General features: G+C 52.2%; 203 protein-coding genes, 6 tRNA genes and 2 pseudogenes (1 of these 211 only partly in view). 123 read left to right on the top strand and 88 right to left on the bottom strand.

Translation table 11 applies throughout. From position 1 onward, the window contains the following. Window positions 1–523: the 3' portion of a tRNA 2-thiocytidine(32) synthetase TtcA gene (ttcA, locus tag K7H08_RS08295; protein WP_231657671.1), read on the top strand. Its footprint begins 443 nt before the window's first position; 523 of the gene's 966 nt are visible here — the last part of the coding sequence; the start codon falls outside the window, past its left edge; its stop codon occupies window positions 521–523. On the opposite strand, the gene fnr is transcribed toward ttcA, so the two are convergent. The 11 genes from fnr to ccoN form a co-directional block, all read right to left on the bottom strand. Then, complete coding sequence (gene fnr, locus K7H08_RS08290) at window positions 510–1,262, bottom strand: fumarate/nitrate reduction transcriptional regulator Fnr (protein WP_038477961.1); 753 nt, start codon at window positions 1,260–1,262, stop codon at window positions 510–512. The two genes, ttcA and fnr, sit on opposite strands and share 14 nt — an antisense overlap. A 58-nt stretch (window positions 1,263–1,320) precedes the next feature. After that, complete coding sequence (gene hemN / locus K7H08_RS08285) at window positions 1,321–2,748, bottom strand: oxygen-independent coproporphyrinogen III oxidase (protein WP_231657670.1); 1,428 nt, start codon at window positions 2,746–2,748, stop codon at window positions 1,321–1,323. 128 nt (window positions 2,749–2,876) lie between these two features. After that, on the bottom strand, window positions 2,877–3,572 hold the full coding sequence (locus tag K7H08_RS08280; RefSeq protein WP_198350217.1) for a sulfite exporter TauE/SafE family protein: 696 nt from the start codon (window positions 3,570–3,572) through the stop codon (window positions 2,877–2,879). Beyond that, a complete protein-coding gene (ccoS, locus tag K7H08_RS08275) occupies window positions 3,569–3,790 on the bottom strand; it encodes a cbb3-type cytochrome oxidase assembly protein CcoS (protein ID WP_095604068.1) in 222 nt (73 codons plus the stop codon). Before ccoS ends, K7H08_RS08280 begins: the two co-directional genes overlap by 4 nt. Next, window positions 3,787–6,264, bottom strand: a complete 2,478-nt coding sequence (locus K7H08_RS08270) for a heavy metal translocating P-type ATPase (RefSeq protein ID WP_231657669.1) — start codon at window positions 6,262–6,264, stop codon at window positions 3,787–3,789. Before K7H08_RS08270 ends, ccoS begins: the two co-directional genes overlap by 4 nt. After that, window positions 6,261–6,785 carry a FixH family protein gene (locus K7H08_RS08265; protein ID WP_038477946.1) on the bottom strand — a complete coding sequence of 175 codons (525 nt, stop codon included), beginning with the start codon at window positions 6,783–6,785 and terminating at the stop codon, window positions 6,261–6,263. Before K7H08_RS08265 ends, K7H08_RS08270 begins: the two co-directional genes overlap by 4 nt. A gap of 7 nt (window positions 6,786–6,792) precedes the next feature. Continuing rightward, a complete protein-coding gene (gene ccoG, locus K7H08_RS08260) occupies window positions 6,793–8,229 on the bottom strand; it encodes a cytochrome c oxidase accessory protein CcoG (RefSeq protein ID WP_038477943.1) in 1,437 nt (478 codons plus the stop codon). A 217-nt stretch (window positions 8,230–8,446) separates the two neighbouring features. Continuing rightward, window positions 8,447–9,376 carry a cytochrome-c oxidase, cbb3-type subunit III gene (gene ccoP / locus K7H08_RS08255; protein ID WP_198350215.1) on the bottom strand — a complete coding sequence of 310 codons (930 nt, stop codon included), beginning with the start codon at window positions 9,374–9,376 and terminating at the stop codon, window positions 8,447–8,449. Next, the gene (locus K7H08_RS08250) at window positions 9,373–9,594 is read right to left on the bottom strand and encodes a CcoQ/FixQ family Cbb3-type cytochrome c oxidase assembly chaperone (protein WP_038477937.1); all 222 of its coding nucleotides are present in this window, start codon (window positions 9,592–9,594) and stop codon (window positions 9,373–9,375) included. The genes ccoP and K7H08_RS08250 overlap by 4 nt, the downstream gene beginning before the upstream one ends. 3 nt (window positions 9,595–9,597) lie before the next feature. Beyond that, window positions 9,598–10,206: a cytochrome-c oxidase, cbb3-type subunit II gene (ccoO, locus tag K7H08_RS08245; protein ID WP_038477934.1), complete on the bottom strand. Its 609-nt coding sequence runs from the start codon at window positions 10,204–10,206 to the stop codon at window positions 9,598–9,600. 19 nt (window positions 10,207–10,225) lie between these two features. Further along, complete coding sequence (ccoN, locus tag K7H08_RS08240; RefSeq protein WP_038477931.1) at window positions 10,226–11,650, bottom strand: cytochrome-c oxidase, cbb3-type subunit I; 1,425 nt, start codon at window positions 11,648–11,650, stop codon at window positions 10,226–10,228. A 177-nt stretch (window positions 11,651–11,827) separates the two neighbouring features. Between ccoN and K7H08_RS08235 the strand changes: the two genes are divergently transcribed. The 6 genes from K7H08_RS08235 to K7H08_RS08210 all read left to right on the top strand — a co-directional run bounded on the left by K7H08_RS08235 (window position 11,828) and on the right by K7H08_RS08210 (window position 13,271). Next, window positions 11,828–12,580, top strand: coding sequence for an alpha/beta fold hydrolase (locus K7H08_RS08235; RefSeq protein WP_231657668.1), 753 nt, complete (start codon window positions 11,828–11,830; stop codon window positions 12,578–12,580). Between the two features lie 93 nt (window positions 12,581–12,673). Next, window positions 12,674–12,749: transfer RNA gene (locus tag K7H08_RS08230), tRNA-Val, on the top strand. Window positions 12,750–12,799: 50 nt separating this feature from the next. Next, window positions 12,800–12,876, top strand: a tRNA-Asp gene (locus K7H08_RS08225). A 36-nt stretch (window positions 12,877–12,912) separates the two neighbouring features. Beyond that, window positions 12,913–12,989, top strand: a tRNA-Asp gene (locus K7H08_RS08220). A 51-nt stretch (window positions 12,990–13,040) separates the two neighbouring features. After that, window positions 13,041–13,116: transfer RNA gene (locus K7H08_RS08215), tRNA-Val, on the top strand. Window positions 13,117–13,194: 78 nt separating this feature from the next. Then, a tRNA-Asp gene (locus K7H08_RS08210) sits at window positions 13,195–13,271 on the top strand. 146 nt (window positions 13,272–13,417) lie between these two features. Here the strand turns inward: K7H08_RS08210 and K7H08_RS08205 are convergent. The 5 genes from K7H08_RS08205 to K7H08_RS08185 all read right to left on the bottom strand — a co-directional run bounded on the left by K7H08_RS08205 (window position 13,418) and on the right by K7H08_RS08185 (window position 19,733). After that, entirely contained in the window at window positions 13,418–13,819 is a 402-nt protein-coding gene (locus tag K7H08_RS08205; protein WP_038477925.1) for a GlcG/HbpS family heme-binding protein, read from the bottom strand. Window positions 13,820–13,906: 87 nt separating this feature from the next. Then, window positions 13,907–15,139: a glycolate oxidase subunit GlcF gene (gene glcF, locus K7H08_RS08200; protein ID WP_231657667.1), complete on the bottom strand. Its 1,233-nt coding sequence runs from the start codon at window positions 15,137–15,139 to the stop codon at window positions 13,907–13,909. Between the two features lie 14 nt (window positions 15,140–15,153). After that, window positions 15,154–16,254, bottom strand: coding sequence for a glycolate oxidase subunit GlcE (gene glcE, locus K7H08_RS08195; protein ID WP_231657666.1), 1,101 nt, complete (start codon window positions 16,252–16,254; stop codon window positions 15,154–15,156). A 51-nt stretch (window positions 16,255–16,305) separates the two neighbouring features. Next, a complete protein-coding gene (gene glcD / locus K7H08_RS08190; RefSeq protein ID WP_198348908.1) occupies window positions 16,306–17,805 on the bottom strand; it encodes a glycolate oxidase subunit GlcD in 1,500 nt (499 codons plus the stop codon). 236 nt (window positions 17,806–18,041) lie between these two features. Beyond that, complete coding sequence (locus K7H08_RS08185; RefSeq protein WP_095604057.1) at window positions 18,042–19,733, bottom strand: L-lactate permease; 1,692 nt, start codon at window positions 19,731–19,733, stop codon at window positions 18,042–18,044. 453 nt (window positions 19,734–20,186) lie between these two features. Here K7H08_RS08185 and K7H08_RS08180 point away from each other — a divergent pair, with 453 nt between their 5' ends. The 3 genes from K7H08_RS08180 to K7H08_RS08170 all read left to right on the top strand — a co-directional run bounded on the left by K7H08_RS08180 (window position 20,187) and on the right by K7H08_RS08170 (window position 22,199). After that, entirely contained in the window at window positions 20,187–20,879 is a 693-nt protein-coding gene (locus tag K7H08_RS08180; RefSeq protein ID WP_120386398.1) for a glutathione S-transferase family protein, read from the top strand. A 93-nt stretch (window positions 20,880–20,972) separates the two neighbouring features. Further along, window positions 20,973–21,662: a glutathione binding-like protein gene (locus K7H08_RS08175; protein WP_231657665.1), complete on the top strand. Its 690-nt coding sequence runs from the start codon at window positions 20,973–20,975 to the stop codon at window positions 21,660–21,662. A gap of 180 nt (window positions 21,663–21,842) precedes the next feature. Beyond that, entirely contained in the window at window positions 21,843–22,199 is a 357-nt protein-coding gene (locus K7H08_RS08170; protein ID WP_038477905.1) for a phasin family protein, read from the top strand. A gap of 185 nt (window positions 22,200–22,384) precedes the next feature. Here the strand turns inward: K7H08_RS08170 and uraD are convergent, their stop codons facing one another. Further along, window positions 22,385–22,927, bottom strand: a complete 543-nt coding sequence (uraD, locus tag K7H08_RS08165) for a 2-oxo-4-hydroxy-4-carboxy-5-ureidoimidazoline decarboxylase (RefSeq protein WP_038477902.1) — start codon at window positions 22,925–22,927, stop codon at window positions 22,385–22,387. 138 nt (window positions 22,928–23,065) lie between these two features. On the opposite strand from uraD, the gene uraH reads away from it, so the two are divergent. The 3 genes from uraH (at window position 23,066) to K7H08_RS08150 (ending at window position 25,432) form a co-directional block, all read left to right on the top strand. Then, a complete protein-coding gene (gene uraH, locus K7H08_RS08160) occupies window positions 23,066–23,419 on the top strand; it encodes a hydroxyisourate hydrolase (protein WP_120386401.1) in 354 nt (117 codons plus the stop codon). Window positions 23,420–23,501: 82 nt separating this feature from the next. Further along, window positions 23,502–24,701: a urate hydroxylase PuuD gene (locus K7H08_RS08155; RefSeq protein ID WP_231657664.1), complete on the top strand. Its 1,200-nt coding sequence runs from the start codon at window positions 23,502–23,504 to the stop codon at window positions 24,699–24,701. Between the two features lie 14 nt (window positions 24,702–24,715). Then, entirely contained in the window at window positions 24,716–25,432 is a 717-nt protein-coding gene (locus K7H08_RS08150; protein ID WP_231657663.1) for a GntR family transcriptional regulator, read from the top strand. A gap of 124 nt (window positions 25,433–25,556) precedes the next feature. On the opposite strand, the gene K7H08_RS08145 is transcribed toward K7H08_RS08150, so the two are convergent. The 3 genes from K7H08_RS08145 to K7H08_RS08135 form a co-directional block, all read right to left on the bottom strand. Then, complete coding sequence (locus K7H08_RS08145; protein ID WP_231657662.1) at window positions 25,557–26,993, bottom strand: NCS1 family nucleobase:cation symporter-1; 1,437 nt, start codon at window positions 26,991–26,993, stop codon at window positions 25,557–25,559. A gap of 67 nt (window positions 26,994–27,060) precedes the next feature. After that, window positions 27,061–28,431 (bottom strand): NCS1 family transporter, encoded by a 1,371-nt coding sequence (locus K7H08_RS08140; RefSeq protein WP_095604050.1) that lies wholly within the window; start codon window positions 28,429–28,431, stop codon window positions 27,061–27,063. Between the two features lie 218 nt (window positions 28,432–28,649). Next, a complete protein-coding gene (locus K7H08_RS08135; RefSeq protein ID WP_038477886.1) occupies window positions 28,650–29,405 on the bottom strand; it encodes an aspartate/glutamate racemase family protein in 756 nt (251 codons plus the stop codon). A 309-nt stretch (window positions 29,406–29,714) separates the two neighbouring features. On the opposite strand from K7H08_RS08135, the gene puuE reads away from it, so the two are divergent. The 9 genes from puuE (at window position 29,715) to K7H08_RS08090 (ending at window position 37,784) form a co-directional block, all read left to right on the top strand. Next, window positions 29,715–30,662: an allantoinase PuuE gene (puuE, locus tag K7H08_RS08130; protein ID WP_038477885.1), complete on the top strand. Its 948-nt coding sequence runs from the start codon at window positions 29,715–29,717 to the stop codon at window positions 30,660–30,662. An 11-nt stretch (window positions 30,663–30,673) separates the two neighbouring features. Next, on the top strand, window positions 30,674–31,498 hold the full coding sequence (locus K7H08_RS08125) for a bifunctional allantoicase/(S)-ureidoglycine aminohydrolase (protein ID WP_038477883.1): 825 nt from the start codon (window positions 30,674–30,676) through the stop codon (window positions 31,496–31,498). A gap of 112 nt (window positions 31,499–31,610) precedes the next feature. Further along, the gene (locus K7H08_RS08120; RefSeq protein WP_231657661.1) at window positions 31,611–32,102 is read left to right on the top strand and encodes an ureidoglycolate lyase; all 492 of its coding nucleotides are present in this window, start codon (window positions 31,611–31,613) and stop codon (window positions 32,100–32,102) included. Between the two features lie 92 nt (window positions 32,103–32,194). Continuing rightward, a complete protein-coding gene (locus K7H08_RS08115; protein WP_231657660.1) occupies window positions 32,195–33,043 on the top strand; it encodes a glutathione S-transferase N-terminal domain-containing protein in 849 nt (282 codons plus the stop codon). A gap of 98 nt (window positions 33,044–33,141) precedes the next feature. After that, complete coding sequence (gene pyk / locus K7H08_RS08110) at window positions 33,142–34,626, top strand: pyruvate kinase (protein ID WP_038477876.1); 1,485 nt, start codon at window positions 33,142–33,144, stop codon at window positions 34,624–34,626. A 3-nt stretch (window positions 34,627–34,629) separates the two neighbouring features. Next, complete coding sequence (gene modA / locus K7H08_RS08105; protein WP_198348915.1) at window positions 34,630–35,397, top strand: molybdate ABC transporter substrate-binding protein; 768 nt, start codon at window positions 34,630–34,632, stop codon at window positions 35,395–35,397. Then, entirely contained in the window at window positions 35,397–36,065 is a 669-nt protein-coding gene (gene modB, locus K7H08_RS08100; RefSeq protein ID WP_038477870.1) for a molybdate ABC transporter permease subunit, read from the top strand. The genes modA and modB overlap by 1 nt, the downstream gene beginning before the upstream one ends. Next, window positions 36,058–37,263 carry an ABC transporter ATP-binding protein gene (locus tag K7H08_RS08095; protein WP_198348916.1) on the top strand — a complete coding sequence of 402 codons (1,206 nt, stop codon included), beginning with the start codon at window positions 36,058–36,060 and terminating at the stop codon, window positions 37,261–37,263. The genes modB and K7H08_RS08095 overlap by 8 nt, the downstream gene beginning before the upstream one ends. After that, on the top strand, window positions 37,260–37,784 hold the full coding sequence (locus K7H08_RS08090) for a DUF192 domain-containing protein (RefSeq protein ID WP_038477864.1): 525 nt from the start codon (window positions 37,260–37,262) through the stop codon (window positions 37,782–37,784). The genes K7H08_RS08095 and K7H08_RS08090 overlap by 4 nt, the downstream gene beginning before the upstream one ends. Before the next feature lie 18 nt (window positions 37,785–37,802). On the opposite strand, the gene K7H08_RS08085 is transcribed toward K7H08_RS08090, so the two are convergent. Next, window positions 37,803–38,669, bottom strand: coding sequence for a DMT family transporter (locus tag K7H08_RS08085; protein WP_038477861.1), 867 nt, complete (start codon window positions 38,667–38,669; stop codon window positions 37,803–37,805). A gap of 249 nt (window positions 38,670–38,918) precedes the next feature. Here K7H08_RS08085 and K7H08_RS08080 point away from each other — a divergent pair, with 249 nt between their 5' ends. The 11 genes from K7H08_RS08080 (at window position 38,919) to K7H08_RS08030 (ending at window position 52,961) form a co-directional block, all read left to right on the top strand. Next, window positions 38,919–39,929: a DctP family TRAP transporter solute-binding subunit gene (locus K7H08_RS08080; RefSeq protein ID WP_231657659.1), complete on the top strand. Its 1,011-nt coding sequence runs from the start codon at window positions 38,919–38,921 to the stop codon at window positions 39,927–39,929. A 64-nt stretch (window positions 39,930–39,993) separates the two neighbouring features. Further along, entirely contained in the window at window positions 39,994–40,473 is a 480-nt protein-coding gene (locus K7H08_RS08075; protein ID WP_038477856.1) for a TRAP transporter small permease, read from the top strand. Further along, window positions 40,463–41,764: a TRAP transporter large permease gene (locus K7H08_RS08070; protein ID WP_198348917.1), complete on the top strand. Its 1,302-nt coding sequence runs from the start codon at window positions 40,463–40,465 to the stop codon at window positions 41,762–41,764. Before K7H08_RS08075 ends, K7H08_RS08070 begins: the two co-directional genes overlap by 11 nt. Window positions 41,765–42,189: 425 nt before the next feature. Further along, window positions 42,190–43,164, top strand: coding sequence for a TAXI family TRAP transporter solute-binding subunit (locus K7H08_RS08065; protein ID WP_231657658.1), 975 nt, complete (start codon window positions 42,190–42,192; stop codon window positions 43,162–43,164). Between the two features lie 138 nt (window positions 43,165–43,302). Then, window positions 43,303–45,897 (top strand): TRAP transporter permease, encoded by a 2,595-nt coding sequence (locus K7H08_RS08060; protein ID WP_231657657.1) that lies wholly within the window; start codon window positions 43,303–43,305, stop codon window positions 45,895–45,897. An 11-nt stretch (window positions 45,898–45,908) separates the two neighbouring features. Beyond that, window positions 45,909–46,337: a universal stress protein gene (locus K7H08_RS08055; protein WP_193068692.1), complete on the top strand. Its 429-nt coding sequence runs from the start codon at window positions 45,909–45,911 to the stop codon at window positions 46,335–46,337. Window positions 46,338–46,660: 323 nt separating this feature from the next. Beyond that, window positions 46,661–47,479, top strand: coding sequence for a DUF2189 domain-containing protein (locus K7H08_RS08050; RefSeq protein ID WP_231657656.1), 819 nt, complete (start codon window positions 46,661–46,663; stop codon window positions 47,477–47,479). A gap of 211 nt (window positions 47,480–47,690) precedes the next feature. Continuing rightward, the gene (locus K7H08_RS08045; RefSeq protein WP_269438841.1) at window positions 47,691–48,194 is read left to right on the top strand and encodes a molybdopterin-dependent oxidoreductase; all 504 of its coding nucleotides are present in this window, start codon (window positions 47,691–47,693) and stop codon (window positions 48,192–48,194) included. Next, on the top strand, window positions 48,184–50,436 hold the full coding sequence (locus tag K7H08_RS08040; protein ID WP_231657654.1) for an ATP-binding protein: 2,253 nt from the start codon (window positions 48,184–48,186) through the stop codon (window positions 50,434–50,436). Before K7H08_RS08045 ends, K7H08_RS08040 begins: the two co-directional genes overlap by 11 nt. Beyond that, a complete protein-coding gene (gene nosP, locus K7H08_RS08035; RefSeq protein ID WP_415965114.1) occupies window positions 50,390–51,577 on the top strand; it encodes a nitric oxide-sensing protein NosP in 1,188 nt (395 codons plus the stop codon). The genes K7H08_RS08040 and nosP overlap by 47 nt, the downstream gene beginning before the upstream one ends. Further along, window positions 51,549–52,961, top strand: a complete 1,413-nt coding sequence (locus K7H08_RS08030) for a hybrid sensor histidine kinase/response regulator (RefSeq protein ID WP_231657652.1) — start codon at window positions 51,549–51,551, stop codon at window positions 52,959–52,961. Before nosP ends, K7H08_RS08030 begins: the two co-directional genes overlap by 29 nt. 14 nt (window positions 52,962–52,975) lie before the next feature. On the opposite strand, the gene K7H08_RS08025 is transcribed toward K7H08_RS08030, so the two are convergent. Next, entirely contained in the window at window positions 52,976–53,659 is a 684-nt protein-coding gene (locus K7H08_RS08025) for a LuxR C-terminal-related transcriptional regulator (RefSeq protein WP_231657651.1), read from the bottom strand. A gap of 119 nt (window positions 53,660–53,778) precedes the next feature. Between K7H08_RS08025 and exaC the strand changes: the two genes are divergently transcribed. Together exaC and adhP are read left to right on the top strand one after the other, a co-directional pair. Continuing rightward, a complete protein-coding gene (gene exaC, locus K7H08_RS08020; RefSeq protein ID WP_009721344.1) occupies window positions 53,779–55,299 on the top strand; it encodes an acetaldehyde dehydrogenase ExaC in 1,521 nt (506 codons plus the stop codon). A 121-nt stretch (window positions 55,300–55,420) separates the two neighbouring features. Continuing rightward, entirely contained in the window at window positions 55,421–56,449 is a 1,029-nt protein-coding gene (adhP, locus tag K7H08_RS08015; RefSeq protein WP_231657650.1) for an alcohol dehydrogenase AdhP, read from the top strand. Between the two features lie 47 nt (window positions 56,450–56,496). Here the strand turns inward: adhP and dauA are convergent, their stop codons facing one another. The 3 genes from dauA to K7H08_RS08000 form a co-directional block, all read right to left on the bottom strand. Further along, window positions 56,497–58,248, bottom strand: a complete 1,752-nt coding sequence (dauA, locus tag K7H08_RS08010; RefSeq protein WP_231657649.1) for a C4-dicarboxylic acid transporter DauA — start codon at window positions 58,246–58,248, stop codon at window positions 56,497–56,499. A gap of 184 nt (window positions 58,249–58,432) precedes the next feature. Further along, on the bottom strand, window positions 58,433–60,481 hold the full coding sequence (betT, locus tag K7H08_RS08005) for a choline BCCT transporter BetT (RefSeq protein WP_231657648.1): 2,049 nt from the start codon (window positions 60,479–60,481) through the stop codon (window positions 58,433–58,435). Window positions 60,482–60,685: 204 nt separating this feature from the next. Continuing rightward, the gene (locus tag K7H08_RS08000) at window positions 60,686–61,114 is read right to left on the bottom strand and encodes a hypothetical protein (RefSeq protein ID WP_319618655.1); all 429 of its coding nucleotides are present in this window, start codon (window positions 61,112–61,114) and stop codon (window positions 60,686–60,688) included. 204 nt (window positions 61,115–61,318) lie between these two features. Here K7H08_RS08000 and K7H08_RS07995 point away from each other — a divergent pair, with 204 nt between their 5' ends. Further along, a complete protein-coding gene (locus tag K7H08_RS07995) occupies window positions 61,319–62,251 on the top strand; it encodes an alpha/beta hydrolase fold domain-containing protein (RefSeq protein ID WP_231657647.1) in 933 nt (310 codons plus the stop codon). Between the two features lie 6 nt (window positions 62,252–62,257). Here the strand turns inward: K7H08_RS07995 and K7H08_RS07990 are convergent, their stop codons facing one another. Genes K7H08_RS07990 through K7H08_RS07975 form a run of 4 tightly spaced genes read right to left on the bottom strand, consistent with a single transcriptional unit; the run spans window position 62,258 to window position 68,715 of the window. Beyond that, the gene (locus K7H08_RS07990; RefSeq protein WP_038477812.1) at window positions 62,258–62,977 is read right to left on the bottom strand and encodes a response regulator; all 720 of its coding nucleotides are present in this window, start codon (window positions 62,975–62,977) and stop codon (window positions 62,258–62,260) included. A 16-nt stretch (window positions 62,978–62,993) separates the two neighbouring features. Beyond that, a complete protein-coding gene (locus K7H08_RS07985) occupies window positions 62,994–64,418 on the bottom strand; it encodes an ATP-binding protein (RefSeq protein ID WP_038477808.1) in 1,425 nt (474 codons plus the stop codon). Beyond that, window positions 64,418–67,516 (bottom strand): efflux RND transporter permease subunit, encoded by a 3,099-nt coding sequence (locus tag K7H08_RS07980; RefSeq protein ID WP_231657646.1) that lies wholly within the window; start codon window positions 67,514–67,516, stop codon window positions 64,418–64,420. The genes K7H08_RS07985 and K7H08_RS07980 overlap by 1 nt, the downstream gene beginning before the upstream one ends. Beyond that, the gene (locus tag K7H08_RS07975) at window positions 67,513–68,715 is read right to left on the bottom strand and encodes an efflux RND transporter periplasmic adaptor subunit (RefSeq protein WP_231657645.1); all 1,203 of its coding nucleotides are present in this window, start codon (window positions 68,713–68,715) and stop codon (window positions 67,513–67,515) included. Before K7H08_RS07975 ends, K7H08_RS07980 begins: the two co-directional genes overlap by 4 nt. A 218-nt stretch (window positions 68,716–68,933) precedes the next feature. On the opposite strand from K7H08_RS07975, the gene K7H08_RS07970 reads away from it, so the two are divergent. After that, a complete protein-coding gene (locus tag K7H08_RS07970; RefSeq protein WP_038477800.1) occupies window positions 68,934–69,542 on the top strand; it encodes a TetR/AcrR family transcriptional regulator in 609 nt (202 codons plus the stop codon). Here the strand turns inward: K7H08_RS07970 and K7H08_RS07965 are convergent. Then, the gene (locus K7H08_RS07965) at window positions 69,539–70,342 is read right to left on the bottom strand and encodes a helix-turn-helix domain-containing protein (RefSeq protein ID WP_193061795.1); all 804 of its coding nucleotides are present in this window, start codon (window positions 70,340–70,342) and stop codon (window positions 69,539–69,541) included. The two genes, K7H08_RS07970 and K7H08_RS07965, sit on opposite strands and share 4 nt — an antisense overlap. A 167-nt stretch (window positions 70,343–70,509) precedes the next feature. Between K7H08_RS07965 and K7H08_RS07960 the strand changes: the two genes are divergently transcribed. After that, on the top strand, window positions 70,510–72,693 hold the full coding sequence (locus K7H08_RS07960; RefSeq protein ID WP_231657644.1) for an OsmC domain/YcaO domain-containing protein: 2,184 nt from the start codon (window positions 70,510–70,512) through the stop codon (window positions 72,691–72,693). Window positions 72,694–72,780: 87 nt separating this feature from the next. Here the strand turns inward: K7H08_RS07960 and K7H08_RS07955 are convergent, their stop codons facing one another. Continuing rightward, a complete protein-coding gene (locus tag K7H08_RS07955) occupies window positions 72,781–73,683 on the bottom strand; it encodes a LysR family transcriptional regulator (protein WP_231657643.1) in 903 nt (300 codons plus the stop codon). 100 nt (window positions 73,684–73,783) lie between these two features. Here K7H08_RS07955 and K7H08_RS07950 point away from each other — a divergent pair, with 100 nt between their 5' ends. The 3 genes from K7H08_RS07950 (at window position 73,784) to K7H08_RS07940 (ending at window position 76,695) form a co-directional block, all read left to right on the top strand. Beyond that, entirely contained in the window at window positions 73,784–73,999 is a 216-nt protein-coding gene (locus K7H08_RS07950; protein WP_198348928.1) for a DUF2798 domain-containing protein, read from the top strand. A 185-nt stretch (window positions 74,000–74,184) separates the two neighbouring features. Then, a complete protein-coding gene (locus K7H08_RS07945; RefSeq protein WP_231657642.1) occupies window positions 74,185–75,648 on the top strand; it encodes an alanine/glycine:cation symporter family protein in 1,464 nt (487 codons plus the stop codon). A gap of 39 nt (window positions 75,649–75,687) precedes the next feature. Next, window positions 75,688–76,695: a type I asparaginase gene (locus tag K7H08_RS07940; protein WP_231657641.1), complete on the top strand. Its 1,008-nt coding sequence runs from the start codon at window positions 75,688–75,690 to the stop codon at window positions 76,693–76,695. A gap of 11 nt (window positions 76,696–76,706) precedes the next feature. Here the strand turns inward: K7H08_RS07940 and K7H08_RS07935 are convergent, their stop codons facing one another. From K7H08_RS07935 to K7H08_RS07915, 5 genes are all read right to left on the bottom strand, one after another. Next, window positions 76,707–77,939, bottom strand: coding sequence for a DUF3422 domain-containing protein (locus K7H08_RS07935; protein ID WP_231657640.1), 1,233 nt, complete (start codon window positions 77,937–77,939; stop codon window positions 76,707–76,709). A 130-nt stretch (window positions 77,940–78,069) separates the two neighbouring features. Further along, entirely contained in the window at window positions 78,070–79,299 is a 1,230-nt protein-coding gene (locus tag K7H08_RS07930) for a nucleoside recognition domain-containing protein (protein ID WP_231657639.1), read from the bottom strand. Between the two features lie 130 nt (window positions 79,300–79,429). After that, window positions 79,430–80,362, bottom strand: coding sequence for a lysine exporter LysO family protein (locus tag K7H08_RS07925; RefSeq protein ID WP_231657638.1), 933 nt, complete (start codon window positions 80,360–80,362; stop codon window positions 79,430–79,432). Continuing rightward, entirely contained in the window at window positions 80,363–81,097 is a 735-nt protein-coding gene (locus tag K7H08_RS07920; protein WP_095604022.1) for a hypothetical protein, read from the bottom strand. It lies immediately after the preceding gene. An 88-nt stretch (window positions 81,098–81,185) separates the two neighbouring features. Continuing rightward, window positions 81,186–82,121: a 2-hydroxyacid dehydrogenase gene (locus K7H08_RS07915; RefSeq protein WP_095604021.1), complete on the bottom strand. Its 936-nt coding sequence runs from the start codon at window positions 82,119–82,121 to the stop codon at window positions 81,186–81,188. A 222-nt stretch (window positions 82,122–82,343) separates the two neighbouring features. On the opposite strand from K7H08_RS07915, the gene doeA reads away from it, so the two are divergent. From doeA to K7H08_RS07855, 12 genes are all read left to right on the top strand, one after another. Next, window positions 82,344–83,543: an ectoine hydrolase DoeA gene (gene doeA / locus K7H08_RS07910; RefSeq protein WP_038477771.1), complete on the top strand. Its 1,200-nt coding sequence runs from the start codon at window positions 82,344–82,346 to the stop codon at window positions 83,541–83,543. Between the two features lie 27 nt (window positions 83,544–83,570). Continuing rightward, the gene (doeB, locus tag K7H08_RS07905; RefSeq protein ID WP_038477767.1) at window positions 83,571–84,602 is read left to right on the top strand and encodes a N(2)-acetyl-L-2,4-diaminobutanoate deacetylase DoeB; all 1,032 of its coding nucleotides are present in this window, start codon (window positions 83,571–83,573) and stop codon (window positions 84,600–84,602) included. Window positions 84,603–84,610: 8 nt separating this feature from the next. Next, window positions 84,611–85,087 (top strand): Lrp/AsnC family transcriptional regulator, encoded by a 477-nt coding sequence (locus tag K7H08_RS07900; RefSeq protein ID WP_038477764.1) that lies wholly within the window; start codon window positions 84,611–84,613, stop codon window positions 85,085–85,087. 179 nt (window positions 85,088–85,266) lie between these two features. Next, window positions 85,267–86,136: a carbon-nitrogen hydrolase family protein gene (locus tag K7H08_RS07895; RefSeq protein WP_231657637.1), complete on the top strand. Its 870-nt coding sequence runs from the start codon at window positions 85,267–85,269 to the stop codon at window positions 86,134–86,136. 154 nt (window positions 86,137–86,290) lie between these two features. Further along, on the top strand, window positions 86,291–87,763 hold the full coding sequence (locus K7H08_RS07890) for a biotin carboxylase (RefSeq protein ID WP_231657636.1): 1,473 nt from the start codon (window positions 86,291–86,293) through the stop codon (window positions 87,761–87,763). Between the two features lie 56 nt (window positions 87,764–87,819). After that, window positions 87,820–88,803, top strand: a complete 984-nt coding sequence (locus K7H08_RS07885; RefSeq protein WP_038486210.1) for a C45 family autoproteolytic acyltransferase/hydolase — start codon at window positions 87,820–87,822, stop codon at window positions 88,801–88,803. Window positions 88,804–88,866: 63 nt separating this feature from the next. Then, the gene (locus K7H08_RS07880) at window positions 88,867–91,644 is read left to right on the top strand and encodes an aminotransferase class I/II-fold pyridoxal phosphate-dependent enzyme (RefSeq protein WP_095604020.1); all 2,778 of its coding nucleotides are present in this window, start codon (window positions 88,867–88,869) and stop codon (window positions 91,642–91,644) included. A gap of 248 nt (window positions 91,645–91,892) precedes the next feature. Continuing rightward, window positions 91,893–93,389, top strand: a complete 1,497-nt coding sequence (locus K7H08_RS07875) for an NAD-dependent succinate-semialdehyde dehydrogenase (protein WP_038477754.1) — start codon at window positions 91,893–91,895, stop codon at window positions 93,387–93,389. A 70-nt stretch (window positions 93,390–93,459) separates the two neighbouring features. Next, complete coding sequence (locus K7H08_RS07870; protein WP_089039660.1) at window positions 93,460–94,893, top strand: aspartate aminotransferase family protein; 1,434 nt, start codon at window positions 93,460–93,462, stop codon at window positions 94,891–94,893. A 131-nt stretch (window positions 94,894–95,024) separates the two neighbouring features. Next, window positions 95,025–95,702 (top strand): haloacid dehalogenase type II, encoded by a 678-nt coding sequence (locus tag K7H08_RS07865; RefSeq protein ID WP_038477749.1) that lies wholly within the window; start codon window positions 95,025–95,027, stop codon window positions 95,700–95,702. A 61-nt stretch (window positions 95,703–95,763) separates the two neighbouring features. Beyond that, window positions 95,764–96,111 (top strand): putative quinol monooxygenase, encoded by a 348-nt coding sequence (locus K7H08_RS07860; protein WP_009721375.1) that lies wholly within the window; start codon window positions 95,764–95,766, stop codon window positions 96,109–96,111. A gap of 54 nt (window positions 96,112–96,165) precedes the next feature. Then, window positions 96,166–96,633, top strand: a complete 468-nt coding sequence (locus K7H08_RS07855; RefSeq protein WP_120386426.1) for an S-ribosylhomocysteine lyase — start codon at window positions 96,166–96,168, stop codon at window positions 96,631–96,633. Between the two features lie 185 nt (window positions 96,634–96,818). Here K7H08_RS07855 and K7H08_RS07850 read toward each other — a convergent pair whose 3' ends face one another. Together K7H08_RS07850 and K7H08_RS07845 are read right to left on the bottom strand one after the other, a co-directional pair. Next, window positions 96,819–97,526, bottom strand: a complete 708-nt coding sequence (locus tag K7H08_RS07850; protein ID WP_120386427.1) for an inorganic diphosphatase — start codon at window positions 97,524–97,526, stop codon at window positions 96,819–96,821. Window positions 97,527–97,602: 76 nt separating this feature from the next. Continuing rightward, window positions 97,603–98,262 (bottom strand): DUF1826 domain-containing protein, encoded by a 660-nt coding sequence (locus K7H08_RS07845; RefSeq protein WP_038477739.1) that lies wholly within the window; start codon window positions 98,260–98,262, stop codon window positions 97,603–97,605. Between the two features lie 104 nt (window positions 98,263–98,366). Between K7H08_RS07845 and dksA the strand changes: the two genes are divergently transcribed. The 5 genes from dksA (at window position 98,367) to K7H08_RS07820 (ending at window position 102,790) form a co-directional block, all read left to right on the top strand. After that, the gene (dksA, locus tag K7H08_RS07840) at window positions 98,367–98,855 is read left to right on the top strand and encodes an RNA polymerase-binding protein DksA (protein ID WP_231657635.1); all 489 of its coding nucleotides are present in this window, start codon (window positions 98,367–98,369) and stop codon (window positions 98,853–98,855) included. After that, on the top strand, window positions 98,855–99,985 hold the full coding sequence (locus tag K7H08_RS07835) for a CobW family GTP-binding protein (protein ID WP_095604017.1): 1,131 nt from the start codon (window positions 98,855–98,857) through the stop codon (window positions 99,983–99,985). The genes dksA and K7H08_RS07835 overlap by 1 nt, the downstream gene beginning before the upstream one ends. Then, a complete protein-coding gene (gene folE2 / locus K7H08_RS07830) occupies window positions 99,985–100,869 on the top strand; it encodes a GTP cyclohydrolase FolE2 (protein ID WP_231657634.1) in 885 nt (294 codons plus the stop codon). The genes K7H08_RS07835 and folE2 overlap by 1 nt, the downstream gene beginning before the upstream one ends. Before the next feature lie 130 nt (window positions 100,870–100,999). Then, on the top strand, window positions 101,000–102,037 hold the full coding sequence (locus K7H08_RS07825) for a CNNM domain-containing protein (RefSeq protein WP_231657633.1): 1,038 nt from the start codon (window positions 101,000–101,002) through the stop codon (window positions 102,035–102,037). Between the two features lie 102 nt (window positions 102,038–102,139). Next, window positions 102,140–102,790, top strand: coding sequence for a peroxiredoxin (locus tag K7H08_RS07820; RefSeq protein ID WP_038477728.1), 651 nt, complete (start codon window positions 102,140–102,142; stop codon window positions 102,788–102,790). 63 nt (window positions 102,791–102,853) lie between these two features. On the opposite strand, the gene K7H08_RS07815 is transcribed toward K7H08_RS07820, so the two are convergent. The 5 genes from K7H08_RS07815 to K7H08_RS07795 form a co-directional block, all read right to left on the bottom strand. Further along, complete coding sequence (locus tag K7H08_RS07815; protein WP_231657632.1) at window positions 102,854–104,122, bottom strand: methyl-accepting chemotaxis protein; 1,269 nt, start codon at window positions 104,120–104,122, stop codon at window positions 102,854–102,856. A 123-nt stretch (window positions 104,123–104,245) separates the two neighbouring features. Further along, window positions 104,246–104,929 (bottom strand): DUF3047 domain-containing protein, encoded by a 684-nt coding sequence (locus K7H08_RS07810; protein WP_231657631.1) that lies wholly within the window; start codon window positions 104,927–104,929, stop codon window positions 104,246–104,248. Beyond that, window positions 104,916–105,125 carry a zf-HC2 domain-containing protein gene (locus tag K7H08_RS07805; RefSeq protein WP_269438840.1) on the bottom strand — a complete coding sequence of 70 codons (210 nt, stop codon included), beginning with the start codon at window positions 105,123–105,125 and terminating at the stop codon, window positions 104,916–104,918. The genes K7H08_RS07810 and K7H08_RS07805 overlap by 14 nt, the downstream gene beginning before the upstream one ends. A gap of 18 nt (window positions 105,126–105,143) precedes the next feature. After that, on the bottom strand, window positions 105,144–105,713 hold the full coding sequence (locus K7H08_RS07800) for a sigma-70 family RNA polymerase sigma factor (protein ID WP_231657630.1): 570 nt from the start codon (window positions 105,711–105,713) through the stop codon (window positions 105,144–105,146). A gap of 97 nt (window positions 105,714–105,810) precedes the next feature. Continuing rightward, entirely contained in the window at window positions 105,811–106,824 is a 1,014-nt protein-coding gene (locus K7H08_RS07795) for an isocitrate dehydrogenase (protein ID WP_125750946.1), read from the bottom strand. A gap of 529 nt (window positions 106,825–107,353) precedes the next feature. Here K7H08_RS07795 and K7H08_RS07790 point away from each other — a divergent pair. Together K7H08_RS07790 and K7H08_RS07785 are read left to right on the top strand one after the other, a co-directional pair. Next, complete coding sequence (locus K7H08_RS07790; RefSeq protein ID WP_231657629.1) at window positions 107,354–108,844, top strand: SulP family inorganic anion transporter; 1,491 nt, start codon at window positions 107,354–107,356, stop codon at window positions 108,842–108,844. A 19-nt stretch (window positions 108,845–108,863) separates the two neighbouring features. Further along, window positions 108,864–109,721 (top strand): universal stress protein, encoded by an 858-nt coding sequence (locus tag K7H08_RS07785; protein ID WP_231657628.1) that lies wholly within the window; start codon window positions 108,864–108,866, stop codon window positions 109,719–109,721. A gap of 50 nt (window positions 109,722–109,771) precedes the next feature. Here the strand turns inward: K7H08_RS07785 and K7H08_RS07780 are convergent, their stop codons facing one another. From K7H08_RS07780 to crcB (K7H08_RS07770), 3 genes are read right to left on the bottom strand one after another with little or no spacing between them, the layout of a single operon-like run. After that, window positions 109,772–110,746: an arsenic resistance protein gene (locus tag K7H08_RS07780; RefSeq protein WP_231657627.1), complete on the bottom strand. Its 975-nt coding sequence runs from the start codon at window positions 110,744–110,746 to the stop codon at window positions 109,772–109,774. Window positions 110,747–110,759: 13 nt separating this feature from the next. Further along, window positions 110,760–111,146, bottom strand: coding sequence for a fluoride efflux transporter CrcB (gene crcB, locus K7H08_RS07775; RefSeq protein WP_120386432.1), 387 nt, complete (start codon window positions 111,144–111,146; stop codon window positions 110,760–110,762). Next, a complete protein-coding gene (crcB, locus tag K7H08_RS07770) occupies window positions 111,143–111,529 on the bottom strand; it encodes a fluoride efflux transporter CrcB (RefSeq protein ID WP_231657626.1) in 387 nt (128 codons plus the stop codon). The genes crcB (K7H08_RS07775) and crcB (K7H08_RS07770) overlap by 4 nt, the downstream gene beginning before the upstream one ends. A gap of 169 nt (window positions 111,530–111,698) precedes the next feature. On the opposite strand from crcB (K7H08_RS07770), the gene K7H08_RS07765 reads away from it, so the two are divergent. Next, window positions 111,699–112,553: a universal stress protein gene (locus K7H08_RS07765; RefSeq protein WP_038477699.1), complete on the top strand. Its 855-nt coding sequence runs from the start codon at window positions 111,699–111,701 to the stop codon at window positions 112,551–112,553. An 11-nt stretch (window positions 112,554–112,564) separates the two neighbouring features. Here the strand turns inward: K7H08_RS07765 and K7H08_RS07760 are convergent, their stop codons facing one another. After that, window positions 112,565–114,256, bottom strand: coding sequence for a 2-isopropylmalate synthase (locus tag K7H08_RS07760; RefSeq protein WP_231657625.1), 1,692 nt, complete (start codon window positions 114,254–114,256; stop codon window positions 112,565–112,567). A 218-nt stretch (window positions 114,257–114,474) separates the two neighbouring features. Between K7H08_RS07760 and K7H08_RS07755 the strand changes: the two genes are divergently transcribed. Then, a complete protein-coding gene (locus K7H08_RS07755) occupies window positions 114,475–114,960 on the top strand; it encodes an Lrp/AsnC family transcriptional regulator (protein ID WP_038477693.1) in 486 nt (161 codons plus the stop codon). 71 nt (window positions 114,961–115,031) lie between these two features. Continuing rightward, the gene (locus tag K7H08_RS07750) at window positions 115,032–115,391 is read left to right on the top strand and encodes a RidA family protein (RefSeq protein ID WP_038477690.1); all 360 of its coding nucleotides are present in this window, start codon (window positions 115,032–115,034) and stop codon (window positions 115,389–115,391) included. Window positions 115,392–115,423: 32 nt separating this feature from the next. On the opposite strand, the gene K7H08_RS07745 is transcribed toward K7H08_RS07750, so the two are convergent. From K7H08_RS07745 to K7H08_RS07730, 4 genes are all read right to left on the bottom strand, one after another. Next, a complete protein-coding gene (locus tag K7H08_RS07745; RefSeq protein WP_038477687.1) occupies window positions 115,424–116,287 on the bottom strand; it encodes a MurR/RpiR family transcriptional regulator in 864 nt (287 codons plus the stop codon). Further along, window positions 116,277–118,046, bottom strand: a complete 1,770-nt coding sequence (locus K7H08_RS07740; protein ID WP_038477684.1) for an EAL domain-containing response regulator — start codon at window positions 118,044–118,046, stop codon at window positions 116,277–116,279. Before K7H08_RS07740 ends, K7H08_RS07745 begins: the two co-directional genes overlap by 11 nt. Further along, entirely contained in the window at window positions 118,043–120,655 is a 2,613-nt protein-coding gene (locus tag K7H08_RS07735; protein WP_038477681.1) for an ATP-binding protein, read from the bottom strand. Before K7H08_RS07735 ends, K7H08_RS07740 begins: the two co-directional genes overlap by 4 nt. A 98-nt stretch (window positions 120,656–120,753) precedes the next feature. Next, window positions 120,754–122,109 carry an aldehyde dehydrogenase family protein gene (locus K7H08_RS07730; protein WP_038477678.1) on the bottom strand — a complete coding sequence of 452 codons (1,356 nt, stop codon included), beginning with the start codon at window positions 122,107–122,109 and terminating at the stop codon, window positions 120,754–120,756. Between the two features lie 160 nt (window positions 122,110–122,269). On the opposite strand from K7H08_RS07730, the gene K7H08_RS07725 reads away from it, so the two are divergent. The 12 genes from K7H08_RS07725 to lpxL all read left to right on the top strand — a co-directional run bounded on the left by K7H08_RS07725 (window position 122,270) and on the right by lpxL (window position 132,914). Further along, window positions 122,270–123,418, top strand: a complete 1,149-nt coding sequence (locus K7H08_RS07725; RefSeq protein WP_038477675.1) for a GNAT family N-acetyltransferase — start codon at window positions 122,270–122,272, stop codon at window positions 123,416–123,418. A 100-nt stretch (window positions 123,419–123,518) separates the two neighbouring features. Then, window positions 123,519–123,872 carry a cell division protein FtsB gene (gene ftsB / locus K7H08_RS07720; protein ID WP_038477672.1) on the top strand — a complete coding sequence of 118 codons (354 nt, stop codon included), beginning with the start codon at window positions 123,519–123,521 and terminating at the stop codon, window positions 123,870–123,872. Beyond that, window positions 123,869–124,585: a 2-C-methyl-D-erythritol 4-phosphate cytidylyltransferase gene (gene ispD, locus K7H08_RS07715; RefSeq protein ID WP_231657624.1), complete on the top strand. Its 717-nt coding sequence runs from the start codon at window positions 123,869–123,871 to the stop codon at window positions 124,583–124,585. The genes ftsB and ispD overlap by 4 nt, the downstream gene beginning before the upstream one ends. Continuing rightward, window positions 124,585–125,073 carry a 2-C-methyl-D-erythritol 2,4-cyclodiphosphate synthase gene (gene ispF, locus K7H08_RS07710; protein WP_038477666.1) on the top strand — a complete coding sequence of 163 codons (489 nt, stop codon included), beginning with the start codon at window positions 124,585–124,587 and terminating at the stop codon, window positions 125,071–125,073. The genes ispD and ispF overlap by 1 nt, the downstream gene beginning before the upstream one ends. Next, a complete protein-coding gene (gene truD, locus K7H08_RS07705; RefSeq protein WP_231657623.1) occupies window positions 125,066–126,106 on the top strand; it encodes a tRNA pseudouridine(13) synthase TruD in 1,041 nt (346 codons plus the stop codon). The genes ispF and truD overlap by 8 nt, the downstream gene beginning before the upstream one ends. Window positions 126,107–126,156: 50 nt before the next feature. After that, complete coding sequence (gene surE, locus K7H08_RS07700; RefSeq protein ID WP_038477660.1) at window positions 126,157–126,903, top strand: 5'/3'-nucleotidase SurE; 747 nt, start codon at window positions 126,157–126,159, stop codon at window positions 126,901–126,903. Next, window positions 126,890–127,567, top strand: a complete 678-nt coding sequence (locus tag K7H08_RS07695; RefSeq protein ID WP_038477657.1) for a protein-L-isoaspartate(D-aspartate) O-methyltransferase — start codon at window positions 126,890–126,892, stop codon at window positions 127,565–127,567. The genes surE and K7H08_RS07695 overlap by 14 nt, the downstream gene beginning before the upstream one ends. Then, entirely contained in the window at window positions 127,564–128,535 is a 972-nt protein-coding gene (locus K7H08_RS07690) for a DUF368 domain-containing protein (protein ID WP_038477654.1), read from the top strand. Before K7H08_RS07695 ends, K7H08_RS07690 begins: the two co-directional genes overlap by 4 nt. 7 nt (window positions 128,536–128,542) lie before the next feature. Next, the gene (locus K7H08_RS07685) at window positions 128,543–129,640 is read left to right on the top strand and encodes a peptidoglycan DD-metalloendopeptidase family protein (RefSeq protein WP_231657622.1); all 1,098 of its coding nucleotides are present in this window, start codon (window positions 128,543–128,545) and stop codon (window positions 129,638–129,640) included. Window positions 129,641–129,794: 154 nt separating this feature from the next. Next, a complete protein-coding gene (gene rpoS, locus K7H08_RS07680) occupies window positions 129,795–130,766 on the top strand; it encodes an RNA polymerase sigma factor RpoS (protein ID WP_038477648.1) in 972 nt (323 codons plus the stop codon). A 120-nt stretch (window positions 130,767–130,886) separates the two neighbouring features. After that, on the top strand, window positions 130,887–131,987 hold the full coding sequence (alr, locus tag K7H08_RS07675; protein WP_038477645.1) for an alanine racemase: 1,101 nt from the start codon (window positions 130,887–130,889) through the stop codon (window positions 131,985–131,987). 12 nt (window positions 131,988–131,999) lie between these two features. Next, the gene (gene lpxL / locus K7H08_RS07670) at window positions 132,000–132,914 is read left to right on the top strand and encodes an LpxL/LpxP family Kdo(2)-lipid IV(A) lauroyl/palmitoleoyl acyltransferase (RefSeq protein WP_231657621.1); all 915 of its coding nucleotides are present in this window, start codon (window positions 132,000–132,002) and stop codon (window positions 132,912–132,914) included. Between the two features lie 73 nt (window positions 132,915–132,987). Here lpxL and speD read toward each other — a convergent pair whose 3' ends face one another. The 4 genes from speD to K7H08_RS07650 all read right to left on the bottom strand — a co-directional run bounded on the left by speD (window position 132,988) and on the right by K7H08_RS07650 (window position 136,191). After that, window positions 132,988–133,782, bottom strand: a complete 795-nt coding sequence (gene speD / locus K7H08_RS07665) for an adenosylmethionine decarboxylase (RefSeq protein WP_030073826.1) — start codon at window positions 133,780–133,782, stop codon at window positions 132,988–132,990. 234 nt (window positions 133,783–134,016) lie between these two features. Next, entirely contained in the window at window positions 134,017–134,436 is a 420-nt protein-coding gene (locus K7H08_RS07660) for an OsmC family protein (protein ID WP_038477634.1), read from the bottom strand. Window positions 134,437–134,506: 70 nt separating this feature from the next. Continuing rightward, window positions 134,507–135,184, bottom strand: a complete 678-nt coding sequence (gene murU / locus K7H08_RS07655) for an N-acetylmuramate alpha-1-phosphate uridylyltransferase MurU (RefSeq protein ID WP_231657620.1) — start codon at window positions 135,182–135,184, stop codon at window positions 134,507–134,509. Further along, window positions 135,181–136,191, bottom strand: a complete 1,011-nt coding sequence (locus tag K7H08_RS07650; protein ID WP_231657619.1) for an aminoglycoside phosphotransferase family protein — start codon at window positions 136,189–136,191, stop codon at window positions 135,181–135,183. The genes murU and K7H08_RS07650 overlap by 4 nt, the downstream gene beginning before the upstream one ends. 70 nt (window positions 136,192–136,261) lie before the next feature. On the opposite strand from K7H08_RS07650, the gene K7H08_RS07645 reads away from it, so the two are divergent. The 7 genes from K7H08_RS07645 to K7H08_RS07615 are packed head-to-tail and all read left to right on the top strand — an operon-like array spanning window position 136,262 to window position 144,109. Continuing rightward, window positions 136,262–138,709, top strand: a complete 2,448-nt coding sequence (locus K7H08_RS07645) for an LPS-assembly protein LptD (RefSeq protein WP_231657618.1) — start codon at window positions 136,262–136,264, stop codon at window positions 138,707–138,709. A 39-nt stretch (window positions 138,710–138,748) separates the two neighbouring features. Then, entirely contained in the window at window positions 138,749–139,786 is a 1,038-nt protein-coding gene (locus K7H08_RS07640) for a peptidylprolyl isomerase (RefSeq protein ID WP_231657617.1), read from the top strand. A 12-nt stretch (window positions 139,787–139,798) separates the two neighbouring features. Then, window positions 139,799–140,848: a 4-hydroxythreonine-4-phosphate dehydrogenase PdxA gene (gene pdxA / locus K7H08_RS07635; protein WP_231657616.1), complete on the top strand. Its 1,050-nt coding sequence runs from the start codon at window positions 139,799–139,801 to the stop codon at window positions 140,846–140,848. A gap of 26 nt (window positions 140,849–140,874) precedes the next feature. Then, on the top strand, window positions 140,875–141,705 hold the full coding sequence (gene rsmA, locus K7H08_RS07630) for a 16S rRNA (adenine(1518)-N(6)/adenine(1519)-N(6))-dimethyltransferase RsmA (RefSeq protein WP_231657615.1): 831 nt from the start codon (window positions 140,875–140,877) through the stop codon (window positions 141,703–141,705). Continuing rightward, window positions 141,702–142,079 (top strand): Co2+/Mg2+ efflux protein ApaG, encoded by a 378-nt coding sequence (apaG, locus tag K7H08_RS07625; RefSeq protein ID WP_089039622.1) that lies wholly within the window; start codon window positions 141,702–141,704, stop codon window positions 142,077–142,079. The genes rsmA and apaG overlap by 4 nt, the downstream gene beginning before the upstream one ends. A gap of 22 nt (window positions 142,080–142,101) precedes the next feature. Then, window positions 142,102–142,917, top strand: a complete 816-nt coding sequence (locus tag K7H08_RS07620; protein ID WP_231657614.1) for a symmetrical bis(5'-nucleosyl)-tetraphosphatase — start codon at window positions 142,102–142,104, stop codon at window positions 142,915–142,917. 46 nt (window positions 142,918–142,963) lie between these two features. Continuing rightward, entirely contained in the window at window positions 142,964–144,109 is a 1,146-nt protein-coding gene (locus K7H08_RS07615) for a polynucleotide adenylyltransferase (RefSeq protein ID WP_120386449.1), read from the top strand. A 20-nt stretch (window positions 144,110–144,129) separates the two neighbouring features. On the opposite strand, the gene folK is transcribed toward K7H08_RS07615, so the two are convergent. Together folK and folB are read right to left on the bottom strand one after the other, a co-directional pair. Continuing rightward, entirely contained in the window at window positions 144,130–144,675 is a 546-nt protein-coding gene (folK, locus tag K7H08_RS07610) for a 2-amino-4-hydroxy-6-hydroxymethyldihydropteridine diphosphokinase (protein WP_120386450.1), read from the bottom strand. Continuing rightward, entirely contained in the window at window positions 144,672–145,028 is a 357-nt protein-coding gene (gene folB, locus K7H08_RS07605; protein WP_095603986.1) for a dihydroneopterin aldolase, read from the bottom strand. Before folB ends, folK begins: the two co-directional genes overlap by 4 nt. Window positions 145,029–145,133: 105 nt before the next feature. Between folB and plsY the strand changes: the two genes are divergently transcribed. Next, the gene (gene plsY, locus K7H08_RS07600; RefSeq protein ID WP_231657687.1) at window positions 145,134–145,703 is read left to right on the top strand and encodes a glycerol-3-phosphate 1-O-acyltransferase PlsY; all 570 of its coding nucleotides are present in this window, start codon (window positions 145,134–145,136) and stop codon (window positions 145,701–145,703) included. A 22-nt stretch (window positions 145,704–145,725) separates the two neighbouring features. Here plsY and tsaD read toward each other — a convergent pair whose 3' ends face one another. After that, entirely contained in the window at window positions 145,726–146,775 is a 1,050-nt protein-coding gene (gene tsaD, locus K7H08_RS07595; protein WP_120386451.1) for a tRNA (adenosine(37)-N6)-threonylcarbamoyltransferase complex transferase subunit TsaD, read from the bottom strand. A gap of 220 nt (window positions 146,776–146,995) precedes the next feature. Here tsaD and rpsU point away from each other — a divergent pair, with 220 nt between their 5' ends. From rpsU to rpoD, 3 genes are all read left to right on the top strand, one after another. Further along, window positions 146,996–147,211 (top strand): 30S ribosomal protein S21, encoded by a 216-nt coding sequence (gene rpsU, locus K7H08_RS07590; protein WP_007113641.1) that lies wholly within the window; start codon window positions 146,996–146,998, stop codon window positions 147,209–147,211. A 178-nt stretch (window positions 147,212–147,389) separates the two neighbouring features. Beyond that, entirely contained in the window at window positions 147,390–149,294 is a 1,905-nt protein-coding gene (dnaG, locus tag K7H08_RS07585; protein WP_038477593.1) for a DNA primase, read from the top strand. 254 nt (window positions 149,295–149,548) lie between these two features. Next, the gene (rpoD, locus tag K7H08_RS07580; RefSeq protein WP_231657613.1) at window positions 149,549–151,405 is read left to right on the top strand and encodes an RNA polymerase sigma factor RpoD; all 1,857 of its coding nucleotides are present in this window, start codon (window positions 149,549–149,551) and stop codon (window positions 151,403–151,405) included. A 154-nt stretch (window positions 151,406–151,559) separates the two neighbouring features. On the opposite strand, the gene K7H08_RS07575 is transcribed toward rpoD, so the two are convergent. Next, window positions 151,560–152,210 carry a hypothetical protein gene (locus tag K7H08_RS07575; RefSeq protein ID WP_231657612.1) on the bottom strand — a complete coding sequence of 217 codons (651 nt, stop codon included), beginning with the start codon at window positions 152,208–152,210 and terminating at the stop codon, window positions 151,560–151,562. A gap of 197 nt (window positions 152,211–152,407) precedes the next feature. Here K7H08_RS07575 and K7H08_RS07570 point away from each other — a divergent pair, with 197 nt between their 5' ends. Next, window positions 152,408–153,775, top strand: a complete 1,368-nt coding sequence (locus K7H08_RS07570; protein ID WP_095603982.1) for an L-serine ammonia-lyase — start codon at window positions 152,408–152,410, stop codon at window positions 153,773–153,775. Here K7H08_RS07570 and K7H08_RS07565 read toward each other — a convergent pair. Then, a complete protein-coding gene (locus K7H08_RS07565) occupies window positions 153,772–154,668 on the bottom strand; it encodes a LysR family transcriptional regulator (protein WP_231657611.1) in 897 nt (298 codons plus the stop codon). The two genes, K7H08_RS07570 and K7H08_RS07565, sit on opposite strands and share 4 nt — an antisense overlap. 174 nt (window positions 154,669–154,842) lie before the next feature. Between K7H08_RS07565 and K7H08_RS07560 the strand changes: the two genes are divergently transcribed. From K7H08_RS07560 to mtgA, 3 genes are all read left to right on the top strand, one after another. Beyond that, window positions 154,843–155,952 carry an S-(hydroxymethyl)glutathione dehydrogenase/class III alcohol dehydrogenase gene (locus tag K7H08_RS07560; RefSeq protein WP_038477575.1) on the top strand — a complete coding sequence of 370 codons (1,110 nt, stop codon included), beginning with the start codon at window positions 154,843–154,845 and terminating at the stop codon, window positions 155,950–155,952. Window positions 155,953–156,027: 75 nt separating this feature from the next. Further along, a complete protein-coding gene (fghA, locus tag K7H08_RS07555; RefSeq protein ID WP_120386455.1) occupies window positions 156,028–156,882 on the top strand; it encodes an S-formylglutathione hydrolase in 855 nt (284 codons plus the stop codon). Between the two features lie 10 nt (window positions 156,883–156,892). Next, window positions 156,893–157,609, top strand: a complete 717-nt coding sequence (gene mtgA / locus K7H08_RS07550; protein ID WP_095603978.1) for a monofunctional biosynthetic peptidoglycan transglycosylase — start codon at window positions 156,893–156,895, stop codon at window positions 157,607–157,609. A gap of 4 nt (window positions 157,610–157,613) precedes the next feature. Here mtgA and K7H08_RS07545 read toward each other — a convergent pair whose 3' ends face one another. Beyond that, window positions 157,614–158,549, bottom strand: coding sequence for a DMT family transporter (locus tag K7H08_RS07545; protein ID WP_231657610.1), 936 nt, complete (start codon window positions 158,547–158,549; stop codon window positions 157,614–157,616). A gap of 146 nt (window positions 158,550–158,695) precedes the next feature. On the opposite strand from K7H08_RS07545, the gene K7H08_RS07540 reads away from it, so the two are divergent. From K7H08_RS07540 to K7H08_RS07530, 3 genes are all read left to right on the top strand, one after another. Beyond that, window positions 158,696–159,085, top strand: a complete 390-nt coding sequence (locus K7H08_RS07540) for a DUF4168 domain-containing protein (RefSeq protein WP_120386457.1) — start codon at window positions 158,696–158,698, stop codon at window positions 159,083–159,085. A 224-nt stretch (window positions 159,086–159,309) separates the two neighbouring features. Then, window positions 159,310–161,220 carry a DUF294 nucleotidyltransferase-like domain-containing protein gene (locus K7H08_RS07535; protein WP_038477561.1) on the top strand — a complete coding sequence of 637 codons (1,911 nt, stop codon included), beginning with the start codon at window positions 159,310–159,312 and terminating at the stop codon, window positions 161,218–161,220. A 1-nt stretch (window position 161,221) separates the two neighbouring features. Then, the gene (locus K7H08_RS07530; RefSeq protein ID WP_231657609.1) at window positions 161,222–161,947 is read left to right on the top strand and encodes a 3'-5' exonuclease; all 726 of its coding nucleotides are present in this window, start codon (window positions 161,222–161,224) and stop codon (window positions 161,945–161,947) included. 95 nt (window positions 161,948–162,042) lie between these two features. Here the strand turns inward: K7H08_RS07530 and K7H08_RS07525 are convergent, their stop codons facing one another. The 5 genes from K7H08_RS07525 to K7H08_RS07505 all read right to left on the bottom strand — a co-directional run bounded on the left by K7H08_RS07525 (window position 162,043) and on the right by K7H08_RS07505 (window position 167,465). Further along, window positions 162,043–163,683: a BCCT family transporter gene (locus tag K7H08_RS07525; protein ID WP_038477555.1), complete on the bottom strand. Its 1,641-nt coding sequence runs from the start codon at window positions 163,681–163,683 to the stop codon at window positions 162,043–162,045. A gap of 82 nt (window positions 163,684–163,765) precedes the next feature. Next, a complete protein-coding gene (locus K7H08_RS07520; RefSeq protein WP_038477552.1) occupies window positions 163,766–164,188 on the bottom strand; it encodes a universal stress protein in 423 nt (140 codons plus the stop codon). Between the two features lie 172 nt (window positions 164,189–164,360). Further along, complete coding sequence (locus tag K7H08_RS07515) at window positions 164,361–165,233, bottom strand: glycine betaine ABC transporter substrate-binding protein (RefSeq protein WP_038477549.1); 873 nt, start codon at window positions 165,231–165,233, stop codon at window positions 164,361–164,363. A gap of 193 nt (window positions 165,234–165,426) precedes the next feature. Continuing rightward, complete coding sequence (locus K7H08_RS07510) at window positions 165,427–166,263, bottom strand: ABC transporter permease (RefSeq protein ID WP_038477546.1); 837 nt, start codon at window positions 166,261–166,263, stop codon at window positions 165,427–165,429. Continuing rightward, the gene (locus tag K7H08_RS07505; protein ID WP_231657608.1) at window positions 166,263–167,465 is read right to left on the bottom strand and encodes a quaternary amine ABC transporter ATP-binding protein; all 1,203 of its coding nucleotides are present in this window, start codon (window positions 167,463–167,465) and stop codon (window positions 166,263–166,265) included. Before K7H08_RS07505 ends, K7H08_RS07510 begins: the two co-directional genes overlap by 1 nt. Before the next feature lie 376 nt (window positions 167,466–167,841). Here K7H08_RS07505 and K7H08_RS07500 point away from each other — a divergent pair, with 376 nt between their 5' ends. After that, window positions 167,842–168,306 carry a hypothetical protein gene (locus K7H08_RS07500; RefSeq protein WP_231657607.1) on the top strand — a complete coding sequence of 155 codons (465 nt, stop codon included), beginning with the start codon at window positions 167,842–167,844 and terminating at the stop codon, window positions 168,304–168,306. Window positions 168,307–168,542: 236 nt separating this feature from the next. On the opposite strand, the gene K7H08_RS07495 is transcribed toward K7H08_RS07500, so the two are convergent. The 5 genes from K7H08_RS07495 to K7H08_RS07475 all read right to left on the bottom strand — a co-directional run bounded on the left by K7H08_RS07495 (window position 168,543) and on the right by K7H08_RS07475 (window position 174,714). Further along, window positions 168,543–169,943 carry a sigma-54-dependent transcriptional regulator gene (locus K7H08_RS07495; RefSeq protein ID WP_231657606.1) on the bottom strand — a complete coding sequence of 467 codons (1,401 nt, stop codon included), beginning with the start codon at window positions 169,941–169,943 and terminating at the stop codon, window positions 168,543–168,545. 11 nt (window positions 169,944–169,954) lie between these two features. Continuing rightward, window positions 169,955–171,400: a sensor histidine kinase gene (locus K7H08_RS07490; RefSeq protein WP_231657605.1), complete on the bottom strand. Its 1,446-nt coding sequence runs from the start codon at window positions 171,398–171,400 to the stop codon at window positions 169,955–169,957. A gap of 129 nt (window positions 171,401–171,529) precedes the next feature. Further along, window positions 171,530–172,717: a PQQ-dependent sugar dehydrogenase gene (locus K7H08_RS07485; RefSeq protein ID WP_415965164.1), complete on the bottom strand. Its 1,188-nt coding sequence runs from the start codon at window positions 172,715–172,717 to the stop codon at window positions 171,530–171,532. Window positions 172,718–172,845: 128 nt separating this feature from the next. Further along, a complete protein-coding gene (locus tag K7H08_RS07480; protein ID WP_038477532.1) occupies window positions 172,846–173,721 on the bottom strand; it encodes an AEC family transporter in 876 nt (291 codons plus the stop codon). A gap of 69 nt (window positions 173,722–173,790) precedes the next feature. Then, the gene (locus tag K7H08_RS07475; RefSeq protein ID WP_231657604.1) at window positions 173,791–174,714 is read right to left on the bottom strand and encodes a LysR family transcriptional regulator; all 924 of its coding nucleotides are present in this window, start codon (window positions 174,712–174,714) and stop codon (window positions 173,791–173,793) included. Between the two features lie 190 nt (window positions 174,715–174,904). Between K7H08_RS07475 and K7H08_RS07470 the strand changes: the two genes are divergently transcribed. After that, window positions 174,905–176,863 carry a ligand-gated channel protein gene (locus K7H08_RS07470; protein WP_231657603.1) on the top strand — a complete coding sequence of 653 codons (1,959 nt, stop codon included), beginning with the start codon at window positions 174,905–174,907 and terminating at the stop codon, window positions 176,861–176,863. A gap of 95 nt (window positions 176,864–176,958) precedes the next feature. On the opposite strand, the gene K7H08_RS07465 is transcribed toward K7H08_RS07470, so the two are convergent. The 3 genes from K7H08_RS07465 to K7H08_RS07455 all read right to left on the bottom strand — a co-directional run bounded on the left by K7H08_RS07465 (window position 176,959) and on the right by K7H08_RS07455 (window position 183,454). Continuing rightward, entirely contained in the window at window positions 176,959–180,114 is a 3,156-nt protein-coding gene (locus tag K7H08_RS07465; RefSeq protein ID WP_231657602.1) for an efflux RND transporter permease subunit, read from the bottom strand. Beyond that, window positions 180,114–181,199: an efflux RND transporter periplasmic adaptor subunit gene (locus K7H08_RS07460; RefSeq protein ID WP_231657601.1), complete on the bottom strand. Its 1,086-nt coding sequence runs from the start codon at window positions 181,197–181,199 to the stop codon at window positions 180,114–180,116. Before K7H08_RS07460 ends, K7H08_RS07465 begins: the two co-directional genes overlap by 1 nt. Before the next feature lie 122 nt (window positions 181,200–181,321). Next, on the bottom strand, window positions 181,322–183,454 hold the full coding sequence (locus K7H08_RS07455; protein WP_231657600.1) for a TonB-dependent receptor domain-containing protein: 2,133 nt from the start codon (window positions 183,452–183,454) through the stop codon (window positions 181,322–181,324). Between the two features lie 279 nt (window positions 183,455–183,733). On the opposite strand from K7H08_RS07455, the gene K7H08_RS07450 reads away from it, so the two are divergent. The 6 genes from K7H08_RS07450 to K7H08_RS07430 all read left to right on the top strand — a co-directional run bounded on the left by K7H08_RS07450 (window position 183,734) and on the right by K7H08_RS07430 (window position 189,693). Beyond that, complete coding sequence (locus K7H08_RS07450; protein ID WP_231657599.1) at window positions 183,734–184,675, top strand: ABC transporter substrate-binding protein; 942 nt, start codon at window positions 183,734–183,736, stop codon at window positions 184,673–184,675. A 71-nt stretch (window positions 184,676–184,746) separates the two neighbouring features. After that, complete coding sequence (locus K7H08_RS07445) at window positions 184,747–185,715, top strand: FecCD family ABC transporter permease (RefSeq protein ID WP_231657685.1); 969 nt, start codon at window positions 184,747–184,749, stop codon at window positions 185,713–185,715. A 59-nt stretch (window positions 185,716–185,774) separates the two neighbouring features. Next, window positions 185,775–186,917: a FecCD family ABC transporter permease gene (locus tag K7H08_RS07440; protein ID WP_231657598.1), complete on the top strand. Its 1,143-nt coding sequence runs from the start codon at window positions 185,775–185,777 to the stop codon at window positions 186,915–186,917. A 7-nt stretch (window positions 186,918–186,924) separates the two neighbouring features. Beyond that, on the top strand, window positions 186,925–187,050 hold the full coding sequence (locus K7H08_RS18500; RefSeq protein WP_442908339.1) for a pentapeptide repeat-containing protein: 126 nt from the start codon (window positions 186,925–186,927) through the stop codon (window positions 187,048–187,050). Continuing rightward, a complete protein-coding gene (locus K7H08_RS07435; RefSeq protein WP_231657684.1) occupies window positions 187,022–187,783 on the top strand; it encodes an ABC transporter ATP-binding protein in 762 nt (253 codons plus the stop codon). Before K7H08_RS18500 ends, K7H08_RS07435 begins: the two co-directional genes overlap by 29 nt. A gap of 74 nt (window positions 187,784–187,857) precedes the next feature. Next, window positions 187,858–189,693 (top strand): ABC transporter ATP-binding protein, encoded by a 1,836-nt coding sequence (locus tag K7H08_RS07430; protein ID WP_231657597.1) that lies wholly within the window; start codon window positions 187,858–187,860, stop codon window positions 189,691–189,693. 17 nt (window positions 189,694–189,710) lie between these two features. Here the strand turns inward: K7H08_RS07430 and K7H08_RS07425 are convergent, their stop codons facing one another. Next, window positions 189,711–190,301: a hypothetical protein gene (locus K7H08_RS07425; protein ID WP_038477500.1), complete on the bottom strand. Its 591-nt coding sequence runs from the start codon at window positions 190,299–190,301 to the stop codon at window positions 189,711–189,713. 127 nt (window positions 190,302–190,428) lie between these two features. Between K7H08_RS07425 and K7H08_RS07420 the strand changes: the two genes are divergently transcribed. Both K7H08_RS07420 and K7H08_RS07415 read left to right on the top strand, forming a co-directional pair. Next, window positions 190,429–190,505, top strand: a tRNA-Ile gene (locus K7H08_RS07420). Between the two features lie 95 nt (window positions 190,506–190,600). Then, window positions 190,601–190,900: an adenylate cyclase gene (locus tag K7H08_RS07415; protein WP_231657689.1), complete on the top strand. Its 300-nt coding sequence runs from the start codon at window positions 190,601–190,603 to the stop codon at window positions 190,898–190,900. Here the strand turns inward: K7H08_RS07415 and K7H08_RS07410 are convergent. After that, window positions 190,862–190,987, bottom strand: a pseudogene (locus K7H08_RS07410) (IS481 family transposase); the annotation flags it as partial. The gene K7H08_RS07415 and the pseudogene K7H08_RS07410 overlap by 39 nt on opposite strands. Window positions 190,988–191,113: 126 nt before the next feature. Then, entirely contained in the window at window positions 191,114–191,974 is an 861-nt protein-coding gene (locus tag K7H08_RS07405) for a MurR/RpiR family transcriptional regulator (protein WP_051626352.1), read from the bottom strand. A 234-nt stretch (window positions 191,975–192,208) separates the two neighbouring features. Between K7H08_RS07405 and K7H08_RS07400 the strand changes: the two genes are divergently transcribed. The 7 genes from K7H08_RS07400 to K7H08_RS18495 all read left to right on the top strand — a co-directional run bounded on the left by K7H08_RS07400 (window position 192,209) and on the right by K7H08_RS18495 (window position 198,457). Next, on the top strand, window positions 192,209–193,276 hold the full coding sequence (locus K7H08_RS07400) for a DmpA family aminopeptidase (protein ID WP_231657595.1): 1,068 nt from the start codon (window positions 192,209–192,211) through the stop codon (window positions 193,274–193,276). Between the two features lie 51 nt (window positions 193,277–193,327). Continuing rightward, window positions 193,328–194,809 (top strand): APC family permease, encoded by a 1,482-nt coding sequence (locus K7H08_RS07395; RefSeq protein ID WP_231657594.1) that lies wholly within the window; start codon window positions 193,328–193,330, stop codon window positions 194,807–194,809. 942 nt (window positions 194,810–195,751) lie between these two features. Next, the gene (locus tag K7H08_RS07390; RefSeq protein ID WP_231657593.1) at window positions 195,752–195,925 is read left to right on the top strand and encodes a hypothetical protein; all 174 of its coding nucleotides are present in this window, start codon (window positions 195,752–195,754) and stop codon (window positions 195,923–195,925) included. A gap of 414 nt (window positions 195,926–196,339) precedes the next feature. Next, a complete protein-coding gene (locus K7H08_RS07385) occupies window positions 196,340–196,795 on the top strand; it encodes a hypothetical protein (protein WP_231657592.1) in 456 nt (151 codons plus the stop codon). Window positions 196,796–196,934: 139 nt separating this feature from the next. Continuing rightward, complete coding sequence (locus K7H08_RS07380) at window positions 196,935–197,810, top strand: RipA family octameric membrane protein (protein WP_231657591.1); 876 nt, start codon at window positions 196,935–196,937, stop codon at window positions 197,808–197,810. Window position 197,811: 1 nt separating this feature from the next. After that, the gene (locus tag K7H08_RS07375) at window positions 197,812–198,189 is read left to right on the top strand and encodes a TIR domain-containing protein (protein ID WP_231657590.1); all 378 of its coding nucleotides are present in this window, start codon (window positions 197,812–197,814) and stop codon (window positions 198,187–198,189) included. Between the two features lie 148 nt (window positions 198,190–198,337). Further along, complete coding sequence (locus K7H08_RS18495; RefSeq protein WP_442908338.1) at window positions 198,338–198,457, top strand: hypothetical protein; 120 nt, start codon at window positions 198,338–198,340, stop codon at window positions 198,455–198,457. Here the strand turns inward: K7H08_RS18495 and K7H08_RS07370 are convergent. Then, window positions 198,410–198,724 (bottom strand): annotated as a pseudogene (locus tag K7H08_RS07370) (tyrosine-type recombinase/integrase); the annotation flags it as partial. The gene K7H08_RS18495 and the pseudogene K7H08_RS07370 sit on opposite strands and share 48 nt — an antisense overlap. A 407-nt stretch (window positions 198,725–199,131) precedes the next feature. On the opposite strand from K7H08_RS07370, the gene K7H08_RS07365 reads away from it, so the two are divergent. After that, a complete protein-coding gene (locus K7H08_RS07365; RefSeq protein WP_231657588.1) occupies window positions 199,132–201,525 on the top strand; it encodes an AAA family ATPase in 2,394 nt (797 codons plus the stop codon). 548 nt (window positions 201,526–202,073) lie between these two features. Here the strand turns inward: K7H08_RS07365 and nadS are convergent. After that, window positions 202,074–202,358, bottom strand: coding sequence for a NadS family protein (nadS, locus tag K7H08_RS07360; RefSeq protein ID WP_038477473.1), 285 nt, complete (start codon window positions 202,356–202,358; stop codon window positions 202,074–202,076). Beyond that, a complete protein-coding gene (locus K7H08_RS18465; protein WP_231657587.1) occupies window positions 202,355–202,693 on the bottom strand; it encodes a type II toxin-antitoxin system RelE/ParE family toxin in 339 nt (112 codons plus the stop codon). The genes nadS and K7H08_RS18465 overlap by 4 nt, the downstream gene beginning before the upstream one ends. 331 nt (window positions 202,694–203,024) lie before the next feature. On the opposite strand from K7H08_RS18465, the gene K7H08_RS07350 reads away from it, so the two are divergent. Further along, window positions 203,025–205,025 carry a TonB-dependent siderophore receptor gene (locus tag K7H08_RS07350; RefSeq protein ID WP_231657683.1) on the top strand — a complete coding sequence of 667 codons (2,001 nt, stop codon included), beginning with the start codon at window positions 203,025–203,027 and terminating at the stop codon, window positions 205,023–205,025. A gap of 25 nt (window positions 205,026–205,050) precedes the next feature. Here K7H08_RS07350 and K7H08_RS07345 read toward each other — a convergent pair whose 3' ends face one another. Together K7H08_RS07345 and K7H08_RS07340 are read right to left on the bottom strand one after the other, a co-directional pair. Then, a complete protein-coding gene (locus tag K7H08_RS07345) occupies window positions 205,051–205,767 on the bottom strand; it encodes a Crp/Fnr family transcriptional regulator (RefSeq protein WP_231657586.1) in 717 nt (238 codons plus the stop codon). Between the two features lie 198 nt (window positions 205,768–205,965). Then, a complete protein-coding gene (locus K7H08_RS07340; protein ID WP_231657585.1) occupies window positions 205,966–206,685 on the bottom strand; it encodes a Crp/Fnr family transcriptional regulator in 720 nt (239 codons plus the stop codon). A gap of 346 nt (window positions 206,686–207,031) precedes the next feature. Here K7H08_RS07340 and K7H08_RS07335 point away from each other — a divergent pair, with 346 nt between their 5' ends. Further along, window positions 207,032–208,084 (top strand): diguanylate cyclase domain-containing protein, encoded by a 1,053-nt coding sequence (locus K7H08_RS07335; protein ID WP_231657584.1) that lies wholly within the window; start codon window positions 207,032–207,034, stop codon window positions 208,082–208,084. 88 nt (window positions 208,085–208,172) lie between these two features. Next, the gene (locus tag K7H08_RS07330; protein WP_231657583.1) at window positions 208,173–209,528 is read left to right on the top strand and encodes a serine hydrolase domain-containing protein; all 1,356 of its coding nucleotides are present in this window, start codon (window positions 208,173–208,175) and stop codon (window positions 209,526–209,528) included. Here K7H08_RS07330 and K7H08_RS07325 read toward each other — a convergent pair. Next, the gene (locus K7H08_RS07325) at window positions 209,512–210,300 is read right to left on the bottom strand and encodes a sucrase ferredoxin (protein WP_231657582.1); all 789 of its coding nucleotides are present in this window, start codon (window positions 210,298–210,300) and stop codon (window positions 209,512–209,514) included. The genes K7H08_RS07330 and K7H08_RS07325 overlap by 17 nt on opposite strands. 319 nt (window positions 210,301–210,619) lie before the next feature. On the opposite strand from K7H08_RS07325, the gene K7H08_RS07320 reads away from it, so the two are divergent. From K7H08_RS07320 to K7H08_RS07285, 8 genes are all read left to right on the top strand, one after another. Further along, window positions 210,620–211,087: an Lrp/AsnC family transcriptional regulator gene (locus tag K7H08_RS07320; protein WP_198348988.1), complete on the top strand. Its 468-nt coding sequence runs from the start codon at window positions 210,620–210,622 to the stop codon at window positions 211,085–211,087. Then, complete coding sequence (locus K7H08_RS07315) at window positions 211,017–212,741, top strand: aminotransferase class V-fold PLP-dependent enzyme (protein WP_231657581.1); 1,725 nt, start codon at window positions 211,017–211,019, stop codon at window positions 212,739–212,741. Before K7H08_RS07320 ends, K7H08_RS07315 begins: the two co-directional genes overlap by 71 nt. Further along, window positions 212,738–214,192: an NAD(P)-binding domain-containing protein gene (locus K7H08_RS07310; RefSeq protein WP_231657580.1), complete on the top strand. Its 1,455-nt coding sequence runs from the start codon at window positions 212,738–212,740 to the stop codon at window positions 214,190–214,192. Before K7H08_RS07315 ends, K7H08_RS07310 begins: the two co-directional genes overlap by 4 nt. Window positions 214,193–214,240: 48 nt before the next feature. Beyond that, window positions 214,241–214,735, top strand: coding sequence for a CMD domain-containing protein (locus tag K7H08_RS07305; RefSeq protein WP_120386496.1), 495 nt, complete (start codon window positions 214,241–214,243; stop codon window positions 214,733–214,735). Further along, window positions 214,732–215,310, top strand: a complete 579-nt coding sequence (locus K7H08_RS07300) for a peroxidase-related enzyme (RefSeq protein ID WP_038477449.1) — start codon at window positions 214,732–214,734, stop codon at window positions 215,308–215,310. The genes K7H08_RS07305 and K7H08_RS07300 overlap by 4 nt, the downstream gene beginning before the upstream one ends. 122 nt (window positions 215,311–215,432) lie before the next feature. Beyond that, window positions 215,433–216,419, top strand: a complete 987-nt coding sequence (locus K7H08_RS07295) for a TRAP transporter substrate-binding protein (RefSeq protein ID WP_051626349.1) — start codon at window positions 215,433–215,435, stop codon at window positions 216,417–216,419. Between the two features lie 76 nt (window positions 216,420–216,495). Further along, window positions 216,496–217,002 (top strand): TRAP transporter small permease, encoded by a 507-nt coding sequence (locus K7H08_RS07290; protein ID WP_038477446.1) that lies wholly within the window; start codon window positions 216,496–216,498, stop codon window positions 217,000–217,002. Continuing rightward, complete coding sequence (locus tag K7H08_RS07285) at window positions 216,999–218,288, top strand: TRAP transporter large permease (RefSeq protein WP_146941951.1); 1,290 nt, start codon at window positions 216,999–217,001, stop codon at window positions 218,286–218,288. Before K7H08_RS07290 ends, K7H08_RS07285 begins: the two co-directional genes overlap by 4 nt. A gap of 15 nt (window positions 218,289–218,303) precedes the next feature. Here the strand turns inward: K7H08_RS07285 and K7H08_RS07280 are convergent, their stop codons facing one another. From K7H08_RS07280 to sstT, 4 genes are all read right to left on the bottom strand, one after another. Further along, the gene (locus K7H08_RS07280) at window positions 218,304–218,639 is read right to left on the bottom strand and encodes an AzlD domain-containing protein (protein ID WP_038477440.1); all 336 of its coding nucleotides are present in this window, start codon (window positions 218,637–218,639) and stop codon (window positions 218,304–218,306) included. After that, window positions 218,632–219,357, bottom strand: coding sequence for an AzlC family ABC transporter permease (locus K7H08_RS07275; protein WP_038477437.1), 726 nt, complete (start codon window positions 219,355–219,357; stop codon window positions 218,632–218,634). The genes K7H08_RS07280 and K7H08_RS07275 overlap by 8 nt, the downstream gene beginning before the upstream one ends. Then, a complete protein-coding gene (locus K7H08_RS07270; RefSeq protein ID WP_231657579.1) occupies window positions 219,354–219,884 on the bottom strand; it encodes a helix-turn-helix domain-containing protein in 531 nt (176 codons plus the stop codon). The genes K7H08_RS07275 and K7H08_RS07270 overlap by 4 nt, the downstream gene beginning before the upstream one ends. Window positions 219,885–219,953: 69 nt before the next feature. Then, window positions 219,954–221,189, bottom strand: a complete 1,236-nt coding sequence (gene sstT / locus K7H08_RS07265; protein ID WP_231657578.1) for a serine/threonine transporter SstT — start codon at window positions 221,187–221,189, stop codon at window positions 219,954–219,956. A gap of 244 nt (window positions 221,190–221,433) precedes the next feature. On the opposite strand from sstT, the gene K7H08_RS07260 reads away from it, so the two are divergent. After that, the gene (locus K7H08_RS07260) at window positions 221,434–221,763 is read left to right on the top strand and encodes a hypothetical protein (RefSeq protein ID WP_095603943.1); all 330 of its coding nucleotides are present in this window, start codon (window positions 221,434–221,436) and stop codon (window positions 221,761–221,763) included. A gap of 120 nt (window positions 221,764–221,883) precedes the next feature. Here the strand turns inward: K7H08_RS07260 and K7H08_RS07255 are convergent, their stop codons facing one another. Then, entirely contained in the window at window positions 221,884–230,667 is an 8,784-nt protein-coding gene (locus K7H08_RS07255) for a GH36-type glycosyl hydrolase domain-containing protein (RefSeq protein WP_231657577.1), read from the bottom strand. Window positions 230,668–230,686 lie beyond the last annotated feature (19 nt).

Here is a 230,686-nt window from a genome sequence, read left to right as displayed (position 1 = left end):
GGTGAAAGAGAAAACCCCAGAAGGAAAAACGACCTGCGCGCTCTGCTCACGACTAAGACGTGGCTCGCTCTATGGGTTTGCCGAGGAAATTGGGGCAACGAAAATTGCCCTAGGGCATCATCGTGAAGATATTTTAGAAACGTTATTTCTTAACATGTTCTTTGGTGGCACTTTGAAAGCAATGCCTCCCAAACTTTTATCTGACGATGGCAAGAATATTGTCATTCGCCCCCTTGCCTACTGCAAAGAGGCTGATATTGGAGAGTTTTCTCGACTAATGGAATTCCCTATTATTCCCTGCAACTTATGTGGCTCTCAGCCCAATCTCCAGCGTCAAGTTGTCAAAGATATGTTGGCTGAGTGGGATAAAAAACACCCAGGACGTCTAGAAAGCATGTTTAAAGCGGTGACCAATGTAGCGCCTTCCCAGCTAGCAGACCGCCGTTTATTTGACTTTGCTGGCCTTGAAGCCAAACAAGCGGCGTTGATGGAAGGGCGTATTCAGGCGCTTAGCGTGGACTAGCCGACTGTTCTTCCTCTTCAGCTAGCGTGATGAGGCGCCGCATATCTAAAATATTAACCTCGCGACCGGAAACAGCCACCACCTCTTGCTGTTGAAAGCGGCTAAGAATACGGCTGACCGTTTCTACCGCCAAGCCTAAGTAATTGCCGATGTCGGCGCGGGACATGGAGAGTCTGAAGCTATAAGGCGAGTATCCACGTCGACGAAAACGGTCTGAAAGGGTGACTAAAAAGCTGGCTAGTCGCTGATCGGCCGTTTTGCGCGATAGCAAGCGCATCATACGCCGGTCATCTCGCAATTCTTTGCTCATGCTCCGATAAAGCTGGCCACGTAGTTCGGGCAGTTCTTCGGAAAGCAGGTCCAAACGGTCAAATGGGATTTCACACACCGTAGTGGTTTCCAGTGCAATGACGCTACCGGGGTAGTGCTCTTCGTCAATTCCGTCCAATCCCACTAGTTCGCTGGGAAGGTAGAAATTTGTCAACTGATCATTGCCGTTCCCTTCGCTGGTCACCTGTTTCAGGCTGCCTGAGCGGACGGCATACACACTAGTGAAGTGATCACCCTGACGAAATAGGGGCTCGCCTTTTTTGAGTGGTGCGCGGCGGCGAATGATGGCATCAAACTGGCTCATGTCCTCAAGCTCTAAGGCAAGCGGTAGACACAGCGAGCTTAGGCTACAGGTCTGGCAGCGCGCCTCTTGCAGCAGTGAGCGTCGTTGGCTGGCGGGGTGTGGCATATCATTCTCCCTTTCTCGTTAGCCATCATAGGCCCAGAGGCAAGACGTCTCAAGAAGCTTATACAATCTTAGAGTAGCGCTGAGTAGGCTGATCAGCTAGGCGAGCATCAAAGGCCATCGCCAAATGGCGAATCAGTAGCCGTCCAGTGGGGGTGGCGCTAATAACTTGCTGATGGCGAGTGATTAAGCCGTCTTGCTCAGCTGTCTTCAATTGCTCAATTGCGGTGGAGAAATAGTCATTAGCATCGATGTGCCAACGCTTTCCAACTGCCGCTAGATCAATGTGCATGTCGCACATTAGCCGTTCAATCACGTCTCTTCGTATTAGGTCGTCCTTATTTAACCTTAATCCTTTGACGGTTGCCAGCTTACCTTGATCTAAGGCTGCTTCATATTGGTCAAGCTGAGTCGGGTTTTGTGCGTAAACGTCGTCAACCCGTGATATAGCGGATACGCCTAAGCCAACTAAATCGCACTGTGCATGGCTAGAGTAGCCCTGGAAATTGCGTTGTAAGGTGCCGTTGCGCTGTGCAATCGCTAGGCTATCGTCAGGTCGTGCAAAGTGATCCATGCCAATATGCACATAGCCTGCGTTAGTCAGCATTTCTATGGTGGTATGCAAAATAGCCAGCTTTTCATCAGCGCTGGGGAGGTCCGTTTCGTTAATGCGTCGTTGTGGCGCAAAGCGGGTGGGCATGTGCGCATAATTAAATACGGACAGCCGTGCAGGGTTGAGTTCGATGACTTGACTTAGCGTCTCAGCAAAGCTTTTTTCGGTTTGAAATGGCAGCCCATAAATTAAATCAAGATTGAGTGAGCGAAAACCAAGACGGTGTGCTTCTTCCATCAACGTTTCGGTGAGTACCCGGGGTTGTACTCGGTTGATGGCTTTTTGTACCTGCGGATTTAAATCCTGCACGCCAAGGCTTAGTCGATTAAAGCCGAGAGACTGTAGATGGCGCAACGTAAATACATCTGCTTCACGAGGATCTATTTCAATAGCGTAATCGCGATCGGCTGAGCTAGATAAACCAAAACGGGCATCTAGGCGGTCAATTAGGTCCCCCATCTGTGCCAAGGTTAGAAATGTGGGCGTACCACCACCCCAGTGTAACTGTTGCACCGGGCGTGAAATGTCTAAATGGCGGGCAGTGAGCACCATTTCTCGATCTAGCCGAGAAAGGTAAGGTTCTGCAAGGGCGGTATTCTTCGTTGCGATTTTATTGCAAGCGCAGTAGAAGCAAATTCTTCGACAAAAGGGTACATGTACATACAGTGATAGCGGGCGGTGGCTCTCGTTACTGCGCGCTAGCGCCTGAGTAAAGTCATCGGCACTAAACTGCTCATGAAACGCTAGAGCTGTCGGGTAGGACGTGTAACGTGGGCCACTTTTGTCATAGCGACGCAGCAGCGTTTCATTCCAGGCATTAGCCCCAGACACATCAGTGTTGGTAGGTGAGAAGGCAGCAGTGGCATGAACGGGCATGGCGAGCGCTCCGAAGTGAGAAGTAAACAAAAGGAGTGACTGAGCGCCGTCGCTCAGTGTTCTCTCGGCATGCTACGTCGGTGTCACTTGGAATGCGTTGAGCTATATCAAACTATAGGAGGGTCTGACTAATGCGCTGTTAGAGGAATAAGCGTCCATAGCTGCCAAAGGGCGAAACTTATAATCGACAGTGCGGCGACGCTGCGAGTGGCAGGGTGGCGAATTAAATGGCTTAACTGCTGTGCTGCAAGTCCTGTTGCCAGCAGAGCAGGGAGTGTACCCAGGCCAAAAGCCCCCATTAGAAGCGCGCCATCGAGTGGGTCTGCAATCGCTAAGCTCCAGGCTAGCATGGAGTAAACCAGCCCACAGGGTAGCCAGCCCCACAGTGTCCCTAGGGCGAAGGCTTGAGGAAGTCGCACGACAGGCATCAGGCGTCTTCCCACTGGCTCAATATATCGCCAAAGGTGCCTTCCCACCGCTTCTACTTTCAGCAGTCCTTTCCACCAGTTGGCGATATAGAGCGCCATTAAGATGAGCATCAATGCGGCGAAAGCCTGCAATGCAACACGTGCAGACGGAGAAAGTGAGATAAGTGTGCCAAGTGCAGCAACAATGGCACCCGCCACCATATAGCTGAGAATGCGTCCGGCGTTATAGCTAATCAGCAGCCCACCCATGCGGGCAGGGTGTCGCATGCTAGGCGGTACGGCAAAGGTCAGCGCGCTCATAATGCCGCCACACATGCCGATACAGTGGGCGCCGCCCATTAAGCCAAATACAAACGCGGCTAGCAGGGGCGGTAAATCAAGTCCCGTCGGATTCATGCGGGCGGCTCTTGGTTATCTTGAGAAGAAGAGCCGCTTTTTTTACGTGCGGCACGCTGCTCGGGAGTCAGGTCATTCTCATCATCGTCGAATAGAATGCGGTGGGCTGGGCCTTCCAAATCGTCAAACTGGTCGTGTTTCACGGCCCAGAAAAACGCCCACACCGCGAGGCCCAGAAGAGTGAGTGAAAGGGGTATCAGTAAGTATAAAATCGTCATGCCGTCACCGGTGTTGATAGGGCAATCTGAGGGGCGGGCGGCGTACGCCAGCGAGTGAGACGCAGCGCGTTACCTACCACAATCAGGGAACTTAGCGACATGCCAATCGCAGCGAGCCAGGGGGGGATTAACCCCATTGCTGCTAAAGGCAGTGCCGAAAAGTTGTAGCAAACCGACCACATCATATTTTGGCGCATAATTCGGCGTGTGGCGCAGGAAATATCAATCGCCTCAAAAATACGCATTAGGCGTGGACTGAGCAATATCGCGTCGGCGCGGGTACGGGCGAGGTCTGTGGCGCCATTCATAGCAATGGCAACGTCAGCGCCAGCTAATACCGGCACATCATTGATACCGTCACCGATCATCACGACACGCTCACCGCTGGCTTGTAACTCACGTAGTCGTGCCAGCTTGCCCTCAGGCGATTTGCCAGCGTGCCACGTGGTAATATTGAGCTGTTCTGCCAAGCTCTCTACCGCTTCTTGCGTGTCACCAGAAAGTAGTTCTACTTCCAATCCGCGGGCTTGAAGTGCGGCAACGGTTTGAGCCGCATCTTCACGAATGCCATCGTGTAGCTTGAACCAGGCACGTGGTGCGCTGTTTTCACTGAGTAAAAGCCACTGGCCGGTGCCTGGTGGAGGCAGCGCGGTTGTCGTCGCAAAATCAGGTTTGCCTAATCGCCATGTTGCGCCGTTTAAAGTGCCTTCTAGCCCGCTTCCAGTCACACTTTTGATGTTGCGTGCCTGCAGAGTGGCATCTCTAAATGGGCGAAAAGCTCTGGCAATGGGGTGTTCAGAGTGTGCCTCTAGCGCCGCCGCGATGGCTTGGGCATGCTCTTCACTGAGCGTCGTATCGCTGTGGGCGAGATGCTGTTGGTCAATAGGATGCGTTTGGGTCAGCTGCATTTCGCCGCGGGTCAGCGTACCGGTCTTATCAAAGATCACGCGGGTGACGTTGGAGAGTGATTCGATCGCGTCAGCACGTGTAATTAGTACGCCTCGCTGGCGCAATTGGCCATGCCCTGCTGTCAGCGCAGTGGGGGTGGCCAGCGCCAGTGCACAAGGGCAAGTGACTACTAATACCGAGAGTAGTACCCATAGCACGCGAGATGGATCAATAAACCACCATGCTACGGTGACACACGCGGTAACGATCAGCAGTCGTAATACAAACAGGTGCGCCATACGCGCCGCCATCTGGGCAAGTCGTGGGCGACTTGCAAAGGCGCGATCGGTTAAATCGACAATACCGGCCACTCTGGCGCTATTGCCAGCATGGGTTACCTTTATGGTGAGCGGGTTTTCCATGTTTTGGCTGCCACCCACCACGCTTTCGCCTACCCGTCGAGTCACTGGCAAATACTCACCGGTCAGCATCGACTCATCAAGGCTGGATTCGCCGTCTTCGATAATGCCGTCAGCGGGAACGCCATGACCGGGCTTGATGAGCACGCGGTCGCCTTCTTTAAGTTCACTGGCAGGCAGAATGCGTTCACTGCCATCAGCTTCAAGGCGAATAGCGGACACCGGCAAAACGCCGCTCAGCGCATTGCCACTGTGGCCGCTGCGCCGCCTGGCCCTACCTTCTACATAGCGGCCAAATAGCAAGAAGAAGGTAAACATGGCGACCGAGTCGAAATAAACATCGCCAACGTTAAACAGCACTGCATAACTGCTCGCCAAATAGGCGCCGCCAATGGCTAGCGAGACCGGCACATCCATGCCAAGAACGCCGGTTTTCAGATCACGCAATGCGTTACGGAAAAAAGGCTGCGCTGAGAAAAATACCACGGGCGTGGCTAGGGCAAACGATAGCCAGTGAAACAGAGCGTAAAAGTCTTCGCTAAGCTCACCTGGCCCCGATACATAAATGGGAATGGAGAACATCATGACCTGCATCATCCCGACAGCCGCGACAATCAGGCGGCGCACATTCATGCGTTCTTCATGTTGTAAGCGCGTTTGGGCTTGATCAGGTTCATAGGGCTGCGCATCGTAGCCAATGGCCGCTAGTTCAGCGAACAGCTGTGAGAGGTTGATGACGGCGGGGTCCCAGCTCACACGTAGGCGATGATGGGTAAGGTTGACCGCGCTAGAAGTAACGCCATCAAGTGCATTCAAACGGTGTTCAATGAGCCAGGCGCAGGCTGCACAGGTGATGCCGTCTATTGCTAGTGTGGCTCGTACTTGTCCTTCGTCACCCTCTGGGTGAACAAACTGCGCTTGCAGCCCTGGGTCATCAAATACCGACCAGGTTTCTGCTTTGGCAGCTTGGCGCTCGTCAGGGCGCTCTGGCATTTCTGTGCGATAGCGATAATAGCTCTCCAACCCGCCATCAACGATGGCGTGGGCGACGGCCTCGCAACCTGGGCAGCATAGTGGTTTGGATGTGTCGTCAATGTTAATTCGCCACGGTGCCCCTTCGGGCACCGGGTTGCCGCAGTGGTAGCAGCTAAGGGCGGTCGTGGTCATTCGTTCTCCGAGCGCCCGCCAGGTAGTAGTGCAATCGTGTTTTCGTCAGGAAAGCGTGCTTCTCCGATAAGGCGCCATTCTGATTCATCGCCTTGCTCTGGCTGTAGCTGTAGATACCAGCGATAGCGCAGATTGTCAGGTCCTTGAGTGATGTAGCGGCCTTCGCGCACATGCTCTAGTACAAACGACTGGTCACGATCGTCTTCGGTGGGAAAGATAAGATCTAGATAGAGCTTATCTGGGCGAGCATCACCCGCAAGATCAACAACAATATCGCTGGTAAGCGGATCAATGCGTAACTCGGCACTTAAATTTAAAGCGCGCGCTTGCTCTTGCTTGGCGAATACCATGTTAATTGCTTTGCCGTGCTCGTAGTAATCTTCTTGTACCACCATACCGTCGTAGCTTTTGATCGACATAACCGCAAAGGTCGTGCTGACAATAATGGAGGAGAACAGCAAGCCTAACAAAAACCATGGCCAGAACTGTTTGTACCAAGGTGTAATCGTAGGGTCTGACATAACGCATTTATCTCCTGGCGTTACCTAAGAAGCGGGCTTCACGCTCCTGACGGATTTGCTCATCTTGTTGTGCTTGTAGCACAAAAGTAATGGGGTGGCTGGGCTGGCTTAGATCTTGAGGGTTTGCAAGTACGGTGACTACCTGAATGCGAGACTCGCCGGCTGGCACGCTAATCGACGCGCTATCTAGCGTTAAACTGGGTAGGCCTAACACACTGATTTGGTAAGTGTGTGGCTGGTTATCAAGGTTACGCACTGTAAGGCTGTAAACATTGCTGATTTGCCCTTCTCGGGTCATTTGATACAGCTGTGTGCGCTCACGCTCGGCGTCGAAACTAAGTGGTATGCGGTCGTTAACCGCCCAGGCAAACGCAACGACCATAATAATCAGCGCGGCAAAGTAGCCCAGCAGTCGAGGCCGTAAGATGTGGCTTTTCTTGCCTTCTAGCGCATTTTCCGTTGTGTAGCGAATAAGCCCTTTGGGGTAGCCCATTTTGTCCATGACGCTGTCACAGGCATCAATGCAGGCTGCACAGGTAATGCACTCGTACTGGAGCCCATCACGAATATCAATACCTGTTGGGCAAACCTGAACGCATAGCTCGCAGTCTATACAGTCGCCAAAGCCGGCTTCTCTCGCCTGAGTATGGCTAAGCGACTTCTTCCGCCGACCTCTTGGCTCGCCGCGTGCTTCGTCGTACGACACGATCAGCGTGTCGCGATCAAACATGACTGATTGGAAGCGCGCGTAGGGGCACATGTAAATACACACCTGCTCACGCAGCCAGCCTGCATTTAAATAGGTAAATACTAAAAAGAAGCCAACCCAAAAATAGGACCAGCCATGGGCTTCTAGCGTAGGCAGTTCCGTTACTAGCGTGCGGATGGGGGTGAAGTAACCCACAAAAGTAATGCCAGTAGCCAAAGAAATCAGTAACCAAGCGGAATGTTTAGCTCCTTTCCGCCACGCTTTGTCAGCATTCATTGGCTGCTTGTCGAGCTTAATACGGTGGTTTCTAGATCCCTCTATGCGGTGCTCAAGCCAAATAAATAAGAATGTCCAGACGCTTTGTGGGCAGGTATAGCCACACCAAACGCGTCCAGCAAAAACAGTAATAAAAAATAGTCCAAAGGCACAGATAATAAGCAGCCACGAAAGTAATACGAACTCTTGGGGATAAAATGTGGCAGCAAAAATATGAAACTCTCGGCCTGGAAGGTCAAACCAGATGGCAGGGCGGTCGCCCCAGTTCAGCCATGGAAGCAGAAAAAAGCCCAGCATAAGCGCCCAGTTGGCGCTGCGCCTTACTTTCTGGAAGAGCCCTTTAATTTCGCGCACATAAATATGTCGGCGCTTAGCATACATGCTCTGAGTTGTACTTTCCCCAGGGGTATGGTGCCCAACGGGCGGCGGCGTAATATCTTGGCTAGGTATTTTTTCCATGGCGATGATCGCAGCTCACTAAGGCGGGAATGGGCGGCAGCATGGATATCGTGGCGTTAAACCTGCGACGCTAGATAACACAACTGTATGCCGTGTCGCTAAATAATAGTGTAACGGATAGAAAGGGTATCTGGACGGACGGTGGATGAAGAAAGGGTGCGGTATGAAACCGCACCCTCGTGATACTACCTACAAGCGGTTGCTACTAACTAAGCGATTAGTCGTTGAAGCGTAGGCTGTAGACATAAGCGGCTACTAGATGAACACGCTCTTCACCGATATAAGCCGCTTGTGCTGGCATGTGGCCGTTACGACCATTGCGCAGTGTTTGGCGGACAGAATCAGCAACGCTTTGTCCCGGTGCCAAATAGAGCCATACATCATCAGTAAGGTTAGGTGCGCCAAGCGCGGTATTTCCCGTTCCACTGGGTGTATGACATGCCGCGCACGCTGCTAGGAAAGTGCTTTCGCCACTGGCTGCGCGGTCTGCATCATGCTCTTCGCCAGACATTGAGAGAACGTACTGAGTGAGGTTCTCAATGTTGTTCTCGCCAAGCTGCTGCCAGGCAGGCATTAATCCATTACGGCCATTATTCAACGTCGTCATGATGTTTTCCGGCTCACCGCCATACAGCCAGTCGTCATCGGTGAGGTTCGGGAAGCCGTAACCACCTTGGGCGTTAGAACCGTGACATACCGCACAGTTGTTCAGGAAAACACGCTCTGCTACCCGCATTGCTTCAGCGTCTTTTGCCAATTCAGGAATAGGTATTTCCTGATACTGAGCAAAAATCGGTGTGAAGCGCTCTTCGGCATTAGCAACCTCTTCTTCCCACTGGCCTTCTTGGGACCAGCCCAAAATGCCCGCATAGTTACCTAGGCCTGGGTAAAGTACTAAGTAGCCCAAGGCAAAAATAACGGTGAGGATAAACAGCTTGAACCACCACTGGGGTAGTGCGTTGTCGTACTCTTCGATCCCATCAGCCGCGTGGCCAGTGGTTTCGATATTGCCATCAGCATCGGGTGTTTTATCGGTACGACGGTTGGATAATAAGATCCAAACGCTCAGAGCGATAGTGCCCAGTGTGACGACAATGATCCAGGCGCTCCAGAAGCTGGATAGGGAGTCACCCCATAAATTATTCATGTATTTTTATCTCCCCTGTCGTGGCGGGAATCCACTTCGTGCTCAGACGAAGCATGCTTGTCACGGGTCGGTTGCTTATCATCGTCATCGGCGAAAGGCAGGTTAGCTGCTTCGTCGAAGTCTGGTTTGCGTCGCTTGGAATAAGCCCATAAACAGATGCCAATAAAAGCGACAATCAATATCAGCGTGATAAGGCCGCGGAAAGTTCCCGTATCCATAACTTAACGAGTGCCCTCAAGCACGGTGCCTAATTGCTGCAAGTAGGCCACCAGTGCAGTAATTTCCTGGGTGCCGCGAACGTCTTCTGTCGCAGTGGCGATATCTTCATCGGTATATGGCACGCCTAGCTGACGCAGCGTGCGCATTTTTGCCGGTGTCGATTCGCCATCCAAGGTGTTTTCAAACAGCCAAGGATATTCAGGCATGACTGACTCGGGTACCACATCTCGTGGGTTATAGAGGTGGGCGCGGTGCCAATCATCACTATAACGTCCACCTACGCGAGCAAGATCCGGCCCAGTGCGCTTAGAACCCCAAAGGAAGTTGTGTTCGTAAACCTGTTCGCCTGCCACGTTATAGTGGCCATAGCGTTCGGTTTCTGCCCTGAAGGGGCGAACCATCTGGGAGTGGCAGCCTACGCAGCCCTCGCGGCGGTATATGTCGCGCCCTTCCAGTTCCAGTGCGGTGAGAGGCTTGAGGCCCTCAACTGGCTCAGTTGTTTGCTTTTGAAAGAACAGCGGTACGACTTCGGCCAGGCCGCCAAAGCTGATCGCAACCAGGATCAACACGGCGAGCAGGCCAACGTTCTTTTCAACAATCTCGTGTTTCATTGGTCTCAACTTCCCCGTTTTAAGCGGCTTGTGGCGCTGAATGGCTAATCGTTTCGCGACGTTTTACGGTCATGTAAACGTTGAATGCCATAATTAGCATGCCTGTTACCCAGAAGAGGCCGCCAATCATACGCACAAAGTAGCCGGGGCCACTGGCTTCGACAGACTCTACAAAGGTGTACATCAGCGTGCCGTCAGCATTAATCGCGCGCCACATTAGGCCTTGCATGATGCCGTTGACCCACATGGCGGCGATATACAACACAGTACCAATGGTGGCTAACCAGAAATGCACCGCAATTAGATTGACGGAGTACATCTCGGTACGCCCAAAGACCCGCGGAATCAGGTGGTACATAGAGCCAATGGTAATCATCGCTACCCAACCTAGCGCACCAGCATGCACGTGACCAATGGTCCAATCGGTGTAATGCGACAGCGCGTTGACGGTCTTGATGGCCATCATTGGCCCTTCAAACGTCGACATGCCGTAGAACGACAGCGCTACCACCAGGAAGCGAAGTGTTGGATCGGTGCGCAGTTTATGCCAAGCGCCAGACAGGGTCATCATGCCGTTAATCATACCGCCCCAGGAAGGCGCAAGCAGGATGATAGACATAATCATACCCAGCGACTGTGCCCAGTTAGGCAGCGCTGTGTAGTGAAGGTGGTGGGGGCCTGCCCACATATAAATCATAATCAACGCCCAGAAATGGACGATGGAGAGGCGGTAGGAATAGACCGGGCGTTCGGCCTGTTTTGGCACGAAGTAGTACATCATGCCCAGGAAGCCTGCCGTCAGGAAGAAGCCGACCGCATTGTGGCCATACCACCACTGCACCATCGCATCTACCGCACCCGCATAAATCGAGGTGGAGTACATGGGGGTGACCGGAATGGCCGCATTATTAACGATGTGCAGCACCGCGACGGTCAAAATAAACGCTGCAAAGAACCAGTTCGCCACGTAAATATGGGAAGTGGTGCGCTTTTTAATCGTCATTAAGAAAACGATAGCGTAGCTAATCCAAACGACCGCAATCAAAATATTGATAGGCCATTCAAGCTCTGCATACTCTTTTGTAGTGGTATAGCCTAGCGGCAATGACACGACAGCCGAGAGAATAACCGCTTGCCATCCCCAGAAGGTGAACGCTGCGAGCTTGTCAGAGAACAGGCGAGTCTGACAGGTACGCTGTACGACATAGTAAGACGTCGCAAATAGCGCTGAGCCACCGAAGGCGAAGATAACAGCGTTAGTGTGTAACGGACGTAAGCGCCCGAAGCTTGTCCAAGGTAAGCCGAGGTTCAGTTGCGGCCAAACTAGCTGGGAGGCAAGGATAACGCCAAGCGTCATACCTACAATGCCCCACACAACGGTCATGATCGCGAACTGCCGAACTACCTTGTAGTTGTAGGTCGGGTGTTCCAGTGCTGTGCTCATTTCATGTTCCCATCGAACGCGGTTAGGGGGTAACCCGTAGCATTTTGCATTAGCATTTTGCCCGGGTGCGGCCACCCGCTTGATGATGCAGGTCAAGATCCGATAGAGATTCTATCGCAGCCGCGCCCTAAGCTGAACACGCCAATAGAAGTAACACTGAATTATTAGGAGTTAATCGTGTCTTATTACGCGGGTTTTGGTTTCGTCGATATACACCCAGCAGCTTTAAACGACGCGTTAGCTAATCCCAGCGTACAGCGGTTTATAGTGACTGGGCACGGCCCGCTTTCAGTTTTGGGGTCGCCTAAGGTAGGCCGAATACTACTTGCTCATGGCGCAGGGGCGGGTCATTGCTCTGTGTTTATGCGGCAATTTGCCGCGACGTTAGCAGCGCAAGGCATGCAGGTATTGGCAATTGATTTTCCCTACATGCAGCAGATTAACGAGCAGGGTAAACGCCGTCCGCCACCCCCTATCAAGCAAACGGTGGCTAATTTTGCCTCATGGTACTCGCTACTGACGTCTTTAAGCGATCAGCCCTTGTGGGTGGGCGGTAAGTCGATGGGTGGGCGTGTTGCCACTTTATTTGCCAGTGAAATGCTTGCCAATAATGAAGTGCATGGTCCTGGCGTTATTGTCGCGGGCTATCCTTTCCATCCACCTAAAAAACTAGACAAAACCCGTTTGGAACATTTTCCCGCTATTCGTTGCCCCGTGCAGATTCTTCAGGGGGAGCGAGATCCCTTTGGCAATGTAGATGAGGTTTCAGGCTATAACCTTCCTAATAATATTAACGTTGCTTGGCTTGCTGATGGCGATCATGATTTTAAACCTAGACGTGTTTCTGGATTAAATCAGCAAGTTTTGATTGACGAAGCGGCCATACTTGCGGCATCCTTCGTCCGCGCTCACCAAGCAAGGTACGTGTGACGAGTGGCAATACGCTGGTTTGAATCGAAAATTTGAACGCGCCGTGTTGACATATCACCAAGTTCCTGTAGAATGCAGCGCCACGTGACCAGCGGGTGGTTAGCTCAGTTGGGAGAGCACCAGCCTTACAAGCTGGGGGTCACTGGTTCGAACCCAGTACCACCCACCATTTATTTGGTCGGTTGGAAACGTGAAGCAGTAGCAATTGATGCATTAAGTGGACCGGTAGTTCAGTTGGTTAGAATGCCGGCCTGTCACGCCGGAGGTCGCGAGTTCGAGTCTCGTCCGGTCCGCCATCATCAATTATTACCGTATAAAAGTTATCGCTATTCGGACCGGTAGTTCAGTTGGTTAGAATGCCGGCCTGTCACGCCGGAGGTCGCGAGTTCGAGTCTCGTCCGGTCCGCCACGATAACTTATCAAGTTGCACCATTTGAAGCATTATTGCTTTAAATGCCCTGGGTGGTTAGCTCAGTTGGGAGAGCACCAGCCTTACAAGCTGGGGGTCACTGGTTCGAACCCAGTACCACCCACCATTTAGCTGAATGTTTTTAAGCGCCTCTGAACCGCTTTTAAATAGCTAGTTTCATGGTTAGAAATAAGTGACTTAAAGTGGACCGGTAGTTCAGTCGGTTAGAATGCCGGCCTGTCACGCCGGAGGTCGCGAGTTCGAGTCTCGTCCGGTCCGCCATTTAAGCACTCATCGACTAAACGTTTTAGTCGAACGAATTCCAAAAAGCCCAGATCATTGATCTGGGCTTTTTATTGCGTGTCATTTAGTACCTTGAGTCCATTCTCTAGCGCCATAACGTGCAGCCATGCAGCTGCACGGTAATATCAGGCGATAGCGCTTACCCCGGCTTTGGCGATCTGTACGTCCTGGTCAGGCTTCACGCCTGAGATGCCGACAGCACCCACGACGTTGCCATCGACGATGATAGGAACGCCGCCTGACAGCAAACCTTGCAGTGGCGCAGAGACAAATGCCGTGCGCCCACCGTTAATCATTTCTTCAAATACTTGGGTCTCTTTACGGCCTAGTGCTGCACTGCGCGCTTTATGTGTTGCTACATCGGCACTGAAGGGTGCAGCACCGTCTAAGCGGCGCAGAGCGAGTAGATGCCCGCCATCATCCGTTATGGCAATGGTGACCGGCCAGCCGTTGTTATCGGCTTCTTTTTGAGCAGCATCTAGTACCTGAATGACATCGGCTTGGCCGAGAACAGCTTTGCTTTGCATCAAACTTTCCTTTTGATCAAGGGGAGTAAAGTGCCGCGCTATTGTTTGCTTGTAAAAGCTTGTTAGCGCGGCAAAGTGAATTAGTGTTTATACCAGGGCAGCATCCACCACTTCCACCCAGTGCCGTACCGGGGTGCGATTGGCACTAGCAAGATGGGTTTGGCAGCCAATATTGGCAGTGATGATAACCTCTGGGTTGCTAGCTTCCAGCGCATTGAGCTTGTTATCGCGCAGCTGTGTGGCAAGCGCTGGCTGGGTAACCGAGTAGGTGCCAGCTGAGCCACAGCATAGATGCGCATCTTGTACCGGCGTTAGCGAAAACCCCAGCTTGCTGAGCACGCCTTCAACCGCACCATTGAGCTTCTGGGCGTGCTGCAGTGTGCAAGGGCAGTGAAACGCGAGACGTTGGTGCTCTTTCAGCTTGAGCTTCTCTACTGGCTCATCGCGCAGTATTTCGACAATATCTTTCGCCAGTGCGCTGACTTTTTGCGCTTTCTGGGCATAGGCTGGGTCGTCTTTGAGCATGTCGCCATACTCTTTGACAAAAGCGCCGCAGCCGCTGGCCGTTTGAACAATGGCCTCAGCCCCTTGTTCGATCTGTGGCCACCAAGCATCGATATTGGCACGCATGCGAGTGCGACCATCGTCCTGGGCATTCAGGTGGAAATCAATGGCTCCACAGCAGCCTGCTTCGCTGATGGGCGTCACGCTAATCCCAAGACGGTCTAGCAGTCGAGCGGTCGCTGCATTGGTGTTTGGCGATAGGCCTGGTTGAACGCACCCTTCTAATATTAGCACCTTGCGAGAATGGCGTTGGCTATCCGGACGTTGGCCTGCGTCGACTGGCGTCGGTGGCATCTTACTGCGTAGCTTGCCAGGCACCAGGGGTTTGAAGGTTTGCCCTAAGGACAGAAGTGCTTTGAAGCGCTTAGGGTCTACCAGCATCTTACGCAGCGCATAGCGTTGGGCGCGTTCGGCCATGGGGCGAGGAACCCGGCGGTCAATTTCTGCACGACCGATATCCAAAAGTTTGTGATATTCCACGCCTGAAGGGCAGGTGGTTTCACAATTGCGACAGGTCAAACAGCGGTCTAGATGCAGGCGTGTCTCTTCGGTGACCTGATCATTATCATCGCGGCTTTCCAGCAGCTCTTTCATTAAATAGATGCGCCCGCGTGGTCCGTCCCGCTCGTCGCCTAGCAGTTGATAGGTGGGACAGGTAGCATTACAAAAGCCGCAGTGTACGCAGGTGCGCAGAATGCGCTCGGCCTCCTGAATATGCGGTTTTTGGCGATCAGCATCGGTAAAGTGCGTCTGCATGTCTACTCTCCTGATTAAAACGCCGCATAAAGACGGCCTGAGTTGAAAATGCCATAGGCATCCAACTCGGCCTTCAGGTTGCGATGATACTTTTCGACCACGGGGTTGAGCGGGGTGAACGGTGACTCTGCTCCGCCTTGGGCATAGGGGGTAAAGCAAGTGGCATGACCACCTGCCTGCTGGCAAACCGTGCGCAACGTATCAGCCGCCGCGCTGGTTTTTATCCACCGCTGGCTGCCACCCCAGTCATAGAAGATATCGCTTTGGGGGATATCCAAGGCTAGCGGCGGCGTATTGGGGGGTAATGATAAGCGCCACAGTGCTTGCCCTTCATTCAGACTGAAAAAAGGATGCTGATGGTCGCGCAGTTGCTGCCAGAAATCGCTGGAAAGTGATTCGCCGCCCAAGCGTTCCTTGGTCGCATTAACGGAACTTACACCGCCTTCTAAGCGAATAAATAGCTCGCCTGCGTGCCATCCGGCTGCGGTAATGGGCAGCGGCTGTCGTCCTAGTTCGGCGAGCTTACCCAAGGCATCTTCAAGGCTCATGCTCAGGCGTAGGCTGTGAGTGGCAGTAGGAATAGGCAGAACTTTAAACGAGATATCAGCTAGCACGCCTAGCGTCCCTTGAGCACCTGCCATTAAGCGTGAGAGGTCGTATCCGGCGACGTTTTTCATGACTTCACCGCCAAAACGCAACAACTTTCCTTCTTGGGTGATCACGCGTGTGCCCAAGACAAAATCCCTCGCTGCGCCAGCCCATGGGCGGCGTGGACCGGACATGCCGGTGGCAACGGCACCGCCAATGGTGCTGGCATCGCTGAACGCGGGTGGTTCAAAGGCCAGCATTTGATTTTCTTCGGCTAGAGCTGCGTTGAGTGCGCTTAACCGCGTACCGGCACGAACAGTAATCACAAGCTCTACCGGGTCATAGGAGACAATGCCGCTATGGGGCGACATATTTAAGGCGTTGCCTTCTACCGGTCGGCCGTAAAAAGCGCGGGTATCGCCACCTACTATGCGCAGTGGCGTGCGGTTGGCATAGGCGCTGCGCACCTGTTCGCACAGGTCGTCAGCGATATCTTGATCGGCAGCATGTATCGCTAGTTCAGTCATGGTGATTCCTAATCATTATGCTTCCTAGTGGTTAGTCGACTAGGAGTCGCATCAGAAGCGTGGTAGTTCCGGATGCGGTAGTTCGTTGTTGTGCACATGCATCGCGCCAAACTCAGCACAGCGCGCCAGGGTAGGAATATTTTTCCCTGGGTTGAGTAAGCGCTGTGGGTCAAAAGCGGCTTTCAAGGCATGGAATACCGTTAGTTCATCGGGTTGAAACTGACTGCACATCTGATTGATTTTTTCGCGGCCGACACCGTGTTCGCCAGTGATAGAGCCGCCCGCCGCGACGCATAGCTCCAGAATTTTTCCGCCGACGTCCTCTGCAAGAGCCAGCTCTCCCTCTTTATTGGCATCAAATAGAATCAGCGGGTGCATATTGCCGTCACCGGCATGGAAGACGTTGGCAATCGCCAAGCCACTCTCTTCCGACAGGGCGGCAATACCTTTGAGGACGCGAGGGAGTTCGCGGCGAGGGATGGTGCCATCCATACAGTAGTAGTCAGGCGACATGCGCCCCACCGCGGGGAAGGCATTTTTTCGCCCTGCCCAGAATTTGGCCCGCTCAGCCTCATCGCGAGCCTGTTGAATGTCGGTCGCCCCCGCTTTTTCTAAGACTCGGCGAACGGTTTGGCAATCGTCGTCCACATCGGCTTCAACGCCATCTAGCTCACACAGAAGAATGGCTTCTGCTTCAACGGGGTAACCTGCCTTGATGAAATCTTCAGCAGCCTTGATTGCCAGCTTATCCATCATTTCTAACCCGCCAGGAATGATCCCAGCGGCAATAATATCGCCAACAGCACGGCCCGCTTTCTCTACGTCGTCAAAGCTGGCCATGAGTACCTTGGCGGTTTCAGGTTTGGGCAGCAGCTTTACGGTGATTTCAGTGACCACACCCAACATGCCTTCAGAGCCATTCATCAGCGCGAGGAGGTCAAAGCCAGGTGCATCCAGGGCTTCGGATCCCAGCGTCATACGCTCGCCTTCAATCGTCATGACATCAACACGCATCACGTTATGAACGGTGAGACCATACTTGAGGCAGTGCACGCCACCCGCATTTTCCGCCACGTTGCCACCAATCGAGCAAGCAATCTGTGACGATGGGTCGGGTGCATAATAAAGCCCGTAAGGGGCAGCAGCTTCAGAAATAGCTAAGTTGCGCACGCCTGGCTGTACACGTGCAATGCGAGCATCTGGGTCAACATTAATAATCGTGTTGAAGCGCGACATCACTAGCAGGACGCCTCGTTCAAGCGGTAAAGCACCGCCTGAAAGCCCCGTGCCTGCACCACGAGTAACGACCGGAACACCCAGGGCATGGCAGCGTTTTAGAAGGCCTTCTACCTGTTCCAGAGTCTCGGGTAATGCAACCAGCATCGGCATGATGCGATAAGCGGCAAGGCCGTCGCACTCAAAGGGATGTAAGTCCTCTTCACGGTGCAGCAGCGTCAAAGACGGCACTGCGTTTTGCAGATCATCTAAAACATCTGCTTTATCGCGGTGAATGAATTCGCCGTCGAGGCGTTCATCGAAAAGAATGTTCATGTTAGCTCCTGTGGGTGAGGAGAGCAGAAAATTATCTAATCACTTTATGGAAAATCTTTCCATAAATAACTAATTCGGTGCTGGAAAACTTTTGCATACAGTGAAAATTCTAATAACGTGTTAATGATTTACTGTTTCTGCTGAGGTTGCCAGGTAGTGGTCCCTCGTGAAGAGGCTGCTGGGTTGCCCTTAGGCTACCCAGCAGGAATGACTCACTCTTGATTAACGTTTTCCCGTCACATCAGTGGATCGGTAATGCCAATCACATAGAAAGCAATAAGCGCAATGATCCCAGTAAAGATCAGATAGTAGATCGTGGGAATAATTGTTTTACGAATCGTTGTACCTTCGCGACCCAGTAGGCCAACCGTCGCTGATGCGGCGACAACATTGTGAATCGCAATCATGTTACCCGCTGCGGCACCAACGGCTTGCAGCGCGACCATCATCGCCGTAGACAACCCAAGTGTTTCGGCAACGCTAAACTGGAATTCCGCTAGCATCAGATTAGAAACGGTATTGGAACCGGCAATAAAGGCACCCATAGCCCCAACCGCAGGTGCAAAGAAGGGATAAATGCCCCCCACGCTGTTAGCTACCGCCTGGGCCATCATGACGGGCATTGACACAAGGTCAGCACCATTCACGCCAGAGTTAATCAGGATGCGTACCATGGGAACGGTGAAGATCAAGACAAAGCCAGCACCGAAGATGGTTTTAGTGGATTCAGACACGGCAGCGCTAATTTTCTGCGGGTTCATGCGGTGCAAGAAGTAGGTGACGATGACCACCGCGATAATAATGCCGCCTGGCAAATACAGCGGCTGTACACCGCCGCTGACACCGGCTTCGCCTAGAATGTTGTTCCAGCTCAGGTTAACGGAGGTCAAGGCAGCTTTCAGCGGTTCAACGGTGCGTGAAGCAACCAAGAATACCGCGAGTAGGACGTAAGGAATCCAGCCCTTGAAGGTCGACATTGGCGCTTTACCAACAACGTCATCCAATTTGATCTGCAGGTTGCCGATCCATTCATCTGGCCAAGACGTTGATTCAGGAAAGTCCCATGTGTCTTTCGGTAGCAAGAAGCCTTTGCGAGCAGCGGGTACTACAATCGCTAAGCCCACCATAGCACCAATCATTGATGGGAATTCTGGGCCTAAGAAAACGCCGACCAGCATGTAAGGTACGACGAACGAAATACCAGTAAAGATTGCAAAGGGTGCAATGGATAGGCCTTCTTTCCAGGAGCGATTCGCACCGAAGAAGCGCACCATGATCAATACCAAAATCAGAGGCATCAATATGCCTACGATGCCGTGCGTGATGGCCACAGAGCTAGTAATTTGCTGGAAAAAAACGTCCCATGTAGAGCCGCTAGCTTCCAACTGGGCTGTGATGCCAGCGCGATCAAGCCCGCTACCGACACCCACTACAACTGGGGTGCCAACGGCGCCAAAAGAGACCGGAGTGGACTGAATCATCATGCCGACAACAACGGCTGCCAGTGCAGGGAAGCCAAGCGCTACCATGAGCGGTGCAGCGACTGCTGCGGGCGTACCAAAGCCAGAAGCCCCTTCAATGAAGCAGCCGAATAACCAAGCAACAATTAGCGCCTGAACGCGACGGTCAGGGCTAATGCCTGAAAAACCGTTACGAATCGCAGTGATGCCGCCAGAATGCTTAAGCGTATTTAGCAGCAAGATGGCGCCAAAAATTATCCATAAAAGGCCTGCTGTTTGAATCAGCCCTTGAATGGTAGACGCGGCAACGCGGCTAAACGACATATCCCAAGCGGTCAGACCAATGACGGCTGCGGTCAGGAAAACAATCGGCATCGCTATTTTTGCGGGTATTTTAAAACCAATGAGCAAAATACCGGCAAGCAGCAGCGGCAGAAATGCCAGAAGTGCAAGTGTAGTTTCATTCATTTTAGGAATGGCCCCTTGTTATTGATTTGGTGTGCTCGGCAGATGCCAGCGGTCGTGGCAATGCTGGTTGGATCAGTGCGAAAGATACGGTTAGGTAGAAAAAATGGCTATATTGGATAATTGGTCTTACCAATTAAGGGCGATTGTATGTATAGGCTTTGAACCACTCTTTTAAATTTAACGAATTGTTTTTATTTGCTTTTCAATTTCCACAATGCAGTAGGGCTACCTGCAACCCATTAGACTAATAGACAGTACAGTTTCCATCTAAGAGGGCAGTACAGGGCAAGTGAATGGAGAAAAAGTCGCTTGCTTACTTAGCTGATATGAAGACCTTTGGGGTAGGTTCAGAACAAGTAAAACCCGTTACTTGCGTCCTTGGTGGCTTGAGCCCATTGTTGTCAGCGTGTGTTTGGTTTTAACCACGTTTCTAATTACAAGGAGGCCGTCACAGTGGCAATAACTCTTTATGACTTATGCGGGCGCGATGAGCGCTTACGCTTTTCTCCCTATTGCTGGCGCGTTCGTATGGCACTGGCACACAAAGGGTTGGAATATACGACTGTTCCTTGGCGTTTTCTTGATAAAGAGGCACTTGCCTTTGCCGACTACGACAAAGTGCCGGTGTTAACCGATGGTGACACGGTTGTCACTGATAGCTTCGAAATCATGCGCTACTTAGATAAGGCCTATCCTGCCAATCCAGTATTGGGAGAAGGAGTGAGCTATCAGCGAGTCCACTTTTTTAAGCTCTATATTGAGCGTAGCGTGACTCCGGCACTTTTTCGAACGGTCGCGCTGGATTTATTAGCGGCCATACATCCTGACGACCGTGCCTATTTCAGAGAGACCCGCGAAGCCCGTTTTGGTATGCGTTTAGAGGACGTCAATAATCCAGAGCAGGGGCGAGCACAGCTGAAAAAAATGTTGGCTCCTGTGCGTGATCAGCTTCGCAGTAGCCCATTTTTAGATGGCGAAGCACCCAGTGGAGCAGATTACCTCCTATTTGGCAGCATGATGTGGGCATATACAGTGTCACTTGAGCCATTAGTTGACGCTAATGATCCGGTTGATGAGTGGTTTAAGCGTATGCTGGAGGTGCACGAAGCGGTCGCGGGTAAGGCCATTACTATTCGTGATCTATAATGTGTCAGGCGGCAATAATGCCGCCTGTATCCATCGTATGTACGAGGAAAGCCACACAAACGGCTTATGTCGTATGTGTGAGAGGAGATGGCAATGATTGATCTGTATTACTGGACAACTTCCAATGGCCACAAAATCTCCATCATGCTTGAAGAAGCAAAACTTCTTTACCGAGTAAAACCTATCAACATAGGGCTTGGCGAGCAGTTTGACCCTGAATTCTTAACCATTGCGCCGAATAATCGTATTCCCGCTATTGTTGACCATGCACCTCAAGACGGTGGTCAGCCCCTGGCACTGTTTGAGTCAGGGGCTATTTTGGAATACCTAGCTGATAAGTGCGGACAATTTCTGCCCGCTGAAGGGCGAGAGCGTTATGTTGTGCTGCAATGGCTTCATTGGCAAGTGGGCGGGTTGGGGCCGATGGCGGGTCAAAACCACCATTTTTGCCACTATGCACCGCAGAAAATCGAATATGCTATCGGGCGTTACGTTCGCGAGACGTATCGCTTGTACAGCGTGCTAGATCAACGACTATCTCAGCAGCATTATGTGGGTGGTGATCGTTACTCCATTGCTGATATGGCGATTTATCCATGGATTGTGCCATGGGAAAAGCAGTGCCAAACGTTAGAGGAGTTTCCTGACCTAGAGCGTTGGTTTGATGAAGTAGCACAGCGCCCAGCTGTTCGAAAAGCTTATTCTTTGATCGAAGACGTCAATCCACAGGCGGGGGGAGAAATAGATGAGCAGGCACGTAAATACTTGTTTGGCAATCGCTAAGTTGTCACTGATTGGTTGATGAGGTTGCCGCCTTCAGTCGCTAGCAGCAATGTTATTAAAAAATAATGTTGCGCTGCACAAAAGGCACTGCTAGCTTTGTTGTTAGTAAAGGCAACCGCCTGATCATCGACCGCTTATCGATGCGTGTCGAATCGCTAGCTCACTTAAGGAGATTATGTGATGAACAAGGCCGCAGAGAAATCCACCCAGCAGTTTGAGTCTGTCTTTGTATCGCCAATGCGTTCTTATACCCTGGCAGCGCTTGATTATTATCAGCAAGTCGTCAGCGCGCAAATGGATGCAGCACGTGCATACTCTGATATGACGGTTGCTCAGGCACGCACATGGTTAGACGTTAAAGATGCCGACAGCTTTAAAAAAGCTATGGAAAGTCAGCAAAAAACAGCTTCTGACCTAATGGAGCGTATGAAAGGAGACTCTGAAAAAGTCACCTCGATTAGCCAAAACTTTATGCAAGAGAGTCAGAAAATGGCGGAAGAGACCACTAAGAAAGCAGTGGAAACCGCTAAGCAGTAATCTATTTTGCATTAGATAAGTGACTGATAATGAAAGATCAGACGCTATTAATCGATAGATCAAATGCCGCACCGTCAGGTGCGGCATTTTTTTGTCTATATGCATTTTAACGCGTTGTAAGATGTTATTTCTGCAAGCAAAAAAGAGTGGCTGCATGCGGTGGGCTTTGCGTGGTGATATGCCCGTTACAACGGCTGTTCAGCCCGTACGTTCAGCCTGAAGCGGGCGATACGAATGATCTCCTTAATTGCTGTTTCACGCTCTTCAGCTAAACCATTGTGTAAGCGTGCTTCAAACGCCGCCAAAATGGCGTGGCGATCAAGCCCCTTCACCGCAATGACGAAGGGGAAGCCAAATTTTTCTTTGTAAGCAGCGTTAAGTTGTTCGAAGCGGGCAAACTCTTCAGGCGTACATTGATCTAGCCCAGCGCCTGCTTGCTCGCGTGTAGAGTCTTGGGTCAGCTCACCCGACATCGCCGCTTTGCCTGCTAAGTCAGGGTGGGCCTGAATAACAGCGATTTGCTGTTCAGGTGTTGCCCGCTGCAGCATAAGTCCCATCAGGTCAGCTAGCGCGTCAGGTGCGTCATGCGCATTGCTTAACCCTTCCTTCCAGGCCGCTTCCGCCACCCAGGGAGAGTGCTCATATACATCGCCGTAATGTTGGGTAAAGCTTTCTAAGCTGCATGTACTAGGAGCGGGCGAAAGGGTCAGTGATGTTGAGGTAGCCACTAAATTTCTCCAGTATGTTTAATAATGGGAATACTGTATACAATAAATGGTATCAACGGTACTCTTTGACCGATAGGTTAAGTCGGTCAGCTGTTATCAACAACAGTAAACAACAACTGTGATTATTAAGGAGTTGCTATGGGACGGTTAACGACTCACGTACTCGATACCGCTAAAGGACAGCCCGGCCAGGGGATTACCATTGACGTGTTCCGCCTAGCAGGCACCACGCGCGAACACTTGTGCAGTGTGATTACCAACAGCGACGGTCGTTGTGATGCGCCTATCTTAGAGGGTGATGCCCTCACGGTAGGCGAGTACGAGCTGGTTTTCTACGCGGGTGACTACTTGCGCGCCCAAGGCATCGCCTCTCAAGAGCCGCGCTTTTTGGACGTGATTCCTTTACGTTTTGGCGTTGCAGATGCCAGCCAGCACTACCATGTGCCGTTACTGCTATCCCCTTATAGTTACTCTACCTATCGCGGTAGCTAGAGCTTGGCTATTTTTTTGCCGCTTTTTGCCTAGCCTGACATTCGCTCGCTGAGTTACCAGGTAAACCTGCTAGGACTTGTTTATGCAAGCATATATTATTGATTTTGCTAACTTATTGTTACGCTGGTTGCACGTTATAGCAGCCATAGCCTGGATCGGTGAGTCGATCTATTTTGTCATGTTGGATAATGGCTTAAGAACGCCGAAAGCAGCCGAAGATCGTGAAAAAGGCGTTTTTGGAGAGATGTGGGCCGTGCATGGCGGTGGTTTCTACCATAATCAAAAGTATGCTACTGCGCCTGCCAAGCTGCCGAATGACCTTCATTGGTCGTTCTGGAAAGCCTATACGACATGGCTATCGGGTTTTGCCTTGTTCGTTATTCTCTATATGGCAAACCCGGGCTTCTATCTAGTTAACCCCAACAGCAACTGGGCGTGGGCGGCGAGTATGACAGGCTGGCAGGCCAATCTACTGGCGCTGGCCTTCTTGCTCGGCGGTTGGGTGGCTTATAACGAACTCTGTAAACGCATAAGCCCTAACATGGACCGCGACGGTCTTCTCAGCGTTGCCGTTGCGGTGATGATGATAGTGGTCGCCTATTTAAGCACCCAGATGTTCACAGGGCGTGCCGCCTTCCTATTAACCGGGGCTGTGATGGCCACCGCCATGTCAGCTAACGTGTTCTTTTGGATTATTCCCGGCCAGCGCCGCATGGTGAAAGCCATGAAGGCAGGCGAAGCGCCTAATCCATTGGATGGTAAACGGGGCAAGCAGCGTTCGGTACATAACACCTACTTTACGTTGCCGGTAGTACTGTTGATGGTGAGTAACCACTACTCTTTCATCTACTCCCATGAGCTTTCCTGGGTGGTCATGGTACTGTTTATTTTTGCCGGTGCCCTTATCAGGCAATTCTTTGTATTAATGCACGCAGGAAAAACGCAGCCAGCCTATCCTGCGGTTGGGATAGGGCTTATTCTATTAGCGTTTTGGGTAGCCGCACCGAGCCCAGGTGCTGGTAATGTGAGCGCGTCTGGTGCGCCCAGCCAAGCCCAAATTTCAGGGTTAATTGATCAGCATTGTAGTCAATGCCATGCTCGCAACCCTGAGCATGCCGGTTTTTCAGCGCCGCCTGCAGGCTACGCGTTTGATACTTGGGATGAAATCCTGGGACATCAAGCGCAAATTAAGCAAGTTGTCGCGAGTCGATATATGCCACTTGGCAACATCACCAACATGAGTGATGAAGAGCGCGATATTATTGCCGCGTGGGAGGAGTGATTAAAGGAGATCCTATGAGTGATGCGCAGGCGGCGTTAAAGCAAAGACCCGCAGAAAAAGAAGGCGAGGAGCGTCACGAGTCAATCTATCGCGCGGTTAGCGATGCCATTGTAGAGCAGCGGCTAAAACCGGGGGCTCGGCTGCGCGAAGACGCCTTGTCAGACGTCTTTGGTATCAGCCGTACCGGTATTCGTAAAATCTTGCAGCGCTTAGCATTAGAACAGTTGGTAACGCTCACACCACGTCGGGGAGCCAGCGTAACACGGCCTACCGCCGAAGAGGCCAAGGATGTGTTCGACGCACGCCAGATGATTGAGTGTGGGCTGATGCCTGATGTGGCAAGGCGGGTTGGAGAGAAAGAAGCCGCTGAACTACGGGAAATGGCTCGTCAGGAGCGTCAAGCGCTGCGCAATGGCCAACAGAGCATCGCTATCCGCCTGTCTGCTGACTTTCACGTGCGCCTTGCCCAGCTTTCGGGTAACGCAACGCTTGCTGAGTTTGTTGAGCGTCTGTGCTCACGCTCGTCGTTGATTCTGGCGGTTTACGGTCATCGTGGCCACTTAGGCTGCGAATCCCACGATCACGATGATTTGATCGGCTATCTGGAAGCAGGCAATGGCGAGCGTGCGAAAGCGTTTATGAGCCGCCATCTCAAAGCGATTGAAGCCTCACTTTCGATGGTTGAAGAAGAAGAGAATGTGCCAGACCTGCAGCAGATTTTTGGTGGTTAAGCAGGTTAAGTAGTGAAATATAAGCAGTGAAAAGCCCAGGCCTTTAGGCCTGGGCTTTTTTGTGGAGGTAGGAAGTTTAATGCTGTGTGAGTGCTTACACCGCAGGTGCTGGGACGGCCTTAAACTAGCGCATTAAACCATAATAGAACAGCCCACCTAACCCTGCGCCAATCAGCCAACCAAAGCCGCCAAGGCTTTCGAACGCAGGCACGATGACCGTAGAGAGCGAGAATAACGCTGCACCGCCGAAAGCAATCAAGGCGCGGCTATTCCAGCCATTAACGTAGTAGTAGGCGCTGCTGGGCGCTGAGGAGAATAGCTCTTGCATATTGAGGTGTTGGCGTTTGATCAGGTAGTAATCCACCACAATGATGCCGTAAAACGGCGCTACTATGGCACCTAAGGCGTTAACGAAGCCGGGTACGCCAATTTGGCTGATCACTGAAATCCATAGCGCACCGACAAAGAAAGCAATCACTGCGGTAATCAAGCCACCCATCTTAAAACTGATTTTGCTGGGAAACAGGTTGGCCAAGTCGTAAGCCGGTGGAATAAAGTTAGCGACCAAGTTGATGCCTACGGTGGCCGCGAAGAAGGTGAGGGCAGCCACAATGGTCAATGGTAGTGAATCAACACGCTCAACAATGTCGGCGGGATTGGTCAGCGCATCCCCAAACAGTACCAATGTGCCAGCCGTAATGATTAGCGCAATAAACGAGAAAAAGGCGACGTTTAGTGGCAAGCCCAGCAAGTTGCCAAGTTTCATTTGGCGCTCGGTTTTGACAAAGCGAGTGAAATCGCCAAAGTTAATCACTACCGCTGCAAAGTAGGCCACCATGGTGCCAACAATTGCTAGAAACGCCCCAAGACTACTGCCACTTTGCTCACCGCTACCGCTAAAAATAGTGCTCACTGCGGGTAGCAGTTCACTTCCGGCCTGGAACCATACAATGATCATCAGTACGACCATCACCACATAAACCAGCGGCCCAGCCCAGTTTAGAAAGTGTTTGATGCGCTCAATGCCCTGCCAGAAAATGGCGATTTGAAATAACCAAACAATCACGAAAGACAACCAAGCGACCCCAGAAAGGCCCAGGAAAGTGCTGCCATTGCCAGCCCCAAACAGGGCTGTGATGAGCAGCGCCACAGCCGTTGAGGCAAAGTAAGTCTGTACGCCGTACCAAAAAATACCAACGATTGCGCGTAGCAACGCTGGCAGGTTAGCCCCCCGTACTCCCATGCTGGCGCGAACCATAACAGGAAAAGGGATGCCGTATTTGACGCTTGGTTTGCCGGTTAGGTTGACCAGGAACATGACAATGACACCGGCAAGAATGATGGCTGCCATCACTGCCCAACCATTCAGGCCGTAGGACAGAAACAGCGATGCCGCTAAGGTGTAGCCAAACAGGCTTTGAATATCATTCGACCACACGTTGAAGATTTCAAACGCGCCCCAGTTACGGTCTTGGGGCTTTAAGGGCGCAAGGTCTTCATTGTAAAGAGTGGGATCAATTTGCTTTATATCGAGATCACTATTGGACGGCTGCTTATTCATGGTTAACGCTCTCTTGTCGGAAACGTTTGCCTGCCACGCACAGCTAGCAGGCAGACACGCATCATGGTTACTGGGTAAAACGTTGGCAGGCAGGCCAATGCTTCATCAGTAGGTAATAGGTCAACCCGGCAGGAATAAGGCTGGCGTACCATGAGATCGAAGAGAATGTCAGCGCGGCCACAATGCCGACTACCGTGGCAATTAAGGCGGCTTTGTTGACGCCTTGATAGGGGCCAGAAGGGTCGTATAGTTTACTAATGTCCAGTGTGCGACGGCGGATGATGTAGTAATCGACGACTAGAATGGCAAAGATAGGCCCAAGAAACGCAGAGTACGTTTGTACGAATAGCTGCAGACCAGCAGCCGACTCAGGCTGAACAAGTTTCCATGGGAAAGTGGCAAATGCCAGTAGGCCTACAATAACGGTGGCGACCGGAAACTTAAGTTTGAATACGTCCATTAATACGTAGGTGGGGGGCACCACATTATTCAGTACATTCGTGGTTACCTGTGCAAAGGCGATGAATAGCAGTGTGGTCATTAGCAGGGGCGTGTTGTCTACAGCGTTAGCAAATACCTGAATGGGGTCTGCTGTGCCTGTCGCCTCTGACACCATGTAGCCAATCAAGCCCATAAACAGCGTACAGGGCAGAATAGACATGGCATAGATCGTTGTTAATAAGCTTTGGCGGGTGCCTTTCTTGTGCTCTCGTGAATAGTCGCTAACATTCAGCATCATGGTGCTATAAATGCCCAGAAACAGCATGGTAGCGCTCCAGAACGGCAAGCCCCAAGAGCCTTCCATGGTCAAAATGCTGGCCGACAGCTCATCGCCGTAGCGTTGCACCGTGGCGTAGAACATATACATCAGCGAAAGCAAAATAAAGACGCTGCCTATATTCTCAAGCCATTTAATCCCCTGAAAGCCCAGTACTGACAAACCAATCTGCAAAAATTGGAAGGTAATAAAGTAGAAAATCAGATTATCGAAACCGAACAATGTGGCAGACACCATATTGAGCGCGCCTGCGCCTATCCAGCTTTGAAAGCCGTACCACACCACCGCTGGCACAGCCCTTACCAAGCCAGGAATGCGGGTGCCGGTAAAGCCAAAGGCGCTACGCGCCTGCACCATAAAGGGAATGCCATATTTGTAGCCAGCTGCGCCATTAACTGCCAGCGCAATACCGATTACAAAGCAGCCAATCGCTATAGCGAGTGTTGCCTGTAGTAGGTTTAAGGTGCCCACCACGCTTGAACCCATGGCAAAGGTACCAATTGAGACGCATCCACCAAACCAGGCTAAAAAGTAGGACGTTCGCCCCATGATTCGCGTGCTTTGCGGTGCTAGGCTTTCTGCGCCGATGGCTTTGTCAGCTATTGCGGTGTTCGCAACGGGAGGTTCTTCTGACGTAAGAGCAGGGTTGGAGTTGCTCATGTTTCCGTCCTCGCAAGATTGTCGGTGTTATTGGCAGCTTGAGCGCATTACGCGCCCAAGCGATGCTTGCGGCATGGCGTGCTAACGGGAGTACAGTTATTTTTGAAGTTATTGTTTTTAAGATCTGTTTTTAAGATCTGTTTTTAGGATCTGTTTTTAGGATCTGCTTTTAAGGTCATTCTTTTAAGTCATGGCTACTACGTGTTTTTTAGTGATATTTACCTGGGTAAGGGGAGGTGAAGGTCGGAGAGTGCAGAGAACTTGCCGGTAAATGCTTTCGGGCGCGGGTAGTCCAGGTCGCCATGTTTGCTGGTGTGGAGACCTAGGCTAACCAACGATTCTGCAAGCTTTAATGCGGCACTAACGCCCTCTATCACCGGTAAGCCAACCTCGCGGGTGATCTCTTCCGTTAAATTGGCCATTCCGCCACACCCTAAAACGATGGCACCAATGCCGTCTTCATCGCGGGCGCGGCAGCACTCTTCGACAATGCGGGTAAAGGCGGCATCAGGGTGATGTTCAAGATCGAGAACCGGAATTTCTGCAGCGCGTATGCGGCGACAGTGGTGGCGGAACCCATACTGCTCAAGTAAGTGTTCTGCAATAATACCAGTGCGTCCTAACGTCGTTACAATCGAGAAGCGGGTGCTGACCAGCGTGGCTAAATGAAAGGCAGCTTCCGCAATGCCGATGACTGGCGCGCGGGTTAACTCTCGGGCTGCGAGTAAACCAGGATCGCCAAAGCAGGCCACCACGTAAGCATCGATGCCGCCTTCACGCTCTCCTTTAAGAACTTCTTCGGCAACGCCTACCGCGCTAATGGCCTCGTCAAAATGACTCTCGATGGACACCGGTCCCGCATCAGGCTGGGTGGCGGTAACCGTTGTTGATGCCGCTGCCTGCCGCTGGGCGGCTTGATGAATGGCAGCCGTCATTGAGGCTGTTGTGTTTGGATTGATAATGCGTATATGCATGTTGAATCGCTCGCTGGTAGACAAAATTGAGCATCTTGTATACGAAAATAGGGCGGTTTTGCGTGGATCGCAAGCCTTTTTATGCGGTTTAAGTACCAGCATTGCTTGACCAAATGTTCAGTTTTCAACAGGTTAGCGACTTGCCTACTATAAAATGCTAACCATCTCAGCTAATTAAGCGGTTATTGGATTGCGGTTGTTCTATAAAGTCGCTATTTTGTATACAATTATTTTCTGTATTGTAGATCTTTAATTTCAATAAAATGCTCTGCAACCCGCTATCTACAATCGTATAAAAGGAGCCGTTGAATGCCTCATTCATCTAATCGACCATCGAATGCTTACTCTCGCGATCTGGTGGGATATGGTCGTACCCCCCCTCATGCTAATTGGCCAGGCAAGGCGAAAATTGCTGTTCAGTTTGTGCTTAATTATGAAGAGGGCGGGGAGAATTGCGTCCTTCACGGCGACTCAGGCTCCGAACAGTTCCTGTCGGAAATCATCGGTGCACCGGCTTATCCGGATCGCCACTTGAGCATGGAGTCTATCTACGAGTACGGCTCCCGCGCCGGGGTGTGGCGCATTCTGCGTGAATTTGAAAAGCGTGATTTGCCTCTCACGGTGTTTGGCGTTGCCATGGCGCTGGAGCGTAACCCTGATGTCGCCCAGGCATTTCAAGAGTTAGGTCACGAGATTGCCTGTCACGGCTACCGCTGGATTCACTATCAGGAAGTGCCCGAGCACGTTGAGCGAGAGCACATGCAGAAAGCCATGGAGATTTTCCAGCGTCTTTACGGTGAGAAGCCACAAGGCTGGTACACCGGGCGCGATAGCCCCAACACCCGGCGCTTAGTGCTAGACGAAGGCGGTTTCCTTTACGATAGCGACTATTACGGTGACGATCTGCCATTCTGGACCTCTGTGACCGATAGTCAGGGTAGTGAGCATAATCACCTTGTTGTGCCCTATACCTTAGATACTAATGATATGCGCTTTGCTGCCCCGCAAGGCTTTAATACCGCGGATCACTTCTTTACCTATCTGCGTGACGCCTTTGATGTGCTTTACGCGGAGGGCGATGATTCGCCAAAAATGCTCTCTATTGGTATGCACTGCAGGCTATTAGGGCGTCCTGGACGCTTCCGCGCGCTGCAGCGTTTTTTAGACCATATCGAGGCCCATGATCGCGTATGGGTAGCACGCCGTGTGGATATTGCTCGTCACTGGGCAGAACATCATCCCGCTCCAACCCGCTAAAAGGCAAAATAATGAATAAGTCTCCTTACTACGCCCCTACGGGGGGGCATCCGCCACAAACACAGCTAACCGCTGACCGTGCCGTGTTCACAGAAGCGTATGCGTTGATTCCCAAAGGCGTGATGCGCGATATCGTCACCAGCAACTTGCCTTTCTGGGAAGGCACTCGGTTATGGGTGCTGGCGCGTCCGCTTTCGGGCTTTGCTGAAACGTTCTCTCAATACATTATGGAAGTACAGCCTGAGGGCGGCAGTGAAAAGCCGGAGCTAGACCCCCAGGCCGAAGGCGTACTGTTCATTGTGGAAGGTGAGTTAACGCTTACTCTGGCGGGTGAGCGCCACACGATGCGCCCCGGTGGCTATGCGTTTCTTCCCCCAGGTAGCCACTGGCAAGTGCGCAATGAGTCATCTGCTCCCGTACGTTTTCACTGGGTGCGTAAAGCGTATCAGTTTGTGGAGGGGCTAGACGTACCGAAGGCTTTTGTCACCAATGAGCAAGACATTGCTCCCCTCGAAATGCCGGGAACCGAAGGTCGCTGGGCAACCACGCGCTTTGTTGATCCTGCTGATGTGCGCCATGACATGCACGTCAATATCGTGACTTTTCAGCCAGGTGGCGTGATTCCTTTTGATGAAACTCACGTGATGGAGCATGGGCTTTATGTGTTGGAAGGGAAGGCGGTGTATCACCTTAACCAGCAGTGGGTTGAGGTAGAGGCTGGCGACTTTATGTGGCTTCGTGCATTCTGCCCTCAAGCGTGTTACGCCGGCGGCCCAGGGCCATTCCGCTACTTACTGTACAAAGATGTCAACCGCCACGCCGCACTCAAGCTCTAGCATTGAGCTCAGGCGGTTAAGTTCTGGTATATAAGTTCTGGTATATAAGTTCCGGCGTTGGCTGCTTCGCTGTGTTGTTATCCGGAGAAGCAGCCTATTTTAGGATTTTATAATGATTAAATTGATAGCCGAACCGCTAACAGCTGAGGCGTTTGCGCCTTTCGGCGATGTGATAGATGCCCGTACGTCGGCGTCGTTTCCCATTAATGCTGGTCGTACCCAGCGCCATCATGATCTGGCGGGCGTTGAGACATTAGGCGACAACGCCCATGCGCTGATTAATATTTTTGTCAGCCAGCCGATTACGTTACCGTTGGAATTAACCTTTTTAGAGCGCCACCCTCAGGGTAGCCAAGCCTTTATGCCGCTGCATCAAGAGCGCTTTATTGTGGTGGTAGCCCCCCCTGGTGACACCATTAACGCTGCAGATGTACGCGCGTTCGTTACTGATGGCCGTCAGGGCGTCAATTATCGGGCAGGCACTTGGCATGCTATTCAGTCGGTGCTTGAGCGTGAGGGCGAGTTTTTAGTGGTAGATAGGGGAGGTGACGGCAATAACTGCGATGAGTATTCGCTTGATATTACCGTTACTCTAGGCGAATAACTTGCGCTAACAGCATACGGTTGTCATCTTGCTCAGGTTAGCTTTTGACTGAACGAGAAAAATAGAGCGCACATTGCGCGTAGGAGACCAGCATGTCACAAGCCCACCGTTTGCCAAAACTACTCAAAATGCTGCGTCACTACGACGATCCAGTCAGCGGTGCGGATCTGGCTGAAGCGCTAGGTATACCGCTGAGTGTTCTCTACAAAGATATTGCTGTGCTTAGAGCCGTTGGGGTCGAGATTGTTAGTGAACCAGGCCAAGGCTATGTGCTCCCACCTAGCGCTCAATTACCTCCCCCAACGCTCAGTGAACCAGCCGCTGAACGGTCTGATGAACTGGTTTTCTATACGCATCCCCTTTCGCGGGGAGGCATTGTGCACTGGATGCTTGAAGAGCTTGGTGTGCCTTATCGCTTAGTGGTCCTGGAGTACGGGTCCACAATGCATTCGCCAGACTATTTAGCCATCAATCCGATGGGCAAGGTACCAGCTATTCGCCACGGTGAGCGAGTGGTCACAGAGGCTGCCGCTATCTGTGCTTATCTTGCCGATGCCTTCCCCGAGGCGGGTTTGGCACCGCCGCTTTCAGCAAGAGGTGACTATTATCGCTGGCTATTCTTCGCTGCTGGGCCGCTAGAAGCTGCTGCCTCGCTTAATAGCTTGGGCTTCCAACCTAATGCAGAGCAGCGGATGCGGCTAGGTTCTGGCGACTTTGCGACGGTGATTGACGTTCTGGCTGCGGCCGTTAATGGACGCCGCTACATCGCTGGTGATGCTTTTAGCGCCGCCGATGTTTATGTCGGTTCCCACATTGGATGGGGAATGCAGTTTGGAACCCTGCCACGCCGTCCTGAATTCGAACATTACTGGGCGGGGCTGCAAAACCGTCCTGCACGGCAGCATTGCGAGATGTTCATCCAGCAGGCGTTGGCACAGTAGTTGCCCTGTAAATGGTGACGCGCCAGAGGTAGTCGTCCCCACGCTGATGAACGCTTATATAAGTTTTTATTTTCATTCTATTAATAATTAGGAAAATTATGAACGCACTGCACTTCTCTTCGATCCGTCGTACTAAAATTGTCGCCACCCTGGGCCCCGCCAGCGACCGGGAAGGTGTCTTAGAAGCCATGTTAGCGGCGGGTGTTGATGTGGTGCGTTTAAATTTCTCTCATGGCACCGCGGATGATCATCGTCGACGCTTAATGCGCGTGCGCGAAATTGCTGCTCAGCTGGGCCGAAGTGTCGCGGCGCTGGGTGACCTTCAAGGCCCTAAAATTCGCATCGCGCGCTTCAAAGAGGGCGCTGTGGTTCTTCAAGAGGGCCAGCCGTTTATTCTCGATATGGCGCTTGATGGTGATGCGGGCGATGTGCACCAGGTGGGCTGCGACTACAAAACCTTGGCGCAAGATGTGACGGCCGGTGACCGCCTACTGCTAGATGATGGTCGTGTGGTACTGGATGTCACACGAGTAGATGGCCAACAGGTACACACCGACGTGGTGGTGGGCGGTAAGCTCTCCAACCACAAGGGTATTAACAAGCAGGGCGGTGGTCTTTCTGCTCCCGCGTTGACCGAGAAAGATAAAGTTGACCTAAAAACCGCTGTTGAAATTGGTGTCGACTACCTTGCTATCTCATTCCCCCGGCATGCGGAAGATATGTTAGAGGCGCGCCGTCTACTCGGTGAAGCAGGTAAAGATATTGGCTTAGTTGCCAAGGTAGAGCGTGCTGAAGCCGTAGCGGATGAGGCAACCCTTGACGGCATTATTGAAGCATCAGAAGCGGTCATGGTGGCGCGTGGCGATTTAGGGGTTGAGATTGGCGATGCCAAGTTGGTCGGCGTGCAGAAGCGCATGATCAAGCGCGCGCGTTCGCTTAACCGCGCTGTGATTACTGCCACGCAAATGATGGAAAGCATGATTTCTGCGCCGCTGCCTACCCGCGCAGAGGTATTCGACGTTGCCAACGCAGTACTGGATGGCAGTGATGCGGTAATGCTTTCCGCCGAAACGGCTGCAGGTGATTACCCACTGGAAACCGTTGAGGCTATGGCACGAGTATGCTTAGGCGCCGAACGTGAGAAAACTGCCCAAGAGTCAGGACACCGTATTCATGAAGGCTTCTCACGGCCAGACGAAACCATTGCACTTTCGGCAATGTATGCTGCCAATCATATGAAAGGCGTTACTGCGATTGCCTGTATGACCTCCTCGGGTTATACGCCGCTAATTGCCTCGCGTATTCGTTCAGGCTTGCCTATTGTAGGACTTGCCCATACCCCCATTGCTCAACGCCGTATGGCGCTTTATCGTGGTGTGGTATCACTGCCGTTTGATACCTCAGCTATGAGTGCCACAGAGTTGAATGACGAAGCACTGACGCTGCTGGTCAAACAGGGTGTTGTTAAGCTTGGCGATCATGTGATACTGACTCGAGGTGATCATATGAATGCTCATGGCGGCACCAACACCATGAAGATCATGGCAATTACCGAGCAGCATATTGAGCAAGCGCAGCGCTGATTGATGCGAATCCTGCTATTAACGTGTTTACTGTTTGTTACTGCGCCTGTGTTTGCAGGCGCACCTATCATTGCGGCTGCTTCTAATCTGCAGTTTGCGTTGGAAGAGGCTGCGCAACGCTTTACTCAGCAAACGGGTCATGCTCTGCGCCTCAATTTTGGTTCCTCCGGAAATTTTCGCCGCCAAATTGCTCAAGGAGCCCCCTTTGAGTTGTTTCTCTCGGCGAACGAAGCCTTTGTACAAGCGCTTTATCAAGAAGGCCACGTCGATAACGAGGGCGTTATTTATGCCCGTGGTCGGCTGGCGTGGGCGCAGCCTAAAGGAAAGTACCCACCCCCCGATGCACACACGCCGCTTGCTGGTGTTCATGAGGCGATTGCCGCACTTGAGGAGGGGCAGCGTCAGCGTATCGCGATTGCCAGCCCAGAACATGCGCCTTACGGAGTTGCTGCCCAAGAGGTATTGCAAAAGGCTGGGTTGTGGGAAACTACCGAGCCATTGCGTATTCAAGGTGAAAATGTGTCGCAAACGCTGCAGTTTGCCCTGTCGGATGATGCCCGTGGTGGGTTAGTGGCGAACTCTTTGGTGCTGGCTTCAACACTCAGCGAGCGAAGTGAGTTTGTCTTGATTCCCGAAGCGTGGCACACGCCGTTGCGTCAACGTATGGTACTTACACCTCAGGCAGGAGAGGTGGCACAGGCTTTCTATGCATGGCTTCAGCAAGCAGACGCGCAGGCTATTTTGCAACAGTACGGTTTTAATACAGATTGATGGACTGGACGGCGCTCTCGGTATCGCTGCGCTTAGCAGGCTTGACCTGCCTCTTTTTGCTGCCCGTTGGGGTGTGGTTAGGCCGTGCATTGGCTACCGCACATTTTCGCGGCAAAGGGCTGTGCGAAGCGCTAGTGGCGTTGCCGTTAGTGTTGCCACCCACCGTGCTCGGCTTTTATTTGCTACAGCAATTTGGCCGCGACGCACCCTTGGGCAGCGTTTGGGCCTCGTTCACAGGGGGCGGGCTCAACTTCACTTTTAGCGGTATCTTGCTAGCCTCATTAATCGCTAATTTACCTTTTGCAATTCAGCCTATTCAGCGGGCGTTTGAGAATGTGCCCACTAATCTGCGTGAAGCGGCTTGGTGCAGCGGGCTGAGCCCTTGGCAGACCTTTTTGCGCATTGAACTACCGCTGGTATGGCCAGGCATTCTTTCCGCTATCGCATTAACATTTGCCCATACATTGGGAGAGTTTGGGGTGATTTTAATGGTCGGTGGTGCGATTGATGGGGAAACCCGCACGTTAGCGATTGCTATTTATGATCGGGTACAGGCGTTTGATGAGCAGGGGGCCGCACGTATGTCAGCGCTGCTGCTATTGGTGTCGTTAACAACCCTAGGTCTGGTCTACGGGCTTGCAGGCAGGCGCAGGTGGGTTCGTGGCTAAAGTGATCACTGGTAGCGGACTGGAGGTAATGGCCAAGCAGCGTAGTCCGATACCACTGGACGCGGCATTTAGCTGCCCAGCGGGCGAGCTTCTAGCGCTGGTGGGCCCGTCCGGTAGTGGCAAAACCACGTTACTGCGTACTATCGCTGGCCTATATCAACCAGAGCAGGGCCATGTGGCATGTTTGGGCAGCACTTGGTTAGCAACTGAACGGCGCTACTCGCTTACCCCCCAGCAGCGAAAAATCGGCATAGTGTTTCAAGATTATGCACTGTTTCCCCATCTTACTGCACTAGCGAATGTCCAGCTTGCCCTGGGACATCTTCCCCACTCTGAACGTACGCTCCGTGCGAAGCAGTGGCTTGCCAATGTGCGTTTGGAGGGGCTGGAAAAGCGCTTTCCCAGCGAACTTTCTGGCGGCCAGCGCCAACGCGTGGCGCTGGCACGCGCCTTAGCGCGTGAGCCGCAGGTATTATTGCTAGATGAACCCTTCTCAGCTGTTGATCAGGTGACCCGGCGCCGGTTGCAGCGAGAACTGGCGCTGTTGCGTCAGCAAATATCGATTCCCATTATCTTGGTTACCCACGATTTAGAAGAAGCCACTGCACTAGCAGATCAAATCTGCGTGCTGCATAACGGCGTAAGTCTTCAGCAGGGGAGCCCCGAAGCACTATTTCGGCGGCCTGCCTCGCCGCTGGTGGCAAGGCTTTTAGATCGCCACAATATTTTCGAGGGTGAAGTGACCAGTGTTAATGGCCAGAAACGGCTGCAGTGGGGGGATCGCTACTTAGAGGTTGCCGTAGGCCTTTCTGATCTGCCGCAGGGTGAGAGAGTAACCTGGTACTTACCGCCTTCCGATATTGTGCTGCATCGCCGTGATCGACCTTCACAGGGTGAGCGCGAAAACCCTGTGGCCGCTACTGTGCATGAAATGGTCGTTCTTGGCGGTATCACCTCAATCTCGCTGCGTGTTTTGCATGGCGATATGCTACGTTTCGATATTGCCACCCATGCCGCTAGGCGCAACCAGCTAGCACTGGGAGAGCAGGTATATGTGTCACTGCTTGCTGCAGGCATTCATATTATGTCAGGAAAACATGTTGCTATGTCGTCACGCCATATGTCCTCAAATAACCTGTCTTCAAATAGCCAGTCTTCTACTAATATGCCCTCTCATCATAAAAGGAACTTGTCATGACTGTTACTCGCCGTCAGCTACTGAAGACGTCTTTGGGAGTTTCACTAGCGGCGAGCTTACCGTTGCCGCTGTTGAGCGCCTGGGCTGATGAATCTCGCCAAGCCTCGACATTGCCGCTGGCGATTCACAGCCAGGAAGGCCCGCATCGATTAGACGTTGAAGTGGCCGAGACCGCCGCTCAGCGACAGCGCGGCTTAATGGAGCGCGAGCACCTGCCTGAAGCGCGTGGCATGCTATTTCGGTTTGAGAGCGAACAGCCCGCTGGCAACGCCTTTTGGATGTACCGCACGTTAATCCCGTTGGATATTGCTTTTATTAACGGAGAAGGGCGCATTGTGGCGATCAACACCATGCAACCCTGTGCGTCTGATACCCCCCGTGAGTGCCCCGCTTACCCAGCCGGTGCGTCTTACCATGCCGCGCTGGAGGTTAACGCAGGCTACTTCGCTGAGCGCGGTATCCAGGTGGGCGACTGCGTATCAGTCCCTGCTTTGGCAGGGTTTTGCCGCCCTGATGCATAGTGTGCCGATACCGGCGTACTACAGTGGCTTTGCTGGGCGACGCTTACCAACGTTGAGTACGATCAGGGCAATACCGGCTACCACAAGCCCCCCGCCTACCAGCTTATGAATACCTAGGCTGTCGCCCATCAACAGCGCGCCCAAGCCAACAGCAAGTACTGGCACCAGCAAGGTCATTGGCACCACGCGATTCACAGGATGGCGGCGTAGTAAGGCATACCAAATGCCGTAAGCAACAATTGATGACATTACCGCGGTGTAAGTCATCGCTCCCCACCCGCGCCAACTCGCTTGCTGAATGGCCTGCCACTGGCCAGTTTCAAATAGCCAAGACCCTAACGCGACCTGAGGAATCGCAAACAGCGCTACCCAACCCGCCAGTGCTAAGGGAGCGATAGGCGGACCGCGCTTAATCAACAGTTGGGAAACTGCCCAGCCAAAGGCGCTTAACAAAAGAATAGTCAGCGGCAGTGGTGAGGGCAGCGTTGGCCCTCCAGCGAGCACAATAACGCCAGCGAAAGAGAACAGCAGCCCCGCGATGCGTTTTGCCCCCAGTTTTTCTTTAAGAAACACCACCGCCAGTAGCGTGGCAAAAGGCGTGCCCATCTGCACCAGCAGTGCGCCAGTGCCTGCTTCTGCTTGGCCTAAGCCGATAAACAGCAGCGCAAAATGTAGGCTGCCAAATGTGAAGGAGAGTAAGAGCAAAAAAGGCAACTGAGCTCGAGCGACAGGGTAGAAAGGCACTAATAGCGCAGCGACCAGCACAAAGCGCAGGGTCGTCATTAGTAGTGGCGGTAGCTCCGCCACGCCCACCTTTATAACAATGATATTCAGCGCCCAAATGGCGATGACGAATAGGCCTAACAACAGGTCGCGTAGTGGCACGTTGATATCCGTTGGTAACGATTTAACAGTGGCTTTAGCATATCAGTAAGCGCTACTGCAGCGTAATGGCACGGTGTTCATCCACCTGCAGTTAACGGCGAAATGCTAACGACCGGCTTCCTTTAAACTCATGAGTGCCTACAATAGAGCGTTGCCTGCTTTAGCGCTTATTTTGTAGCAAACAGCAGCACACTGTGGGTAGATAATAGATATCACTGGACACCAACTGATAAAAAAGGATCGACAATAATGACGCTGACACGCTCTATGGCTCGTTTAACGGTAGGTTTAGCTGGTGCGGCCTTGCTCTCGGCTTCTTTCTCTGCACAAGCACGTGAACTCTCTGTATCCACTGTTTTATCTGATGCTTTCCCATGGGGGCAGGCGGCGGAAAAGTGGGCGGAGTTGGTGGAAGAGCGCAGTGGTGGAGAACTAACGCTGCGGGTTTACCCGAACTCTCAGTTGGTTTCCGGTGACCAAACTCGTGAGTTTTCGGCCATGCGTTCGGGGCTAATCGATGCTGCGGTAGGCTCGACGATTAACTGGTCGCCTCAGGTTCCTGAACTGAATTTATTCTCTTTACCTTTCTTTATTCCCGATGAAGCTGCTGTGGATGCGGTTACTGGCGGAGAAGCGGGTGAGTTGGTCTTTGAAGCGATTGAGTCTCGCGGTGTTATGCCGCTGGCCTGGGGCGAAAATGGCTTCCGCCAAGTGTCAAACTCCCGTGGGCCGATTAGTCAGCCAGAGGATTTGGATGGTCTGAAAATCCGCGTGGTTGGCTCACCGCTGTTCCAGGATACCTTCTCTGCCCTTAACGCAGATCCGACGCAAATGAGTTGGACAGATGCTCAGCCAGCGTTAACCACTGGCGCGGTTGACGGGCAGGAGAATCCGCTTTCAGTATTTGATGTCGCGCGTATTGATCAGGTGGGCCAGGAGCACTTAACGCTCTGGAACTACATGAATGACCCGCTGATTTTTGCGGTTAACCAGCAGGTATGGCAGTCGCTTGATGAAGAACAGCAAGTGCTGTTGCGTGAAACTGCCATTGAAGCGGGGGAGTGGGAAATTGCCATGACGCGTGAGGAAGAAAGCGAGCGCCTGGCGGCTATTCAAGAGCGCGGTGTCACAGTAACCGAGCTTTCCGATGAGCAGTATCAGGCGTTTGTCGATGCCACGCAGTCCGTTTACGAAAAATGGGCGCCGCGCATTGGGGAAGACGTGGTTAACGCAGCTCGGTCGGCTATCGACGCACGTTAATAACTCCTTAGTGTTTTAACTGCCGGCCTACAGGGCCGGTAGTTTTTTCTATTGTGAGGCTGCCATGAAAGGCTTTCCCGATGCACGCCCTGAACGTTGGCTGGGCGCGCTGTCACTTATTATTATTTCGTTGATTAGTTTGGGAAATGTGGTCACACGTTACCTGACTGGCGGCTCATTCTCGTTTACCGAAGAATTTTCCGTATTTTTGCTGGTGGTGCTTACCTTCGCAGGGGCATCGGTGGCGCTTAGGCGAAACCGTCATATTCGTATTGGTTTTTTGGAGCGGGCGCTACCTGGGCGCTGGCGCAGCGCACTTATTCTATTTCAAGCGCTATGTGGGGTAACCGTTCTGGGCTTGATCACTTGGTATGGTGGAAAGCTAGCCTGGCAAGAGTACCAATGGGAGTCGCTATCGCCGGGGTTAGGGTTGCCTCAGTGGTGGTACTTAGTATGGCTTCCGATATTATCCTTTGCCATGGTATGGCGTCTCGTTCAGCAAACCCGAGATCGACTAAACGGAGGGCTGGATAATGACGCCTGATATTTGGATGATTCTTGCCTTTGCCGGATTTTTGATATCGGGTGTGCCCGTGGCATTTTCGCTCGCGTTAGCTGGCTCGGTAGGTATTGTGGCTGGGCTTTCGCCAGATATGTTGGCGACGCTAGGCACCAATACCTATAACAGCATTGCCAAGTACCCTTTAATCGCGATACCGCTATTCATACTGACAGGACTGATTTTTGAGCGCTCTGGTGTGGCGTTACGCTTGGTACGCTTTGCTCAGGCACTTATTGGGCCTCGTCATGGCGGTCTGGCGCTGGTCGCGGTGCTGGTGTGCATGATTATGGGGGGCATGAGTGGGTCAGGCCCGGCGGATGCGGCGGCAGTGGCTATGGTAATGCTGCCAAGCATGACAAAAGCGGGCTATCCAAAGCCATTTTCCGCAACCCTTATTGCCGCATCGGCATCCACCGCTATTCTAATCCCGCCTTCCGTGGCGCTAATTCTTTACTCGATTGTGGTGCCCGGTGTCGATCTGCGCGCGTTATTTGCCGCAGGACTTTTTCCAGGCATTTTGGCAGGGCTAGCGCTGCTGGTGCCTGCGATGATCGTTGCTAAGCGTTACGGCTGGGAAGGAACACCGGTAGCAGGTGCTGAAACCTTGACCGTGCGTACGACGTTTAGGCAAGCGTTGCCCGCTTTGTTTGCTCCAGTGCTTATTTTAGGGGGGCTGCGCTCAGGCTTATTTACTCCAACAGAAGCCGCCGTTGTAGCGGTTGCCTATGGCACCATCGTGGGGTTGTTTTTGACGAAAGAACTTTCGTTACGTGACCTATGGGAATTGTTAGGAGAGGCCGCGATTATTTCTGGAGTGGTGATGTTGATTATCGCTCTAGCGGGAATTTTTGCTTGGGCTGGTACAATGCTGGGGACTTTTCGTCATTTGGCAGAGTGGATTATTGGCTTAACGGACAACGGTGTTTTGCTGTTGGTGCTGGTCATGCTAGCAGTATTAGTCGCTGGCATGCTGCTTGACGCTATTTCTATCTATCTCATCATGATGCCAGTGCTGATACCCGTCATGCAGCACTTTGAATGGAACCCGGTTTGGTTCGGCATTCTGCTAGCTATGAACATTGCAATTGGTCAATTTACCCCGCCGGTTGCGGTGAATTTAATGGTAACCACAGAGGTTGCCAAAATCCGTTTGGAAGAGACTTTAGGGTGGGCATTGCTATTTGTTGTGGCGATGGGATGTGCGCTTGCTCTTGTGGCCATTTTTCCAAGTATTGCGCTGTGGTTGCCATCTGTACTTGGTTATAACGTCTAACACACCTATGCCTGACGTCATTCGTCATAAGATGTTCAATCCGATATACGCTATGCGAATACGGCATGGCTATTAACGGTAACTAAACGTAATTCATCGGTAATCTAAGTATGTTGTCTGAGCTGCTTGTGGTAGGCAATGCCATCTACCGTGTGCATTGCCTCTAAGCATTAAGTTTATCTGTTGAACAATAGGACTTAATTGCAAGCACTAGGATGTGTATGGGCGTTATATCGGTAATGACTTGCCGTGTATTTCGCCAAGTATGTTTTTTTTCGCTAAAGTAGTAAGTGTCGGCTGTATTAGTCGGCGTTGATAACAGATTGTCTTGAAAACGTTTTGGCAGAAAAACACCTGAGGGAACCGTTCAGCAGGTGGAGTTAAAGCGAATAACGCTCACAACATCAAGATAAAGAGGTGTGTCCATGAAACGCCATGTATTTTCCACTGCCGCCTTCTCCGGCGCGCTGATTGCGGCCGCTACGTTTGCATCTCCTGCGGTTGCACAGGAACGCTTCATCACTATCGGTACCGGTGGCCAAACAGGTGTGTACTACGTAGTCGGTCAGTCGATCTGTCGATTGGTGAACCGTCTGGAAGACGCAGATATCAAATGTAATGCACCTTCCACTGGTGGCTCCGTGGCCAACATCAACGGTATCAAGTCCGGCGAATTGGACATGGGTGTCGCTCAGTCGGATGTTCAGTATCAAGCTTACAATGGTACTGGGAATTTTGAAGGAGAACCTTACGAAGAGCTGCGAGCGGTGTTCCGTGTTCACGGTGAACCCTTAACTCTGCTTGCGCGTGCTGACTCAGGAATCGAGACACTCGACGATCTGGAAGGTAAGCGCGTCAATATTGGTAATCCAGGTTCAGGCCAGCGTAACACCATGGAAGTGGTGATGGACGCGAAAGGTTGGACTGAAGATACCTTCTCCTTAGCATCTCAGCTTGATGCCGCAGAGCAAGCTGCAGCTCTTGCTGATAATAACGTTGATGCCATGGTTTATGTGGTGGGCCACCCCAATGGTTCCATCCAAGAAGCTACTACCACCGTTGATGCTCGTCTGATTTCACTTAATGACGAAGACATTCAGGGCATCGTTGATGAATACCCCTACTATTCAACATCGGTAATTCCGGGTGGTCTGTATCGTGGTAATGACGAAGATGTCGAAACTTTCGGCGTGGCGGCTACCTTTGTAACCACTGCTGAAGCTGACGAAGACGTTATCTACCAGACCGTCAAGGCAGTTTTCGATAACTTTGATCGCTTCAAACGCCTGCATCCGGCCTTCGAGAACCTTGATCCGGAAGATATGGTGACTCAGGGGCTTTCTGCACCCCTGCATGATGGGGCTGCGCGTTACTACCGTGAACAAGGCTGGATCGAGTAACCGTATAGCTTGACGTACTGTTACCTTGGTAAGAAATGCGCGGTTACCCCAGGGTGCCGCGCATTTTAGTTTAGAATGTTTTATAGGGCATTTCGATATGGCAATTATGCGTCAATCGTCTCGGAGAAGGGCAGGCATATGACTGAAGATAAGAATAGACCTTCGGGAGCCGGAGTAGACTTGGAGGATATGGTAGCCTCCAGTGACACGGGAGCCCGTAAACCGTCCGGCATGCCCGGTAAGCTCTTGGTAAGCATTGCAGCGGCATGGTCTCTTTTTCAATTGTGGATCGCTTCTCCAGTGCCCTTCATTTTGGGGTTTGGCGTTTTTAATGCCACAGAGGCCCGCTCTATCCACTTAGCCTTTGCGCTGTTTCTTGCGTATATGGCCTATCCGGCACTCAAGCGTTCACCTCGTGACCGTATTCCGATCCAGGATTGGATACTTGCAGCAACAGCAGCCTTTTGTGGCGCTTATATGTTCATGTTTTATGAGCAGCTATCCCAGCGCCCCGGCGCACCAATAATGCAGGACGTTATTATTGGTATCGCAGGGATACTGCTACTGCTAGAAGCGACTCGTCGTGCGCTTGGCCCGCCGTTGATGATCGTGGCGTCAGTTTTCCTTATGTATAGCTTGGCTGGCCCTTGGATGCCGGGCATTCTTTCACATGGTGGTGTTAGTCTATTTGGCTTGATTAATCACCAGTGGTTGACGACCCAGGGGGTCTTCGGTATCGCTCTAGGGGTCTCAACTAGCTTTGTGTTCCTATTTGTGTTGTTCGGTGCTTTGCTAGATAAGGCTGGTGCTGGCAACTACTTTATTAAAGTTGCATTTTCGCTGCTTGGTCACTATCGCGGTGGTCCAGCGAAAGCTGCTGTAGTCGCCTCTGCAATGACCGGTTTGATTTCCGGTTCTTCGATTGCCAATGTTGTGACCACCGGTACTTTTACGGTGCCAATGATGAAGCGGGTAGGGTTTTCTTCCGAAAAGGCGGGTGCAGTCGAAGTGGCGTCATCGGTCAACGGGCAGATTATGCCTCCGGTGATGGGGGCTGCCGCCTTCCTGATGGTCGAGTATGTAGGTATTTCTTATGTCGAAGTAATTAAGCATGCCTTCTTGCCTGCGCTGATTTCGTATATCGCGCTGGTCTATATCGTTCACCTGGAAGCCCTAAAAGCCAATATGCAAGGGCTTCAAAGCAGCAATCCGCCTAAGCCGCTGGTCAATAAAGTGGTCGGTTTTCTCGGTGGTCTGCTACTGATGATGATCACCGCTCTGGGGGTCTATTATGGCCTCGGTTGGCTCAAACCGGTACTGGGCGACGCTACTCCATGGGTGGTGGCCGTTGGGCTGACAGTGATTTATATCGCACTACTCAAACTGGCGGCAGGTTACCCCGAACTTGAGCTCGATGATCCTAACCAGCCAATCTATTCACTGCCGCAGACGAAGCCTACAGTGCTGGTTGGCTTGCAGTACATTCTACCTGTCATTGTGTTGGTCTGGTGTCTGATGGTCGAGCGCTTGTCGCCAGGACTGTCGGCTTTTTGGGCCACTGTTTTCATGATCTTCATCATTCTTACTCAACGCCCCATCACGTCGATCTTTAGGGGACGCGGCGATATGGCTGCGGATTTGCGTGAAGGCGCTATGGATCTGTGGAGCGGCTTAGTCACCGGCGCTCGCAACATGATTGGTATCGGCATCGCCACTGCCACCGCTGGCATCATTGTCGGTGCTGTATCGCAGACTGGGGTGGGCCTGGTACTGGCCGAGGTAGTGGAAACGCTTGCCATGGGTAACTTGATGCTGATTTTACTGCTTACTGCAGTGCTCAGTTTGATTCTTGGCATGGGGTTGCCTACGACGGCTAACTACATTGTAGTATCTGCGCTACTGGCGCCAGTTATCGTCAGCTTAGGTGCTGAAAATGGCCTGCTAGTGCCATTGATTGCGGTACACCTGTTTGTGTTTTATTTCGGTATCATGGCTGATGTTACGCCGCCGGTGGGGCTGGCGTCCTTTGCGGCGGCGGCAGTATCGGGTGGCGATCCCATTCGGACAGGTTTCCAGGCTTTCTATTACAGCCTTCGTACCGCGGCGCTACCGTTCTTGTTCATCTTTAATACCGACCTGCTGTTAATCGATGTGACCTTCCTTCAGGGAATTTTGATCTTTGTCGTCTCGACTATCGCTATGTTGATCTTCGCCGCAGCGACCCAGGGTTTTATGATTACACGTAACCGCTGGTATGAGTCTATTGTGCTGCTGCTGATCGCGTTCACGCTGTTCCGCCCCGGTTTCTGGATGGATATGATCCATGATCCCTATGAGTCGATACCGCCCGATCAATTCGTTGAAGCGCTGGGCAGTGTCGACGAAGACTCTACCCTGCGCTTGCAGATTGCGGGTCTTGATGACTACGGTGATCCCATGACGACCTACATGACACTTCCGGTGCCAGAGGGTGAAACGGGACAAGAGCGGCTCGACAACCTGGGCATGGAGCTTTTTATTGAGGATGGCAAGGCGACCGTTGATATGGTGGCTTATGGCAGCCAAGCTGCAGACCTCGGTTTCGACTTCGATCAAGAAATCATCGAGGTACTGGCTCCTGTTGACCGTTGGACTAAAGAGCTGATGTGGATTCCTGCATTCCTGGTCTTTGGGCTGATTGTATTGATGCAGCGTCGGCGTCGTAATAACACGTCAGCTACCGCTGCCGCATGAAGGAGAATGCCATGTACAGCAAGATCATGTTGCCGGTGGACCTGAATGAGGAAGCTTCTTGGTCAAAGGCTCTGCCTACAGCCCTGACGTTATGTCGCACTTTTGGTGCTTCGCTACATGTAGTTACGGTACTGCCGGATTACCGTATGCCGATGGTGGGTTCCTATTTTCCCAAGGACTTCGCTAAAAAGGCGCATGCAGCGATAACCGATGCACTTCATGACTTCATTAAGGAGAAAGTGCCTGAGGACATTCAGGTACAAAGTGTCACTGTGGATGGTTCCCCGTGGGAGGGGATTATCAAGGCTGGTAAGAAACTGGATGTGGACCTGATCGTTATGGCATCACATAACAAGCGTAAGTTTGTAGATTATGTCTTGGGGCCTAACGCTGAACATGTGGTTCATCACTCCAAGGTATCGGTAATGATCGTGCGCTGACGTTTCAATACCGAGTTGTTTGTTAAGCGAACTCCAGGCCATTTGGCCTGGAGTTTTTGTTTGTGAGGTTATATTAACGCTGGCTAACGCATCGAATAAATTGGCGTTAATAGCATGAAAGCAGGATTTTTTGTACGCGATGTCGCCAGACAGCCCCACCTTGTCATTGCTCAGCTACATTAAAGATACGTTAAGCCATTAACCCATGGTTAACGAACTCATGCATGTGGCAACTTTTTCAGGGTATTGGGCAAGTTCGATCTCAATCTGAATGGGGGTTTAAAAGCCACCACTGCATTGGGGTAAATCTAAGGAGTCATGCTATGAATGCAGCTACAACAAAAACGCACGGCCGAGCAGATATGCCTAATGTGAAAATCACTATTAATAAGGTGGGAATGGATCGGCCGCGTGCATGGCTTGCCGCGGGGTTTGAGGACTTTCGTCGCGCAACTGCTATCAGTTTAACCTACGGTATGTTTTGGGTGGGATTAAGCATAGCCATTACGGCGGGGGCAATAACACTCGGCTATTGGTACTGGTTATTACCTATGATCGCTGGGTTTATGTTTGTTGGGCCACTGGTGGCGGTAGGCTCCTATGGCATTAGTCTTGCTCTTGAGCGGGGAAGGGTTCCTAACCTTGGCGATGCCTTCGGCAGTTGGCGTCCGCACGCAGGCCAGTTGGCGATGATGGGCGTGATGATGATGATTTTCTTCCTCGCCTGGATTCGCCTTGCAACGCTGCTGTTCGCGTTGTTCTTTGGCTTTGAAGTACCTAGTCCAGCAACCCTTTACACATCACTCCTTACCACGCCTGAAGGCTTAGGCATGATTGCAGTAGGTTCAGTAGCGGGCGGTATTCTCGCTTTCGGTGCGTTTGCGATTAGCTCAGTGGCTATCCCAACGCTAATGGATCAGGATCTTACCTTTATGGAGGGTATCGAAGCTAGCGTGCGCTGTGTTGCCAAAAACTTCCGTCCTATGCTGTTGTGGGCGGCTATTTTGACAGGCTGCGTTTTGATTGGTGTGCTTACGTTTTACATTGGCTTGGCACTCATTTTGCCAGTTTTAGGCCACGCAACATGGCATGCTTATGAAGACTTGGTGCGCTTTGAGCCAATCGAAAAGCTTGAGACCTAGCGGCTAGAAAGTCTTGAAACGTTGAACCTCAAACGCGTTGTTGAGTGAGAACATACTTAACCTGACTATGTAAAAGAGATAGCGTAACCTTTGCGCTATCTCTTTTTTATCCAGAGTCCTGCCTGTCTTGATAGTTGACAGAAGCGGTTCTATTTTCAAGACATTGTGTCGTGAGGTAAGCGTTGTGAAAGTGTTTTTACTGGGGTGGATTATGCTGGCGCTCAGTGTTCCCGTGACGGGCCATGCGCGGACAGATGCCTCCCTTGATATGCCCGAAGGGCCTGTTATTCTCACAATCAGCGGTGACATAACACATTTCAACACAACCCAGGGCGCACGCTTTGACCGTGATATGTTACAAGCTTTGCCACAGCACTCCTTTGAAACGGGCACGCCGTGGACTGAGGGCAGTAGTACTTATAGCGGACCGCTGATGCGCACATTATTAGAGCATGTCGGGTTGCCTGGTTCTGAAAATAGCTCTGGAAATAGCGTTTATGTCTCTGCATTAAACGGGTTCGAAGCAGAAATTCCGATCAGTGACTTTTATGAGTACGATGTGATCCTAGCATTAGAGCGGAACGGGCAAAGCATTCCTATCCGTGAGTACGGCCCTTTGTGGGTGCTTTATCCTTTCAGCCAAGATGAGGCTCTGTTGAGTGAAAAAATGCGTTTTAGAGCTGTTTGGCAAGTTATGCAGATAAATGTCCGTTAGTCGGTCTATTTCTCGGGCTCCCCGCCTACTGCGTTATCCGCGTCGCTTTAAAGTGGTTGCTATGATTACCGTCCTGCTGTTCGCGGCAGCTCTGGTAGTGGCAGCCTTAGCGGCTTGGCGTCAGGATAATTTGACACAAAGTTTGAGAGAAGATACGGCTTGGGTAGTTTATAAGCTTGATCGCGATGCGATTCAGCTATTCAACCACTTACTTGCGGCCACCCGTGGCCCGATTTCACCTTCCGATCAGGACGATCTGAACCTGCACTTCGAACTGCTCTATAGTCGAATGACGCTGTTGCAAGAGGGCGAAGTGAGCCTGCTGTTAGACAATATTAGTATGGCAAAAGCGTTATTAGTTCAAATTCAGCAGCAGCTAGATACGCTAGATCCCATGTTTGAACCTCATGCATCTTTACCTCAGCTGCCGATCGCTGAGCTAGAGGAAGAGCTGTTGGTACTAACTCGACTGACAGAGCGATTTGTTATCGCTATTAATGGTTATCTAGCGAAGTCTGCTACTGAAGAGCGCGTGCTATTAAATATTTTATATAAGCTCTTAATGTCGCTATTGGTGGGAATGAGTTTCGCTGTATTGCTGGTAATTGTGTTTCTCGTGCGTGAAATGCGAGAAAGCGCCTCCGCTCGTCGTGAGCAAGAGCAACTTAGCCATCAACTAGAAATCACTGCCACGCAGGCACAGGCGGCGAATCACGCTAAATCTGACTTTTTAGCGATGGTTAGCCATGAAATTCGCACGCCGCTCAACGGCGTTATTGGTATGAGTGAGTTGCTGCGTGAACCATCTAGCCTTGCGCAAGTAGAAGACTATGCTCGTACGATTCATGACAGCGCTAATCAGTTGCTAGCGATGATCAATGAAATTCTTGATTTTTCAAAGATTGAAGCGGGGCACCTAACGCTTGAAACTTCGCCCACCGCCCTTAAACCATTAGTCGACAGCGTTATATCGCTTTTTGAGCCTCGCGCTAAGGAAAAAGGCCTGCAGTTAGCGTTAGATGTTGATCCTTTAGTACCGGCATGGGTAATGATCGATGCCAGCCGATTGCGCCAGATTTTGCTTAACCTCATCACAAACGCTATTAAATTTACTGACCATGGTAGAGTCAATATACGTATTTATTCCACGGTAAAGAGCCTGTTATTTGAAGTTTGTGATACCGGTTGTGGCTTAAATGAGGAGCAACAGTCGTCACTGTTTGAGCCATTTCAACAAGCGGATGAGTCAGTTGCTCGTCGGTTTGGCGGTACTGGGTTAGGTTTGGCGATTTGTAAACGCTTAAGCGAAGCCATGCAAGGACGATTAGGGGTTCGTAGCACTCCTGGGCAGGGCAGCACATTTTGGTGCGAATTGCCCCTGGTAGAAGCCAGCCCCGTCACCGCTCCATTGCCGCCTGAACCAACGCAGGATTTTACAGGCACCTCCCTACTACTTGTGGAAGACAATGCCGTCAATCGTAAAGTTGCCACTGGGCTGCTGTCGCGCCTTGGATGTGATGTCGTCTGTGCTGAAAATGGCCAAGATGCACTAGACATGGTGCAGGCTCAGCAGGTGCACCTTATCTTTATGGATATCCAGCTACCGGATATTGACGGCATCACCGTGACCAAAAGGCTTCGATCTCAAGGCGGTTGGCTGGCTAACGTGCCGATTGTGGCCATGACGGCTGGCGGCGTGGAAGATGTTCGCCAACGCTGCCTAGCAGCGGGAATGAATGATTACATTACCAAACCGCTATCCTTACTTTCCCTTAGCCATGTGCTGTCACTGCAGCTGTTTACGGCTTCGCGCCCAGATGCGTTGTCGGTGTTGCCTTTAGATCAGGAGCAGCAAGAGTTACAGCCACTACTTAACCGTGCAACACTAGAGTCCCTGGTTATGTCACTGGGAGCTGAAAGTGTCGATCAGCTCATCATGCTTTATTACCAGCAAGTGAGTGATTACTCTGCGCAGTTGGCTGCTTACCTAAGGAACGCGGCATTGCTGACAACGGAGCAGGCCAAGCAAGTGGCGCGCTTAGCACATCAGCTGCGCGGCGAATCGCTCGGTGTTGGGGCTGAGCGTTTGGCCGCTGAGGCTAAACGGCTCGAAATAACCGCCAGTAACAGTGCGTCTTCACCGCAAGACTTTACTGAAACCATGAACCTGTTGAGGCAAACCGCTTCGCGAACTCATGCAGCGTTGGAGAAATGGCGCCGTGACGATAGCACCGAAGAATAGCGGTATTCAGATCGCTGCAAGCAACCAGCTAAATCCCTTCCAAGCCGCCGATGAACTAGCTCAGCAGCTGGGTCATGAGCACTTAGGGTTTGTGCTGTTTTTTTGCAGTGCAGAGTATCCGTTAGAGGAACTAGCAGCTGCCCTTGGCGGTGCGTTTGATAAGGTGCCGATGAGTGGTTGCACGACGGCGGGCGAGATTACACCGCAAGGCTATGACCGAGGCTCTGTGGTTGCGATAGGTTTTGATAGTCGCGTGTTTGCAATTGAAACCGCACTGGTAGACGACCTTGAACACTTTGACCTTAGCCGCGCACAACCGCTTGTCGATACCTTGCTGGAGCGTTGTCGACAGCAGGCAGTTGCACCCGTGAACGAGCATAGCTTTGCCCTCACGTTACTAGATGGTTTGTCCAGCCGTGAAGAACAGGTATTAGCAACCTTAGATGCGGCTCTTGGCCGTATTCCCAGCTTTGGCGGCTCGGCCGGTGATGATAATCACCTTACCCATACCCATGTTTATGCGAATGGGCATTTTCATACCCGCGCCGCCGTGGTGGTAATGCTTAACACGCGGCTTCCGTTTGAGGTGTTTTCTACCCATCATCTTGAACCGCTTGCCCATAAGTTAGTGGTAACAGAGGCTGACCGGGAGCAGCGCCGAGTGCTAGAGCTCAACGGGTTACCTGCTGCTGACGTGTATGCAGCGTTAGTCGGCTGTTCTGTTGATGCGCTATCGCCATCCATTTTTGCCCAGCACCCGCTGGCAGTTTATATCGGCGGTCAACACTATATTCGTTCAATACAACGCGTGAATGAGGATGCTAGCCTAACGTTTTACTGTGCGGTAGAAACGGGCATTGTGCTCACCGCGATGCGGCCTGCGCCGTTACTCTTAGATCTAGAGGTGATGCTACAGCGCGTGCAACAACGCCTGGGGGCAACACCTTCGATTATAGGCTGTGATTGTTTCTTAAGGCGTATGGCGCTTGAGTCTTTGCAGCAGTTGGATCAAGCGTCAGCGCTGCTTCGTCAGGCACGAGTGGTGGGGTTTAATACCTACGGCGAACATCATCATGGCATGCACGTAAACCAAACCTTTACGGGGGTGGCTTTTGGCGCTCTTCCAACTAGCGGCGGATAGCAATACTGCGGCGGATAATGCCACGCTGCGCGAGGAAAATCGCCGTTTGCGTAAGGTTTGCCAGGCGCTAATGGAGCGTGTGGAGTCCGGAGCAAGCCCCAACAGCGCTCCTTATGCAGCGTTTGAGCGCTCGGTGCTGCTGGCAGAGCAAGTACGCGAACGCACCGACGCACTTCATCGCACATTAGATGAACTTAGCCAAGTAAATGCGCGGCTGTTGGCGGCGAATGCCGAAGCAGAGGCGGCCAATCTTTCCAAAACGAAATTTTTAGCGGCGGTCAGTCATGACCTGCTTCAGCCGTTAAACGCCGCACGGTTATTCGCCAGTGCCTTAGAAACGCATGCGCTCCCTGAGGCCTCCCAAGCTTTAGTAGGCCACATAGGGCGTTCGTTAAAAGATGTCGAAGGGCTTTTAGGTACATTGGTGGATATTTCCCGCCTGGATGCCGGCGTGCTTCATGCGGATAAAGCACCGTTTGCGGTAAGTACGCTGTTAGATGCCTTGGCCGAAGAGTATCGGCAAGTGGCCGCCGTACGTGGGCTGACGCTTCACTATGTGCCGTCGAGTGTGGTGGTCGAATCTGATCTAGCGCTGCTGGCGCGTGTCGTGCGCAACTTCCTAAGCAATGCCGTGCGCTACACTGAACATGGCCACTTACTGCTTGGCTGTCGACGACGCGCCAACGGTCTTGAAATTATGGTGGGCGATACTGGGCCGGGTATACCAGAGCCACAGCGTAAGGCGATTTTTCTAGAATTTCGCCGCGCCAACCAGTCCCAAAGTGGCCACAGCCGAGGGCTTGGATTGGGACTGGCAATCGTAGATCGTATCAGCACTATGTTAGAGCACCCTGTGTCGCTTACTTCACAGCTTGGGCGTGGCTCGCTTTTTTCTGTGCTGGTCCCTTTCTCTGTGCCAGTACCTAATGCAGCCACAAGCGCGGGTGCATCGCCCGTTGCGTGTGCGCCAAAAGCGTTGCCTGGATCTGATCGTTGGCAGCACGATCCGCTACAAGGCTGTGTCATTTGGGTGATTGATGATGATCCCGCAATTATAGAAGGAATGCAGGCGTTGCTGGGCAGTTGGGGGTGTCGGGTGAGGGCAGCCGCAACGGTGAGTGCGCTGGAAGCAGCGAGTGACGGTGAGCGCCCGGCTGTGCTGTTGGTGGATTATCACCTGGGGGATCACCGCGAAAATGGGATCGATCTGGCGGCAAGATTGCGTCGACGCTACCCAGGGTTGGCCACCGTAGTCATCACTGCCAACCATGAGGCAGCCTTGAAGCGGGCCACCCGGGAAGCAGGTATGCACTGTTTGTTAAAGCCGCTTAAGCCTCTTCGTTTAAAGATGCTACTGGGAACGCTCTTAGAGAATTCGACTTAACGGGAAGTCGGCAGTTAGGTGGAAGAGGTTCGTTTGGCAAGATAAGCGCCTAGCTCCTCTTCACCTGCGATGACGATGGCATGCACTCTACTTGTTGCACCTAGCTTGCGTAAAATAGCCGAGACATGCGTTTTAACGGTAGTTTCAGCGATGAACAGTTCTCGTGCGATCTGTTTGTTGGACATCCCCTGAGCCATGCAACCCAATACATCTAACTGCTTGTCGGTTAAGCGTATTAGCCGTTCGCGGGACACCTCCGACGAAGGCGTCAACGCTGATGAGTCCATACGTGGGGGCGGCTGGCGCATAATATCTGCAGGCAGATAAAGTTGCCCCTGAAGAATTTGGTTGAGTGCTGCTAACAGCTGCTCTCGGGGAGTTGATTTCGGAATATAGCCCACGGCACCTTGGGTAATGGCATCTAACACCAACTGGCGCTCCTGATGTGCCGAGACAATGGCGACGGGGAGCCATGGGAATCTTTCTCGAAGTATTGTCAGACCCTCTAGTCCATCGGCATCGGGCAGGCTTAAATCGAGCAACAGCAGATCAAGCTCATCGTGGGTGCCTATCGTGTGAATAGCCGCCGCCAAACTGTCCGACTCCAGCAGTTGAGTATCTGTTAAACCAGCGCTAATCACCGCGTGTAGTGCTTCGCGAAACAGCGGATGGTCATCTGCCACTAGCAACGAGTACATGGCGTCTCCTACCAAGGGATGAGGGTGCGTCCTGCCATCGGGCTATATCGTAAATGGCGTGTGTGGCTAACACTGGGTAGGCACCTTATTTAATAATCATAATACTCAGGAGCTTTACCATGATCTACGCCAACCCGGGTGATGCTGGTTCCGTTGTGTCCTTTGAAAAACGCTTTGGCAACTATATCGGCGGTGAGTTTGTTCCCCCGGTCAACGGCCAGTACTTTGATAATATCAGTCCTGTTAACGGCCAAGTATTCTGCGAAATTCCCCGCTCTAGCGCTGAAGACATTGAGAAAGCGCTGGATGCAGCTCACAAAGCAGCGCCTGCCTGGGGTAAAACCTCCGTTCAAGAGCGCAGTAACATCCTACTTAAGATTGCCGACCGCCTCGAGCAAAACCTTGAGATGCTGGCTGTCGCAGAAACGTGGGATAACGGAAAAGCGGTTCGTGAAACCCTGAATGCGGATATTCCGCTGGCTGTTGACCACTTCCGTTACTTTGCTGGCTGCTTGCGTTCACAAGAAGGTACGGCTGCGGATATCGATGCTAACACTGTTGCCTACCACTTCCATGAGCCGCTGGGCGTTGTTGGTCAAATTATTCCCTGGAACTTCCCGATTCTAATGGCTGCTTGGAAACTTGGCCCTGCCCTTGCCGCGGGTAACTGCGTCATACTGAAGCCAGCTGAGCAAACTCCTGCCTCGATATTGAAAGTTATGGAGGTTATTGGCGACCTGCTGCCTCCCGGCGTGCTAAACGTCGTTAATGGATTTGGCGCAGAAGCAGGCCAAGCACTCGCCACCAGCAAGCGTATTGCCAAAATTGCCTTTACCGGTTCGACGCCGGTTGGCTCGCATATTCTTAAATGTGCCGCAGAAAATATTATCCCCTCGACAGTGGAGCTGGGTGGTAAATCGCCCAATATCTATTTCGCTGACATCATGAACGCCGAGCCGACGTTTATTGATAAAGCCGTCGAAGGCTTAGTGCTGGCCTTCTTCAACCAAGGCGAAGTATGTACCTGCCCTTCTCGTGCGTTGATTCAAGAGAGCATGTACGACGAGTTTATGGCCAAGGTGGTTGAGCGGACTAAAACAATCAAGCGTGGTAACCCGCTGGATACCGACGTGCAAGTAGGTGCTCAGGCGTCACAAGAGCAGTTCGATAAAATCATGTCATACATGGATATCGCGCGTGACGAAGGCGCTGAGTTCCTTGCTGGCGGTGATAAAGAGAGCCTGGATGACAGCATCAATGGCGGCTACTACATCCAGCCGACACTGCTCAAAGGCAACAACAAGATGCGCGTCTTCCAGGAAGAGATTTTTGGTCCTGTGGTTGCTGTTACCACCTTCAAAGATGAAGAAGAAGCGCTCGCCATTGCCAACGATACCGAGTTCGGCCTGGGTGCCGGCGTATGGAGCCGTGACATCAACGTCGCCTTCCGTATGGGGCGTGGCATTCAAGCAGGTCGCGTATGGACCAACTGCTATCACCAGTACCCTGCCCATGCTGCGTTCGGCGGTTATAAGAAATCAGGCGTAGGTCGCGAAACCCATAAAGTGGCGCTTGAGCACTATCAGCAAACTAAGAACCTGCTAGTGAGTTACGATATTAACCCGCTAGGTTTCTTCTAATACACTATTCTGCAGTGATATCGCCCGGCCATTGCCGGGCGTTTTGCTACTCCTCTGACGCTTACTGTAACGATAAGAGCAACCACAAGTTGCCACATCGACAACCATCAGGAGTTGCATCATGGATAACACAATGCGGGCGGCAGTCGTACGTGAGTTCGGCCAGCCACTAGCGATAGAAGAAGTAGACGTGCCTCGTCCCAAGCGGGGAGAGGTGCTGATGAAGGTGTCGGCCTCTGGCGTTTGCCACACCGATTTACATGCAGCACACGGCGATTGGCCGGTAAAACCCTCGCCACCGTTTATTCCAGGGCACGAAGGCGTTGGGCATATCGTGGCGGTGGGTGACGGCGTTACCCATGTCAAAGAGGGCGATCGTATCGGCGTGCCCTGGCTGTACTCAGCCTGTGGTTACTGTGAACACTGTTTAGGCGGCTGGGAAACCCTGTGTGAATCCCAGCAAAATACCGGTTATTCGGTCAACGGCGGGTTTGCCGACTATACCTTGGCGGATGCAGGCTATGTAGGGCGTCTGCCGGACGCCGTTGATTTCATCGAAATAGCTCCGGTTCTGTGTGCAGGAGTAACGGTTTATAAAGGCTTGAAAATGACCGATACCCGCCCTGGGCAGTGGGTGGTTATTTCAGGCGTTGGCGGCCTGGGGCATATGGCGGTGCAGTACGCGAAAGCGATGGGGCTGAACGTCGCGGCTGTTGATATTGACGACGGTAAATTAGCCCTAGCCGAACGGTTAGGTGCCACGGTGACGGTTAACGCGATGAAAACCGACCCTGCGGCGTATCTGAAGAAAACCATTGGCGGTGCCCATGGGGCACTGGTCACAGCGGTATCGCCGAAGGCGTTTGATCAAGCGCAAAACATGCTGCGCCGTGGTGGCACTCTGGTGCTCAATGGCTTGCCTCCGGGTGACTTCCCACTGCCGATCTTCAGCACGGTGCTTAACGGTATTACCATTCGTGGCTCTATCGTGGGGACGCGCAGTGATCTTCAAGAAGCGCTGGATTTCGCCGCTGAAGGCAAAGTCAAAGCGACCGTGGCGACCGACACGCTAGACAATATCAACGATGTCTTCCAACGTATGATCGACGGCAAGATAGAAGGCCGTATTGTGCTGGATATGGCGAGCTGAGCGAGCAAGTGGGGGAGAAAATAGCTCCCCCTTTTATTCCCTGCCGTCTATTCAATATCTACTGAATCTTTCTTTTCCAACCAGCGTTGTGCCATACGCTCGGCATGGGCAAGATTGCTCACGACCGCTAATTTGCCCACTTCACGCTTAATGCCCGCGCGTTTAATTTTGAGTGCCAGGCGCGGCTGCAGCCCAACAAACATAACTCCTACGCCTTGTTCGCTCAGCTCACGGCGCAACGTATCTAACGCCACCATGGCCGTGGTATCCAGACTGGGAACTTCACGCATATCCAGAACTATAATTCGCACGCTGTGATCAATCACTCTTAGCGTGGCAATCGCCTTTTCAGCGGCACCGAAAAATAGTGGACCGTGAATTTTGTAAAGGGCGACTTCCGGTGGGAAGTGCGCGTCTTTATCGGGTGTGTCTAAGCGTTGAGTGTGGGTCAACTGGGCCATGCGGCGAATAAACAACGCGGCGGCCAAGCCAATACCGACAGCCACCGCAATCACCATGTCAAAAAGTACCGTTAGCCCAAAGCAGATCACCAGCACCCACACATCGCTAGCGGGGGCACTTTTCAGTGTATGCACAAAGTGTCGTGCTTCGCTCATATTCCAGGCGATGATAAATAGTAGCGCAGCCAGGGCCGCCATAGGCACATGTCCCAGAACGCCTGCCAGCGCGACTACCGCGAGTAGCACCACCAGCGAATGAACTACTGCGGCGATAGGTGAGAAGGCGCCGCTTTTGATGTTGGTCGCCGTGCGGGCAAGCGCTGCTGTGGCAGTAATGCCGCCAAAGAAGGGCACGATTAAGTTGCCCAGCCCCTGACCAATCAGTTCAGCATTAGGATCATGTCGAGTGCGGGTTAGGCCATCTGCCACGACGGCGCAGAGCAGTGATTCAATTGCCGCCAGTAACGCGATGGCTAGCGCTGGGCCAAGCAGCGCTTGAATTAGCGCGAAGTTAATCTCAAGCGGTGCGCCGTCAGCGCCAGGAAAGTGCCAGGGTGCAGCAACGCTAGGTGCAAAGGGGGGAATGCCGCTACCGCTTTCACCTTGGAACTCCCAGCTAAACCGTGAGGCGATCGTGTCGACTTCAACGCCACTCATTACTAGTAGTGCGGCAGCTAGGGTACCTACCGCCAAGCCAACTAGTGGCGCAGGTATCGGAGTATTCAATCTGGGCCAGATTAACAGCGTTGCCAAGGTAACAACTCCCACGCTGATTTCTGCGGGGGAAAGGCTGGGTAGCGCTTGGCCAATCAGCACTAGGTTATGCAGGGTACTATCGCCTAGCTCTACTCCGGCCAAGCCAAGAAAGTCAGGTAGTTGTAGGAGCGCAATGACTACCCCGATGCCCGCCGTAAAGCCGAGGATAACCGGGTAGGGCACGTACTGAATCAGACTGCCTAACCGAGAAAGCCCCAGTGCGACCAAAATGGCGCCTGCCATCAGTGTGGCAATCAGCAGTCCGCCCAGGCCATGGTTGGCGACAATAGGAAATAGAATTACCACAAAAGCGGCGGTGGGGCCGGAAATGTTAAAACGCGAGCCACCCGTCAAAGCGATCACTGCGCCCGCGACAATCGCAGTATAAAGCCCGTGTTGGGGCGGCACGCCAGTGGCAATCGCCAACGCCATAGAAAGTGGGACGGCTACCACACCAATCGTTAGCCCCGCCATGACATCACGTTTCAATTTGGCAAGCGTGTATCCTTCGCGCCAAGCGCTAAGTAGTGCACTGCCCGGCACTGGAAAGGCGTATCCCGAAGGTCGGTGAGCGCGGGCCATCAGGCAAGTCTCCTAATAAAGTTGAAAAACAAGCAAGTGGGAAAACAAAGTTTTACGTTACGCCTGCCCAGTGATTCTCACAATATGGCGTTAGTTGTGAGGGGCATCATCAGGGCGTTTTTCGGGCATAAAAAATCCCAGCACGTAGGCTGGGATTTCTCTTTTCACTTAAAGACTTACGCCATTACATCTGGGAATCTTCGGGCGGTTCGCCGATGGTGCCGGGCATTGCTTGCACATGGCCCATCTGTTGACCTGCCAGAGTAAGGAAGTGTAGATGGCGTTCGTACTCTGCCACGAGATCACCAATCACTTGACCACGGGTATAGCCGTTCAAGTCTTTATCTTGACCGCCTTCAGCTAAGTACACGTCCAAGCGGACATAGAAGTCATCATCCGCAGGTATAAAGCTGGGTGTACGCATACGGTGCGGACATACTTGATAGACAAAGCTAGTGGCATCGCCCAGGTCAACCTGCAGCGTCAGATTGGGAAGCGACTCGCCATCAAGATGCTCTTCGGTAACGTTGGCGGTTTGGCCACGGCTTTCAAGTTCTTGGGCAAATTGCGTCATCGCTGGGCGAATAGAGTGTTGAATGGTTGCTGCGGCACCCGCACGGTTAGAGGTATCCAGCGCACGATCCAAACGCTCGCGCCAGTCACCGCCGGGTGCGCCACCGGCAATCATGCGACGTGCGTCGGCTTTGCTGCCTTCCAGTTTCAGGGCTTTATACATTCCCACCATGACTGCGAAAATCACCAATGAGAAAGGCAGGGCGGTAATCACCACGGCACTTTGCAGAGCGTTTAAGCCGCCAGCCATTAACAGGGCGATGGTGATCAAGCCAATCACTGCCGACCAGAAAATACGCAGACGGATCGGCGCATCATGGTTAACGTCACTCAAAATAGAAGTGAAGTTGGCCAGTACCAGCGCACCGGAGTCCGCAGAGGTAATAAAGAACACAATGCCTAGCACTGTTACTATGGCTGCAGTAAGACCTGCGTAAGGATAGTACTCAAGCAGTGTATAAAGCGTGGTTTGCGGAGTGTTGAGTGCCTGCTCACCCAGCTCGACCACACCGTGGTTGGCCACCAGCTCAATGCCGCTGTTACCGAACACCGACATCCAGACCATCATAAAGGCCAGCGGAATAAACAACGCTCCAGCAACAAATTCGCGGATAGTACGGCCACGTGAAATACGTGCCAAGAAAAGGCCGACAAACGGTGTCCAGGCAATCCACCAGCCCCAGAAGAAGATCGTCCACCACATTTTCCACTCTTGGGCGCCTTCATCGGCAAACGCGTAGGTGTCAAAGCTGGCACCCACAAACCCAGAAAGGTAGTCACCGGCGTTATTGACCACTTTATCTAGTAGGACCAGGGTATCGCCTGAAAAGAGTACAAATAGCATCAGGGCTAGCGCGAGTAGCATGTTGAACTCAGAAAGACGGCGAATGCCTTTCTCGACGCCAGTCACCACAGAAATGGTTGCCAACACCACGACCAGGACGATCAAAATCACTTGCACGGTGAGGGTTTCAGGCACGCCGAACATATAGGTAAGGCCGTAATTGAGCTGCATCACCCCAATACCCAGGCTAGTGGCGATACCGAATACAGTGGAGACAACAGCGGTAATGTCTACGGCGTTACCGATTGGCCCGTGGATACGCTTGCCTAAAATTGGATAGAGAGCGCTACGGATCGCCAGTGGCAAGCGATGGCGGTAACTAAAGTAGGCCAGCGCCATACCCATCAACACGTACAGCCCCCAGCCGGAAAGCCCCCAGTGCAGATAGGTTTGAACGACGGCCTGACGCATGGCCTCTTGGCTTTCAGGCGCTAGATCAGGTGGTGCCAGATAGTGGGCGACCGGTTCAGCAACGCTGAAAAACAGCAAGTCAATACCGATACCTGCAGCAAACAGCATGGCTGACCACGATAGCAACGAAAACTCAGGCCGAGAGTGATCTGGGCCAAGGCGAATGCTGCCAAAGCGCGACATGCCAATAATCACCACAAATACCAGATAAGCCACAATCGCCAGCATGTAGTACCAGCCGAATGTTTTACTTACCCAGGCAAGCCCAGCATCGAAGAAAGCACCGGCCTGTTCGGTAAACAGCATGGTAAGAATCAAGAAAAGGAGAATTCCCGCCACACTCCCGTGGAAAACCACGGGATTGAGGCGGTCGCGTGAGGGGAGGTTGGGGTTGTCTTTCGCCATGGAGGCGGACTCCTGTTGTTAAGACAAGAATTAAAAACAGCGTTATTTTTGAATGAACGTTCAAATAAAATACGCGGTTTATGTGCTCACTTCAAGTCGACGGGAAGCTTTCAGACCCGCGGATAAAGCGCTTTTCAGGAGTATAGAAACAAAAATGCCCGGCTAGGCCGGGCGTTAGAGCAGGGTTTGACGTTTAATAAACGCTTACTCTGCCGCACTTTCCTCTGCAGGTTCGCTGTGGTGTCCACGACGCTCATGATCGCGCTTGCCATGAGCTCCTTCACCCTGGCGACGCTCGCCATGTCTCTCAGCATGCATCTCGCGCATGGCATCGCGCAGAGTTTGTTGCTCTTCTTCGGTTAGGATCTCGGCCACCTGTGCTTGGTGCTCTTCGCGCAGCGACAGCATGGCATCACGGTGTTCAGCGTGTGCTTCGTTTAAGGCAGTTTGCTGCTCTTCGCTTAAACCGGCGCGTTGATAAGCTTCTTGGCGGTACTCTTCCATGCGTTCCTGCATTGCTTCGCGGTCAATACCTGCACTGTTGTGGTGACCGGCATTGGCACTGACGGCTAAAGGCATAAGTGCAACGGCAAGTAGTGCAGGAGCAAATAATTGACGTAATGTCATGTTCATAATAGACCTCGAAACGTTTTAAAAAGTGGCAGTTTATCGATGTCAGTATCTAGGAGCTTGGTGTAAAACGTTTGCACAAAGTGTGCAACAACCGTGACCTTATTTTAGCTTACACGGTCACAATCACTTGGGTGGGGGCTCACTGGATTTAAGAAGACCTGTGATTAAAAACTGTATTGAGGGGGGAGTATTGAGGAATTTTACATGCTGGATTTACGTATTATGCGTCGATACCTGGGCATAAGCGCGCTGACTCTCTTGATGAGTGGCTGCGGTGCAACGCATCAAGCCAGCCAGGGCCTACCTGCCATTGAGCAGGGGATGCTGAACACTCCGCAGACTTTTACTCGACTACCTTCCCAACGTTATACACCTGATGATTGGGCACAAACATTGAGCGCCCAGGTGCTATTGCCGAATGCATCAGACGCGGAGCGTCGACCAGCTGCACTCATTGTGCATGGCGGTGGCTGGCGCAACCGTGGACCTGACGACATGGAGGCGATTGCTGAGCAGTTAGCAGAGCAGGGATATGTGACAGTGAATATTGAGCACCGCTTTGCTCCCGAGTACCGATTCCCTGAACAGCTACATGATTTGCAACAGGCGATGAGCTGGATTCACAGTAACGCTGAGCGTTGGCAAGTGGATACTGACCGCATCGTGGGCGTTGGCTTTTCTTCTGGCGCACATTTGATAAGCCTGCTTGCCTTGGCTGGCGATGAAGGCCCGCTTGGCTACCCCTATGGTGGCGAGCACACAAAGCTAGCAGCGGTGTTGGTCGGCGGTCTACCCAGTGATCTGCTGAAGTTTGATGACGGCCGCTTGGTGGTCGACTTTATTGGCGGCACCCGCGCCGAAAAACCAGAGGCCTATGTGCTGGCTTCACCTGCGCGGCAAATCACCCCTCAGGCACCACCGTTTTTTCTGTTTCATGGCAGTTGGGATCAGCTAGTGCCCGTTGATCACGCTACTGACTTCTATCAAGCACTCCAGGCTCAGGGCACTGAAAGCGAGCTTTACTTACAGCGTGGCTACGGTCATTTTGCCAGCTTTCTGCTGCGTGGTAGCGCCATTGACGCGGGAATCGCCTTTTTAAATCGCCAAGTTCAGCCACCAATTGTAGAGAGCAAATAGACGGGGTTATCCCTCAGGCTGATATTTATATCCAACCCCGTAAACGGAGCGAATAATCTCTAGCTCGGGGAGTGCTTCATGGATTTTTTTGCGTAGCTTCTTAATGTGGCTGTCCACGGTACGCTCCGAGACAATGCGATTATCCCTGTACATGTGATCCATTAGCTGCTCGCGACTGAAGATACGTCCCGGGGACTGCATCATGACGCGCAATAGTTGGAACTCTACGGCAGTGAGGCCAAGGTCGTGCCCATTGGCAAGCGCCTGCCAGCCCTCTTCATCGAGTGTCACTGGTGCTTGTGGGGTGGTGTCGGAGGCGTCATCGACTTGCGCCGCGGCTTGGCTGCGGCGTAATACGGCTTTTACGCGGGCAACCACTTCGCGGGGGCTAAAGGGTTTGCAAACATAGTCGTCTGCACCTAGCTCCAAGCCCAGTAAACGATCAACTTCCTCGACTTTCGCGGTCACCATAATAATGGGTAAGTTAGGCCAGTGTTGACGGATTTCTCGACACAGCGCTAGTCCATCTTTACCAGGAAGCATGACATCTAGCAGTACTAATGCAGGAACGTGCTGGGTTAGCCAGGGCATAACGTCGTTGCCGTTGGCAATTATTGTCGGAGCAAAATTATTGTTTTCCAGGTAGTCCGCCATTAAGCGGGCAATTTTAGGCTCGTCTTCAACAATGAGCAGTGAGGCGTCTTGGGATGAATTATTCTCAGACATAGTCAGCTCGCTTAGATTAAGAGGCAATAAATAGCGGAAAGCGCAGCGTCCATTTCAGGCCGCCTAGCTCAGAAACGCCAGGTGAGAGTGTTCCGCCATGGGCATTGACTAACGCGCTAGCAATAGAGAGCCCCAGCCCGCTGCCGCCACTTGCGCGGTTACGTGAGCCTTCCACGCGGTATAGGCGTTCAGTTAAGCGTGAAAGCTCGTTTTCAGGCACGCCTGGGGAACTGTCTTCCCAAGTAATCACAGCATGGTTAGTCTCGCAGGTTAATGAAACCCGTAGCTCTCCTGGTGGTTGTGTATAGGCGCAGCTGTTATCCAGCAGGTTATTCCAGAGCTGGCGTAGGCGTTGGGCATCCCCTTGTATCATGATGCCGGGGGTAAGCTGGCTTGACAGTGTCAGGCCGCTCTCTTCTAGCCAGCGGTCGGCATCGGATAAACGGCCTTTCAAGCTTTCGCTAAGGTTCATTGGCGCTAGCTGAATATCTAATGCGCCTGCATCACTTTGCGAAAGCAGCCTCAAGTCAGTGACTAACCGTTCCAGTTGAGACACTTCTTGAGCCAGTGAGCTAAGATTTTCCTGGTTTAGCGGACGAATCCCATCCTGCATCGCTTCGATTTCACCACGCAGGACTGCCAACGGGGTACGTAGTTCGTGCGCTGTGTCTGATACCCATCGTGCTCTGGCGTCACGGCTAGCTTCTAAGGTGGCCGCCAATACGTTGAAATCGCGTGCCAAACTGGAAAGTTCATCTCGGCCGCGTTCTGGTAACCGAGTGTGATAATCACCTTCGGTTAAGCGCAATGTTGCGCCCGCCAATGCTCGGGTGCGTCGGCCTAGCCACCAGGAAAGCCCTCCTGCCAGTAACAGCGATGCTAACCCAAGAGAAACAACAATAAGCACCAAATTGCGCTGCTGGCGCTCTAGGAAGCGACTTTCCATGCGCTCCATCATATCTTGCGGAGGACGAAACCCCAGTTCTCCAATCGCTTCATTGTTGCCGCTTGAGGTCACGTCGCTATACAGGGTGAGCCACCGCCAACCGTTTGAGCCGCGTGCGCTCTCAACAGGCGGGACGACGAAGCGGCCATCGCTATTGCGTAAAGCGAAGTCCTGAGCTTCGCCGAGAGGAGAAGGGCGATCACGGTGTGCCTGGCCAAGCTCAAAGCGCACAATATAGGGCCAGCGCTCTGGCGATTGCTCCAACCACTCCCAACTGCCTTGGGTTTCCCAGCGAGTAATTAGCCCATCCGCCAGCAGCGTAGCGCGTCGCTCTTGGGCTTGATTGAGATATTCTAAAAAGCCGCGATCGATGCTGTAAGTTACTGCTAAAAAAACGCTCGCTGCAATGGCTACGTTGACGCTTAAAATCGCCACAAAAAGCTTTAGACCCAGCCGAGAAGGGCGCCACTGGCGCAGCGAAGCGAACAGTTTCATTAGCTGGCTCCCTCATGGCTTGGTTGGGGTGGTTTGTTGAGTCGTTCGCGCAGGTTTTCTAAACCCAAATAGAGGCAGGGCACTACCAGCAACAAAATAACCGTGGCGAATAGCATGCCAAACCCTAGTGAAATAGCCATGGGTATCATAAAGCGCGCTTGGCGAGAGGTTTCTAGAATCATTGGTGCCAAGCCTAAAAACGTGGTGAGTGTGGTCATCATAATCGGCCGCAGGCGGCGGGTCGCCGCGGCGACAATCGCTTCGCGGGCATCCATGCCCTCGCGACGCTTACGGTTAGCATAATCAATCAGAACCAGGGCATCGTTAATTACCACGCCCGAAAGTGCCAGCATACCAAGTAGGCTGATAATCGATAGTCCGAACCCCATTAGCATATGGCCTGCAACGGCCCCGACAATACCAAACGGAATAGCGGCCAGTACCAGCAGTGGCTGAAAGTAACTCCGGAAAGGAATGGCCAATAATGCATATAGCGCGGCCAGCATTAGCCACATGGCGTTGCGAAGTGTGGCTAAATTGTCAGCGGTATCTTGCTGCCGACCGCCCATGCTCACTTCAAGCCCTGCCCAGGTATTGCTAAGCGTGGGGAAAACATCCTCTTGTAGCGTGGCGAGCACCTGGTTAATTGCTTGGTCGCCTTCCGAGTCTGCGGTCACTGTAATGATTCGCCGGCCATCGATACGTTGAAGACTGCTAGAAGCTTGGCTTAATGTAATATCTGCAACGCGTGACAGCGGAACGCTTAGGCCGTCGGGGGTCCGGATCGGCAGCCGATAAAGCTCATTGAGGCTATCGCGATCTTGTTCTGGCAGGCGTACCTCAACGCTGACTTCTCGACGGCCAATAAACTGCTCTATGGCAGTAGCACCCTGTAGCGGGCCGCGTAGCGCCTGGGCTAGGTCGCTGCCTGTTAGCCCTAACGCGCGCCCTTCAGCAGATAGGCGCATTTCAAGCTGCGGTTTGCCGTCTCCCAGTCCGCTGTCGATATCGGTTAACCCATATTCAGCCAGTTGTTCAGCCAACTGCGCAGCGGCCGCTTCTAACACTTGGGTGTTTGGGTGGGATAAACGCAGGCTCAGCGCTGCACCACTACCGGGGCCGCCGAAGTCTGACTCAAAGCGCACTGATTGCGCGCCGACTAAGTCGCCTGTTAAGTCGCGCCACTCCTGGGCAATTCGAGATGGAGGCCAGGCATCTAAACTTTCTCTGGCGATATCCAGGCGCACTTGCAGGTTCTCACCATCCAGGCTGCTGCGGGTACTGCTAAAGCTGAGGGTTGCCTCGCGTTCGCTAAGTTGCTCGGCGGCATTGAGTAATTGTTGGCTTAGTCCGCGGCTAACGCTAATGTTGCTGCCAATCGGCAGGGTAACGCTGGCTTGAACTTGGTCTGATTCCACTCTGGGCATAAGTGAAAAGCCAAGCCTACCGCTCATTGCCCAGGCAAGCGTGACACATAGCAAGGCGACGCCTAGGGATACGGTCAGCAGGCGTTGAGTAAGCGCGCGCTGTAAAAACGGTTCAAACTGCTGGTAAGTAAAGTGATGCAAGCCCTTTTGCATACGTAGACGAATAGCTTCTATAGGGCGCTGCCATACGGGGGTTTTGCGGGGTTTGCTGGCGTGGGCGAGGTGGGCGGGTAGTATAAACAGAGCTTCCACCAGAGAAATAATAAAGACCGTGGTAACGACCACTGGCACGGTAGCAAAAATAAGCCCTAAAAAGCCGGGTAAAAACAGTAGTGGCAGGAACGCAACAATATTAGACAGAATCGCAAAGGTAAGCGGTGTGGCGATTTCTTGAGCACCTTTCACCGCGGCATCGCGCAGTGAGTAGCCCTGTTCCCGGTAGCTGTAAATATTCTCACCGACCAGAATGGCATCGTCCACGACGATGCCAAGGGCAATAATAAAGGCGAACATCGACATCATATTGAGTGAGACGCCAACCCATGGCAGAAACAGCATTGCACCCAAAAATGCCGTCGGGATGCCTAGCGTTACCCAGAAGGCCAATCGTGCCTCAAGAAACAGTGCCATCAGAATTAGCACCAGTGCCAAGCCCATCCAGGCGTTTTTTAGCAGCAGGTTTAGGCGGTCTTCATAGATTTTTGAGCTGTCTCTGGAAACATCCAGGCGTACCCCAGTGGGCAGGTTAGCGCGCAGTCGCTCCAGCTCTCCATAGACGGCTTGGGAAATACTGGTCGGCGTTTGATCACCAATTTGATAGATATCTACCGATAAGCCCTGCTCGCCGTTGTAGAACTCCTCGCGATCGGTTTCAGCAAACCCTTCGCTTACGCGAGCAATATCGCCCAGTACAACGGGGGAACCTTGGGCAGTGGTGAGAATAGGGAGCGCGGCAAACTCGTCCGCACTGTTGCGGCGTCCCTGATAGCGAATCAACCACTCACCTTCGGCGGTAGTGAGCTGGCCACTGGCGAGATCGAGCGCTTCTTCGGCAATTCGGCTGGCAAGTTGTTGATGGTCTAACCCAAAGCGCTCAATGGCTTCTTCATCCAAAAGCACCTGGATTTCACGTTCCCGGTTGCCGGAGAGCTCTGCACGGGAGATACCGCTAGTAGCCTGTAATTCTGCGCGCACATCCTCAGCGGCGTCATGCAGTGCGGCTAAGCCCACGGAGCCATACACCTGCAAGCTCACCACGCTGCGAGAGCGGCCAGCCAGGGTAAAGCGCGGTGGATCCGCTGCGTTAGGCAAGGTGGTGATGGCATTCACGGCTTGCTGGATATCCTGATAGGCCCGCATCACATCAACACCGTCGATCAGCGTGGCGCTGACTACGCCGCTACCTTCGCCAGCGCTGGCGGTTAATTCATCGATGCCTTCCACATCGGCAATGGCAGCTTCAACTGGTAGCAGCAAACTTTGCTCAACATCTTCCGGCGTGGCACCAGGATAGCTGATGCTAACTTGGATGATTTCCGTTTCAAATTCCGGGAAAACCTCTTTCTTGATGGCCAAGGATGCCATTAAACCGCCGACGATAAACAGCACCATCATCAGGTTAGGGGCAACGCCATGGTCGACCATCCAGGCGAGTGGGCCACGGCGAATCATGGGCTTTCCTCATCACTGGCTGGCGTGTCGCCTCGCTGACGAATGCGGACTTGCTGGCCTTCACGAGGTTGAGCCAAGCCAGCAATAACCACCCGCTGTCCGGGGACTAAACCGCTGCGTACCAGCGCCGTTTCCTGCCCGCGGTAGGCCAGGGTGACATGGGTACTGCGTAGGCGATCTTCATCATCTACCCACCATACCTGCTCGCCGGGACGCAATGCGGCAGAAGGCAAGGCGATAAGCGGCTCCTGGGTTGTGCTATGAAAGGCAACCCGCAGCACATCGCCAAGGCGCAGTGCGGGACCATCTTGCTCTAGCGACAGCGGGTCATTCACGGCGATCAAAAGCTGCGCCTGTAAGCCGTTCTCTTCCAGATTTGGCAGAATAGAAATTAAGTTACCTTCTCTGCTTGTTCCTTCCGGCCAGCCTTGGCTGGTAAGCGTGACGCGGCTGCCCGGCGTTAGCCAACCCAAAATATCCCCCGGTAACGAAGCGCGAACCCAAAACTGCTCGACACCAACCAAACTGAGTACTTCAGTACCCTGGCTTAACAGGGTTCCTGCGCCAACCAGGCGGTCTTGTACCATCGCTCGCCAAGGGGCAGCTAACGTGGCACGCTCAAGATTAAGCGCTGCTTGGTCTCGCACCACGCGTGCTTGTGTTAGTTGAGCTTGAGCTTGGCGTAGCTGTGGTTCACGTAGCACCAGTGCACGGCGCTCAGCACTGAGTTGGCGGCCAAAAGATTCATACTCACTTCGGGCGCGCTGTTGCTCCGCTTGTTCTAGTGCTAACTGCGCCTGAGCATTGGCTAATTGTGCTTCAGCATCTTCGAGAATCAGACGTAAATCGGCCTGATCGATATAAGCAACCGGCGCTCCTTGTTCGACGACCTGACCTGGTAGAACGCCTTCGCCAAAGCGCTCTAGCTGACCAGCCACTCGACTGGCTAACATAGTGGATTTCTCAGCTTCTACACGACCAAAACCGTTAAGCATGGGCGCTTGCAGGCGCTCTTCAGCCGTCATGATACCCACTAAGGGTGGCGCGGCGGGCGGTGGCGGGCGGCGTTCAACGCGAGGCGGCTGGCTGATAATCCACCAAGCCAAGGTTAAGCCGCCAACGAAAACCAGTAGTGCTGCCAAGGCTCCGAAACCGATACGGCCTTGTTGAGAAGGTGCGTGAAAGTGAGAGGAGGTCATTACCGCGCGGCATCCGTTGGCTGAGGGCGAAAATTCCAGAGAAAATGGCGTATCATGCTAGCATCACCGATACGCAAGCAATGATTAGGTAAAAAATGTGCAAATAGCGTGCAACCCGTTAAGCATCGCTGCAGCGTGCGGTTTAACCGCTGACGGGCATCACAATACCTGTCATTATTATTTTGCAAAGCACTAAATTCACTGGTTAATGTGACGTCATGAAAAACACCGCCACTCGCGATAAGTTAATTGAAACCGGTGCCGAGCTGATTGCCCAGCAGGGCTACAATGCGACGGGTATTAATGCCGTCTTAAAAACCTGTGGTGTGCCTAAAGGATCGTTTTACCACTACTTTTCCAGCAAAGAAGATTTTGGACTGGCGGTGATCGAGCGCTTTGCCAGTCAGTATGATGAACGCTTGGCAACACTGTTTGAAGACGCTTCGTTGCCGCCGTTAGAGCGCATACGGCGTTACTTCGCCACAGGGCGTGAGCATATGTTGGACTGCGACCACACCACTGGCTGCTTGATTGGTAACCTGGGTCAGGAGCTTTCGGGGCAGAGTGACACCTTCCGTGATGCACTTAACTTGGTGTTCCAGCGCTGGGAGAAGCGTTTAGCCGTCTGCCTGAAAGAAGCGCAAAATCAGAATGATATCGATAAGGCAATTGTTCCAGAAGCCCTGGCTAGTTTTATATTGTCGGGCTGGGAAGGCGCTATATTGCGCGCTAAAACGCTTAAGTCAGTCGCTCCTATGGAGCACTTTGAGTCGATTTTATTTGCCCATGTGCTGGCGCCATCAGTGTCCTGCGAAGCAAGCCGCTAGTGACGTGCGCGAAAATGGTGCTCTCCGCTTGCCACATCATTGCACACGGCTGCCAGCAGCGACTCATCGAGTGACGGGTCGTCCAGTGACAGCAGGCCGCACTGAGCCAACGCAGACCGTAAACTTATCTGTTCATCTAAGCGCTGGTAGACCACTCTCACACAACAGGGCATACGCTCACTGTTATCAGCCACCCCCATTTTCAATCCGGTTAAGCGTGTGACTTGGCTTTGGTAGCTGGGAAACAGAATAGTTTGGGTGATTTCATGGCCATTGAGGGTCTCGTGGTCAACCAAAAATAGTCGGTCTGCAAGTTTAACGGCAGTTCCTACGTACCGGTTATGACAGGGCCGCTTTCCTAGAGCGACTTGCATACGCTCGGTGCGCTGGTACACCACACCTCCTTCTCTGGCTTCTAGGCACACCAACGTGCGCATCAAATGCCCAGGGCGCGACATTGAGTGGTAAAGCTCGAAGTAGCGACCTAGATAACGCTCCATACCTTCGCTACCCCGCTGAATCAACGCATTAGGCCAGGGTAGTGTGTTCGGTGAGCTATCTGCGTTGAGCTGGCCGGTTTGCACCAGCGCACGGAAGTCGTGGTGAGGCAGCGCAATATCTTCTGGCGTTACCCCAAAAAAGTGGCAAATACGCTGCAGCGCGGCGTGGCTTGGGTAATAGCGACCGCTGAGGTAGCGGTTGAATTGAGCACGGTTAATGGATAAGCGGCGGCAAACGTCCGCAATAGACGGATAGTAGCTGCATAGCAGGCGTAAGTTGGCCACAAAATCATCATGCATGGGGGCGGTTTCAGCGTTCTCAGTAAGCGTCGGTGCGGCTAATGTGACGCTTCGAGCCTGTCAGTGCAATGCTTCCCAAGACGAAGCGGGTAAAAAACTGGATAATGGCCGCTATCAGCCTATGGCCCCAAGACCTTCAGCACATTTATCTATCCGGATGCCCGCTCATGGAAATCAAAGTTAACTATCTCGACAACCTCCGCTTAGAGGCCAAGTTCGACGATTTTACGGTTATCTCCGACCAGCCGATTCGCTACAAGGGCGATGGCTCGGCACCTGGGCCGTTTGACTACTTCCTGGCGTCGTCTGCCATGTGTGCGGCCTACTTTGTAAAGGTTTACTGCAACGCCCGCGATATTCCTACCGAAAATATTCGCCTGTCACAGAACAACATTGTCGATCCGGAAGACCGCTATAAGCAGATCTTCAAAATCCAGGTCGAGTTGCCGGAAGATATTTCTGAAAAAGATCGCCAGGGCATTCTGCGCTCCATCGATCGCTGCACGGTTAAGAAGGTGGTTCAAACCGGCCCTGATTTCCAGATCGAGACGGTAGAAAACATCGACGAGGACGCCCAGGCACTGCTGATGGGAGCGCCGGAGGGCAGTGCTACTTATATTCCAGGCAAAGACCTGCCATTAGAACAAACCATCGCCAATATGAGCGCGATGCTGGCTGACCTGGGCATGAAGATCGAGATCGCCTCCTGGCGCAATATCGTGCCCCACGTCTGGTCACTGCATATTCGCGATGCGGCTTCACCGATGTGTTTCACCAATGGCAAAGGGGCTACCAAAGAGAGCGCCCTGTGTTCGGCGCTGGGCGAATTTATTGAGCGCTTAAGCTGTAACTTCTTCTATAACGATCAGTACTTTGGTGAAGAGATTGCCAACAGCGATTTTGTTCACTACCCCAATGAAAAGTGGTTCAAGCCGGGGCCTAATGATGAACTTCCCGCAGAAATTCTCGACGACCATTGTCGCGATATTTATAACCCTGAAGGCGAGCTGTGTGGCTCGCATCTGATCGATACCAACTCGGGGCGTGAAGACCGCGGCATTGTCTCACTGCCCTTTGTGCGCCAGTCCGACGGCGAAACGGTCTACTTCCCCTCCAATCTGATCGAAAACCTGTTCCTCAGTAACGGTATGAGCGCGGGCAATACCCTGGTAGAAGCCCAGGTGCAGTGCCTGTCGGAAATTTTCGAGCGGGCGGTGAAGCGCGAAATCCTCGAACAGGAGTTAGCTCTGCCGGATGTACCGCAGGACGTGCTAGCCAAGTATCCAAGTATCGTAGAAGGCATTAACGCCCTGGAAGCCCAAGGGTTCCCGGTGTTGGTCAAAGATGCCTCTATGGGCGGGCAGTTCCCGGTGATGTGCGTCACCTTAATGAACCCGCGTACCGGCGGCGTATTTGCTTCATTTGGCGCGCACCCGAGCTTTGAAGTGGCGCTGGAGCGCAGCCTAACTGAGCTTCTGCAGGGGCGCAGTTTCGAAGGATTAAACGATCTGCCACTGCCGACGTTTAACTCGCAAACCGTTTCTGAACCCAACAATTTTGTTGAGCACTTTATCGACTCGGTGGGCGTCGTTTCCTGGCGCTTCTTTAGTGCCAAGCCCGATTTTGAATTCAGTGAATGGGATTTCTCTGGCAGCAATGAGGAAGAGGCCGAGACGCTGTTTGGCATTTTTGAGGAGCTGGGCGCTGAAGTGTACATGGCGGTCCACGAAGACCTGGGCGCACCAGTCTGTCGCATTCTGGTACCGGGTTACTCAGAGGTGTACCCCATTGAAGATTTAATCTGGGATAACACCAATAAAGCGTTGGACTACCGGGAAGATATTCTCAATTTACACCGCTTGGATGACGACCAGCTCACCGACCTAGTCGAGCGGCTGGAAGAGAGCCAGATGGATGACCACGCCGATATCATCACGCTGATCGGTATCGAGTTTGATGAGAACACTGTGTGGGGGCAGCTAACGATTCTAGAGCTCAAGCTGCTGGTTTACCTCGCGCTGCAACGCCATGAAGAGGCGCTGGACTGCGTGCAGATGTTCCTGCAGTACAACGACAACACCGTCGAGCGCGGCCTGTTCTACCAGGCGGTAAACGCGGTGCTGGAAATTGTGTTGGATGATGAACTGGAGCTTGAAAATTATCTGCATAACTTCCAGCGCATGTTCGGCGAAGCGACCATGGCGGCTGTCGTAGGGTCGGTAAGTGGCGAAGTACGCTTCCACGGCCTAACGCCGACTAACATGCAGTTAGAAGGTCTGGAGCGCCACCAGCGCTTGATCGAAAGCTATAAGAAGCTCCATGCGGCGCGAGCGGCGAAAGCGGGCATTTAAGCATCCTCCAAACGCGCTGCTAGTTAACTGTTTTGCTGGTGTTACGGCGCCAGCAGAGCAGGTCACCATTTTGCCCGAACAGACGGTCTAATCAGCAGAGTGGAACCAAGATTGGCGGCTGAGGAATTCGATTAATTCGTGGCGAAACAGCTTGGCCCTTGCTGAAAGGCTACGCCGATAGGGCCACACCAAGAAGATCTCTCGGTGGCGTCCCTGCCACTCAGGGAGCACTTGTATTAACTCTCCCGCTTGTAAGCTGTTCGCCACCATACTGGCGGGCATCAACGAGACGCCTGCTCCCGACGTTGTGAGGTTCAGCACAATATTCATATCGTTACTGATATGGAAATGGCTCTTGTGACAAGCGTGTTGATTACCGTCTTGATGGAACAGCAGCCAATCGCTAAACATTTTTGCTGCCACGCTGGGGCATGCTTGTAGCTCTTCTATCGTGCTGGGAATAGGGTGTTTCATCGTCGGTGATGCCACCAAAATCGGCTCTATATAGCCCAGGTGTTTTTGGATCAGCGTCGAGTCTTTTTGTGGCCCCGAGCGAAGCGCAATATCCGCTTGGTGATCGCGAATATCGGCCACGTTGTTATCTAGCTCGATAGTTAATGCGATCTCAGGATAACGATGAATAAAGTGGCGCCAAAATGCATCCAGTGGTCCGCTGCCCAAATTGACGGGCGCCATAATCTTCAATGGTCCGCTTAGGCTATGCAGTGTTTGATCCAGGTCTGAAATACGCTGATCCAGTGCGAGTACTAACTCCTCACACTCGCGGAAGTAGGACTCACCCTGAGGCGTCAACGTTAACCCCTTGGTTGAGCGATGGAGCAACTCTACGCCTAGTGTGGCTTCCAGTGCGCTTATGCGCCGCGACACGGTGGCAATGGTCATCTTCAGCGTTGCCGCCGTAGCCGTGAGGCTGCGTTGGTTGGCGGCCACGATAAAGATGTTTAGGTCATCAAGAGAGGGTTTTCGCATTTTGCAATTCTGTAAAATTGATTCTCATATATTGGCATATATTACCGTTATAGGTGTTTGTTAATCTGTCCGCACTCAAACATCACTCTCAGGTACTGCCATGAAACACAGAATTATCTTCGCTATTCTCATGTCGTTTACGCTATCGCTGATTATGTCTGCCTGGGTGACGTACGTGAATATCGGAACTCATGCTGATTTTGTTGGCATCTGGATGCACGCTTGGCTGCTTGCTTGGCCAGCTGCTGGGATCATTGCGTTTATCTGCGGCCCCTTTATTCATAAATTAGCCCACCGCATTGCCGAGAAAGTCTGACGGCTTGCCTGATGCACTCTGGTGCACCCGCTGATGCAGTCAGTGCACACAACTGCATCGCTGCGCCAAATTTAATTCTTCCCCATGCTTGGTAAAACGTTCTCCGCGGCGCGGTTTTAAGAAGCGCGAAATAAAACGACGCGAATTCCAACATAACGCTAATACAAGAACGCGGAGAAAATCACATGCTTGATATGCTCAATGAGCTCCTCTGGGGAAAGGTACTGCTAGTGCTGCTAGTAGGCGTTGGCATCGGTTTTACCGTTGCTTCCCGCTTTGTGCAGTTTCGTTATTTCGGCCAAATGTTTCGTATTTTGGGGTCGGGTCAAGCCTTTAAGCGTAATAAACATGGTCACTTAAGTTCGTTTCAGGCACTTGTCCTGTCAGTGGCAGGGCGCGTGGGTGGCGGTAATATTGCCGGCGTAGCGGTCGCGATTACGCTAGGTGGCCCAGGGGCTATTTTCTGGATGTGGCTGGTGGGGCTGATGGGGATGGCGACTAGCTTTTTAGAATGTACCCTCGCGCAGACCTACAAAGAAGCGGAAGGCGACGGCACTTATCGCGGTGGCCCGGCGTACTACATTGTTAAAGGGTTAGGTAAACAGTGGCGTTGGCTGGCAGCGTTTTACTCGGTGCTATTGCTGTTAACCTTTGGTTTTGCCTTTACCGCACTGCAATCTTATGCGGTAGCGACCTCGTTTGGCGACGCCTTCGGTGTGCCGGTGCTTTACAGTGGCATTGCCCTGGCCATGCTGGTAGGGCTGATTATTTTTGGTGGCATCAAACGTATTGCGCGCATCTCAGAGTTTCTGGTGCCTTTTATGGCGGTCAGCTATATCGCCATTGCGCTGCTGGTCATCGCCATGAACATTGGTGAAATTCCCGGCGTTATCACGCTAATCGTAAAAAGTGCTTTCGGCCTTGAACCGCTGATTGGTGGCGGTATTGGTGCGGCCATTATGATGGGTTTGAAGCGTGGTCTGTTTTCTAACGAAGCGGGTCTGGGCAGTGCGCCTAATGTGGCGGCGGTTGCTTACGTACCGCACCCGGCCAACCAAGGCATTGTGCAGGCGTTTTCGGTGTTTATCGATACCGTGATTATCTGCTCGGCCACGGCGTTTTTGATTCTGCTCAGCGGTGTGTACGACCCGGCCGCAGGTGCTGGCGTTGAAGGTATCGCCCTCACCCAAGCGGCGCTTGCCGACCATGTAGGCGAATGGGGTCGCACCTTTGTTAGCCTCGCGCTGCTGTTGTTTGCGTTCAGTACTATTTTGTACAACTACTACCTAGGCGAGAACAGCCTCAACTTCTTTAGCCGCGATAACCAGAATCTGTTTAACGCTTTCCGGGTCGCCATTGTGTTGCTGGTGTGCTGGGGCGCGACCACAGATCTTGGCACTGTGTTCGGATTTGCCGATGTCACCATGGGCCTTCTGGCGGTGGTTAACCTCGTGGCACTGATTCTGTTGTTCAAGTGCGGCCTTCGCATCCTTAACGATTACGATAGCCAGCGTCGCCAGGGCATCAAGCAGCCAATTTTCGATGCCAATCAACACCCAGATCTTGAGCTAGATCCGAAAGCCTGGGAGCTAGAGCCTGAAGAGGCCGAAGCGTTAAAGCAGCGTCTAGAAAGCGCGCCTGCTAAGTAAGCCCCCGTATGCACTAACGCTATTAGATAAGGAGAGACTATGCCCCGCGTACTCATGCTCTACACCGGCGGTACCATTGGTATGCAGCCATCGCCACACGGGTATGTGCCTTGCGCGGGGCTGGCCGATCGTTTAGCCGCACACTTGGCGCTGGCCGCCGACAGGTTGCCGTCGTTTGATGTGCTAGAAATGCAGCCGCTGATTGATAGCGCTGAGCTAATGCCCGACGCCTGGAACCGTTTAGTGGCACAGTTAGAAAGCCACTGGCAAGCATACGATGGGTTTGTGGTGCTACACGGTACCGACACCATGGCGTATAGCGCCGCTGCGTTGTCGTTTATGCTCGGCGCGCTCAACAAGCCGGTGATCTTCACCGGCGCTCAAATTCCTTTGGGGGAGCCCCGTAGCGATGCACTGAATAATCTCGTCAGTGCACTGCAACTGGTGGCTCACTCCGCGACACCTTGTGAAGTGAGTCTGGTCTTTCACGATCGACTTCTGCGCGGTAATCGCGCGCGTAAGGTACGCACTCAGGGCTTAGATGCCTTTGACTCTCCCAATTTCCCTTGGCTTGCCGAGCTTGGCATTGCCATATCTTACCCGCAGCCCTCTGCGTTGCTGAGTGGACGGCCTGACTTTGCCCCCATTGAGGTAGATGATGAGGCGGTCGCGATATTGCCACTCTATCCTGGTATGTCGCTGCGTCGCGCTAAGGCGCTGCTGGCCGATGAACGCTTAAAAGGCTTGATTCTGCATAGCTACGGCGTCGGTAACCCGCCTAGTTTTGAAGGCGAGCTGTTAACGGCGTTAACGGCTGCAAATGAACGAGGGGTCGCACTGCTTAACGTGACTCAGTGCGCCCAAGGGGAAGTCGTACAGGGTGCCTACGCCACCGGCGCGGCGCTGAACCAAGCCGGTGTGATTGCGGGAGGCGACATCACGTTAGAAGCCGCCGTTGCAAAGCTTACGGTGCTGCTAGGTCGTGGGATGAGCGGCCCTGCACTGCGCAGGGCACTTAGCGGCTCACTACGAGGCGAGTGTAGCTAACATCTTACCCTCTAGTGCTTTTTAACCTTCCAAATTCGCCACGTTAAGATGGCTATAATAAGCGCACTCAGTGGCGCTATGACAGAGGCGGCAAGGTTGGGTTCGATATCGACACCTAGCGCTCTTAAGCTTTCCAGCCCCAGTTTCATTAAGCTGAAAATGTAGTAGCTGATGACGATGATCGAGAGACCTTCAACGGCCTTTTGGATTTTTAGCTGGCTGCTCGCGCGGGCATCTAAGCTCTGCAAAATTTTGTAGTTTTGCCTCTCGATTTCGACCTGGGTGCGGGTACGCAACAAGTCGTTTAAGCGTGTGGCGCTGGTGGCCAGCGTCTCAACGCGACGGTTCATGGCATCGCAGTAGCGCACGGCAGGCTCAAAACGCCGCAAAATAAACATGCCCAGCCGAGGATAATTACCGATACGCTCCTCGCGCAGCTCATTGATGCGTGCCAACACGATGTTGGCATAGGCATCGGTCGCGCTAAAACGTTGGCGTGTTTGTACGCCGCAGCGTTCGAGTTTTGCCGAGAGCAGTGTTAAGGCGTTGAGCAACGGTTCGGCAGGCGAGGTGTGCTGTTCGGCGTGTTGATGAGAGAGCGCAGACAGCTCCGTTTCATAGTGTTGTAGCTCACGGCTGAGTGCTTTGGCTTCCGGTAGTGCCAGCATCGCCATTATGCGGTAAGTCTCAATATCAAATAAGCGTCTTGCCATCCTGCCCAATCGATAGCTATCCAGATTATCGTTAACCATTAGCAATCGGTTTCTTTGCTGATCATCCAGGTTGAAGTCGCTCCAAACCGTGGCATCTCCGCCGCCTACCTTTGAGCCCGCTGGCTGATCTAATCCATAGGCCTCCACGCTACCTGCCCATCGATTAGCCGTTTCCACGCGCAATACGCTGGCACTGATTATTTTATCGGCAACATCCGCGAGTAAACGGGCTAAAAACGTAGGTGGTGTTGGCCATATGCGAGGGTTGCTGTTGTTGTCGTGCTTAATGGTCAGCGTAAAAAACTCGGTGTGCCGCTCCCACTTTACTAAGCAACCCTGGCAACTGACTATTTGCTGAACCTGATCGGGCGTGACAGCGACCTCTGTCAGCTCTGCTAGGCGATTAAGCAACCTAGTAACGTCATCGCCTTCAAGCGTAAAAGCGTAGTGATGAAGACAAGCAGGCCCCTCAAAATAGATGGGAGGCCGCGCGTGAAGCTCGTTATGTAATGCCGTGTGTTGAGCATGCATGAAACAAATTACCTGATCTATTGTTGTTACAAGTGTTGTAAAGAGTGTCGTTAAGAGTGTCGTTAAGAGCGTTGTGACGAATGTTGTTATGAATAACCAGTTTGTTGGCTAACCTAGTTGCCAAGCGGCGTTAGCCAAAGAACCAATAGCAGACAGTGATGGCAGTAATAATGCCCGCAGCGTCAGCGATGAGCGCGCAGCCCAGGCCATGGCGAATACGGGTAACGCCGACCGCGCCAAAATAGACCGCTAGCACGTAGAAGGTCGTCTCGGTGCTGCCTTGCAGGGTGGCGGCCAGCAGGCCAGGAAAGCTATCGACGCCAAAGTTGTTCATTGTCTCAATCATCATGGCTCGCGAGCCGCTACCAGAAAGCGGTTTTACAAAGGCGGTAGGCAGCGCATCTACAAAGCGAGTGTCCCAGCCAATCCCTTCCACTAACCAGCGAATGCCACTGAGCCCTGCGTCCAGAACGCCGCTGGCACGCAGTACGCCAACCGCCACCAGCATGGCAATAAGATACGGCAGCAGGGTGACGGTAAAACTGACACCTTCTTTTGCCCCTTCAATAAAGGCGTCATACACCCTGACACCACGCAGTGCGCCAACCACTAAAAACATCATGACAATAGTGAATAACGTTAGGTTACCCACCAGTGTTGAAGCAGCCGCCAATGCTTGGGCCGACATGCCCGCCAGCGTGGTAATTAATAACCCCAAAGCAAGCGCTGCAGCGACCAAATAAGCCAGCACCACGGGTTGCCAGAGCTTTAAGCGCTGTACGAGTGCAACCGCGAGTAGCCCTGCCAGGCTAGAGGCGCTGGTAGCCAGCAGAATCGGCAGAAAGACCAGGGTGGGCTCTGCCGCGCCTTGCTGAGCACGATAAATGAAGATCGTGACAGGTAGCAGCGTCAGTGATGATGTGTTGAGCACTAAAAACAGAATTTGTGCGTTGCTGGCGGTATCGCGGCTCGGGTTGAGACTTTGCAGCGATTGCATGGCTTTAATGCCAATCGGTGTGGCAGCGTTATCTAAGCCTAAGATGTTAGCCGCAAAGTTCATGCTAATTAGCCCCATGGCAGGGTGATTACGGGGCACTTCTGGCATTAGGCGGGAAAACAGTGGGTCAAGCACGCGGCCTAGTAAGCGAATCATGCCTGCCTTTTCGGCAATCGAAAGAAAGCCCAACCAAAGCGTCATTGTGCCTAGCAGCACTAAAATAATATCCACGCTGACGCTTGCCATATCGAACAGCGATTGCACTAAGCGAGCAAAAACCTCGCTATCACCACCGACTAACCACTGCCATAAAGACGCTGCAAACGCAGCAATGAAAAAGCTTAACCAAATTCCGTTTAGCATGGTGGGCAGTCATCCTGGGCAGTGAAGCAGTTGTGTTTTAACTGCGCGTACACTCCTAACTAAGCGTGCGCAAAAGGGTGCGTAGTTACAAATAACGCTGCTTATCCTACCCAATGATTGCCTGCAATCGCTAACCCGACAGCGAAAGAAAAAACAGAATCAGTGGTGGAGAGAGTAGTGACAGGATAAATCCGCTGACCACTGCAATAGGGACACAGGCCACACCGCCGTGCTGCTGGATTACCGGCAGGGTGAAGTCCATGGAGGTAGCGCCACCATAACCAATGGCTAGCGCGGTGTGGCGGTGGATAACGAGCGGAATCAGAATAAATGCCAGCAGTTCGCGCGTTAGGTCGTTGAAAAACGCCACGCCACCCATTAACGGACCAAGTTGGTCGCCAATCAAAATAGCCGAAAGCGAATACCAGCCAAAGCCAGATGCCATGGCTAAGCCTTCATTCCAACTAAGTGAGAGAAGCGGGGCGGCTAACAAACCAGCCAACAGTGAGCTCAGCGCAAGGGTGACCGCGATGGCAAGCCCTAGGCGATTGAGCAAAATTTGTTTAAGTGGCATGCCAGAATTGCGTAGCTGGCAGCCAATTAGCATCAATAGTGCGTATAGCACCCATTCCGCCAGCCAGTCGGCGGTGGTAAACAGCACTTCCCCAATAAGCGGGCCGAGCAGTAGCCCAACCGCTACACCACCTGCCACCACGCCTACCAACATTAGCGAGCCCTGCATGGCGGCGAGTTTGCTGGTAGGGGCATTTTCCACCACCGGTGAACCACCGGCCTTCAAAGCCACTCGACGTGATAGCCACCATAGGGCGCCTAAGTTGAGCACCGTGGTAATGCTAAACAGCAGTAGCGCGTTACCGCCTAATCTTGAAAGTTGGCTGCCCAGGTTTTCAAGACCCGCAAGGCTGACCCCCATAAATAATAGAATCAAATAAACCGAGCCATTAACGGCTCGATTGATGAGATTCAGTAAGCGGGTAGAACGAACGCGCACTAAGTAGCCTAACAAGAGAGGCAATAAGACAATCAGTAATCCAGAAAGCATTTAAGGTGCGTTACCCCCAGCGGGGTTGAATTGAGTCATGGTGAGATACGTCTGACGACGCCCCTCTTTTCGATATTCTGCCGAGAGGATCAGTCCTGGCCAATCTGGGTGAAAATTAATGTGTAGATATCGGTCGGGCTTTTCTTTATCAATCAGCGTGACGCGCGTGGCTTCGAACTCACCGGCGGGAATGGTAATGGTGTTGGGCTCGTTGATATTCTGTTGATCGACATAGTACTGAAAGTGTTCGTCGCGTCCGCGGTGATCAACAAACTCGATATCACAGGGGGTGCTTACCATGCAGTCTTCATGACCCGCTCGTCGGGAAAGGTCAAATAGAGCGGCCTGGCGATCAAGCGAGCTAATATCACTTTCGTTGAGTTGGTAACTGTCGCCTATACCCAGTAGTGAATAACTGCTGTTATAGAGCAAAGAGCGAGTCGAGGTATCGTCTATCGAAAAGCGACTACGCTCCTCACCTCGGGCAATCGCGACTGCAAAATTCATATCACTTAACCAGTGAAGCCCTTCATTACTGAGCGTATGGGTAATAGTTGCGCCGGGCCAGCCGCGTATTTCTAAACGATATTGAGCCTGGAAGGGGTGTGGGGCCTGCAGAGTTTGCTCATCTTGTGGAGTATCTGCTGTTGCTAAGCCGCACAGGGAAAACAGGCAAGCGCCCAATATTGCGCTCGCAGACTTAGGGTGTCTGATGCCTCTTGTAACATAACGCAAAGGCCCTTCCTCCTTCTCGAGTGTTTTCCTAAGAGCCTTTAGCTAGCGCTTGGTTCCCCGTGCAGTATAGCGTGCGTATGGCTAAGCGTCAGTAGCCTGCTTCTGGGCTAATCGTTGCTAACGATTCACCCGCTTCAAATGCCTCAATATACGCAATGACTTGATCAATGGCGTCATTAAGTGGTGTAGGCGCTGCCATGTGAGGCGTTACTAACACGCTTGGGTGCTGCCAAAGGGGGTGGTTGGTTGGAAGAGGCTCTTCACAGAAAACGTCTAGCAGGGCACCACGCAGATGTCCTGGCTTATTCGTTTCACCGAGCGCATCTAGCAACGCCTGTTCATCGATTAGGCTGCCGCGACCGGGGTTAATAACACTGGCACCTTCGGGTAATTTCGCTAGCCGTTCGGCGTTAAGAATGCCTTCAGTGGCGGCGGTGTCTGGCAAAATAGTGACTAAGCTCTGCACTTGGCCAAGCAGTTCATCAAGCCCTTTATCGCCATGCAGGCAGCGTACGCCGCTAATTTCTTTAGGTGAGCGGCTCCAGCCAAGTACGGGGAATCCTGCTTGCGACAAGTGAGTGGCTACATAACTGCCGATTGCGCCAAGGCCTAATACGCCAACTGGCCACTGTGTTTTTTCAGGCACGGCTTGGGGTTTCCAAGTAGCGCTCTGCTGTTGAGTGGCGTAGCGATCCATGCTGCGGTAGAAGTGCAGTACGCCATATAGCACGTAATCTGCCATGAGTTCGCCCATGCCAGCATCACGTAATTTCACGATAGGAACATCGCTTGGAAGGCCGGGTGTTTTCAGTAAGTAATCAACACCCGCACCCAGATTAATAATGCCTTTGAGCTGGCTTTGCTCCTGCAGTAAATGCTCTGGGGCTTTCCAAACGGCAAGGTAGTCGGCGTTTTTTCGTTCATCTTCAGGTGCGTCACTTGTCAATACAGTGGCCTGGGGTAACGCTTTTTCAAGTGCGGCTTGCCATTGGGCTGAATCATCAATATGGATGACTACTTTCATTTTTCCTCCTGACTACATGTTAACTATGGTTACGCTATCACGGCTTGCCACAATTTTTGTCATAAAGGCTTTGACCGGCAACCAAGGGTCGGTGCTAGTATCGCCCTAAGACGACATTGGCAGGCCTACTGCGGGGGTGGCCAGGTCGATCCTGTGGCCCAGCGTACCTAACTTACAATAGATGGCGCTGGTTCTTAGTGATCTTTGATGGCGAGTTGCCCGATGACTGAGGTTTCCCTGCCTTTCACGCGTGAAGAGTATGCTAATCGCTTGTGGAAGGTGCGTGCAGAAATGGCTGGCCGTGGCATTGACGTGCTGATTGTCAGTGACCCCTCCAACATGGCGTGGTTGACCGGCTACGACGGTTGGTCATTTTATGTTCATCAATGTGTATTGGTGGGCCTTGAAGGCGAACCTGTATGGTTTGGCCGCCGTATGGATGCCAACGGCGCGCTGCGCACCTGCTGGATAGACCCCGATAATATTACCTACTATCCGGATTACTATGTTCAAAATCCGGATATGCATCCAATGGAGTATCTTGCCCAATCGATCATGCCCGACCGCGGTTGGCATACCGGTGTGGTGGGTATGGAGATGGATAACTACTACTTCTCTGCTAAAGCCTATCAAAGCCTTTTACGTGAGCTTCCCCATGCGCGTTTCATGGATGCCAACGCACTCGTGAATTGGTGCCGGGCGATTAAGTCGCCGCAAGAAATAGCTTATATGCGTGTGGCAGCAAAAATTGTTGAAGGTATGCACACGCGTATTTTGGAAGTTATTGAACCCGGGCTGCCAAAAAGTAAGCTGGTGTCGGAAATTTACCGCGTCGGCATCGAGGGATTTGTCGACGAGAATGGCAAGGTGTTTGGCGGCGATTATCCTGCCATTGTACCGATGTTGCCAACCGGTAAAGACGCTGCTGCGCCGCACCTTACCTGGGACGACACGCCATTTCGCAAAGGCGAAGGCACGTTCTTCGAAATTGCTGGTGTATTCAAGCGCTACCACGCGCCGATGTCGCGCACCGTATTTTTAGGTACGCCGCCAACAGACTTTATTCGTGCTGAATCTGCCTTGTTGGAAGGCATTGAGAGTGGGTTGGCCGTGGCTAAGCCGGGCAATCGTACGGCGGATATTGCCATGGCACTGGGTGCGGCGATGGATAAGTACGGTTTTGACCGTGGTGGCGCACGCTGTGGTTACCCGATTGGTATCTCGTACCCGCCGGATTGGGGCGAGCGCACGATGAGCTTACGCCCCTCAGACGAAACTATTCTTCAGCCCGGAATGACATTTCACTTCATGCCTGGCCTCTGGGTAGAAGACTGGGGGCTGGAAATTACCGAAAGCATTCTGATTACTGAAAATGGCTGTGAAACCCTGGCCAATTTTCCGCGCCAGCTGTTTGTTAAGTAGCTGTCTATACAATACAAGGGACATACAATGACGCTTCAACCGAACCAACTGCGGCCTAGCCCTATTTCCGCCACCGTTGATTTCGACGCCGATGGCGTACAGCACGGTTTTTTAAAACTGCCGATTTCCACCGATGAGTCTGCCTGGGGCGCGGTGATGATACCTATTACCGTGGTTAAAAATGGCGAAGGCCCCACAGCGTTATTAACGGGCGGGAATCATGGCGATGAATACGAAGGCATAACGTCGTTGTTGAAGCTTTCTTCCACGTTGAAAGCGGAAGAGGTGAGTGGGCGAGTAATTATCGTACCGTGTATGAACACGCCAGCAGTCATGGCCGGGAAACGCACGTCGCCGATGGATAAAGGCAACTTGAATCGTAGTTTTCCAGGGGACCCAAACGGCACCGTAACGTCGCAAATCGCTGATTATTTTACCCGTGTATTGGTTCCTATTAGCGATGTAGTACTCGATTTGCACTCTGGTGGCCGCACGCTGGATATTTTGCCGTTCGGCGCTTCTCACGTTTTAGACGATAAGTCTCAACAGCAGGCTGCGTTGGAAGGCGCTAAAGCGTTCGGCGCTCCCTACGCGATGGTGATGTTTGAGCTAGATGCAGAAAAGCTGTTCGATACTGCCTGTGAGCGCCAAGGTAAAGTATTTGTGGCCACTGAACTTGGCGGCGGCGGTACGTCCACGCCGCAAAGCATTGCTATTGCTGAGCGCGGTGTGCGCAATTTTTTGATCCATTACGGTTTGGTGCAAGGCAAAGTGGAAATGCCTGAGGGCGGGCAAATGTACCTCGATATGCCAGATGCCAGCTGCTACGTGCAAAGCCAGCACTCTGGGGTGTTAGAGCTGTTGGTGGCGTTGGGTGATAGCGTGAAAAAAGGCCAAACCATTGCTTATGTTTATGATATGACCCGCAGCGGTACCGCTCCTGTGGCTTACAAAGCGGAACGTGATGGCATCTTAATGGCTCGCCGTGCGCCATCGTTAATCAATATGGGGGACACCCTGGCGGTGATTGCCGATGTTGTTGAACGCCTGGAGGCGTGACAACCAGCATGATGAAATTGGACCGTTATGATTTAAAAATTCTCGATATTCTCTCTCGGGATGGACGAATCACTAAGTCGAAGCTGGCGGAAGCCATCAACCTCTCGGTGAGTCCCTGCTGGGAGCGAGTTAAACGCCTGGAAAAGGCGGGCGTTATCGAAGGATATACCGCGCGCATTAATGCTGATGTATTAGTGCCGCGCAACTCCGTATGGGTGCAGATCGAGCTTAAACAGCACAATGCTGAAAGCTTTACCCGCTTTGAAGCATTAGTCATGCAAACGCCCGATGTCACAGAGTGTGTGGCGGTAGGCGGTGGCGTGGACTATCTAGTGAAGTTTGAGGTGTTTTCCATCGACAGTTATCAACGTTTGATCGATAGTTGGTTGGTCTCGGACGTGGGAATAGAGCGTTACTTCACCTATATCGTGACCAAGTCCGTCAAACGGACTGAGCCAGGTATTGGATCGAACGACTTTTTGTAATGTCGGTCTGTGCAAATTGGATTTAATAAATTCCCTTTGTATTTGATCAACGATATTTCAGCGTTTCATTGGCTTAACATGAAAGTTAATGCCACTCACCACTAGCTTAGTGAAAGACATCCATAGAAGTTAATTTGCTAAGCGGAAACAGTCAGACCGCCTGACGCAGAGAGAAGCTAATGTCATATTTCACCATTGCCGGTGTTCAAATGCATGCCCTGCACCATGGCGACAATACCGAGGCTATGCGCCATCGGATCGATGCGCTAATGAATCGTTTTCCTCAGGTTCAAATGGTGCTGTTCAGCGAATTAATGCCGATGGGAGCTTCACCGCTCCACGCTCAAACGTTGCCCAGCGATACCGAAGCATTTTTTTGCCAACTGGCTGCGCAACATCGCATCTGGTTAATTCCGGGCTCAATGTTCGAGCAAGTAGGCGAGCATACCTACAATACCTTGGTAGTGATTAACCCACTGGGCCAAGTTGTAACGCGTTATCGCAAGATGTTCCCGTTCCGGCCTTACGAAGCCGGCGTCGAGGGCGGCAGTGAATTTGTGGTCTTCGATGTGCCAACGATAGGCCGCTTTGGCGTTTCTATCTGTTATGACATGTGGTTTCCCGAAACGACTCGTACTCTGGCTTCAATGGGGGCCGAAGTCATTCTCCACCCCACTATGACGGATACCATTGACCGAGATATTGAGCTGTCAATTGCCCGCACCAATGCGGCGATCAACCAGTGTTACTTCTTCGATATCAATGGCGCTGGCGCGTTGGGGAACGGCCGCTCTATCGTCGTTGGTCCCTCTGGCGATGTAATCCATCAAGCGGGTATTGGTGAAGAAGTCATACCCATCGAAATTGACCTCAACCGCGTCCGCCGCGAGCGCGAAACAGGGTTACGCGGTTTGGGCCAGCCACTGAAAAGTTTCCGTGATCGTGAAGTCGATTTTTCGCTATACCGTAGCGAAAACGGATCTTCTCCTTTCCTTGACACCTTAGGACCACTTGCTAAACCGGTACGTATCGACCAAGACATTTTTTAGGAGCCTATTTGGCTTGACCCATCATCACGAGAAGAACGGATTTCGCGCCAAGCTGGATGATCAATTTAGGCGAATATCGCGATATTTAGCGAAACTCCTAGGCAGCACTAGTTCAACACGGCCTTCAGTACGTGTCATACAAGGAGCGAAAACAATGAATAAAATAACGTCCATTGCAGATGTTCGTAGATATTTTTTAAACAATAAAGAGCCGGTTTACTTTATTTCTGCGACGAACTTCAATCTTCTGGGTATCGGTGATTGGGTAGGGAGCTTCCGTCATATTAACTATATTGACTGCTTTGAAGGCAAGCAGCGTAATGTCTTCGTGCCTAAACAAAAGTTTCCCCGCGACTTCGAGAGCATTGAAGACATTAATAACTATCTGCTTGAGCACAAAGAAGTCATTGATTTCATTCAATCACGAGCCAATGGCGAAAGCGCAGGGGTGGCATCGTTTTTAATGTTTGATGAGCACACCGAAGAAATTTGTGAGCAGTTGGGCCTGCGGGTTGCCTTCCCTCCCGCCGAACTGCGCAAGCGGATGGATAATAAAATTGAGACGGTGCGTATTGGCAATAAAGCGGGTGTGCCCAGCGTGCCCAACGTGTTGGCCAGGGTAGGCAGTTATCAGGAGCTTCTAGAGGTCAGCGAGTCGCTCGGTAACGATTTAGTGGTACAGACCGCGTTTGGCGATTCTGGCCATACCACCTTCTTTATTGCCAGTGAAGAAGACTATTATAAGCATGCTGAAGAGATCGAAGCCGAACCCGAGGTCAAGATCATGAAGCGCATCAACTGTCGCGGCTCGGCGATAGAAGCTTGTGCCACGCGTTGCGGTACGGTCGTAGGCCCGCTGATGACAGAGCTTGTAGGCTTCAAATCCTTGACTCCTTATAAGGGCGGTTGGTGTGGCAACGAAATGTTTGCCGGCGCCTTTAGTCAGGAAGTGCGTGATTTAGCGCGCGAGTACACCTTTAAGTTTGGTGAGGCACTACGCGAAGAGGGCTATCGAGGATATTTTGAACTCGATTTCCTGATTGATATGGATACCCATGAAGTGTATCTGGGTGAACTTAACCCCCGTGTGACCGGAGCAAGCTCTCTGACGAATGTGGCGGCTTTTGCTCATTCTGATATTCCACTGTTCCTGTTTCACCTGCTTGAATTTTCGGATGTCGATTTTGACCTGGACATCAATGATATCAACGAGCGTTGGGCGCATCCTGAAAGTGTCGACAGCTGGAGCCAGCTGGTTATCAAGCATACCGATGAAAGCGTTGACCTGTTAACGCAGGCGCCTACTACCGGCGTATGGCGCATGAATGCTCAGGGCGAAATTGCTTATGATCATTATAGCTATCACCCCCACGCGGCAGAGAACGAGCATGAAGCCTTTTTTCTGCGCATTAGTGGCGCAGGAGACTTCCGGTATGAGGGGGCCGACCTGGGTATTTTGATCACCCGGGGGCGGTTAATGGATGATGACTTCCAGCTGAATGAGCGTGCCAAGGCTTGGATAGACGGCATTCGTGGTCAGTACACCGGACAGGCGTTGCAAGATCCAGTGGTGGAGGAAGTTGCCGTCAGCCATGCTATCGGCGGTGGCAACTTCAAAATTCTTTAATCATGGACAGCAACTTTGCTGCAGGCCGAGCACCTGGTGTGGAGCTGGACAAAGCCTTGACGTTTCGCACCGTGCATGAAGAGGTGGCGGGGCCAAAATGGCAGTCGTTGTTCCATTACCACTGGCCTGCCTATGAACCCTGGTATCTGGCCGAAGGCGAGCGTGAGCGTCCCTCTTATCTTGAGTGTCATAACGCCTTACGCAAGCACATGCCCGAATTGCTGGCTACTTACCGTACGTTGTGCGAAGTAGCCGGTGGAGGAGATCTTTCGTCACGGCTACTGAGTTTGTATCGTCCGCCGCCGTATATTACCGGCTGCTCACAGGCGGTACTAGCAAGGCCGACATCAACTGTGCTGGCACGCAACTATGATTACCCGCCGGAGCTATGCGAGGGCTCCATTCTTTACACCCGCTGGAATCAGCGCCGTGTTATCGCCATGTCTGATTGCCTGTGGGGCGTGCTAGACGGGATGAACGATTCAGGGCTTGCTGTTTCTCTGGCCTTTGGTGGGCGCAAGGTGGTGGGGGATGGCTTCGGTGCTCCGATTATTCTTCGCTACATTCTCGAATTCTGCGATACCGTGCCCGAAGCTGCTGCGGTACTTGCGAGAGTGCCTACCCATATGGCCTACAACATTACCGTGGCAGATGCTTCGGGACGTTATGTCACGGCGATGATTGCACCAGATCGCCGCGCCAGCATTCGGCGGGTGGCGGTGGCTACTAATCATCAAAAGAAAATCGAATGGTATGCCCATGCGCTGGCTTCTGAAACCCTGATTCGCGAGCGCCAGCTCTCGATTCTGGTGGACGATGACGCCACCACTGAAGAGCGACTAATTTCGGCTTTTTCCGCTCCTCCTTTGTTTCGCCATGACTATCGGCGTGGCCTGGGCACAGTCTATACCGCGGTATATCGCACCAAGGAAAGGCTTACCCAGTTCCGTTGGCCCGGCAGAGTATTAGACTTGAACTTCGACGAGTTTCCAGAGGAGCAGATTACCGTGCGTTATGGCTCCCGCGGACTGTATGGCTGATTAGCACTATTGCTGAGGCAAGTGTCTTTTCCAGATAAATACCTAAAAAGGATGGGTGTCGTCATGCAAGAGAACAATTCAACCGAAACTTCCTACACCGCCCTGGGTTTTTATCACAAAATTTCCCAACTTCGTGCTGATACCTGGAATGAGCTTAAACGTGATTTGGGTATTTTGACGCGCCTTAAAGAAGAGGATCGCGCCAAAAACTTGATTAAAGCTATCGACATCAAGTTGACACGCTTAGAGATTATTGAGGACTACCACGCATTTCCATCCAAAGAGGATTTTCGCCACCTTTGGACGCTATTTAATCGCGGTGAATATGCGCTGTTGGATAAAGTCGTTAAGCGTTTGGTAAGGGCGTTGATCAGTGAGTCCTATCGTCGACGGCATGTAGATCTTTCTGAGACGGATGCGGGTGCTGAAGACATGGAAGCACTGGACGCCCTTAATCAACTTCGCCGCGGGCACCCGGCTTCCAATAGTTCGGCGCAACCTTACTTTGAACTGCTGATCGTAGATAATCTTTCTAACCAGGAAGAAGATGTGGTGCGTGAAGCATTTCATAACATGCGCCGACCTGAAGATCGCTTTGTTTACGATGTTGTAACGGTAAAAAGCTTTGAAGATGCGTTGATTGCCATATTGGTGAATCCTAATATACAAGCATGTCTGATTCGCTACGAGTTTCCGTATAAGTCCAAATATAACCTCAGTGCTTTGCGTAATTATCTGGAAGGTCTCTCTGAAAATGAGCTGGAGCACCATAGCGAAGCTGATCGCAGTATCCTGCTGAGTTCGATGATTCATGAGTTGCGCCCAGAAATTGATCAATTTCTGGTGACGAGCGGTGATGTTGAAGCCACGGCAAGCCGAGATATTAAGCACTTCAACCGTATCTTCTACCGCGAAACGGATTACATCGAGCAGCATCATACGATTCTACGCGCCATTGATAATCGCTATCGCACACCATTTTTTGATGCTCTGCGTGAATACAGTAGAAAGCCCACAGGGGTATTTCATGCCATGCCCATTTCCAGGGGCAAGTCGGTGACTCGGTCCCACTGGGCAGGGCACATGATCGACTTCTACGGCATTAATATTTTTCTGGCAGAAACATCAGCAACATCCGGGGGACTAGACTCTCTGTTGCAACCGTTTGGGCCAATCAAAAAGGCACAAGAGTATGCTGCCCGCGCCTTTGGAGCTCGTCGTAGCTTCTTTGTGACTAATGGTACGTCCACTGCCAATAAGATTGTGGTGCAGGCGCTAATTAAGCCGCGAGACATCGTGTTGATCGATCGTGACTGTCACAAGTCGCATCATTACGGCATGGTTTTAGCCGGTGCACATGTCAGTTATTTAGACTCCTATCCGCTTGATGATTATTCCATGTACGGTGCGGTGCCGCTGCATGAAATCAAGAAAACGCTGCTGTCCTACAAGCGTTCCGGACAATTGCACAAAGTTAAGATGTTGTTGCTGACCAACTGCACCTTCGATGGCATCGTCTATAACGTGCGCCGAGTGATGGAAGAGTGTTTGGCGATTAAACCAGATCTGGTTTTTCTTTGGGATGAAGCATGGTTTGCTTTCGCTGGTTTTAATCCGACGTATCGGCCACGTACGGCTATGAATGCTGCACGTACGTTGCGGGATCGTTACCGAAGCGAGAGTTATCGGGAAGAGTATGCGGCTTGGAAAGCCGAGTTCGATAAGCTTGACCCAGAAGATGACGCTACATGGCTTGACCAGCGACTGATGCCCGACCCAGATGAAGTACGTATTCGCACCTATGCTACTCACTCAACCCACAAAACGCTGACTTCATTACGCCAAGGCTCAATGATTCACGTGTGGGATCAAGATTTTCGTCAGAAAGTGGAGGCTTCTTTCCATGAAGCCTACATGACTCACACTTCTACTTCGCCCAACTATCAGATTGTGGCATCGCTGGACGTGGGAAGAATGCAGGCGGAAATGGAAGGTTTCGAACTGGTACATGCCCAGGTAGAGACGGCGCTTTCGCTCCGCGAACAGCTCTACACCCACCCATTACTGCAGAAATATTTCCGCGTATTGAAGAATAGCGACATGGTGCCTGAAGCCTACCGCGAGTCGGGTGTAGAGTCCTATTACGACCCGGTGACGGGTTGGAATAAGATGGAGGAAGCCTGGGCGCGAGACGAGTTTGTTGTTGACCCTTCCCGTGTCACGATTGCCATCGGCAATACTGGGGTTGATGGCGATACATTCAAAAATGAATACCTGATGAATAAGTACGGTATTCAAATTAACAAAACTTCCCGCAACACCGTACTGTTTATGACCAATATCGGCACGACACGGGGCTCTATTGCCTACCTGCTGGATGTGCTGATCAAGTTGGCGAAAGAGTTCGAATATCGCTTGGAAGACAGTAGTCGTCCTGAGCGCAAAATCATCGAAAATCAGGTGCATTCGCTGAATCATGATTTGCCGCCACTACCTGACTTCAGTCGTTTCCACGATGCCTTCCGGCCGAATCCCGATACGCCCCAGGGCGATATTCGTTGCGCTTACTTTCTAAGTTACGACGAAGAGAATACTGAGTACTTACGCTTCGATAATGGCAAGTTGCAGGCGCAGATGCGTGCCGGTCGCGATGTTGTATCGGCAAGTTTTGTCATCCCTTATCCGCCAGGATTTCCGGTATTAGTACCAGGGCAGGTTATCAGCGAAGAAATTTTAGCGTTTCTTCAGGCGCTGGATGTTACTGAGATCCATGGCTATCGGCCGGAGTTAGGGCTAGTGGTGTTTACCGAGGAAGCCTTGATTAACCCCGCAGCAGGTTAAATGCAGCAGATTAAATAGAGGCGCTGCCAAAAAAAAGCACTGTAAAGGTAGCTTTCACAAAAAAAGCGCCGGAATTATCCGGCGCTTTCAAAAACACTTCGTGCGGTATCTCCCTTACGCTAGACACACTGAAACAGCCCATCGAGATGTTGGGCTGTATAGCGATTTTTTAGCAACATTTTTCTGTGCAACGGTTTGTCGCCAGCGATTGGCTTCACCGTAACTGGCTGCAACCTGGGGAGGTGCCCATGACCACACTATCGACCACGCTCACTAAGCGCTTGGAAGATCCGCGTCTGTTCCGGCAGTACGCCTACGTAGACGGTAAATGGACCCACGGTGACGGCGGCCGCGAAGAAGCGGTGTATGACCCGGCGACCAATGAAGCCATTGGCCACATTCCCTTGCTGGAAGCGGAACAAATTACCGCTGCCGTGGATGCTGCTGAAACTGCCTTTGTACAGTGGCGTGCCCTACGCGCTGACGAGCGCTGCGAGCGCTTGCTGGCTTGGTACGATTTGATTCAAGCCAATCGTGAAGACCTAGCCACCATCATGACGTTGGAGCAGGGCAAGCCGCTGCCGGATGCCCGTGGCGAAGTAGAGTACGGTGCCAGTTTCGTACGTTGGTTCGCTGAAGAGGGTAAACGCACCTACGGTGAAACCATTCCAAGCCATATTCCTAATGCATCACTGGGCACCATTAAAGAGCCGGTAGGCATTGCGGCGATGATTACGCCGTGGAACTTCCCGCTGGCAATGATTACCCGCAAGGCCGCAGCGGCGTTGGCCGCTGGATGTCCGGTGATCATCAAGCCTGCCAATGAAACGCCGTTCTCTGCGCTGGCGCTGGCGGAGCTTGCCGAGCGAGCAGGGATTCCGGAAGGTATTTTTAACGTCGTGCTGGGTGATCCTGCAGAAGTCTCTAAAATTTTGTGCAGCGAGCCGCGTATCCGAGCGCTCTCTTTCACTGGCTCCACCCGTGTTGGCCGCTTGTTGATTGAACAGAGCGCAAATACGGTCAAACGGCTATCGCTGGAATTAGGTGGCAATGCGCCGTTTATCGTTGGTCCGGATATGGATCCCAAAGAGGCAGCCTATGCTGCAGTCTCGGCCAAGTTTCAAACGGCTGGGCAAGATTGCCTAGCCGCTAACCGCATTTTGGTTCACGAATCTATCCATGATGAGTTCGTTGAGCAATTTACCGAGCGTATGGCGGCACTTACCGTGGGTAACGGATTGCACGGTGAAGTTGACCTTGGCCCGCTGATTCATCGCCAGGCAGTCGAAAAAGCAGCATCGATTGTTGATGATGCGATTTCCAAAGGTGCCACTATGATTGCTGGTGACCAGAGCCAAGCACCGGGCGATAACTTCTTTATGCCAGTGCTGTTGACCAATGTAACACCGCAAATGAAAGTCTGGCGTGAAGAGAACTTTGCCCCGGTGGCCGGTATTACCGCTTATAGTACTGATGACGAAGTTATTGAAATGGCCAATGACACCGAATACGGCTTAGCGGCCTATATCTACACCCATGATATTCGCCGTATCTGGAAGCTAATGCGGGCGTTGGAGTACGGCATGGTTAGCGTCAACTCCGTGAAAATGACAGGCCCACCGGTACCTTTTGGTGGCGTGAAACAGTCCGGCCTTGGTCGTGAAGGCGGCGCTACCGGTATCGATGAGTATTTAGAAACGAAGTACTACTGCCTTGGGGCATTAGGTTCAGTATCGGGAAGTTGATATTTAATCGGTTTTATTAATTTAAGCATCCTCCCCACACGGTGGGGAGGGACTGTATAGAGAGAACGTTATGAGCTTGCATCAGGATCTGATCGAACGCGACCGTAAAGTCACTTTTCACGCCTCTACGCACCTGCGCGACTTCGCCCACGGCGATTTGCCAGGTCGTGTTATCACTGGCGGTAAAGGTATTAATATCGTAGATAAAGATGGCCGTGAGTTTATCGACGGCTTTGCGGGCCTTTACTGCGTCAATATCGGCTATGGGCGCACTGAAGTTGCTGAAGCGATCTATAAGCAAGCGCTAGAGCTTTCTTATTACCACACCTATGTAGGCCACTCGAACGAGCCGCAGATTGAGCTTTCTGAGCGTATTCTGAAAATCGCTGGCATGAACATGTCCAAGGTGTATTACGGCATGTCAGGCTCTGATGCGAATGAAACACAGCTCAAAATAGTACGTTACTACAACAACGTGCTGGGGCGTCCGCAGAAGAAAAAAGTGATCTCGCGTATGCGTGGTTACCACGGTTCCGGCATCGCCTCTGGTTCGCTAACCGGTCTTAAAGCGTTCCACGACCATTTTGACCTGCCAATTGACACCATTCGCCACACTGAAGCGCCGCACTACTATCTGCGCGCGGCAGAACAGCACGGTATGACAGAACTCGAGTTTTCTGCCTACTGTGCCGAGAAATTAGAGGCAATGATTCTGGAAGAAGGCCCCGACACCGTCGCAGCATTTATCGGTGAGCCGGTGCTGGGTACCGGTGGTATCGTACCGCCGCCAGAAGGCTATTGGGATGCGATTCAAGCAGTGCTGAACAAGTATGACGTGCTATTGATAGCCGACGAGGTCGTGTGTGGCTTTGGCCGTACCGGTTCGGACTTCGGTAGCCACCACTACAACATGAAGCCTGATTTGGTCACCATTGCTAAGGGGCTAACCAGCGCGTACCAGCCGCTTTCTGGCGTGATTGTTGGCGACAAAGTATGGAAAGTGCTTGAGCAGGGTACTGGTGAGTTTGGTCCCATCGGCCATGGCTGGACCTATTCAGGTCACGCACTAGGCTGTGCCGCTGGCCTTGCCAATTTGGATATTATCGAACGCGAAAACCTAGTGGGTAACTCTGCTGAAACTGGCGGCTACTTCCAGCAGCAGCTCAAGGCTACCTTTGAAGGTCACCCGTTGCTTGGCGACGTGCGCGGTGTTGGCCTAATGGCCGCTCTAGAGTTCTCGCCAGACGCCAAACAGCGCTTGCATTTCGACCCGGCGTTGAAAGTTGGCCCGCGTGTTGCTGCAGCGGCAATGGAAGAAAACCTGATCGCCCGTGCGATGCCACAAGGTGATATTCTGGGCTTTGCACCGCCACTGACTATTAACCGTGATGAAGTTGACGAAATGATTGGTCGCGCCAAACGCGCCATTGATCGCGTGACTGATGAACTGGTGCGTTCCGGTGATCTTAAAACCGGTGAGCAAGAAGCCGCCTTTACGATTTAATAGCGCTTAACGCTCCCCAAACGCCGCTGCCTATCGCAGCGGCGTTTTTGTTTTTGAAGAGGGCAGCTATGCTAAATGCATGAGATCATCTATCTCCCACCATTATCCGATCCATCAAGCTAGGAGTTATCATGCAACCGGTACTTGCTTTTGATGTATACGGCACGCTCATTGATACCCAAGGGGTAACGGTTGAGCTGGAGCGCCGCCTAAGTGACGCAGCCAAAGCTGGGGATTTTGCTAAGCGCTGGCGGGAAAAACAGCTGGAATACAGCTTTCGCCATGGTTTGATGGGGGCTTATGTGCCGTTTTCGGAGTGCATCCGGGAGGCATTAGTGTTCACTGATCGTGCGATGCAAACCGGTCTTTCTGATAACGATCATGACCACTTAATGGCGGTTTATGCGGAGTTACCTGCATTCCCAGATGTGGTGCCTGCCCTAGACCAACTACGTGATGCTGGAATTCGTTGCGTGGCGTTTTCTAACGGCACTCAAGAAGCTGTAATTAAGCTACTGGCCCGCGCAGGCGTGGAAAACCACATGGATGCGGTGGTAAGTGTTGATGACGTTAAGCGCTTCAAGCCTGATCCTGCAGTATACGCCTACTTACGCGAACGTTTAGAAGCACGCCCAGAACATACTTGGCTGATTTCCAGCAATCCTTTTGATGTGATTGGAGCAACGCATGCAGGTTTACATAGCGCCTGGGTGCGCCGCCACCCTGATGCGCCGTTCGACCCTTGGGGTGGAGAGCCGGATATGACAGTGCCAGATTTGGAAATGCTGGCCGAACGAATGAGCCGTTAGGTTGTTAACCCACACCGACAAGCCGCATAATGGTGCCAACTTAACCGCTTAGGATATGACCATGTCGGAAAAAATTTATTGTATCGCCAGCTTTAAGCCCAAAGCTGGAAAAGAAGAAGCGGTATTTAAAGCGCTGCAATCATTAGAACCAAACACCCATCGCGAAGATGCTTGTATTCACTACACTGTGACTCGGCAAATCGACAATCCTTTTGCCCAGGGCACCAGCTACCCGATCGTGTTTCATGAAATTTGGGCCAGCCGAGAAGAGTTTGAAGCCCACTGTCAGCGCAAAGAGATACAAGATTTTTTCGCTAAGCACGTCGAGTCACCCGACGGCGATATTGAAGATGCCAACGTGTGTGTTTATACCGACGAGCCGTGGAATTTCGACGCTCCCAAGGTGTGAAAAGCGGTAACGGTGTAGAATAAGTAAGCGTTGTACCTAGATGACGGAGCCAACATGACTGAAAAGAAAATGAACGTCGAAAGCTTTAACTTGGACCATACCAAGGTAAAAGCACCTTACGTGCGTTTGGCCGATATTAAAGAAGGCCAAAATGGCGACCGTATCCACAAATATGATTTGCGTATTTGCCAGCCCAACAAAGAGCACATGGAGATGCCCGCGCTGCACTCCCTGGAGCACTTGATGGCTGAAATGTCGCGTAATCACACCGATAAAGTGGTTGATATTAGTCCGATGGGTTGCCAAACCGGTTTTTACATCGCGATGATTAACCACGACGATTATGACGGCGTGCTAAGCATTATCGAGCAAACGCTCAACGATGTGCTGACTGCCACGGAAGTACCTGCCTGTAATGAGATGCAGTGCGGCTGGGCCGCTAGCCACAGCCTGGAAGGTGCCCAAAAGCTAGCCAAAGGCTTGCTGGCTAAGCGCAGTGAGTGGACCGACGTATTTGCTTAAACAGTAAATGTAAGCACGTAATATCAGCAATACGCCTCCTTTCTGGGGGCGTTTTAGTGTTAGGCCATTAACCATTGGAAAACGCCCAATAACGTTAAGCATGGGGAAGGTATGAACATCACTGCTCTATCAATCGAGCAGTGATGTTTAAGCGATTTAAAATACGACGGTTTGATTTAATCAGATTATTGCGTGGCTGAAAAATTCTCAGCAGCTGCTTCTAGTACGGCTAATGCAGACTCGGCGTCTTCAAACCCTAGACCTTCCATGCCACCATCAGGGCCTTTGTAATTTGCAAACCAGATATCAACAATCTGGCTAACACCAGGGAACTCACTATCAAGTTGCTGCATGCTTTCAATATGAGAAAATGGTGAATCTTGGGTAAGCACCGCCACCAGTTTGTCGTCTTGCTCACCGTCGTCTAACATTTTTAAAACGCCAATAACACGTACATCAACGACTTCACCGCGCGGTAATGCTTGGCCTAATACGATGACATCTAGTGGGTCACCGTCACCGCCTAGTTCTTTGGGCAGGGCGGTACCCGGTATGGCGCCATAATTGCCGGGATAACCCAGGTAATTTACAACGCGCGGCTCGCCATCTTTATACTCCCAATAAACCGCGTTCGGGTCTTCTTTGCTAACTTCCCATTTGGCAGATGTGCCAGTTGGTATTTCGATAATGGCGTTGGCATAACCATTGCTATTAATGGCATCCATCGCCATTAAATCGACATCACCGACAATGGTGAAATCATCTTTTAGGGTCATGTCTGAGGTATAGGGCGTTGTTTCAGAAAAGGCTAGATTGCCTAATGACTCCGCATGCGCCGTAGAGGTTAACATCGAGATGCTTATCACACCTGCAAGCAGTAGTTTGTTATGCATGACCATTCCTGTAAGCGATTTAATTCGGTAAACCCTATCAGGTGGGAGTGACGAATTAGTGACAGGGGTAAGTCGGTCAAGCGGGGTCTATCGTTAGCAATAGCCGCTTTTGACCTGCCTCCAAAGAGGGGCTGCGGTGCACTAAGCCATGCTCTTCACAGCCCACCCAACCGCTGCCTTTTAGCAACGCGATGTCACCAGCCAGCAAACGCTGAATGGCAGTTGGGTCGTTGATAATCTCGGGGCGATCAGGCGTTGGCGCACCTAGCCCTGCGCGGTTAATCGCATTTTCAGGCAACCACTCGCTGCCTGGGCCGACATAGGTGGTCACTAAACGTACCGGCAAGTTGTCGCAGTGAAAACGTGGGCACATCGCCGCTGTTAATAAGCGTAGACGAATGCCAACAGTGTCGGTATCAAACAGGAATGCGATGGCTTCAGCAATGGTTGCGATATCGTCAACCAACGCATCTCCTGCTGAGGGCTCTGGGAGCTTTCGACGCAAGTCATTTTTAAAGTCATCTGTAGGACTGCCAAGCCATGCATACTGCCAGTCTCGCGATGTTTGGCTCTGTGCGTTTGCGCTAAGCGCCACATCGGCGGGCAGAGCGCGTTGCAGAATAGCGATGTTAATCTGCTCTTCAAATATACGCGGAAGCACGCTGATGTCGGTATCCAGTGCGGCGTGTTGTGGTAGCGGCCAGGATGCTGCTTGATGAGAGTGTGGGGTGGGCATGTAGGTCTCCTGTTACGTTTAGCAGTGCACTAGCATTGAGAAAGGTTAGGTCGCAGAGCTTTATTTGTTATGTTATAACGTTTTTATCAATAGGAGGCTATACATTGCAACCCGATATCACTCAGTCAGTAACTGCCAGAGCAGACAGTGGCGCTGAATTCCTAGATGCAAAAAAAGCTGAGGAGGCTTTGCTGTTGGCCTCATCAGCAGACGAGTACATGATGAATGCCGTACAGCTTGCGTTTTTCCGTCAGCGGCTTTTGAACGAACGTGCGGAGCTTGAGGCGCATTTAAACGAGGTGAAAACGGCTATCGCCTCCCATGAGAGAGATAGCGACGAGGCTGATCAGGCCTCGTTTGAGGAGGAGCTGCGGTTGTCACTTCGCCAAGCAGATCGTGAAAGTCGGTTGATCACTAATATTGATGCAGCATTACAGCGTATCGAAAATGGTGAGTACGGCTTCTGTGAAGAAACTGGTGAGCCCATTGGTCTCCCACGGCTACTTTTTCGTCCCACGGCAAAGCTTTGCATTGAGGCAAAGGAGCGCCAGGAGCGTAAAGAGCACCATTTCCGCAAGGCACGGGGGGAGTGATGCAGTTCTCCACGCTGACACCGGTTAACGTACTGACCGGTTTTTTAGGGAGCGGTAAGACAACGTTACTCAATCGTTGGGTACGCCAAGCGTCAATGCAAAACACGCTGATCGTAATTAATGAGTTTGGTGATATTGGGCTAGATCATCAGTTGATTACCCAGAGTGATGAGCAAGCGGTGGTGGAGATGAGCAGCGGCTGTTTGTGCTGCACATTGAGGGGGGACTTAAGTCGTACGCTAAAGCAGGCTATTGATTCGCTGTTGGCAGAGGGAAAACCAGCACCTTCCCGTGTTGTGATTGAAACCACAGGACTGGCCGATCCCGCCCCTATTTTACAGCTGTTAATGACCGATCATTGGCTTGCCCACCGTTTCCAGTTGGATAGCGTGGTGTGCTGTGTTGATGCCGCGAACGGTGAGGCAACGTTGCAGGCGCATCGTGAGTCACAGCGCCAGATAGCGATAGCAGACCGGTTACTCATCACCAAAACTGACCTGGTCGACGAAGTCCGCCTAACACCACTGGCTAACCAACTGGCGTCCATCAATCCGGCAGCAGAGCAGTGGCAGGTAGTGAACGGTAACCTTTCGCCTGAGTTGTTGGTAGGTGCAGGGCTTTTTCGTCAGGATTCTCAACGATACCAGGTAGAGCAATGGCTGAAGTCAGCACGTTACAGCGTTATCCACGCTGAAGATGTTAAGCACGAGGGGGAGCAGCAGGGCGACAGTAACGCTGCTTTTGTGCAGCCCACTAGCCAGCCAACGTTGACTCGTCATGGGGAGAATATCAATGCGTTTTGTTTTTGCGTTGAGGGATTAATTACTCCAGAGGCTTTGGAAAACTGGCTGGATCTATTGATGTCGTTGATGGGCGAGAAAATGCTACGCATTAAAGCGATTGTGCACCTTACCGATCGCGATGAACCGCTCGCACTGCACGGCGTCCAGCACATTTTCCACCCGCCGACGCCTCTGCCGATGCAGTGTGTTAATGACCGCATTTCTCGGTTTGTCTTCATTACTCAAAATGTCGCGCCTGCCACTGTGGCGCAGCTTTATCGTTATTTCACACCCTTTAACTCATCAGCTGACTCATCAGCTAACTCATCAACGAACGAGGCAATTTAATGACGGCTTTTACTTTACCCGATATTGCCCAACAACCTGCCCGTTTACCGGGCACGCTTTCCTGGGTTGGGATGGAAGGCATTGCGTTGCCGGTACAGCTGGCGGGGTACCAAGTGAATGCCAATGTGTCAGCTGGTGTTAGCCTTGAGGAGGCCGGTGCTCGTGGTATCCACATGTCACGGCTGTATACCGCATTGGATGCATTAGAGCACCAGCCGCTAACGCTCACATTAATTCATCGTGTTCTTGCGGCTTTTTTAGAGAGTCACCAAGCATTATCAGAAAATGCTTACCTAACGTTCAGTGGGGAGGTATTACTTAAACGTGACGCGCTGATCAGCCCTTTGTCAGGTTGGAAAGGCTATCCGTTTACACTGCACAGCCAGCTCACACCGTCAGGTTTTAAGGTAGAGCTAGACGTATCCGTTGGTTACTCCTCAACTTGCCCTTGCTCAGCGGCATTAGCAAGACAGCTAATCCAGCAAGCGTTTGTGGAAGATTTTGAAGAGATCCCCTTAACCAAGCAGGCTGTACTTGCGTGGCTAGGCAGCGAGGAAGGGGTACTCGCCACTCCACATAGTCAGCGCAGTGTTGCCCACTGTTCCATACGGCTGGCAGGAAACGATGTTATTCCGCTTGCCGACCTTATTGAGCGTATTGAGAACGCCCTGGGGACAGCGTTACAGACAGCTGTTAAACGTATTGATGAGCAGGCATTTGCGCTCGCCAATGGTCAGAATCTGATGTTCTGCGAAGATGCAGCCAAACGTCTAGATCGAGCGCTTAGAAGGATGGCTGATATTTCAGGCTTCCAGCTAAGGGTAGTTCACGCAGAAAGTTTACATGCCCACGATGCAGTGGCGAGAAGTGAATGGCAGTGGTGAGAAATGTTCATGAGAAATGTTCATGAGAAATGATGTTAGCTGGCTGTAAGAAAATAAAGATGTGTTTACGCATTGACACCAAGCAGTCGTGACCTTATATACGATGCATCATCCATCACTATGAGCTCCCATGTTCCTTCTTATCACGATTGCTACCCTTTCAATCGCGTTCTCTTTTCTGTGCTCTATCCTTGAAGCAGCGTTGCTGTCTATTACGCCAAGCTATATCGCCAAGCAAAAAGAAGATAATCCCAAGCTTCATGCGGCGCTGACGAAGCTAAAAACCAATATTGATCGGCCGTTGGCCGCGATCTTAACGCTTAACACCATTGCGCATACTGTCGGTGCAACGGCAGTGGGGGCGCAGGCCGCGGTCGTGTTTGGCGAAGCCTCTATTGCCATTGTGTCGGCCGTCATGACCATGCTGATTTTAATTCTTTCTGAAATCATTCCCAAAACGATTGGTGCTACCTATTGGCGAGGTCTATCACCGGTGTTGCCACGGTTACTGAACCCAATGATCATTGGGTTGCTGCCGTTTATCTGGATGTCCGAACAGATTACGCGCCGTTTAGGGAAGTCAGAGCATGATGTTGACCTGCGCGATGAAATTAAAGTGTTGGCGCGGGTAGGTTTAGAAGAGAAAGTGTTGGATGCGGATGAGTCACGCACCATTATTAACATGTTGAATTTGCATGAAATTGCGGTTAATAAAGCGATGACGCCCCGTACTGTCTGTGAAACGGTATTGCCTAACATGACGGTTAAGGAGTTTGACGAGCAGTATGGCAAAATGCCATTCACCCGTTTTCCTGTGATGGATAACGGTGAGCAGGCATTTGGTTATGTGCACAAGGCCGATATGTATCACGCCGATGATGCCAAAACTATGCGCGAGCTGATGCATCCGATTGGCAGTGTCGACGTATCGAACAATGTCGAGCAGGTGTTTACATCAATGTTAAAGGATCATCTGCACATGCGGGTGGTTTATGATGAACACGGCACCTTTGTGGGCCTTATCACCCTAGAAGACATCATTGAGACGATATTAGGTCAAGATATTGTCGATGAAACCGACAGTGTGGCGAACTTGCGCCACTATGCAAAACAGCGCTGGGTAAAGCGCATCAAGCGGGAAGAGAAAGACACCACGTCGCTGGATTGAGCATAGCAAATGTTTCACTGCTATAGCGCTAAACGTTCTATAGTGAAGGTGTTGAAAGTCATATAAGGTATTAAGGTCACTTGACCCTAATGAGGAGGAACGATGTCATTACGTATCAATGCGGTAGTGCCTGATTTCGAAGCAGAAACTAGCCAAGGCCCGATTCATTTTCACGACTGGATCGGCGATAGCTGGGCGATCCTCTTTTCTCATCCTAAAGATTTCACCCCGGTCTGCACCACAGAATTCGGCGCAGTGGCAACGCTGAGCCCCGAATGGGAAAAGCGCGGCACCAAAGTCATTGGCGTCTCTGTGGATGGCGTTGAAGACCACAAACGCTGGGCAAGCGATATCGAGAAAGTTTGCGGCAATACGGTTGGCTTCCCCATTATTGCCGATGAAGGCCTAAAGGTTTCCAAGCTGTTCGATATGCTGCCAGAAGATGCTTATCTGCCAGATGGCCGCACCCCTGCCGATAGCGCAACGGTACGCTCGGTGTTCATTATCGGGCCGGATAAGCAGTTGAAACTATCGATGACCTACCCGATGACGGTAGGCCGTAATTTCGCAGAAATTCTGCGTGCGCTGGATGCACTGCAAGCTACGGCAAAACATGGTGTTGCAACGCCTGCTGACTGGACAGTTGGTCAGGACGTTATTATTCCGCCGAGCGTTTCTGATGAAGATGCCAAGCAGAAGTTCGGTGAATTTGACGCTGTTCTGCCGTACCTGCGTAAAACGAAATTGCGCTAATAAGTTAACGCTACCTTGTTTTGAGACTAAAAAAACTCGCCATGAACATGGCGAGTTTTCTTCTTAAGAAGGTGCTAAAGAGAGTCGTTCGATAGAGTGAGAAACATTCTGCGCGCCTTGCAAAATTTCGCTCACAATTGACTCTATTTCTTTAACACTCGTTTGACTGCTTTCACCTTGCTTGACCACTTGCTGCATTGCCTGAGTGGTGCGGGCGACAAGTGCATTATTTTCTTTTAGAACTCGAGTGATTTCGCTCACCGCTTCACTTGATCCTTTGGCTAATTGGCGTACTTCATTTGCTACTACAGCAAATCCACGGCCCTGTTCACCTGCTCTTGCGGCTTCCACCGCGGCATTTAATGAAAGCAAGTTTGTTTGGCTGGCAATTTGCGCGATTGATGCAGTAATTTTGTTAATCTGTTCCGCTTGTTGGTTTAGTGCAGTGATTAGTTGCTGTGCTTCGTTGAGCGTATGGGCGGCATGTTGTGAGTCGGAAAGCACCGTTTGCAAGTGGGTTAACCCATTTTGAGCAATTCGCTCGGTCTGGCTAGACGATGCTTGAGCGCTGCTTACTGTGGCTTTAGCCGCTTCAGTTGCCAGCATTGCTTGAGTGATATCGGTAGCAAACTTAACGACCTTTACCACCTTACCCTCGTCATCAAAAATAGGGTTATAAGTAGCTTCCAGCCAAACGGCGCCTCCTTTGGCATTTCGGCGTAAGAACTTACCCTGCTTATATTCCCCTTGACTTAAGCGTTGCCAGAAATCTGAGTGTTCTCGGTAAAAATCATTATCGCAGAACAGTCGATGATGTTCGCCACGAAGTTTGTGCAGAGGATACCCCATTACTTGTTCAAAATTAGTATTGGCATCCAGAATAAAGCCGTCAGTTGTGAATTCAATGACTGCCATTGAGCTATTTAGGGCTTGAAGAATGAAACGTTCGCTAGCGGCGTTTTGGTGCTCTTTGGTCACGTCAGTGGCTACTTTTAAAATCTGTACAACGTTGCCACGACGGTTCTTGATCGGTAAATAGGTAGCCTCAAGCCATACCTCTTCGCCAAGTGCATTCATGCGCCGAAAACGCCCCTGCTGGCTTACACCTGCTGCAAGTGATTTCCAAAAATCGTCATATTGACGGTTAGACGTTTCTTCAGGAAAACAAAAAATACGGTGATGCTGCCCCTTAATGTCAGCTAATAAGTACCCCATAGAGGCTAAAAATGGCTCACTAGCCTCTTGGATAATGCCTTCCGATGAAAAATAGATACACGCAGTATGTTGGGTTAGGGCGCTACGTAAGGCGTCAGAAGCGAAATATGCGAGCATTGGTAGTCCCTTAAATCTAGTCTGTTGTCACCGAGAATAGGGTGATAGTAGATCAGATCTTAATAAAAGGCACTCTGTTTGTAATGGTTTTGTATAAATAAATAGTATGCTAGCCTTGTTTGACTATTGGGGACATGTAGGTGGAGTACTAAGGCTAGAAAAGCCTAGTTGGGTAAACCACGCAGTGGCGTTGCCGCCTGTATTATCACCATCACTCATTAAGGCGATACCGTTGACTTGGCTAGGAGCGCTGCCAAAAAGAGCTTGGTAGTCAGCACGGACATCGCGTACTTCTGCCACCCACTCCCCAACCGCGCTATTGCCACTTTGCAGCGCCATCAGTTGTGCTCGGTCAGTAAAGGCATTTGGCCACGACGCACCCTGAGGTTGGGTAGAGGACCAGACATAGTTAACCGATTCGACCTGCCAGGGAAGAATCCCCGTCTTACGCGCCACATAAACCCGTGCTGGATAGTCATCGCCCGCTTTCGTTGTTTCATCAACGCCCGGATAGATTGAGTCTACTTGCCAGCACCAGTGAAGGTAGGGCGTTGCATTTAAATCAATATCGCGTTCCAGGTAGCGTGCAGAGGCCTGGCCCTGAGCATTGGCTTCAAGCACTCGTTGACCTGATTTCTCAACAATGGAATAGCGTGTTTCGCCTTCGAAGCTACGGGTAGGCCAGGTCATGATTTGATTGGGGGTAAAACGTATCTCTTGCCCGCTAGCGGTTGTGAGCAATAACGGGCTAAAAAACAGGCTCGCTAGTACTGTTGCTTTGATGGGGAAAGTGCTAGCGAGGCTCATAATGACCACCGCTGTCTGTTGAGCTTTTGGGGGCAGCAGGGTGGTGCTCACCAATTTTGTGAAGCAGGTCAAATTGTCGGCTACAGGCGCGGCAGGCGCTGCACATAGAGAGATGTATGCGTAGTGCAGTACGTTCGCGAAAAGTGAGTGCTCTATCTTGCTTAAGTGACATCAAACGTGTTGCTTCACGGCACATTAGCATCTTTATTGGCTCCTACTGAGTCCAGCCGTTATCCAAGCACGCTCTTAACCTTAACCGTGCTCGGTGTAAGATAACCCAGCAGTTAGTTTCTGTTATGTCGAGTTCCTTACAAATATCCTGTGTCGATAATCCCATCAGCTCTCGTAAGGTAAATACGCGCGCGATACTGTCGGGTAGCGCTATTAAACAGGCATCGAACACTTGCCAGAAGCGCTGGTTCTCTAAAATATGCTCAGGTTCTCCCCAGTCGTGCGGGCGGGCGCTGGGCTGCCAATGCCCATTTGATTTGAATAGCCGGTCTAACGTGTCCTCGTCGATTGAGTCATTTAGCGGCTGCCAGCGCCCCTGTTTTTTCTGCTGGCGCAGATGGTCAAGTATCTTAAATTTCAAGATGCCAAATACCCAGGTTTCAAATTCTGAGCGCCCTTCAAATGAACTGGTTTTTTCAAACGCGGTGAGCAACGTTTCCTGAACGGCATCTTCAGCGGTAGCATTCTCCCTAAGCTGCAAGCGTGCAAATGCAAGCAGGCGAGGGCGGATATGACTGAAGTGTTCGGCAGCTTGCTGTGAGGAGATAGGCAATGTGAGCTTCCCTAAGCTAAGAAATGTCAGGCTTAAAGCTCAAGGATCCCATCACCGCGTAAGATGCGGTGCGGTGACGGGAGAAGCACCTAAACAGTTAAGCGGTTAAGTGCTCTACGAGCGCTTGGGCAAATGTATCGGTTGTGCCGGTGCCGCCCATGTCGGGTGTCACCATATCGCGGCGTGTCTCCAACACCGCGCGAATTCCGTGACGAATCGCGTCGCCTTTTTCGTTCATGCCTAAGTGATCAAGCATTTGGGCGGCTGCTAACAGCAGGGCGCAAGGGTTGGCGATTTTTTGTCCGGCAATATCCGGTGCAGAACCGTGAACCGCTTCAAAAATAGCAGCCTTTTCACCGATGTTAGCACCGGGTGCCAAGCCTAACCCGCCAACTAGTCCAGCACATAGGTCAGAAAGAATATCGCCAAACAGGTTGGTGGTGACAACGACATCGAACTGGTGCGGATTCATCACTAGCTGCATGCAGGCGTTATCTACAATCATTTCCTGGAATTCGATCTCGGGATACTCTTTGGCGACTTCCCGAGCGACATCCAAAAACAGGCCAGAGCTGGTTTTAATGATGTTAGCTTTATGTACAGCGGTGACTTTCTTACGGCCGTTATTTTTGGCTAGCTCAAACGCATAGCGCACAATGCGTTCGGAACCCTGGCGGGTTACCTTGATGACTGAGATGCCGGTATTGCCATCGTCAATCATCTCTTGGCCATCAGAGAGGTAGGCACCTTCGGTGTTTTCCCGCACGGTAATCATATCGATATCGTTGTAACGCGAACGCGTACCTGGGAAGCTAATCGCCGGGCGTACGTTGGCGTATAAGTCAAAATGACGACGCAGCTGCACGTTGATGGAGGAGAAACCTTTGCCAATAGGGGTGGTCAGCGGGCCTTTCAGGGCAATACCGTACTTCTCGATGGCATCAAGCGATTCTTGAGGAATCAGCGTGCCGTGTTTTTCAAGCGCCGCCAGGCCAGCATCGATAAACTCATAATTCAGACCGCACTCCAGCGCATCAAGCACGCGCAGGGTGGCATCCATAATTTCTGGGCCGATACCGTCGCCTTTAATCACCGCAATTGACTGACTCATCATCTACTTCTCCTCTTTGGCGGGCATATTCGGCACGTGGCTATGTGTGCCGCTTCAACATAAAACGTTGGCAATTGTCATCGTTTCTGGTGGCGCAATGGTACGCCACAATCAGTCGCGAGGTCACCCTGCCTAAGTAGAGGTGGGGGCGTGTCAGCGCGTATCACGGTGTGGGCTACCAGAGTGGCGTGAGATGCAATGCGACTGTGATGCTGTTAGAATGCTGCGCTTTGTCGCACCTTGCTTATTGCAACCGTACAGAATATTACTTATGACTGCATTTACTCACATCTTTTCTGGGCTGATGACTCCGCCCTAAGTAATTCCCTCCTTTATATAAGCGCCATGACGCCTATCGCGTTTTGTCGGCGCTTGTGCATCCTATGGCCGTTCATTGGCTATTGATGCTGCCCCGTATCTTCGTGATGCAGCACTGTTTTGACAACCTATTCGCTTAATTGCGCGTTCTCGCTTCACCTCGGTGTGGCGGTAGTGCGTAGTGTTTCACCTTCAACTATGGACTCCCTGAATGGCACTTTTCAGTAAGCAAGAGTGGTTCTCTAACGTCAAAGGCGACACGCTCTCAGGCATCGTTGTTGCCCTAGCGCTAATTCCTGAAGCGATTGCATTTTCGATTATTGCGGGCGTTGACCCCAAAGTGGGCCTATACGCCTCATTTTGTATCGCAGTAGTGATCGCCTTTACCGGTGGTCGCCCAGGTATGATTTCAGCAGCTACCGGTGCGATGGCGCTACTGATGGTTACTTTAGTTCGTGAACATGGCCTGGAGTACTTACTGGCGGCCACGCTATTGACTGGGGTATTACAGATTATCGCAGGCTACTTAAAACTTGCAGAGCTGATGCGTTTTGTATCCCGTTCGGTGGTCACCGGGTTCGTGAATGCCCTAGCGATATTAATCTTCATGGCGCAACTGCCCGAGTTAACTAATGTGACGTGGCATGTTTATGCCATGACGCTAGCAGGCTTAGGCATTATCTATCTCTTCCCGTACTTGCCGGCGATTGGAAAGTCGGTTCCTTCTCCTCTGGTATGCATCGTGGTGCTTACCGGGGTGTATATGGTAAGCGGCATGGATATACGCACGGTAGGTGATATGGGCGAACTGCCCGATACACTGCCAATGTTCTTATGGCCTAGCGTGCCACTTAATTTAGAAACGCTAATGATCATCTTTCCCTACGCCATCATGCTGGCGGTGGTGGGCCTTCTTGAATCTATGATGACAGCCACTATTGTTGATGACTTAACGGATACACCCAGCGATAAAAACCGTGAGTGTAAAGGTCAGGGTATCGCTAATATCGGATCGGGTTTACTGGGCGGTATGGCAGGCTGTGCAATGATTGGTCAGTCAGTCATCAACATAAAATCCGGTGGCCGGACTCGGCTCTCAACGCTTATCGCTGGTGTTGTTCTGTTGTTGATGGTGGTCTTCCTCGCGGATTGGGTCTCGCAGATTCCTATGGCAGCGCTGGTAGCGGTGATGATTATGGTATCGATTGGCACCTTTAGCTGGGAGTCGATTCGCGACCTTAAAAAACATCCGGTGAGTACCAATATCGTTATGCTAGCCACAGTGGCGGTGACTGTGGGGACGCACAATTTAGCGATTGGTGTCTTTGTAGGTGTACTGCTGGCGGCGATGTTCTTTGCTAATAAAGTCGGCAACATCATGTATATCGGCTCGAAAGAAGTAGAGCCCGGTAAAGAGCGTGAATACCAAGTGGTTGGCCAAGTGTTCTTTGCCTCTTCTGAGCGTTTTATTGCGGCCTTCGATTTTAAAGAGAGCATCGATAAGGTCACTATCAACCTTTCCCGCGCCCACTTCTGGGATATTACCGCCGTTCAAGCTCTGGACCGCGTGGTGATTAAGTTCCGTCGTGAAGGTACTGAGGTGGAGCTGGTTGGCTTGAGCGAAGCCAGTGCAACTGTCGTCGACCGCTACGCGGTACACAACGACCCTGAAGCGGTTGAAAAGCTAATGGGCGGCCACTAACCACCGCAAGGAGAGCGATATGACTGAACACGTACTCGCCGCGATTGACGGCTCCCAGTATGCAGAAAGCGTCTGTGACTACGCCGCTTGGGCAAGCTTGGCATTAAATGCGCCGCTTAGCTTTGTGCATGTGGTGGATAATCATTCTGACGTGCCAGCAGAGCAAAATTTGTCGGGTAACCTAAGATTTGGTGCCCGCGAGCGCTTGATGAAAGAGCTTTCTGAGCTTGATGAACAGCGCGCTAAGGTAAACCGTGAACAAGGCAAGCTTATGCTGGAAGCTGCCAAGGCACGAGCAGTAGAAGATGGGGTCGTTGATCCCATTATTCGCCAGCTTAACGGCACGCTGGTCGAAACCTTGGTAGAGCTAGAGAAAGACATACGTTTGTTGGTGGTAGGCAAGCGTGGTGAAACCGCTCACCACGCCAGCGGCCACTTAGGTTCAAACCTTGAGCGTGTGGTGCGTGAAATGCATCGCCCAATGCTCATGGTGCCCAAAGCCTTTAAGCAGCCTGAAAGGGTGCTGATTGCGTTTGACGGTAGCAAAACTGCCCGTAAAGGGGTGGAGATGCTGGCGCGTTCTCCGTTATTTACCGGTACCGAATGCCATGTGCTGATTGTGGGTGCTGAAACCGCTGAGCATCGCAGCGAGCTTGATTGGGCGTTGACTACGCTACGCGATGCTGGCCACCAAGCCGAAGGCGCCATCCGTTCCGGTGAGGTAGACGACACCTTGCAAGCGTACGAGAAGGAGCATGCGATCGACCTTCTAGTGATGGGCGCTTATGGCCACTCGCGTATTCGCCACTTGCTGGTCGGCAGTACCACCACGGCGATGTTACGCGGTAGCCGAATTCCGGTACTAATATTGCGTTAATCAATACGTACGCTTTAACGCCGGTCACCACGCTAAGGGGCCGGCGTTTTTTATAGCTGGCTCGGAATTAGCTTGCCGGGCACCCAGCGTATCAACGCTATCATGCCAAATAACTCCACTAGCGATTGAAAAACAATAACAACTACCGCGGCTTGCCAGCCATTGGGCAGGGTAAGCGCAATGGGCAACATGACAAACGAATTGCGCGTGCCAAAACTAAAGGCAAGTGTTCGGGCGCTGGCAGGCGGTAGTTTGAATAGACTGCCTAACGTTTTACCCAACAACCCAGCGATGACTAAAAAGCCGATAAAGATAAATACAACCTGCCACAGAACATAGCTAAGCCCTAGCACGCTATTTACTTGCGACGCGGCAATGATGAACACCGCCAGTGCTAGCAGCGGCACTGGTAAATAAATGAGGCAGCCCACAGAGCGTTTGATAGCTGAAGATCGCTTGGCGGCAAGTTCTGTCAGCCATGCCAAACTCAAGGGCAGCAGGATCAGTCCAGCAAATGCGCTGAGAAGGTCTGCAGAAAAGGTTAACTGAAACCACTCGTCGCCTAAAAATAGCCACAGATAAACGGGCAATGCGACCATTTGGATGAGCAGCAGCAGTGGCGTTGCCGCAACCGCGCGGGCGGCATCGCCTTTGCCTAAGTGCGTGAAGGTAATAAACCAGTCTGTGCAGGGCATCAGTAGCACTAGCAAAACACCCGCCATTACCGGTGGGGGAAGTGGTAGCCCCACTACTAAAAGACCTAGCACCAACACCCCGAGTAGCGCAGGAATGATAATGAAGTTGCCAATCAGCAGCGCTGCCATAAAGCGTTTATCGGTAACGCTTTGCTTGATATGTAATAGCGGTATTTGAGTAAAAGTGGCGTAGAGCAGTATGCCGAGGAGCGGCCATAGCAGCTGTTCAAGTGATGACGCTAGTAAGGGAGCTATCAGACCCAACGTAAGCCCTAAGCAGATAAATCCCAGGTAAAGCCAAGACTGTTGTCGCTCTAACTGCTCGCGCATGAAATACCTACGGTTATAGACGAGAAAGCGCTATGCGTTCTCCTAGCCAGGCCGCCAGTAACCAAAGCGGTAGGCTGATAAGTACATAAAGCAGCGCTAGCCCAGAAAGCCCCTGTTGAATAAGGTGCAATGTTTCCAGGCTAAAGAGTGAAAACGTGGTAAAGCCGCCGCAAAAACCGGCCACTAACAGCGGCTGCCAGTGCGCAAGCTTGCCGTTAGGAAAACGTGAGGCGGTAGCGGCAATCCAACCGATGATTCCAGAACCCAGCACGTTAACCAGCAGCGTGCCCCAGGGGAAATAGCCACCAAGTGCTGCCAAAGACATGAGAGATACCCCGTAGCGAAGTGCACTGCCAAGCCCGCTACCAATCCCGACGGCTAGGTAAGCTCGCCAGTTCATAGCAACAACCCCTTAGCTAACAGCCAACCGAGCATGGCCATCACCATGCCGAGCACTAGGGTAGCGGCAATATTTAAGGCGGCACGCAGCGCTTGGCCGCTTTGCCACAGCTCAATAGTTTGTAAGCTAAATGAAGAAACGGTGGTGTAGCCACCTAGCAAGCCTGCAACAGTAAATAGCCACAGCGGCTGTGCGCTTGGCACGCCGTAGTAACCAAGAAGCCCGCCCGCTATAAACGCACCGCTGGCATTCACCAGTAAGGTACCCCAGGGGAAGGTTTTGCCCAGCAGGTGGGCCATAAGGTTAGAAACGGCATAGCGACCCATGCCGCCCAATGCGCCGCCAAGTGCTACCAGTAGCATGCTCACGATACCATGCCCCATCGTAACTCCTTTAACTGGCCGCGTTGATAGGCTGCTAAGTGTACCACCTACCCCATAACGATAGGGATGAACACAAAGAACGCGTTAAGGTGTCGCTGGTCAATAAGTTCGTGTAAAAAAGAATGAGAATAATAAAAATCTTAACGCACCCGCTCAAGGAGTCGCTTTTATGTCTGATCGCGTGTTCGCCGCTATTGATGGATCTCAGTATTCAGAAAGTATCTGTGATTATGCTGTCTGGGCCGCCAAGGCACTTGGTGCGCCATTAAGCTTTATTCATACCCTCGATAACCACGCCCAGGTGGCAGAACCTGATCTAACCGGTAATTTAGGTTTAGGGACCCGAGAGCATCTGCTTGAAAAGCTTTCTGATATTGAAGAACAGCGCGCGAAAGTTGCCCGTGAGCAGGGGCGCTATATGCTCGATGCGGCAAAAGCTCGCGCAATCGAAGCTGGTATTACTGATCCACTCTGCCTTCAGCGTAACGGAACGTTGGTAGAGACCTTGGTTGAGAACGAAAAGGAGATGCGCTTACTGGTACTAGGCAAGCGTGGCGAAACTGCGCATCAAGCCAGTGGCCATCTCGGCTCTAACCTTGAACGCGTTGTGCGTGAGATGCATCGCCCACTATTGATGGTGCCTAAGCAGTTTACGCAGCCGAAAAACGTGATGATGGCGTTTGATGGCAGCAAAACGGCTCGCAAAGGCATTGAGATGCTGGCCAAAAGCCCGCTCTTTGAAGGTGCTGCCTGCCATGCTGTGATCGTGGGCGCTGAGACGGCAGAAAATCGATCACAGCTTGAGTGGGCAATTGATGTTCTTGAGTCTGCTGGCCACCACGCTGAAGGCGCAATTCGCGCTGGCGAAGTGGAAGAAACCTTGCGCGCTTATAAGCAGAAGCACGGTATTGACCTGTTGGTCATGGGTGCCTATGGGCATTCGCGTATTCGTCACTTGCTGATTGGCAGCACGACGACCGCCATGCTACGCAATGCCCATTTGCCGGTGCTGATTCTGCGCTGACTTGTGAAAGATTATGCTTCTACTTCGACATCCGCACCTTCCTGCTGATGCTGCTTGGTGGCCTGCGCCATATTAATGCCTGACAGCAGCGCCTTCAGCGATGCGCTAACGGTGTCACTATCTTCGGCCACAGCGCAAAGTCGTTGTCCATCAATATTCAGCTGCACAAAGGCAATCGCATTGGCTTCGCTGTCGCCACCCAAGGAGTGCTCACTGTAGTCAATAATGGCTACATTGCTGCCTGAATGCTTCTTCCAGGCATCAGTGAAGGATGACATGGCGCCATTGCCGGTACCTGACAAGCGCAGTGTTTCAGAGCCTTGCCAAAGGGTTATTTCTATTCCCTCGTGCTGGCCTTTTGATAGCCGGTAATCGGCCAATGCCAGTGGCGCATCCTGAGTGAAATTATCAAACATCACTTGGCGAATGATTTCACTAGAAAGCTCGCCGTTGCGGCGCTCGCTCTCTTGTTGCACGTAAGGGGCAAGGGCCAGCATCATCCAACGCGGTAAATTAATGCCGTAGTCTCGCTCCAACAAAAAGGCCATGCCGCCTTTCCCAGACTGGCTATTCACCCGGATAACGGCTTGGTAGTCGCGGCCAATATCATGCGGGTCAATGGGTAGGTAAGCCACTTGCCACGGCTCGTCGGGCTTTTGATGCTTGAGGGATTTACGAATAGCATCCTGGTGGCTGCCAGAAAACGCGGTATACACCATCTCGCCAACCCAGGGATGGCGCGGATGCATAGTAATACCAGTACACTCATGCACCACCTGAACGATCTCGTCCGGGTTAGAAAGATCCAGCTGCGGGTCGATGCCTTGGCTGTACAGGTTCATCGCCAAGGTGACAATATCCATATTGCCGGTGCGCTCGCCGTTACCCAGTAACGTGCCTTCGACGCGGTCAGCTCCCGCCAACAGTGCTAATTCTGCTGAGGCGACTGCGCCGCCGCGGTCGTTGTGGGTATGTACCGAAATAATCACGCTGTCGCGACGGCTAATGTGCTGGCAAAAGTATTCAATCTGGTCAGCATGATGATGTGGCCCCGCAACTTCTACCGTGGTGGGCAAGTTGAGGATGCATTTGTTGTCAGGCGTTGGCTGCCAGACATCCATCACGGCTTCGCAGATGGCCAGTGAAAAATCGATTTCAGTGCTAGAGAAGCTTTCCGGCGAATATTGGAAACGCCAGTCAGCATCTGGGTGTTGGGCAGCATAGGTCTTCACCCAGGTAGCGCCTTGCACGGCAATATCGGTAATGCCAGCTCGATCCATCTCAAACACCCGCTCGCGCTGGATGGTCGAAGTAGAGTTATACAGGTGAATAATGGCGCGCTTGACGCCCGCTAGCGATGCAAAGGTTTTCTCGATTAAGTGTTCACGGCACTGCACGAGTACCGCAATAGTGACATCGTCTGGAATTTGGTCTTCTTCAATTAGCCAGCGGACAAAGTCGTAGTCTGGTTGGCTAGCCGAGGGAAAGCCCACCATCACTTCTTTAATACCCACTTTAATAATCTGCTGCCAAAAGCGCTGCTTTTGCTCAACCGTCATCGGCTCTAATAGCGCCTGATTGCCATCGCGTAGGTCTTCACTTAGCCAAATGGGCGCTTGAGTTAGGTCGCGGTCAGGCCATTGGCGGTTGAAGGCGGGAACATGCGGAGCAGGGCGGTATTTGCGATGATCAAAAGCAGACATGGTGAGTTTCCTGAAGGCAGTGAGTTAGTTGGGCGGCCGCTTGTGGCGTAAGCCGCGTTAACAGGTGTCTGGGTAAGGCACCGTGTAGGGGCTGCTTGTGACAGTCAATACAGTTTACTTGAAGTAAGGCGAAAGGTTATTGCGAAAATGTGGTTTTATCGCCAATAATTGGCAATAAATGTCGTATTTTTATTTTTTATTGGTAGGAGCTGCTTGTTATGCCTGTCGTGCCGCTTGAACTTGATCGTTTTGATCGCCACATTCTGAATGTGTTACAGCAGGAAGGGCGGATTAGTAACCAGGAGTTAGCCGAGCGCATCGGGCTTTCCCCTTCACCTTGCTTGCGCCGGGTGCGTGCGCTAGAGGAGCACGGCTTAATTACCCAATATCGGGCCGATGTTGATGCGCGGCAGCTAGGCTATCAACTGATGGTGTTGCTGCACATTTCAATGGATCAACATACTCCCGAACGGTTTGATAACTTCGAACGTCATATTCGTAAAATCCCCAACGTGATTGAGTGTTTGATTATCACCGGCCAAGCGGCAGATTTTCAGCTCAAGATTCTAGTGCGGGATATGGACGACTATCAGCACCTTTTACTGCACGTGATCAACCGTATTGAAGGCGTCACCGGAGCCCACACCAGCTTTGTTTTGCGACGAGTCTTTGAGCATCGCCCCGTGCCTACGGAGCGCGTTTGATTAAGAAGGCATAGGCAACGAAGCGGTGGCGGTTTACACTGCTTTTTTTGTCTTACCTAGGAGATTGAACCATGACAATTCAGCGCCATGATACAAAAGCCCGTATGAGCCGTGCCGTTATTCATCAAGGTGTGGCCTATTTGTGTGGCCAGGTAAGCGGTCCTGAAGCGCGCCACGAAGGAATTAAGGAGCAAACCGAGAGTATGCTGGCACGGGTTGATGCCTTGCTAAAAGAAATTGGCTCCAGCCGCGAGCAGCTACTGAGTGCGACAATCTACCTTAAAGACGGCAATGATTTTGCTGCAATGAACGAGGTGTGGGATGCCTGGGTACCCGAAGGCTATGCACCGGCACGCACCTGTGTATGCGCGCCGTTGCCTGCGGATGAGTTAAAAGTAGAAATTACCGTTACCACTGCCGTCAGCAGTTAAGGTATCCGTATCAGCGATAGCTGTCTTACTGATTACTTACCTGCCTTTTCCACAGGAAAGCGGGTATCGCGCAGGCTATCTTTGATTTTCTTCAGGTGCGGTAGGAAATCTTCGCCGCGCCTGAGTGTAACCCCAGTGGCTAAGGCATCAATCAGCGTTAGTTGAATCATCCGCGAGGTCATGGGCATATAGTGGTCGGTGTCCTCGGGGGTGGCGACTTCGAGAGTCGAGGTACATTCCAAAGAAAGCGGGGAGTTAGGGGCGGTGATCCCCAGCACCACGGCGCCTGCTTCGCGAGCAACGCGTGCAATATCGACCAGTTCTCTGGTGCGGCCTGTGTACGAGATAATCACCACTACGTCACCGGTATGACAAGCGGCAGCCACCATGCGCTGCATCAGCACATCTACATAGGCCATGACGGGCAAGTTAAAGCGAAAGAATTTGTGCTGGGCATCCTGAGCGACGGCACCTGAGGCACCTAAGCCAAAGAAATGGATCTGTTTTGCTTGAGTAAGATAATCAACCATGCGCTCAACGGCGGCCATATCGACCTCACGCTGGGCTTCGTCCAGGGCGGCAATCGTCGCGCCAAAAATCTTATGGGTATACTGCGTTGCCGTATCGCCGGGCTCGACAGCTCGCGTCACATAGGGCGTTCCGCCTGCGAGGCTCTGCGCAAGTTTGATTTTAAAATCGGGGTAGCCTTTGGCGCCGAAGTTGCGGCAGAACCGGTTGACCGTAGGCTCGCTGACGCTGGCCGCTTGGGCAAGGCTTGCAATGCTCAAGCTGGTGGCTACTGCTGGGTCCTCCAGGATGACATTGGCAACTTTGCGTTCTGAGCGGTTTAATTCTTCTAAGCGTTCGCGTAAGCGGTCAAGCAGGTCATGCGCCATCAACAGCCTCCATGGCAATATTTTTTTGGGCGTTGGGTGCCCATTCGAGGCACCACGTAAAAAATGCGTCGGCGGTTAGCGGACGCGCATAGTAATACCCTTGCGCCGCTTCACAGCCAATAGAACGTAAGTAGTCCGCCTGGGCAGATGTTTCAATACCTTCTGCCACTACGTCGCACCCAACGGCATGGGCAAGCTGAGTAATGGTAAGGGCTAAATGACGGTCTACTGCGTCGTGCTCTAAATCCATGACGAAGGCACGATCTATTTTCAGGGTAGAGAAGGGCAGTGTTTTAACATAGGCGAGAGAAGAGTGACCAGTGCCAAAATCGTCGATCGCAACGGCAATATTCATCTCAGCAAGCTGAGCCAACTGCGTGCGTGCGTTGTGCATATCGCTTAATAAGCCTGACTCAGTAACTTCCAGTGCAAAAAAACGTTCAGGGATCTCTTGCTCAGCCAGCTTGGAAAGCAATGCCTGAGCAAAGTCTTTGCGCGCCAACTGGCGGGCTGCAACGTTCACCGCAATATGGAAGTCATCATCCAGCAGGCCTTTTATTCGCCATTCGACGATATGCTGCATTGCTTTCTCAAGCACCCACTCACCAATAGAGAGGATATCACCACTTGCTTCCGCAAGGGGAATAAAGTCCCCTGGGGAAATATGGCCTAGCTCGGGGTGGTGCCAGCGTAGGAGAGCTTCAGCTCCGATAACACGCTGTGTTGCCAGAGAAACTTTTGGTTGAAATGCCAGGGACATCTCGCCCCGTTCGGTCGCACCACGAATAGCTTGCTGAAGATTCAGGCGCTGGCGTTGTTGCGCTTCCAGCGTTTCGTTATAGCATTGAACGCGCAGCGTACCGTTCTGCGGCAACGCTAAGGCGGCCATATGCACAAGGCGTTCAATATCGAAATGGGCATCCGCCCAGCTAATGCCAATGCGCGCATTTAGAGGCAGTAGTAGGTCGCCCAGCGCTTGGTCTTGATCGAAGCAGCTCAATAGCTGCGCCGCGGAGTGGCGTAACGCCTCGAGTTCGGCGCGAGCAGTAATCACCAGTATCTCACTGCCTCCCCACAAACCTATTTGGCATTGCTGACTGAGTTTAGCCGAAAGTTGACGGCTGATATGAACCATCAATTTATCAGCGACGCCATAGCCATGTAGCTTAATAACGTCGTCTAGGTGGTCCAGCGCAATGAAGAGAAGCCCTGTTCCCGTGCCTCGCATTGCTGCTTCACGAAGCATTTGAGTCAGTGCGCGGCGATTAGCTAGTTGGGTGATTGGGTCGGTACGAGACTGGCGATCTAGCTCTTTTGTACGCTTTGCCACCATGCGTTCAAGTATGTCTGCCTGTTGATTGCGGATTTGATAACGGTGCTCAACGCTTAATGTATTGCGGATGCGCTGTAGCACCTCATCATGTTTGAACGGTTTCGTGACGAAGTCGCGCACACCCATGCTCAGTGAGCGATGACGAGTTTCATCATCAATCTGTGCGGTGAGTATAATAATTGGGGGGATATGGTGACCAAACTCTGCTTGCAATTGATTGATAACCGCGTACCCATCCAAGTAAGGCATGCGAATATCAAGCAGGATCAGGTCTGGCAACGTTTGCTGACAGTGCGCCAGCACTTTGCGTGGATCGCTTATACCATGCGTGTTTTCAAAGCCATGGTCGTCAAGCAGGTCCAATAGCAGCTCCACGTTAATACTGTTGTCGTCCACCACGAGGAGGTGTTTATGGAGCAGACTCATAGCGCCGTCCTTGGTGCGATGGTAATAAATCGATTTAGCGATACGGTCAATTTGTCAATATCAATAGGCTTGGTAAGGTAGTCCGCAAACCCAGCCGCCAGTCCATAATGTAAGTCTCGCTCCATCGCATTGGCAGATAACGCTATGACATCGATCTGCTTTAGCATGGGGTCGTTTTGCATAATGTCGAGCGCTTGAAAACCACTCATTCCGGGTAGATGGATATCCATTAGGACGAGATCAGGTGGCGAATGACGCATTATCTCCAAGCTGAGTTCAGCGCTTGCCACGACACGTAATTGTATTGATGGGAAGTCGTCAATAATATCTTCCATAAGCCGCTGATTAGCAGGATTATCTTCTACATAAAGCAGGTTGAATGCGCGGGGAGAACCGCTTGAGGTGCCCACGACGCTACTATGAGGCGGTGCTTCATGTTCGGCCGGGTGTTCGGTAATGGGCAGCGTAAACCAGAAGGTGGAGCCTTTGCTTGGTTGGCTATCAACACCGAGACGCCCTTTCATCCGCTCTACCAATTCACGCGTAATGGCTAACCCAATGCCTGTCCCTTCAATCGGTCCGTGCTCTGCATCCAGGCGGTTAAACGGTTCAAAAAGCTCGTGCTGGCGCTCTGGCGCAATACCATGCCCAGAGTCGATAACGCTCACTTTTAGTTCGCTCCCAATCGGCTCAATATTTACATGGATGGTGCCGTTTTCTCTATTGTATTTAATCGCGTTGGAAAGCAAATTAAGCAGTACTTGCTTAACCCGCGTGTAATCCGCCATGACCATGCAGGGTAGCGCTAATGAATCACGCGTTAGCGTAATATTGGCTGCTCCGATGTTGGCTTCCAGCGTTGTGCAGGCATCATCCAATACGTTTTCGATTAGCATAGGCTCTAATGAAAGCGTCATGTGTCCTGCTTCGATCCTCGCTAAATCAAGTACTTCATTAATCAGGCTTAACAGGTGTTGACCGCTCTTCTCGATTTGCCCTACTTGGCGTTGCTGCTTCTCACTCAGTGGATCACGACGGCCTTTTGCTAACAGTTGGGCAAAGCCGATAATCGCATTAAGAGGGGTGCGCAATTCATGGCTCATTGAAGAGAGAAACTCACTTTTTGCCTTGTTAGCTTGCTCTGCCTGATCACGAGCGGTTGCTAAATCGCAGGTAACTTGCTCGCGCTCGGCCATTTGGCGATAGAGGTTAATGAGTAGCGCGCAGGTATCAGTAAAAGGTTGAAGCCAGTCTAAAAGAGTCTGGTTTAATGGCTGTTTACTATTTGCGATGGCAAACATGCCAATAAGGCTATCGCCGCTGAAAATCGGCACGCCTAAGTAGTTGTCTAAGCGAGGGTGACCTGGTGGGAAGCCGCCGCGCTTGGTATGGCGATAAACGTCGTTAGTCATGATGACATCGCCATGGGCAAAGACACGCCCTAAGAGTGAGTTAGGGTTGGTTAGCGTCATATCTCCGCTGCGTAGACGCTCCATCAGAAGTCTGGATTCATCGCTCCAGGAGAGGTCAGTGATAGCATGTATCTTGAGAGCATTGGTGGTATCGGTAGGCAGCACTTCCCCAATCAAGGCGTAGTCGCTATCAGTGAGTTCTCGCAGCGCTTCCATTAAAAACGTCCACAACTGTTCAACCGACATTAGTGCCTGATAGTCCGTAATGCCTTGATGAAGCACTTTAAGCAGGCTTTGCTCTTTATGAATTTGCTGTGTGGCGTTATAAACATCAGTTAAGTTGGTCAGAATACCCAGAAACTCAGCAACATCTCCCTGCTCATTATGGATGGCGTTGACGGCAAGATGGACGGGTATCAAGTGGCCGTCTTTATGGAGTGCTTCTACTTCTCGGCCTCGGCCAATCACCTTGGGTTCGCTGCCCGCCAAAAAGTTGGCAAGAAAGCTGTCGTGATGAGCGTTGATCGATGCAGGTGTAAACATCGACACATTGTTACCGACTACTTCGTGTTGCTGATAGCCCAGCATCGTTAGTGCAAAAGGATTAATACTTAACACGCTACCAGAGCGGTCAATGCGCACGATGCCGGTGGCACTTTCGTTAAACAGCGCCTCGTAGCGGCGCGTCGTTTGAGCCAGGGCTCTACGTATTTGATGCTGGCGAAGCAGCTCTTCCACTTGCCCAGCTAAGCTTTTTAAAATGCCTCGGTCTCGCTGACTAAACGAGCGCGGCTGACGATCAATTAAACATAGCGTACCTACGGGCAGGTCATCGGCCAGTTGTAATGGCTGTCCGGCATAAAAGCGAATGTGCGGGGGGCCGGTGACGAGGGGATTGTCCGCAAAGCGCAGATCATCGAGTGCATTTTCGACGACCAGCATGTCATTAAGCCCCACCGCGTGGGCACAAAACGATAGGTCTCGGCAGGTTTCGCTGGTAGTCAATCCTTGGTGAGACTTAAACCACTGTCGTTCTGCATCGACGAGGGAAACTAGCGCAATAGGTAAGTCAAAGAGGCCGCAAGCAAGCTGAGTGATTCGGTCAAACGCTTCGTCAGCGGGTGTGTCAAGCACCTGGAGAGCGTGCAATGCCGCCAAGCGCTGGTATTCATTCTCAGGAAAATCTGCGGCTTGCATTGTGCGTCCCAAAAAATAGTTCATTCAAAAAGTGCGCTCAACTAAGTCGTTAACTAATCGGCGAATAGTAATAATTATCGGGTATTAATGGCGAAGCTTTAGCCAATCCTGAGTAATTTTAATAGCCAGCGTTTATAAGGCGGCCTTATCAGTGCGCTAGAGGCCCGTTTTGATTGATAAAAAACACCTCGTAAATGGCTGAATCGTTCAAAACCATGGCGACCGTGATAAGCCCCCATACCGCTTTCACCAACGCCACCAAAGGGCAGCGAGGGAACGGCGTGATGAAGCAGCGTTTCGTTAAATACCAGCGCACCAGAGCGAGTGGTGTGACGCAAGGTTGTTTGCAGCAACTTATTGTCGGTGAAGGCATAAAGTGCCAGTGGGTGAGGCCGGGTATTCACAAAGGTAATCGCGTCGTCGATGTTTTTAACGCTGATAAGCGGTAGTGCACGGCCAAAAATTTCCTCTTGCATCAGCTCAAGATTTTGAGTTGGATCAATAACGAGCGCTGGTGCGTGTTGCCCGATATCGATGATGCGGCAGCCGTGATCTCTCGCTTGTGCTATCAGCCGTTCACTGCGTTTCTGATGATGGGGGCTGACAAAGCCTGTGGCCTCTTTATCGCTGGGGCGCTGCTGTTCGATAGCTCGACTTAGTGCCTGAATAAGTGCTTCCAGGTGGCGGCTTTCTACAAGCACATAATCCGGCGCAATGCAGGTCTGGCCGGCATTCATTCCCTTGCCAAATATAATTGAGGCGGCCGCACGATCCAGATCAGCGTCACTCGCCACGATAGCGGGTGATTTACCACCTAGTTCAAGCGTCACCGGGGTTAACTGCTCGGCAGCGGCAAGTGCAACTTGGCGGCCCACCGCCGTCGAGCCGGTGAAAACCAGATGATCAAAAGGTAGTGCGCTAAATGCTTTTGCTATCTCTGGGCCGCCTTCAACAACGCATACTTCTTCATCGGTAAAGTACTGCGGTACTAGCTTAGCCAGCAGGGCGCTGGTATTGGGGGCGTGCTCGCTGGGCTTGATCATGACGCTATTACCCGCTGCGACAGCATCAATAGCGGGCATCAGTGCTAAGCTCCATGGGTAGTTCCAGGGCGACATAATACCCACCACGCCAAGTGGCTGAGGAGCGATGCGGGCGCGGGCGGGCCATAAGCGCCATGGCATGTTGGCAGCGTATGGGCGCATCCAATGCCATAGGTTTCGCCGTGTATGACGAATGGCATGCAGCACCGCGTTAATCTCCGCTAAGCGTATCTCTGTCTCACTACGCTTGCCGAAGTCAGTTTGAATGGCCTGGATAATCTCCCGCTGGTGATGCTTAGTCATTCGTGCAAGGCGAGCTAAGCGCTCTCGTCGCAATCTTAATGAGGGGAAGGGCGCTTGGCCAAACGCATGAAGCTGAGTGTGCAACAGGCGCATTAAATCGCGTTTCATGGCAGCTCCTTGGGTTAATTCTTAATAACAATAGTCGTTTGTCCTGCTACTTGAATACCTCACTCCAAATAGAAATGACAGCATCAACAAAAGTACTGATAGCCTAGTTGGTGGTAAGGTCACACTTTCACCATTTAAACGATATGCCTCGGGAGGCATCATGCTTTCGCGCTCACTGTCATGCATTATGCTACCTGCTATCGACGCAGTGGATGCCGCCCAATGGGACGCACTGGTGAGTAGCGACCAGCCTTTCCTACGACACGCGTTTTTGCATGCATTAGAAAGCAGCGGCTCTGTCTGCGAGGCGACCGGCTGGGAGCCTTGCCATCTGTGCGTATGGCAAGATAGCCGCTTAGTGGGCGCGTTGCCCATGTATCGCAAACACCACTCTTACGGTGAGTATGTGTTTGATTGGGGATGGGCCGATGCACTGGAGCGAGCAGGTGGCCATTATTACCCCAAGGCATTAAGTGCCATTCCTTTTACCCCGGTGCCTGGTACGCGTACTTTAATTGCCGATGATGCCAACGCGGAGGATGTTCGCGGGTTATTAGCAGCGACGTGGCAAACCCATTGTGAAGAACAAGCGTTATCGAGTTGGCACCTCCTGTTTGCACAAGATGACGAAGTGGATGCCTGGCAGCGCCAGTTTCCAGCGTTAATTGCGCGAGAAGGCGTTCAGTTCCAGTGGCGAGATCGCACCTTTGGTGATTTTGAAGGCTTCCTGGCGAGCCTTACGTCGAAGCGTCGCAAAATGATTAAACGTGAGCGTCGCTTGGTCGCCGAGCAAGGCTTTACGCTACGGCGTTTAGAGGGCGAGGCGATTACTCAAGAAGCGATGGCACACTTCTTTCGCTGCTACACGATCACATACCACGAGCGGGGACGGCCTCCCTACTTAAATGACGTTTTTTTCGAGCGATTACGTCATGCGATGCCTGAGGCGCTTGTATTGGTTCAGGCGCTGCTGGATGGCCAGCCTGTTGCAGCGGCTCTCTATTTTCGTGGCAATAGCACTTTATACGGCCGCTATTGGGGAAGTGAGGTGGTTGCCGACTGTCTTCATTTCGAAGCCTGCTACTACCAAGGCATTGAATTTTGTCTGGAAAAGGGGCTCTCTTTGTTCGACCCCGGTACTCAAGGAGAGCACAAACTGGTGCGTGGTTTTGCGCCCCAGCGGGTACGTTCGCTGCACTATCTTGTACACCCAGGCCTAGCGGCTGGAGTCGCCCAATTTTGCCAAGAAGAGGGGGCCCATATCAGCGCCTATCGAGAGGCAGCGGCCGACGCATTACCGTTCAAATGAAAATCGCTTTATAAAGCCAGCTATATAAAGCGTGACTCGCTGGAAATAGCCCATGATGGCATAATGCGCCTCGTTCAGGCCTAAACAAAGGGATGCGGTGATGCATAAATGGCTAACGGTTGCGCTGCTTGCTGTATTGGGGCTTCTCCAATACCAACTTTGGCTAGGTAATGGTGGCTGGGAGGATTTGCAACTGGTAGAGGAGCGCGTTGCCGTTCAAGAGGCTGCCAATGTGCCGATGAGAGAGCGCAATGCTCGGTTAGCGGCTGAAGTTACCGACCTAAAAACCGGCCTGGATGCGATTGAAGAGCGTGCTCGTAGCGACATGGGCATGGTGCGTAGCGATGAGCAGTTTTTTTGGGTGCCGGGTGTTGCCATTGAAGCAGAGCTAGTGGGCATCAATGCGGGGCTAGTGACTCAGCCAAACTTGCCTAGCGAGGACACAAACGAATGAGTCATTCGTTGTGGCTAATCGTGCCCGCCGCTGGGCAAGGTAAGCGAATGGGCGCTGATAAGCCTAAGCAGTACCTGCCACTGGGCGAAAAGCCCATTCTTGCCCATACACTTAGTCGACTATACCGAGCCTTCCCCACTGCGCATCTTGTGCTGTGCCTGGATAGTGATGATCATTGGTTCAAGCCTGAATGGGTGCCATTTCCCCAGTGGCAACGGGTGGCGGGTGGCGCGGAGCGAATGGATAGTGTTTTAAATGCGCTGCACGCTATAAAAGCGCAAGAAAACGATATGGTGATGGTGCATGACGTCGCGCGCCCCTGCATTACATCATCTGATTTGCTGGCGCTTTATGACGCTGCTCAGCAGCACTCAAGTGGCGCACTCTTGGCGATGCCTGTTGCTGACACCATGAAACGGGCCAATGCCGAACAATTAAGCGCCGTGACAGAGCCTCGGGATCGGCTGTGGCACGCGTTAACACCTCAAGCTTTTCGTTATGCGCTTTTGCGGCGCGCCCTTGAATATGCTGTCGCTAATCACTGTGTGGTCACGGATGAAGCCTCGGCTGTTGAAGCGCTTGGTCAGGCACCCAGGCTGATTAGTGGGCGTCGTGATAATCTCAAGATCACCCATCCTGATGACCTTGCCCTTGCTGCCGCTATCATGGCGTCGCAAGTAGCCCAATCCTCTGAATCTGAAAGGAGTTGTTAATGCGAATTGGCCACGGATTTGACGTGCACCGATTTGGCGTTGGCGACCATTTGATGATTGGTGGCGTTAAGCTGCCTTTCGAACATGGTTTTGTTGCCCACTCGGATGGCGATGTGTTGCTGCATGCTATCAGTGACGCACTGCTAGGTGCCTGTGCGCTCGGTGATATCGGGCGGCATTTCCCCGACACCGACCCAGCATGGGCTGGCGCAGATAGTCGCCATTTATTGCGCCACGTGGTTCAACTGGTTCACGCAGAGGGCTTCTGTGTGGTTAACCTGGATGCTACGTTAATGGCGCAGGCGCCTAAAATGGCGCCGCATATTGATACGATGCGCGCTGTCATCGCTGAAGATTTAGGTATTAGCCTTGGGCAGGTCAATGTTAAAGCCACGACGACTGAACGGCTTGGGTTTACCGGGCGAGGCGAGGGTATCGCCGCTGAGGCAGTGGTGTTGATTGAACACCAAGAGGCGTTAAATGCTTAACTTACCCGCTTGGCAGCGCTGCTTAGATGCCGAGTTCGGTGCCCCTAGTCCAGGTTGCTATCGCGTTCAGCCAGAAGATTTTGTCGTCGACGAGCAGCTGGACTTTACGCCTGAAAATCATGGTGAGCACCTGTGGTTACGTCTTGAAAAGCGCCATCAAACCACGTTAGATGTGGTAAAAAGCGTCAGCCGCCTTTGTGGTGTCACACTTCGAGATGTGGGCTACTCCGGGATGAAGGATCGTGTCGCAGTGACGCGGCAGTGGTTAAGCGTGCATTTGCCCGGACGCGAGGCGCCAAGTGATTTGAGCGAATCATTAGCGGCAGTGGGTATTACGGTGTTGGCCCAGGCAAGGCATCCCCGAAAACTCAAACGCGGTGTCCATCGCACGAACCACTTTACCTTGCGGCTTAGTGGTGAAGCGCTTCAACATCCGAATTTTTTTGACCGCTGGGAGGCGCTTTGTCGCCACGGTGTGCCTAACTATTTTGGACCCCAGCGTTTTGGTCCTGAAGGGCGGAATTTACAGCGTGCAGAAGCTCTTCTAGCTAAAGGTTGGCGCAAGCGAGATGATCGCCAGGGAATGATGCTTTCCACTGCGCGTAGCTTCTTGTTTAACGAGTTGCTGAGCGAGCGTTTGACGGATGGAACGTGGTGCCAGCCGCTAGCGGGCGATATGCTCATGCTGGATGGCACACACAGTGTGTTTACCGTTGATGCCGTTGACGACGACTTGATCGGTCGTGCCGCTGCGCTTGATATTCATCCAACCGGTGCCCTGTGGGGCGTCGGGGAACTCGCCGAATATCAAGTAGCAGACTACGAAAAACGGCTGTTAGCGTGCCATCCAATGCTGTGCGAGGGATTGGTGAAAAGCGCTGTGAAACGCTCCCATCGGGCGCTGCGAGCAAGGTTAATTTCGCCTAGTATCGAGATATTACCGAATGCCGTGGTACTCTCATTTGCCTTACCACGGGGAAGTTTTGCCACGGCGGTGGTGAGTGAGTTAATTGCTCATCCGGATTTTGCTTAATGCGCTCAACGTGCGCTTATCTTTGCTAGGCATCCATAAAGGAGACGTTAATGCGGCGACTGCTGCTTTCCAATGACGATGGTGTCCATGCACCGGGCTTGCGGGCACTTCATGATGCGCTAGTCGCCCATGCGAATTTACGTGTGGTTGCTCCCGATCGAGACCGCAGCGGCGCCAGTAACTCGCTGACGCTTTCTCGTCCGCTCTCTTTAACCGCGTTAGATAATGGCTTTTATAGCGTAGACGGTACGCCTGCCGACTGTGTTTATCTGGGCGTGAACGGTGTCTGGGATGAGCGTCCTGACTTGGTGATTTCGGGGATTAATCACGGCAGCAATCTTGGCGATGACGTACTCTATTCAGGCACTGTGGCGGCTGCCATGGAAGGGCGCAATTTGGGTATGACTGCTATTGCCATGTCGCTGTGTGGTGAGCGCTATTTTTCGACGGCAGCGAAAGTGGCGGCCAGCTTAATCGGTGCTGCCGATCAGCTATCACTGCCACCTCGCACACTCTTGAATGTCAACGTGCCAGATGTTCCGTGGGAAGAAATTAAAGGCGTCAGAGTGACCCGCTTAGGCTATCGCGGACCAGCAGAGAAACCTGTTCCCGTAAAAGATCCGCGTGGTCGTACGCGCTTCTGGATAGCACCGGTTGCGGCTAACGCTGATGATGGTGAAGATACCGACTTCTCCGCTATCGAAGCAGGTTATGTATCAATTACGCCACTACAAACTGACTTAACGCGCCATCCCGCGCGCAGCGACGTGCAGGACTGGCTGGATGCTTTTGCCTGAGCTTTCGCCCAACGAACTGCGCGGACGAGGCATGACCTCTCAGCGGACTCGAGATCGCATGGTAGAGCGGCTTGAGCAGCAGGGTATTCAAGACGCGCGGGTGCTCGATATTATGGCAGTTGAGCCAAGGCACTTGTTCGTTGATGAAGCGCTGGCGCATCGTGCCTATGAAGACACTGCGCTGCCTATCGGTTTTGGTCAGACATTATCGCAACCATTGACGGTTGCGCGCATGACCGAGCTGGTGCTACGGGCTAATCCAAAGCGCGTGCTTGAAGTGGGGACCGGTTCGGGTTATCAAACGCTGATACTGTCTCGGCTGGTGCCAATGCTTTACTCGGTCGAACGTATTTATGCATTACATCAACGCGCTGCAGAGCGGCTTTGGCGGCTTGATGCCCCAGCAACGCTGGCAGTGGCTGATGGTGGTGAGGGGTGGCAAGAAGCTGCGCCTTTTGATGTGATTTTGTTAACCGCTTGTGCTCAAACGCTGCCAGAAGCTCTATTGGAGCAGCTTAGCCATGATGGTGTACTCATTGCTCCATTGGAAGAGCCTGACGGTAGCCAATGGCTCACCCAAATAAAGCGCATTGGTAGTGCCTTTGAAAAGCGTCGGCTCGAACCCGTGCGCTTTGTACCTCTATTGCAAGGAGTGGTGGATTGAAGCGTCGATTTGTAGAGCTGTTTTTAAAAGGCGCAGGGATGGGGGCAGCTGATGCGGTGCCCGGTGTTTCAGGTGGAACGATCGCATTTATTACCGGTATTTATGAGGAACTCATTAATACCATCAAACAGTTTGGCCCCGGCGCCTTCATCGCTTGGCGTCGTGGTGGTTGGCTAGCGCTGGCTCAGCATTTGAATTTGGCCTTTCTAGTGCCGCTGCTACTTGGCGTTGCGGTTAGCCTTTTCAGTGTGGCTCATATAGCGCTGTGGCTAATCGAAGCGCAGCCGCTGCTGATTGAGGGATTTTTCTTCGGCTTGGTGGCCGCGTCGGGGTTTGTTGTCGCCAAGGCGGGAAGAGGCTGGAAATTTTGGTATTTATTGCCGATGGTCGGCGGGCTGCTGTTGGCTAAGTCGCTGCCAGGTATGATGCCGCTGGTGTTACTTATTGGTAATGAAGCTTTGGTAGTCATGGTAGCTGGCTGTATTGCTATTAGCGCCATGCTGTTGCCAGGAGTGTCTGGTAGCTTCTTGCTGCTTACGATGGGGCTTTATGGCACCATTTTAGGGGCTATTCGAAGCTTTGATATCGGTATTATCATACTCTTTGGCATGGGGTGCGTTGTTGGTTTGGCGTTATTCTCGCGACTACTGTCGTGGCTTCTACGTCGCCATCATGATTCTACGCTACAGCTTTTGCTCGGGTTTATTGTTGGCTCGTTACCCGTGTTATGGCCGTGGAAAGAGCTGGTACGTTATCAGCTTGGCCCTGATGGACAAATGATCCCGTTGGCTCATCGTTATTTGTTGCCTAGTGACTATGCGGTATTGTCTGGTGCATCTGCACAAACGGTAGGCGTTGTGGCACTAATGGTGGTTGGCGCACTATTGGTGGTGTTATTAAACCGTCGCGCAGTGCACTATGCCGGACATAGATCAATAGGAAACGCGCGCGACGTTGAAAAGGAGTAGGGTTTCCATGCGTAAGGTTTTCATCATGTCAGTATTGGCGTTAGCGGTCAGCGGCTGCGCCAATCAGCAGCAAAACACCCCACAAGTGCGTGATTTAAGTGAAGCGCGCCGCGCGGTAGCAGACTCACCTCAATATACTGTTAAAACAGGCGATACCCTTTATGGCATCGCATGGCAGCATAATCTTGATTATCGTCAGTTGGCGCAAATCAACAATATTGATGCTCCTTATCAAATTTACCCAGGCCAAACCATTGCGCTGCGTGAAGGCGCGGCGGCATCAGGTAACCCGTCAGCAGGCTCCTCTGCCCCAGAGCGCCCTGCGTCGGGCGCTGTTGCAACAGGACTGAACCCTCAAGCGACTTCCGTGGCAAGTAACGATCAGCAGCTAGATTGGTTGCTGCCCGATGAGAGTGCGATTGAGCGTAACCAGCGTTTAACGGCTGAGCGGGCGGAACGTGCTGAGCAAGCTGCTGAGCAAGCGTCGGTGGCCGCCGCTCAGCAAGTGGCTGATAGCGCAAGTGCCGTTAACACCGAGGCGACGTCTACTGTTGAGGCGTCTCAGTCAGAGCCTACGAGTGAGCCGGAACCAACGCCTGAGCCTAAGCCAGCGCCCAAACCTGAACCAACCCCAGAACCTGAGCCAGCAGTGACCACTCCGCCTGCTGAGGCTGAGCAGCCGAGCCAAACCGCTCGCGTTGACCGCTCCTCACGCACGTTTACACCTGTTGATAATGTTAACTGGCAATGGCCAACATCAGGCCAGGTAACTGGAGAGTTTGGCCAGGGTGGCTCTATCACCGCTGGGATTGATATCGACGGTCAAAAGGGGCAACCTGTCAAGGCAGCAGGCCCTGGTATCGTTGTCTATGCGGGTAGCGGCGTACGTGGTTACGGTAACTTAATACTACTCAAACACAACGATCAGTATCTGAGTGCTTATGCGCATAACGATAGCTTAAGCGTTAAAGAAAATGATGTCGTTGAAGCAGGAGAAGTGATTGCCACGATGGGGGATAGCGATGCAGACAGTGTCAAACTGCACTTTGAAGTACGCCGTGATGGGCAGCCTCAAAATCCCTTGGACTATCTGCCGTCCCGTTAATCATTGCCAAGCGAACCTTTCAGTTGGTGTGATTGGGGTACCCGAATAGCTAGAGTTAGGGCGTCATATAACAAAAATGGTGTAAGTGCACAGGGAGTGCGGCCACCTTTACTTTTCTAAATGGCGGTTAGGCGAAATAACGGGGGATACTACCATGAGTATGCTGGAGAAGGATCTACAGGAGGTTGACCTGGACGCTGTTGAAGAGGCGCTGGATAGTGTCGATGATGTCTCCGCGGAGGAAGACGCCTTTGAAAAAGCGTTGAGCCGTGATGAGCGTCAATCGACTCAAAGCTTGGACGCGACACAAATCTATCTCAATGAAATTGGTTTTTCGCCGTTATTAACGCCGGAAGAAGAAGTCTACTATGGCCGTTTAGCGCGTAAAGGTGACCCGCTTGGACGGTCAAGGATGATCGAGTCTAACCTTCGCCTGGTCGTTAAAATTGCCAGGCGTTATCTTAATCGGGGGCTTACACTGCTTGATTTGATTGAGGAGGGTAACCTTGGGCTAATCCGAGCGGTGGAAAAGTTTGACCCTGAGCGAGGGTTCCGCTTTTCTACCTATGCCACGTGGTGGATTCGACAAACCATTGAGCGTGCGCTAATGAATCAAACGCGCACCATTCGTTTGCCGATCCATGTGGTTAAAGAGCTAAATATTTACCTGCGTGCAGCGCGTGAACTGACCCAAAAGCTTGATCATGAAGCAACAGCAGAAGAGATTGCCGATCATCTCGATAAACCAGTAGAAACGGTTAAGAAGATGCTTGGGCTTAATGAGCGCGTCTCCTCGGTAGATTACCCAATGGGTGGCGAAAGCGATAAGCCGTTAATCGACACGTTAACCGACGACGATGTGCTAGGGCCGGAGGCATGCTTAGTGGATGGCGATGTGCGTGAGCACGTAGACCACTGGTTGGATGAGCTAAGTGATAAGCAACGAGAGGTGGTTGTACGCCGCTTTGGTTTGCGAGGCCATGAGTCCGCTACATTGGAAGAAGTTGGTGCAGAAATTGGCTTAACTCGCGAACGTGTTAGGCAAATTCAAGTAGAAGCACTAAAGAAACTGCGCCGCTCATTGGAAAAACAGGGCCTTTCCCTTAACGCTATTTTCGAGAGCTAATCGCGGTAAGCTGTTGTGTCATACCGACCATAACGCACCGAGTTCATTGCTCGGTGCGTTGTTTTTGACGCCCATTGGTTGATCAACCGTTAACTATTGACTGTGTAAGTGAGAAACGTGATGCGCCCCTTGGTGGCCCATATTGATTTAGACGCCTTGCGTCATAACTATCAACTAGCGTGCCGCTGCGCGCCCCAAAGTCGCTCGGTAGCCGTTATTAAAGCGGATGCTTATGGTCACGGTGCGCTTGAGTGCGCGCGTGCTCTAGAAGCTGATGTGCCCGCATTTGCTGTCGCTTGCATAGAAGAAGCGATTAGCCTGCGTGAAGGGGGAATTAAAAAACCTATTGTATTGCTGGAAGGTATTTTTACCGCTGACGAGCTGGCGCTCGTTGATCAGCACAATTTTTGGATCAGCGTTCACAGTGAGTGGCAGGTAGCGGCCTTATTGGCTTTTTCACCCCGTCAACCTATTCCGGTATGGATGAAAGTGGATTCCGGTATGCATCGTTTAGGCTTTTCTCTAGACGAGGCACCTGATGTTTGGCAGCGGTTAGCTAGCGCACCACAGGTGACAGCGCTGCATTTGATGAGCCACTTTGCGACAGCAGATGCACGTGAGGGCAGCTACTTTAATCAGCAAATGGCCGCTTTAACGACATTGGCAGAAGCGCTTGATGCGCCCCTATGCTTAGCAAACTCCCCGGCAACACTGGCATGGCCAATCGCCCATGGCGACTGGAATCGCCCTGGTGTCATGCTGTATGGCAGTGACCCGCTGGAAGACGCCAATGAGATCACCCGGCAACTGCGCCCGGTGATGAGCTTACGTTCCGAAATTATTGCCCTTCGTGAACTAGAGGAAGGCGAGCCTGTTGGCTACGGTGGCCGTTGGCGCGCATCTCGGCGTTCTAAAATTGCCGTCGTTGCGGCAGGTTATGGTGATGGTTATGATCGCCACGCCATAGACGGCACCCCGGTGTTAGTGAATGGCCAGCGCTGTGCGATTGCCGGCAAGGTCTCAATGGACATGCTAACCGTAGATGTCACCGACGTGTCGGGGGCTGCTATCGGTAGTGAGGTGGTGCTGTGGGGAGCCGCTAGCAACGGTGCCGTGTTGTCCATTGATGAGGTAGCACGCTATTGCGATACCATCAGCTATACCCTGTTAACGGGAGTGCTGCCAAGAGCGCCGCGCCGCTACCATGGGGCCTTCGCTTAAACGGTTATCAGTATGTCTAAAAGTACGTATCCGCGCTCTTTCGCGCATCCCCGTTATTGGTCAACGTGGCTGGCTATTGGAGCAATGTATGTCGTTGCTTGGTTGCCCTGGCGGCTTAAGCTGTGGGTTGGGAAAATAATTGGCCTGTTGGCGTGGCGCTTTGCGAAACGTCGTCGTCATATCACTGCGACCAATATTGCACTCTGTTTCCCTGAAAAAAGTGTCGATGAGCAGCGCCGCTTGGTAAAAGAGGTTTTTATTGCGAACGGTATTGGCTTAGTGGAAACAGCCACTGGTTGGTGTCGTGACGCAGAAGGGTTACGGCACCGGGTGGCCTATCATGGCCAAGAGCATCTCGCACGGGCTAAAGCGCAAGGCAAGGGCGTACTGGTGGTGGGAATTCACTTCTCCACACTGGATTTAGGGGGGGCGCTGCATTCGCTATTTTTCCCTGCTGATGTAGTTTATCGCCCGCACAACAACCCGCTTTTTGAGCGTTTCATGACCCGTGCCCGCTCACGTATTTTTGGCCAAGCGATTGATCGGCATGACTTGCGTGGTGTTGTGCGCAGGATTAAAGCAGGTCACATAGTGTGGTATTCACCGGATCAGGATTTTGGTCGCGATGTTAGCGTGTTTGCGCCACTGTTCGGCCAGCAAGCCGCTACGATTAGGCTGACCGCAAAAATCGCCCGAATGACGGGCGCGCCGGTGGTGCCATTGATGTTCCACCGCAATCCTGACAACCAGACATATACCATTACCTGCCTGCCCGCGCTTGATAACTTCCCAAGCGGTGATGAAATGGCCGACGCTACTCGGGTAAATGAATTTATCGAACAAGCTATTCGTAAGTATCCTGAGCAGTACTTATGGCTTCATAGGCGCTTTAAAACGCGTCCGGAAGGTGGGCCAAGCGTTTACTAGCGACATCCGTTAACAAAAAAAAGCCGTTCTGCTTAGTAGCAAAACGGCTTTTCGTTAACGTTGAAAGCAGGCGTTAGTCCAGGTTTCGAGAGTAGAAAATCTCTAGCATTTCTTTGCGCAGACGGCTTTCAATGTCCCGTGCTTCTTCGAATGTAATGTCGCGGCGCGATGTGCCGAACAGATAGTTATCAAGTTCGAAGTCTTTCAGCAGCATTTTGGTGTGGAACATGTTCTCTTGATAAACATTCACATCGATCATCTGATAGGCGTGCTTGGTATCTTCTGCCAAGTAGTCCTGGATCGAGGTAATGTCGTGATCAATAAACAGCTTTTTACCATCGACATCGCGGGTAAAGCCACGAACCCGATAATCCATGGTGACAATGTCAGAGTCGAAACTGTGAATTAGGTAGTTCAGTGCTTTCAATGGACTGATGTGTCCACAAGTAGACACATCAATATCCAATCGAAAGGTGCTAATACCGTTGTCAGGATGCGACTCAGGATAGCTGTGCACTGTCACGTGGCTTTTATCAAGATGTGCCACGACTGTTTCAGGTAGCGGCCCAGGGCCTGGTTCAGTTTGCTCTGGGTTTGCTTCATCCAGCTCGTGTTCAGCAATCAGGATCGTAACGCTGGCCCCATGGGGCTCATAGTCTTGACGAGCAATATTGAGCACATGAGCGCCGATAATATTGGTGACGTCTTTTAGAATCTGCGTCAAACGTTCGGCGTTGTAAAGCTCATCGATATAATCAATGTAAGCCGCACGCTGCTCTTCGGTCTTGGCGTAACAGATGTCGTAAATGTTAAAGCTCAACGAGCTAGTCAGGTTATTAAACCCGTGGAGTCGGAGATTATCTGACACGTCCGAACCTCCCTATGGCAGATGAAGACACCCCGACGAGCCAGCGCCGGAACCGATAGTAACTTGTCACCGTGATGCTGTAGTCGCTTTCTGCAAAGCGGCTGTTTGCTACGCAGTAGGGGTAAAAACAAGCGAGCGTATTATGCCCGCCAAGCGCATGGTATGCATCCAGCCGCGCTATTTTTTTTAATACATATGTCGTTGATACATGAGAAAGATGGCGCTCCGAGTAGTTCAAGCGTCGACAATCTCAAAAGAGTGGGTAATCTCAACGCCGCCTTGTGTCAGCATAATAGATGCGCTGCAGTACTTCTCTGCGGAGAGCTCAACCGCACGCTGTACTTGCTTTTCTTTTAAGTTTCGGCCAGTCACAACAAAGTGTACGTGGATTTTGGTAAACACGGAGGGCACTTCATCAGCGCGCTCTGCGTCAAGCTCCGCGATACAGTCGGTGACATCAGCGCGGGCTTTATCAAGAATATTCAAGATGTCAAAGGCGGTGCAGCTGCCCATACCCATCAGCAGCATTTCCATTGGGCGGGGGCCGGTGTTGCGGCCGCCATGATCAGGAGGGCCGTCGATAACGACGCTGTGCCCACTACCGGACTCTGCTACAAATTGGCGACCATCTGTCCATTTTACCCGTGCTTTCACGTCGCTCTCCTCATCTAGGCACCTATAGGTAGTTGCGAAGCATAACATTTCTAGCGATAGACGCACTTTTTCATCGCTTGCTGATCTGTTGCGCCAAAAGGTGATGTTCAAGAACCTCAAGGCGCTCTGGAGTTCCTACATCTACCCAGTGGCCTGAAAAGTGTTCACCACTGACCCGCTTGTCTGCCATTGCCTGCTTAAGCAGCGGTGCCAGGGCAAATGCCCCAGGCGCCTGATCGGCAAGAAGATCCGGGTGCAGCAGGCTAATGCCTGCAAAGGTAAGACGCTGAGGGCCTTCCATTCCAACGCGCCCGTTGATAAGGGAAAAATCACCTGTAGGGTGGTGGGAAGGGTTATCTACTAGCACAAGATGGGCGATGTCACTTCCCTGTAGCAGTGATTCTGAGGGAATGTAATCGCACCAGACATCCCCATTGACCAGCAGAAACGGGGCATCACCAAGCAGGGGGAGTGCCTTTTGAATGCCTCCGCCGGTTTCTAAAGGTGTCTCTTCATGGCTCCAAAGAATCCGTAACTGGTAGTCGTTTCCATCACCTAGTGCTGCCATGATCTGCTCTGCGCGATAGCTCACGTTGATGACCACCTCATCAATGCCTGCACGCTTGAGCCGTTCGAGATGGTGCACAATAAGTGGCTTATCGCCTACTGGTAACAGTGGTTTTGGGCAGTGGTCGGTAAGTGGCCGCATCCGTTTGCCAAGTCCCGCGGCTAAAATCATCGCTTTCATAATGTGCTTTCTGCTAAACGTAGGGCAATGGCGGGGCGCAGTGTGCCACTTACCCATTCAGCAAACTCGCTGTGCTGGGGCAGCGCGGTTAGGCTATCTTCTAAATGCGCTAAAAAATGCGGCAGGCGTGATAAATAGCCTTGTTTGGCATCGCGAAGCGTTAAGCGGCAAAAAATTCCCAGCACTTTTAGCGAGCGTTGAGCGGCCATGGCTTGGCATTGGATAAGAAATTCATCATTGCTGACATGGCTAGGGAGACGCCCATCTTGACGCGCTTGTCGATAGAACGAGTCGACAAACTGCATAAACTGCGCCTGAGAAAAGCGGCAGTAGCGACCGCGCAGTAAGGAAATAACGTCGTAACTGATTGGCCCTGCCACTGCGTCTTGAAAGTCAATCATGTAAAGCTGCTGGTTGTGCACCATGATATTCATCGCATCGTAATCACGATGTACGCTGACGACGGGTTGATTGAGGGCTTGCTCAACGAGGTGGCCACGCAGCGCATCCCAACTGGCTGGCGTTGATAACGACAGCCAATTGTTTAAACACCACTCAGGAAAAAGGTCGAGTTCTCGGTTCAGCAGCGTCGAATCATAAGGCGGCAGCGCGGCAGGGTTGGCGTGGTTTTGTAACTTGGCCAGTAACGACAGTGCATCCAAATGACTCTGTTGAATGCGCGCTTCATCAGTGAATAGCGCTTGTAAAGGGGTATCCCCAAGGTCATCAAGCAGCAAAAAACCCGCGTCGAGATCGGCGGCGTAAATATGCGGAACGGGCAGTTTTGCCGCGTACCAGCGCTTTCCGATAGCGACGAACGGCGTTGAGTCTTCCTGGGTAGGGGGGGCATCCATTACTATGCGAGTGCTGCCACAGGGCAGTGTCAGCCGGAAATATCGCCGGAAACTTGCGTCACCGCCCGCTGGGGAAAGGCGGATAGCGGCGCTGTTTAGGCCATTTTGTTCAGCCGCCCACTGGGTGAGGGCGTCAATCCTAGAAGAGGACATGCAAGCTCCTTGCTGGTCGGGCATCATGCGGGCTGTATAATACCGATTCTGGATGCCAAGGATAACGAACATGGGCAAGCGAATCTCGCGTACCGTACCGGTTGCGCACACGCTGTTGGGCAGTTTGCTCGCTGGCGCCTCATTTTCAGCGGTGGCACAAGGCCAGGCGCTGCCTGCCGAGGCGCTTGACTGGCAGGCCTGGAGCCAAGATGAAGCACCGCATCAGCTGTGCCGAGGGCGATATGTGATGCCTGACTACCGCTTGCCAGCGGTGGATAACCCCGAAACGTTGTCGGTGGAGACTCAGGAAGTCGATTACGCCGCAGATGGGGAAGCGTTGTTGCGCGGTGATGTTGTACTGCGTCGTGGAAACACAGAGCTACAGGCGGCGCAGATGTATTTACCCGCCGACCGCCAACGCGTAGATGCAGAAGGCAATCTCGCCATACGAGATGGTCAGGCGCTGGTGCGCGGCGAGCAAGCCACGTTAATGCTGAACGATGACCGAGCCTCGTTACGTAACAGCCATTATGTGCTCTACGAACAACATTTACGCGGTCAGGCCAGTCAATTAGAGCAAACCGGTGAAGAGCAATATCGTCTACGCAATGCTTCATTTACGACGTGTGATCCAGGTGCCAATAGCTGGCAACTCGTTAGTAGCGATATAAAGCTGAATCAAGCAAAAGGGTTTGGTACCGCACGGCACGCACGTTTAGAAGTAAAAGACGTGCCGATTTTTTACTGGCCTTGGCTACGTTTCCCCATTGATGACCGCCGTCATACAGGATTGCTGTCACCTTCTATTAGCTTTTCCAATGAGGGATTTGACTATGCGCAGCCCTTTTACTGGAACATAGCGCCAAATCAAGATGCCACCATTACACCGCGCTGGATGTCTGACCGTGGGCTGCTGCTCAATGGTGAGTATCGCTATCTGCTTGAAGAGAGTAGAGGGACGGTAGAAGGCGGATATATCAATAGTGATGACGGCAGTGAAAATGGTGATAACCGCTTTGAAGGTAATGATCGCTGGTATATTGATGCACAGCATGCAGGAACGCTGACGCCACGCAGTGATTACCAATTGCGCTATGGTGCCGCCAGTGATGGTCGCTATTTCGATGATTTTGGTGGTGAGTTTGGCAATAGTGAACGCGTTAGTATGGAGCGGCTGGCTCAGTTAGATTACCGCGGTGAGCGTTGGCAGTTAGATGCCCGTGCCCAGGGTTTTCAGCGGTTGGAAGACCCGCTGAGTGATTCCGATAAGCCATTTTATCGCCTACCAAGTTTGACAGCGAACTCTGACTGGCAGTTAGGCGGCGGTCTCTATACGCAATGGCGCTCTAACGCGACCTATTTCTGGCGTGATGTAGACGAGCGACAGGTGCCTGAGCGCGAAGCTGCCATCGGCACGCGCCTGCATCTCACGCCGGCTATCGGTTGGCGTTTTGAGCAACCTTGGGGCTATATCGAGCCGCGTACCGAATTATGGCATACCGCTTATGAGTTGGATTATGGCGATCGCGTCACTGATCGTGGCACGTCTCCCAGCCGTAGTGCGGCGGTCACATCAATAGATAGTGGCCTGGTGTTTGAGCGTGAATTAGAGCTGCGCGGACGAGACTATCGCCAAACCCTTGAGCCACGTTTGAACTACGCATACGTCCCACGTACTAACCAAACACAGCTGCCTGATTTTGACAGCCGCGAGCGAGCGTTCTCGTGGGATCAGCTATGGTCTCCTTATCGTTTCTCAGGCGCAGATCGTTTAGGTGATCTCAATCGCGTGTCGCTTGGCGTACAATCTCGCTTTATTGAAGACGCCTCTGGGCAGGATCGGTTAACGCTTGGCGTTGGACAAAGTGTTTATTTATCCGAGCGTCGCATCGATAGTGAAGGCGATCCAGACACATTGCCTGCTCGTCCAGAGGATGATCCAAGTGTGAATCCGCTTAGCCGCTATCAAGCCACTCGCGACCGCTCTCCGTTGGTGACGCGGCTTGATTGGCAGATAAATGATCGGTGGAGTGCGGGTTATGAATGGTTATACGACGACCAGCGTGAACAGACCGAACGCTCTAGCGTTGATGCGCGTTATCGCCATCCCGCTGGCCACGTAGTGAACCTTGGTTACCGTTGGGAGATCGAAGGTTTCGATCCAGGCGTCGTACCCGGCGATGACGGCTTTAGAGATTACAGCCGAGAAGAGTGGGATCTGTCACTTGCTTGGAAAGCCAGCCCGAGGATTGATTTGATTGGTCGCTATCTGCACGATCAAACCAATGACCGCGCGCTTGAACGGTTGGCAGGTGTTCAATGGAACGACTGCTGCTACGGCTTACAGCTAGTATGGCGTGAGTGGGTAGACGATAACGACACCGCCCGCGTGGGTGATGACTTTAATGATCGCGGGCTATTTTTACGCTTTGTATTCCGTGGTCTTGGTGGCGTTGGTCAAGAGGCTGACGGCTACTTTGAACAGGCCATTCCTGGCTACCGCCCAACGCCGCTGTAACGATTTTGTTAAATGGCGACTGACTGAAAGAGATTCTTTATGACTACCAGAATGACCCTGCTGACCGATGGCTTGAAAAATCGGGCAAAACTGCTTTCTGCGGGCGGCATGATGGCGCTCTGTCTTGGAACGAGTGCTGCGCTTGTGCCGCTATCGGTTCACGCACAAAATTTCGAATCAACCCAGCGGCAAATGTTGGATAGTGTTGTGGCTGTCGTTAATGACGGCGTCATCATGCGCAGTGAGCTTGATGACCGCATTGCCCAGGTAGAGCAGCAGGCGCAAACCCAGGACGGTAACTTACCGCCTCGTAGCCAACTGGCTCAGCAGGTACTAGAGCGCATGGTGATGGATGAAATCCAACTGCAAATGGCTCGCCAAGCCAATCTTAGCGTGGACGACACGGAGCTAAATCGCCAGTTGCGCTCCATTGCTGAGTCTAACGGCATGACGCTAGAACAGTTTGCCGATGCCGTAGAGGCGGATGGCATGACCCTGGGTGGCGTACGTGAAGAAATACGCCGCGAAATGCTGATGCGCCAAGTACAGCAGCGCCAAATTAGTCAACGCGTCACTGTGACTGATCGTGACGTTGAACGCTTCTTGAGCCAGCAGCCATCTCAGCAGGGTCAGGCGTTCATTGAAGAAGTACGTGCCCGCCACGTGTTGGTAGAGTTAACGCCAACGCGCAATGAAGATCAGGCTCGTGCCCGCGCTGAGCAGGCTCGCCAGCGTTTACAGCAGGGGGCAGACTTTGCGTCCGTCGCTCGTGAGTTTAGCGACGACCGTGGCAGTGCCATGAATGGCGGCGAGCTTGGTTGGGTGCGTCCAGGACAAACGGTGCCAGCCTTCGAAGAGGCGATGGGGTCGTTGAGTACTAACCAGCTATCTGAGCCAGTGCGCTCCCAGTTTGGCTACCACGTCATTGAAGTGCTAGAGCGTCGCCGTCAGGATGTGACGGATGAAAGTCGCCGTGAGCAGGTTCGTCAGGCCATTTTCCAGCGTCGTGCTAACGAAGAGCTACAGACGTGGCAGCGTGAAATGCGTGAACAGGCTTTTGTCGATATTCGCCTTTAATGAGCCAATCTAATGAGCAATAGTGCGCCACTGCTGATAACTACCGGAGAGCCAGCGGGCATCGGGCCAGAAATCACGCTGATGCTGGCCGCCAATGGCCAATTGAATAATACGGTGGCTATTGGCGATACGCAGTTGCTAAAACAGCGTGCATCGCTGCTGGGGCTTCATCTTGATGTGATAGAAGCAGCCCCTGGGAGCGGGGCTACTTCCTCGCCAGGGCATTTGGTTGTGTGGCCCGCGGCACTTCGCGAACCAGCGCTCCCAGGCGTGCTCAATCCTGCTAATGCAGGCTATGTGCTAGAGACGTTGCAAATCGCTGTAGACGCCTGTCAGCAGGGGCATGCAGCGGCCATGGTCACTGCACCGCTTCATAAAGGGGTGATTATCGAAGGCGGCTTTCCTGGCTTCACTGGCCACACCGAATGGCTGCGCGATGCCTGTGGGGTTGATGAGGTCGTGATGTTGTTGGCTACCGACCAGGCGCTGCATGCCCAGTCGAGCCGTTGGCAGGGTAACAGTGACCTACGCGTCGCACTTGTTACCACACACCTACCGCTGCGTGACGTGGCGGATGCGGTTACCTACGACAAAATTACCCGTATTAGCCGTTTGCTTGCGACTGATCTGAAAAACCAGTTTGGGATTGCCGCTCCGCGCATTGCGGTGTGTGGGTTAAACCCTCATGCCGGAGAAGATGGCCATTTAGGGCGCGAAGAACTCGATGTTATTATCCCCGCGCTGAAAGCGCTGCGCGCTGAAGGCCTTGATGTTCAAGGCCCGCTGCCAGCGGATACGCTTTTCACCCCGCGCCATTTAGCGGGCGTTGATGCGGTGCTGGCGATGTATCATGACCAGGGGCTGGCAGTGTTAAAATACGCAGGCTTTGGTCAGGCGGCGAATATTACACTTGGCTTGCCGCTGGTGCGTACTTCGGTAGACCACGGTACCGCGCTCAGTTTAGCCGGTCGCGGCACTGCCGACCCCAATAGCTTAGGCGTTGCCCTAGCGCTAGCAAAGCGACTTTCCGCGCAGCGCGCCAATGGCTTAAATGCTTTATGAATCAACCCTCCAAGGAACACTGTTAGATGTCTCAAGTGCCTCAGCAGCACCGCGCTCGTAAACGCTTTGGTCAAAACTTTCTGCGTGACCTCGGCATCATTTCGCGTATTGTCCGTGCCATTGGGCCTCGCGAAAGCGACCGACTCGTCGAAATTGGCCCTGGGCAAGGCGCGCTCACTGCTCCGTTGCTAGAGGCGGCAGGAAAGCTTGAAGTCATTGAATTAGACCGTGACCTGATTCCGGGCTTAAGGGTGCAGTTTTTTAACTACCCTGACTTTGTTATACATGAGGGTGACGCACTAAAATTTGACTTCGCCGCGCTAAAAGGGGATGGCCCTGCGCTGCGAGTCGTCGGTAACCTGCCTTACAACATCTCGACGCCGTTGATAGTGCACCTGTTAACCATGGGCAATGCGATTGCCGATATGCACTTTATGCTGCAAAAAGAAGTCGTTGAGCGTTTGGCCGCTGAGCCAGGTAGCACCGATTGGGGGCGCCTGTCGGTGATGGCGCAATATTACTGCAACGTGGATCAGCTGTTTGTCGTACCGCCGGAAGCCTTTGTTCCCAGGCCGAAAGTTGACTCCGCCATTGTTAGGCTAACGCCTCACGAAAGCTTGCCCCAAACAGCAGATGACCCAGCGCTGCTGTTTGAATTGGTCAAGCTGGCGTTCGGTCAGCGACGCAAAACACTGCGCAATAACCTGAAAGGCAGGGTAAGCGCAGAAACATTAGAAGCACTAGGCATTGACCCTGCACGGCGCCCTCAAACCTTGACGGTTGCAGAGTACGTCACTATCGCCAACCAAGTGGCTACTGACGAAGCGCTTGGTGGTAATGGGAGTTCTGACGCGTGAGTGCCCTAGCCATTGAGGTTAGCGTCGCGCCTGAGTACCGTGCAGCCGAGTCAGATGACCGTGAGTCGCGCTTCGTGTTTAGTTACACCGTGACGGTACATAACCAAAGCCCTCATAGCGTGCAGCTTATGGCGCGCTACTGGAAAATTACCCAAGGTAACGGTGATAGCCAAGAGGTGCGTGGCAAAGGGGTGGTGGGCCAGCAGCCGTTAATTGGCCCGGGGCAGCGTTTTCGCTACACCAGTCGAGCCATTCTGCAGACGCCGGTAGGCGTTATGGAAGGCGCTTACACGCTGCTTAACACCTACACCCAGCGAGCTTTTGAAGTGCCCATTGCGCCTTTCAGGCTAGCGGTGCCGCGTCAGCTTCACTGACCATTCTCTAAAAGGGGGAGCGATGAGCACCTATGCCATTGGTGATCTGCACGGCTGTCATGCCGAGTTTGTCAGTTTGCTAGAAAAGCTAAGCTTCAATGCAGCAAACGATACACTCTGGCTGGTTGGTGATTTGGTCAATCGTGGCCCTGGCTCGCTGGCTTGCTTGCAGGAAGTGCAGGCGTTAGGCAGCGCCGCTCGATGCGTGCTGGGTAATCACGATTTTCATTTGTTGGTGGTGGCTCGTGGCGGCGGCAAGCTGAAAAAAAACGACACTCTAAGCGATATTCTTGCAGCACCACAGCGCGAACAGGTGCTGGATTGGCTGCAAAGCCAGCCATTGGCAGTTTATGAAAACAATACGCTGATGACCCATGCCGGTGTGTTACCAACGTGGTGCGCCGAGCAAGCGGTATCGTTTAGCCAAGAAGTGCAGACGGCCTTGCTTAGTGAGCGTTCGGGTGATTTTTTAACGCAGCTATTTGGTAATCAACCTGACCAGTTCCATGAGGATCTAGAAGGGATTGATCGTTTGCGCTGTCTCGTCAATATATTTACCCGCATGCGCTTTATCGACGCTAACGGTCGGCTAGACTTTGCTGCTAAAGAAGGCTTGGAAAGTGCGCCTGACGGGTTCGCCCCTTGGTTTCAATACCCAAGAGCAGATGCGCTTCAACTGTTATTCGGGCACTGGGCGGCATTAGAGGGCCAAACCCCGAACGCCAAGATAAAGGTTGAAGCGCTGGATACTGGTTGCGTGTGGGGTGGGTCGTTAACCGCTCTCAATATGGAATCGGGTGAGCGCATCAGCGTACCTAGCCGTCAGCCTAGACATTAAAATACGATACATTAAAACACGAGACATTGAAAAAAGGGCGGTAGCCGTGTTTCAGGTGGATGCGAAAACCAAAGGACTCGATGTTTATCGTGTTGGCGGGGCAGTGCGCGATACGTTGTTAGGCTGGCCGGTAGTGGATAATGATTGGGTCGTCGTCGGTGCCACGCCAGAAGTCATGCAACAGCGGGGCTTTAAACCAGTGGGGCGCGATTTTCCAGTATTCCTGCATCCTGATACCGCCGAAGAGTATGCGCTAGCGCGCACTGAGAGAAAGTCTGGCCACGGTTATGGCGGCTTTGAAGTACACGCAAGTCCTGATGTGACCTTAGAAGAAGACCTTTCAAGACGTGATTTAACCATCAATGCGATTGCGCAGCGCTTTGATGGTGCGTTGACCGATCCCTTTAACGGACAGCGAGATATTGAGCAGCGGCTATTACGCCATGTGTCCCCGGCATTTAGTGAAGATCCCTTACGGGTGCTTCGCACTGCACGCTTTCTTGCCCGTTATGCGCACTTAGGGTTTGCCATTGCGCCTGAAACCCTCGAACTAATGCGAGATGTAAGCCGCAGTGGTGAGCTTAGCCACCTTGCTGCGGAGCGAGTGTGGGTCGAAACCGAAAAAGCGTTGGGTGAACCAAATCCTGACCGTTACTTCACCGCCTTAAAAGATTGCGAGGCGCTGGCTGCTTGGTGGCCTGAGCTAACCGATGACGTTGTGCTGGCAAGCGCACTTAAGGTGATGGCGCTTGAGACGGTTGCACAGGTGGCTATCGACAGCTCACTTCCTCTGGCTCACTGGCGCTACGCGTTGTTGGTGTCGGTATTGAATGATGCTCAGCGTGATGTGCTGGCAATTAGATTGCGATTGCCTAATGCGGTGACGCAGCTGGCGCGCCATGTGGCGTTGAGTAGGGATATATTGGCCGAGCCATTAAGTGACGAACGCGTTCTGCACTGGCTGGAGCGTTTGGACGGTTGGCGTAAGCCCGCGCAGGTTAATGCACAGTTACAACTCATTAAGCGTTTAGCAGAGAATACGCTCGAACCGCTGAATCGGGCGTGGCAGGCTGCACAAAGCGTTGACCCTCAAGTGCTATTGCAAGCGGGTTATCGTGGTGCAGCTTTAGGTAAGGCGCTACGTGAGCACCGCCAACAGGCAGTAGCAAGTGCGCTGATGGATACGCACTAAGGGCTGGTTATAGGCTTTGTTCAGCGAGCGGACACCGCCTTTGGCACAGAGTCTGCCTGGGAAATCCAGCGCCCACGCCAATGAAAGTTGATGGCCCATAAGCGTTGACTACCCAATTCAAAGCGCTGCCATAGCGCAGCGTAAGACAAGCCATAGATAGGGTGATACTGATCGGGTAGCAGTTCGGCCAGCGGCTGTAGAACGAAGGCATTGTGCGTGATTTCCCCTCGGGGCAGGGCAACACCGTCAACAGTGCCGCAAATACCGCCCACTGTGAGCAGGTCAATATCCAGTGCTCGAGGACTACACTTAAGCATATCGGGAGTGCGGCCATGGGCAATTTCGAGTTGCTTAGACCACGCCTGCAGCTCACCCACCGACCAATCGCTATCAAAGGCAACCACAAGGTTGTAAAAGTTGCGATTATCGCTAAACCCTACCGGCTCGCTTTCAAATATGCGCGATATTTGAAGGAGGCCAAACGTGTCTTCAAGCGCATCTAGGCACAGGCGGATATGAGTGTCCGGATCGATATTGCTGCCTAAACTGAGAGTAACCAAGCTCATGGAAGCGTGCCGCGGGTGATTTCAAGACCGACGCTAGCGGCTTGTGGAACGGCACCCGGTTTGCGTACGGTAAGGCGCAGCCAGATAATGGAAAACTCCTGCTGTAAGCACTCAGCTAGGCGCTCGGCAAATGTCTCGACGAGAGCAAATTGGTGCTCGTCGGCAAAGCGCTGAATTCGCTGGCAAATGGCTGCATAATCAAGCGTTAGGCTCAAATCATCTGCAGCGGCGGCGGGACGAATATCCGTTGCGAGCGATAAGTCCAAGCTCAAAGACTGAACAATAGTGCGCTCCCAGTCGTACACACCGATGACGGTATCTACTGCCAGCGCTTCGATCAAAATGCGATCCACAGCTATTCCTCTAGCGTCAACAAGCGAGGGATTGTACTTGAGGATAGCGCGAAACGACAGCTAGGTACGATCTAACGCTGGGAAGGAGCCAAGATGGTGGGCGGAGTGATATGGATGGTGGTGGGCTACTTAAGCGGAAGCTGGTTGGCGGCGCTTAGCGTATGCCGGCTAGCAGGTGTTCCTGATCCGCGATATTGCGGTTCGTGTAACCCTGGGTTTTCGAATGTGCTACGCCTTTACGGGCCGCGCTTAGCCGTCGCCACGCTTTTACTAGATGCATTAAAAGGGGCACCTGCAGTGCTGGCAGCCAAATTGTTAGGGCTGCCTGTTTGGTTGCAAGGGGCGGTTGGATTTGCTGTTCTGCTAGGTCACAGCTATCCACTATGGCATAGGTTTCGCGGTGGTAAATCGGTTGCCAGTGCGTTTGGCGTGCTGTTGATATTGGTACCCAGCGTGGCACTGCTTAGTGCGGTGTGCTGGATGCTGCTGGCTTGGCGGCTACGCATGGCAGCGGCAGCGTCGCTTGTTAGTGCATTCGTCGCACCGCTGGCTTGTGCGTGGCTAGCACCTGACTATGTTGTGGTCGTGAGTGGGTTCAGCCTACTGGTGCTTGCTCGCCATGGGTTAAATATTCGCCGCCTGCGCCGCGGAGAAGAGCCTCATCTACGCGGCTAGGCAGGGGCTAGAGGTGTAGGAGCTATAGGTGTTTAGTAGGCGTTAGCGTGTCCAGCGGCCAGCGCGGTGTAGCCTTCATAATGCCGTTGTCATCATGCTCACCCGCCGCCAGTCGTTGGGCGCCCACATAAGCGATCATCGCGCCATTGTCGGTGCAGAAGCGCCCGCGAGGGTAATAAGATCGCGCGTTGCGTTTCTCTGTTTCAACCGCGAGGCGTTCGCGCAGGCGTTGATTAGCGCTAACGCCTCCTGCCACCACTAAGCGCTTCAATCCGGTTTGATCCAGTGCGCGGCGACATTTGATAACCAGGGTGTCCACTACGGCTTCTTCAAATGCCCTCGCCACATCAGCCTTGGCCTGGGTGTCTAGCTCGCCAGCAGCTTCTAATTGGCGAATAGCGGTCAGCGTGTGGGTTTTCAAGCCGGAGAAACTGAAGTCTAGGCCAGGGCGGTCGGTCATTGGCCGTGGAAAGCGGAAGCGTTTTGGATTGCCCTGTTCAGCAAGCTTAGCAACGTGAGGGCCACCGGGGTAGGGGAGCCCGAGCATTTTGGCCGCTTTGTCGAAGGCCTCACCCGCTGCATCATCAACGGATTCCCCGAGTAACTGGTAGTGTCCTAGGGCCTGTACTTCGACAAGTTGAGTGTGTCCGCCAGAGACCAATAAGGCGACGAAAGGGAAGTCAGGGGCATCATCTTCCAGCATAGGGGCTAGCAGATGGCCTTCCATGTGGTGTACGCCCAGTACGGGGATGTTCAACGCACGTGCCATACCATGCGCTGTGCTGGCGCCCACCATGAGTGCGCCGACTAACCCCGGGCCAGCAGTGTAGGCAATGCCGTCTAGGTCGCTACGCGTCAGCTTGGCGTCGTGCAATACTTGTTCGATCAGTGGCAATAGTTTGCGCGTATGGTCGCGAGAAGCGAGTTCAGGCACCACGCCGCCATACTCGGCATGCATGGCAATTTGACTATACAGCGCGTCAGCGAGCAGGCCGCGGCCTCCAGTGTGCGAAGTATCATAAATCGCGACGCCCGTTTCATCGCAAGACGTTTCAATGCCTAGTACGCGCATGGCTGAAGAACTCGTTGTAAGTTAAAAAGTTGCAGGTTAGAAACCAGTGCTGCTAATCAGTCGCCTAGTTTAGCATTCTCATGCTTAAGGCGCGTAAGCATTTGCAAAGATCGCCAACCACGACTAGACTACTGTGCGCTGTAAAACTGGGTCGTACACTGTATTCTAAAAGTGTACGTACTATCCGAACTCAAGACTCCTTAAGGTAGGTGAGTGCTTAATGCCTTCTGTAAAAGTACGTGATAACGAGCCGTTTGACGTCGCCCTGCGTCGCTTCAAGCGTTCTTGCGAAAAAGCCGGTGTTCTTTCTGAAGTACGCCGCCGCGAGCACTATGAGAAGCCGACTGCTGAGCGTAAACGCAAAGCGGCAGCTGCCGTAAAACGCCACGCCAAGAAAATTCAGCGTGAGCAAAAGCGTTTCGAACGGCTCTATTGATCCGTACCCGAGGGGGCCGGAGCAGTTAGCTGGCCATCTCAAGAGGGATGTCAAGCGGCCGCCACTAGGTGGCCGTTTGTTTTTTGTTTTGTTTCATTGCTGTTTATGGTGATCTGGCAATTTGCTTGATGACTTTAGGCAAGCGAACTAGCGCTTTGCGCGAGGATGCCCGCAGTTCATGGCAGGCCAAATTCCACAACGTTTTATCGATGACCTGTTAGGCCGCGTTGATGTGGTTGAGGTGGTTGGTGAGCGTGTGCAGCTTAAAAAGGCCGGGCGTAACTATTCTGGGCTATGTCCTTTCCATCAAGAGAAAACCCCATCGTTTACGGTCAGCGCTGATAAACAGTTTTATCACTGCTTTGGGTGTGGTGCCCACGGTAATGCGCTACGCTTTCTAATGGAATACGACAAACTACCCTTTCCTGATGCGGTTGAGCAGTTGGCTAGTCGTTTAGGGTTGGATGTTCCTCGTGAGGGTGCCGATGATCCGCGCGCCCAGCAACGCGAAAAAAAGCGCAAAGAGGGCGTTAATCTTCTTGAACTTGCTGCCAGTTTTTATCGAGAACGGCTAAAAATGCAGGAAGGGCAGGGAGCACAGCGTTATCTGCAAGGGCGCGGATTATCGCCAGATGTTGTCAGTACTTATGGTATTGGCTATGCGCCTGGTGGGTGGGAAGCCCTGAAGCAGCACTTGAGTGCGCGAGGTATTGGTGAGCCTGTACAAGTAGAGTATGGCTTGCTAATTCACCGTGAAGACACGGGGCGGACGTATGACCGCTTTCGTGATCGAGTGATGTTTCCCATTCGGGATTTAAGGGGGCGTACCATCGCGTTTGGCGGTCGGGTAATGGGTGATGAACAGCCTAAATATCTGAATTCGCCCGAAACGCCTGTCTTTCACAAAGGACGTGAGCTGTACGGCTTGTATGAGGCTCGCCAAGCGTCAAGCAAGCTTGAGCAGCTCGTCATCGTTGAAGGTTACATGGATGTCGTGGCGCTGGCGCAGTACGGTATCAACAACGCTGTCGCAACCTTAGGGACGGCTACAACAGAAGACCATCTAAGCCGACTATTTCGTTTAGTTAGCCGTGTGGTTTTTTGCTTTGACGGTGACCGTGCAGGACGTCAAGCGGCCAGCCGTGCGTTGGAAACCGCCTTGCCGCAGATGATTGACGGTCGTGAAGCGCGCTTCCTGTTTCTGCCGGAAGGTGACGACCCGGATACGCTAGTACGCCGTGAAGGTAGCGACGCATTTCAAGATCGCGTTACCTGTGCGATGCCGCTATCTGAGTTTCTTTTTGAGCAGGCAGCGCAGGGGCGAGACTTGAATACCGTGGAAGGGCGAGAGCGGTTTGCAAGTCAGGTGCTTGAGGCATTGAACAAAGTGCCTGAAGGCATGCTCAAATCGTTACTGTTGGAGGCGTTAGCTAAGCGCAGTGGGTTGGCACAATCGCAACTGAAAACGCTGCTTGATAAACGCGCGGCCGCCAGTGCGCAAAAAGAGGCACAGAAAGCGCCTTCGCAGGAAGCCGTGCACTGGGAGCCGCTTGAGTCGCCCGACATGATACCGTTTGAGCATCATGAGGAGCAGCTGGTCGGCGCAAAGCCTGCTGGTAAAAAGGCACAAAAGGGGCGCGCTCAGTCGCCTCGCCCGCAAGTGCTCTCAACCGTTGCTCGTATTGTGCAGCTACTGTTGCATGAGCCTGGTTTAGTGACGTCGCTGCCGGATTCCCTGGATTGGTTGCCGGAGAGTGAAGAAGCACCGTTATGCCGTGATTTGATTGAGTTACTACGTGCCGGGCGTTATCGCAGCCCGCAAGTGGTGTTGGCGCACTTTCAGGGGAGCCATGAAGGCCAGGTCTTGGCTGAGTTGGCGTCACGGGAGTTGCTGATTCCCAAGGGAACCCGGGAGACTGAGCTGACAGGGTTGGTTGAACATCTAATAGAGGTTCAGCGCAAGCGATCGCCTCAGGAAGAGTACCAGGCGTTGCTGGATTTAGAGCGTTCTGGGCAAAAGCTAGATAAAGCGCAGCGGCAGCGTTTGGCAAGCTTAATGATGGAGCTTGTCCAACGACATTAAGTCGGCTTTGCGGCGTTTGTCTTTGAATGAGTAGAGTTTGAGGCGCTAGGGTTGAATTTCCCTAACGTTGGCACCAAATAAAGGGTCAGTCGCCAGGCGCTGGCCTAACCGAACAACCTAACACACCTGAATGACCGCGCAAATACGTTTCGCTGGAAAAATTCCTGCTATTTACGCTATACTGTTCGGCTTGTTGAGTTTAATCGATTCAGCGCCCCAGGTGTTTCATTCTTCTTCGTCGAGATAGGGTTTCTATGGCTGGAAATGCGCAGCAGCAGTCACGTCTGAAGGAGTTGATCGCGCGCGGCAAGGAACAGGGCTACCTGACCTATGCCGAGGTCAACGACCATCTACCCGAGGATATCGCCGACCCGGATCAAGTGGAAGACATCATTGGCATGATTAACGACATGGGTATCAGTGTCGTTGAAGAAGCGCCAGATGAAGACACTTTGATGATGTCGGATCACTCCACGGACGAGTCCGCTGCGGAAGAGGCCGTCGCGGCACTCGCCGCCGTGGAAAGCGACGTCGGTCGCACTACCGACCCTGTGCGCATGTACATGCGCGAAATGGGTACGGTTGAACTTCTAACCCGCGAAGGTGAGATCGAAATCGCCAAGCGGATAGAAGAGGGCACGCGGGAAGTGATGTCAGCGCTGGCGTATTTGCCTGGCGCTGTTGCTTCTATCCTGGATGCCTACGATGCCACGCAGGATGAAGAAGCGCCTGGTCGCTTGTCTGATCTGTTCTCTGGCTTTATCGACCCCGACGAGGGGATTCCAGGCGTTGCAGAAGCCGAAGTGCCCGAGCCTGAGCCGGAAGCCGAGTTGAGCGATGATGATGATCTCGACAACGACGGTGACGACGAAGATGACGACAGCACGGCCAGCGAAGGTGGGCCTGATCCGGAAGAAGCGAAAGCTCGTTTCGAACAAATCCGTGAGCAGAATGCCGCTGTTGAAGCTGCGTTGGCGAAATATGGTCGTGGTAGCGCGGAGCTTAAAAGTGAGCAGTCGCGTTTAGCCGAGCTGTTTTCGCCTATTAAGCTGGTGCCGAAGCATTTTGAGCGTCTGGTCGGCCAAGTACGTATTAGTGTTGAGCAGGTGCGTGCCCAAGAAAAAGCGGTTATGCAGCTGTGCGTGAAGAAAGCTAAAGTACCGCGCAAAACCTTCATTAAGTCGTTCCCTGGATACGAGTCTAATCCAAAATGGTTAGACACCTTCCAGGAGGCGCAGCCCAAGTATGCTGACCGTCTTGAGCCACTGCGCGCCGATATTGCTCGTTCGCAGCGCAAAATTGCCTTTGAGGAAGACATGGTGCAGCTCACCGTGGCCGACCTCAAAGAAGTTAACCGCAAGCTCTCTATCGGCGAGGCGAAAGCACGTCGTGCTAAGAAAGAGATGGTTGAGGCTAACCTGCGTTTGGTAATTTCGATTGCGAAGAAATACACCAACCGTGGCCTGCAGTTCCTGGATCTAATTCAAGAAGGCAACATTGGTCTGATGAAAGCGGTTGATAAATTTGAATATCGCCGCGGTTACAAGTTCTCGACCTATGCCACATGGTGGATTCGTCAGGCGATTACGCGCTCTATCGCTGACCAGGCACGCACCATCCGTATTCCGGTGCACATGATTGAGACGATCAATAAGCTCAATCGTGTTTCTCGTCAGATGCTGCAGGAAATGGGCCGCGAGCCAACGCCGGAAGAACTGGGCGAACGTCTGGAAATGCCGGAAGACAAAGTACGCAAGGTGCTAAAAATTGCCAAAGAGCCGATCTCTATGGAGACGCCGATTGGTGATGACGACGATTCGCACTTAGGTGACTTTATCGAAGACGGCACTATGTTGTTGCCGATTGATATGGCCACCGGCGAAGGCTTGATCGAAGCAACGCGTAACGTCCTTGGCGGCTTAACTGCTCGTGAAGCGAAAGTGCTGCGCATGCGTTTCGGTATCGATATGAATACCGACCACACGCTTGAAGAAGTGGGTAAGCAGTTTGACGTTACTCGCGAGCGAATTCGTCAGATCGAAGCTAAGGCGCTGCGCAAGCTACGCCATCCGAGTCGCTCTGAGCCGCTGCGCTCATTCCTCGACGAGTGATCAGTTAGCTCTAGTACTTGGTAAGTAGTGGCTAGTAAGTAGTAAATAGAAAGTGGTGATTTGGTAGTCTTCACCATAACTAAAAAGCCCGCCGTTCTATGAACGGCGGGCTTTTTGATTTTGTGCGTTACGCACCACTCTTTAGGCCAAAGGCTTACTGGGAGGCGATACGCGCTTTGTAAATACGCCGAGCAATCAGCAGAAGCTCAATCATGGCAAATAGAATCAGGCTGTAGCCTAAAAGCTCGATGGCTTCCTCAGCGACATCTTTAAATTCGCGAATATAGTTATCCTGCATGACGGCTCGCCAGAAGTCTTGGCGACCATAAAGGCGGGAGAAAATATAGGTAACGAGCACACCGCCAGTGAAAAGTCCAAACGCGAACGTATTGCTATAATGTGAAAATTCTTCAATAAATCGACGACGCTGGACGACTACCCAGGCAAGGCTAGGGATGACAATTAACGATACCAGCACTTTCCAAGAGTTGTCTGCGACGTAGTAATCTAAAAAGTAATCCTGTTCGCGTACCAGCGACGCAGCCACAAACGCCAGCAATAGAAGCGTAACAGTAGGCCATACCTTGAGTACTTGGCGCACGTAGATGAGTAAGCCACAACAGCTAGCCAGTACTAGGGTTTGAGTGAACTCTGTAAAGCCTAATTCGGTATAGCGCACATCGGGTAGGTAGAGAGCTTCAAAATATCCGCCTTGGGCGATACCAGCGACAAAAAACATATAAAGTGTTGCGCGCAGAAGCGTATATCCAAAACTGAGTGGCCACTGCGGTGGGGAAGATGGCATACCAACATCCTTATCAGAGAGATGACGTTGTAAGAGAGGGGCTTAAAAACATGCATAGAAGAATGTTCATTATATCGACACACTTCTATGCTCGCACGTCGAACTTAATGTGAGCTGCTCGACTAATGGTGGATTAAGGCTGCAAAGTAACTAGTTATTAGGTAATCAACAATTACCGCTGAAGGGCAGACAACACAATGGCAATAAGCGTTTTTGATCTCTTTAGAATTGGGATTGGCCCATCAAGTTCTCATACGGTTGGGCCGATGCGTGCGGCGCGCGATTTTAGTCAAGCGGTTATCTCACCCTCGCTGACGCGCATTGTGGCTAGGCTCCACGGTTCGTTAGCTTCTACTGGCATCGGGCATGGTACTGATAGTGCGGTCATCATGGGCTTGATGGGCGAAACGCCAGAGTCAATCGATCCTGACACCATTACTGAGCGGCTACATGCGCTGGATGAAGGCGCTTTAATAACGCTGCCCAATGGGCAAGCGCTATCGTTTGATCGCAGTCAGGATATTGAATGGGACGACCATTGTCTGCCATTTCACCCCAACGCTATGGTGTTGACGGCTTATCAGTACGATACGGTTATTGCGACAAATACTTACTATTCCCTTGGTGGTGGCTTTTATGTCGATCAAGCCTGCGCCGATCAGGGTGGGTTAGACGAAGACAAAACCGCGCTACCTTACCCATTTGAAACGGCTAATGAGTTGTTAGCGCTTTGCCAAACAAATGGTTTGCGTATCAGTGAGCTCATGTTTGAAAACGAAAAAGCATGGCGCAGTGAAGAGGTGATTCGCACAGAGCTGCTGACGATTTGGCAAGCCATGCGCACCAGCATTGAAAATGGCTTAAAAGCGACGGGACACTTACCCGGTGGATTAAATGTTCGGCGACGCGCCCATGGCTTGCACCAACAGCTGCTTTCACCACCGCAGAATCAACGCTTAATTGTATCGAGCTTTACTGTGATGGATTGGGTCAATTTGTTTGCACTGGCAGTGAATGAAGAGAACGCCGCCGGTAAACGGATGGTCACTGCACCGACGAACGGTGCTGCCGGTATTGTGCCTGCTGTGCTGGCGTACTATTTGAAATTTGAGCCAGATGCCTGTGACGACGACATAGTGGCCTTTTTGTTGGCAGCGGGCGCGATGGGCATATTATGTAAAAAGAACGCGTCTATTTCCGGAGCGGAAGTTGGCTGCCAGGGGGAGGTCGGCTCTGCTTGTGCGATGGCTGCAGCGGGGCTTGCAGAAGTGCTGGGCGGCTCGCCAAAACAGGTAGAGAACGCTGCTGAGATTGGTCTAGAGCATAATCTTGGCCTTACTTGCGACCCTGTGGCGGGGTTGGTTCAAGTGCCGTGTATTGAGCGAAACGCCATTGCCTCGGTGAAGGCGATCAATGCTGCGCGTATGGCGATGCATGGTGATGGTGATCATTTTGTATCGTTGGATAAAGTGATTCGCACCATGCGTGACACTGGCCGAGATATGCAAGATAAATACAAAGAGACGTCAAAAGGCGGTTTGGCTGTTAACGCCATCGAGTGTTAGTGAGTAGGGCGGGGTGGCAGCGTTGCATCAATATTGGCCACCAAGTAATCGACGAGCTGACGGATTTTAGGTGATAGATGGCGGTGACGAGGATATACCGCCCATACCGCTGTATCGTTGTGTTGGAAAGGTTCCAGAACGGATACCAGTTCGCCACTGGCAAGATAGGGGGCTACGTAGTAATCCGGTAGTTGAGCAAGCCCTAGCCCTTTAAGCGCGGCGTCAAGCAGCGCGGGGCCGGAGTTTCCGCTCCAGCAGCCCTCCACTTTAACTTCGCGGCGCTGACCGTTGACTTCAAACAACCAGTTAGGACGTGAACCCATCAGACAACGGTGTTGGCTAAGCTCCGACAGCGTATGTGGCCTGGGAGCTTGACGGAAGTAAGACCGGGAGCCCACGACATACTCCTGCCGCTCGCATAGCCGCCGAGCAATCAAGCTAGAGTCTTTGAGTACCCCCATACGAATGGCAATATCGTAGCCCTCTTCAATAATTTCTACGGGGCGGTTGGTGAAGTGCATATGCACTTCAAGCTGCGGATGCAGGCACTGAAAGTCATTCACCAGTGGCGCGATGTAGCGCTCGCCGAATGTTGTCGCTGAGGTCAGTTTCAGCAGCCCACGTGGATTTGCCTGCAGCTCGCTGATCGCTTGCTCTGCATCGCGCAGGCCATCAAAAAGATGGCGGCAGTGCTCAACGTAGATTGCCCCAGCATCGGTTAAACGAATTTGCCGTGTTGTGCGGTACAAAAGCTGAACACCCAACTGATTTTCCAGCTGGCTCACTAAGCGGCTAATATGCGATGTCGATACCTTTAAATGGCGTGCGGCCGCTGAGAATGTTCCCAGTCTTACCACCTCGACGAATGCCTCAATACGGTCCCAGCGTTGCACGAACTATCCTTAATTAATTTTTGATTGTTGCTCAGTGGCAATAATCTTGTGAGTGTATCCCGCTTTATCCCACTCGCCTAGCTGGCCTACACTGCAGTCATTAAATCTGATTCGATTAAAACGAGTCCGATAAAACAGTCTTCAGTCTTATGTGACCGTTAAGGAGATGCATAGATGAAATCACGTGCCGCCGTAGCACTCGAAGCGGGTAAGCCGCTTGAATTAGTTGAGATCGATGTGGAAGGTCCAAAAGAGGGCGAGGTGCTGGTGAAGATGGCAGCGACTAGCGTATGCCATACCGATGCTTATACCCTTTCTGGCGCTGACCCTGAAGGTAACTTCCCAGCGGTATTGGGCCACGAAGGTGCTGGTGTGGTGCAAGAAGTTGGCGAGGGTGTGACCAGCGTTAAGCCGGGTGACCATGTTATTCCGCTGTACACCGCCGAGTGCGGCAAATGTAAATTCTGCCTATCTGGTAAAACCAACCTGTGTGGCAGCGTGCGCGCTACTCAAGGTAAAGGTGTGATGCCTGATGGCACCTCGCGTTTTTCGCTAGATGGCAAAATGCTGCATCACTACATGGGCACTTCGACTTTCAGCGAGTACACCGTGCTGCCGGAGGTATCGCTTGCGGTGGTCTCCAAAGAAGCGCCGATGGATAAAATCTGCCTATTGGGCTGCGGCGTTACTACCGGTATCGGTGCGGTACTGAATACGGCAAAAGTAGAGCCAGGCTCCACCATCGCCGTTTTTGGTTTGGGCGCGATTGGTTTGGCGGTCATCCAAGGGGCGGTAATGGCAAAAGCCTCGAAGATTATTGCTATCGATGTGAACCCCGATAAATTTGCATTGGCCAAGCAGTTTGGCGCGACTGATTTCGTTAATCCGAAAGACTACAGCGACCCGATTCAGCAGGTAATCGTCGATATGACCGACGGTGGTGTTGATTACTCCTTTGAGTGTATCGGCAATGTTAACGTGATGCGTTCGGCCCTTGAGTGCTGCCATAAAGGCTGGGGGGAGTCGATTGTCATCGGTGTCGCGGGTGCGGGCGAAGAGATCTCCACGCGTCCTTTCCAACTGGTCACCGGGCGGGTTTGGAAAGGCTCTGCGTTTGGTGGTGTTAAAGGACGCAGTGAGTTACCGGGTTACGTCGAGCGCTATATGAATGGTGAGCTGAATATCGACGACTTTATTACCCACGACATGCCGTTTGAGCAAATTAATGAAGCCTTCGAATTGCTCCATGCAGGTAAGAGCATTCGTACCGTGCTGCATTACTGAGTATCATTGGTAATAGGGTAAATGAGCGCGGTAGGGGAAACCCTCCGCGTTTTCATCTTTTTAAGGAGCCAGCCCATGAGCATGAGTGAAACTTTAGAACTAGTGTCTGCCAATCGCAGTTTTGGTGGCTGGCACAAGCGCTACCGCCACTACTCCCGGGCGCTGGATTGCGACATGGTGTTCGCGGTTTACCTGCCTCCTCAAGCAGAGAGCGAGCGCGTGCCGCTGCTTTGGTGGTTGTCAGGTCTAACCTGCAACGATGAAAACTTTATGCAGAAAGCGGGCGCGCACCGTATTGCTGCTGAGCTAGGGGTGGCGATTGTTTGCCCCGATACTAGCCCACGCGGGACTGAGCTGCCCGGTGAGCATGAAAGTTACGATCTAGGATCGGGTGCGGGTTTTTATGTGAACGCCACTCAAGCCCCCTGGAAATCGAATTACCGCATGTATGATTACGTGATTGAAGAGCTGCCTTCGGTAGTGCGTCAGCACTTCCCTGTAAACGGGCGTGAGTCGATTAGTGGTCACTCCATGGGCGGTCACGGCGCGTTAATTCTGGCGTTGCGTCACCCAGGCCGGTTCCGTTCGGTTTCCGCTTTTGCACCTATTGTTAACCCAATGAACTGTCCTTGGGGGCAAAACGCGTTTACCAGCTATTTGGGCGACGACCAGTCGCGTTGGCGCCAGTACGATGCCTGCGAGCTGGTCGCTAATGGTGCCTCTCGTCAACGACTGTTCATTGACCAGGGTGAAGCTGATCAGTTTCTGGAAGAGCAATTAATGCCCGAGCGTTTAGAGGCCGTGTGTGAAGCGCATGATCATCCGCTAACACTGCGCCGCCAGCCAGGTTACGATCATAGCTACTTCTTTATCGCCTCGTTCATTGAGGAGCATTTGCGCTATCATGCAGAACACCTCATGAAGCGCTAAGGATATCGAAATGCTTAATCGCGCGTTGCGCCGTTTTCTTGGTTTGATATGGCGTCTTATTTGGCGCGGCGCGCTGGCTTTTATTGTTCTCTCAATTGCGCTGGTTTTACTATTCCGATTTGTCCCGCCTCCTGGCTCAATGGTCATGGTAGAGCGCAAAATACAAAGCTGGATAAACAGCGAACCTATCGATATACAACGCCAATGGAGAAGCTGGGACAATCTATCCAGCAATGCCAAGTTGGCGGTGATCGCTGCTGAAGACCAGCGCTTTCCTCAGCATCGTGGTTTTGATTTAGTTGAGTTGAAGCGTGCCCTGAAAGCCAGTCTCGATGGCGAACGATTGCGGGGTGCCAGCACGCTCAGTCAGCAAACAGCCAAGAATGTTTTTTTATGGAGCGGCCGTAGCTGGGCTCGTAAGGGGCTAGAAGTATGGTTTACGTTGCTGATCGAAATGCTGTGGAGCAAGCAACGCATACTGGAAGTGTATTTAAACGTCGCTGAGTGGGATACGGGAGTATTTGGGCTAGAAGCGGCGGCGGGGCACTATTTTGGCGCTTCTGGCAGTGCATTGACCGAACGGCAAGCAAGCCTGCTAGCGGCTATTCTTCCCAGTCCGCGTACCCGCAGCGCGTCACGGCCAGATGCTCAGGTAGAGCGCCGCAGTCAGTGGATTCTTCAGCAAATGCGTAATCTAGGCGGTGTCCGTTACTTGGAGCGCTTGTAGCGCTTTAAGCTTCTCCTTTGTTGCTAGGTTTACGTACCACCATGACCACCCCAGCAATGGCAATGACCATACCAGCCAGTCCGAGCAGGGGCAGGCGTTCGTCGAAAAGCCACCATGCTTGTAGCGCAGTGACCGGAGGTACTAGATAAAACAGACTGGCAACGCGGGAGGCTTCCCCTTTTTTAATCAACGCCATTAATAGCAAGATGGCGGCGATAGACAGAATAAGTACTAGCCAACCAAGAGTGAGCACAAACGTTAAGCTCCATTCGACCTGGCGGGTTTCAAACAGCAGTGCTCCCGTGCCCAATAGCATGCCAGCCGCTATGTATTGAATTACCGCCCCGGAAAGCAGTGGCATGCTGGTGCAGTAGCGTTTCTGATAAAGCGTCCCCAATGAAATTCCCACTAAGGCAGCCATTACGCTAACTAAGGCACCAAGGCCAAATCCAGCAAAAAGTGAGGTGCCGAACTCTAGCTTGCTGCCCAACACCAGACAGATGCCCACAAGGCCGAGCAGTAGCCCCAGCCACTGGCGGGTGGTTAAGCGTTCACCCAGCAGCGGGCCCGCACAGGCTGCTGTTAATAGTGGTTGAAGGCCAACCAATAGCGCTGCCAGCCCGGCAGGCATGCCCAGGTAGATACCGTAAAAAACCCCACCTAAATAAGTGCCGTGTACCAAAAGCCCTGAAACGCCTATATGCAGCCAGAGTACTGGCGAAGAAGGCCAGGCAATGCGCATTAACCACGTCAGTGGAATAAGCAGCATCAGGGTGAGCACGAAACGAATAAACAAAAACGTGAAAGGTTCTGCGTAGGGCAGGCCAAATTTTGCGCCAATGAACCCCGTGCTCCAGAGCAAAACAAATAATCCAGGCATGGCGGCAAGGCCTAAAGAAGCCATATTTACATTTTTTAAACTATTGATAGTGTTGGACATAGTTCCTCGGTGCGGGCCCTTTTTGCTTAGTTTTTCGTTGCTTAAGTTTTCATTCTGTTACTAACTTTTACATAAAAAGTTGAACCTGTTCCTGAACAGCGCGTCACACGCTGCACATTCATAACGCGTCAATGAGGTTTCTTACTATGCAACGTATGACTGCTCTGTTCTCTGCTGCTCTTCTCGCTACTGGTCTTCTGGCTGGCACCGCTCATGCACAGCAATCCGAAGAATCCGCTCAGGATACGATGGCTACCCAGCAAGCGCCCACTCAGGATTTCTCTGATGAGCAGCTACAGCAGTTCGCCGATGCTTCTCAAGAAATCGCCGTGATCTCTCAAGAGTACACACAGCGTCTGCAGGAAGCAGAAGATGAAAACACCCAACAGGAAGTTCGCGCTGAAGCCAACGACCGCATGATCGAAGTCGTTGAAGATAGCGGTCTAGATGTTGATACCTTTAACGCCATTGGTCAGTCAATCCAGCAAGACCCTGAAATGATGCAGCGTGTTCAGGAAATGGCTAACCAGTCATAATTAGTTCCAGTCAGCTAGTGTTGTGGATAGTGACAGATTTTCCTTAACCTGCGAAGTATTCTGTCCTCCTACTGCCAGTCTGTTAGTGCACAAAACCCAGCGCTTTTCGCTGGGTTTTTTTGCTTTTGTTCACTCTCATTTGTGACTGAAGGGTTTACGGTACACGCTATCCAAGACAAACTTCATCTATTGATGATGCTGCCGCGCCAAGTGCAGGAGATCGCATGGATGTTGAACTGTTAGAAATACGTCAGCATATGGGGCAGTTTCCCCCGTTTGATGGCTTATCGGATGTATTGCTAGACGCCATTGCCGAGCAGGTTCAAGTACGCTACTACAAAACTGGGAGCGATATATTAAAGTTTGACGATATACTCACGGAATTGTGCTATATCCGTAGCGGAGCCGTTGAGGTATATCGTCGTCAAGGTGAGCTTTATAACCGCTTGGGCGAAGGGGATATCTTTGGGCATTTTAGCCTGCTGAGAAACCATAAAGTTCGGTTACCCGCTAAAGCGATAGAAGATACGCTAATCTACTTTATACCCAACGTCGTCTTTCAGCGACTTTGTGAAGAAGACGATGATTTTGCTGACTTTGTTGAGCTCGAACGCCCTCGTTTAGAAACTGCAGCAGAGCAGCAGAAGAAATCTAACGATATGATGGTTACGCGGATACGCAAATTGGTAACGCGTTATCCCGTCATGGTTGAGTCCACGACTACCGTCCAGCAAGCCGCTAAGCAAGTGAACGATGCTCAAGCGTCGGCGGTGCTGGTAATTAATGAAGGCAGTGATAATCCGCGTTACAGCTTTCAGGACAGCGAAGGCAAAACGTGGCAAATGTGCGGTATTCTGACGGATAGTGACTTCCGTACCCGCATTGTAGCTGAAGGGCTGTCAGCGCAAACGGCCATTGGCGAGGTTGTTTCCGAACGGTTAATTACCATTCAGTCGGATGCGTCGGTTTACGAAGCCATGCTGACGATGCTGCGTAACAATGTTCACCACTTACCGGTGCTTTACCGACAGCGTCCGGTTGGGGTTGTTCACCTCTCCGATATTATTCGTTACGAGACGCAAAGTGGGCTGTACCTAGTAAGCAATATTTTCAACCAGTCCAGCGCCCAAGGGTTAGCAAAACTTGCTCCAGATGTGCGCGCTGCTTTTGTAAGAATGGTGCAAGAAGGTGCTAATTCGCAGATGGTGGGGAGTGCCCTGTCGACCATTGGGCGTAGTTTTACGCGGCGACTGCTAGAGCTTGCCGAAGAAGCGCTAGGGCCACCGCCGGTGCCTTACTGTTTTATGGTTAACGGCTCCATGGCGAGGAATGAGCAAAGTATCGTCACCGATCAGGATAATGCACTGATCTTGTCAGACGACTTTAACCCCGACGAACACGACGACTACTTTCACGCGTTAGCTGCCTTTGTCAGCGATGGCTTAGACGCCTGCGGTTATACCTACTGTAAAGGCGATGTGATGGCGACTAACCGCCAGTGGCGTCAGCCGTTGCATGTTTGGAAGCGTTATTTCCAAGACTGGATGGCGAACCCAACCCCTGAACGACTACTCCATAGTTCGATTTTCTTCGATTTAGACAGCATTTACGGCGAAGACCATTTTGTTGAAGCGCTTCAGGATTTGATTGCCCAAACGGCGCCCCAGTCGCCACTGTTTTTGGCGGCCATGGCCCGTAATGCGCTGAATCGAACACCGCCGCTTGGGTTCTTCCGTACGTTTGTGATGGAAAAGGATGGCAAACATAACAACTCAATCAACCTAAAACGGCGTGGTACCGCCCCGATGGTTGACCTTATTCGGGTACATGCGTTGGCCTGTGGGTCTAAAGCGCAAAACTCGTTCCAGCGCTTAAATGATATAAGCAATACCCAACTGCTGGCGACGGGTGTAAGCGATAAGCTCAGTTACGCATTTGAGTTTTTATGTATGTCGCGGATTCGCCATCAAGTGATAGATCTGCAGGAAGACCGTTTCCCCGATAATAATATCGAACCGGAGAATGTTGAGGATAGCGAGCGCCACACGCTTAAAGATGCTTTCCAAGTACTCAACAACGCGCAAAAATTCTTGAAGTTCCGCTATCCCGTTCCCGCTCAGCGGCAGGGGCGATAAGATGCATGGAATCCGGCCCCGCCAAAAAGTAGTTCAAGCTAACTGGATAGGCTATATGGCTGAGCGAGCCGAAAAGGCTCATGATAGTGCGCTTAGACAATTCTTTGCAACGCCGCTACCCAGCCCGGATACACCTATCGCGCAAGTGCCGATGGTAGCGTTAGATATGGAAACAACGGGATTGGACGAGCGGCGTCACGCGATTGTCAGCATTGGGGTAGTGCCTTTCACACTGGATCGCATTCCGCTTGCTCAGCGTCGCTACTGGGTAGTGAAACCCTCGCGACCCTTAGATGAGGCGTCCATTGCTTACCATCACATCACGCATTCTGAAATCGCTACTGCGCCTGACTTTGATGCCGTGTTGGATGAGCTACTAGCGGTGCTGGCAGGGCGGCTTGTGGTGGTGCATTTTCGCAACATCGAACGCCCGTTTCTTGATGCTGCCGTAAAAGCACGACGGGGAGAAGGGGTGATGTTCCCGATAATCGATACGATGTCGCTTGAAGCGCGCATGCATCGACAAACGTTATGGGCACGGTTTCGCCGTTGGTTAGGGCGTCCGCCTGTTTCGATTCGTTTAAATGCCAGTCGTGAACGCTATGGCCTGCCTGTCTATCAAGGGCATCACGCGCTGGTTGATGCACTGGCGACAGCAGAACTGTTACAAGCGCAGATCAGTCATCACTACACGCCTGAGACGCGGTTGAAAGATATTTGGGTTTGAGCAGCGCAACGTTACTTAACGCAAACGGGCAGCCAAATGGCTGCCCGTTTGTGGTTTAGTGCAAGTGCATTTAGTTTAATGGTTAGTGATTCACATCATACCGCTTTGGGTTCGCTCATCAGACCTTTGATAATGGCATAACATGCCACTAGCAAGATGATGGTGAACGGGAAACCGGTAGAAACCGCCATAGTTTGCAGTGCGGTCAGACCACCGCCAAGCAGCAACGCAATTGCGATAGCCCCTTCGATAATCGCCCAGAACACGCGCTGAGGCTTCGGCGCATCCACCTTGCCGCCTGCAGTAATGGAGTCGATAACCAGTGAGCCTGAGTCAGAAGAGGTCACAAAGAAAATAATGACCAGTAGAATCGCAATAAACGAGGTGATTTGTGACAGCGGTAGCTGTTCAAGCATGATAAACAGCTGTAAATCCACGCCTGCGTCGCGCACAGCTTCAATGCCTTGGTTAACGTACTGATCAATGGCGGTGCCGCCAAAGGTAGTCATCCAGAGTACCGATACAATAGAAGGTACCAACAATACTGAAATTAGAAATTCGCGAACAGTGCGGCCACGTGAAACCCGTGCGATAAACATACCAACGTACGGAGACCAGGAGATCCACCAAGCCCAGTAGAAGGCAGTCCAGCCTTGGCTAAAGTTCGCGTCTTCACGGCCAAACGGATTCGACAGTGCTGGCAGATGAACAACATAATTAAGAAGGTTTTCAAAGAAACCTGTCGCGATAAGCAGTGTTGGGCCAACGGCAATAACGAAGAAAAGCAGCAAAGCCGCCATGGCGATGTTGATTTTTGAAAGCAACTGAACGCCTTTATCGACACCGGCCAGAATTGAACCAATGGCGATAATAGTGATGCCTATGATGAGTAGAATCATCGTGATATCGCTTTCTGGCGCGCCAAACAAGTAGCTTAGCCCTGCGGCTGCTTGGGTTGCACCTAAGCCCAGCGAAGTTGCCAAACCAAAAAGAGTGGCAAATACGGCCAAAATGTCGATTAGATGCCCTGGCCAGCCCCAGACGCGCTCACCCAGTATGGGGTAGAACACCGAGCGCATAGACAGTGGTAGCCCTTTGTTAAACGAAAACAAGGCAAGTGACAGCGCTACTACTGCGTAAATCGCCCAGGGATGTAGGCCCCAGTGAAAGATAGTGGCTGCCATACCCAGCGCCGCTGCGCCAGCAGCATCACCCTCAGCGCCTGCTAATGGTGCCCAGCTTCCACCATCAAAGGATGTACCAAAGTGGGTCAGCGGCTCGTTAACACCAAAGAACATCAAGCCAATGCCCATGCCTGCGGCAAATAGCATTGAAAACCAACCCACATAGGTAAAGTCGGGCTTTGCATCAGCGCCGCCAATGCGGATTTTACCTAGTGGGGAGATAATTAACCCAAGACACAGAATAACGAAAATATTGGCGGCAAATATAAAGAACCACGCCAAATTACCGGTCAAGAAACTAAAAATAGCGTCATAAACCGGTGCAATAGTGTCTTGTAGGGCGAGTGTTAAAACGACAAACAGTAGAACCACAATCGACGAAATGGTGAAAACCTTACCGTGTAGGTCGAGGTTAACGCCCATGGTGCTGGTGGTTATATTGTCTTGACCAATAACGTAATCGGTATCGATCAGGTTTGCCGGCCCCTCCGGGGCAGGAATGCCTTCCGAGACAGGCTCTTCAGGTGGTCGATTTTGCGGCTTTTTATCCACAAATTTGCTCCCATCATTATTAAAAGTGCGTGCTGTTAAGCGCGAGTTGTCAACGGATTGCTTCTACAACGCAAGAGCGCGTTTATTGGGCCACTCGAATCAGGAAAACGGAGACGTCTGTGTGGGTGGCTACTTTGCTGCCATGGGACGGCATAATAATGTCCAGGTGGCGGGGTAAATGTGTTGCCATTACCACCAAATCAGCTCCCGTTTCCTCCACTGCATCGACAAGCTGCTTATCCACATTAGCAACGGGATCCGTCGAGCTGTAAACCCTAATACTTACCGGTTGACCGTGCACTTTATGCCGCTCGTGGGCAAAAGCTTCAAGTTTTTGCTCGTACTCTTGGGGTGTGCGGGCAACGCTTGTAGGTGTATTAGCGGTAACGCCAACGTAGATGATATGAGCATCATATCGCTTAGCAAGGTCTGCCACTACGCTTAAGGCAGGCTCCAGTAGCTCTAGATGAGCAAGATCGACTGGCACCATAATGTTCTTAAACACAGTACGCTCCTCATATAGCTCCATTTAGCATGGGTTTACCGTACTAATTAAAGCTATATCGTTTTTTGAAAACAGTGGGTTGCGACAAATGAGCTGAAGCGAAGTGCGGCTTCAGCTCATTAATCATTCTACTAATAAACTGTATTTAGCCAAGACAACATTAGTTACTTAATTAGTTGCTTAGCCACTGTTCGACGACATCTTGATTATCTTCAACCCATTGCTTGGCATTTTCGTAGGGGTCGCTGCCATCTTCCTGATTCATCAGCATGACCTCACCCATCTGCTCGGGCGTCCACTCAAAAGAGTCAAGGATGGCGTAAGCTTCCGGCAAGTCATCTTTTAGACCTTGGCGTACCACGGTGTGAATCTGCTCAGCACCGCCATAAACATTTTCCGGATCTTCAAGGTATTTCAGATCGAAGCGGGCAAACATCCAGTGTGGCGTCCAGCCAGTGACCACGACATCCTCTTCATTGTTAATCGCGCTTGAAAGCGCTGCGGTCATGGTGGCACCGCTACCGCTACGCAGGCGCAGCCCGAGGTCATAGGTATCCACGACCTCTTCAGTAAGAGCCATCAGGCCCGCACCGGGGTCAATACCGATGATCTCGCCGTTAAAGCTGTCGGCGTTGTCGTTTAGGTCGGCAATAGAATCAACATCTGTGTAAGCCGGTACTACCAATCCCAGCTTGGTGCCATCCAAGTTCATGCCGAGATCTTCAATATTGTCACCTACACGCTCCATGTAGTCTGCGTGAGTCGTGGGTAGCCAAGCGGCGACGATGGCATCGGCGTCGCCAGTGGAAAGCGCCTGGAACATAGCGGCGGCAGAAAGCGACGTTAGTTCAACATCGAAACCCGCTTGCTCTAATACAGCAGCGACGACGTTGGTAGATGCTACTTCAGACGACCACTCAACATAGGCAAGGTTGATAGTGCCCTGATCTTGGGCGTGGGCCAGACTTCCGGCGGTCACACCTGCACCGGTAATGAGGGCTAATGAGGCGAGGCGGATGCGGTGATTCAACGTACGACTTTTCATTCACTTGCTCCTTGGGAAAATAGTCCTGGCGTCTATCAATATAGTGGTTAAGCGCCACAACTGTAGTAAGCATGCTTTCCAACGTTGCTTAACTAAAAATTTATAGGCGCGCTATCAGCATGCACATCCAAAAAGAGTGCATCAAGAAGATCAGTCAACGCAGCACGATGGTGGCCGCGCGATCTTCCTTGATTCACTGTGAGCGGCGCGTTTTCCGTAGTGATTGAGTTAAACGGTCAAGTAACATGGCTAGAATGACCACGGCGATACCAGCTTCAAAGCCATCACCGGGGCGTAGCCGCTGAATAGCACGCCACACTTCGCTACCTAGGCCATCTGCACCAATCATGGCGGCGATAACCACCATCGAAAGTGCCAGCATAATGGTCTGGTTAATACCCGCCATCACTGTGGGTAGCGAGAGCGGAAGCTGAACCTTAAAAAGTTTTTGGCTGCGCGTTGCGCCATAGGCATCGGCGGCTTCAATAAGCTCAACCGGCACCTGGCGGATACCTAACGTTGTGAAGCGAATCGCAGGCGGCATCGAGAAAATTACCGTTGCAAAAATGGCGGATACAGAACCAATGCCGAAAAACGGAATTGCTGGTATCAGGTAAACAAAGGCGGGCATGGTCTGCATAAAGTCCAATATCGGCATGATCAATCGGTACAGTCGATTAGATAATGCTGCCGCAATGCCGACAGGCAATGCGATAATCACGGCAACCAGGGTGGCGAAGACCACCAGCGTGAGCGTCTCAATCATTGGGTTCCAGAGACCCAAGTTCCAAATTAAGGCTAGCCCGGCTACTGAACCAATCGCTAAGCGAGCACCCGCTAGCCTCCAGCAGAGTAGGGTGATTAACCCAAGTAGCGCCCATTCAGGTAGCCACATCAAGCTATCATTCAAAACATCAATGCCGGTTTGGGTAAAACGGGAAATTGCCCGAGTGACGGCTGAATATTCGCTGGTCAACCAGGTCAGGCCACTTTCGATCCAATCGCCAAGAGGGATGCTTGGAATATCCATTACTGTTCTCCTGCTCGTGCTAATTCATCCAGTACCGCGCCCTTCACAACGACACCTAGCAACCGCTGCTGCTCGTCAATGACGGCGATGGGAAAGCTTTTATCGCTAAACATAGCGAACAGGTTTTGCAGGGGTTCTTCAGGGGGGACTTTGCGGAAGTCTTGAGTCAGGTGATCAATAATAGTATCTGACTTGGCATCAATCGCCTTGCTCGCCGACTCGGCCTCTAGCAGGCCGATTAGGCGGCGGTCACGATCAGTGACATAAATTGAATCAATACTGTGGTCACGCATACGATGTAGTGCAGTGCGTGGGCCGTCGCTTTCGCGGGCGGTAGAGCGCACGGGGCGCATGGCGCTCTCGGCGGTTAATACACGCGAACGATCGACACCTTCGATAAAGCGGCGCACATAGTCATCAGCAGGTTGGGTTAATATTTCTTCCGGTGTACCAATTTGTACGACTTCGCCATCTTTAAGCAGCACGATGCGATCACCAATATTGAGCGCTTCATCTAAATCATGGGTGATGAAGACGGTTGTTTTCTGCATTTTAGATTGCAGTTGCAACAGCTCTTGCTGCATATCCTTTCGGATTAAAGGATCCAGCGCTGAAAAGGCTTCATCCATTAATAGCACGGTGGAGTCATTCGCCAGGGCGCGGGCTAGGCCGACACGCTGTTGCATACCACCGGAAAGCTGATTCGGATAAGCCTCTTCCCAGCCATCTAGCCCCACTTGGGTTAGCGCGCTTTGGGCAATTTGCTTACGCTCAGCTTTATCGACACCGCGGATTTCAAGCCCGAACTCGGCGTTTTGGCGTACAGTGCGGTGTGGGAATAGCGCAAAATTTTGAAAAACCATAGAAAAATGGCGGCGGCGACACTCCAACAGCGCCTTTTCGCTTAACGTGGGAATATTCTCGCCATCAATGATTATTTCGCCTTCGGTGGTATCAATCAGGCGGTTCAAACACCGAATTAACGTTGACTTGCCAGAACCAGAAAGCCCCATAATGACGAGCAGTTCGCCTTCATAGACATCGAATGAGATGTTTGAAAGGCCTAACGTTTGGCCAGTTTTCTCAAGAATTTCAGGGCGTTTTAAACCCTGGTCACGAAGCTCAAGGGCTTTTTTCGGCTGCTTGCCAAATACCTTGCTTAAGCCGCGAACCTGAATTTTGACAGGGCGTGTCTCGTCCATCAGCGATGCCTTTTGCGTGAATGAGCAGCCTTGTGTCGTTGCTCAGCTAGCTTTCCGATGCCAAATGGCTTTCCCTGCAAACAGCGACACAAAACGGTTCATAATTAGAATTTAAGTTTTAGCTTGGTTATTTATTAATATTTATTATACATAAGTGGGCAGGGTGTGTCACAACGCCTCCTGCGCTAAGCGTCAAAAGGTGTCACATGTGTCAGTTTTAACCCGCAGTAACAATTTTCTGGGCATAGAATTAATCTGGTGTTTTTTATAAATTTTTGATTTTTATAGATAAATTTATATTTTTCGGTTTTTGGTATGAGCTATGCAGTGAATTAGGTAGTTAATCGATATTTTGGTTAGAAGGGAGGTAAGCCTAATGGATAAACCAGTTAATCAAGTTACCAAACGCACCCGTGTGCTTACATTGTGCATGTTAGCAGCTACCGTTAGCACATTAGCTCTTGCTGGTTGTGGTAACGGTGATGAGCCAATGCCGCCTGCCGAACAGCCAGAAACGATGGAACAAGATGCGACTTCCTCTACTGGACAGGCAACTACCGCAAGCGATGCTACCGCATCGGATACTACTTCTGACTCCATGATGAACGATGAGCCTGCAGTGGCTGATGACTCTGACATGGGCGATCCTGGGCTAAGCGATGATGCCGCGGCATCACAAGAGCCTATGCCAGATGAAGTACCTATGCCAGATGAAGAGCCTATGCCAGATGAAGAGGCTAGCAACCCAGAAGATCCTGAAGAAAACCCAGGATTTGGTGAAGGTACTGACCCGATGCCAGGTGCTGATGAGAATGATGATGCGATGAATAGCGGCCAGTAATCGTTAACGCTCCCTACGATGATAAGCCGACCCAGCTGTCTGTTCCCTGCGGCTGCTCCACACGGTTTATCATCCTTTTCCCCCCGCGCCCGCGGGGGTTTTTTATGTGATCCGTGAACCCTCTTTGATAAGAAAATTCCCCACACGTACGCCATTTTGGCAAGGTAGTGCATAGCTTGTCGTCACATAGACGAATAGTCGGTTACACCGGTGAGTGGCCGACTATTTGCGTTAATTTATTCCTCGTTATCCTCTAAACGACGATAAAGCGTTCGTCGAGCAATACCCAGCACTTCAGCCGTACGCCGTTTATTGCCGCCGGTGGCCTCTAACACTTTGCGTATGTAGCGCTTTTCTACTTCTTCCAGGCTGGGCCAACGGGTAGGCGCAGGTGCTGGCACTTGAGTGCCTGGTAACACTTCACCAGTGAGTGTCGGCGTTATTTCTGAGCCGTTATGTTGGTTAGCCTGTTCGCGTAAACGCTCTGGCAAATCTTGGTGCTGCAATATGCCTTCTTCGCTCAGTGTTACGGCTCGCATAATGGCGTTTTCCAGCTCGCGTACGTTGCCGGGGTAGGTGTAGTTCAACAGGCTATTTAGCGCTTCGGGCTCGATTTGTTCAATCTGCTTACTTTGCGCTTCGGCGTGTTTGTCGATTAATGCAAATACAAGATGCTCTATATCGGTGCCACGCTCACGCAGTGGAGGAATGCGCAGAGAGAACGTCTCAAGGCGATAGAACAAGTCACTGCGAAAGTTCTCTTGTTCGATCTCTTTTTCAAGATTGCGATGGGTCGCGGCAATGATGCGGACATCTACCGGCTCCTCACGCTCGCCGCCAACGGGTCGTACCGTCTTTTCTTGCAGCGCACGCAGCAGTTTTGCTTGAAGATTAACCGGCATTTCGCCAATCTCATCCAAAAACAGGCTACCGCCTTGAGCGCTATGAAACAGACCGCGGCGCGCTTCGTTAGCCCCGGTGAATGCCCCTTTTACATGACCAAAAAACTCACTTTCCATTAGATCGGCAGGAATGCTGGCACAGTTAACAGGCACAAAGGGTGCTTCGTGGCGTTTGCTTTCTTGATGGATAGCGCGGGCCAATAGCTCTTTACCGGTACCGCTTTCGCCCAGAATCAAAATAGGCGCATCGCTTTTAGCCAGCCGAGATGCATCATGAAACAGAGACTGCATTCCTGAGCTTTTTCCGACAATACCGTGAAACTGGCTCAACTCAGTATCGTGGGAGAGAGACAAACGCTGGCGCTCTAAGACGCGAAAGACTGCCTCGCGAATGGCATCTAAATCCAATGGTTTAGTTAAAAAGTCATCGGCTCCCAGTTTTAGCGCCTCGACGGCTTGGTCAATGGTGCCAAAGGCAGTGATGACAATAATGCCCAGCTCGCTGCCGCTTTGACGCAGTTGCTGAAGTAACTGAATGCCAGTCATTCCAGGAAGACGTACATCCGTAATCATCATTGCCACAGCTGTATGGCTTAGTAGCGCCAAGGCGTCTTCGGCACTGGGAACGCCTAGCGTGTCATAGCCCGCGTCGTTGAGCTCTTCTTCTAATAACTCACGTATAGCGGCGTCATCTTCCACTACCAATAAAGGTAAAAGGTGTTCCTGATGGGTCACAAACGTTTTCCTCAAGCGGATGCGGTTTCACTAAGGGGGAGCGTAATCTCGAATCCAGCGCCGCCAAGGCCGCTATCAAATACGCCAATCGTCCCGCCGTGGTCGTTAATAATGCGATGCACCATGGAGAGCCCTAAGCCACTGCCTTGGCCCACCGGTTTGGTCGTAAAGAAAGGATCAAATACTTGCTGATGATGCGACGCTGGAATGCCAGGCCCGTCATCTTCTACCCAGAGTGTTAGCTCTTCACTGTATTGCTTGGCACTAAGGCGTATACAGCTAACATCTGGTGCTTGCGCTGCGTTGCGTAATAGATTGGTGAGTACCTGCACAATTTGCTGCCCATTGACCAATAAATGGGGGGTAGGGAAGGGAAGATCAATATCCAAGTGAATATTTCGTGGCTCCAGCTCCTCTTCCACTAACTCACTGGCACTCAGAATAAGCTGATCCAACGCTTGCGTGTCTTTCTCTACGTTATGTTGTCTGCCTAGTTCCATTAATTGGCGGACAATTTGAACAATTCTTTCGACTTCGCCTCGGATACGGCCTAATCGTGCACGTTCGTCATCGCCAATGGTGTCCCTGCGGGCTAAGCGCTGGGCTTGGCCATTGATGACGGTTAATGGTGCGCCAATTTCATGGGCGACACCGGCCGCCAAAACGCCTAACTCCGCCAGCTTTTTAGATTTGCGCAGGCGCTTTTCTAATTCGATTTCGCGCTGCCGACGGGCATCAATATCGCGATCTTTTTCTGCCATGGCATCTAGCATGCCGTTCAAGCCTGATGCTAAGCGGCGATATTCCGTCGGGCCATCGACCGTAGCCCGTTGGCTGCGGTCGCCATCTTCCACAAGTAACATCACGTGCAAAAGACGATTGAGCGGTCGTTCTATATAGTGCCTAAAGCCCCACCAGATGCTAAAAACAATACCGGCCGCTCCGATTACAAACACCAGAACTGCCACAATACTGATAAAGCCCGTATAGTTTTCGATGCCGGTATTAAGTCGATTTACCTGCAGAACACCTCGTACCGTACCATCTTGCGCCCGCAGCGGAATCAATGCTGAGTAGTACGTCCAGCCTTCCTGTTGGCGGTAATTGCTATACAGGTCATCTTGTTCGATAACCTGCTGAATTTCATCCGGCGTAAACAGGTCTTTGCCCAACCCTAGCCCATAAACTTCCCGGCCTTGGGTGTCGAACACATAAGCACCATAGATACGATGGAATGAAAAAGCGGATTGCAGTGCCTCTTCTAGCGGGGTGTCGCTATCGCGAGTGACGGCGTAACTCAGTGATGTGCCCAATGCACGGGTGATAATCTCAACTTCGGTTTGCAGCTTGGAACGCACGTTATCTTCTAGCGACTTGATAGCCACTAGGCTAAAAACCACTAGAATGACAAACAGTGGCACGATGACCGTCAAAATAATTAAATTACGTAGTCGCATCAGGCATCCGTGATGAATACTGGCTGTTCAGCAGTGAACAGCATTGGCAGCGTGCATAGGCAGTATAAATAAATAGACAGTATCAATAGGCAGTATAAAGAGTAGCGGTTCAGATAACGTTAGTGTGGGTTAATTAACCACCTGCAAACGATAAAGGCTGCCCTGATCGCCATCGGTTAGCAAATAAATGGCGTCGTTAGGGCCTTGGCGCACATCGCGAATGCGGCCAATGTGGCCGTCAAGAATAACCTCTTCATCCACCACGTTGCCGTTTTCCAATTGCAGACGCAGCAATGTTTCGCTGGCTAAACCACCGGCTAATAGCTGCCCCTGCCAGTCTCCAAACGCGCTGCTGGTGACTTCGGTAAGGCCTGAAGGCGCAAAACGACCTTCGAAGCGGTAAACCGAGTCGACCATGCCGGGCTTCGATTCGACTCCAATCGGCTCATTAGTCCGATAATCATTTCCCAGGCTAACCTCTGGCCAGCCATAATTACTGCCTGCTTTGATGTGATTAAGCTCATCGCCTGTGCGCGGACCATGTTCGGTCGCCCAGGGCTCACCATTGCTAAGTACCGTCAACCCTTGAATGTTGCGATTGCCCGTGGAGTAAATTTCATCCAAGGTGCTATCAGCGCCCACGAAAGGGTTATCGTCAGGAACACCGCCTGTATCCGTTAGGCGCAGCGTTGACCCCGCGTGGTCGTCGCTTGCCTGGGCACGGGATGGGTTAACGCCGCGGTCACCAATACTCATTAGTAGTGTGCCGTCTGCTAGCCACGCCAAACGCGAGCCGTAATGACGGCCGGGTGACGAGGCGCGGTCCTGTTCAAAAAGGTGCTCGACCTCACCGAGTGAATCTCCTTGCCACTTAACCCGTGACAGTGCTGAGCGACTGTTATTGCCATCTGGTTTGCTCCAGGTGAAATAAATCCAGTCATGTTCACCGTCACCAAAGGAAGGGTGCAAGGTGATATCGAGAAGCCCACCTTGCCCCTGGTGGCTGACCGTGGGCATGCCTTCGAGCGTTTGCTGGTTACCTTCTTGATCTACCAGGGTGAGTTGACCACGGCGTTCGCTGACTAAAAAACGCCCGTCAGGCAAAAAAGCCACTGCCCAGGGGCTGTTCAACCCACTCGCCACACGTTCAAGTGACAAGGTCATTTGATCGGTTTCGATCGCGTCGTAAACCATTTCTGCTTGGGCATTGCTAACAGTGCCCGCCAACATTAACCCGCCAATAGCTGTTAGAAACCAACGATGAGAAGGCGTCGTTAACACTGCTTGGCGTGCTTGTGACTGAGGTTGGCGCATCATGGTCACTCCTGTCGTCGGGGCCTTCGATGATCATGTTCCATGCCTAGCAGTGACTACTTAAAGCGAGCGGGGTTCCCTGTGCTGCTATATATCCGGCGGGCTAAATCAGACGGGCTATAGCAAAAACGCTACATCAGAAATGCCAGCAGTATCGGTAAATACACCAGGGCAAGCAGCGTAGAGCAAAAAACGAGGCTGGCAACATACGCCGGTTCGCGCTGGGCACGCTGGGCGAACAAGTAGTTAAACACTGCCACAGGCATGCACATTTGTAGCACCAGAATGCTTTGCGCCAGTGGGGGAAGGCCAACCCAACCCGCAATTAGCCACGCTGCCCCAGCGGCAAGGGGAATACGTACTAGGCTAAAACCGATGCCGGAACGCAGGCTTTTTACCTGGATGCTGGCTAGGGAAACACCGAGCGTGATCAACATAAGCGGTACGGTGAAACCAGACATTAAGTCGACCGTATTGGCTAGCCAAGGGGGCAGTGATGTGTCGGTTAACAGCAGCGCCATTGAGATTAAAATGGCATAGACGGTGGGCGTTTTCAGCAGCGTTTTAGTCGGGCTTCCGTTGCTATTGAGAACGGCCCCTAAGGTGAACTGAAAGAGCGAGACCGTCACCATCACCGTAATACCGTAGGCAAACCCTGCGCTGCCAAAGGCATACAGAACAACGGGTAGTCCCATATTGCCGGTGTTGGGATACATCATCGGGGCAAGTAATACGCGCCAACTGCGGCGCAACAGTTTGGCGACCACAAAGCTAGCCGCGCCCATGGTGAGTATCACGATGGCCGTGGCAAACATCATCTGCCCGAAGCTATTGGCATCAATATTAGCCCCAGATAGTGAGGCAAGCACCAGTGCGGGGGTACCGATGTTAAACACCAAACGAGTAATGAAATCGACGGGGTAGGGATGCCCTAAGCGTACCCATAAATATCCCAGCCCAGCACCGGCGAGCACCGGAGCCATCACGGCAAAAAGTTCGGCGAGCATTACCATTCCTTGACGATGATTAGCGACTCATTGTCGTTAATTAGGCCGCTAACTGGCAAGGTGAATTGGTTATTCAGCACTAGTGGCGGAGTAATTGGTTTGCCAGGCAGCAGGAACTTGCTCGCGTAAGAACTCGAGCAGTGCGTTAACTCGACGGGAATGGTGGCCGTAAGCGTACAACATGGTGATTGGCAGTGGGGCAGGTTCCCAGCCGGGCAAGCAACTGACTAAATCACCAGGATGATGCTGCTCGCGTTTTTCAACCACCCAGTGGGGCAGCAGCCCGATGCCTTGACCATAAGCAATGGCATCAATTTGAAGCACCGTTAGATCGACGCGCAGCCGCGAGCGGGGCGCATTAAACAGAAAGTCGTCGTGATGAGCATGGTGGAACAGCAGGCCGCTAGAGGCGCTATCGAGTAAATCAATCCATGCGTGTGATTCTAGCTCGCTTGGGTGCTGAGGATAACCAGCGTTGGTAAGATAGCTGGGGTTGGCATAAAGGCCGCGAGTCAAGTGCCCTAAGCGCTCCTGGTTGAGACCGCATTCGTGGGTTGCCCCTAGCCAGATGTGCACACTGTTACTGTGCATTTTAGTGGGCGGAGATTCTCGAGTGTGGAGGGTTAATTCCACCTTGGGATAGCGGGTTAAAAACGCATCAACTACGCCTGCCATCCAGCCTCGTGCTAATGCCCCGTGTACTTCCAGTGTTACTTTTCCGCTGATTTCCTCACGCAGTTCTGCTAGCGCTTCTTGGCTATGTGCCGCCATCGCTAGCAGTTCTGTGCAGTAGTTATGAAATAGCAGACCCGCTTCCGTAGGAATCAGCCGGTTGGCTTGCCGCCTGAGCAGCGGCTGACCCAATCTTGCTTCTAACTGGCTAATACGGCGGCTCAGTGTCGATTTAGCAAGTCCTAGCTTTTGTGCGCTGCGCGTTAGGCTACCGGTAGTCATCACATCGGCAAAGGCGGCGAGTTCATCAAAATCGTACATGTTCGGGCCATTAGGCAACAATTGAAGCGCTATTGTGACATTTAATGATGTTAATGAAAATAATTGGCATTTGTGTTCCGGATGACTGAACGTACTGTGCGACCTCTTTGTGTAAGAATTATGCAAAAATACGAATGTTAATGATTCGTATTTGATTGCAAGTGCTCTTTCACATTAAAGGAACCCTGCTATGTCTTCTCGTTTGCGTCGCACGCTATTGGCCGGTGCCATCTCTTCATTGGCCAGTAGTGCCGTGTTGGCACAAGAAACACCTCGGCTAGATGATGTTGTGGTTACCGCATCGGGGTTTGAACAGCAAATTTCCAGTGCGCCTGCTTCTATTAGCGTTATTTCTCGGGAAGAGCTTGAGCGTGGACACTATCAAAATGTCACCGACGCGCTGCGCGACGTGCCGGGTGTGATCGTTACCGGTGGCGGCGCAGGTGACCGTGGCAATGATATTTCAATTCGTGGCATGCCCTCCCAGTACACCTTGATTTTGGTGGATGGACGTCCGCAAAACTCTCGGGAATCACGCCCGAATGGTAGCGCTGGGTTCGAACAGGACTGGCTCCCGCCACTCCAAGCGATTGAGCGCATTGAGGTGGTGCGTGGGCCAATGTCGACACTTTACGGTTCAGACGCTATCGGTGGGGTAATCAACGTAATTACCCGCAAGGTGGCTGATGAATGGCACGGCAATGTGCAGCTCGACACGGTGCTAAAAGAGAACAGCAATTCTGGAGACAGCCGCCAAGCGAATTTTTACCTAAGCGGGCCGTTAGTGGGTAACCGGTTAGGTCTGCAACTTTATGGGCGTGCCTCAGAGCGGGATGAAGATGATATTTTGAACGGCTACGAAGAGAAAAGCCTGCAAAGTCTAACCGCACGGCTGAACTTCGCGGCGAACGATAATCATGACTTCACCGCCGAAGCCGGCGTTACCGAACAGGATCGCCACTCGCGGGTGGGGCGTTCTGGCGCTGCTGAGGGTTGCCGAGGTGGTTGCACCGACAGTATCGGCGAATACACCAACACTCACGTTGCTGTTACCCACAGTGGCCGCTTTGACTGGGGTACCAGCGAGACCTTTGTACAGCGTGAGCGTAGCGACAACAAATCACGCGATATCGAAATTACCAACACCACCGCTAAAACCAGCGCGGTGATCCCACTAGGCATGCACTTAGTGACTGTTGGCGCGAGCTACGAAGAGGAGTCGCTGAGCGATACCACCACCAACCGAATATCTGACCGGACCGAAATCGAAAATAGCCAGCGGGCGCTGTTTGTAGAAGATGAGTGGATGCTGACTGACACCTGGGCGTTGACCGGTGGCTTACGCGTCGATGACGACGATAACTTCGGCAGCCACGTCAGCCCGCGCCTTTACAGCGTTTGGAATGCAACACCTGACTGGACGCTTAAAGGGGGCGTTTCAACTGGTTATCGCTCGCCAAGTCTGCGTGAAATCACTCCCGATTGGGGGCAGGTCAGCCGCGGTGGCAATATTTACGGTAACCCGGACCTTAAACCTGAAACGTCGCTTAACAAAGAGATTGCACTGCTCTACGCCAATGATGCAGGCCTGAGCGGCAGTTTGACGCTGTTCCACAACGACTTTGACGATAAAATTACGCGTATTGCTTGCCCTGTTGATATCTGTACCGATGGCCCTAATGATTTTGGCAGTGATCCTACTTATCGCGTCAACGTGGATGAGGCGATTACGCAAGGGGTGGAAGCCAGCCTGGCAGCGCCGTTGACAGATGCAGTGTCGTTAACGGCTAGCTATACCTTCACTGACTCCGAACAGAAAAGCGGCCAATATGCTGGCGAGCCTTTGACGCAGCTACCGCGCCATCAAGTCTCGGCCACGCTTGATTGGCAGGTCAACTCGCGACTCAGCCAATGGACAAAAGTGAGCTACCGTGGAGAGGAGAGCCAGCCCACTACCGGCCCCTCCAGCCGCTCGGTGGTGGCACCTTCCTACACCTTTGTTGATGCAGGAATGGGTTACAAGCTCAACGATAGCACTACGGTGAACGCGGGTATCTACAACCTATTTGATGAGCGCATTACTTACGAAGAGTACGGCTACGTGGACGATGGTCGCCGTGTTTGGTTGGGACTGAATGTCGCGTTCTAGTGCCTGTTAGTACCTGTTTGCTATTAAACGTTGCGGCCACCTTATTAGGTGGCCGCGTTTTTGAGTGAACCACGTAGTTATTTACGGATATTTATTCACGGATGTTGGGCTTGGGCAGGCTGCGTATTGCGTTTGCTAAGCTGCAGTACGCTTATCATCAATGCTGGCAGGAACGTCACCGTCACGATGGAAGCTCCCAGCAAGCCAAATAAGACAATCGCCCCGACACCACGGTAAAGTTCGGTGCCTTCACCGGGTAAAAATACCAGCGGCGAAAGCCCGCACAGGGTTGTCAGCGTGGTAATCGCAATGGGGCGCAGACGGGTTTGTACCGCCTGAGACACTGCTTCCTGAACGGATAGCTGCTTATCGTGTAATCGCCGCCGAGCCTGGTCGACTACCAGGATGGGGTTATTAACCACCGTCCCCATGAGTATCAAAAAGCCCAGCATCGTAATCATATCGAAGGGCTGACTTAGTGGAGCGATGCCAATAAGTGGCAGTAGGCTGCCCAATGCATTCATGGCTGCCAGACCCATAATGCCACCCACCACGCCCAACGGAATTGAGGTAAGGATCAGCAGCGGGTAGCCCCAGTGAGAGAAAATCGCTACCAGTAGCAAGTAGACAATCACAATGGCGATCAAGAAGTTGCTCATTAATGCTTCCCGCGTGGCATTTAACTGATCACTCGCTCCCGAAATCGAAATATCCACCGCCGATGGTAGTAGCCCTTCATGGCGAAGCCGCTCTAGCATTCTCTCTGCCTGTTCAACTCCTGCTTCCAGGGCAATGCTGGGTGGTGGGATGACGTTCAGAGTCACTGTACGGCTACTGTCGACCCGGCGAATAACGCTGGTATCCATGGTTTCATCAATGCTGGCGACGGCAGAGAGCGGCAGCGTCGCGCCGCTGGGGGTATGCAGCAGAAGGTTGGGTAGCTGGTCCAGAGGTAGCGACAGCTGGGGGCCATAAAGATAAATATCGATCTTCTCGTCATCGAGAAAGAAGTCATCCACATAGGCACCTTCGGTGAGGGCGGCGACTGAAAAGCCGACATCTCCTGCCGCTAAGCCAAGCGCTGACGCCTGCGCCCAATCTGGGCGAATTTGAATCAGCGGCTGATCCAACGACAGCGAAGAGGGCTGGCTCTGAATGCGCGGATTGCCAAACTCATTGCGGGCTTCTCGGTAGAGGTTATTGGCGGCTTCATAAACGGTCGCCAAATCCGGCCCAGCGATATCCAGGTTGATACTCCGCGTGCCGCCATCGTTACTGGAAATGATCGAGCCTTTTGAGGCAAACGCGCGCATTCCTGGAAAGCGCTCGTAGTAGCTGGTAAGTGCGTCCATTAACGCTTCGATATCACCAGGGTCAGCTGCTTCCGCGACGATAAACAGCCGCGTAGGGGCGACTCGCATGTTCATATAAGCCAGCGGCGGCACCTCGGTGTCGCCTGCTAAAAAAGCCGCTGGATCAGCGTCTACATGGGGTAAAAAGTAATCCTCTACTTGCGCGGCGATTCCCGCCATCTCCTGCAGGCTATAGCCAGGCGGTGGGCTCATCACTGCAAAGGTTTTAGGTTCCTCGCCTTCGGGCAAGTACTCGGCGGGCGGAGTGAGTACAACGATAGTCCAGCTGCTGATCGCTAGCGTGGTTACCAGGATCGCTCCGCGCCGAAAAGGGGTGGCGATCAAGCGCTCAAGTCGCTCCCCAGCCCACGAAGGGCGTGAGGCCGCGGGGCTATCCTCATGCTCGTTGCGCATCGAAAAATTAAAGCGCGAACAGAGTGACGGCACTAGGGTAACTGCCACCAGCATTGAGGCAAAAATAGCGGCGGAAACGGCAATGGCCACGTCAGAGTACAGTTGCCCAGCTTCCTCTTCGATAAACAGAATAGGCAGGAAAACCAAGATGGTGGTGGTCGTCGATGCCAGCGTCGCGGGCCATACTTCCTGCACGCCGCGTAGCGCCGATTCAATGCGGTCGAGTCCTAAACGACGGTATCGCTCAATATTTTCCAACACCACAATGCTGTTATCGACGCTCATGCCAATGGCAAAGGCAATGCCTGCCATGGAAATTACGTTAATCGTGCGCCCCGTGAGCATCAGCCCTAAAAAAGCCGCAATGGTGCAGAAGGGGATGCCAATAACGCCAATAAAGGTGGCGCGAGCGGAGCGCAAAAACAGGTACATCACCAACGTTGCGAAGGCCGCCCCGAGTAGCAGGTTGCTCCATACGTTACTGACCGAGGCTTCCACATAGCGCACATCATCGGCAGTCAGCACCATTTCCATACCCGCCGGGCGCAGAATGCTGTCGTTAATGGCTGCTATTTCTTCTTCAATGGCGTATTTGATATCGATGACGTTGGCACCGCTTTCCCGCCGAAGGTCCATACCAATGCCCGGTTGGCCGTTATAAAACGATAGTTGGCTTAAGCGCGACTGCCCCTGGCGGACCTCGGCAACGTCGGCAAGCCGCACGATGCTATCGCCCTGGCGAGCGACAACCAGCTCCGCCAAGGCTTCAGCATCATCAAAGCGGCCCAGCGTGCGTATCAAATAGCGGCGTTTACCGGCTTCTAATTCGCCACCGGAGATATCCCGGTTACGCTGGGTGATGGCATCGCGTAACTCGGCAAGTGAAACCCCGCGCTGAGCCAGCGCACCAGGATCGACCAAAATTTGTAGCTGCCGCTGAGCGCCGCCATTGACGCCGACTTCCGAAACGCCTTTAACGCTTTCCATGCGAGGCCGCACACGGTCGTCGATAAAGTCGCTCATCAGTTGGATATCTAGCGCCTTAGGGTTGCCGGGTAGCGTACCCACGTGAAAGCGTAAAAACGCGTCTGTCGAAAAGGCGGCAGAAACAATCCGTGGCTGGTCCACATTGGTGGGATATGACGATACTTGGCTGAGCGCGTTATTGACTTGAATCAGCGCTGCCGTCATATCCACGCTAAACGGGAATTCAAGCTCAATTTCAGCGCTGCCGCTTTCGGCCATCGCCGTCATGCGGGTAAGATTCGGCACATTGCGCAAGTACTGCTCCTGCTCAATGAGGATCTCTTTTTCGATATCCTGGGGTGTCGCTCCCGCCCAGCGCGTTTCGACCGTTATTGTGCGGGCTTCAATGTCGGGAATCATCTGAACGGGGATGCGCAGCGTGGCGGCAATGCCCAGCAGCAGGAAGATTAGCGCGATAACAGTGACCAGCGTTTGCTGGCGCAGTAGGGCTGCAAACATTACTCGCTCCCCGCCGCGACAGCCTCAACGCTGACACCTTCGACCAGCGATTCATTACCCCGAATGACCACCAGCTCATCACCAGAGAGGCCCTCGACAATTTCCACACGGTCGGCAAAGTTAATACCCAACTGCACGCGTTGCTCAGTAACCTGATACGTGTTGTTTTCGTTAGGTGTGGCGACCCACACGGTGACTCGCCCGTCTGGGTAGCGGCTTAACGCATCGCGGGGAACCGTCAGCCCATCGCTGCCGGTCGACGCCCGCAGCACGGCATCCACTGCATTACCTGGGTATAGTGAAGCTGTATCGGGAACATGGGCGCGTAATAGAAATGTGCGAGCACTGGGGTCACTGATCGGCACCATGGTGGCGATAGTGGTCTCGTAGGTTTGTTGGCCCACGCGCAGGCTGATCAACGCTTCGTCTTGAACGGCGGCATAAAAGGCTTCGGGCACCTGAAAATCAGCGCGCAGCTCATCAAGGTTAACGAGGCGCGCAACGCTATCTCCTGGCGTGACCCACTCACCGAGATTGACGCTGCGAGCGCTGACGACACCATCAAAAGGGGCGTTAATTGCATGGCGAGCCAGTAGGGCGTTTAAACGTGCTTGCTCCGCCGTTAAACGCGAGCGTGCGGCGCGGGCCACGTTAACGGCACTACGACGAGCGCTCGCTTCAGTCGCTGCGATGTTACGCCCCACGCCCACCGATTCCGCTTCTCGCAGTAGTCGTTCTGCTTCCGCTAGTGTGGCCTGGGCCTCCTGTTCTGCAGCAACCGCCGCTGCTACGTCAAAACGAGCCAGATCGTCATCCAGCGCGATTAGCGTGTCTCCCTTGGCGACGTGGTCGCCAGGATTAACCGCTACCTGAGTAATAAGCCCTGCTACTGATGCTGAGAGGAGGGCATCTTCCAGGGAGTTTACGGTGCCGACCAGGTTTGTTTCGGTATAAATTGGCTCGCGGTTTACGGGCGCCAGCTCAACCCTGGGGGCTGATTGCGCGAAGGAAGCGCTAGAGAGCATTAGGCCGCAGAGCAACAGTAGAACCAAGGCAAGATAGCGGACGAGCGGGTGCGCGGTCATGACAGACAGTTCCCTAATAAACATCGAATTCGCTGTTAAGCGGGCGTAAAAAAGCCCTGGCGCATGGCCAGGGCAGTAAGTCAGCATTGAAACAGTAAATAGAACCTTTTAGCTAGTAGCGTTTAGAACTCGTAGCGTGCAGAGAGCCACAGTCGACGTCCCTCTTCGCTATTGGCATACACATTGCCAAAGCTAGTGCCGTCACCATAAGCGCGGTAATCGACGAAGTCTTTATCGAACAAGTTGTAGATGGTGGCACTCACGTTAAATTGCTCGGTAAATGCGTAGCTGCCGCCTAAGTGGAACAGTGAATAGGCTTTGAAGTCACCTAGGTCATCGAAAGAGGGCGCGCCCCTAACGCTTTCACGGTTACGGTAACGTTCGCTGCGGTACTCGGCGGAAAGCCACGTGTCCAACTGAGGCGTAGCTTGCCAGCGCAGCGTGGCATTGAATGCATGCTCCGGGGTATCGGTCAGCGGTTCGCCACGGTTGTTACCGCTCTTCTGTTCGCTATCGGTGTAAGTGTAGTTGGCCGATAAGCGCCAATCTGGCGTGAACTGATAGCTGGTAGAAAGCTCGATACCCTGGGTAACAGCTTCATCGATATTGACGTCTTGGCTATAGACACCATCGGGTACAAGCGGGTTGTTCTCAATAACAATGTCGTTGCCGCTGGCTATTTTGTCGTCAAACTCGTTATAGAACAGCGTGGCGCTAGCGGTGAAACCTGCCAGGCTATCGTAATGTGCACTAATTTCACTACTGGTGCTGGTTTCCGGCTTAAGGTTCGGGTTGCCGATAGTGAGTATGGTGCCCTGACCGGTGACGCCGTTGATTCCCGCATGCAGGTCATTCAGCGAGGGCGTTTTGTAGCCTCGGCTGACGCCGCCTTTCAGTGTCCAGTTTGGCGTCGTGTTCCACACCAAATAGCTACGTGGACTGAACTGGCTGCCAAAGGCATCATGATGATCGTAGCGGCCGCCAAGCGTTAGCGCCAAATCGTCACGTAGCATCCACTCATCTTCTGCAAAGAGCGACCATGTGGTTTGCTCAAAGGTCTCATTTGCTAACCCATCATCGAGCTTAGCATCCCACCACTGCAAGCCCACTGTGGTCATGTGGTCGCCTAGCGGCATGACATATTTGCTGTCTAACACTGTATTGGTGGTTTCTAGCTCGCGAGGCGCGCCGCCCACGATGCCAGGGAAGCCGTCATAGGCAACGCCATTTTCACCAGGAATCGTACGGCCTTTAGTTTCTGTGGTGTTGCGCATCAAACTGGATTCGAGCGTGCCTGATGCAAAGCGCCCAGTGTGACCAATAGCAACCTGCTGACGCTCAAAACGCAACTCGTCGGCGTAGCCATTGGCGGCGCCAGGATCTGGCGCGCAGCTACGGGTGCGGCCATCTAAAGTACCGAGCTGGCATTCGTCATTGTTATAACGCTGTCGATTAACTTCACCATCCACCCAAAGGTCGTGATCGGCATTGGGTGTCCAGGTTAACTTGCCGCCCAGGTTATAGGTATCGCCTTCAACGGGGCTGGGGCCGCGCTGGCTAACGTCAATGGCGTTGCCGTTGCCGTCAGTGTAAGTAAGTTCAGATGCATCCCGCTCGTATAAGCGACCACGCACCTGAATGCCTAGCGTGTCTTTAATAAGCGGGCCGCTGGTGTACAGGTTGATTTCGCGGCGATCACCGAAATCACGATCTTCATTAAATGTGTTTTCAACGCCTACGGAACCAACCCACTCGCGGTCTACTCGACGAGTGATGATGTTGATTACCCCGCCCATGGCGTCAGAGCCATATAGCGTCGACATTGGGCCACGAATGACTTCTATACGTTCAATACTGGAGACAGGCGGGAAGAAGCTAGTAGACGTTTCGCCAAACCCGTTAGGCGTGACGCTGCCAGCCGCGTTCTGCCGACGGCCGTCAATAAGAATCAATGTATAGTCGCTAGGCATCCCACGAATGCTGATATTGCGGCCACCGGTTTTGCCGACAGCCCCACCAACATCAACACCTTCTACATCACGTAACGCATCAGCCACGCTGGTAATGCGCTTGCGCTCCAGTTCTTCACGAGACACGACGGAAATACTGGCAGGGGCATCCACCAGTGCCTGCTCAAAACCACTTGCAGATACAACGATATTGTCTAGTTGTTCTGATTCTTGAGCTAAGGCCGCAGTGGCGGTGACGCTAAGAGCGACGGCGCTGGCTAACGCGGTGCGAGTGAAGCGTGGCATGGTGATCCCCTGAGATGAAACTTATTTGCTAATGAAAACTGTTATCAATCGAGGTGGTGATTCTAAGAAGAAAAGTTCCCATATGCGAGTTTGTTTCATCGAACATCGTGTTGCTTAATGCCGAACAGCGTTATGGAAAAAATAGACCTCTATTGGCTTGTTAGGCGGCTAATTAAGCGGGTGTTGCAGTAACTGGAACGTTCGATTCGTTGGAATAATGATGCAAGTGCTTTTGAGAATCGTTATTATCATTGCCACAGACACTCAGGAGCGTTACTTATGGGTTACTCATCGCTGCGCAACGGACTTGTAGGTATTGTGGTAGGCGGGTTATTGGTAGGTGGATCGTTGGCAAGCGTTGCTCAGGCGCGCACGCTGGATACCGCTTACGGAGACGTTGAAGTTAGCGATGCGCCAGAGCGTATTGTCACCCTGTATGAAGGTGCTTTAGATGCCGCCTTAGCTGCCGGCGTGACCCCCGTTGGCGCGGTCACTACCCGCGGTAGTGATAATGTTGCTGAGTACGTGGAAGCCCATTTTAATGGCGAGCGCCCTGAGATTGTCGGCGTTACACGTGAAATCAATATTGAAGCGGTTCTGGCCCAACAGCCCGATTTAATTCTGGCCGCCGCCCAGCTACCGGAAGAGCAGTACCAGTTGCTATCGCGCATCGCGCCTACTGTAGTGCCGCACGCTCAGCCGTTAGCGCCTGATAGCTGGGAAGCAGAAGCGCGGCTTTATGGACAGGCGCTTAACCGTGAAGCGGAAATTGACGATGCGATTGCGACCGTCGATCAGCGTATTAGCGAATTGGCCGCTGCGATTGATGATGCGAACGCAGGTGGCACTGCTGTGCTGGCTCGCTGGATGCCCAATGGCCCGATGGTGATGTCCAAAGAGCTGATCGCCACTGGCCTATTGGCGAAAGTGGGGGTAGAGGTTCGGGATGCGGGTCTGGTTGCTGAAGGTCACCCCCATAGCGATATACTCAGTCTTGAAAACCTTTCCCAAGTGGACGGCGATTGGCTGTTCCTGGCTACGCTTAACGCCGATGGCCAAGCGGCGTTAGATGCCGCCAAGCAAAGCTCCGCCTTCACACGTTTGGACGTAGTTAAACAAGATCAGGTCGTGCCGGTGAATGGCCAACTGTGGAGCAGTGCCAACGGCCCGCTGGCCGCCCAAGCCATTCTGGACGATATTGAGAACGCATTGTTGCCGTGAAAGATGCCGTGACATCACTATCTAGCGCAATGGGCAGCGCCAGTCGTTGGCGCTATGCTCCCCGTACATGGATGCTTATTTTGCTCACCGCCCTTGTGGCGGTGAGCGTCGTTAGTTTGCTGATTGGGGCAGGTGAGGTTGGGCCACGGCGAGTGCTGGGATTGCTGCAGGGCGCCAGCGACAGCGAAGCGCAGTTTATCGTCTGGGAACTCCGCGCTCCGCGTACCTTAATTGGCATTGTGGTAGGGATTGCATTGGGCGTTGCCGGGGCGCTGCTACAAGCCATTTCCCGCAACCCGCTCGCCGAGCCGGGTCTGCTGGGGGTAAGCGCAGGAGCGGCCTTTGCGGTAGCACTGGCACTGGTGCTAGGAGCTAGCGCTGCCACGCTACGCATTTCGGTTGCCCAGTTAGGGGCGTTGGTCGGCTGTGTGTGTGTCCTCAGCGTGGCGCGTTTTCGCGGAGTGGGAAATGATCCCGTGCGTTTAGTGTTGGCGGGGGCAGCATTCTCTGGGTTGTTAGGCTCGCTCACCTCATTAATGCTGCTGTACGACCAGCGCGCCGCTGATGAAATTCGCTTTTGGGTGATAGGCAGCTTGGCAGGAAGGCGGCTGGATGATCTTGTGGCGGTGCTGCCGAGCTTACTAGTTGCTGCCATCGCGGTGGTTATCATGGCGCGGCCACTGGCGGCGCTGGCGTTAGGCGAGCGAGCGGCGAGTGGCCTGGGGCATCACCCCACGCTGATTCGTTGGGTAGCCGTAGGTTGTGTGGCACTGCTGGTTGGCGCGGCGACTGCGATTGCCGGGCCGATCGCCTTTGTAGGGCTGGTGGTGCCATTTGTAGCGCGTGCGTTTGCAGGACCCGATATTCGCCGCACGCTGTGGTTTTGCCTGCCGATAGGCCCATTGATTGTGCTCTCGGCGGATATTATCTCGCGTGTTGCCGTCGCACCTTCCGAGCTGCCATTGGGGGTGCTTACCGCGCTATGTGGCGCGCCGGTATTGATTGCCGTGGTGCGTGCTAAACGGTTACCCATGCTGTAACGCTTTTTTTAACACCCTGCCGCCCGGGCGTCTTGGTGTCATCTTGGTGATGTGTTGATATGAAAATAATGGCGAATCATCCGCCTTTAACGGATGTTGTCACTCCCAGCCATGTTTTAAACAATGTTCCAATCCATGCCGCAGAGCATGCCGATAGCGTGCCAGCGCCGGAAGGCTACTGGCATATCGCGCTACCCCGTTGGGGCTATAGTTTCCTGCTCGAAAAGCGCGCGCTAGCGGTCAATATTGGTTTGTTGATTGCGTTGCTGGCATCTTGCCTGCTCTATCTAAGCTTAGGTAGCGTACCGCTGGCGCCCAGTGCGGTTATTCCTGCCGTATTAGGTAAGGGCGACATGATGACGGCCTTTATGGTTCAGGAGCTGCGTTTGCCTCGTTTGGCCGCTGCTTGCTTTACCGGAGCGGCGTTCGCACTTTCAGGTATTTTGATGCAAACCCTGGCACGCAATCGCCTAGCCACGCCCGGCATTATCGGCATTGATAATGGCGCAACGGCGTTTGCGGTGGCCTCTATTGTAGGCATGAGCGTTTCTATTGCACCGCCAGCGATGGCTCTGGCCGGGGCAACGACCGCCGCTGTGCTGACCTTTGGCCTCGCGGCAGGCAGTGGTACTCAGGGTTATCGGTTTATTGTCGCGGGCATTGGCGTGGGAGCGGTGTTTGGTGCTGTCACCCAATTAATGCTGGCGCGGGTAGCGATTGACACCGCCAATGCCGCTTACCCATGGACAGTAGGATCACTCAATGCCCGCCCCGGCGGCGCAGTACAACTGTTGGGAATTGGTTTGGCAGTGGGGGTTATGGCCGCCTTGGCGTTGGCGCGTTCACTGACGCTGCTGCGCTTTAAAGATGCCACCGCCAGCGGCCTAGGGCTTCGTGTGAAAGCCCGCAGGCTACAGATCCTGATGCTTTCCGTTGTGCTTACCGCCTTTGCGGTTGCTGTGGCGGGACCTGTGGGCATGGTTGCACTGATTGGCCCAGAGATTGCCCGCTCACTCTCCAGCGCTCGACATGTGCCGATTCTGGCCGCCACCTTAGCCGGTGCTTTAGTGATGCTGTTGGCCGACCTTGCCGGGCGCACCCTCTTGGCGCCGATTGAAATTCCCGTTGGCATTGTCACCGCGGTGGTTGGCGGGCCCTGGCTGCTATGGATATTAATGCGCCCACAACGGAGCCGCCCATGAACAACTCATCTCTTTCACCAGAACTTGTTTCACCAGAGCAAGTTTCACCAGGACAAGTATCAGCAACGCCTGTTTCACCAACGCTGACCACCGATGCGTTGTGCATGAGCTATGGCCAACGCCGAGTGATTGAAAACCTGGGCATTAGCCTGCCAAGCGGGCAGGTCACCGCCATTGTTGGCCCTAACGGCTGCGGTAAGTCAACGCTACTTTCCGGCCTTGCTCGTTTGCACAAACCAGATAGCGGTGCGGTACTGCTGGATAGCCAGGATATTCAACGCCTGCCCGCGCGTCAGTTAGCTACTCAGCTAGCGTTGCTGCCCCAAGAGGCGGTGGCTCCAGAAGGCTTAACCGTCACTGAATTGATTCGCTTTGGCCGCCAGCCCCACCAAGGCTGGCTACGTCAATGGTCGGCGGAAGACCAGCGCGTGGTGCAGTACGCGCTCGATGCTGCTGGTTTGGAAGACCTCGCCGACCGGCCTCTAGAAGCGCTTTCCGGTGGCCAGCGCCAGCGTGCTTGGATCGCCATGACCATTGCTCAGCAAACGCCGCTTCTGCTTTTAGATGAACCCACCTCTGCGCTAGACTTAGGCCATCAAATTGAAGTGTTTGAGTTAGTGCGCCACTTGGCTTGCCATGGCCGCACGGTGGTGATGGTATTGCATGACCTCGCCAGTGCTTGTCGTTATTCAGACAACCTGATTGCGATGCGCGACGGCCAGATTATTGCTCAGGGAGCGCCCGCTGAGGTGGTGACGCCCGAGTTAGTACGCGAGCTTTACCAGGTAGACTGTACGCTGCTGCTTGATCCGGATACCGGCAGCCCCTTGCTGGCTAACGTGCGTCGCGTGGCTCAGCCGGCATAAGCGCCACTCAGTAACTTCAGCCCATAGTTCTCGTTCTCTCTACATTCTCTCAATAACTTCTAAAAGGAACCGATGTGGCTTCTTCACCACCTCGCGCTCAAGCGACGTCTTCAAACCAAAGCTTTCAAGCGCTCGTGCGACTGCTGCGCTACGCCAAAGGTTATCGGCGGCGGATTGCCGCGGCCACCGCCTGTTCCATTATTAATAAACTATTTGATATCGCTCCGGAAATTCTGATTGGTGTGGCGATTGATGTGGTGGTGAATCAGGAAAACAGCTTTGTTGCGCGGCTGGGTTTTGAAACGCCTCATCAACAAATCACCATTTTAGCGGTGCTGACGTTCTTTATCTGGGCGGGGGAGTCGCTGTTCGAGTACCTGTTCCAAATTCTCTGGCGCAACCTTGCCCAGCGGCTACAGGCGGATATGCGCCAGGACACCTACGAGCACGCCCAGCGCTTGGATATGGCGTTTTTCGAATCTAAAAGCTCCGGCCAGCTCGTCGCCACCATGAACGACGACGTGAACCAGCTGGAGCGCTTCCTGGATGGCGGAGCCAACGCGCTGATTCAAGTTGGTGTGACGGTAATCGCGGTAGGCGCTGTGTTCTTTGTACTGTCACCGCTGATTGCGCTACTGGCGTTCACGCCGATTCCGCTGATTATCTGGGGCGCCTTCTTCTTCCAACGCAAAGCTGGGCCGCTGTATAGCGATGTGCGTGAAAAGGTGGGTGATCTTGCCAGCCGCCTTTCCAACAACCTAAGCGGCATTGCCACCATCAAAAGCTTTACCAGTGAAGCACGGGAAGCTGAGCGCCTCCGTGATGCCAGCGAAGCCTATTTAGAAGCCAATCGCCGGGCGATAAAGGTCAGCTCCGCGTTTATACCCGTCATCCGTATGGCGATTCTGGCGGGCTTTCTCGCCACCTTTACCGTCGGTGGCATGATGGCGCTGAACGGCAGCCTCAATGTAGGCGCTTATGGCGTCCTGGTTTTCCTTACCCAGCGCTTGCTGTGGCCGCTCACTGGCCTTGCCCAAGTGATTGACCTGTTCGAGCGCGCAATGGCCAGCACCAAGCGAATTCTCGACCTGCTGGAAGTGCCGATTACGGTTAAAGATGAAAGTGCGACGCCTCTCTCTGCGCCCGTGAAAGGCGAGGTGCAGTTCGAAGCAGTGAGCTTCCACTACGCCTCTAGCCAAGTAGGGGTGAATGGCGTAGATCTCCACGTGCCTGCAGGCAACACTCTAGCGCTAGTAGGCGCTACCGGTTCCGGTAAATCGACCCTGATCAAATTGCTGCTGCGCTTTTACGACCCAGTCAGCGGCCGCGTACTGGTCGACGGTCAGCCGATCACAGAAGTCAGTATGCACTCGCTGCGCCAAGCGATAGGGTTGGTGAGTCAGGATGTGTACCTGTTTGAAGGCAGCATTCGTGACAACATTGCTTACGGCAAACCCGATGCTTCGGAGGCCGCGATTATTGACGCCGCGAAAACTGCCGAAGCCTGGAGCTTTATTAAAACGCTGCCCCAAGGGTTGGAAACCCCGGTTGGCGAGCGAGGAGTATTACTCTCTGGCGGCCAACGTCAGCGGCTTTCGCTGGCCAGGGCGCTGCTTAAAGATCCGCCGATTCTGGTGCTGGATGAAGCCACTAGCGCGGTGGATAACGAAACTGAAGCTGCCATTCAGCGTTCACTAAAGCGCATCGCCCATGGCCGCACGGTGATTATGATTGCCCACCGGCTTTCGACCATTGTGCATGCCGATGAAATTGTGGTGATTGAAAAAGGACGCGTTGCTGAGCGCGGTAACCACTCAAGCTTGTTGGTGGCTGATGGCCACTATGCTGCCCAGTGGCGAGTACAAACCGGCGCCGCCCAGGCAGGAGATGTGGAAACACTCAGCCACTGAACGCGCCTTACGGCGCGTTAGCGGTTCACCAGCAGGGCATTCAAGGTGACCGGTACATGCTCGTCAATCTCCTGATAGCCCAGCAACGACAGCACGGTTCGCACCGTGCTGTTGGCCATCAGCGCGCGGCCATCCATCGCCATCGGTTCAGCATGGGTAACGCGCACCTCGTTCAGTCCTTCGCGGGTAAAGCGCAGCGGCACCGACTCTTCCTGATTAATCAGGTCGGTTTGTACCCGAAAGGTAAGCGTTTCTACCATGGATTCACCAATATCCAAGCCATCTAACCGCTCTGGCGGCATTTGCGCGACCAGTGTGACTAGCGTGGTATTGGCCAGCAAGCCCACCCAAGGCGGCAAATCACCAAAGCGAGTCAGCAAATCCGTTTGGCTCAAACGCAATGGCAGGCGCAGAGTGCCATCGGCAGAGATATCACCCTGCAAATTATTCACCTGATGGTGATGGGTTTGCGGGGCATTGCCATCTAATTGAGTAATAGACGCCTGCACCCGCGACTGACCAGGATCTAGCTGCCAATCCGCATGAACCGGCACCGCCAACAATAGCGGGATAAGAGCAATCAAAGCTTTCACAGCACGTCTCCGCATTAGGAACTCACTACCAGACCCCACGCTTTTCAATAAGTGCCCCTAAAAAATTGCTGCTATCACCACAAGATAGCACCGTAAGGGGTAGCCTCGCCCGAACACATTCGCTATTATATGCACGCTTTACGGGCCTATAGCTCAGTTGGTTAGAGCAGGGGACTCATAATCCCTTGGTCGTAGGTTCAAGTCCTACTGGGCCCACCATTAAAATCAGTAACTTAGCAATTGTCTCTGGTGAGTCCCCTAGTCCAAGGGTACAGTTTCGGTATAGTGCCGATCTTTCAGACCCCGGAGATTTTTTGTGGCCACTATCGTTAAGACCCCTTCTGCAACTTGGAAAGCCGTCATCCGCAAGTCGGGTTGGCAAGCGGCACCTGGCCGACGTTACCCTCACCAAGAAGCCCAACATCCAGAAAAGCGAACGCCTCAAGGCTAATACGCTGATTGAGCATTGGGGTAAATACTCTCTAGTAGTCATTACGCCAGAACTGGTTGCCAACTACCGTGACAAGCGTTTTAACAGCTTGGGACGTGTCGGATCCCGTGTAATTGTGCAGTCAAGCGAAGAGCTTGAGTGTCTGCTCCAGATCCTCGCCTGAGGTATAACGTCTAGTCGCTAGCACTTTGTTGATACGGTCGTTGAAATATTCCACCATACTGCTCGCCTGCGGCCTTCCCAGCTTGATCTGGTGCATGCCAACAATGTTCGCGTCGAACGACCTGAGAAAGGGGGCGATCAGCGACCTTTGGCCGGTCACAGAACTAGGTTAGATTCCATCGTCATGTCGCTTTACGACGTCGTACCTATTCCTTCAATTTGCATATAGCCGCAGCTGCTGTACCCGGGCGCGGTACGCTTCTAGGCGTTCGCGCAAGTTGCTCTTGTGCGCTTTTGCCACATAGTGCAGCAGTACATTCAAGGCGCTCGTTAGTCCCCCAGTGGACTCCAGAATAAGACTGGTTTCGGTCGTCATGCTGACGATGTAGGGGGTATCGATATAGCGAGCGATACCGTACTCGTCACTGAACACCACCAGATCGGTGTCGTTGGCCAGACACTCGTTGGCAAAGGTGATGCCGGCCTCGGCGTAGGGCGTGATATCGATCAGGATAACGCAGCACCGACTGTTCTGGCTGTCCATCCATTGCCCCAGGACGCCGCTGTAGAGGTCGATGAATTCCACGCCAGGTCTGACCAACGCCAGGCGGTTGGCAAAATCCTCGGCCAGCCCCCGCACGGTCTGGAACCCGCAGACGAAGACGCGCTCAGCAGCGCTGACGCGCTCCACGATGTCTTGCCAGTGCTGGCCCGAAAGTTGTTCGGCGAAGACCTTGAGCGCTTCGATCTCGGCGCTGAAATGCCTTACTAAGTCCGCAGGTTGGTGTTCCATCCGCTCGATTAGGGTGGCGTTCAGCAGTGAACCGGAGCGCAGTTCGTCGCGCAATGCATCCTTCAGACCGTTCAGCCCCTTGTAACCAAGGCGTCGCATGAACCGACTCACCGTGTTCGGGCTCACACCACTTTTCTGGGCAAGGCTTGCGCCGGTCTCAAATGCCAGATTTTCCAGATTGGCCTGTAGCGTTGCATAGAGCGCTCGCTCCGCCCGCGAAAGCTCGCCTTCTAGCGCGTCGACGTCCTGTTTCAGATGAGCTGAAGCTCGCGATTCTGACATTTTAATGTCACCTTTATTGATTTTGGTATTTTAATGTCGTAGAAAAGTAGGTCTGGGGCAGCGAAGTCGAGCACGAATACCGTCGGCTTCCCGAACAGGAGAGTGCCCGACCGCTTCAAGGCCACGCGAAGCTCGCGTCGGCGATGGGATTCTACCACTGATGATGGGGAGGTTATGTCTATGCAGAGAATGCGAGTACGCGAAGCAGGCTTGTCACCGCCCGGGGAGCCAGGCGTGTACAACGCCATCACCGATGTCCCTGGTGTGCTGGTCGGCTACGAGACGCTCAATGGCAAGGCTGCCAACGGCCGGCCGATCAAGACCGGTGTGACCGCCATCCTGCCACACGGGCGAAGTCGCACACCGCGCCCCGTCTGGGCAGGGTTTCACGCGCTCAATGGCAACGGCGAAATGACCGGTACCCACTGGATCGAGCACGGCGGCTACTTTGTCGGCCCGGTCTGTCTGACGAATTCGCATAGCGTAGGGATCGTCCACCATGCCACCACGCGCTGGATGCTGGAGCAGTACGCCGCGACCTTCGAGGCACACCATCTGTGGGCGATGCCGGTGGTCGCAGAAACCTACGATGGTGTGCTTAACGACATCAACGGCCAGCACGTTGAGGCTCACCATGTCCACGCGGCCCTGTCCAGCGCCCATGCTGGCAACCTCGAAGAAGGCAACGTCGGCGGCGGCAACGGCATGATCTGCTATGGCTTCAAGGGCGGAACGGGGACTTCGTCGCGGCGAGTCGTCATCGATGACCAGGCGTATACCGTCGGCGTGCTGGTCCAGGCCAACCATGGCAAGCGAGACTGGCTCAACGTGCTAGGGGTTCCTGTCGGCAAGGCTCTGGATGATGGCAACTGGCCCAAGGAACTCAACCGTGAGCGCGGTTCCATCGTCGCCATTATCGCGACGGACGCCCCCATGCTGCCACACCAGCTGAAGCGCCTGGCCCAGCGTGCCGGGCTCGGCATCTCGCGCACCGGCAGTCCCGGTGGCAATGATTCGGGCGACATCTTCCTGGCCTTCAGCACCGCAAATGACGGGCCCTTGCCTCAACTGGGGAAAGCCCGACAGCAGATGTGCCACCTCAACGACGAGTGCTTCGACGACCTTTATATGGCGGTAGTGCAAGCCACCGACGAGGCCGTTCTCAACGCCATGTTTATGGCCGAAGGCGCACCGATGGCCAAGCCCCAGGGATGGTGCCCCGCACTGGATCTACAGCGGCTGGCGCCGCTCATGCGTCGGGCCGGATTGGGTATGGAGGCGAAGCCGCCGATGCCTGCCTAAAACGTGCAACTGATGTTTTCCGACCAACAACAATAAGGAAACCACCTACTCATGAAGACTTCTCAAGCTTGTTCCACGGCTCTCTCGAGCCAGCACAATCGGCTGTCGGGGAAACTCGGCACCGCGGGCATCGTGTTTATGGTCGTTGCCGCCGCCGCTCCGTTGACAGTCGTCAACGGCAATACTCCGCTGGCGCTCGGACTTGGCAATGGCGCGATGGCGCCGCTGGGCTTTCTGTTTGCCTCCCTCGTGCTGTTCCTATTTTCGGTAGGATTTGTCGCGATGACGCCCCACGTGAAGGAGGCTGGCGCCTTTTTTACCTATGTGGGTACCGGGCTGGGGCCGCGAGCGGGCCAGGCAACCGCCTTTGTGGCTCTGATCACCTATACGGCCATTCAGTTAGGCATCTATGGGTTCTTTGGCTGGGCCGCCGCCGAGGCGATGACCACTATCGGGGGGCCGTCGCTGCCCTGGTGGCTCTATGCCGGTGGAGCGCTTGTGGTGGTCGCCGCCCTAGGGTATCGCGATATCGAGCTTAGTTCGAAGGTGCTGGCGGTAGCGCTCATCCTGGAAATCGGGGTGGTCATTGTCATGAACGCGTTCATTGTGCTTGAACCCAGTGGCAGTGCCCTGGGCATTCTGCCTGCGGTGCCTGCCGCGACCGGCGACTGGGGGCCGTTTGGCATCGCGGTACTGTTCAGCGTGACGGGGTTCATCGGCTTCGAAGCCACCGCCGTGTTTCGCGATGAAGCGCATGACCCGGATCGTACTATTCCCCGGGCAACCTACTGGGCGGTCTTCATCATCGGCGGCTTCTATACCGTATCGTGCTGGTGCCTAGTGTACGCTTGGGGCCCGGATACCGTACATGCCGTCGCCAACGACTACCTTGGCAACGGCGGCAACATGGTGCTGGATACCGCACGTTTCTATACCGGCCGTGTTCTTACCGACATCATGGAAGTGTTGCTGCTGACCAGCCTCGTCGCCTGCATCCTGTCGTTCCACAATATCGTGGCGCGTTACCAGTTCGTGCTGGCGAACTTCGATATCTTGCCCAGTATCTTCTCGAAAGTTCACCACTCGCATGGCTCGCCACATGTGTCGTCGCTGATCCAGTCTGCGAGCGCCCTGGTGCTGGTGGCGCTGTGCGCGCTCAGTGGTGCCAGCCCGCTGGTCGGAGTATTCGGCTCCATGGCCGGCATTGCCACGGTCGGCATGGTGCTTCTCATGCTGCTAACCTCGGTGGCGACGGTCGTGTTCTTTTACCGCTCTCCTTCCCTCGCCCAAGGCCGGGTGGTGGCGACCCGTGTGGTCCCCGTTGTTGCCTGTCTGCTATTGACCTTTATCCTGTACCTAGTACTTGGCAACTTCACTCAGGTGACTGGACTCAGCGTGGCTGTCAGCTCGGTACTTGCTGTGATTCCCATCGGCGCCTTTATCATCGGATTCATTGCCATTCGGGAATGCTCGAAGAGACAGTTGGACGCACTGGTGGGAGGCGAGCCAATGCCTGAGCAAGCAGCGCACTAAGTGTGTCAACCCACTAGGTTTTTTCACTGAAGCAATTGGCCTGCTAACAGGAAGCTGATCATTCAGGCTGATATGGGGCCGATGCCAGTTGTACTGGTAAAGCCATGCGGGCGGAGGCTCGCTTGGCGCTTCCGAACTTTCATAGTGCTAGGCTTAGGCCCACTCTCAGGCAGAGCGGTTTGAATGAACCGCTCTGCCTTGTCATTGATGTGTGGTGTATCGAGCCGAGTGCATTTTTGCTTCACGCTCTGGCGTTGATATAGGCAATGGAGTGGCTTGGCCCAGTAGCAGGCTCTGGCGTCGTTTACTTCACGCGTAAAGCTGCAGGAGTGCTTCCAGTGGCTGAGGCGAAGTCCAGGGAGCTGGACGAGTAGCAACTGGCCGCCGTGCGTGACGAAATTGCCGATGTTCAGCTCTAACTGATCTGGCTAAACTTGGATTCAAGCAGGGCCGGAGACTCAGCTTTCGGTTTAAATTCTTCGCTAAAAACGTCCTTTAATGGCGTTTCTGTACTTTAAGATAAACTAGCTACTGCACAAGACCCCGTATGGCGCCGTCGTGACGACCGCCAGGCTTGCATCACACGGCGTTACCTCGGATCAGGCGCGTAAGCTGGCCAGCCTTCGGTGTAATTCTTAATACCCCAGCGATGTCCCCCTAAGTAGACTTCTCCTTACACCTCTAAGGCGCTAGTCTGTTACGAATAATTACGCCTCGCACAGGGGATGACATGGCGAACAGCAGGGAAGCTCAGTTCAAACATGACACCACCGAGGGTATAACGGGCTGCGGCACGGCCTCACTCCGGTCACCGATGACCGTTCAGGCAAGCCCCACGACCCGGAGAAGCAGCGTCTGGCCGAGGTAAGCGACGATGACAAGCTACACTTCGTCAACGGCATTACCGGCCGCATTGAGTGTGACGATGCGATCATGGCCCAGATGCTCAACCACAGCGAAGACCAGGTGGTGCATGGCCTGTTCCCGAAGAAAGTCACCGACGCTGTACTCAGCAACCACGAGAAGCACAGCATGCTGTTGATAGAAGATGAAGAGACGGGGGGGCAGTTTGTGCTGCTGACTACTCAAGCCGTTGACGAGGAGGTCGAGCCGTGACTTGCGTGCTGAGTAGCAATTTACCGAAGGGGCCTGTTATGGCGGATAACGACCCTTAGCGGACTTCGCTGAAAACCGGATATTCATAAGTGCCTTTGGCTCACGATGCGCGTTTTTCTGGTGGGGTTTAAAATATGAATGCTTGTTTTTCTGGAGCGGCTTCTTCAAAGTTTTTATGAAACAAGGTGTTAGGGGAAAGCTATTGATGTTTATGTGCAATATCCAAAGGGTAGTGAAAATGTTAACGCGCATGCGCATTTTTCTGGCAAAGCGCATCGCGTAGGCGGCATTTATTTCTTTAAATTTCAATGCATTATAACTATATGGTCAGGATAGTGGTGGCCAGAAAAACACGAATGCGCACTAATAAACTGTTAGCAATTCTAGGGTTTTCCACCAGCTGAGATTTTGAGAATGGATATCACCGCGATAAAAGGCGCATATGACGGCTTCAGGCATACCAAAGAGATCTTCCAGACGCTGCTAGACGCAAAGATAGACGCAGAGGCTAAGGAGAAGGTTAGTGCCGCCATGAAAACGCTTATGGAGGCTCAAGACAGCTTGTTCAATGCTCAGTCAGTGATGTTCTCTCTCCAAGAAGAGAATCATAGCCTAAAACAGAAAATTGCAGACCTTGAAGAATGGCGCGTCCAAATGGACTCATATGAGCTTGTGGAGGCGCCGGGAAAGGCAGTCGTATACCAGTTCAAGGGAAGTCCTGAGCACTATGCCTGTCCTTCGTGCATGGTGGCAAAGCGTATATCTATTCTCCAAAATAGGGGTGTAGTGGCTGGCGTATTCGATTGTCCACATCCAAGCTGCAAAGCGGAGTATAAGGTTAATCCTTACAACAATGCTTGGATGAGCTAGCTGATTGTAGTTCTATCAAAATTGCTAACAATCCTAGGCAGTGGGACATATTTTGCTTCGCTGCGCTCAAAACGCAAAATATGCCCCGGCTTGGGGGCGTTAGCACCACCAACCCTGACACATATGGAGTCGAACGGATTTGAAAATATTTGTCTGCAACAGAACTATTGACTCAGAGGCAACCGACAGAGTTTTGGGTGAGTTGCTGTCTATTGCGGGCGAAGCGATCGCAATTCTTAGAGAGACTGAGCATTCCGAGAACTGGAAAGAGAGTGTTGAAAAGCAGTTCAAGGAGGTTGACTTTGTCGTCTTTTTTATCGGGGAAGATACTTTCAAAAGCGATCCTATGAAATGGGAATATGCTAAAGCAAAGTCTCTGAATAAGCAGATTGTCGGCATAAGGCTGCCGTCTGCTTGCGATAATTCCGTTATGTTCTGCCAAGGTTTTCCTGTCTTTAGAAAGCCTGAAAACTGCTGGTCGTATCTAGAGAGAACTTACGAGGAGGATCGCCAACTTCTACTCGAACAGTACAAGATAATGGTTGGGTCTACTGAGAAAGTAACTGATCAAAGAATGAGAGTTAACAACTTGTTCTTTACGGTTACATCTTCGATCCTATCTATTTCCCTTGTGGTTGGTAAGTCCTTCGAGTTTTCGGTGGTCGGTGCTATTGGGATGCTGGCTCTTTCTGTAATGGCACTTTTAGTTACATTTCTATGGGAAAAGCTTGTACGTTCATATGGAAAGCTGAATACAGGTAAGTTCATCGTTATTGATCAAATAGAAAAGCAGCTTAGAACCAATATGTTCGAGCATGAGTGGAATGTATTGAAAGACCAAGTAGGTTACGAGTCAAACACTGAAACTGAAGCAAAAGTCGTGAGAAGATTTCGGTGGTTTGTTTTATTTGTAATTTTGGTGGAGGCTATATACGTCTTCATGCAATCTGATATGGTGACTTTAATGGGCCAAATCGAATGGTCATCACTACTCTGCAAAAACCAAGGAGAATGATATGGCGAAACGTATATTTACGAGCTTTGCGATCGAAGACGAGAGAATGAGAGACCTTTTCGTCGGCCAGGCAAGAGCTGAGAAAGTCCCTTATGAACTTGTGGATATGTCCGTGAAGGAGCCTTGGAGCGATTCATGGAAATCGCGCTGCCGAACCAAAATTAAGGGATGTGATGGGGTTGTAGTTCTTATCACGAAGAACCTTAAGCAGGCTGACGGTGCTATATGGGAAATCAAATGTGCAAAGGAAGAAGGTATCCCAGTAATTGGAGTCTACATCGGTGATGCAACGGCTAACGATGCTCCAGTTGAGCTAAATGGTATTAGAAAAATAACATGGACTTGGAGTGGGATCGCTAACTTCGTCAATGGCTTTTAAAAGTGTTAACAATCGGCTGCACAGCGACCGATTTTCCGCCGCTTTGCGGCTCCAAATCGGCGCGTGAGCCGGGCGTTAAATCGCTACTTCAGTGATACCTAAAAGACCGCTTATGGCTGGGTAACGGCGGCCCGATATCGACCGTCGTTTGTCCATATCAAACTTCTGTCTGTTCTGCCATTTCCAAAGCATCATCTACTTCAATCCCAAGATATCTGACGGTGCTTTCCAGCTTCGTATGACCCAGGAGCAGCTGCACTGCCCTTAAGTTTTTCGTGCGACGATATATCAGCGAAGCTTTTGTACGACGCATCGTGTGCGTGCCATAAATTGATGCATCTAGACCTATTTCGGTGACCCAGGCTTTCACAATACGGGCATATTGGCGCGTTGAAAGATGCTTTGAGCTATTGATTCGGCTGGGAAACAAGAAGTCCTCTCTCCGGAGCTGAGCAAGCTGTATCCAGTCGGTAATAGCGATCCGAGTTTGCTCGGTAATTTCGAACTGGACAGGTCGATGTGTCTTTTGCTGCATCACAATGGCTCATGGGGATATGCACGTGCCATGGGCTATATCCCGTATTCGTAAATTGACGAGGTCGCAGCCCCGTAATTTGCTGTCGATGGCTAAATTGAAGAGGGCGAGGTCTCTCGTCTTTTTGGCGAGCTGTATGCGAACACGTATTGCCCAGCTATCTCGAAGACGCAGTGGCGCCTTCTGCCCAACCAACTTGCCTTTATTCCAAGGGGTAGGTGTACAGGAGATTTCAGTCAAAACGTTTATGGCATGTTCCTCCATCAGGTAGAGGTCAAAGAATGGCTCAATTCATGCTCGTCATGTGCTAAGGTTAATTTACAGTCGGGGCTCGACCCAAAGCGAACGTCGTACTTTTACTCCGTCTTAAAAAAAACAGGATGTTATAGTTTTGAGGGAGGTTTTGTATGCTGAAAAAGATACAACACATAAAAAAGCTTGGCGTTTTTGAGGATTTTTCTTGGGATCATGAAGTTAAGGGAAAATCTGGTGCAGTTCAAAGTTTTGTTGATATCAATATCATCTACGGTAGAAACTATTCCGGAAAAACAACTCTTTCACGAATTATTCGTGCGTTAGAAACGGGTAGTGTTTCTGATAAATATGGCTCTCCTTTGTTAAGCCTTAAATTTTCTGATAATACCGAGGTTACTCAAGAAGGCCTAAAGGGTCATGGGATAATATCACGTGTATTTAATGAGGATTTTGTCAGAGAAAATTTGCGTTTTATCACTAATCCTGATGACAGTGTTGAGCCATTTGCTATTCTTGGTGATGATAATAATAAAATTGAAAAAGAAATTGAAGATCTGGAAGCTGAGTTGGGCTCAAGTGATGAAGGACAAGAAAGCGGTTTGTTTTTGGAAGGAAAGGGCGCTACACATAAATATGTCGAAGCTTATCAATCGCACAAAAAAGAAAGTGATAGCCTTAAACGGCAGTTAGGTGATAAGGCAACCAACAAAGAAATTGGTATAAAGTATAATTCAGAGCGCTTTGGAGATCAAAATTATACGATCTCTAAGCTGGAAGGTGACTTGGCAGAGGTTCAAAAGCCTGCCTACATACCATTGACTGATGAGCAAATCTCGCAGTACGAAAAACTCATTCAAGAAAAGCCACTCCCCGAAACACCAAAATTTATTCCGCCCAATCTTAGTTTTGCTATTTTTTCTCAAGAAACAAGCGCGTTGGTCACCAAAAAAATAAGTGAATCAGATAAGATTGAAGAATTAGTGAAGGATGCTGTTTTAAATCGCTGGGTAAATGAAGGTCGAACACACCACAGGGGAAATCATGGAAAATGCGTTTTTTGCGACAATGCAATTTCTCAAGAGCGTTGGAAAGAGCTAGACAAACATTTTGATGAAGAGTCTGAGAAATTAGAAAAAGACATTGAGGCTTTGATCAAACGTATTGAAGTTGAGAAGAAGCTTGTCAATACAGCTTTAATAATTAATCTGTCGAGTTTTTACTCTAAATTTCATGCAATAATTTCAGAATTAGATTCAGTGCTTAGATCATCTGTTGGTGAATACCAAAGCTCCTTAGATGATCTTGTTGCGCAGCTAATGCGAAGAAAAGATGATATCTTAAACGCTAAGGATTTCTTTAAGCCTGTTGATTTTTCGAGTGATTTGAAAGAAGTTTGGGATCGTTATAAAGAAATTTGCATTGAATCTGATTCGTTCAGCGTTTCTTTAAATAGCGAGCAAGTTATCGCTAGAAAGTCACTAAGATTAAAAGAGGTTTTAGATTACCTTGTTACCATTGATTACAATTCTCGTCTTGACTCTATAGAAACCCTAAAAGTTAACATGGAGCTAGCTTCTAGAGAAAAGACACGTATTTCTGATGAGATTATTAAAAAGCAAGGATTGATCAGCGCCAAGAAACGTGAGTTGAATGATGAAGAAAAAGGTGCCAAAAAAGTTAACGATTATCTAAATAACTTTTTTGGCCATAAGTTTCTTAAACTTGAAGCCAAAAAAAATGAGGAAGGCTCGAAACGGATCCGGTTCGAAATTATACGGGATGGAAAAAAAGCCTATCATTTGAGTGAGGGAGAGTGTAGCCTTCTGGCGTTTTGTTATTTTTTGGCAAAGCTCGATGATATTGAGACGCGGGGTCTAAAGCCTATTGTTTGGATTGATGACCCTATTTCATCACTGGACGGCAATCACATTTTCTTTATATATAGTTTGATAAGTACTGAGGTTGTCGCTAAAGGAGGGTTTGAACAGCTTTTTATATCAACACATAACCTTGATTTTCTCAAGTATTTGAAGCGTTTAAGTGGTAACTATGTTGGTTGTGGGGGTAAAAGTATTGGATTCCAGAAGGCTTATTTTGTAGTTGCTCGTCAGGGTAAAACATCTACAGTGAATGTTATGCCTTCTTATCTAAAAGAATATGTTACAGAGTTCAACTTCCTGTTTCATCAGATCCATAAGTGCGCAAATATAGGTGCTATTGATGATACGAATTACATTACCTTTTACAATTTCGCCAATAATGCAAGGAAGTTTTTGGAGATTTATCTTTATTACAAGTACCCAGATCAAGGAATGAATGAAAGAACACTGAACCACTTCTTTGGAGAAGATAGTGTTCCAGCTGTTTTAGCCGACCGAATTAACAATGAGTATTCTCATTTGTGCGGTGTGTTTGAAAGAGGAGCAGCTCCGGTTGAAGTTCCAGAGATGCAATTAGCCGCCCGGAAAATCATAGAAAGGCTAAAAGAAGATAACGATCAATATTCAGCATTACTAAGGAGTGTCGGTGAGGCTGCTGAAGTTTAAGGAGTATGATCGGTAATAGTGCAGTAACTATCTACTACCTGAATGCAGTCCCTCGCTATGTCTAGTATGTCCGCTCTTGGTAGAGGCTGTGTGAAAACTCTTAAGCCGTCCAGAAGTTGACGTCCGTACGCGAAATCTGGAGAAATTTTGCCACGAAGATGACTCGAATTTAGCGAGGGAGCGCGATTTTTGATCATTTTTTGGCCGGAGCAAGACTCCCCAAGCGTTTTCACACAGTCTCGGCCGTAAGCAGACAGCATGCTTTTGAAAAAAGCAATCTTGCGCCCCTCATAGGCATGCTGTTCGAAAGAGGAGAAGCCTGTGAGCGGTAGACCAGTAGCGCTCAACGGCTTGGCTACGAGACATGCAGCATTAGCTGCCCTGGATTCATAGAATAACCGCAGCATTTTGAATCTAATAGCAGAAGAAGTAGGGCCAACGCCTGTACTCCCCCAACTTTTCCAACTAAAGCGAAGTAGAGCATGGGGCAGCGACAGCTGATCCAGTGAGCCAAGGTTGCCTTTGTTTTACGGTCAGAAAATAAGATACTAATGCGAAGCAAGCTCGTTGAAAAAAGCTGGATTGTCCTGAATCGTCGCCAGTACCTTAGCGGCTAGCCCTGTAGGATTACGGCGCTTGGTTTCCCAGCTTTTGATAGTGTCCACACTGGTTCCCATAGCCTCAGCAAACTCAGCCTGAGAAACATGAAGTTTGGCTCGGATGGCCTTCACATCGGCTACCTCATGACGTGTGATGCGGCTGGCCTGCGCTTTACCTTGTTTGATCTCAACGGCTTCCTGCAGTGATGATTGCAGCTCGTCAAAAATGCTCATTTGGAAACCTCCCTTTTCAGTTGGTGGGTCAGTGTTTTCAGTGCGGCCTTTTCATCGGGCGTTAAGCTGTCTTTTATGCTCTTGGGGTAGGCCAGTATCAAGTAGATTATCTCTGCCGTTGCCAAAAAGTAGATAACTCTGGCACCGCCGCTCTTGCCTTGGTCGCCCAGCGCCATGCGTATTTTGCGCAGCCCTCCCGTGCCCTGAATCAGGTCACCTTTGTCGGGTTGAGCAATCAGGGTGCGTTGCAGTTCCTTTAATTCGTCGTCTGTGGCAATGGCATGGATCTGGCGTGTGAACGTCGAGGTTTCGATAAATTCAATCGCATGACTCACGTCAGGGCACTTCCTTTAGTCAGTGCATATTTTAGTGTACATAGTACATTTTTGATTATCAACTATCGCCCCTGCATTTTGCCGTGCCTATTTTTTACTACCTCCAAATCTCTTCCTCTCCAGGCTAGCCGCTACTTTCAATCCTCCATTCTCAGGCTTGCGTCGTTGTCGTTATTGTTCATGCAAATAAAAATCCGTATCATTCGCTTTATTATAACGATGCTTCTCCTCATGCCTGTGAGACCTTCCTATGCTCCCTACGTCCATATCGTTTTCTGTCGCGCCGCTGACTGCGGCGGTTCGCCGCTCGTTGGTGGTGTCGCTGGGTGGAATGCTCAGCGTTGCGCCATTGGCGGCGCTTGCTCAAGAGGAGCGAGTTGCTAACGATCCTGTCGTGGTAACCGCAACTGCCTTGAAAGTAGATACACCGCTGGTGGAAACGCCGCGCCCTGTATCCAGCGTTGATCGTGAGGAGTTGGAAGCCCGCAACGTCCAGCAATTAGATGAAACTTTCCGTTATCGTGCAGGCGTGCTTTCGGGGCATTTCGGCAGCGATAACAACACTGATTGGTTCAAGGTGCGTGGGTTTGATCAGTCCACTTACCAAGATGGCCTGCGGATCTATCGCGAAGGCTTCTACCAGTGGCTGCCGGAGCCATTTGGCTTGGAGCGGGTGGATGTCTTCAAAGGTCCATCCTCTATCCTTTACGGCGAAGCGCCTCCTGGAGGCTTGATTAATGCGGTTAGCAAGCGCCCAACAGAAACGCCTCAGGGTGAGGTGAATGTACAGTTTGGCAATCGCGATCATCGTCAAGTGGGCATTGATACCAGCGGCCCGGTAGGCGAGAGTGACAATGTTCGTTACCGTTTGGTCGGCCTTTATAAAGAACGTGATGGTGATTTGAACGCGACTAACAACGAGCGTTACTACTTTGCGCCGAGTTTGGCGGTGGATGTTAGCGACGATACAACGGTTACCTTTTTGGCCAGCGTGCAGAAAGATGATGGTGTTCCAGTCAACTCCTTCAAGCTGCCCTATGGTACGGTGCAAGACACCCCCTTTGGCCGTGTCGACCCCCAAACCAACCTGAGTGAACCGGGTTACGATAAGGATAACCGTACCCAGTGGGCGTTAGGCTATGAACTACGCCATCAGCTTAATGATACGTGGCGCTTCGAGCAGGATTTACGCTACAGCGAGTTGGATTTAGAGCTGCGCAGTACGTACGCCTTCTTTATGGCTGATGAACGTCAAGCGGCACGCGGGCATGTGTATCGCGATGGCACCATTGATAGTTTGACGGTTGATAACCGTATGGTGGGCACTTGGTACACCGATCGTACAGAAAATACCCTGCTGTTGGGGGCGGATTATCAGAACCTTGGGGTGAGTGGCCAAGAAGCTGATCCGTTCCCCTTCGGCGATCCTATCGATATCTTCAACCCCACCTATGGCAACTTTACGCCCGTAGGGGCGGATGATTTGTTAACCCGCGAAATTGATAAAGAGCAAACCGGCTTGTACGCCCAAAACCAGCTGCGTATTGATGACCGTTGGGTGCTTTTAGGTGGGGTTCGCTATGACCAGGCGGATACCGAAAACAGGAATGTTACCGCGGGAACAACGCAACGCTCAGACGATGACCAAGTATCCTGGTCTGGTGGTGCGATGTATTTAGGGGAAAACGGTGTTAACCCCTATATCAGTTATACCGAATCTTTTGACCCGTTAGGTCGAGTGGACAGCGATGGTGATCTTTACGAGCCCCGCGAAGGTCGCCAGTGGGAAGCTGGGGTCAAAGTCGCGCCCTTTGGCTGGGACGGCTATGTCACTGCCGCAGTATTTGACCTGCAAGAGAGTAATACGCTGATCAACTCGCCGAGTGGCTTCCAGGTGCAAGAGGGGGAACGAACCTCTCAGGGCTTTGAGTTGGAAGGGGTTGGTTACCTAACGGATGACTTAAAAGTGACGGCGGCTTATACCTATACCGATTCACGCCTTGAAGATGATCAACGTGCGCCCTTGATCCCGCGTCACCAGGCGTCAACCTGGTTGGACTATGCCTTTACCGGCGGCGCTTTGAAGGGCGTTACCTTAGGAGGTGGTGTGCGTTATGTGGGGAGCACGATAGACACCAGTGTGGCAGATAACACTGCCGTGGGTAGCTACACGCTGGTCGATGCGATGGTGGGCTACGAGTTTGCTGATGGTTGGCAGGCTCAATTAAACGTTAATAATCTCACCGATAAAGAGTACGTGGCGAGCTGTGAATATTGGTGCTACTACGGTGAGTCTCGCAGTGTCATTGGCAGTTTGAGGTACCGCTGGTAACGCGTGGTTTTCCGCCACTGCTCCGTTAGCTGTGTGGTGTCAACACACGGGCATACAGCGCACAATCTTCGCTATAGCAAGTGCAAGACGCTTCGATCAGGCCGGGGCGATCCATGATGATGATTTCACCACGGTGGTAACGAATTAGGCCGCGTGTTTGCAGGGCAATTGCCGCCAACGTAATCCCTGCTCGTCGCACGCCTAGCATCATGGCCAAGAACTCGTGGGTTAGCTGCAATCTATCTGATTTGGCGCGGTCTTGGGTCATTAGCAGCCAGCGGGCAAGGCGTTCCTCAATCCGGTGAAAATGGATGCAGGCCGCTGAGTTCGCTAGCTGATTAATGACGACGTAAAGATACCGTTTTAGCCGCAAATGCAATACTGGGCACTCTACCAACAGCCGTTGAAAGCTAGCAGCGTTGATACGCAGTGCTCCCCCAGCTCCCTGAACAACTGCGAGCAGAGGCGCTTCTTGGATACCGAGCATCAGTGAGAGACCAAGCATGCCTTCACGTCCTGTCATCGCGACTTCAAGGCGGCTATCCCCATGAAGAATAACGATCTGTGAAATGAAACTGGTGATGGGGAAGTAGGCGTGGGTGACTGTATCGGTAGCGCGGTAAAGTTCTTCGCCAAAGGTAAGCGACACAGTCTCGCAACTGGCCATCAAAGCGTCTTGCTCAGCAGTGGGTAGATCAGCAAGAAGTTGATTGGCATCAGCAGCGTGAAAAATAGACGTCATGTGCCTCTCCGGTTGAAAGAACCTGGCAAACGGCACAATGAAGATCGCGATCATTTTGATGTCGGCTGCAGATGTACCATCATCTGTTTTTAATGGTACATACACATATTAACACTGGGGTGAATTAAGTGTCGGCACGCTAGCGTACATAGCGCGTTGGTGCTTTTGGCATTATATTAGCGGCTTCACTAATGTTGCTCACATAACGTCATGGTGCTTGAGTAGCCGATCATACTCGCGTTTGACCACTGAGTAGCACTCGCAGACTCGTGCTTCCAACCCAAGACGGTCGATGACTTTGATATGCCCACGGTAGTATGAGATCAAGCCAGCCTTTTGAAGTTTACCCGCTGACTCGGTGACTCCCTCGCGACGCACGCCTAGCATATTGGCAATTAATTCCTGGGTCATCACCAGTTCATTTCCTGGCAGCCGATCAATGCTGAGCAGCAGCCAGCGGCATAGCTGTTGGTCGACGCTGTGGTGACGGTTGCATACCGCTGTCTGCGCCATCTGGGTCAGTAAGGCCTGGGTATAGCGAAGCAGTAGTCTCTGCATGGCGCCGGCGCGGTAGAACTCGTTTTTGAGCAGCTGTCCTTTAAGCCGATAAGCATGTCCTGCGCTCTGTACGATCGCTCGGCTGGGGGTGGTTTCACCTCCCATAAAGAGCGAGACGCCTACAATTCCCTCGTAGCCGACTATAGCGATCTCCGTCGAGGCGCCGTTCTCCATCACGCATAGCAGCGAGACGATGGAATCCAGCGGAAAGTAGACATGACTCATCTGCTGACCAGGTTCACTAAGTGATTGACCCAATGTCAGCGTCACTTTTTCAAGGTGAGGCAGCAGATTCGTGAGATCATTTTGGGGAAGTAAACCAAGCAACGCATTTTGCTTGAAATTATTCGGTTCAAGCATTGAATATCCTCATTATCCTAAGCTTAGATGCAGCTTTCTTTAGCCGCCGCTTCTACAAGGGAGCCCTTGTGGATGTGCGCCCTCCAGCCGATAGACATTCTCCTTTCAAGTATAGAGTGCCTTGAGACAATCTCTGTACGCTATCGCACATAGGGCTGATTTGTGGACATGAGTGTCGCCAATTTTAGTTTAAATAACTTGCTGCTTGTGTTCGCTAGCGCACAGTGAATTATTTATCTACCGCCTAATGTCACTATCAGTGTGGCAAGGGATATGCCTGAACAGGATGTTGCACTGTGCGCTGCAAGGAAAGCAGCGCCGACCTTACCCTTGGGCAAGGCTACACATGGATAAAAACGTCATGCTGTACGGTGGTCACCAAAACAATAACGCCCAGACGACAGAAAATGATGCCGAGCAAGGTGCCGACGAGCGATTGCGAAGTGTCGAGAATGCCCTGCAAGTAGAAAGGGATTGGGCTAAAGCAACACTAAATTCAATCGGTGATGCTGTTTTGACGACCGATTTGAGCGCTAGGATTACCTATCTGAACTGCGTTGCTGAAGTGTTAACCGGTTGGACAAGTTTAGAGGCGCTTGGTAAACCAATTGATCAGGTCTTGAAACTCGTTCATATCCAAACTTACGAGCCCGTGCCTAACCCAGCGCTAAGAGCGATAGAAGAAAATCGCACGGTAGGGTTGGCTCTGGACTGCGTGCTGATTCGCCAGGATGGTAGCCAGCTAGAGATAGAAGATTCGGCGGCTCCTATCCATGATAGCCATGGTGTTACGGTAGGGGCGGTAATTGTATTTCATGATGCCAAGCACTCTTTAACACGCGCAGAGCAACTAGCCTATCAGGCCCACTATGATGCGCTAACCAAGCTGCCTAATCGTTTTCTATTTGCAGAACACTTTGCTCGCGCTATCCGTCTAGCAAAACGGCACGACCATTATGTCGCACTGCTATATTTAGATATCGATAACTTTAAGTTCATCAATGATTCACTTGGCCATACTGTTGGCGACAGTCTGTTGCAGTTCGTCGCTAACTGTCTCAGTGAATGTGTACGTGCTACAGACTCCGTGTCCCGGCAGGGTGGAGATGAGTTTATAGTGCTGCTTAGTGAAATTGAAAAACTAAACGATGCTGCCAGAGTGGCAAAAAAAATCCTTCGGGCATTAGCGATGCCATGCTGTGTTGGTCACTATAAACTAGGCATTAGTGTCAGTATCGGAATCAGCCTCTATCCCGACCACGGGGCAAATGAACATAGTTTGCTCGAGAATGCCGACACCGCTATGTATCGTGCAAAGAAAAGCGGTCGAAACCAATACCAAGTATTTAGTCACGATATGAGAAACAACAGCGGACAATACAATCATAAAGAACGTTGAACTCGTCTAGCTATCCATTCGATTAGAATTCACTAGACTCAAGCGTTACGCTCACGCTCATGTGGCGTTGTGTGCCTGGGAGCTGGTTATGACACGATTTTATCGCCGTTTTAGTGTGGTATTGCCACTTGCGTTGCCCGTTTTGCTGCTTAGCTCAATGGTTTATGCGGATACTCCGCAGGCGAGTGCTTCGGTATTAAGTGCTGAAGCTTCTGACCCGAACCAGTTAGGCTGGATGCAGGGCTTCCCACCTGCACCGGAGCAGTTGATTGGCCAGCCAGACTCCAACTACTTTAGTTTCCCCAAAATGCGCTGGACGGTGTGCCACTTTCGCGAGCTGTTGCCTACTAAGCAGGTCAGCCGTGGGTTGGGCGCACCTGCTCCTTTGCCCTATGCATTAGATGACGCGATAAACGCTGTCACCTTCACTCCGATTGACGCTAGTGAGCCTATGTCGTGGCAGGCGTCGCTGAATGAAAACTACACCGATGGTCTGCTGATTCTTCACCAAGGCCAGGTGGTGTATGAGACTTACTCAGGCTGTTTGGATGAAACGGGCCAGCACGGCGCGATGTCGGTGACTAAGTCAATGACCGGCTTGCTAGGTGAAATTCTGGTGGCTGAAGGCGTGCTGGATGAGCAAGCGCTGGTGGGTGATATTTTACCGGAACTTGCCGACAGTGCTTTTGGTAATGCCACGGTTAAACAGCTGCTTGAAATGACCACAGGCCTTGCTTTCAGCGAAGATTACAGTGACCCCAACGCTGAGATCTGGGCCTACAATGCAGCGGCAAGCCCGCTTCCCAAACCAGACGATTACACTGGGCCGCGTACCTATTATGAGTATCTCGCAACGGTACAACCGGAAGGGCAGCATGGGCAGGTCTTTGGCTATAAAACGATTAATACCGATGCACTTGGCTGGGTGATCGCGCGCACGACGGGTGAATCGGTGGCATCACTGTTGTCATCGCGTCTTTGGCAGCGGTTAGGCATGGAGCAGGATGCTTACTTTACCGTGGACTCCATTGGTACGCCGTTCGCAGGGGGAGGTTTGAGCGCTGGCCTTCGGGATATGGCCAGGGTCGGCCAGCTGGTGCTCAATGAAGGCGTAATGAATGGTGAGCGGCTATTTCCCGCAGCAGCCGTTGAGCGCATTCGACAAGGCGGCGACAGGCAAGCGTTTGCCGCCGCGGGATACCGTTATTTACCGGGCGGCAGTTACCGTGGCATGTGGTGGTCTCTGCATAACGAGCATGGTGCCTTTGCCGCAAGAGGCGTGCATGGACAAACCATTTATATTGACCCCACTGCTGAGATGGTCATTGTGCGCTTTGCATCGCACCCGGTGGCAGGAAATGCGGCTAATGACCCGACTTCACTTCCCGCCTATCAGGCGGTTGCAGAGTATTTGATGGAAAAAGCGGCTATGACACCTGAGTAATATGCCAAACGGTACTTTCCGTGGGTCCTTTCTCAAGGTCGGCGCAGGTGTCAATTCGCATGATGGTGATGGCTTGGCAGCGCACGCTGAGTTGGCCTTGAGTGTTGCCCCGTTGCCACTGCCAGCGTATCAGGCGTTCTTGCTCACTGCCGCTGTCGTCCAGCAGCGTTAGCTGGGGTTGGTGCTGATCCGTGCTTAGTTGTGTACTTAGGTGAGTCAGGGCGGCTAATTCTGCATACTGTTGGGCGGGGGTGAGTTGTGAGCTGCCCCGGCAGCCACCCAGATGGCTGCTTTCCCAGACCTCGAACGGTAGCTGGTGATCAGCAACCGTTTGAGCCAGCGCCTTATAGGTTTGGTAGCCGTACTTGGCGCAGCATTTGTCTTTTGTGCCGAGGGTGCAGCAGAGCAGTAGGTCTTTTTCTAGCGGGGGCTGTTCCCACTCTGCCAAACTGTTGCCTGCTTGCAGAGCGCTTAAAAAGTCTTCTAAGTGATGGCGGGCGATCAGAAAGCGCCGCCGTTCTGGCATCAGAAATACTTGGTGCTGATGTTTATCCATTCCCGGTTGCTGAATCAGGTTAATACGTAGGCCGCTATCGGCAATGTCATCTAGTGTCTGTTTCAGCGTGTCGTTCATGTCGCTGGCATGGCGCAATTTGCGCAGCCACTTTGCGCGCGGCCAACTGATTAATAGATTGAGTTCGGCATGGGCAGCGCTCCCAGCTAATGGATCACTCTGTTCACGGCTGAGGTCGGCGCAGAAAGTGTGCTTCATAGGGCGATATGTTCAAGAGTGCGTGTTCAAGGGCGTATATATTCATGATCGATCAAAGAGTTTTAATCAATTGTGTGCTTTTAACGCCATGCTTTTAACCCCATGCTTTTAAAACCATAGTGGTTTCGATTTTAATCTTTTATGTATTTTTCTTTGTGGTGCAGCATATTTTTTGCACCGTTTTGGGATGTCCTTTTATCCGGAGTAGATGTTTAGTTGAAATCAACAGAGTTGGAGGTGAAAAATTATTTCCCTTGACCGTATCGAGCAAAGGTTATAAAGAATAAAATTCCTTATGAATGTTTCTAGGGGAAATAAATTGCTTATTGATCGTTTTGATTTGAAAATTCTTGAACAGCTTCAGCGCGATGATAGTCTTTCTATTGCACAGCTTGCAGAAGGGGTTGGTCTCTCTGTTACGCCGTGTTGGCGGCGAATACAAAAGCTGGAAAAAGACGGAATTATAGAAAAAAGAATTGCCGTACTGAACCCTGAGAAATTGGATCTTAGTCTTACTGTGTTTGTGATGGTTAAAACGGATAAACACAACCAAGCTTGGCTTGATACATTTCAGGAAACGGTTAAAAACTTTCCTGAGATCGTAGAAGTTAATCGTCTCGCAGGTGAATACGACTACTTACTCAAGGTCATTACGCGTAATAACCAATCTTATGACGCCTTTTATAAAAGGCTGATTGCGAAAATAGAGCTCAGTAATGTCACATCGTGCTTCTCAATGGAACAAGTCAAGAAAACCACCGAGCTCCCCCTCGGCGATCTCTCGTGAGTGGATGGAGCGCCTACAGAGTGGGGTCATTGGAGAAGGGCGCTTGATTCCCGGCCCATTTGGTGACTGCCCATTGCTCTATGCCGATTACACGGCATCGGGAAGGGCGTTGGATATCGTCGAGCGGGCAATTCAGGAGGAGGTGTTGCCTCTGTATGCCAATACGCATACCGAAACCTCTTACACCGGTAAAATGACCACGCGGCTACGGGAAGCTGCTCGCCAAGCAGTGGCGGAGTCTGTAGGTGCTGATGACGAATATGCGGTCATTTTTGCTGGTGCTGGTGCTACCGCGGCGATAGATCGTTGCTGTCGCATTCTTGAGTTGACCCATGGGCAAGTGACTTCGAAGGTCTCCAAACCGGTTGTTTTCGTTGGCCCCTATGAGCATCACTCCAATGACCTGGTATGGCGTGAGTGCGATGTTGATCTGGTACGTACTCCTCTGGATAGCCATGGTCTTGTTGATCTGGGAATACTAGAACAGCAATTGCAGGCACATGCCGAGCGGGAAGTTAAAGTCGTGGCGTTTTCGGCTGCTTCGAATGTAACGGGGATTTTGTCGCCTGTGGCCCAGATAGCCAAGTTAGCGCACCAATATGGCGGTTTGGCTGTGTTCGACTATGCGGCAAGTGGGCCCTATGTCGCGATCAATATGGCAGGCAGCGGCCAAGGCGATCATTTGGATGCCGTCTTCCTTTCCCCTCATAAGTTTGTTGGTGGACCTGGAAGTTCCGGCGTGCTGGTGATTCGCAAAGCGGTGTGCTGCAATGCGAAGCCATCTATTTCAGGTGGCGGCACGGTATCCTATGTAACGGCGTCCCATCATCAATATGTTCAGAGTGTCGAGCGTCGGGAAGAAGCGGGTACACCTAATATTTTGGGTGACATTCGCGCGGGGTTGGCGTTTCGGATCAAAGCAAAAGTTGGCACTGAGACCATTGAGTTGCGCGAGAAAGAGTTGGTGGCCATGGCGGTGGCACGCTGGCAAAAAATAGCCAACCTAAACCTGCTTGGCTCACTTAATGCGCCCAGGCTGGCCATCTTCTCGTTCAATGTCACTGCTGGAGAAAGGGCGATACACCATAACCTCGTGGTTGCCATGTTGAATGACCTATTCGGTATTCAGGCTAGAGGTGGCTGTTCCTGCGCGGGCCCCTATGGTCATGAACTGCTTTCCATTGATAGCGATACGGCTGCAGCGCATGAAGCGTTAGTCCAAAAAGGTAGAAGCATATATCGCCCAGGTTGGGTAAGACTCGGATTTAACTTCTTTTTTAGCAATGAGTCGGCTAACTATGTAATATCAGCGGTCGAGTTTATTGCGCGTTATGCCCCAGTATTAATGAAACTTTACTCTGTGGATGAACATAGTGGTGTTTGGGTTGCCCAGCGCCCTGGTGCGTCAGCTCAATCCGAAGAGTCAGTAACGCCATGCCTATTGGATACGCTTTTCACTAAGGATGCATCTGTTGGAACAGCTGACGAGGCCACAGTACTTGATTGCTTTGCCAGAGCGCTTGAATTGGTTGAACTGGCGAAAGCCTTGCCTTTACCCGCTAATCGCCATGCTGAAGATGTACCCGTTCGTTGGTTCTGGTGGCCCCATGAAGCCGAACAGGCCATGCAGACACAAGCCGAGATGATGCCATGACCCTCACTCCCTCTTTGGCCGGTGCCGGCCTTGAAGCCTTGAATGTACGCGTGAAGCACGACCTCGCCTGTCTGAACCTGCCACCTGCTAATTGGATTCCCCCATTAGAGAGAGAGGATGGGCGGCACGTTTACGATGTCGTGATTGTGGGCGGTGGGCAGTGCGGTTTGGTGGCGGCTTTCGCGCTATTGTCGGGAGGTATCGCCAATATCCGCATTTTTGATCGTAACCCAGCGGGTAAAGAAGGGCCCTGGATGAACTATGCCCGGATGGAGACACTGCGTTCGCCGAAAACATTACCAGGACCCAGCTATGGGTTTGCCTCACTGACCTTCCGGGCTTGGTATGAGGCGCAGTTTGGCACCGAGGCCTGGGAAATTCTTGACAAGATTCCACGGCCTACCTGGATGGAATACCTTTGCTGGTACCGTGAAGTTCTCAACCTGCCGGTCGAAAATAGTGTCAAGGTTGAGTATGTGAAGCCCGAGGGAGAGCTACTCAGTCTTGAGCTTTCTGGCCCAGGCGCGACGGCTGAACGTGTTCTAACACGTAAACTGATTATGGCGACTGGCCGTGAAGGTACCGGTGCCCCCAAGATTCCCGATTTCGTTGCTGGTTTGCCGGCGTCTAGCTGGGCGCACACGGCGGACGATATCGATTTTACTGCCCTTAAAGGGAAGCGTGTGGTCGTGGTGGGGGTAGGCGCCTCGGCGATTGATAATGCTGCTGAGGCGCTAGAGCATGGAGCCAGCGAGGTTCGCTTCCTGATTCGCCGTCAGCAGATGCCGACAATCAACAAAATGATGGGTATTGGCTCCTATGGCTTTACTCATGGCTACGCCACGCTGCCGGATGAGTGGCGCTGGCGCATTATGCATTACTCTTTTATCACCCAGACGCCGCCTCCTCGTGGCTCGACGTTGCGCGTCAGCCGCCATGAGAATGCTTATTTTCACTTTGGTTGTGGCATTGAAAATATTCGAGTTGAAGGGTCGGAAGTGGTGATCACGACCCAGCAGGGAAAACAGGTTCGCTGCGACTTTCTGATTCTGGGAACTGGGTTTGAAGTTGACCCACTGGCTCGTACCGAGCTGGCAGGGTATGCCGATCGTATTCTGCTGTGGCGTGATCGATATCAGCCACCCACCGAGCTTCAGCACGAAGAGCTGGGCAATTTTCCTTACGTAGATCGCGACTTTGCCTTCCAGGAGCGAGAGCCAGGTGCGGCCCCCTGGCTGCGTAATATCCACTGCTTCAACTATGGTGCCTCTATTAGTTTAGGCAAAGTCAGCGGTGACATTCCTGGGATCAGCGAAGGAGCTAGCTGGCTGGCAGGCGCAATTGCCGCAGGCTTTTATCGAGAAGACATTGAGCGCCACTGGCAGCTACTCGAACACTACGACTCTCCGGAACTACTGGGGGATGAGTGGGAGCCTTCCCCATTGCCTTGAATGCGTAGCGCTAACGTCGTCTTTGTATTGCAATGTTAAGGAACCGAAATGTCACATGTACTTGAAACAGCCGCTGGCGTGCCCAGCAGCGGCCCGCTGGCCGAAGCCCTGACCATGCGCGGCAAATTGATGGAGCTGACACAAGCATCCTATGAAGCTGCACTGCTACCCAATGATGCCGGGAACCTGCCTGCCAGCTTAAGAGCGGCGCTGGCATGTCGTATGGCGAGAATTTGCCAGCAAGCAGGGCTGACACAGCACTATGCTGATTTGCTTGCTGGGTATGGCGATGATGCCGACCCTTACCAACTAGCCCTTCCGGGACAAATGCCGCCAGCAGATGAGCAGCGTTTGGTAGCGATGGTGGATTACGTTGATTTGGTCACCGAGCGACCACGGGATGCCAGCGAAGCAACAATCGGTTCGCTACGTGCTGCAGGCATTGATGAAGCAGATATTGTCCGCTTAGCCGGGCTGGTTGCTTTCGTTAACTACCAGCTACGCGTTGCTGCTGTGCTGAGTGTGATGGGGAAAAGCCAATGAGTCGTGTCATTCACAAGTTCACCACCCGGGTACCCACGTGGCGTCCCCATATCACCCCGATTGATTTTGATCAGGCGACGCCTGCTCAACGGGAAGCGCTGAAAGAAACGCCTTCCAACACCAAAATTTCCGACTATGTATTGGTGTTGGCGCATGATCCTGAGCCGCTGCGTATCCGCACGTCTCTATTTAACGGCATCATGTATGACAAGGGTGGTTTATCCCGTGAAGAGCGGGAACTGGGAGCGGTGGCAGCATCGGTCGTCAACCGCTGTATCTACTGCGCGGCTGTACATGCTCAGCGTTATAACAACCTGACGCGTGATGAGCGGGTGATGCAGGAGATCTTCTTCAATGGCGAAAAGGCGGATATCGATGCACGTCAACGTGCCATCCTTAAGTTTGGCATGCGGCTCTCTGAGTGTCCTCCCCAAGTAACCGAAGATGATATTGCCAGCCTACGTGAAGCAGGGCTGGATGATCAGGAAATTTTGGATCTTACCCTCTCAACCACTCTATTTGGTTGGGCAAACCGGCTTATGCACACCCTTGGTGAACCTGTATCGGGAGCATAGCTTAAACAAGCACCCGCTTTTTAAAACGTTGGCACATCCCTGGCGAGTATCTATCGGCAGCTAGTAACTATCGGCAGCTAGCAGCTATAGACAGCTAGTAAACATATAAGAGGAACGTCCCCATGACAAAACGCACGTTTTCGCGCTTGGCTCTGGCAGCCGCAACTTCCATGCTTTTTATTTCCCCTGCTATGGCAGAAACCTTGCGCCTGGGCACGGTAGTAAGTGCTCCTCACCCATGGATTGATGCTGCTGAAGCGTTTAAAGCCGAAGTAGCTGAAGCGACCGATGGGCGTATCGATGTACAGATTTTCCCAGGTGGCCAATTAGGTAATGATCAGACAATGGTCGATGAGATTCGTATCGGTACTACCGATATGATCATTGGCGGTGTGATGAATATTTCGCCGTATACCCCTGAGTTTGAAATTTTCAGTCTTAATTATCTGTTTGAAGATATGGATAAATTCCGGGCTGCCACCTCTCCAGACTCGCCCGTGTTTGACTACTTCGCCAACGCTATGCAGGAGTCAGGCGTAGGCTTGAAGTTGTTGAGTCTGACAGGAGGGGGAACGCGCAATTTAAGTACCAATACCGGACCTGTCACCCAGCCCTCTGATCTGCAAGGTATCAAGATGCGTGTGACTGGTTCCCGCCTGGATGCTGATATGTGGCAATCAGTCGGTGCGTTGACGACATCGCTACCATGGACAGAAATCTACACTGGCCTGCAAACCGGCGTAGTGGGGGCCTTCGAGAGCACCATCAGTGGTTATTACTCAAGCCGCCTTTATGAAGTAGCTCCTTATCATGCCAAAACCGAACACCAGGTGATGATGAGCCATATTTCCATCAGTGAGAACCGCTTTAACCGCTTCTCGGAAGAGGATCAGGCCATCATTCTCAATGCGGCCCAGAATGCGGGTGAGTTCGGCACTGAAAAAGGAGTGGAGTACGATGCGGAGTTTATTCAGGAATTCGAGGAGCTAGGTGTAACGGTGACTGAAGTCGACAAGCAGGCCTTCATTGATGCGGTCGTTCCTCTGCATGACGAGTTTGCTGAGGAACGTGGTTTGACTGAGCTGCTTGACACGATTCGCAACCTGTAAACCGCGAGCCATCAGCGCTTTGGCGTGCTGTTTTGTGTTTCATCTGCAAGCAGTGCGCCAATGTAAGGGTAGAAAAATGCGGAAAATAAACGATCTTTTGGAGAAACTCCTGACATTTATCGCAGGCTCGCTGTTTGCAGCCTTCATCCTAACGGTGCTCTATCAGGTGGTGGCACGTAACTACCTGAAAATATCAGTATCGTGGACCGATGAAGTTGCTATGGCTTGTTTCATTTGGGCGGTCTTTATTGGCGCGGCCATTGCACTGCGTAAGCGTAGGCACTATGTGGTGGACGTGTTCCCACCAAGCTTTGTTATTACTCAGCGGGTATTACGCTTATTCGGTAGCTTAGCCTGTCTGCCCGTGATCTATGTACTGATTGTGCACGGTAATGTACTGGTGGATATGGGCTGGAACCGACGTTCGGTAGCGCTAGGTACGCCCATGGCCTATGTTTTCGCCGCGATCCCCGTAGCAGGTATCTCCATGTTGCTATTTTCTATTGAGACTATTCGCGATGATATCGCTAAGCTGCGTGCTGGTAGAGATGCGGCCAGTGGTGGAGAGGCCCCCGAATCATGAGTCCATTGATTACCTTGATTGGCAGTTTTCTGATTCTTATCGGCCTAAGTGTCCCTATCGCTTTTGCTATTGGTTTGGCTTCCATATTGACGATCATGCAATTGGGGCTGCCTTTAACCTCGGTCGTTAATCAGATGTTTGCCAGCATTAACTCATTCCCGTTACTGGCCGTGCCTTTCTTCCTGTTGTTAGGGCGCCTGATGAACGACGGGGGCATCACCGACCGCCTGCTGCGCTTTGCGGATAGCACCGTTGGGCATGTTCGCGGCGGTCTGGGCCACATCAATGTCATGGTATCCATGATGTTCGCCAGCCTTTCGGGGTCTGCAGCTGCAGATACTGCCAGCGTGGGGGCGGTGCTCATTCCTGCGATGAAGAAGTCGGGCTATCCCGCGCCGTTTGCTGTGGCATTGACGGCCGCATCGTCTGTGCTGGGGGGGATCATTCCGCCCTCGATTCTCATGGTAATTTACGGTGCCTTTGGCAATGTATCAGTGGGTGCTCTGTTTATGGGGGGCATTCTGCCAGGGATACTCGTCGGTTTGATGCAGATGGGATATGTGTATTACATCGCGAGAAAGCACGATATTAAAGCAACGGGTAAGTTCTCTTTCCGCCAAATGGGGCGTACAGCGATCACCGCTGCTCCACCTATGGTGCTGCCGCTAGTGGTGCTCGGTGGCATCACCCTAGGCGTATTCACTGCCACGGAAGCCGCTTCGGTAGCGGTCTTAGTAGGCGTGTTGTTGGCCTTTGTTTTTTATCGAGCGATACGTTTTAGGCAGCTTCCCGGCATTTTGTCAGATTCGGTTGTAGCCTTTTCGTTACCGATGTTTGCTGTCGCTTCCGCAGGCATTATGGGATGGCTGATTTCGTACTTGGGGATCGCTCAGGAGGTCGCTAACTTTATCCTCACCGTAACGCAATCGCGGGTGGGCATCATGCTGTTGGTGATGCTGTTCATGTTAGTGATTGGCACTGTCCTCAGCCCGGTGACAGCAGTCATTATCTTCCTCCCCATTATTCAGGGACTGTGTATCGCGGCTGATATCAACCAGGTCCATATGGCGCTGGTAGTGATTTTATCGCTCACCCTAGGGTTGATTACGCCTCCCTATGGTATTTGCCTGCTTATCGCAACACAGATTGGCGAAGTTTCCATGCCGCGTGCTTTTATGGCAGTAATACCGCTAATAGTGCTCATTATGTCGATAATTATCGCCATGATACTACTGCCAAGCGTCTTTCTGTATTTACCGCAATTAGTGTTTCCAAAAGCGTTTTAGTAAGGTAGGGTAGCGTTATATTAGCGCTACCCCCACCTCTACGATGCCAAATACTGCCACCCCAGCAGCGACCGGCCAGCCCAAAGAGCGGAGCCGCGACCATACCCACAATGTGACGGCAAGACCGATAGCAGTGGCAATCCATGAAACGGCACTCGGGCTCACTGGCACGATAGAAACACCGAGCACAGCGGCGATCATCAGCGGGCCGAGAATACTTAGCCACTGGGGCATATTGTTAATGCCTGTCTCACTGTTTATACGGCGCTGCATCCATAGAAAAGGCACCACACGCATCAGCAGAGTACCTATCGCGGATATCATCACCGCTAACCACAACGCGCTACTCATTACTTCCTCTCCTTTTTTCAAACTTCACCAGGTAGAAGCACAGCGCGCCACAGGCAGCCGCCAATGGGATGGCCACATTGCCCCATCCAGTCAGCGTTAAACACAGTGCGGCAATGATGGTGAGTCCCATTGCTACTGCCCAGCGTTTATCGGTAAAACGCGGAGCCACCATGGTGAGAAATAGTGCAGGCAGCGCGAAGGGCATAATTTCACCCAACAACGGCCAGCGGGCGGTAAATGTTTCGCCAGCGGTAGCCCCCACGGCAGTGCCCACTGCCCATGCTCCCCACGCCAGTAACGATGCACCTACAAACCAGCTAAAGCGCTTCGCGTCAGGCAACTGAGGAAGCCTGGTTAATGCCAGAGCAAATACCTGGTCGGTTAGGCCGTGCATTAGCCATGGCCAGTGGCGGCTGCGCGGCAGCAGCTCGGCTAGGTTAGGGCCGTACACTACATGGCGCACATTAATCAGTAATGTCATTGCTACCACCAACCACAGCGGAGCGCCGGTGGCGATCATGCCCACGAACAAAAACTGCGAAGCACCCGCGTAAATCAGCGCTGATATAGCTGTGGCTTCCCATGTGCTAAAGCCTGCTTGGCTAGCCACCAAACCAAACGATAGCGCCACCGGTATGTAACCACCCAATAGCGGAATCGCTTCCCGCACGCCTTGCAGCGCGCTACGCCACGGCGAGTGGCTGACAACTTGGTTCATGGTGCATCCCCCTGTTCGCCGTAAGTAATAGTGAGTAGCATGGTGGCCTCTTGGTCTTGGGTGCGGTAAAAGTGAGGCTTATCAGCGCTAAAGGTGATGCTTTCGCCAGGGGTTAGCGCAGTAACCGTCCCTTCAGGGCCGGCTTCGAGCCAGCCGCTGATCAGGGTCAGCGTTTCTTGAGTACCAAGGGTGTGAGCTTCGGCGTGGCGCAGGGTATGGGGAGCGCAGCGCATCCAGTAGGCATCTACCTGAGGCGAGCCTTTTCCTTGGTCAATTAACTGAACTTGTACGCCATCTTCACCTAAAGGCACAGAGATAGGCGCGACCAGGGTGCCGAAGGGGACATTAAGCTGCACTGCTAACCGCCAGATGGTATCCAAGGTGGGGTTGCCATTACCTTGTTCCAGACGGCACAGATTAGATTTGGCAATGCCAGCGGCATTGGCTAGATAGGAGAGTGACCAGCCCCGCGCTTGGCGAAGGGATTGCAAATGCTGGCCTAGGGTACTTAGTGAGTGCTCATCCATTCTATTATCTCGCTGTTCCTTTTATAGAACGTTCTATATAAGGAACAGCGAGAAGTCAAACAAATTGCGTTATATCGTGTGGTCAGAGCCGGACGGTTGACGGGCTCGGCAGGCGGCAGCAGTGAACAGCACATCCGTTGAGGAATTCAGCGCGGTTTCGGTCGCGTCTTGTACCACGCTGATGACAAAGCCAATCGCTACCGCCTGCATGGCGACTTCTGTTGGAATGCCAAACAGGTTGGCGGCCATCGGAATGAGCATCAGCGAACCACCGGCTACGCCTGAAACACCGCAGGCAGCCAGTGCAGACACCACGCACAGTAGTAGGGCAGTGGGGAAGTCGACGGTAATGCCTAGCGTATGGGTGGTCGCCAAGGTAATCACCGTTATGGTGATAGCTGCACCACACATGTTGATCGTCGCGCCGAGCGGAATAGAAATAGCGTAGGTGTCGGCATCCAGCTTTAAACGGCGGCACAGCTCTAAATTTACGGGGATATTCGCCGCTGAGCTGCGGGTAAAGAAGGCGGTGATGGCACTGCCGCGCAGGCAGGTGAACACCAGTGGGTAAGGGTTCTTACGGGTAGTGAGATAAACGAGCAGCGGATTGCTAACCAGAGCAACAAACAGCATACAGCCTACGATGACCCCTAGCAGTTGAGCGTAGTTGAGCAATGCCTCTACCCCTGACTCTGCCAAGGTTCCCGCGACTAAGCCAAAGATGCCAATCGGCGCTAAGCGAATTACCAGCGTGACAATGCGGGTGACAGCAGTGGATAAATCGCTTAACGCTTGGCGGGTGGTGTCGCTGGCTTGGCGTAGCATTAAACCAAGGCCAATGGCCCATGCCAGAATAGCGATAAAGTTCGCTTCCATTAGCGCACTTACCGGGTTAGCCACCGCATTTAATAACAGGTCCCTTAGAACGCTAAAAATATCCCCAGGAGGATTGCCGTCAATTTGCCCCGCATTCAATGAAAGTTCGGTAGGGAACAGAAAGCTTGCCGCCACTGCAATTAGCGCAGCGATTAATGTGCCTACCACATACAGTATGAGCACGGGGCGAATGTGAGTTGGTTGACCTTTCTTGTGTGCAGCGATGGCCGCGGTAACCAGCACAAAGACTAAAATAGGGGCCACTGCTTGCAGAGCGGCAATAAATAGCTGGCCAAGCAGTGCCACATTGCCTGCAATGTCTGGTGTGAAAAGGGCGATGAATATCCCGGCAACAATGCCTATTAAAATCTGCGGGATAAGGCCCAGCCGGAAAAGTGGCTGAAACACGGTGTAGACGGTGGCAATCATTGCGCGACTCTCAGGTAGTAGAAGGGGAAACGTTGCGGCGATAGGCCGTGGACGTGCCTGAAAGGGGCAGCATTCTACCAGCTGTGAGTATCTCGCGGGCAGTTGTATGAAAAACTTGGGGAGGGCGCCCAATTAGATAAGTAACTGACGATATAATGTGCTGATCGCTATGTTTTGATCTTGGCGATACCTACGTTGCAATCTATCGCTTCTCTTAAAAGAGAAAAGAACAGGAAACTTATCAATGCGCATTAAAGTGTTATTCGCTGCACTGCTGATACTGTGTAGCTCTTCGCTTGCAATGGCTGCCGACTACTACATCGATATCACTAATCGTACGGGCTATATCTTGTATTACATGTATATAAGCCCAACAGATTCGAAAAGCTGGGAAGAGGATGTGCTCGGCAATGATGTTCTGATGGATGGTGATACTCAGCGGGTGGCGATTACGGGGTATGACAGTCCTATCTTCGATATTCGTTTGGTCGATGAAGACGACGACAGCTACACCTTCTGGAAGGTAGATGTATCTACCCGGGATCTTGTGGTTACGCTAGATGATTTAGACTGATAAAAAACTCCCAACGGTTTGCCTCCCCTAACAGCGCCCTTGCTGATGATTCTTCGGGATAGAGGCAAGCCGTTTTGTTGAGCAATCCGTGTTATCAGCGTTTAACGCCACATAACATTGTCATGATGCAGGGGCACATCGCCGGATAACTATCTCTAGTTGATGATGCTGACTATCTAGGGGCACTCGAATGGGCATGCCAACCTCCGTGTCTGCTAAGCAAACGCCATCCAGTGTTGCCGTGAGGGCTTGGCTTAGGAGGGGTTGGCTTAAGAGATTCTGACTTAACGTCGCTGGAGAAGCTTGCGCGTTGATCACCTTGATATGATAGTGCGATTGGGCAAGGGTAATGTCAGCAGTAAAATGCGGCCAGCTAGCTGGCAGGCAGGGATAAATGACCAGCCAGCTAGCTTCCCGGCGAATGCCTAAAATACCCTCCATACCGGCTTGATACATCCAACCGGCGGCGCCGGTATACCATGTCCAACCTCCTCGTCCCACATGGGGCGCCACAGAATACACATCAGCAGCGACCACATAAGGCTCAACGCGATAGCGGATAGCCGCTTCCGTGGTGGTGGCATGGTTGATGGGGTTAAGCAGTGTAAACAGCTGATATGCCTTGTCACCTTCACCCAGTTGGGTAAAGGCCAAAATTGCCCACATTGAAGCATGACTATACTGCCCGCCATTTTCGCGCATTCCAGGTGGATAGCCGCTTATATAGCCGGGATCCTGCTTCGGGTGATTAAAGGGAGGCCAAAAGAGCAGCGCTAACTGCTGGTCGTGCAGAATAAGTTCGCGCTCCAGCGAGTGCATTGCGAGCGTCGACCGCTGAGGGTCGCTGGCGCCGGAAAGCACCGCCCATGATTGGGCGATGGAATCAATCTGGCATGCATCGCTTTGTTTGCTGCCTAGCCAGCTGCCGTTGTCGTAAGTCGCTCGACGATACCACTGGCCATCCCAAGCGCTGTTTTCAATTGCTATGCGTAGCGCCTGAGCATGTTCATACCAACGAGCGGCGCGTTGAGGATCATCTGAGTGGCAGGCTTGGGCCTCGCGCTGCTCGGCAATTGGCGCAAAGTGATGAAGTGTTTTAAGCAGCAACCAGCCTAGCCATACACTTTCTCCCTTGCCCCCAGCACCCACGCGGTTCATACCGTCATTCCAATCCCCGCCGCCTATCAGCGGCAAACCATGTTCACCCAGTTGCGAAAGGGTAATATCCAGTCCGCGTGCGCAGTGTTCAAACAGTGGGGCGGTTTCCAGCGAGGTGGTTGGCTGGAAAAAGTGTTCGTGCTCATGCGATGACAACTGCGCGCCGTCTAAAAAGCTCACCGGCTCATCAAGCACTGCTATGTCCTGGGTTGTTGCGAGATAACGCGCGCAGGCGTAAGCCAACCAAACCCGGTCGTCAGAGATGCGCGTGCGCACGCCTTGTCCGGAATGTGGCAACCACCAGTGCTGTACATCGCCTTCCGGGAATTGACGTGAAGCCGCTCGCAGTAAATGCTGGCGCGTTGTAGCGGCGTTGCTAAACGTCAATGCCATGCAATCTTGCAACTGATCGCGAAAGCCATAGGCGCCGCTGGCTTGGTAAAACGCTGAGCGAGCCGTTAAACGGCAGGCGATGGTCTGATACAGCAGCCAGCCGTTTAGCATGATATCCATCGCCCGATCAGGTGTTTTGACCTGGATGGCATTGAGCTGCGTGTTCCAATGGTCATGAATGTTGGCAAGCTCTGCATCAATGTCAGCATCACGAAAACGGGTAATCAGCCTCGTAACGTCGTCATTGGAGCCACCCTGACCAAGCAATACGATAATGTCGGCTGTTTCTCCTGGGGCTAGCGTCACGGGACGCTGAAGAGCGGCGCAGGGGTCTAGTCCCGCGCCTAACGTACCGGAAAGTGGCGTTTTACAGCGTAACTCAGCCGGTTCGGCCAGGTTTTTGCCATAACCGATAAACTCGCTGCGATTGCCAGTCCATTGCGTAGGTGGCTCGCCAATATCGAGAAAAGCCACTTGGCCTGGGAAGTCGGCATTCCATGGATTGGTAACTAACAACGCACCGCTTTCTGGTGCTTGTGACGTAATCAGGAAGGGAGCTGATGCGCTGCGCGACGTGCCCAAAACCCACTCTGCATAAGCGGTCACAGAGAGCTTGCGTGTCCGGTTTGAATGATTAGTCAGTCTCAGCCGTGAGATGCGCAACGGGGCATCCAGGGGCACAAAGTGCAACAGTTCTAAGCTGAGCTCGTCATTCTGATGTTCAAATTGGCTATAGCCAAAGCCATGACGCGCAATGTAGCGGCCTGAATCACGTATCGGGCTTGCCGTTGCGGTATAAAGCTCGAACGTCTCTTCATCTCGGACGTAAACAGCATCTCCGCTTGGGTCAATGACGGGGTCATTACTCCAGGGTGTCAGCTGGTTTTCTCGGCTGCTGTCTGCCCATAGATAGCCAGCGCCCTCTGCCGATACTTGAAAGCCGAACTGTTGATTGGCAATGACATTAATCCATGGCGCAGGCGTTGAGCTGCCCGCTTCTAGGATGGTGACATACTCTCGCCCTTGCTTTGCAAATCCGCCCCAACCATTAAAAAGCTCGAGTGTAGGCCGCTTAAGTTGGCGAGGAGTATGAGCCTTATCTATCAACGGTTTGGGGAGGGCGCGTTTAGTAATGGCAAGCGGAGGTTTGGCGGTGCTCTGACCAGACAACATAACCGACAGCTGATCGGCAATTGATCCTCGGTGCGCTATCAGCACCACGCGAGCAATTGATAGAAGCTGAGAGCGTGACTGGGTGCTTGCTAAGTCGGCGCGTAAGGCATAAACCGTTCCCTGGGCATAGCCATTGTGAAGCCGGGGTCTTGCTTGGCTGCTGAGAATCGTGGCTTCAATGGCTTGCTGTAGATCTTGAATATAAGAGGAGGCACGCTCATTGATGATGACGATATCGACTTCGAGACGTTTCATGCGCCAATACTCATGGGCGCGAAGTAATTGATGCAATTGTGGCAAATCGTCAGTGGATTCAATCCGCAGCAATACGATGGGTAAATCACCGGAGATCCCGTGTTGCCATAGCAGTGACTGTTGAGCTGCGCCGCTTTGAATCGTTTTCTGGGGTGCCCTAAAGCGTGCGTCGGGATAGAGCAGTGGGGCAGCTAAGCGCTGAAAGTCGGCGGCCTCCTCTGGCTGAGTACCCAAATGGCGTAGCTGCACTTGCGCTTGAGTCCAGGCGAGCATTTTTGCTCGCTCAAAGGCGCTAACATCATGATGCTTATCAATGAGATCCATCAGCGCCTCGCGTGAGCCGGCAACAACCGTCCAGTAAGCGATGCGGGCGGCTTTTCCTGGTGCGATTCGCAGGCAGTAGCGCGATGCAAAAATAGGGTCAATAACACTGCCTACCGTGCCTGATAAATGCTGGCCTTCAGCAAGTGCCCTCGCTGTGGAAATACGGTTGCCCCGGCCAATAAATTGCTCGCGGTCGGTCTCATATTGGAAGTCTCCCACAGTATCGCCTTCCACTACGGCGAAGTGAGCTGCCCACACTTGCGCTTCGCTGGGGTCCCGCCGCCGACGGGTGGCGATTAGCGCATTGAATGCTGGAAGGTATTCAGTAACCACGAACATTTTGGCAAAGCTAGGATGGGCGTTGTCGGTACTCGGCGTGGTGAGTACTAATTCTGCATAAGCCGTAACATCAATGTCGCAGGTTTGGCGTCCATTGTTGGTCAGTGTTAGCAAACGTACTTCGCTGTCATCTTCCCCAGACACCAGGATGTCTAAGTGACTGGCAATAGATTCGTGCCGATGGTCATAGCGAGCATAATCTTCAGCAAATAACACGTGATTGTCGTCGTTATTCGTGTCGGTATGTGATTCCAGTGATTGCCCTGTTGCACTCCAAACGCTTGGGCGTCGCGTATCGCGGAGAAAAATAACGCTTCCCCAGTGATCGCGTGTGGTATCTGGTTGCCAGCGAGTGATGGCAAGGTTGTGCCATCGGCTGTAGCCGCCACCTGTTGCGGTCAACATGACAGAGTAGTTGCCGTTTGAGAGCAGGTGAGTCACCGGAGGTCCGTTGACGCCGGTTGATAGCCGGCGCACGGTTTGTGCTTCGTTGATGGTTTGGCTAGCGGTTGATTTCACCTCTTCGGCACGGGGGTAAGCAATAGCCACATCCCGTGGAATCCGCTCTTGAAGCAATAGCTCGCTCGCCTGAATCATCGGTTCGCGGTGGAAGCGTTGTCGCATCTGCCCACGATGGAGCGTATTAGCGATGGCGACGATGGTCATGCCCTGGTGGTGCGCCATATAGCTACGCACAATCACCAGCTTGGCGCCTTTGGGGAGCCGTGAGCGGGTCAGATCTAGCGCTTCGTAGTAGCCATAGCGTCCTAGCGCGCCCATTTCTGCAAGGCGGCGATAATTTTTGAAGGCCCCCTCCGGGTCGATCATTGCCGCCAACCCCGTTGCGTACGGCGCGACCACTAAATCGGCCGATAGACCACGCTTCAGCCCTAATCCAGGCACCCCAAAATTGGAATATTGATAAGTATGCTCTATGTCCCGTGCGTTATACCCCGACTCAGAAATACCCCAAGGAGCTGAAAACTGGGCGGCGTATGTTTCCTGGCGCTTAACTATCAGACGGTTAGTTTGCTCCAAGAGACTGCCAGCGGGAGCGCGCATTATCAGCGACGGCATCAGGTATTCAAACATGGAGCCTGACCAGGAGATCATTGCCGCACCCTCTTTTAAGGGGGTGGCAGCGCGCCCAAGTCGGAACCAGTGGCGAGTGGCCACATCGCCTTTGGCAATGGCAAACAGGCTGGCCAGCCGTGCCTCTGAAGCCAGCAGATCATAACAACTGATGTCCAGGCTGGCGTCGTCTAGCGAGAAGCCAATCGACAGTAACTGCCGTTCTGGGTTGAGAAGAAACGCAAAATCCATGCTGAGGGCAAGCCGTCGCGCTTTACTGGCCAGTTGCTGGAGCCGCTTTACATGTGTGCCGTTGGCGATTGTGTTGTTTGTGTGGTCACCGCTATGCTGTGTAGCCGTTTTGTGCAGTGCTGCCACCCAAAAAAGCACATCTTTATCATCGTCACTAGCGAGATGCTCATTGAAAAGGTCGCCAGCGATACTAAGTGCTTTTTTGGTTTGCTTGGTCAGGGCTTCCAAGTCTAATGGCGACGTTTTATTTGCGCTTACGAGAGTGGCGACTTTCTCAAGCTGTTCAGTGAGAGGTTTGGTGGACGAAGGTGTTTCTGCTGCTTGGGAGGAGCGCTTAAGTTCTTCAAATTCAGGTACCTCAAATTTAAGTGCTTCGAACGCCAATGCCAATGTATCGGCTATTGCTTGGCGAGGGTCAGGTGAAAACGTTGTGTCCTGCCAGGTTTCCAAGGCGTTAGCGAGAGTAATGAGGTGACCAGCAAGGTTGCCGCTATCGACAGTAGACACATACCTGGGGTTTAGCGGGCGGAGATCATCGATTGCATACCAGTTAAAGAAGTGACCACGATAGCGGGGCAGGGTATGCATGACAGCAAGCGTTGTTTCTATACGGCTTAGCGCGTTGGGGTTACCGATCCAACCAAAATCACGCGCCGCCAGTATCGACAGCAGGTATAGACCCATATTGGTTGGTGACGTTCGCTGGGCGATAACCGGCCGAGGCTCTTCCTGAAAATTGTCCGGCGGCAGTAAATTGGTCGATGTAGTTACAAAGGTTTCAAAGTAGCGCCAGGTTCTACGCGCAATAAGCCGAAGCTCAAGGGCGGTTTCTTCTGCTATGAGAGGTTGGGTCGCAATACTAGCCGTACTGCTTAGCCAAGTTGCCAGCGCAGGTGCTGCTATCCATAGTAGTGCGATCGGCAAGACCACTAGCCAAACACTACTGTTAAACCATAACGCACTGAAGGAAATGGCTACGCCAAGTAACGTGCCGGGTGCCATATGCCGATAAAATCCCCAAACGGTCAGGTGCGGGCATTTCATCGTCTGGGCCGACGATGTCCACTCTAGTAAATGGCGGCGAGTTATAAAAATGCGTATCAGAGTGCTAACAATGGCATCTAGCATCCGCCACGCTTGGTCGGGGAGAAACATCAGTTGCAGCAAAATTTGTTTCAATCCCAGCGTCAGTTCATCCCACCATTGTTGGAAGTGGTAGCGAAGGTTGACGCCTGCGCGCAGCGGAGCGAACGACGTTATTAACGACAGTAAGACCGGTATGCTAAAGATCATAATGACCATTAAGCTGCTGACAACGGCCATCATGACAGGCAGTTGCCAGCTCACTGCAAGGCAGGCTAATAGTAGCGGGGGGAGCAGCGACCGGCGTAGATTGCCGAGTATTTTCAAGCGCCCTGAAGGCGGTAATGAAGCTGTTAATAGCCAAGGGAGTAACTGCCAATCGCCTCGCACCCAGCGATGTTGGCGTTTGGCCACCACATCATAACGGTCTGGAAAGTCTTCTATGACTTCAATATCTGATGCCAGTCCTGCACGGGCAAAAATGCCCTCAAACATATCGTGGCTTAGCAGGCTGTTTTCAGCGATACGGCCCTCTAGTGATGCTTCAAAGGCATCAATATTATAAATACCTTTCCCTGCAAACGAGCCATCACCCACTAGGTCTTGATAAAGATCTGAAATGGCGGCGGCATAAGGGTCAATGCCGCCTGGAGAAGAGCACAGCTGTTGATAAATAGAGCCTCTTTCGCCTGTAGGCATCGATTGAGTGACGCGCGGTTGCAAAATTGCATAGCCTTCGACTACCCGCCGTTGCTGCGGATCAAATCTAGGGTGGTTTAACGGGTGAGCTATTTTGCCAACCAGTTTGCTGGCGGCTCCTCTTGGCAGGCGTGTATCGGCGTCCAGCGTGAGAATATAGTGCACATTTCTTGGTAGGGAAGGTGGGTCCCTGAAGGTCGTATCGGTTGCGCCACGTAACAGTTTATTGAGCTCATGAAGCTTGCCCCGTTTGCGCTCCCATCCCATCCAGCATTGTTCACCTGCGTTGTAGACGCGGTTGCGGTGCAGTAAAAAGAAGCGCTTTTCATGGCTAGCAGGACAGTAGCGTTTGTTTAATTCCTCAATGCGTTTTTCACAAATGCTTAACAGTGCCTCATCGGTGGCTAGTTCTGCCTGCTGGGCATCAACACCATCCGTTAACAGTGCATAGCTAATAGCACCGCCATCACTACCCAGATGGTGCACCTCAAGCCTATCAAGCTGTTCTTTTAAGTCGGCTTCATTGGTCAATAGCGTTGGCATTGCCACCAGCGTACGCAGAGAGGGGGGAACACCTTTGGAGAGGTCTAGGCTAGGCAGTGGCTGAGCGCCGATATTATAAATAACGAAACGATTGACGATAGACGTAGCAATCTCAACTGTGGGTAGTACGCCCAAGGCTGCCAATAACCATAACCACAGTGACGACACCTCGCCTGAATGCATTGATAGCAGCAACCACCCGGCCAATATCATCAAAGCGACTGTAGTCGCTGTCAGCATTATGACGTAGCCATTAATGCCATTTTTCAACAGCAGCTGGCGAAATCGTCGTTTCAATGGCGGGCGATAGTTAAGGCGTTCTTCTAACGTATTCCTACCCGCTGCCACTAAAAAATAACCGGGGTCTTCGACTCGTGCTGCCTCATGGACATCATCGGTAAGTGGCAGCGCTTCTCTTGATAGCGTTAGCGTATGATCAACGACTTCCAACTCGCTATAGGCTGAGCCACGGGCGAGCTCTTCCACTGCAATGCGATACTGATTACGTGTTGAAAAATCGTACTGCGCAAAGCGGCTGTGTTCGCGTAATTTTGCGTCTACCAAACTGACACTTTCGAAAAGCTCAGCCCAATCGGTACTAGAAATAAAACGCATACTGGTAATGATATTTCGCACAGTAACGTTCGCTGCACCTTGGCGCTGTTGGGTACTTTGCACCACATCATCAATAGATTCGCCCTGGCGATTAAGCTGCTCGAAAAGCCAGCAGGCAAGTGCATTGGTATGGGGGTTAACGCCGCGTAAACGTTTGGCTAATTGAGCTATAAAGGGCGCCGACAGTGGTGTTTTCTGAGACGTAAAAGAAGGGAATTGATGATCAACTGAACCCTCATCCATTGAACAGTTATCTGTCGAGACGCTATTAGCCGATTCGTTGTTTATCGAGTCGTTGTAAGTTGAATAATGGTTGGAGGAGTCGTTTCTCTTTGGCGAGCCATTTTCAGTAGCAATCCATTTAGCCGCAAGTGTATCCGCGGCATCGCGTGCCGTTTGTTCAGTAATGATTTGATCGGCAAGTCGACGTAAATTTTCAACTAATACAATGCGAAGCGTTATCGCGACCGCCCATAACTCTCCAATTGTTAGTGGCTGTATGCGTTGATAAGCTTTAATAAATGTACGTAAGTTAGCGAGTTCTATATTGCTATCGGTATGTGCAATAAAAGCCCATGCAATACCAAAGACCCGTGGATAGCCCGCAAAGGGTCCTTCTGCAAGTTTTGGTAGCTGTCGGTAGTAACCCGGCGGAAGATCGCCGCGTATTTCACGAATTTGTGCTTCGATAAGATGATAATTATCAAGTAACCAAGCGGCAGCGGGAACGACATCTCGACCTTCTGCCAGCGTGACAGCGCAAGCGCGGTAAGCGGCAAGTAATACGCGGGCATTATCGTTTAGGCGGCGCGTTAACGACGCCACTTTAGTTGGGCTTGCAGTCACAACCTGCGCCAGCGCTAAACTACCTGCGTGCTGTTCAAGCCGTTCTGTACTAAACAACTCTTCACGTACTGGCGCAGAGGAGCTCCACAATGCCATAGAAGCTTTGTGTTGGCGCACACGACGAAATAAAGGCGTCTGAAAAAAAAGAGTCACGGGTTACATCCTGATGAAT

Origin of the sequence: Halomonas sp. IOP_6 (assembly GCF_021151565.1) — a bacterium.
Lineage (GTDB): Bacteria > Pseudomonadota > Gammaproteobacteria > Pseudomonadales > Halomonadaceae > Vreelandella > Vreelandella alkaliphila.
The sequence above is the reverse complement of the archived record's forward strand: the minus strand, read 5'-3'. Positions and strand labels throughout refer to the sequence as shown.

What these genes read in the sequence shown, in the direction of transcription:
- doeB (WP_038477767.1), top strand. Translation starts at nt 83,571, where the DNA reads ATGACGCTTCAACCGAACCAACTGCGGCCTAGCCCTATTTCCGCCACC.
- K7H08_RS07350 (WP_231657683.1), top strand. Translation starts at nt 203,025, where the DNA reads ATGCTCAGCGTTGCGCCATTGGCGGCGCTTGCTCAAGAGGAGCGAGTT.
- fghA (WP_120386455.1), top strand. Translation starts at nt 156,028, where the DNA reads ATGAGCATGAGTGAAACTTTAGAACTAGTGTCTGCCAATCGCAGTTTT.
- K7H08_RS08145 (WP_231657662.1), bottom strand. Translation starts at nt 26,993, where the DNA reads ATGAATAAGCAGCCGTCCAATAGTGATCTCGATATAAAGCAAATTGAT.
- K7H08_RS07975 (WP_231657645.1), bottom strand. Translation starts at nt 68,715, where the DNA reads ATGACCTCCTCTCACTTTCACGCACCTTCTCAACAAGGCCGTATCGGT.
- K7H08_RS08115 (WP_231657660.1), top strand. Translation starts at nt 32,195, where the DNA reads ATGTCACAAGCCCACCGTTTGCCAAAACTACTCAAAATGCTGCGTCAC.
- puuE (WP_038477885.1), top strand. Translation starts at nt 29,715, where the DNA reads ATGCCTCATTCATCTAATCGACCATCGAATGCTTACTCTCGCGATCTG.
- K7H08_RS08060 (WP_231657657.1), top strand. Translation starts at nt 43,303, where the DNA reads ATGACTGAAGATAAGAATAGACCTTCGGGAGCCGGAGTAGACTTGGAG.
- K7H08_RS07465 (WP_231657602.1), bottom strand. Translation starts at nt 180,114, where the DNA reads ATGTTTGCAGCCCTACTGCGCCAGCAAACGCTGGTCACTGTTATCGCG.
- K7H08_RS08070 (WP_198348917.1), top strand. Translation starts at nt 40,463, where the DNA reads ATGACGCCTGATATTTGGATGATTCTTGCCTTTGCCGGATTTTTGATA.
- K7H08_RS07290 (WP_038477446.1), top strand. Translation starts at nt 216,496, where the DNA reads ATGCGGAAAATAAACGATCTTTTGGAGAAACTCCTGACATTTATCGCA.
- rpsU (WP_007113641.1), top strand. Translation starts at nt 146,996, where the DNA reads ATGCCTTCTGTAAAAGTACGTGATAACGAGCCGTTTGACGTCGCCCTG.
- ccoS (WP_095604068.1), bottom strand. Translation starts at nt 3,790, where the DNA reads ATGACGATTTTATACTTACTGATACCCCTTTCACTCACTCTTCTGGGC.
- betT (WP_231657648.1), bottom strand. Translation starts at nt 60,481, where the DNA reads ATGGCGAAAGACAACCCCAACCTCCCCTCACGCGACCGCCTCAATCCC.
- K7H08_RS07850 (WP_120386427.1), bottom strand. Translation starts at nt 97,526, where the DNA reads ATGCATAACAAACTACTGCTTGCAGGTGTGATAAGCATCTCGATGTTA.
- K7H08_RS07875 (WP_038477754.1), top strand. Translation starts at nt 91,893, where the DNA reads ATGACCACACTATCGACCACGCTCACTAAGCGCTTGGAAGATCCGCGT.
- K7H08_RS07490 (WP_231657605.1), bottom strand. Translation starts at nt 171,400, where the DNA reads ATGCGACTACGTAATTTAATTATTTTGACGGTCATCGTGCCACTGTTT.
- ftsB (WP_038477672.1), top strand. Translation starts at nt 123,519, where the DNA reads ATGCATAAATGGCTAACGGTTGCGCTGCTTGCTGTATTGGGGCTTCTC.
- K7H08_RS07960 (WP_231657644.1), top strand. Translation starts at nt 70,510, where the DNA reads ATGGAAATCAAAGTTAACTATCTCGACAACCTCCGCTTAGAGGCCAAG.
- K7H08_RS07375 (WP_231657590.1), top strand. Translation starts at nt 197,812, where the DNA reads ATGGCGAAACGTATATTTACGAGCTTTGCGATCGAAGACGAGAGAATG.
- K7H08_RS07620 (WP_231657614.1), top strand. Translation starts at nt 142,102, where the DNA reads ATGAGCACCTATGCCATTGGTGATCTGCACGGCTGTCATGCCGAGTTT.
- K7H08_RS07405 (WP_051626352.1), bottom strand. Translation starts at nt 191,974, where the DNA reads ATGTCAGAATCGCGAGCTTCAGCTCATCTGAAACAGGACGTCGACGCG.
- K7H08_RS08250 (WP_038477937.1), bottom strand. Translation starts at nt 9,594, where the DNA reads ATGGATACGGGAACTTTCCGCGGCCTTATCACGCTGATATTGATTGTC.
- K7H08_RS07760 (WP_231657625.1), bottom strand. Translation starts at nt 114,256, where the DNA reads ATGTCTGCTTTTGATCATCGCAAATACCGCCCTGCTCCGCATGTTCCC.
- K7H08_RS08120 (WP_231657661.1), top strand. Translation starts at nt 31,611, where the DNA reads ATGATTAAATTGATAGCCGAACCGCTAACAGCTGAGGCGTTTGCGCCT.
- K7H08_RS07485 (WP_415965164.1), bottom strand. Translation starts at nt 172,717, where the DNA reads ATGATGCGCCAACCTCAGTCACAAGCACGCCAAGCAGTGTTAACGACG.
- alr (WP_038477645.1), top strand. Translation starts at nt 130,887, where the DNA reads ATGCGCCCCTTGGTGGCCCATATTGATTTAGACGCCTTGCGTCATAAC.
- K7H08_RS07540 (WP_120386457.1), top strand. Translation starts at nt 158,696, where the DNA reads ATGCAACGTATGACTGCTCTGTTCTCTGCTGCTCTTCTCGCTACTGGT.
- K7H08_RS07315 (WP_231657581.1), top strand. Translation starts at nt 211,017, where the DNA reads ATGTCACATCGTGCTTCTCAATGGAACAAGTCAAGAAAACCACCGAGC.
- ccoO (WP_038477934.1), bottom strand. Translation starts at nt 10,206, where the DNA reads ATGAAACACGAGATTGTTGAAAAGAACGTTGGCCTGCTCGCCGTGTTG.
- K7H08_RS07390 (WP_231657593.1), top strand. Translation starts at nt 195,752, where the DNA reads ATGCTCAACCACAGCGAAGACCAGGTGGTGCATGGCCTGTTCCCGAAG.
- K7H08_RS07475 (WP_231657604.1), bottom strand. Translation starts at nt 174,714, where the DNA reads ATGTACGATTTTGATGAACTCGCCGCCTTTGCCGATGTGATGACTACC.
- K7H08_RS07515 (WP_038477549.1), bottom strand. Translation starts at nt 165,233, where the DNA reads ATGAAAAGTCGTACGTTGAATCACCGCATCCGCCTCGCCTCATTAGCC.
- doeA (WP_038477771.1), top strand. Translation starts at nt 82,344, where the DNA reads ATGACTGAGGTTTCCCTGCCTTTCACGCGTGAAGAGTATGCTAATCGC.
- K7H08_RS07940 (WP_231657641.1), top strand. Translation starts at nt 75,688, where the DNA reads ATGCCCCGCGTACTCATGCTCTACACCGGCGGTACCATTGGTATGCAG.
- K7H08_RS07685 (WP_231657622.1), top strand. Translation starts at nt 128,543, where the DNA reads ATGCGTAAGGTTTTCATCATGTCAGTATTGGCGTTAGCGGTCAGCGGC.
- K7H08_RS07815 (WP_231657632.1), bottom strand. Translation starts at nt 104,122, where the DNA reads ATGCTCGCATATTTCGCTTCTGACGCCTTACGTAGCGCCCTAACCCAA.
- ccoP (WP_198350215.1), bottom strand. Translation starts at nt 9,376, where the DNA reads ATGAATAATTTATGGGGTGACTCCCTATCCAGCTTCTGGAGCGCCTGG.
- K7H08_RS07535 (WP_038477561.1), top strand. Translation starts at nt 159,310, where the DNA reads ATGGATGTTGAACTGTTAGAAATACGTCAGCATATGGGGCAGTTTCCC.
- K7H08_RS07750 (WP_038477690.1), top strand. Translation starts at nt 115,032, where the DNA reads ATGACAATTCAGCGCCATGATACAAAAGCCCGTATGAGCCGTGCCGTT.
- K7H08_RS07755 (WP_038477693.1), top strand. Translation starts at nt 114,475, where the DNA reads ATGCCTGTCGTGCCGCTTGAACTTGATCGTTTTGATCGCCACATTCTG.
- K7H08_RS07995 (WP_231657647.1), top strand. Translation starts at nt 61,319, where the DNA reads ATGCTGGATTTACGTATTATGCGTCGATACCTGGGCATAAGCGCGCTG.
- K7H08_RS07500 (WP_231657607.1), top strand. Translation starts at nt 167,842, where the DNA reads ATGGATAAACCAGTTAATCAAGTTACCAAACGCACCCGTGTGCTTACA.
- K7H08_RS07470 (WP_231657603.1), top strand. Translation starts at nt 174,905, where the DNA reads ATGTCTTCTCGTTTGCGTCGCACGCTATTGGCCGGTGCCATCTCTTCA.
- K7H08_RS07865 (WP_038477749.1), top strand. Translation starts at nt 95,025, where the DNA reads ATGCAACCGGTACTTGCTTTTGATGTATACGGCACGCTCATTGATACC.
- K7H08_RS08155 (WP_231657664.1), top strand. Translation starts at nt 23,502, where the DNA reads ATGCAAGCATATATTATTGATTTTGCTAACTTATTGTTACGCTGGTTG.
- K7H08_RS07695 (WP_038477657.1), top strand. Translation starts at nt 126,890, where the DNA reads ATGCTTTTGCCTGAGCTTTCGCCCAACGAACTGCGCGGACGAGGCATG.
- K7H08_RS07880 (WP_095604020.1), top strand. Translation starts at nt 88,867, where the DNA reads ATGCAAGAGAACAATTCAACCGAAACTTCCTACACCGCCCTGGGTTTT.
- K7H08_RS07965 (WP_193061795.1), bottom strand. Translation starts at nt 70,342, where the DNA reads ATGCATGATGATTTTGTGGCCAACTTACGCCTGCTATGCAGCTACTAT.
- K7H08_RS08065 (WP_231657658.1), top strand. Translation starts at nt 42,190, where the DNA reads ATGAAACGCCATGTATTTTCCACTGCCGCCTTCTCCGGCGCGCTGATT.
- murU (WP_231657620.1), bottom strand. Translation starts at nt 135,184, where the DNA reads ATGAAAGCGATGATTTTAGCCGCGGGACTTGGCAAACGGATGCGGCCA.
- modA (WP_198348915.1), top strand. Translation starts at nt 34,630, where the DNA reads ATGCGAATCCTGCTATTAACGTGTTTACTGTTTGTTACTGCGCCTGTG.
- K7H08_RS07900 (WP_038477764.1), top strand. Translation starts at nt 84,611, where the DNA reads ATGATGAAATTGGACCGTTATGATTTAAAAATTCTCGATATTCTCTCT.
- K7H08_RS07860 (WP_009721375.1), top strand. Translation starts at nt 95,764, where the DNA reads ATGTCGGAAAAAATTTATTGTATCGCCAGCTTTAAGCCCAAAGCTGGA.
- K7H08_RS07845 (WP_038477739.1), bottom strand. Translation starts at nt 98,262, where the DNA reads ATGCCCACCCCACACTCTCATCAAGCAGCATCCTGGCCGCTACCACAA.
- K7H08_RS08090 (WP_038477864.1), top strand. Translation starts at nt 37,260, where the DNA reads ATGACTGTTACTCGCCGTCAGCTACTGAAGACGTCTTTGGGAGTTTCA.
- K7H08_RS07990 (WP_038477812.1), bottom strand. Translation starts at nt 62,977, where the DNA reads ATGTCTGAGAATAATTCATCCCAAGACGCCTCACTGCTCATTGTTGAA.
- exaC (WP_009721344.1), top strand. Translation starts at nt 53,779, where the DNA reads ATGATCTACGCCAACCCGGGTGATGCTGGTTCCGTTGTGTCCTTTGAA.
- K7H08_RS07365 (WP_231657588.1), top strand. Translation starts at nt 199,132, where the DNA reads ATGCTGAAAAAGATACAACACATAAAAAAGCTTGGCGTTTTTGAGGAT.
- K7H08_RS07480 (WP_038477532.1), bottom strand. Translation starts at nt 173,721, where the DNA reads ATGCTCGCCGAACTTTTTGCCGTGATGGCTCCGGTGCTCGCCGGTGCT.
- folK (WP_120386450.1), bottom strand. Translation starts at nt 144,675, where the DNA reads ATGAGCTTGGTTACTCTCAGTTTAGGCAGCAATATCGATCCGGACACT.
- K7H08_RS08170 (WP_038477905.1), top strand. Translation starts at nt 21,843, where the DNA reads ATGAACAAGGCCGCAGAGAAATCCACCCAGCAGTTTGAGTCTGTCTTT.
- truD (WP_231657623.1), top strand. Translation starts at nt 125,066, where the DNA reads ATGCTTAACTTACCCGCTTGGCAGCGCTGCTTAGATGCCGAGTTCGGT.
- hemN (WP_231657670.1), bottom strand. Translation starts at nt 2,748, where the DNA reads ATGCCCGTTCATGCCACTGCTGCCTTCTCACCTACCAACACTGATGTG.
- folE2 (WP_231657634.1), top strand. Translation starts at nt 99,985, where the DNA reads ATGACGGCTTTTACTTTACCCGATATTGCCCAACAACCTGCCCGTTTA.
- glcD (WP_198348908.1), bottom strand. Translation starts at nt 17,805, where the DNA reads ATGAACATTCTTTTCGATGAACGCCTCGACGGCGAATTCATTCACCGC.
- K7H08_RS07435 (WP_231657684.1), top strand. Translation starts at nt 187,022, where the DNA reads ATGAGCTATGGCCAACGCCGAGTGATTGAAAACCTGGGCATTAGCCTG.
- K7H08_RS07955 (WP_231657643.1), bottom strand. Translation starts at nt 73,683, where the DNA reads ATGCGAAAACCCTCTCTTGATGACCTAAACATCTTTATCGTGGCCGCC.
- K7H08_RS07985 (WP_038477808.1), bottom strand. Translation starts at nt 64,418, where the DNA reads ATGAAACTGTTCGCTTCGCTGCGCCAGTGGCGCCCTTCTCGGCTGGGT.
- K7H08_RS08265 (WP_038477946.1), bottom strand. Translation starts at nt 6,785, where the DNA reads ATGTCAGACCCTACGATTACACCTTGGTACAAACAGTTCTGGCCATGG.
- crcB (WP_120386432.1), bottom strand. Translation starts at nt 111,146, where the DNA reads ATGAACTGGCGAGCTTACCTAGCCGTCGGGATTGGTAGCGGGCTTGGC.
- rpoD (WP_231657613.1), top strand. Translation starts at nt 149,549, where the DNA reads ATGGCTGGAAATGCGCAGCAGCAGTCACGTCTGAAGGAGTTGATCGCG.
- rsmA (WP_231657615.1), top strand. Translation starts at nt 140,875, where the DNA reads ATGTCTCAAGTGCCTCAGCAGCACCGCGCTCGTAAACGCTTTGGTCAA.
- K7H08_RS08055 (WP_193068692.1), top strand. Translation starts at nt 45,909, where the DNA reads ATGTACAGCAAGATCATGTTGCCGGTGGACCTGAATGAGGAAGCTTCT.
- K7H08_RS07945 (WP_231657642.1), top strand. Translation starts at nt 74,185, where the DNA reads ATGCTTGATATGCTCAATGAGCTCCTCTGGGGAAAGGTACTGCTAGTG.
- K7H08_RS08040 (WP_231657654.1), top strand. Translation starts at nt 48,184, where the DNA reads ATGTCCGTTAGTCGGTCTATTTCTCGGGCTCCCCGCCTACTGCGTTAT.
- K7H08_RS07855 (WP_120386426.1), top strand. Translation starts at nt 96,166, where the DNA reads ATGACTGAAAAGAAAATGAACGTCGAAAGCTTTAACTTGGACCATACC.
- modB (WP_038477870.1), top strand. Translation starts at nt 35,397, where the DNA reads ATGGACTGGACGGCGCTCTCGGTATCGCTGCGCTTAGCAGGCTTGACC.
- K7H08_RS07805 (WP_269438840.1), bottom strand. Translation starts at nt 105,125, where the DNA reads ATGTGCCGTGAAGCAACACGTTTGATGTCACTTAAGCAAGATAGAGCA.
- K7H08_RS07870 (WP_089039660.1), top strand. Translation starts at nt 93,460, where the DNA reads ATGAGCTTGCATCAGGATCTGATCGAACGCGACCGTAAAGTCACTTTT.
- K7H08_RS07395 (WP_231657594.1), top strand. Translation starts at nt 193,328, where the DNA reads ATGAAGACTTCTCAAGCTTGTTCCACGGCTCTCTCGAGCCAGCACAAT.
- crcB (WP_231657626.1), bottom strand. Translation starts at nt 111,529, where the DNA reads ATGGGGCATGGTATCGTGAGCATGCTACTGGTAGCACTTGGCGGCGCA.
- K7H08_RS07325 (WP_231657582.1), bottom strand. Translation starts at nt 210,300, where the DNA reads ATGAAGCACACTTTCTGCGCCGACCTCAGCCGTGAACAGAGTGATCCA.
- fnr (WP_038477961.1), bottom strand. Translation starts at nt 1,262, where the DNA reads ATGCCACACCCCGCCAGCCAACGACGCTCACTGCTGCAAGAGGCGCGC.
- K7H08_RS08000 (WP_319618655.1), bottom strand. Translation starts at nt 61,114, where the DNA reads ATGAACATGACATTACGTCAATTATTTGCTCCTGCACTACTTGCCGTT.
- nadS (WP_038477473.1), bottom strand. Translation starts at nt 202,358, where the DNA reads ATGAGCATTTTTGACGAGCTGCAATCATCACTGCAGGAAGCCGTTGAG.
- K7H08_RS07285 (WP_146941951.1), top strand. Translation starts at nt 216,999, where the DNA reads ATGAGTCCATTGATTACCTTGATTGGCAGTTTTCTGATTCTTATCGGC.
- adhP (WP_231657650.1), top strand. Translation starts at nt 55,421, where the DNA reads ATGGATAACACAATGCGGGCGGCAGTCGTACGTGAGTTCGGCCAGCCA.
- K7H08_RS08050 (WP_231657656.1), top strand. Translation starts at nt 46,661, where the DNA reads ATGAATGCAGCTACAACAAAAACGCACGGCCGAGCAGATATGCCTAAT.
- K7H08_RS07280 (WP_038477440.1), bottom strand. Translation starts at nt 218,639, where the DNA reads ATGAGTAGCGCGTTGTGGTTAGCGGTGATGATATCCGCGATAGGTACT.
- sstT (WP_231657578.1), bottom strand. Translation starts at nt 221,189, where the DNA reads ATGATTGCCACCGTCTACACCGTGTTTCAGCCACTTTTCCGGCTGGGC.
- K7H08_RS07425 (WP_038477500.1), bottom strand. Translation starts at nt 190,301, where the DNA reads ATGCGGAGACGTGCTGTGAAAGCTTTGATTGCTCTTATCCCGCTATTG.
- K7H08_RS08280 (WP_198350217.1), bottom strand. Translation starts at nt 3,572, where the DNA reads ATGAATCCGACGGGACTTGATTTACCGCCCCTGCTAGCCGCGTTTGTA.
- K7H08_RS07545 (WP_231657610.1), bottom strand. Translation starts at nt 158,549, where the DNA reads ATGTCCAACACTATCAATAGTTTAAAAAATGTAAATATGGCTTCTTTA.
- K7H08_RS08205 (WP_038477925.1), bottom strand. Translation starts at nt 13,819, where the DNA reads ATGCAAAGCAAAGCTGTTCTCGGCCAAGCCGATGTCATTCAGGTACTA.
- K7H08_RS07260 (WP_095603943.1), top strand. Translation starts at nt 221,434, where the DNA reads ATGCGCATTAAAGTGTTATTCGCTGCACTGCTGATACTGTGTAGCTCT.
- ccoG (WP_038477943.1), bottom strand. Translation starts at nt 8,229, where the DNA reads ATGGAAAAAATACCTAGCCAAGATATTACGCCGCCGCCCGTTGGGCAC.
- K7H08_RS07335 (WP_231657584.1), top strand. Translation starts at nt 207,032, where the DNA reads ATGGATAAAAACGTCATGCTGTACGGTGGTCACCAAAACAATAACGCC.
- K7H08_RS07930 (WP_231657639.1), bottom strand. Translation starts at nt 79,299, where the DNA reads ATGCTAAACGGAATTTGGTTAAGCTTTTTCATTGCTGCGTTTGCAGCG.
- K7H08_RS08270 (WP_231657669.1), bottom strand. Translation starts at nt 6,264, where the DNA reads ATGACCACGACCGCCCTTAGCTGCTACCACTGCGGCAACCCGGTGCCC.
- rpoS (WP_038477648.1), top strand. Translation starts at nt 129,795, where the DNA reads ATGAGTATGCTGGAGAAGGATCTACAGGAGGTTGACCTGGACGCTGTT.
- K7H08_RS07730 (WP_038477678.1), bottom strand. Translation starts at nt 122,109, where the DNA reads ATGAAACGCGATTTAATGCGCCTGTTGCACACTCAGCTTCATGCGTTT.
- dauA (WP_231657649.1), bottom strand. Translation starts at nt 58,248, where the DNA reads ATGGCCCGCGCTCACCGACCTTCGGGATACGCCTTTCCAGTGCCGGGC.
- K7H08_RS08025 (WP_231657651.1), bottom strand. Translation starts at nt 53,659, where the DNA reads ATGTACTCGTTGCTAGTGGCAGATGACCATCCGCTGTTTCGCGAAGCA.
- dnaG (WP_038477593.1), top strand. Translation starts at nt 147,390, where the DNA reads ATGGCAGGCCAAATTCCACAACGTTTTATCGATGACCTGTTAGGCCGC.
- K7H08_RS07825 (WP_231657633.1), top strand. Translation starts at nt 101,000, where the DNA reads ATGTTCCTTCTTATCACGATTGCTACCCTTTCAATCGCGTTCTCTTTT.
- K7H08_RS08140 (WP_095604050.1), bottom strand. Translation starts at nt 28,431, where the DNA reads ATGAGCAACTCCAACCCTGCTCTTACGTCAGAAGAACCTCCCGTTGCG.
- lpxL (WP_231657621.1), top strand. Translation starts at nt 132,000, where the DNA reads ATGTCTAAAAGTACGTATCCGCGCTCTTTCGCGCATCCCCGTTATTGG.
- K7H08_RS07295 (WP_051626349.1), top strand. Translation starts at nt 215,433, where the DNA reads ATGACAAAACGCACGTTTTCGCGCTTGGCTCTGGCAGCCGCAACTTCC.
- K7H08_RS07835 (WP_095604017.1), top strand. Translation starts at nt 98,855, where the DNA reads ATGCAGTTCTCCACGCTGACACCGGTTAACGTACTGACCGGTTTTTTA.
- K7H08_RS07510 (WP_038477546.1), bottom strand. Translation starts at nt 166,263, where the DNA reads ATGGATATTCCAAGCATCCCTCTTGGCGATTGGATCGAAAGTGGCCTG.
- tsaD (WP_120386451.1), bottom strand. Translation starts at nt 146,775, where the DNA reads ATGCGCGTACTAGGCATTGAAACGTCTTGCGATGAAACGGGCGTCGCG.
- ispF (WP_038477666.1), top strand. Translation starts at nt 124,585, where the DNA reads ATGCGAATTGGCCACGGATTTGACGTGCACCGATTTGGCGTTGGCGAC.
- K7H08_RS08075 (WP_038477856.1), top strand. Translation starts at nt 39,994, where the DNA reads ATGAAAGGCTTTCCCGATGCACGCCCTGAACGTTGGCTGGGCGCGCTG.
- K7H08_RS07275 (WP_038477437.1), bottom strand. Translation starts at nt 219,357, where the DNA reads ATGAACCAAGTTGTCAGCCACTCGCCGTGGCGTAGCGCGCTGCAAGGC.
- K7H08_RS07445 (WP_231657685.1), top strand. Translation starts at nt 184,747, where the DNA reads ATGCTTATTTTGCTCACCGCCCTTGTGGCGGTGAGCGTCGTTAGTTTG.
- K7H08_RS07765 (WP_038477699.1), top strand. Translation starts at nt 111,699, where the DNA reads ATGTCTGATCGCGTGTTCGCCGCTATTGATGGATCTCAGTATTCAGAA.
- K7H08_RS07810 (WP_231657631.1), bottom strand. Translation starts at nt 104,929, where the DNA reads ATGAGCCTCGCTAGCACTTTCCCCATCAAAGCAACAGTACTAGCGAGC.
- K7H08_RS07330 (WP_231657583.1), top strand. Translation starts at nt 208,173, where the DNA reads ATGACACGATTTTATCGCCGTTTTAGTGTGGTATTGCCACTTGCGTTG.
- K7H08_RS08185 (WP_095604057.1), bottom strand. Translation starts at nt 19,733, where the DNA reads ATGAATGAAACTACACTTGCACTTCTGGCATTTCTGCCGCTGCTGCTT.
- K7H08_RS07795 (WP_125750946.1), bottom strand. Translation starts at nt 106,824, where the DNA reads ATGAGTCAGTCAATTGCGGTGATTAAAGGCGACGGTATCGGCCCAGAA.
- K7H08_RS07560 (WP_038477575.1), top strand. Translation starts at nt 154,843, where the DNA reads ATGAAATCACGTGCCGCCGTAGCACTCGAAGCGGGTAAGCCGCTTGAA.
- K7H08_RS07530 (WP_231657609.1), top strand. Translation starts at nt 161,222, where the DNA reads ATGCATGGAATCCGGCCCCGCCAAAAAGTAGTTCAAGCTAACTGGATA.
- ispD (WP_231657624.1), top strand. Translation starts at nt 123,869, where the DNA reads ATGAGTCATTCGTTGTGGCTAATCGTGCCCGCCGCTGGGCAAGGTAAG.
- K7H08_RS07650 (WP_231657619.1), bottom strand. Translation starts at nt 136,191, where the DNA reads ATGTCCTCTTCTAGGATTGACGCCCTCACCCAGTGGGCGGCTGAACAA.
- K7H08_RS08135 (WP_038477886.1), bottom strand. Translation starts at nt 29,405, where the DNA reads ATGCATATACGCATTATCAATCCAAACACAACAGCCTCAATGACGGCT.
- K7H08_RS07790 (WP_231657629.1), top strand. Translation starts at nt 107,354, where the DNA reads ATGGCACTTTTCAGTAAGCAAGAGTGGTTCTCTAACGTCAAAGGCGAC.
- K7H08_RS07570 (WP_095603982.1), top strand. Translation starts at nt 152,408, where the DNA reads ATGGCAATAAGCGTTTTTGATCTCTTTAGAATTGGGATTGGCCCATCA.
- K7H08_RS08125 (WP_038477883.1), top strand. Translation starts at nt 30,674, where the DNA reads ATGAATAAGTCTCCTTACTACGCCCCTACGGGGGGGCATCCGCCACAA.
- K7H08_RS07735 (WP_038477681.1), bottom strand. Translation starts at nt 120,655, where the DNA reads ATGCAAGCCGCAGATTTTCCTGAGAATGAATACCAGCGCTTGGCGGCA.
- K7H08_RS07460 (WP_231657601.1), bottom strand. Translation starts at nt 181,199, where the DNA reads ATGACCGCGCACCCGCTCGTCCGCTATCTTGCCTTGGTTCTACTGTTG.
- K7H08_RS07915 (WP_095604021.1), bottom strand. Translation starts at nt 82,121, where the DNA reads ATGAAAGTAGTCATCCATATTGATGATTCAGCCCAATGGCAAGCCGCA.
- K7H08_RS07740 (WP_038477684.1), bottom strand. Translation starts at nt 118,046, where the DNA reads ATGAGTCTGCTCCATAAACACCTCCTCGTGGTGGACGACAACAGTATT.
- mtgA (WP_095603978.1), top strand. Translation starts at nt 156,893, where the DNA reads ATGCTTAATCGCGCGTTGCGCCGTTTTCTTGGTTTGATATGGCGTCTT.
- K7H08_RS07785 (WP_231657628.1), top strand. Translation starts at nt 108,864, where the DNA reads ATGACTGAACACGTACTCGCCGCGATTGACGGCTCCCAGTATGCAGAA.
- K7H08_RS07505 (WP_231657608.1), bottom strand. Translation starts at nt 167,465, where the DNA reads ATGGACGAGACACGCCCTGTCAAAATTCAGGTTCGCGGCTTAAGCAAG.
- K7H08_RS07450 (WP_231657599.1), top strand. Translation starts at nt 183,734, where the DNA reads ATGGGTTACTCATCGCTGCGCAACGGACTTGTAGGTATTGTGGTAGGC.
- K7H08_RS08175 (WP_231657665.1), top strand. Translation starts at nt 20,973, where the DNA reads ATGATTGATCTGTATTACTGGACAACTTCCAATGGCCACAAAATCTCC.
- K7H08_RS07345 (WP_231657586.1), bottom strand. Translation starts at nt 205,767, where the DNA reads ATGACGTCTATTTTTCACGCTGCTGATGCCAATCAACTTCTTGCTGAT.
- K7H08_RS07780 (WP_231657627.1), bottom strand. Translation starts at nt 110,746, where the DNA reads ATGCGCGAGCAGTTAGAGCGACAACAGTCTTGGCTTTACCTGGGATTT.
- K7H08_RS07305 (WP_120386496.1), top strand. Translation starts at nt 214,241, where the DNA reads ATGTCACATGTACTTGAAACAGCCGCTGGCGTGCCCAGCAGCGGCCCG.
- K7H08_RS08080 (WP_231657659.1), top strand. Translation starts at nt 38,919, where the DNA reads ATGACGCTGACACGCTCTATGGCTCGTTTAACGGTAGGTTTAGCTGGT.
- K7H08_RS07440 (WP_231657598.1), top strand. Translation starts at nt 185,775, where the DNA reads ATGAAAATAATGGCGAATCATCCGCCTTTAACGGATGTTGTCACTCCC.
- K7H08_RS07645 (WP_231657618.1), top strand. Translation starts at nt 136,262, where the DNA reads ATGGGCAAGCGAATCTCGCGTACCGTACCGGTTGCGCACACGCTGTTG.
- nosP (WP_415965114.1), top strand. Translation starts at nt 50,390, where the DNA reads ATGCAGCGTTGGAGAAATGGCGCCGTGACGATAGCACCGAAGAATAGC.
- K7H08_RS07385 (WP_231657592.1), top strand. Translation starts at nt 196,340, where the DNA reads ATGGATATCACCGCGATAAAAGGCGCATATGACGGCTTCAGGCATACC.
- K7H08_RS07935 (WP_231657640.1), bottom strand. Translation starts at nt 77,939, where the DNA reads ATGCATGCTCAACACACGGCATTACATAACGAGCTTCACGCGCGGCCT.
- K7H08_RS07300 (WP_038477449.1), top strand. Translation starts at nt 214,732, where the DNA reads ATGAGTCGTGTCATTCACAAGTTCACCACCCGGGTACCCACGTGGCGT.
- K7H08_RS07340 (WP_231657585.1), bottom strand. Translation starts at nt 206,685, where the DNA reads ATGCTTGAACCGAATAATTTCAAGCAAAATGCGTTGCTTGGTTTACTT.
- K7H08_RS07820 (WP_038477728.1), top strand. Translation starts at nt 102,140, where the DNA reads ATGTCATTACGTATCAATGCGGTAGTGCCTGATTTCGAAGCAGAAACT.
- K7H08_RS07925 (WP_231657638.1), bottom strand. Translation starts at nt 80,362, where the DNA reads ATGCTTTCTGGATTACTGATTGTCTTATTGCCTCTCTTGTTAGGCTAC.
- K7H08_RS07575 (WP_231657612.1), bottom strand. Translation starts at nt 152,210, where the DNA reads ATGCCATCTTCCCCACCGCAGTGGCCACTCAGTTTTGGATATACGCTT.
- glcE (WP_231657666.1), bottom strand. Translation starts at nt 16,254, where the DNA reads ATGACTGAACTAGCGATACATGCTGCCGATCAAGATATCGCTGACGAC.
- pyk (WP_038477876.1), top strand. Translation starts at nt 33,142, where the DNA reads ATGAACGCACTGCACTTCTCTTCGATCCGTCGTACTAAAATTGTCGCC.
- K7H08_RS07980 (WP_231657646.1), bottom strand. Translation starts at nt 67,516, where the DNA reads ATGATTCGCCGTGGCCCACTCGCCTGGATGGTCGACCATGGCGTTGCC.
- K7H08_RS07745 (WP_038477687.1), bottom strand. Translation starts at nt 116,287, where the DNA reads ATGGCGCATGACCTGCTTGACCGCTTACGCGAACGCTTAGAAGAATTA.
- K7H08_RS07950 (WP_198348928.1), top strand. Translation starts at nt 73,784, where the DNA reads ATGAAACACAGAATTATCTTCGCTATTCTCATGTCGTTTACGCTATCG.
- K7H08_RS07270 (WP_231657579.1), bottom strand. Translation starts at nt 219,884, where the DNA reads ATGGATGAGCACTCACTAAGTACCCTAGGCCAGCATTTGCAATCCCTT.
- K7H08_RS07895 (WP_231657637.1), top strand. Translation starts at nt 85,267, where the DNA reads ATGTCATATTTCACCATTGCCGGTGTTCAAATGCATGCCCTGCACCAT.
- uraH (WP_120386401.1), top strand. Translation starts at nt 23,066, where the DNA reads ATGGGACGGTTAACGACTCACGTACTCGATACCGCTAAAGGACAGCCC.
- K7H08_RS08045 (WP_269438841.1), top strand. Translation starts at nt 47,691, where the DNA reads ATGCTGGCGCTCAGTGTTCCCGTGACGGGCCATGCGCGGACAGATGCC.
- K7H08_RS08150 (WP_231657663.1), top strand. Translation starts at nt 24,716, where the DNA reads ATGAGTGATGCGCAGGCGGCGTTAAAGCAAAGACCCGCAGAAAAAGAA.
- glcF (WP_231657667.1), bottom strand. Translation starts at nt 15,139, where the DNA reads ATGCAGACGCACTTTACCGATGCTGATCGCCAAAAACCGCATATTCAG.
- K7H08_RS07890 (WP_231657636.1), top strand. Translation starts at nt 86,291, where the DNA reads ATGAATAAAATAACGTCCATTGCAGATGTTCGTAGATATTTTTTAAAC.
- K7H08_RS07455 (WP_231657600.1), bottom strand. Translation starts at nt 183,454, where the DNA reads ATGCCACGCTTCACTCGCACCGCGTTAGCCAGCGCCGTCGCTCTTAGC.
- pdxA (WP_231657616.1), top strand. Translation starts at nt 139,799, where the DNA reads ATGAGCAATAGTGCGCCACTGCTGATAACTACCGGAGAGCCAGCGGGC.
- K7H08_RS07310 (WP_231657580.1), top strand. Translation starts at nt 212,738, where the DNA reads ATGACCCTCACTCCCTCTTTGGCCGGTGCCGGCCTTGAAGCCTTGAAT.
- K7H08_RS07970 (WP_038477800.1), top strand. Translation starts at nt 68,934, where the DNA reads ATGAAAAACACCGCCACTCGCGATAAGTTAATTGAAACCGGTGCCGAG.
- K7H08_RS07725 (WP_038477675.1), top strand. Translation starts at nt 122,270, where the DNA reads ATGCTTTCGCGCTCACTGTCATGCATTATGCTACCTGCTATCGACGCA.
- surE (WP_038477660.1), top strand. Translation starts at nt 126,157, where the DNA reads ATGCGGCGACTGCTGCTTTCCAATGACGATGGTGTCCATGCACCGGGC.
- ccoN (WP_038477931.1), bottom strand. Translation starts at nt 11,650, where the DNA reads ATGAGCACAGCACTGGAACACCCGACCTACAACTACAAGGTAGTTCGG.
- K7H08_RS07640 (WP_231657617.1), top strand. Translation starts at nt 138,749, where the DNA reads ATGACTACCAGAATGACCCTGCTGACCGATGGCTTGAAAAATCGGGCA.